Source organism: Variovorax paradoxus, assembly GCF_009498455.1.
In the GTDB taxonomy this organism is placed as follows: Bacteria; Pseudomonadota; Gammaproteobacteria; order Burkholderiales; family Burkholderiaceae_C; genus Variovorax; species Variovorax paradoxus_H.
Map to the genome: position 1 here is coordinate 2,743,812 of NZ_CP045644.1, position 228,315 is coordinate 2,972,126.

Annotated in this window: 206 protein-coding genes, 4 tRNA genes and 1 pseudogene (2 of these 211 running past the window's edge); 122 read left to right on the top strand and 89 right to left on the bottom strand. The window is 67.6% G+C overall.

Annotated features, from left to right (window positions below; translation table 11 throughout):
• From GFK26_RS12565 to GFK26_RS12625, 12 genes are all read right to left on the bottom strand, one after another.
• Positions 1–43, bottom strand: the start of a protein-coding gene (locus tag GFK26_RS12565; RefSeq protein WP_228121989.1) for a site-specific integrase. The gene continues 983 nt to the left of window position 1, outside the view; the window shows 43 of its 1,026 coding nt (coding positions 1–43); it begins with the start codon at positions 41–43; its stop codon lies off the left edge, out of view.
• 397 nt (positions 44–440) lie between these two features.
• Entirely contained in the window at positions 441–1,583 is a 1,143-nt protein-coding gene (locus GFK26_RS12570) for a helix-turn-helix domain-containing protein (RefSeq protein WP_153282253.1), read from the bottom strand.
• Positions 1,584–1,706: 123 nt separating this feature from the next.
• Positions 1,707–5,498, bottom strand: a complete 3,792-nt coding sequence (gene dsr1, locus GFK26_RS12575; protein WP_153282254.1) for an anti-phage defense-associated sirtuin Dsr1 — start codon at positions 5,496–5,498, stop codon at positions 1,707–1,709.
• Between the two features lie 66 nt (positions 5,499–5,564).
• Positions 5,565–6,518 carry a hypothetical protein gene (locus GFK26_RS12580; protein ID WP_153282255.1) on the bottom strand — a complete coding sequence of 318 codons (954 nt, stop codon included), beginning with the start codon at positions 6,516–6,518 and terminating at the stop codon, positions 5,565–5,567.
• Between the two features lie 459 nt (positions 6,519–6,977).
• Positions 6,978–9,083: an ATP-dependent helicase gene (locus GFK26_RS12585; RefSeq protein ID WP_153282256.1), complete on the bottom strand. Its 2,106-nt coding sequence runs from the start codon at positions 9,081–9,083 to the stop codon at positions 6,978–6,980.
• A 161-nt stretch (positions 9,084–9,244) separates the two neighbouring features.
• On the bottom strand, positions 9,245–10,132 hold the full coding sequence (locus GFK26_RS12590) for a hypothetical protein (RefSeq protein WP_153282257.1): 888 nt from the start codon (positions 10,130–10,132) through the stop codon (positions 9,245–9,247).
• A 176-nt stretch (positions 10,133–10,308) separates the two neighbouring features.
• Positions 10,309–11,325: a hypothetical protein gene (locus GFK26_RS12595; RefSeq protein ID WP_153282258.1), complete on the bottom strand. Its 1,017-nt coding sequence runs from the start codon at positions 11,323–11,325 to the stop codon at positions 10,309–10,311.
• Positions 11,322–11,531 (bottom strand): helix-turn-helix transcriptional regulator, encoded by a 210-nt coding sequence (locus GFK26_RS12600; RefSeq protein WP_228121990.1) that lies wholly within the window; start codon positions 11,529–11,531, stop codon positions 11,322–11,324. Before GFK26_RS12600 ends, GFK26_RS12595 begins: the two co-directional genes overlap by 4 nt.
• A 158-nt stretch (positions 11,532–11,689) precedes the next feature.
• Positions 11,690–12,421 carry a hypothetical protein gene (locus tag GFK26_RS12605; protein ID WP_153282259.1) on the bottom strand — a complete coding sequence of 244 codons (732 nt, stop codon included), beginning with the start codon at positions 12,419–12,421 and terminating at the stop codon, positions 11,690–11,692.
• A 102-nt stretch (positions 12,422–12,523) separates the two neighbouring features.
• Positions 12,524–13,918 (bottom strand): integrase, encoded by a 1,395-nt coding sequence (locus GFK26_RS12610; protein WP_228121991.1) that lies wholly within the window; start codon positions 13,916–13,918, stop codon positions 12,524–12,526.
• Between the two features lie 331 nt (positions 13,919–14,249).
• Positions 14,250–15,071, bottom strand: coding sequence for a hypothetical protein (locus GFK26_RS12620; protein WP_153282261.1), 822 nt, complete (start codon positions 15,069–15,071; stop codon positions 14,250–14,252).
• Positions 15,068–15,472, bottom strand: a complete 405-nt coding sequence (locus tag GFK26_RS12625; protein ID WP_228121992.1) for a carboxymuconolactone decarboxylase family protein — start codon at positions 15,470–15,472, stop codon at positions 15,068–15,070. Before GFK26_RS12625 ends, GFK26_RS12620 begins: the two co-directional genes overlap by 4 nt.
• 62 nt (positions 15,473–15,534) lie before the next feature.
• Between GFK26_RS12625 and GFK26_RS34670 the strand changes: the two are divergent.
• The 6 genes and pseudogenes from GFK26_RS34670 to GFK26_RS12650 all read left to right on the top strand — a co-directional run.
• A pseudogene (locus tag GFK26_RS34670) lies at positions 15,535–15,669 on the top strand (LysR family transcriptional regulator); the annotation flags it as partial.
• A 9-nt stretch (positions 15,670–15,678) separates the two neighbouring features.
• Complete coding sequence (locus GFK26_RS12630) at positions 15,679–16,461, top strand: LysR family substrate-binding domain-containing protein (protein WP_416222567.1); 783 nt, start codon at positions 15,679–15,681, stop codon at positions 16,459–16,461.
• A 67-nt stretch (positions 16,462–16,528) separates the two neighbouring features.
• The gene (locus tag GFK26_RS12635) at positions 16,529–17,401 is read left to right on the top strand and encodes a hypothetical protein (protein ID WP_153282263.1); all 873 of its coding nucleotides are present in this window, start codon (positions 16,529–16,531) and stop codon (positions 17,399–17,401) included.
• A gap of 195 nt (positions 17,402–17,596) precedes the next feature.
• Positions 17,597–18,706 (top strand): efflux RND transporter periplasmic adaptor subunit, encoded by a 1,110-nt coding sequence (locus GFK26_RS12640; RefSeq protein ID WP_228121993.1) that lies wholly within the window; start codon positions 17,597–17,599, stop codon positions 18,704–18,706.
• A 19-nt stretch (positions 18,707–18,725) separates the two neighbouring features.
• The gene (locus GFK26_RS12645; protein WP_153282265.1) at positions 18,726–21,854 is read left to right on the top strand and encodes an efflux RND transporter permease subunit; all 3,129 of its coding nucleotides are present in this window, start codon (positions 18,726–18,728) and stop codon (positions 21,852–21,854) included.
• Between the two features lie 82 nt (positions 21,855–21,936).
• Positions 21,937–22,013: transfer RNA gene (locus GFK26_RS12650), tRNA-Arg, on the top strand.
• Between the two features lie 189 nt (positions 22,014–22,202).
• Here the strand turns inward: GFK26_RS12650 and GFK26_RS12655 are convergent.
• Positions 22,203–22,628, bottom strand: coding sequence for an HU family DNA-binding protein (locus tag GFK26_RS12655; RefSeq protein ID WP_062476298.1), 426 nt, complete (start codon positions 22,626–22,628; stop codon positions 22,203–22,205).
• A 215-nt stretch (positions 22,629–22,843) separates the two neighbouring features.
• Between GFK26_RS12655 and GFK26_RS12660 the strand changes: the two genes are divergently transcribed.
• A tRNA-Arg gene (locus GFK26_RS12660) sits at positions 22,844–22,920 on the top strand.
• A gap of 69 nt (positions 22,921–22,989) precedes the next feature.
• Here GFK26_RS12660 and GFK26_RS12665 read toward each other — a convergent pair.
• Positions 22,990–23,550, bottom strand: coding sequence for a thermonuclease family protein (locus tag GFK26_RS12665; protein WP_228121994.1), 561 nt, complete (start codon positions 23,548–23,550; stop codon positions 22,990–22,992).
• 98 nt (positions 23,551–23,648) lie between these two features.
• Here GFK26_RS12665 and greB point away from each other — a divergent pair, with 98 nt between their 5' ends.
• A complete protein-coding gene (gene greB / locus GFK26_RS12670) occupies positions 23,649–24,230 on the top strand; it encodes a transcription elongation factor GreB (RefSeq protein ID WP_153282266.1) in 582 nt (193 codons plus the stop codon).
• Positions 24,231–24,239: 9 nt separating this feature from the next.
• Here greB and GFK26_RS12675 read toward each other — a convergent pair whose 3' ends face one another.
• From GFK26_RS12675 to GFK26_RS12690, 4 genes are all read right to left on the bottom strand, one after another.
• Positions 24,240–26,483 carry a RelA/SpoT family protein gene (locus GFK26_RS12675; protein ID WP_153282267.1) on the bottom strand — a complete coding sequence of 748 codons (2,244 nt, stop codon included), beginning with the start codon at positions 26,481–26,483 and terminating at the stop codon, positions 24,240–24,242.
• A gap of 93 nt (positions 26,484–26,576) precedes the next feature.
• Positions 26,577–26,780, bottom strand: a complete 204-nt coding sequence (gene rpoZ / locus GFK26_RS12680; protein ID WP_013543330.1) for a DNA-directed RNA polymerase subunit omega — start codon at positions 26,778–26,780, stop codon at positions 26,577–26,579.
• A gap of 31 nt (positions 26,781–26,811) precedes the next feature.
• Positions 26,812–27,432 carry a guanylate kinase gene (gmk, locus tag GFK26_RS12685; RefSeq protein WP_056573336.1) on the bottom strand — a complete coding sequence of 207 codons (621 nt, stop codon included), beginning with the start codon at positions 27,430–27,432 and terminating at the stop codon, positions 26,812–26,814.
• A gap of 17 nt (positions 27,433–27,449) precedes the next feature.
• Positions 27,450–28,373 carry a YicC/YloC family endoribonuclease gene (locus GFK26_RS12690; RefSeq protein WP_153282268.1) on the bottom strand — a complete coding sequence of 308 codons (924 nt, stop codon included), beginning with the start codon at positions 28,371–28,373 and terminating at the stop codon, positions 27,450–27,452.
• 91 nt (positions 28,374–28,464) lie between these two features.
• Here GFK26_RS12690 and GFK26_RS12695 point away from each other — a divergent pair, with 91 nt between their 5' ends.
• The 16 genes from GFK26_RS12695 (at position 28,465) to GFK26_RS12770 (ending at position 45,767) form a co-directional block, all read left to right on the top strand.
• Positions 28,465–29,472: a serine/threonine protein kinase gene (locus GFK26_RS12695; RefSeq protein WP_101488825.1), complete on the top strand. Its 1,008-nt coding sequence runs from the start codon at positions 28,465–28,467 to the stop codon at positions 29,470–29,472.
• A gap of 5 nt (positions 29,473–29,477) precedes the next feature.
• On the top strand, positions 29,478–30,386 hold the full coding sequence (locus GFK26_RS12700; RefSeq protein ID WP_153282269.1) for a PP2C family protein-serine/threonine phosphatase: 909 nt from the start codon (positions 29,478–29,480) through the stop codon (positions 30,384–30,386).
• Between the two features lie 44 nt (positions 30,387–30,430).
• Positions 30,431–31,162, top strand: a complete 732-nt coding sequence (gene rph, locus GFK26_RS12705) for a ribonuclease PH (protein ID WP_153282270.1) — start codon at positions 30,431–30,433, stop codon at positions 31,160–31,162.
• A 57-nt stretch (positions 31,163–31,219) separates the two neighbouring features.
• Entirely contained in the window at positions 31,220–31,819 is a 600-nt protein-coding gene (locus GFK26_RS12710) for a non-canonical purine NTP pyrophosphatase (RefSeq protein ID WP_153282271.1), read from the top strand.
• 3 nt (positions 31,820–31,822) lie between these two features.
• Complete coding sequence (hemW, locus tag GFK26_RS12715; protein WP_153282272.1) at positions 31,823–33,085, top strand: radical SAM family heme chaperone HemW; 1,263 nt, start codon at positions 31,823–31,825, stop codon at positions 33,083–33,085.
• Between the two features lie 32 nt (positions 33,086–33,117).
• Positions 33,118–33,205, top strand: a tRNA-Ser gene (locus GFK26_RS12720).
• A 615-nt stretch (positions 33,206–33,820) separates the two neighbouring features.
• Complete coding sequence (locus GFK26_RS12725) at positions 33,821–34,786, top strand: sugar-binding transcriptional regulator (protein WP_153282273.1); 966 nt, start codon at positions 33,821–33,823, stop codon at positions 34,784–34,786.
• A 99-nt stretch (positions 34,787–34,885) separates the two neighbouring features.
• Entirely contained in the window at positions 34,886–35,542 is a 657-nt protein-coding gene (locus GFK26_RS12730) for a DUF2291 family protein (protein ID WP_153282274.1), read from the top strand.
• Entirely contained in the window at positions 35,539–37,074 is a 1,536-nt protein-coding gene (locus GFK26_RS12735; RefSeq protein ID WP_153282275.1) for a sugar ABC transporter ATP-binding protein, read from the top strand. Before GFK26_RS12730 ends, GFK26_RS12735 begins: the two co-directional genes overlap by 4 nt.
• A gap of 22 nt (positions 37,075–37,096) precedes the next feature.
• Positions 37,097–38,218 carry an ABC transporter permease gene (locus tag GFK26_RS12740; protein WP_153282276.1) on the top strand — a complete coding sequence of 374 codons (1,122 nt, stop codon included), beginning with the start codon at positions 37,097–37,099 and terminating at the stop codon, positions 38,216–38,218.
• A gap of 62 nt (positions 38,219–38,280) precedes the next feature.
• Entirely contained in the window at positions 38,281–39,240 is a 960-nt protein-coding gene (locus GFK26_RS12745) for a D-ribose ABC transporter substrate-binding protein (RefSeq protein WP_153282277.1), read from the top strand.
• Positions 39,241–39,341: 101 nt separating this feature from the next.
• Positions 39,342–39,809 (top strand): RpiB/LacA/LacB family sugar-phosphate isomerase, encoded by a 468-nt coding sequence (locus GFK26_RS12750; protein WP_153282278.1) that lies wholly within the window; start codon positions 39,342–39,344, stop codon positions 39,807–39,809.
• 37 nt (positions 39,810–39,846) lie between these two features.
• Entirely contained in the window at positions 39,847–41,451 is a 1,605-nt protein-coding gene (locus GFK26_RS12755; protein ID WP_153282279.1) for an FGGY-family carbohydrate kinase, read from the top strand.
• Entirely contained in the window at positions 41,448–43,190 is a 1,743-nt protein-coding gene (locus tag GFK26_RS12760) for a glycerol-3-phosphate dehydrogenase/oxidase (protein ID WP_228121995.1), read from the top strand. Before GFK26_RS12755 ends, GFK26_RS12760 begins: the two co-directional genes overlap by 4 nt.
• A 66-nt stretch (positions 43,191–43,256) precedes the next feature.
• Entirely contained in the window at positions 43,257–45,035 is a 1,779-nt protein-coding gene (gene dhaL / locus GFK26_RS12765; RefSeq protein ID WP_153282280.1) for a dihydroxyacetone kinase subunit DhaL, read from the top strand.
• Positions 45,036–45,068: 33 nt separating this feature from the next.
• A complete protein-coding gene (locus tag GFK26_RS12770) occupies positions 45,069–45,767 on the top strand; it encodes an HAD family hydrolase (protein WP_153282281.1) in 699 nt (232 codons plus the stop codon).
• A gap of 11 nt (positions 45,768–45,778) precedes the next feature.
• Here GFK26_RS12770 and GFK26_RS12775 read toward each other — a convergent pair whose 3' ends face one another.
• Complete coding sequence (locus GFK26_RS12775; RefSeq protein WP_153282282.1) at positions 45,779–46,693, bottom strand: alpha/beta fold hydrolase; 915 nt, start codon at positions 46,691–46,693, stop codon at positions 45,779–45,781.
• A gap of 299 nt (positions 46,694–46,992) precedes the next feature.
• On the opposite strand from GFK26_RS12775, the gene GFK26_RS12780 reads away from it, so the two are divergent.
• The 7 genes from GFK26_RS12780 (at position 46,993) to GFK26_RS12810 (ending at position 55,534) form a co-directional block, all read left to right on the top strand.
• The gene (locus GFK26_RS12780; RefSeq protein WP_153282283.1) at positions 46,993–48,033 is read left to right on the top strand and encodes an AraC family transcriptional regulator; all 1,041 of its coding nucleotides are present in this window, start codon (positions 46,993–46,995) and stop codon (positions 48,031–48,033) included.
• Positions 48,034–48,576: 543 nt separating this feature from the next.
• The gene (locus GFK26_RS12785) at positions 48,577–49,356 is read left to right on the top strand and encodes an esterase/lipase family protein (protein ID WP_153282284.1); all 780 of its coding nucleotides are present in this window, start codon (positions 48,577–48,579) and stop codon (positions 49,354–49,356) included.
• A 52-nt stretch (positions 49,357–49,408) separates the two neighbouring features.
• Positions 49,409–51,121: a long-chain-fatty-acid--CoA ligase gene (locus GFK26_RS12790; protein WP_153282285.1), complete on the top strand. Its 1,713-nt coding sequence runs from the start codon at positions 49,409–49,411 to the stop codon at positions 51,119–51,121.
• Between the two features lie 43 nt (positions 51,122–51,164).
• A complete protein-coding gene (locus GFK26_RS12795; protein ID WP_153282286.1) occupies positions 51,165–52,784 on the top strand; it encodes a wax ester/triacylglycerol synthase family O-acyltransferase in 1,620 nt (539 codons plus the stop codon).
• A 51-nt stretch (positions 52,785–52,835) separates the two neighbouring features.
• Positions 52,836–54,176 (top strand): MFS transporter, encoded by a 1,341-nt coding sequence (locus GFK26_RS12800; RefSeq protein ID WP_153282287.1) that lies wholly within the window; start codon positions 52,836–52,838, stop codon positions 54,174–54,176.
• Positions 54,177–54,219: 43 nt separating this feature from the next.
• On the top strand, positions 54,220–54,669 hold the full coding sequence (gene phaP, locus GFK26_RS12805) for a TIGR01841 family phasin (RefSeq protein ID WP_153282288.1): 450 nt from the start codon (positions 54,220–54,222) through the stop codon (positions 54,667–54,669).
• 169 nt (positions 54,670–54,838) lie between these two features.
• Entirely contained in the window at positions 54,839–55,534 is a 696-nt protein-coding gene (locus GFK26_RS12810) for a peptidoglycan DD-metalloendopeptidase family protein (RefSeq protein ID WP_228121996.1), read from the top strand.
• A gap of 17 nt (positions 55,535–55,551) precedes the next feature.
• Here the strand turns inward: GFK26_RS12810 and GFK26_RS12815 are convergent, their stop codons facing one another.
• The 3 genes from GFK26_RS12815 to GFK26_RS12825 all read right to left on the bottom strand — a co-directional run bounded on the left by GFK26_RS12815 (position 55,552) and on the right by GFK26_RS12825 (position 57,465).
• Positions 55,552–56,394: a winged helix-turn-helix transcriptional regulator gene (locus GFK26_RS12815; RefSeq protein WP_153282290.1), complete on the bottom strand. Its 843-nt coding sequence runs from the start codon at positions 56,392–56,394 to the stop codon at positions 55,552–55,554.
• An 84-nt stretch (positions 56,395–56,478) separates the two neighbouring features.
• Positions 56,479–56,736 (bottom strand): hypothetical protein, encoded by a 258-nt coding sequence (locus tag GFK26_RS12820; protein WP_153282291.1) that lies wholly within the window; start codon positions 56,734–56,736, stop codon positions 56,479–56,481.
• Positions 56,737–57,135: 399 nt separating this feature from the next.
• Positions 57,136–57,465: a hypothetical protein gene (locus GFK26_RS12825; RefSeq protein WP_194274076.1), complete on the bottom strand. Its 330-nt coding sequence runs from the start codon at positions 57,463–57,465 to the stop codon at positions 57,136–57,138.
• 352 nt (positions 57,466–57,817) lie between these two features.
• Here GFK26_RS12825 and GFK26_RS12830 point away from each other — a divergent pair, with 352 nt between their 5' ends.
• The 5 genes from GFK26_RS12830 to GFK26_RS12850 all read left to right on the top strand — a co-directional run bounded on the left by GFK26_RS12830 (position 57,818) and on the right by GFK26_RS12850 (position 73,682).
• A complete protein-coding gene (locus GFK26_RS12830) occupies positions 57,818–58,453 on the top strand; it encodes a DUF11 domain-containing protein (protein ID WP_153282293.1) in 636 nt (211 codons plus the stop codon).
• 172 nt (positions 58,454–58,625) lie between these two features.
• Positions 58,626–61,580 (top strand): beta strand repeat-containing protein, encoded by a 2,955-nt coding sequence (locus tag GFK26_RS12835; RefSeq protein ID WP_153282294.1) that lies wholly within the window; start codon positions 58,626–58,628, stop codon positions 61,578–61,580.
• A 200-nt stretch (positions 61,581–61,780) separates the two neighbouring features.
• Positions 61,781–69,400, top strand: coding sequence for an OmpA family protein (locus GFK26_RS12840; RefSeq protein WP_228121997.1), 7,620 nt, complete (start codon positions 61,781–61,783; stop codon positions 69,398–69,400).
• A gap of 50 nt (positions 69,401–69,450) precedes the next feature.
• Positions 69,451–70,488 (top strand): glycine-rich protein, encoded by a 1,038-nt coding sequence (locus GFK26_RS12845; protein WP_153282295.1) that lies wholly within the window; start codon positions 69,451–69,453, stop codon positions 70,486–70,488.
• Positions 70,374–73,682 (top strand): DUF11 domain-containing protein, encoded by a 3,309-nt coding sequence (locus GFK26_RS12850; protein WP_153282296.1) that lies wholly within the window; start codon positions 70,374–70,376, stop codon positions 73,680–73,682. Before GFK26_RS12845 ends, GFK26_RS12850 begins: the two co-directional genes overlap by 115 nt.
• Before the next feature lie 45 nt (positions 73,683–73,727).
• Here the strand turns inward: GFK26_RS12850 and GFK26_RS12855 are convergent, their stop codons facing one another.
• Both GFK26_RS12855 and GFK26_RS12860 read right to left on the bottom strand, forming a co-directional pair.
• Positions 73,728–74,369 carry an NrsF family protein gene (locus GFK26_RS12855; protein ID WP_153282297.1) on the bottom strand — a complete coding sequence of 214 codons (642 nt, stop codon included), beginning with the start codon at positions 74,367–74,369 and terminating at the stop codon, positions 73,728–73,730.
• Complete coding sequence (locus GFK26_RS12860; protein WP_228121998.1) at positions 74,366–74,914, bottom strand: sigma-70 family RNA polymerase sigma factor; 549 nt, start codon at positions 74,912–74,914, stop codon at positions 74,366–74,368. The genes GFK26_RS12855 and GFK26_RS12860 overlap by 4 nt, the downstream gene beginning before the upstream one ends.
• A 356-nt stretch (positions 74,915–75,270) precedes the next feature.
• Between GFK26_RS12860 and GFK26_RS12865 the strand changes: the two genes are divergently transcribed.
• Positions 75,271–75,711 (top strand): hypothetical protein, encoded by a 441-nt coding sequence (locus GFK26_RS12865; RefSeq protein WP_153282298.1) that lies wholly within the window; start codon positions 75,271–75,273, stop codon positions 75,709–75,711.
• Positions 75,712–75,731: 20 nt separating this feature from the next.
• Here the strand turns inward: GFK26_RS12865 and GFK26_RS12870 are convergent, their stop codons facing one another.
• From GFK26_RS12870 to GFK26_RS12880, 3 genes are all read right to left on the bottom strand, one after another.
• Complete coding sequence (locus GFK26_RS12870) at positions 75,732–76,373, bottom strand: NrsF family protein (protein WP_153282299.1); 642 nt, start codon at positions 76,371–76,373, stop codon at positions 75,732–75,734.
• A gap of 113 nt (positions 76,374–76,486) precedes the next feature.
• Positions 76,487–77,707 carry a PrsW family intramembrane metalloprotease gene (locus GFK26_RS12875; RefSeq protein WP_228121999.1) on the bottom strand — a complete coding sequence of 407 codons (1,221 nt, stop codon included), beginning with the start codon at positions 77,705–77,707 and terminating at the stop codon, positions 76,487–76,489.
• Complete coding sequence (locus tag GFK26_RS12880) at positions 77,704–78,264, bottom strand: hypothetical protein (protein WP_153282300.1); 561 nt, start codon at positions 78,262–78,264, stop codon at positions 77,704–77,706. The genes GFK26_RS12875 and GFK26_RS12880 overlap by 4 nt, the downstream gene beginning before the upstream one ends.
• 131 nt (positions 78,265–78,395) lie before the next feature.
• On the opposite strand from GFK26_RS12880, the gene GFK26_RS12885 reads away from it, so the two are divergent.
• The 3 genes from GFK26_RS12885 (at position 78,396) to GFK26_RS12895 (ending at position 81,310) form a co-directional block, all read left to right on the top strand.
• Entirely contained in the window at positions 78,396–79,550 is a 1,155-nt protein-coding gene (locus GFK26_RS12885; protein ID WP_153282301.1) for an aromatic ring-hydroxylating oxygenase subunit alpha, read from the top strand.
• Positions 79,551–79,680: 130 nt separating this feature from the next.
• Complete coding sequence (locus GFK26_RS12890) at positions 79,681–80,286, top strand: TetR/AcrR family transcriptional regulator (protein ID WP_192193417.1); 606 nt, start codon at positions 79,681–79,683, stop codon at positions 80,284–80,286.
• Between the two features lie 46 nt (positions 80,287–80,332).
• A complete protein-coding gene (locus tag GFK26_RS12895; protein WP_153282303.1) occupies positions 80,333–81,310 on the top strand; it encodes an NAD(P)H-dependent flavin oxidoreductase in 978 nt (325 codons plus the stop codon).
• Between the two features lie 4 nt (positions 81,311–81,314).
• On the opposite strand, the gene GFK26_RS12900 is transcribed toward GFK26_RS12895, so the two are convergent.
• The 4 genes from GFK26_RS12900 to GFK26_RS12915 are packed head-to-tail and all read right to left on the bottom strand — an operon-like array spanning position 81,315 to position 85,429.
• Positions 81,315–81,836 (bottom strand): spore coat U domain-containing protein, encoded by a 522-nt coding sequence (locus tag GFK26_RS12900; RefSeq protein ID WP_153282304.1) that lies wholly within the window; start codon positions 81,834–81,836, stop codon positions 81,315–81,317.
• Positions 81,806–84,151: a fimbria/pilus outer membrane usher protein gene (locus tag GFK26_RS12905; protein ID WP_194274077.1), complete on the bottom strand. Its 2,346-nt coding sequence runs from the start codon at positions 84,149–84,151 to the stop codon at positions 81,806–81,808. The genes GFK26_RS12900 and GFK26_RS12905 overlap by 31 nt, the downstream gene beginning before the upstream one ends.
• The gene (locus tag GFK26_RS12910) at positions 84,129–84,902 is read right to left on the bottom strand and encodes a molecular chaperone (RefSeq protein WP_153282306.1); all 774 of its coding nucleotides are present in this window, start codon (positions 84,900–84,902) and stop codon (positions 84,129–84,131) included. The genes GFK26_RS12905 and GFK26_RS12910 overlap by 23 nt, the downstream gene beginning before the upstream one ends.
• A 5-nt stretch (positions 84,903–84,907) precedes the next feature.
• Complete coding sequence (locus GFK26_RS12915; protein WP_153282307.1) at positions 84,908–85,429, bottom strand: spore coat U domain-containing protein; 522 nt, start codon at positions 85,427–85,429, stop codon at positions 84,908–84,910.
• A 338-nt stretch (positions 85,430–85,767) separates the two neighbouring features.
• Here GFK26_RS12915 and GFK26_RS12920 point away from each other — a divergent pair, with 338 nt between their 5' ends.
• Positions 85,768–86,514 (top strand): EAL domain-containing protein, encoded by a 747-nt coding sequence (locus tag GFK26_RS12920; protein WP_228122000.1) that lies wholly within the window; start codon positions 85,768–85,770, stop codon positions 86,512–86,514.
• A 19-nt stretch (positions 86,515–86,533) separates the two neighbouring features.
• On the opposite strand, the gene GFK26_RS12925 is transcribed toward GFK26_RS12920, so the two are convergent.
• From GFK26_RS12925 to GFK26_RS12935, 3 genes are all read right to left on the bottom strand, one after another.
• Positions 86,534–88,432, bottom strand: a complete 1,899-nt coding sequence (locus GFK26_RS12925; protein WP_153282308.1) for a GspE/PulE family protein — start codon at positions 88,430–88,432, stop codon at positions 86,534–86,536.
• A 43-nt stretch (positions 88,433–88,475) separates the two neighbouring features.
• A complete protein-coding gene (locus GFK26_RS12930; protein ID WP_153282309.1) occupies positions 88,476–91,199 on the bottom strand; it encodes a diguanylate cyclase domain-containing protein in 2,724 nt (907 codons plus the stop codon).
• Positions 91,200–91,387: 188 nt separating this feature from the next.
• On the bottom strand, positions 91,388–91,777 hold the full coding sequence (locus tag GFK26_RS12935) for an STN domain-containing protein (protein WP_153282310.1): 390 nt from the start codon (positions 91,775–91,777) through the stop codon (positions 91,388–91,390).
• A 271-nt stretch (positions 91,778–92,048) separates the two neighbouring features.
• Here GFK26_RS12935 and GFK26_RS12940 point away from each other — a divergent pair, with 271 nt between their 5' ends.
• From GFK26_RS12940 to GFK26_RS34235, 12 genes are all read left to right on the top strand, one after another.
• A complete protein-coding gene (locus tag GFK26_RS12940) occupies positions 92,049–92,621 on the top strand; it encodes an RNA polymerase sigma factor (RefSeq protein WP_228122001.1) in 573 nt (190 codons plus the stop codon).
• On the top strand, positions 92,618–93,616 hold the full coding sequence (locus GFK26_RS12945) for a FecR family protein (RefSeq protein WP_153282311.1): 999 nt from the start codon (positions 92,618–92,620) through the stop codon (positions 93,614–93,616). The genes GFK26_RS12940 and GFK26_RS12945 overlap by 4 nt, the downstream gene beginning before the upstream one ends.
• 72 nt (positions 93,617–93,688) lie before the next feature.
• Positions 93,689–96,184: a TonB-dependent receptor domain-containing protein gene (locus tag GFK26_RS12950; protein WP_153282312.1), complete on the top strand. Its 2,496-nt coding sequence runs from the start codon at positions 93,689–93,691 to the stop codon at positions 96,182–96,184.
• Between the two features lies 1 nt (position 96,185).
• On the top strand, positions 96,186–97,571 hold the full coding sequence (locus GFK26_RS12955; RefSeq protein ID WP_153282313.1) for an MFS transporter: 1,386 nt from the start codon (positions 96,186–96,188) through the stop codon (positions 97,569–97,571).
• A gap of 52 nt (positions 97,572–97,623) precedes the next feature.
• A complete protein-coding gene (locus tag GFK26_RS12960) occupies positions 97,624–99,297 on the top strand; it encodes a serine hydrolase domain-containing protein (RefSeq protein ID WP_153282314.1) in 1,674 nt (557 codons plus the stop codon).
• Positions 99,294–101,660, top strand: coding sequence for an alpha/beta fold hydrolase (locus GFK26_RS12965; RefSeq protein WP_153282315.1), 2,367 nt, complete (start codon positions 99,294–99,296; stop codon positions 101,658–101,660). Before GFK26_RS12960 ends, GFK26_RS12965 begins: the two co-directional genes overlap by 4 nt.
• Entirely contained in the window at positions 101,657–102,820 is a 1,164-nt protein-coding gene (locus tag GFK26_RS12970) for an alanine racemase (protein WP_153282316.1), read from the top strand. Before GFK26_RS12965 ends, GFK26_RS12970 begins: the two co-directional genes overlap by 4 nt.
• Positions 102,821–102,851: 31 nt before the next feature.
• Complete coding sequence (locus tag GFK26_RS12975) at positions 102,852–103,715, top strand: MotA/TolQ/ExbB proton channel family protein (RefSeq protein WP_101488901.1); 864 nt, start codon at positions 102,852–102,854, stop codon at positions 103,713–103,715.
• A 31-nt stretch (positions 103,716–103,746) separates the two neighbouring features.
• Positions 103,747–104,175, top strand: coding sequence for an ExbD/TolR family protein (locus GFK26_RS12980; protein ID WP_101488902.1), 429 nt, complete (start codon positions 103,747–103,749; stop codon positions 104,173–104,175).
• Between the two features lie 24 nt (positions 104,176–104,199).
• Entirely contained in the window at positions 104,200–104,637 is a 438-nt protein-coding gene (locus GFK26_RS12985) for an ExbD/TolR family protein (RefSeq protein ID WP_153282317.1), read from the top strand.
• Positions 104,634–104,921 carry a hypothetical protein gene (locus GFK26_RS34230; RefSeq protein WP_228122002.1) on the top strand — a complete coding sequence of 96 codons (288 nt, stop codon included), beginning with the start codon at positions 104,634–104,636 and terminating at the stop codon, positions 104,919–104,921. The genes GFK26_RS12985 and GFK26_RS34230 overlap by 4 nt, the downstream gene beginning before the upstream one ends.
• A 129-nt stretch (positions 104,922–105,050) precedes the next feature.
• The gene (locus GFK26_RS34235; protein WP_101488903.1) at positions 105,051–105,290 is read left to right on the top strand and encodes a hypothetical protein; all 240 of its coding nucleotides are present in this window, start codon (positions 105,051–105,053) and stop codon (positions 105,288–105,290) included.
• A 28-nt stretch (positions 105,291–105,318) separates the two neighbouring features.
• Here GFK26_RS34235 and GFK26_RS34565 read toward each other — a convergent pair whose 3' ends face one another.
• The gene (locus GFK26_RS34565) at positions 105,319–105,804 is read right to left on the bottom strand and encodes a helix-turn-helix transcriptional regulator (protein WP_153282318.1); all 486 of its coding nucleotides are present in this window, start codon (positions 105,802–105,804) and stop codon (positions 105,319–105,321) included.
• Positions 105,805–105,947: 143 nt separating this feature from the next.
• On the opposite strand from GFK26_RS34565, the gene GFK26_RS13000 reads away from it, so the two are divergent.
• From GFK26_RS13000 to GFK26_RS13065, 14 genes are all read left to right on the top strand, one after another.
• Positions 105,948–107,009 (top strand): class I SAM-dependent methyltransferase, encoded by a 1,062-nt coding sequence (locus GFK26_RS13000; RefSeq protein WP_153282319.1) that lies wholly within the window; start codon positions 105,948–105,950, stop codon positions 107,007–107,009.
• A gap of 20 nt (positions 107,010–107,029) precedes the next feature.
• Positions 107,030–107,245, top strand: a complete 216-nt coding sequence (locus GFK26_RS13005; RefSeq protein ID WP_153282320.1) for a DUF1059 domain-containing protein — start codon at positions 107,030–107,032, stop codon at positions 107,243–107,245.
• 94 nt (positions 107,246–107,339) lie between these two features.
• The gene (locus GFK26_RS13010) at positions 107,340–109,670 is read left to right on the top strand and encodes a heavy metal translocating P-type ATPase (protein WP_153282321.1); all 2,331 of its coding nucleotides are present in this window, start codon (positions 107,340–107,342) and stop codon (positions 109,668–109,670) included.
• A 1-nt stretch (position 109,671) separates the two neighbouring features.
• A complete protein-coding gene (gene ccoS / locus GFK26_RS13015) occupies positions 109,672–109,809 on the top strand; it encodes a cbb3-type cytochrome oxidase assembly protein CcoS (protein ID WP_062481719.1) in 138 nt (45 codons plus the stop codon).
• A gap of 75 nt (positions 109,810–109,884) precedes the next feature.
• A complete protein-coding gene (gene ccoN / locus GFK26_RS13020) occupies positions 109,885–111,327 on the top strand; it encodes a cytochrome-c oxidase, cbb3-type subunit I (protein WP_153282322.1) in 1,443 nt (480 codons plus the stop codon).
• 26 nt (positions 111,328–111,353) lie between these two features.
• Complete coding sequence (gene ccoO / locus GFK26_RS13025) at positions 111,354–111,998, top strand: cytochrome-c oxidase, cbb3-type subunit II (protein ID WP_153282323.1); 645 nt, start codon at positions 111,354–111,356, stop codon at positions 111,996–111,998.
• Between the two features lie 23 nt (positions 111,999–112,021).
• Positions 112,022–112,162 (top strand): cbb3-type cytochrome oxidase subunit 3, encoded by a 141-nt coding sequence (locus GFK26_RS13030; RefSeq protein ID WP_153282324.1) that lies wholly within the window; start codon positions 112,022–112,024, stop codon positions 112,160–112,162.
• A gap of 13 nt (positions 112,163–112,175) precedes the next feature.
• Positions 112,176–113,090 carry a cytochrome-c oxidase, cbb3-type subunit III gene (gene ccoP / locus GFK26_RS13035; RefSeq protein WP_153282325.1) on the top strand — a complete coding sequence of 305 codons (915 nt, stop codon included), beginning with the start codon at positions 112,176–112,178 and terminating at the stop codon, positions 113,088–113,090.
• Positions 113,087–114,511 carry a cytochrome c oxidase accessory protein CcoG gene (gene ccoG / locus GFK26_RS13040; protein ID WP_153282326.1) on the top strand — a complete coding sequence of 475 codons (1,425 nt, stop codon included), beginning with the start codon at positions 113,087–113,089 and terminating at the stop codon, positions 114,509–114,511. The genes ccoP and ccoG overlap by 4 nt, the downstream gene beginning before the upstream one ends.
• An 11-nt stretch (positions 114,512–114,522) precedes the next feature.
• Positions 114,523–114,813, top strand: a complete 291-nt coding sequence (locus GFK26_RS13045) for a FixH family protein (RefSeq protein WP_153282327.1) — start codon at positions 114,523–114,525, stop codon at positions 114,811–114,813.
• A 5-nt stretch (positions 114,814–114,818) separates the two neighbouring features.
• Entirely contained in the window at positions 114,819–115,052 is a 234-nt protein-coding gene (locus GFK26_RS13050; RefSeq protein ID WP_228122063.1) for a hypothetical protein, read from the top strand.
• The gene (hemN, locus tag GFK26_RS13055; protein ID WP_153282329.1) at positions 115,049–116,452 is read left to right on the top strand and encodes an oxygen-independent coproporphyrinogen III oxidase; all 1,404 of its coding nucleotides are present in this window, start codon (positions 115,049–115,051) and stop codon (positions 116,450–116,452) included. Before GFK26_RS13050 ends, hemN begins: the two co-directional genes overlap by 4 nt.
• A gap of 6 nt (positions 116,453–116,458) precedes the next feature.
• Complete coding sequence (locus tag GFK26_RS13060) at positions 116,459–117,160, top strand: sulfite exporter TauE/SafE family protein (protein WP_153282330.1); 702 nt, start codon at positions 116,459–116,461, stop codon at positions 117,158–117,160.
• Positions 117,161–117,245: 85 nt separating this feature from the next.
• The gene (locus tag GFK26_RS13065) at positions 117,246–117,662 is read left to right on the top strand and encodes a hypothetical protein (RefSeq protein ID WP_153282331.1); all 417 of its coding nucleotides are present in this window, start codon (positions 117,246–117,248) and stop codon (positions 117,660–117,662) included.
• A gap of 56 nt (positions 117,663–117,718) precedes the next feature.
• Here the strand turns inward: GFK26_RS13065 and GFK26_RS13070 are convergent, their stop codons facing one another.
• Positions 117,719–118,201, bottom strand: a complete 483-nt coding sequence (locus GFK26_RS13070; RefSeq protein WP_228122003.1) for an ornithine carbamoyltransferase — start codon at positions 118,199–118,201, stop codon at positions 117,719–117,721.
• 223 nt (positions 118,202–118,424) lie between these two features.
• On the opposite strand from GFK26_RS13070, the gene GFK26_RS13075 reads away from it, so the two are divergent.
• A complete protein-coding gene (locus GFK26_RS13075) occupies positions 118,425–119,183 on the top strand; it encodes a Crp/Fnr family transcriptional regulator (RefSeq protein ID WP_153282333.1) in 759 nt (252 codons plus the stop codon).
• 13 nt (positions 119,184–119,196) lie between these two features.
• Here the strand turns inward: GFK26_RS13075 and GFK26_RS13080 are convergent, their stop codons facing one another.
• Complete coding sequence (locus GFK26_RS13080; RefSeq protein ID WP_153282334.1) at positions 119,197–121,317, bottom strand: PAS domain S-box protein; 2,121 nt, start codon at positions 121,315–121,317, stop codon at positions 119,197–119,199.
• Entirely contained in the window at positions 121,310–122,038 is a 729-nt protein-coding gene (locus tag GFK26_RS13085; protein ID WP_153282335.1) for a winged helix-turn-helix domain-containing protein, read from the bottom strand. Before GFK26_RS13085 ends, GFK26_RS13080 begins: the two co-directional genes overlap by 8 nt.
• Before the next feature lie 181 nt (positions 122,039–122,219).
• On the opposite strand from GFK26_RS13085, the gene GFK26_RS13090 reads away from it, so the two are divergent.
• Positions 122,220–123,404 (top strand): fatty acid desaturase, encoded by a 1,185-nt coding sequence (locus GFK26_RS13090; protein WP_153282336.1) that lies wholly within the window; start codon positions 122,220–122,222, stop codon positions 123,402–123,404.
• 82 nt (positions 123,405–123,486) lie between these two features.
• Here GFK26_RS13090 and GFK26_RS13095 read toward each other — a convergent pair whose 3' ends face one another.
• Positions 123,487–123,999, bottom strand: coding sequence for a universal stress protein (locus GFK26_RS13095; protein WP_153282337.1), 513 nt, complete (start codon positions 123,997–123,999; stop codon positions 123,487–123,489).
• Between the two features lie 153 nt (positions 124,000–124,152).
• On the opposite strand from GFK26_RS13095, the gene GFK26_RS13100 reads away from it, so the two are divergent.
• Complete coding sequence (locus tag GFK26_RS13100; protein WP_153282338.1) at positions 124,153–124,740, top strand: hemerythrin domain-containing protein; 588 nt, start codon at positions 124,153–124,155, stop codon at positions 124,738–124,740.
• 66 nt (positions 124,741–124,806) lie between these two features.
• Entirely contained in the window at positions 124,807–125,238 is a 432-nt protein-coding gene (locus GFK26_RS13105) for a hypothetical protein (RefSeq protein ID WP_153282339.1), read from the top strand.
• 36 nt (positions 125,239–125,274) lie between these two features.
• Here the strand turns inward: GFK26_RS13105 and GFK26_RS13110 are convergent, their stop codons facing one another.
• The 4 genes from GFK26_RS13110 to GFK26_RS13125 form a co-directional block, all read right to left on the bottom strand.
• Complete coding sequence (locus GFK26_RS13110) at positions 125,275–125,721, bottom strand: universal stress protein (RefSeq protein ID WP_153282340.1); 447 nt, start codon at positions 125,719–125,721, stop codon at positions 125,275–125,277.
• A gap of 100 nt (positions 125,722–125,821) precedes the next feature.
• Positions 125,822–126,367 carry an Rrf2 family transcriptional regulator gene (locus GFK26_RS13115; protein WP_153282341.1) on the bottom strand — a complete coding sequence of 182 codons (546 nt, stop codon included), beginning with the start codon at positions 126,365–126,367 and terminating at the stop codon, positions 125,822–125,824.
• 38 nt (positions 126,368–126,405) lie between these two features.
• A complete protein-coding gene (locus tag GFK26_RS13120; protein ID WP_153282342.1) occupies positions 126,406–127,104 on the bottom strand; it encodes a Bax inhibitor-1/YccA family protein in 699 nt (232 codons plus the stop codon).
• 178 nt (positions 127,105–127,282) lie between these two features.
• Complete coding sequence (locus GFK26_RS13125; RefSeq protein WP_228122004.1) at positions 127,283–127,738, bottom strand: hypothetical protein; 456 nt, start codon at positions 127,736–127,738, stop codon at positions 127,283–127,285.
• A gap of 121 nt (positions 127,739–127,859) precedes the next feature.
• Here GFK26_RS13125 and ycaC point away from each other — a divergent pair, with 121 nt between their 5' ends.
• The 4 genes from ycaC (at position 127,860) to GFK26_RS13145 (ending at position 131,197) form a co-directional block, all read left to right on the top strand.
• On the top strand, positions 127,860–128,486 hold the full coding sequence (gene ycaC, locus GFK26_RS13130; RefSeq protein WP_153282343.1) for an isochorismate family cysteine hydrolase YcaC: 627 nt from the start codon (positions 127,860–127,862) through the stop codon (positions 128,484–128,486).
• A 76-nt stretch (positions 128,487–128,562) separates the two neighbouring features.
• Positions 128,563–129,183, top strand: a complete 621-nt coding sequence (locus GFK26_RS13135) for an isochorismatase family protein (RefSeq protein ID WP_153285958.1) — start codon at positions 128,563–128,565, stop codon at positions 129,181–129,183.
• Between the two features lie 102 nt (positions 129,184–129,285).
• The gene (locus tag GFK26_RS13140) at positions 129,286–129,882 is read left to right on the top strand and encodes an NADPH-dependent FMN reductase (protein WP_153282344.1); all 597 of its coding nucleotides are present in this window, start codon (positions 129,286–129,288) and stop codon (positions 129,880–129,882) included.
• Positions 129,883–129,979: 97 nt separating this feature from the next.
• Complete coding sequence (locus GFK26_RS13145; protein WP_153282345.1) at positions 129,980–131,197, top strand: acyl-CoA dehydrogenase family protein; 1,218 nt, start codon at positions 129,980–129,982, stop codon at positions 131,195–131,197.
• A gap of 293 nt (positions 131,198–131,490) precedes the next feature.
• Here the strand turns inward: GFK26_RS13145 and GFK26_RS13150 are convergent, their stop codons facing one another.
• From GFK26_RS13150 to GFK26_RS13195, 10 genes are all read right to left on the bottom strand, one after another.
• Positions 131,491–133,152 carry a Na/Pi cotransporter family protein gene (locus GFK26_RS13150; RefSeq protein WP_101493154.1) on the bottom strand — a complete coding sequence of 554 codons (1,662 nt, stop codon included), beginning with the start codon at positions 133,150–133,152 and terminating at the stop codon, positions 131,491–131,493.
• Positions 133,153–133,226: 74 nt separating this feature from the next.
• Positions 133,227–134,087, bottom strand: coding sequence for a phosphodiesterase (locus GFK26_RS13155; protein ID WP_153282346.1), 861 nt, complete (start codon positions 134,085–134,087; stop codon positions 133,227–133,229).
• Positions 134,084–135,157, bottom strand: coding sequence for an ABC transporter ATP-binding protein (locus GFK26_RS13160; RefSeq protein ID WP_153282347.1), 1,074 nt, complete (start codon positions 135,155–135,157; stop codon positions 134,084–134,086). Before GFK26_RS13160 ends, GFK26_RS13155 begins: the two co-directional genes overlap by 4 nt.
• Positions 135,147–135,947, bottom strand: a complete 801-nt coding sequence (locus tag GFK26_RS13165) for an ABC transporter permease (RefSeq protein WP_153285959.1) — start codon at positions 135,945–135,947, stop codon at positions 135,147–135,149. The genes GFK26_RS13160 and GFK26_RS13165 overlap by 11 nt, the downstream gene beginning before the upstream one ends.
• Positions 135,948–135,949: 2 nt before the next feature.
• Positions 135,950–136,783, bottom strand: a complete 834-nt coding sequence (locus GFK26_RS13170; RefSeq protein ID WP_101493157.1) for an ABC transporter permease — start codon at positions 136,781–136,783, stop codon at positions 135,950–135,952.
• 16 nt (positions 136,784–136,799) lie between these two features.
• Positions 136,800–137,813 carry an ABC transporter substrate-binding protein gene (locus GFK26_RS13175; RefSeq protein WP_153282348.1) on the bottom strand — a complete coding sequence of 338 codons (1,014 nt, stop codon included), beginning with the start codon at positions 137,811–137,813 and terminating at the stop codon, positions 136,800–136,802.
• Between the two features lie 28 nt (positions 137,814–137,841).
• On the bottom strand, positions 137,842–138,861 hold the full coding sequence (locus GFK26_RS13180) for a LacI family DNA-binding transcriptional regulator (RefSeq protein WP_153282349.1): 1,020 nt from the start codon (positions 138,859–138,861) through the stop codon (positions 137,842–137,844).
• Between the two features lie 159 nt (positions 138,862–139,020).
• A complete protein-coding gene (gene lspA / locus GFK26_RS13185) occupies positions 139,021–139,536 on the bottom strand; it encodes a signal peptidase II (RefSeq protein ID WP_153282350.1) in 516 nt (171 codons plus the stop codon).
• The gene (gene ileS, locus GFK26_RS13190; protein ID WP_153282351.1) at positions 139,536–142,385 is read right to left on the bottom strand and encodes an isoleucine--tRNA ligase; all 2,850 of its coding nucleotides are present in this window, start codon (positions 142,383–142,385) and stop codon (positions 139,536–139,538) included. Before ileS ends, lspA begins: the two co-directional genes overlap by 1 nt.
• A gap of 125 nt (positions 142,386–142,510) precedes the next feature.
• Positions 142,511–143,548, bottom strand: a complete 1,038-nt coding sequence (locus tag GFK26_RS13195; protein WP_153282352.1) for a bifunctional riboflavin kinase/FAD synthetase — start codon at positions 143,546–143,548, stop codon at positions 142,511–142,513.
• 165 nt (positions 143,549–143,713) lie between these two features.
• On the opposite strand from GFK26_RS13195, the gene GFK26_RS13200 reads away from it, so the two are divergent.
• A complete protein-coding gene (locus GFK26_RS13200) occupies positions 143,714–144,274 on the top strand; it encodes an HNH endonuclease (RefSeq protein ID WP_062480919.1) in 561 nt (186 codons plus the stop codon).
• 34 nt (positions 144,275–144,308) lie between these two features.
• On the opposite strand, the gene GFK26_RS13205 is transcribed toward GFK26_RS13200, so the two are convergent.
• The 4 genes from GFK26_RS13205 to GFK26_RS13220 all read right to left on the bottom strand — a co-directional run bounded on the left by GFK26_RS13205 (position 144,309) and on the right by GFK26_RS13220 (position 148,953).
• A complete protein-coding gene (locus GFK26_RS13205; protein WP_153282353.1) occupies positions 144,309–145,094 on the bottom strand; it encodes an enoyl-CoA hydratase in 786 nt (261 codons plus the stop codon).
• 6 nt (positions 145,095–145,100) lie between these two features.
• Positions 145,101–146,459, bottom strand: a complete 1,359-nt coding sequence (locus GFK26_RS13210) for an alpha/beta fold hydrolase (RefSeq protein ID WP_153282354.1) — start codon at positions 146,457–146,459, stop codon at positions 145,101–145,103.
• 184 nt (positions 146,460–146,643) lie between these two features.
• Positions 146,644–147,759 (bottom strand): acyl-CoA dehydrogenase family protein, encoded by a 1,116-nt coding sequence (locus GFK26_RS13215; protein ID WP_153282355.1) that lies wholly within the window; start codon positions 147,757–147,759, stop codon positions 146,644–146,646.
• Positions 147,760–147,771: 12 nt separating this feature from the next.
• Positions 147,772–148,953 carry an acyl-CoA dehydrogenase family protein gene (locus GFK26_RS13220; RefSeq protein WP_062482930.1) on the bottom strand — a complete coding sequence of 394 codons (1,182 nt, stop codon included), beginning with the start codon at positions 148,951–148,953 and terminating at the stop codon, positions 147,772–147,774.
• Positions 148,954–149,126: 173 nt separating this feature from the next.
• Here GFK26_RS13220 and purN point away from each other — a divergent pair, with 173 nt between their 5' ends.
• Together purN and GFK26_RS13230 are read left to right on the top strand one after the other, a co-directional pair.
• Positions 149,127–149,723 carry a phosphoribosylglycinamide formyltransferase gene (gene purN / locus GFK26_RS13225; RefSeq protein WP_153282356.1) on the top strand — a complete coding sequence of 199 codons (597 nt, stop codon included), beginning with the start codon at positions 149,127–149,129 and terminating at the stop codon, positions 149,721–149,723.
• A 59-nt stretch (positions 149,724–149,782) separates the two neighbouring features.
• Positions 149,783–150,094 carry an I78 family peptidase inhibitor gene (locus GFK26_RS13230; protein WP_416222553.1) on the top strand — a complete coding sequence of 104 codons (312 nt, stop codon included), beginning with the start codon at positions 149,783–149,785 and terminating at the stop codon, positions 150,092–150,094.
• On the opposite strand, the gene GFK26_RS13235 is transcribed toward GFK26_RS13230, so the two are convergent.
• A complete protein-coding gene (locus GFK26_RS13235) occupies positions 150,082–150,330 on the bottom strand; it encodes a DUF1653 domain-containing protein (protein WP_101493167.1) in 249 nt (82 codons plus the stop codon). The two genes, GFK26_RS13230 and GFK26_RS13235, sit on opposite strands and share 13 nt — an antisense overlap.
• 56 nt (positions 150,331–150,386) lie before the next feature.
• Here GFK26_RS13235 and GFK26_RS13240 point away from each other — a divergent pair, with 56 nt between their 5' ends.
• From GFK26_RS13240 to GFK26_RS13250, 3 genes are all read left to right on the top strand, one after another.
• Positions 150,387–152,240, top strand: coding sequence for a M48 family metalloprotease (locus GFK26_RS13240; protein WP_153282358.1), 1,854 nt, complete (start codon positions 150,387–150,389; stop codon positions 152,238–152,240).
• Positions 152,241–152,283: 43 nt separating this feature from the next.
• A complete protein-coding gene (locus GFK26_RS13245) occupies positions 152,284–153,555 on the top strand; it encodes an RsmB/NOP family class I SAM-dependent RNA methyltransferase (protein WP_153282359.1) in 1,272 nt (423 codons plus the stop codon).
• Positions 153,556–153,691: 136 nt separating this feature from the next.
• A complete protein-coding gene (locus GFK26_RS13250) occupies positions 153,692–154,906 on the top strand; it encodes a fatty acid desaturase (protein ID WP_153282360.1) in 1,215 nt (404 codons plus the stop codon).
• Positions 154,907–154,981: 75 nt separating this feature from the next.
• Here GFK26_RS13250 and GFK26_RS13255 read toward each other — a convergent pair.
• The 4 genes from GFK26_RS13255 to trxB form a co-directional block, all read right to left on the bottom strand.
• Positions 154,982–156,252, bottom strand: a protein-coding gene (locus GFK26_RS13255; protein WP_416222554.1) for an IS3 family transposase whose coding sequence is annotated in 2 segments (ribosomal slippage) — positions 154,982–155,892 and positions 155,892–156,252 — 1,272 coding nt in all. Because the reading frame shifts where the segments join, the coding sequence is not laid out codon by codon here.
• A gap of 177 nt (positions 156,253–156,429) precedes the next feature.
• The gene (rpmG, locus tag GFK26_RS13260) at positions 156,430–156,603 is read right to left on the bottom strand and encodes a 50S ribosomal protein L33 (RefSeq protein WP_007830291.1); all 174 of its coding nucleotides are present in this window, start codon (positions 156,601–156,603) and stop codon (positions 156,430–156,432) included.
• Between the two features lie 11 nt (positions 156,604–156,614).
• Positions 156,615–156,848: a 50S ribosomal protein L28 gene (gene rpmB, locus GFK26_RS13265; RefSeq protein WP_007830293.1), complete on the bottom strand. Its 234-nt coding sequence runs from the start codon at positions 156,846–156,848 to the stop codon at positions 156,615–156,617.
• Positions 156,849–157,096: 248 nt separating this feature from the next.
• Positions 157,097–158,047: a thioredoxin-disulfide reductase gene (gene trxB / locus GFK26_RS13270; protein WP_153282361.1), complete on the bottom strand. Its 951-nt coding sequence runs from the start codon at positions 158,045–158,047 to the stop codon at positions 157,097–157,099.
• Between the two features lie 183 nt (positions 158,048–158,230).
• On the opposite strand from trxB, the gene GFK26_RS13275 reads away from it, so the two are divergent.
• The 8 genes from GFK26_RS13275 (at position 158,231) to GFK26_RS13310 (ending at position 167,554) form a co-directional block, all read left to right on the top strand.
• Entirely contained in the window at positions 158,231–158,905 is a 675-nt protein-coding gene (locus tag GFK26_RS13275) for a Crp/Fnr family transcriptional regulator (RefSeq protein ID WP_153282362.1), read from the top strand.
• A 94-nt stretch (positions 158,906–158,999) separates the two neighbouring features.
• Positions 159,000–161,450: a DNA translocase FtsK gene (locus GFK26_RS13280; RefSeq protein ID WP_153282363.1), complete on the top strand. Its 2,451-nt coding sequence runs from the start codon at positions 159,000–159,002 to the stop codon at positions 161,448–161,450.
• A 181-nt stretch (positions 161,451–161,631) separates the two neighbouring features.
• Positions 161,632–162,273, top strand: coding sequence for an outer membrane lipoprotein chaperone LolA (gene lolA, locus GFK26_RS13285; RefSeq protein WP_099795444.1), 642 nt, complete (start codon positions 161,632–161,634; stop codon positions 162,271–162,273).
• 27 nt (positions 162,274–162,300) lie between these two features.
• The gene (locus GFK26_RS13290) at positions 162,301–163,593 is read left to right on the top strand and encodes a replication-associated recombination protein A (RefSeq protein WP_153282364.1); all 1,293 of its coding nucleotides are present in this window, start codon (positions 162,301–162,303) and stop codon (positions 163,591–163,593) included.
• A 240-nt stretch (positions 163,594–163,833) separates the two neighbouring features.
• Positions 163,834–164,763 (top strand): branched-chain amino acid ABC transporter permease, encoded by a 930-nt coding sequence (locus tag GFK26_RS13295; protein WP_056572297.1) that lies wholly within the window; start codon positions 163,834–163,836, stop codon positions 164,761–164,763.
• 13 nt (positions 164,764–164,776) lie between these two features.
• Positions 164,777–165,985 (top strand): branched-chain amino acid ABC transporter permease, encoded by a 1,209-nt coding sequence (locus GFK26_RS13300; protein ID WP_153282365.1) that lies wholly within the window; start codon positions 164,777–164,779, stop codon positions 165,983–165,985.
• A gap of 17 nt (positions 165,986–166,002) precedes the next feature.
• The gene (locus GFK26_RS13305; protein ID WP_101493176.1) at positions 166,003–166,776 is read left to right on the top strand and encodes an ABC transporter ATP-binding protein; all 774 of its coding nucleotides are present in this window, start codon (positions 166,003–166,005) and stop codon (positions 166,774–166,776) included.
• A gap of 1 nt (position 166,777) precedes the next feature.
• Positions 166,778–167,554: an ABC transporter ATP-binding protein gene (locus GFK26_RS13310; RefSeq protein ID WP_194274078.1), complete on the top strand. Its 777-nt coding sequence runs from the start codon at positions 166,778–166,780 to the stop codon at positions 167,552–167,554.
• A 59-nt stretch (positions 167,555–167,613) separates the two neighbouring features.
• On the opposite strand, the gene GFK26_RS13315 is transcribed toward GFK26_RS13310, so the two are convergent.
• The gene (locus tag GFK26_RS13315) at positions 167,614–168,072 is read right to left on the bottom strand and encodes a (2Fe-2S)-binding protein (RefSeq protein ID WP_056572291.1); all 459 of its coding nucleotides are present in this window, start codon (positions 168,070–168,072) and stop codon (positions 167,614–167,616) included.
• Positions 168,073–168,083: 11 nt separating this feature from the next.
• Entirely contained in the window at positions 168,084–170,279 is a 2,196-nt protein-coding gene (locus tag GFK26_RS13320; protein ID WP_153282366.1) for a xanthine dehydrogenase family protein molybdopterin-binding subunit, read from the bottom strand.
• A gap of 156 nt (positions 170,280–170,435) precedes the next feature.
• Here GFK26_RS13320 and GFK26_RS13325 point away from each other — a divergent pair, with 156 nt between their 5' ends.
• Positions 170,436–171,218, top strand: a complete 783-nt coding sequence (locus GFK26_RS13325; protein ID WP_153282367.1) for a Crp/Fnr family transcriptional regulator — start codon at positions 170,436–170,438, stop codon at positions 171,216–171,218.
• On the opposite strand, the gene GFK26_RS13330 is transcribed toward GFK26_RS13325, so the two are convergent.
• Both GFK26_RS13330 and GFK26_RS13335 read right to left on the bottom strand, forming a co-directional pair.
• The gene (locus GFK26_RS13330) at positions 171,190–172,167 is read right to left on the bottom strand and encodes a Bug family tripartite tricarboxylate transporter substrate binding protein (RefSeq protein WP_153282368.1); all 978 of its coding nucleotides are present in this window, start codon (positions 172,165–172,167) and stop codon (positions 171,190–171,192) included. The genes GFK26_RS13325 and GFK26_RS13330 overlap by 29 nt on opposite strands.
• Before the next feature lie 37 nt (positions 172,168–172,204).
• Complete coding sequence (locus GFK26_RS13335) at positions 172,205–173,269, bottom strand: CDP-6-deoxy-delta-3,4-glucoseen reductase (protein ID WP_153282369.1); 1,065 nt, start codon at positions 173,267–173,269, stop codon at positions 172,205–172,207.
• Positions 173,270–173,342: 73 nt separating this feature from the next.
• On the opposite strand from GFK26_RS13335, the gene GFK26_RS13340 reads away from it, so the two are divergent.
• The 3 genes from GFK26_RS13340 to GFK26_RS13350 all read left to right on the top strand — a co-directional run bounded on the left by GFK26_RS13340 (position 173,343) and on the right by GFK26_RS13350 (position 175,266).
• The gene (locus GFK26_RS13340) at positions 173,343–174,278 is read left to right on the top strand and encodes an NAD-dependent epimerase/dehydratase family protein (protein WP_153282370.1); all 936 of its coding nucleotides are present in this window, start codon (positions 173,343–173,345) and stop codon (positions 174,276–174,278) included.
• Between the two features lie 13 nt (positions 174,279–174,291).
• On the top strand, positions 174,292–174,714 hold the full coding sequence (locus GFK26_RS13345; protein ID WP_153282371.1) for a RidA family protein: 423 nt from the start codon (positions 174,292–174,294) through the stop codon (positions 174,712–174,714).
• Positions 174,715–174,816: 102 nt separating this feature from the next.
• Positions 174,817–175,266 carry a GAF domain-containing protein gene (locus GFK26_RS13350; RefSeq protein ID WP_153282372.1) on the top strand — a complete coding sequence of 150 codons (450 nt, stop codon included), beginning with the start codon at positions 174,817–174,819 and terminating at the stop codon, positions 175,264–175,266.
• Positions 175,267–175,369: 103 nt separating this feature from the next.
• On the opposite strand, the gene GFK26_RS13355 is transcribed toward GFK26_RS13350, so the two are convergent.
• Positions 175,370–175,454 (bottom strand) — tRNA-Leu (locus GFK26_RS13355).
• A gap of 41 nt (positions 175,455–175,495) precedes the next feature.
• Here GFK26_RS13355 and cysM point away from each other — a divergent pair.
• The 3 genes from cysM (at position 175,496) to GFK26_RS13370 (ending at position 177,261) form a co-directional block, all read left to right on the top strand.
• Positions 175,496–176,398 carry a cysteine synthase CysM gene (gene cysM / locus GFK26_RS13360; protein ID WP_099795456.1) on the top strand — a complete coding sequence of 301 codons (903 nt, stop codon included), beginning with the start codon at positions 175,496–175,498 and terminating at the stop codon, positions 176,396–176,398.
• Between the two features lie 70 nt (positions 176,399–176,468).
• Entirely contained in the window at positions 176,469–177,044 is a 576-nt protein-coding gene (locus GFK26_RS13365) for an NUDIX domain-containing protein (protein ID WP_099795457.1), read from the top strand.
• Complete coding sequence (locus tag GFK26_RS13370; protein WP_099795458.1) at positions 177,034–177,261, top strand: sulfurtransferase TusA family protein; 228 nt, start codon at positions 177,034–177,036, stop codon at positions 177,259–177,261. The genes GFK26_RS13365 and GFK26_RS13370 overlap by 11 nt, the downstream gene beginning before the upstream one ends.
• Before the next feature lie 75 nt (positions 177,262–177,336).
• Here the strand turns inward: GFK26_RS13370 and galU are convergent, their stop codons facing one another.
• Entirely contained in the window at positions 177,337–178,230 is an 894-nt protein-coding gene (gene galU / locus GFK26_RS13375; RefSeq protein WP_153282373.1) for a UTP--glucose-1-phosphate uridylyltransferase GalU, read from the bottom strand.
• Positions 178,231–178,331: 101 nt separating this feature from the next.
• A complete protein-coding gene (locus tag GFK26_RS13380) occupies positions 178,332–181,202 on the bottom strand; it encodes a valine--tRNA ligase (protein WP_153282374.1) in 2,871 nt (956 codons plus the stop codon).
• Positions 181,203–181,461: 259 nt separating this feature from the next.
• On the opposite strand from GFK26_RS13380, the gene yaaA reads away from it, so the two are divergent.
• From yaaA to GFK26_RS13430, 10 genes are all read left to right on the top strand, one after another.
• Positions 181,462–182,088 carry a peroxide stress protein YaaA gene (gene yaaA / locus GFK26_RS13385; RefSeq protein ID WP_265590140.1) on the top strand — a complete coding sequence of 209 codons (627 nt, stop codon included), beginning with the start codon at positions 181,462–181,464 and terminating at the stop codon, positions 182,086–182,088.
• Positions 182,088–182,936, top strand: coding sequence for a 2OG-Fe(II) oxygenase (locus GFK26_RS13390; RefSeq protein ID WP_153282375.1), 849 nt, complete (start codon positions 182,088–182,090; stop codon positions 182,934–182,936). Before yaaA ends, GFK26_RS13390 begins: the two co-directional genes overlap by 1 nt.
• Positions 182,937–182,961: 25 nt before the next feature.
• Entirely contained in the window at positions 182,962–183,861 is a 900-nt protein-coding gene (locus tag GFK26_RS13395) for an alpha/beta fold hydrolase (RefSeq protein ID WP_153282376.1), read from the top strand.
• Positions 183,858–184,739, top strand: a complete 882-nt coding sequence (gene queF, locus GFK26_RS13400; protein ID WP_153282377.1) for an NADPH-dependent 7-cyano-7-deazaguanine reductase QueF — start codon at positions 183,858–183,860, stop codon at positions 184,737–184,739. The genes GFK26_RS13395 and queF overlap by 4 nt, the downstream gene beginning before the upstream one ends.
• A gap of 135 nt (positions 184,740–184,874) precedes the next feature.
• Positions 184,875–185,780: an SDR family NAD(P)-dependent oxidoreductase gene (locus GFK26_RS13405; protein WP_153282378.1), complete on the top strand. Its 906-nt coding sequence runs from the start codon at positions 184,875–184,877 to the stop codon at positions 185,778–185,780.
• Between the two features lie 95 nt (positions 185,781–185,875).
• Complete coding sequence (locus tag GFK26_RS13410) at positions 185,876–186,766, top strand: LysR substrate-binding domain-containing protein (protein WP_153282379.1); 891 nt, start codon at positions 185,876–185,878, stop codon at positions 186,764–186,766.
• A gap of 13 nt (positions 186,767–186,779) precedes the next feature.
• On the top strand, positions 186,780–187,667 hold the full coding sequence (locus GFK26_RS13415; RefSeq protein ID WP_153282380.1) for a LysR family transcriptional regulator: 888 nt from the start codon (positions 186,780–186,782) through the stop codon (positions 187,665–187,667).
• Between the two features lie 123 nt (positions 187,668–187,790).
• Positions 187,791–188,945, top strand: coding sequence for a mandelate racemase/muconate lactonizing enzyme family protein (locus tag GFK26_RS13420; protein WP_153282381.1), 1,155 nt, complete (start codon positions 187,791–187,793; stop codon positions 188,943–188,945).
• Between the two features lie 123 nt (positions 188,946–189,068).
• Entirely contained in the window at positions 189,069–190,028 is a 960-nt protein-coding gene (locus GFK26_RS13425) for a Bug family tripartite tricarboxylate transporter substrate binding protein (protein ID WP_228122007.1), read from the top strand.
• 315 nt (positions 190,029–190,343) lie between these two features.
• The gene (locus tag GFK26_RS13430; RefSeq protein ID WP_153282383.1) at positions 190,344–191,054 is read left to right on the top strand and encodes an aspartate/glutamate racemase family protein; all 711 of its coding nucleotides are present in this window, start codon (positions 190,344–190,346) and stop codon (positions 191,052–191,054) included.
• 6 nt (positions 191,055–191,060) lie between these two features.
• Here GFK26_RS13430 and GFK26_RS13435 read toward each other — a convergent pair whose 3' ends face one another.
• From GFK26_RS13435 to GFK26_RS13445, 3 genes are read right to left on the bottom strand one after another with little or no spacing between them, the layout of a single operon-like run.
• Entirely contained in the window at positions 191,061–192,422 is a 1,362-nt protein-coding gene (locus GFK26_RS13435) for an MmgE/PrpD family protein (protein ID WP_153282384.1), read from the bottom strand.
• A 10-nt stretch (positions 192,423–192,432) separates the two neighbouring features.
• Positions 192,433–193,596 carry an acyl-CoA dehydrogenase family protein gene (locus tag GFK26_RS13440; RefSeq protein WP_180839065.1) on the bottom strand — a complete coding sequence of 388 codons (1,164 nt, stop codon included), beginning with the start codon at positions 193,594–193,596 and terminating at the stop codon, positions 192,433–192,435.
• Positions 193,597–193,601: 5 nt separating this feature from the next.
• On the bottom strand, positions 193,602–194,384 hold the full coding sequence (locus tag GFK26_RS13445) for a citryl-CoA lyase (RefSeq protein ID WP_095949640.1): 783 nt from the start codon (positions 194,382–194,384) through the stop codon (positions 193,602–193,604).
• Between the two features lie 144 nt (positions 194,385–194,528).
• On the opposite strand from GFK26_RS13445, the gene GFK26_RS13450 reads away from it, so the two are divergent.
• From GFK26_RS13450 to GFK26_RS13470, 5 genes are all read left to right on the top strand, one after another.
• Positions 194,529–196,865, top strand: a complete 2,337-nt coding sequence (locus tag GFK26_RS13450) for an acyl-CoA dehydrogenase (RefSeq protein WP_153282385.1) — start codon at positions 194,529–194,531, stop codon at positions 196,863–196,865.
• A 44-nt stretch (positions 196,866–196,909) separates the two neighbouring features.
• Entirely contained in the window at positions 196,910–197,905 is a 996-nt protein-coding gene (locus GFK26_RS13455; protein ID WP_153282386.1) for a Bug family tripartite tricarboxylate transporter substrate binding protein, read from the top strand.
• A gap of 3 nt (positions 197,906–197,908) precedes the next feature.
• Entirely contained in the window at positions 197,909–199,417 is a 1,509-nt protein-coding gene (locus GFK26_RS13460; RefSeq protein ID WP_153282387.1) for a class I adenylate-forming enzyme family protein, read from the top strand.
• 111 nt (positions 199,418–199,528) lie between these two features.
• A complete protein-coding gene (locus GFK26_RS13465) occupies positions 199,529–199,708 on the top strand; it encodes a DUF3606 domain-containing protein (RefSeq protein WP_056572234.1) in 180 nt (59 codons plus the stop codon).
• 173 nt (positions 199,709–199,881) lie between these two features.
• Positions 199,882–200,562 (top strand): hypothetical protein, encoded by a 681-nt coding sequence (locus tag GFK26_RS13470; protein ID WP_153282388.1) that lies wholly within the window; start codon positions 199,882–199,884, stop codon positions 200,560–200,562.
• Here GFK26_RS13470 and GFK26_RS13475 read toward each other — a convergent pair.
• Positions 200,508–201,674 (bottom strand): DNA topoisomerase IB, encoded by a 1,167-nt coding sequence (locus GFK26_RS13475; protein WP_153282389.1) that lies wholly within the window; start codon positions 201,672–201,674, stop codon positions 200,508–200,510. The genes GFK26_RS13470 and GFK26_RS13475 overlap by 55 nt on opposite strands.
• Before the next feature lie 111 nt (positions 201,675–201,785).
• On the opposite strand from GFK26_RS13475, the gene GFK26_RS13480 reads away from it, so the two are divergent.
• Positions 201,786–202,847 (top strand): purine-nucleoside phosphorylase, encoded by a 1,062-nt coding sequence (locus tag GFK26_RS13480; RefSeq protein WP_153282390.1) that lies wholly within the window; start codon positions 201,786–201,788, stop codon positions 202,845–202,847.
• 6 nt (positions 202,848–202,853) lie between these two features.
• Here the strand turns inward: GFK26_RS13480 and GFK26_RS13485 are convergent, their stop codons facing one another.
• A complete protein-coding gene (locus tag GFK26_RS13485; RefSeq protein ID WP_153282391.1) occupies positions 202,854–203,537 on the bottom strand; it encodes a TIGR02117 family protein in 684 nt (227 codons plus the stop codon).
• An 11-nt stretch (positions 203,538–203,548) separates the two neighbouring features.
• Positions 203,549–204,733 carry a DNA polymerase IV gene (dinB, locus tag GFK26_RS13490; protein WP_228122008.1) on the bottom strand — a complete coding sequence of 395 codons (1,185 nt, stop codon included), beginning with the start codon at positions 204,731–204,733 and terminating at the stop codon, positions 203,549–203,551.
• 210 nt (positions 204,734–204,943) lie between these two features.
• Between dinB and GFK26_RS13495 the strand changes: the two genes are divergently transcribed.
• Positions 204,944–205,222, top strand: a complete 279-nt coding sequence (locus GFK26_RS13495; protein WP_153282393.1) for a contact-dependent growth inhibition system immunity protein — start codon at positions 204,944–204,946, stop codon at positions 205,220–205,222.
• Positions 205,223–205,225: 3 nt separating this feature from the next.
• Here the strand turns inward: GFK26_RS13495 and GFK26_RS13500 are convergent, their stop codons facing one another.
• Complete coding sequence (locus tag GFK26_RS13500) at positions 205,226–205,765, bottom strand: YiiX family permuted papain-like enzyme (RefSeq protein WP_416222555.1); 540 nt, start codon at positions 205,763–205,765, stop codon at positions 205,226–205,228.
• Between the two features lie 141 nt (positions 205,766–205,906).
• On the opposite strand from GFK26_RS13500, the gene GFK26_RS13505 reads away from it, so the two are divergent.
• Both GFK26_RS13505 and GFK26_RS13510 read left to right on the top strand, forming a co-directional pair.
• Positions 205,907–206,467, top strand: coding sequence for a putative glycolipid-binding domain-containing protein (locus tag GFK26_RS13505; RefSeq protein WP_153282395.1), 561 nt, complete (start codon positions 205,907–205,909; stop codon positions 206,465–206,467).
• 44 nt (positions 206,468–206,511) lie between these two features.
• Positions 206,512–207,630, top strand: coding sequence for a hypothetical protein (locus tag GFK26_RS13510; protein WP_153282396.1), 1,119 nt, complete (start codon positions 206,512–206,514; stop codon positions 207,628–207,630).
• Here the strand turns inward: GFK26_RS13510 and GFK26_RS13515 are convergent.
• Together GFK26_RS13515 and GFK26_RS13520 are read right to left on the bottom strand one after the other, a co-directional pair.
• Complete coding sequence (locus GFK26_RS13515; protein WP_153282397.1) at positions 207,627–208,619, bottom strand: Bug family tripartite tricarboxylate transporter substrate binding protein; 993 nt, start codon at positions 208,617–208,619, stop codon at positions 207,627–207,629. The genes GFK26_RS13510 and GFK26_RS13515 overlap by 4 nt on opposite strands.
• Complete coding sequence (locus GFK26_RS13520; RefSeq protein WP_153282398.1) at positions 208,616–209,542, bottom strand: LysR family transcriptional regulator; 927 nt, start codon at positions 209,540–209,542, stop codon at positions 208,616–208,618. The genes GFK26_RS13515 and GFK26_RS13520 overlap by 4 nt, the downstream gene beginning before the upstream one ends.
• 119 nt (positions 209,543–209,661) lie before the next feature.
• Between GFK26_RS13520 and GFK26_RS13525 the strand changes: the two genes are divergently transcribed.
• From GFK26_RS13525 to GFK26_RS13540, 4 genes are all read left to right on the top strand, one after another.
• The gene (locus GFK26_RS13525) at positions 209,662–212,439 is read left to right on the top strand and encodes a tannase/feruloyl esterase family alpha/beta hydrolase (RefSeq protein WP_153282399.1); all 2,778 of its coding nucleotides are present in this window, start codon (positions 209,662–209,664) and stop codon (positions 212,437–212,439) included.
• Positions 212,436–213,788 (top strand): alpha/beta hydrolase family protein, encoded by a 1,353-nt coding sequence (locus GFK26_RS13530; protein WP_153282400.1) that lies wholly within the window; start codon positions 212,436–212,438, stop codon positions 213,786–213,788. Before GFK26_RS13525 ends, GFK26_RS13530 begins: the two co-directional genes overlap by 4 nt.
• Before the next feature lie 29 nt (positions 213,789–213,817).
• Entirely contained in the window at positions 213,818–214,792 is a 975-nt protein-coding gene (locus tag GFK26_RS13535) for a tripartite tricarboxylate transporter substrate-binding protein (RefSeq protein WP_153282401.1), read from the top strand.
• A 72-nt stretch (positions 214,793–214,864) separates the two neighbouring features.
• Positions 214,865–215,305 carry a hypothetical protein gene (locus tag GFK26_RS13540; RefSeq protein WP_153282402.1) on the top strand — a complete coding sequence of 147 codons (441 nt, stop codon included), beginning with the start codon at positions 214,865–214,867 and terminating at the stop codon, positions 215,303–215,305.
• A 122-nt stretch (positions 215,306–215,427) separates the two neighbouring features.
• On the opposite strand, the gene GFK26_RS13545 is transcribed toward GFK26_RS13540, so the two are convergent.
• The 6 genes from GFK26_RS13545 to GFK26_RS13570 all read right to left on the bottom strand — a co-directional run bounded on the left by GFK26_RS13545 (position 215,428) and on the right by GFK26_RS13570 (position 220,090).
• Positions 215,428–215,844: a type II toxin-antitoxin system HicB family antitoxin gene (locus GFK26_RS13545; RefSeq protein WP_101493227.1), complete on the bottom strand. Its 417-nt coding sequence runs from the start codon at positions 215,842–215,844 to the stop codon at positions 215,428–215,430.
• Entirely contained in the window at positions 215,845–216,033 is a 189-nt protein-coding gene (locus tag GFK26_RS13550; protein WP_153282403.1) for a type II toxin-antitoxin system HicA family toxin, read from the bottom strand.
• A gap of 153 nt (positions 216,034–216,186) precedes the next feature.
• Complete coding sequence (locus tag GFK26_RS13555; protein WP_153282404.1) at positions 216,187–217,065, bottom strand: hypothetical protein; 879 nt, start codon at positions 217,063–217,065, stop codon at positions 216,187–216,189.
• A gap of 222 nt (positions 217,066–217,287) precedes the next feature.
• Positions 217,288–218,445 (bottom strand): alpha-hydroxy acid oxidase, encoded by a 1,158-nt coding sequence (locus GFK26_RS13560; protein WP_153282405.1) that lies wholly within the window; start codon positions 218,443–218,445, stop codon positions 217,288–217,290.
• 136 nt (positions 218,446–218,581) lie between these two features.
• Positions 218,582–219,475, bottom strand: a complete 894-nt coding sequence (locus tag GFK26_RS13565; protein WP_153282406.1) for a LysR substrate-binding domain-containing protein — start codon at positions 219,473–219,475, stop codon at positions 218,582–218,584.
• 33 nt (positions 219,476–219,508) lie between these two features.
• Positions 219,509–220,090 carry a TetR/AcrR family transcriptional regulator gene (locus tag GFK26_RS13570; RefSeq protein WP_153282407.1) on the bottom strand — a complete coding sequence of 194 codons (582 nt, stop codon included), beginning with the start codon at positions 220,088–220,090 and terminating at the stop codon, positions 219,509–219,511.
• Positions 220,091–220,177: 87 nt separating this feature from the next.
• On the opposite strand from GFK26_RS13570, the gene GFK26_RS13575 reads away from it, so the two are divergent.
• Positions 220,178–220,600 (top strand): DUF1348 family protein, encoded by a 423-nt coding sequence (locus GFK26_RS13575; protein ID WP_153282408.1) that lies wholly within the window; start codon positions 220,178–220,180, stop codon positions 220,598–220,600.
• 189 nt (positions 220,601–220,789) lie between these two features.
• Entirely contained in the window at positions 220,790–221,233 is a 444-nt protein-coding gene (cynS, locus tag GFK26_RS13580; RefSeq protein WP_153282409.1) for a cyanase, read from the top strand.
• 10 nt (positions 221,234–221,243) lie between these two features.
• Here cynS and GFK26_RS13585 read toward each other — a convergent pair whose 3' ends face one another.
• Positions 221,244–222,008, bottom strand: a complete 765-nt coding sequence (locus GFK26_RS13585; protein ID WP_153282410.1) for an SDR family oxidoreductase — start codon at positions 222,006–222,008, stop codon at positions 221,244–221,246.
• 180 nt (positions 222,009–222,188) lie between these two features.
• Here GFK26_RS13585 and GFK26_RS13590 point away from each other — a divergent pair, with 180 nt between their 5' ends.
• A complete protein-coding gene (locus GFK26_RS13590) occupies positions 222,189–223,385 on the top strand; it encodes a hypothetical protein (protein WP_153282411.1) in 1,197 nt (398 codons plus the stop codon).
• Between the two features lie 97 nt (positions 223,386–223,482).
• Here GFK26_RS13590 and GFK26_RS13595 read toward each other — a convergent pair whose 3' ends face one another.
• The 4 genes from GFK26_RS13595 to GFK26_RS13610 all read right to left on the bottom strand — a co-directional run.
• Positions 223,483–224,094, bottom strand: coding sequence for a Pr6Pr family membrane protein (locus GFK26_RS13595; RefSeq protein ID WP_153282412.1), 612 nt, complete (start codon positions 224,092–224,094; stop codon positions 223,483–223,485).
• A 17-nt stretch (positions 224,095–224,111) separates the two neighbouring features.
• Positions 224,112–224,462 (bottom strand): DUF1161 domain-containing protein, encoded by a 351-nt coding sequence (locus tag GFK26_RS13600; RefSeq protein ID WP_153282413.1) that lies wholly within the window; start codon positions 224,460–224,462, stop codon positions 224,112–224,114.
• Between the two features lie 185 nt (positions 224,463–224,647).
• Entirely contained in the window at positions 224,648–226,882 is a 2,235-nt protein-coding gene (locus GFK26_RS13605) for an NADP-dependent isocitrate dehydrogenase (RefSeq protein ID WP_153282414.1), read from the bottom strand.
• A gap of 200 nt (positions 226,883–227,082) precedes the next feature.
• Positions 227,083–228,315, bottom strand: the 3' portion of a protein-coding gene (locus GFK26_RS13610; RefSeq protein ID WP_153285961.1) for a CynX/NimT family MFS transporter. Its footprint extends 81 nt past the window's final position; 1,233 of the gene's 1,314 nt are visible here — the last part of the coding sequence; its start codon lies beyond the right edge, outside the window — the gene reads right to left on this strand; its stop codon occupies positions 227,083–227,085.

The following is a 228,315-nucleotide window of genomic DNA, read 5'->3' on the forward strand; positions in this document are numbered from 1 at the left end:
CGCTCTCCAAGGCGGACGCGGGCGAACCTTGTGGTTTTTCCATAAAAGCTCTCAAGGAAAGAAGCGCACGCGGCCGGGTATCGAGAATGTCAGCTTCTCGATACCCAGCGGCAGACGCAAAAAAGCCGGCAGCGGACCCGCAATGGCTGCGGAGCGCGTACCGGCGACGGAACGTCAGAGACGAGGGGGATTTGGAGAGAAAAAGCCCGGGAGAGTGGGCTCGACTTGGACTGGTAGGTGCACCAAGATGAAAAATCTCGGCGGCAGTCCTGCTAACACCTGCTGGCGTCAGCTAAATTTTGCCAGGTATTTTCGCGCTGTGCCAAGGCGCGGCTTCAACGGCTATTGGCTCTCAGGCGACGGGTCGGGCCAAGCCTTGCACGCTCAGCCTCTACGGCTGAGAAGACTACGTTCGCTTCGTTTTGCGCGCCAGGTAGCAGCTACTTCTTGGCTGGCGCTGCAGCGTAGCCAAAGGCTTGGTAGAGAACGTCACGCGTGTCAGAGAGGAGGCCTGAGACGTCGATGGCACCCGATACATCCTCAATGTAAATCTCAGGGAACACCATAAAAGGTCGATCGGCCTCCTTCTGGTGAAAAACGGAGTATCCATCGAGGGCAAGAACGCAGCCCCCCACGTGCATGAGGGCGCAGGTCACGAGTGCGGGCCCAGAGATTTCGTACTTCTTCGCGGCCTTCAGCGAGACATTGAGGCAACGTTCGAAGAAGTCCAGGGTGTGCGTGGCATACACGCTCATCTTCCCGTTCTGTCCGCCACCGCCAGCAATCGTCATGTATTCCATCGAGCCGTTCCTGAAGAGCTGGCTCTGCGAGAACGCTTCTCCGTTGGCACCGAGGTAGGCGCCGGTTCCGTCGAGGTTCATGCGCGGGTTTGCGCCACCGTCCCAAACAATGAAGTCGACGAACTGCACCTTTTTTACATCGACAGATGAACGGCTTGATAACCCGGAAAGCGAGACGAGCTCAAGCACCGCCAAGGGGGACACTCCCATCGGCATCTGCATCTTCCTGTCTTCCACTAGCCTCAGCCTTGACTTCACAAATTCGCGAGCCTGCGTGGCGAGCGAAGCGGACGAACTGAATGCTGATCGGAGCTGGTCGTAGGTCATGTCGCTGGTGATTGTTCCGTTGCGGAGGACAAAGCGGCGTTGGCTGTTGTTGTTTCGAATGCAGTGAGGGCCATCGAACGACGCGGGCACTCGAATCACGAGGCCGAATCCGTGCTCGAGTGGAACGTGTTTGAGCTGGATTCCCCGGATGCGAGGCTCGATCCAAGACTCGAGCGTCTGAAGTAGGCGACGAGATGCATCGTCGTAAGACTCGCCTACAAGGGGAATCACGCTCTCGGCGCTTCCACCTGCGGAGTCCTCCTTGATCCCGTAAACCAGATCGCCGCCGTCTGCATTGGCCAGAGCGCAAACGTCCTTGGCGAGCTCGTTTTTGCCTTTGTCGTCGTTGCGTGTGAGTTCTTGCTTGAAATCCACAGTTCCGCTCTCGCTGAACCGTTGATTGCAGATGGCTTGAAAGGTGGCGGCGTCGATAAGACCGAGCGCGTACGGAAGCATCGTGATTTCCCCGCTACATGTTGACGAGATGAAATCCAGACCTGCGAGGGGCAGCAGAAGACTTTGGGGACAGACATGCTACGCACAATAGAGGCCATAGATCTCTCATGCCGCCACTTGTCGTCATGCCCCAAATTTCCTCGCGAGTTCGTCCAGTCTCATGAATCTGCGATCCCGAAGTAGGTCCGGCGCTGCTTGACCGACGGCAGTAAGGCACTGCCGCAATTTCGGTGATAGCCAGGATGGCTGATCGCCCATGATGGTGAATAGAAACCGCAGCGCGTCTTCTGGAAAACGGGTAGATAGGCTGGATTCCTGCAACCGATCAATCACATAGTCGGGGTGTTGAACCACGCGCAGCCAGTTTCCAACCGTCGCCATCGCTGATGGGAATTCGCCGCCTGTCGCGACGCACAGGCGGGCCAGTGATTCAGCGCTGGCGTTCGATACCTGATCATTGGACTTCGGCCAGATTTTTTCCCAAAACGGCAAGACCCGATTTCTCCAGTAGTCTTCGCGTTGATCGCCCGCGCCTTCCAGTGCGCGCACTAAAGCTCGGGCCGACTCGCGCAGGCCACCAGCAGGAAGTGAGCGGATGGCTGTGGCCAGTTGCGCTATGGTGAAAGTGTCGCCAGGGTCGAGCGCCACAAACGTCAGGAACGCCGCAAACTGCTCCTTGTGCTTGCCCAACTGCGCATAGTGATTCACCGTGTCGAGAAAGGCGGGCTTGATCGCTTCCATCAACGGGCGATAAAGCCGTGGCGACCAAAGAAAACCTTCCCATGCAGCTTGCGCTTCGGTGTCGGAGCGACTCCAGTCGAGTAGTGGTAGAAGGTGCTTCTCCGACCAAGCTCTATCCACCCGGAACAACGAGAGGGCGTGGGCTGACAGCAATACCCGACCGTGTCTGAACTTGGCGACCTTGGTATCGCAAAGCTCCGTGAAGATGGGCCTGATGAATTCCGGCAGCCCTTGCCCGTCGTTTGGCTTCTTTCGATACCACCAATCCAGCAATGCCTGCGTCACATGGCCGACAGGATGATTGATAGCGCGAAAGATCGGATCCTCAGTGTCGCCGTCGTCCTCGAAGTCCAAACGCAAAATGCGTTGAGCAAGCATCAGGAAGTGATCTTCATGACTCTCGAAGGTTTTCGCCACAGCTTGTAGCCACCAACTGACGCCATGGGACAAGGCTTGCACGAAGTCATCAGAGGCGCTGACGACTACCGGAGCCATGAAGTGCCACGAACGGTCGCGCAATTTCTCTTCCGACCAGGCTTGTAGCGCATCGCGCCAGCGCTCGACGGGCCAATTGCTCTGCTGCGCGGACTTACACAAAGCATAGGCCGTTGCCTGAAACATCTCCGAGCACAGCTTACGCCAGTCGTCCTGCTGTGTATTTTCCAGTACAGGCTGCACCAACAGATAGTTCAGTACACCGCGACGCGTGCGTGGAATAGGGGTGAATGGCTTCCACGGGTCACGATCACCAACCCAGCCGCCTCCCGTCCAGATGGGAAACTCGTCGCTCTCATCCGTTGCAAGCTGCCACGGGTACTGCGCCGAGAGGGCATTGAGCCGCGATTGCCCGGCCTCGCTGAGGGTCGTCCCTGCTTGGACAATTTTTGCAAGCCGCAGCCATACGCCGTGATCAACGATATTGATCCAAGCATCGGGCTCGATATCGGTACGGTACAGACCGCGGGGCGGCCCGGAAAGAATGGCATGCTCCAATTCAGCCCGCATCGCTGCATCCAATTGCGGTGCCAAAGAAACCAACAGACGCATGGTTTCGCGTCTGGTTTCCTCCGACCAGAGCCATCGTCGCTCATCCCCCAAAATCCAGTCGAGAGCCTGCCGGAGCGAAATAACACGGCCCTGTGCGGCGGCAAACAGGGCGAGGCGACGAAACACCGGGTACACCCCGTGCGCCCATATTTCGGCCACGATTCGCGCCCGTTCCGGTGACTTCGAGGCGGTGGCCAACCACGCATCGCGGGTCAGTTCGATCAGCGCCGTCCAGTCGTGGAAGTCATTGTTCTGCGAGTGATCTGAAATCGAAGGTTGATGGACATATGAATGATCGTTCTCGCTGTCCACCCCACCAAGCTCACGCATTAAGTCGAGTGCGTCGCGCAGCAAGGCGCTGAAGTCGTCCAGCAGTTCTGGCAATGCCGTCGCCCACTGTTCATTCTTGGGCATGTCGCGCAGGCCGGAATGAACGTGATCCGATGCCAGCACGACTTCCCATTCCACGATCTGCTTGATGCGATCATGCGCCCCGTCGTCTTCGTCCGTCCCAGGCCAGCGGAACGGTTCACGCAATGACAAGCAAGGTGCCAATGTTTGCCGAAGAGCCAAGCGCACACTTGCGGTCAACCCATCGTATTTGAATCGATCGCGCCAAGCGTAGAGGCTTAGGTCAAGTAGTCCGGATTTAACATGCCCGTTGAGCAGCATGCGCCAGAGCGTTCGCATCGCGGGACGGGGAATGGCGTTGGGTGCATTCGCTCGAATGCGGTCTAACTCGGGAGATTTGCCACCGTTTGCGAGTTCGTCCAGTTCGTCGAGACGACGTTCGATCAACCAGATCAATCGGTCGTGCAGTCGGCCACCGCGCTTAATCAGCCACAGAAGAAGTTTTGGGTCGTTGAGGTGACGGACCAGCCAGCGGGCTAGTTGGAACATCACAGCATCCCAGTCGCTGTTGCGACGCCCGACGTCGGCAATCCTCATCCAAGGCGCGAGCGGGTATGGGGTTGGCCTGCTGATCAAGCTGTAGGAAAGCTTTTCGTCCACAGCGGGCTGGGGGTGGACGCTGAACCGTCCGAGATCGACATGGCGATAGAGTTCCTCACTCAGCGACTCCAGCCAGTCCAGTGACGGTACCGGGTCGAGTTCCGCGAACCGCTTTGCGGGCAGGCCGCCCGGATCGCTCAACGCCCACAACATCCGACCGACGAAGTCATCCTCCTTCGTGCTCGCCAACGGGCGGGCAATGGCGCATTCGACGACGATACGTTCCTTGCCCCGCACGCCGTCGCGGTAAGTGCTGGCCCAAGCGCGCAGGGTCCTGTGCAAATAGGCGTGACGCTGGTGCTCGCGATAGAGAATGGGCGTGACGTTCTTTGCTTTCCATTCGCTCTCACGATCTACCTCCTTGCCTTTGGAATAACTTCCGAAGGCGAACATCTCAGGCGGAAATTCTCCAAGCAGGCGGTCAGCGGCCAACGCATCCATCATGTAACGCAACACCGGATCGTTGATGCTGTATCCCACAAAGCAAACGGTGAAGTTGCGGAACAGTTCACTCACGAAGCGTGCGGCCCAGCGTTCCGTCAGGTAGGCCAACCCGAAGTCACCGCTGGAAACCACCAGCCTATCCAGCTCGCCTGGCGTGGTCGTAGCGGGCAACAGGCCGTGTAGATACACCAATCCGTCCCATCGGGTCTTGGGCACGGGAAGTAGAGGAGCCTTGAAGTCTGGAAACGATAGCGATTTCGCTGCTCTGACTTCCTCGAACAATCGGTCGAAGTTAGTGGTGATAAGTCGTGTGCGGCCCTCGCGGTTCTGCGCCAGCGTCAGCAGAGCTTCGTGTGTAGCCGTCGCGTTCGGGGCCGTGAGATTAGGCCTTAGGATCGTTGCCAGTTCGCTGCGCACCTTTTCTCGGCCACCGACGACATCCGCTTCCAGCAAGCCAATGGCCGTGTCGAACTGCTTGGCCTTGATCGCGGACTGCTGTACCAGATTGGGCGTGACCGAAAGAGCTTGATAGAGCCTGTCAACCAGACCGGAAAAGCCGGGCAACCGCGCGGGGTAGGAAATGCCCGCGCCGCAAAAGAACACTACGCGCCCGTCTTCGTGAGCCTGCAAGAGCCGTTCGGGGATATCGGGGCCGTGATGAACAAATTGCATCTCAGATGACGTCTGCTAACAAGTTGGCGAATCATGCCATCAAGCTCAACTGACCACGGCGGCCGATCATCGCCAACGGCTCCTCCCGATCGCTGAATGTTGCTTCGGCCTTCGCATCTCACCGACGCGGCAACTGATCAGAGGGTACCGGTCGACGACAAAAAGACCAGGATCGTCCCGATCTTGGCGGCCAACGAAGAACAGCCAAGCCTTCTCGCGGATACCTTTCTTTCCAACGACCTCCTTGCGTGCACGTTGAAGCTCGTGTCGCAGCGTCGCGCGTTGCAAGTCGGTCCAACCCGACCAGTTGATGCGCACGCGGTACAGCGCGGTCGGCCGCTTGGCTCCCATCGGCCACGCGCCAGCATTGAGCGTCCATTCCTCGTTGCCAGCGCCTTTGGTCGCGAAGTCCCAGCTCAAAGCAGCATAGAACAAGCCAGTTGGCACAGGTTGAGCACGAATACCAGTGAAGCCAAGTTGTCTGAATGCCGTGCCATACGTACGACCCGCCACTCCGGGGATTCTGATCGCCAACTGCTTTCGATCATTCGGGAACTCCATGAAGATGCGGCAGATCGGTCTCAGGGTCGAGACCGTGTGGCCGTGATAGGTGGGGTCGCCGGTCGGAAGGGCAGGCTGCGGAGGTCTGAGCTTTGCAGCCATCGACTGCTTGGCAAGGCACGGCGCGGCCAGAGTAACCGTCTCGAGCATGGGGTCCATGACCAGTCGCGAGGGGAAGGGAATCGGCAGCTCGCCGGAAGCACGCGCTATGCCGCGCCTGCGAACTGCTGACGCTCTCGCGCTCAAGAAGCCTGCGATGCCGCAGCCAGGAGCATGAGCACCGCCCTTTCCGATCTTGAAATACGGCCGCCGCTTGTTGATGTCCTTGAGGTAAGAAGCCGGGAACACATCGACCGCACAGCCGGGACACACGAAGCCATCTTTCTCGATGACCTCCATGTCCCACAACTGCTCGGCATCGATGATGTGGCTGGTCCGGCGGTCACGGGCGCTATCCATGACCGGCCCCTCCAGTTGCGGTTGTAGGCAGGAGATGTCGAGCGCTGCGGCGCATCGAAAGACGTGCATGTGCTCTAGTCACCGTCGATCCTTCCGTAGGCTCGAGACATTGCCCATGAGCTTGCGCTTTGGCTTCAGCTTCGGCTTGACTTTGGTTGCGCCGTTGACATGTCGCGCTGTCTGATCTCGGCGCCGGCTCAGCATCTTGCGAACTTGAGGAAGCATTGATTCGGGCACACGTACGGCCACCGTCTTCTCGCGATACGGGCTACGGTTGTATGGGCTGCGAGGCTTGGTGGCGGTGGCGGTGGCGACGGGTGACTTCTTCGACGAGGTTGGGATTTGAGGCATGGTCTGAACTTGAGAGTACCGGTAACTCATTCAAATTAGCCAGCACAGCCGACCATGCCGCCGCTCTCAGTGGCGCGGTATCGCGATGCCGCAACCTCGTCTACGGCGTCAGAGTCGATCCTCAACATCGAAGTGTCGGAGCACGTCGCGGCGATCGAGGAATCGGCTGAGCTTTTCGAACAGGCGACGGCTTCGCGCATGCGCGACGGGCGCGTAGTACAGCCTCAAGGTCTCACGGGAACGGGTCATCGCCACGTACATGAGATTCCGCTCCTCGATCAATCCGTCACCATCTTGAGCCAGGTAGTTCGGCATCTGACCATCGGCTACGCCGATGACCAACACGTGCTCCCACTCGCTGCCCTTTGCTTGGTGGATCGTTGATGTGGTGACGGCGCCGCGCTCGGTCATGGCTTGGACCGAATCGCGCATCGCCAGCGCGCTCGCGTAGAGCGCGCACAGTGGTATCCAGCGCCTTACCTCGTCACGTCGCGCCAGATCGGACTTGATGCCGCCGCACAGAGCTAGATAGATGTCGGCACATCGCTTGTAGCGCCCCTCAAGCGAGGGATTGATGACCTTGCGCAGCGCCGAGGCGGCGGCGGTCCATCGTTTGGGCTCGATACCCGTGCTGACTTCTGACGGTAGTCGAAGCATGGCTTGCAGCTGGGTGGCCGACAAGGCATGGCCAGATGCTTGGACCCGGCCGCGCTCAACGTGCCGAACGAGCTTCAACACGTTCATCATCTCGTCGGTGTTCCTCCCCGTGACGCCGCGCCTCTGCGAGAAAATGCCCCGAGCCAGCAGCTCGGATTCAGCTTCACGTAGTGCCGCAGACGTTCGGGCCAACACTGCGATGCTGCTGACCGGCTCTCCACGCTCCAGCAAGGCTTGAACATCCTGAGCAACGGCGCGGAGTTCCTCTGACAGCGAAGCAGCACGAACCAAAACAGGCCGCCCGAAAGTCACTCGCCGGCCCTTGATCGGTTCGACATCCGCACCGTCTGCCGCCAGCACCGCCGTGGATGCATCTGCCAGGGCTTGCGGCAGCCGGTACGACCGAGTGAGGGGAAGGGCCAAAACATCGGGCAGCAATTGGCACAGCGGCGTGTGAAACGCACCGGCAAACCGATACACCGATTGGTGCTCGTCGCCGAAGACCATGATGTTTAGAGCGGGCTGACCGCGGGCGAGTGCAGCAATGAAATGCACCTGGCTGGCGCTGCTGTCCTGGTACTCGTCGACCAAGATGTGCTGGTACTGAAGTTCGTCCGGAACTCTGATCTCGGTCCGCCCCCCGGTCTCGTGGCCGGACAACGCCAACACCGTGGAAGTGGCGCGCGTCACCATGTCGCTGAAGTCCAAGCGATTGCTCTCGAGCTTGAGCGCCTGATAGCTGGAATGCAAAGCTCGCAGCGCCGAGGCCACGGCATGAGGGCCAACGGACGCGAGAGAGCGGAAGATACCGAACCGCTGGCTTTGCTTCACCAGCACTTGCTCCAAAGACAAGCCGGATGCTGCTGAGTAATCGAAGAGCGTGGCCACGAGCTTGAGCAAGGGCTTGGATGCGCTGGCGCCGAGTTCCTTCAGCCATCGGCGTTGGTCCTCGCGATCAGTCTTGTTGATCGACCGGTCTTGCAGGAGCTGGCGACTTGCGTGCTTAACAGCTTGGCCGAGGACGTCCGTTACACCGGTTGGACTGAGCAGCGCGGGCTGCTGCTTCTGCCTCTTGTTCTTTCCGGTCTTGGAGGTCTTGCTACTGCTTGTGCTGGTCACCCGAATCAACCGGTTGGCGAACGCATGACAGGTGCTCACGCGTACTGCGGACAAGTGACCAAGGCCAGCTGCCGGGCCAGGCTCGCCGAACTGGACGAGGCGCTTTCGGACTTCAGATGCCGCGGTCTTGGAGAAGCTCAGAACCAGAATGCGAGAGGGATCAACGCCACAAGCAAGAAGATGCAATACGCGATGACACAGCACGGTCGTCTTGCCGCTGCCAGCACAAGCCATGACTTCGGCGTGCCGATGCTCGGTGTTCACGATTGCCTGAGCTTGCAGGGACAGCTTGAAGACGGCTTTGCTGTTGGCAACGCGTTGTGAAGCCGAGAGCTTGGGTCGAAAGGTCGGGGCTTCGAAGATGGCGGAAGAGTGGGCTGGTTTGCTGGTCTGGGAGCGGGATGAAAAGTCGCGTGATTCTTGGTCGTTTTGGGGCATACGCGGACCGTGTTGAACGTGTTGAACGTGTAAAACACGCTGGAAACACGGCGTTCTTGGTGTCTTTTTGGTTTTGGTGGTACGGAGATGTAGGGGAGAACATCGTCCGACGGAGAATTAATTGATAGCTATATCAGTGCAGCTACCCTGTGTGGCACTGATCAATCCGGCATCGAATTCGAGCCCTTTTCGATTGCATTGCTCAGCCACTCTTCGAGGGTCATGGATTCCAGTCGCGACGCGAACTTCGAGGGCGCGGCGCGCACTGCGTTGTGCAGCACGAAATGGCCGTCATCTCGCGTGGCATTGGCGACAAATGCGCGAGCGCGCTTGCGGCACGTATCGGGATTGACTTCGCGCTTGCCAGGCAGCATTTGGCCGAGCGCGGTGCGTGAAGCCGGCAGCTTGCGAAAGGGCATGTGGCGCGCGAAGAATGCGACGAAGTCGAATCCAAGCAAGTCGGCGATGGATGCAATGCCGAGCACGCCGATAGCTGCCGAGCCGCTGCAACGCCATTCGTTGTGCAAGCAGCGAGGCGCCGTATCAGGGATGTTTCGGCGCACTGGCACACCTTTGCGCGCGAGCTTGGACGGCATATCGGCGTAGACCAGTGGCACATGCGTGCGACGCTTTCCATGCTCGTCGCTGCGATAGTTGTAGTAATAGATATCGTGACTTCGCTGGACCGAGGGCAGGTGCAGACGGGGCACTGTGGCCGCAGCTAGGAACTCCGCTAGCAGCAGCGGGATGTCAGATTGGTTGCGCGCCAAGATGTCGCGTGTGATCTCGACGTAAGTGACGAGCACGCGCACTGATGCGCCGAGGGCTTGCTGCAAGACCCGAAAGAACTCTTGGCTTGGCTGGAAAACGCGCATTTTCAGTTTCCACAACGGGTTTTTGAGCATCTGGCGGACCTTCAGCTTTAGGACCCGGCAGTGAGGCCGAAGCAGCTTGCGCACGATGGGAATATCAGCGCGATCGAACCAGAGCGTGATCCGGTCGAAGCCATAGACGATGCGGAATGCGCGGGCGCCGATGATGAAAGGCATGGGGGATCCTTCGAAGGGCTCGCCGACCACCGGCGAGCTTCGAATTAAAAATAGTCAGCGGTTACAGCTGGCCGGTCGGTTGATTGGCGTTGCGCACGTTGCGCTGGTTGCGCACGTTTCGGAAAACAGCGCAACGCCTGCTCGTGGGGCTGCGCAGCGCGACGAGCGATTCCGGCCTATTCGTCGTCGTCGTCTCGGGCACCCTCTTCGCTATCGTCGTCCTCTTCGTCGATTCCATCAAGCGCGTCTTGAGCGCGTTGATGGTCGGTTTTTGTGCCCGAAACACCGTTCTTGGCGCTTTCGCCGCTTGCACCGGAACCGGCTGCGAAGTGCTCCTTAACCCGAGCGAGCCACTCGTCCGACACGGCAATGCGCTGCGGCTGCCATCCGCGTAAGCGCCTGGACACGTTGGACTTGTCGCGATCGACGATGGCTCCGATATCGGCGAGCGTGTAGTCGTTGCCGCCGAGTATGCGGATCACGCGGTCGCGCAGCGTGTCGGCGATGAACGGCTCGAAGGTCCGCATATAGCGACCGTCTTGTCCGAACCTCACGCTGCACATCACCTTGCCGAGCCCGAAATCTTCGAGCCCTTCCAGACTCTTGCAGTCGATCGAGAAGGCGAGACCACCGCCGACATTCGGCTCACATCGCCGAAATTCGATGAATTCGTCCGACAGATCGACCAGATGCTGCACTTCGACGGGTTGTTCGCACACGAGGATGGCGACTATCCACGAGTTGGCGAGCTTGGCCATCACGCGCAAGCGGCCCAGCGCATCGACAAACAAAGGGTCTTCTGGATTCGCGATGCTCGTCGTGAAGACCCAGAACGCTGGTGTGGGGTGATTGCGCAGCCTCAACTGCATCAGGAAGATGCCTTCCTGCGAGACGAAGTCGAAATTCGGACGCAAACCGATCGGCATGAAGCTGACCGAAGCTGCGAGTTCATGAAGATCGTTGCCGGCGTGCAGCGCCTGCTGCTGTTGGACCTGGCGTTCAGTTCCGGATACGAAGACGTTGACCTTCTGCGCGGTCGGGAGCTTGAGACCGAAGTTCTGGCCACCCGTCGCGGCCTCTTTGACAAGCAGCGTTGTGGTTGCCACTTTCAGTGCCGGCGTAGTGAGCGCGAGGACGAGCCCCGAGGGCACGGAAGTGTACTGATCCAATGCATTGATGGGGTCGGTCGTCACTTCGCACCACCCATATCACGTGCGGCGATGCAGCTGTCGATGAACGCCTGGATTTCTTCGGCCGGCCACGCCTTGATGCGAGGGCCTATTGGAACTCCAGGCTTGATCTCGCCGTTGCGGATGAGTGCGTAGAACGTGCTGTTGGAAATCCCTGTGACGTGAAGAACTTCTTTTTTGCGCAGCAATGCGCGGATATCGACGGCCATCTATGGCTCCTCTGAATGGGTTGGAAAGCGTTCGGTGAATCCCGTCGGATGCACCTGCATGTCATGACCCATTCAGATTAAGGACAGCCCCTCTGCTGCGAAAACGAAATCGCCGCGACTTCACTACCAAGTCGCTGGCCTGCTCAAGTTACTCGGAGCTATTGCTTAGCGGCCAGCTGACCTGCGCCGTGCTTGAGTGCGGCTTTCAGCGTCGCGGCGCTGATGCCATCTCGATCTGCGATGTTGAGGGCCTCGAAGTAGCCTTCGATTTCCTTGATGATTCCCGCCGCCCCAACCGTTTGCTCGGGGTCGTAGCTCCAGTTGCCCTTAACCACGGCATACAGCATCAGAGACAGTTTGTTGATTTGCCTGTTGGAACTCGACTTCAAGGCGGTCAGTTCCTTCTCAAGCTCTTTGATTCGCTTTTCTTGCTCAACGATGGGCTTGGCCGTAGTGGCTTGGTCGGTGACCGGAAAGTGCGGTGACTGATGGCTGTTTCGCGCGGACTGGAAGTGATCGTGCAAGCGCCGAAATCCCTCGGGCATACCTTGGAAGCCAAACGTCCTGGCAATGAAGGCCGTCGCGTCGCCGACATCGGCGTGTACAAATCTTAGTTTTTTTCGATCGTTAAGGCGTATGGCGTTGGCGGGCTTTCCCTTGTCAAAAAAGATTCCAGCGCCGCGTTCATCGCGCAGCGCGTCCTTCAATTTCGACAGCACCGAGAAATACGCAGTTGACCACGCAGGATCAATCTTCCTGCGAGCATTCACGATTTCAAGGGTCGGCTGAAGATCGCCAGCCATCGCTGCGATGTGCCATATTGGACGTTCGGTCTCGCGCATCTCGGCTTCCCAAATTGGGGGCTGCATCGCAAAGACAGGGGTTTGCATCCGGCGCCTGGGCTTGGTAGATTTACTTGTTGCCATAGGTCTCCTTGGTTATTGGCGACCTGATTCTGGCAAAACTTTTTCTCAGCGACGCCGCAACCGCTCCTATGTGCTCTTGCTCGCCACCGTCGAAGAGCGAGTCACTAAGGCATACAACGTCTCGAGAGCGGCCCGCTGCTCTTCCATATAGTCGTGACCGTCGTAGTGCCGAGCCTGCACGCCAGAAATGCCATGAGACTGCAGCCGGCCGCGTATCTCCACGCTGACACCGGCCTTGGCCAACAGCGTCTCGACACCTGAGCGAATGCGTTTGGCCTGGAAGTCTTTGAGGCCGGCCGCTGCGGCCGCAGCCTTCGCCCATTGACTGAGCGTAGTGGCTGCCAGATGTGTTTCTCCGCCGTCTGTCGAGATCGCATAGACGCCGCTTGGCTCACATGCTGCAAGCGCTTCGGCAGCGGCAGGTATGAGTGGGACTGGGTTGTCGCGTACACCCTTGCCAGGGCGGCCTTTGCCGTCGAATAGCAAAATTTCGTCAGTCCCCGCATGCTCCGTATGCAAGTTCACCAACTGCTCAATGCGCTGTCCACCGGTCAATACGTGCAGCCTGAGCACAGCCCCTTTGAAGTTGTGCATGGAGTCGATCTGCCGCCAGTACCTGCGCATATCGTTTTCGAGCAGAGGTTGCTTTCTTGCGCGGTTGTGGCTTTCGTCCGGCTCCGTATCCATCGCTGGGTTGTGGGTGATCTCGTAGTCCTTGAAGTGGACGGGAACCGAAGCCTTGGATCGTGACGCTCGCGCGGTCTGATACGCCGCACGAACATAGCTGCGTAGCTTGTTGGCCGTGCGGCCCTTGCCCGCATTGGCTACGCGCCGCATCATGTCTCCGATCTGCTCGCCTGTGACTTCTCTGGCCGGCTGCCTTGCCATATCGGGCCATGGACCTTTGACGTGGAGTTGAAAGATCGAGCGCACATCGCTGTGCGAGCGCCGCCCCAGGCGCTCCAGGTGGTCGGCGTAGTGATCAAGTAGGTTTTCCAGCGTGTGTTTGCCGACCTTGGCGGCGCGCTTGGCTGCTGCCTCGTCGGCGTTGCGCTTGGCTTCGAGCAGGGCAGGGCGGCCACCATCCAGTCTGTGGTCATGATGTTCGAGCGCCAGCACTTCGGCGGCGCGGATCGCCGCGGCCACCGAGAACCCTTTGGTTGTTCCCGTCAGGCTTTTCGGCGGTGCCGAAGGATCGTAGAGCCCGATTGAGACGCGCTCGCTCTTGGTTCCGATGCTGTAACGCCAGAAGAATGAGATGGCGCTGCTGCTGTTCTTGCGTACCTGGAGCGCGCCGCTCGGCTGAACTTTCTGAAGCGTCTTGAAGGTGCCGGGAGCCAGCGCATTGAGAAGGCGGCCCACGCTGGGGGCGAGCGCGGGTGTCGCGACCAAGGGCTCCTCGCCCTTATTTTTCGTTGCCAGAATATTGCCAGAATATTGATTTATGGTGGTGGATGACATTGCACTCTCTCGCACGAAGAATTCATATAAATCAATGACTTACGTTGATTCTATCGTGCGGAGACATGCAGCGGAATACCTTGGTTTCGGACTCATAATCCGTTGGTCGAGTGTTCAAGCCACTCACGGCCTACCACCAGAAAAATGCCGTCACGGTGAAAGAGCTTGCTATCTATTGGATAGCAAGCTCTTTTTGCTTCTGGTGGCGCTCGACCCGGTCGGCCGGGTCGCCCTGCACGTCGATGCCGATGCCACGGCCCATCCCGTGCTGTCCTGGCGAGACCGGTGGTTTGCCCTGGCATCAAGGCTCTCACTGCGTTGAAGTGCTGGGTCATGGCCGACGAATCCGGAAGGTGGCGTTGGCCCCCCAGGTTGCCACCGTCAGGCTGCCATCCGGTGCGCGTGCCAGACCCACGGGGCTGCTCAGGCCGTCGGCGATGACCTCGCGCACGCCGTTGCGGTCGATGCGGCTGACCGTGGTGCCGCCGTAGTCGACCACATAGGCGGCGTCCGCGCCTGCTGCAACGATGCCGGGGCCGGGGCTGCGCAGGTCGGTGTTGATCGCCTTGGCCTTCGTTCCGCCCGACACCAGGGAAATTCCGCCGGCGATGTTGCTGACCAGCAGATCGCCATTGGGAAGTTCGACGGCGCCGACCGGCGTCTGCAAACCTTCCGCCGCGACTTCGACCGCTCCGTCCGGCTTCGCGGCAAGGATCTGGTGGGTCCTGCGATTCGCGATCAGCAAGCGGCCGCGTCCATCGAAGGACAACCCCGCAGGGGTCGCCAGCCCGCGCACGAAGACGGCCTTGTCGCCGCGCGGTGTGAAGCGCCACACCAGGTCTTCGTTGTAGGAGGCGACATAGACGTCGCCCTTGGACGAGATGGCCAGCCCCGAGGGGCCGCTGAGCCCGCTGGCGAAGACCGTCCGCTCGCCGGAAGGGGAGAACCGCACCACGTTGCCGGCAGACCAGTTCGCGACGTAGAGGTTGCCGCTCGCGTCGTAGGCCATGCCCACCGGCGAGCCGAGGCCTTCGTGGGTGGCCGTGCGGTCCAGCGTCCAGGTGCCGGCCGGTCGGGGTTGGGCCAGGGCGGACTGGCCCGGCAGCGTCGCCATGAGAAGAACCAGCCATGCAGCGCGGAGAAACGGCTTCATGCCGGCACCTCCTGGGAGAAGAGGTCCTTGGCCGCAAACAGGCCGTTGAGCGCCGCAGGAAAACCGGCATAGACGGCCATCTGCATGATGACTTCGACGATCTCTTGCTGCGTGCAACCCACGTTGCGGGCGCCGTAGATGTGCACCTTGAGTTGCGGCATGGCGTTGCCCATGGCGGTGAGCGCCGCCACCACGGACAGCTCGCGCACCTTGAGGTCGAGCCCCGGCCTCGAATAGATGTCGCCGAACGGAAACTCGATGAGCAGGCGGGCGAAGTCGGGGGCGATGTCCTTGAGGCTGTCGATGACGTTCTCGCCCGCCTGGCCATCGACTTCCTTGAGCTTGGCCCAACCGCGCGCATACCGTTCATCGGCCATCGGATTGCTTTCGTGTGTGTTCATGGATGCAATTTACGAAGGCGGCGCACCTGCATCCAATACCTTTTGTGTGATACCTTTTTGGTATGAATGGAGCGATCGACCTGCGGCAGTTCCGGTACTTCCTCGCGGTCAGCGAGGCGCTGCACGTTGGGCGCGCGGCTGCCCGCCTGCACATCTCCCAGCCCCCGCTGAGCCGGCAGATTCGTCAGCTGGAAGAACAGCTCGGCGTGGCGCTGTTCGTGCGCACCAAGGTCGGCATGACGCTGACGCGGGCAGGGGCGGCCCTGGTGCCGGAAGCCCGATTGACGCTGGCGCAGGCGGACAAGGCGGTGGCGGCCGCGAGGGCCGCCAGCGGTGCCAAGGGTGGCCAGTTCGTCGTGGGCTACACCACAGTTTTCGACCGCAGCGCCATTCCCGATGTGTTCGAGCCCTTGCAGAAGCGCTTTCCGGACTGGCGCATCGTCAGCAAGGGCAAGCATTCCATCCACCTCGTGCGCGACATCAAGAGCGGGGCCATGGACGTGGCCTTCATCGGCTTGCACACGGAGGCACGCGGGCTCGAGGTGCGAACACTGCGCGAGGAGCCCGTCATCGCGGCGCTGCCGGCAAGCCATCCGCTGGCGCGCAAACGCCGGCTCGGCTTCGACGACCTGCGCGGCGAATCGATCTTCCGGTTCGAGCGCCGGCTGAATCCCGGCTTCTACGACCATTGCCAGGCCTTCTTCGAGCGGATCGGTTTCCAGCCGCGCACGGTGGCCGAGCCCGACGACCACCACATCCTGCTGGGGCTCATCGCGGAGGGACGGGGCATCGCGTTCATCTCCGCGTCGCTGCAGAACGTCAAGCGCAAAGGCGTGGTCTTCCGGCCGCTCAAGGAAGAAGCACGCGGCCTGACCAGCGGCATCGCGGTCGCTTATGCCAAAGACAATCCGTCGCCGCTGCTGGCGCGGTTTCTCGAATTTGTCGGCGTCGAGGCGCAACGCAAGGTGAAGCCCAGGTCCGCGCGGTGAAGCCAGGGCGCCGGCAAGTGCCCGACTAAGATGCCCCGGCCGCAACATCCCACATCGAAGGGGGCGCATGTCACATCCCGTTTACCTGTCCAGTTCTTCCTTGCCCAGGATGCCGGAAGGCAGCCGCGACGAATGGCGCGGCTTCTTCGGCGATGGCGCCGAGCTGGAAGCCAACGCGTTCTTTCCGCTGTTCTGGCGGGCGCTCTTCAGCGCAGGCGACATCCGGCATGCACGCTTCATCGACGCGTACGACATCAGCGACGAAGCCTCGGCGGTCGACCGCGAGGAATGCCTGGCGGACTTCGGCGCCGAGGCGACGTTTCCCTACCTTGTCGTCGACAAGGCCACGGCGGTAGCGCGGCTGACGCAGCGGCGCGAAGCCGTCATCGGTGCCGTCGGCGAACGCCACCGTCCGATCTACGAATCCTTTGAAGCGCTGATTGCGCAGCACTTCGCAGACCACATCCTGCTGCGCACCGACGGCCTGCCGGACGCCGCCGATGCCGAGCCATGGCTGCGCGCCGACCTCGACGGCGTCGACCACCTGCACGACAGCCAGGCGCTCGCAAGCCTCATGGCGGATCTGGCGAGGTACGACACCGATCCGATCTGGACCTTGGCCGGCCTTTCCTCATCGAGCGACGGCGCCTGGCCCCCGGCCCAATTGCGAGAGCGCTTCCCTGACCCGCGGCAGAGGAAGACCCGCAAACCATTGCCCACGCAGCAGGCCGAAACATCCGATCGCGTGTTCGCCAACCCCAAGCCGCAGGTGGCGAGGAACTGGCTCGACCCCGCCCTGGAATGGCTGGGCGCCTTCGTGGCCGCGGGCGCGGCGTTGGGCGCTTATTACTTCACCAGCTCTGCCTGGCTGGCCGTGCTGGCGTTCTTGTGCGTGGCCGTGGCATTGGGTTTCGGCATCGCGAAGTTGCGCGGTCGTTGACCCTCGCGCGGGGCTCGCCTCCGGAGCCGCTTTCACCTACAGCGAACACAGGATTCCTTCAGGTTGCACCGCAGCATCGAAGGCAGAATGCATCATTTTGGTGCAGATGTAACCAGCCGGGCGATCTCCCGTGCGCGTCGTACCGCACCGTGATTGCCGATGGCCATGACCCCGCTATTCAAGCTTCTGCTTCCGATGTCCCTGCTCGCGCTCGCTGCATGCGGCGCCAGGCAGGCCTCCACCACCGATGACCCGCCGCCCGAAGTCGGCGTGGTCGCGCTGCATGCCGGCGACGTGGCCGTGCACACCGAACTGTCCGGCCGCACGGCCGCCTACCGCGTCTCCGAGGTGCGGCCGCAGGTCAACGGCATCGTGCGCAAGCGGCTGTTCGAAGAAGGCGGCATGGTTCGCGCCGGCCAGGTGCTGTACGAGATCGAGCCCGGTCCGTTCGAGGCCGCGCACGAGCAGGCGCAGGCTGCGCTGGCCACCTCGCAAGCCACCATCGCGAGCCTGCGTGGCAAGGCCGAGCGCTTCGGTGAACTGGTCAAGGCCAACGCCGTGAGCAGGCAGGAACACGAAGAGGCGCAGGCCGCGCTGGTGCAGGCACAGGCCGGCGTGAAGGCCGCGCAGGCGGCTGTGAAGGCGGCGCGCATCAACCTCGAATTCACGCGCATCACCGCGCCCATCGCGGGACGCATCGGCCGCTCGGGCGTGACCGAAGGCGCGCTCGTGGCGCCCGGCCAGGCGATGGCGCTGGCCACGATCCAGCGGCTCGACCCGATCTACGTCGACGTCGTGCAGTCGAGCCTGGAGTTGACGAAGCTCAAGCGGCGCTTCATCTCGGGCGACATGGCGCCGGCCAGCACCAAGGTCGGCCTGCGCATGGAAGACGGCCTGCCCTATCCGCATGCCGGCACGCTGAAGTTCTCCGAAGTGGGCGTCGATGCAGCCACCGGCTCGGTCACGCTGCGCGCGGAATTCCCGAACCCGCACGGGCTGCTGCTGCCCGGCATGTACGTGCGTGCGCAGGTCGAGTCCGGCGTGGAGCGCCAGGCCATCCTGGCGCCGCAGCGCGGCGTGGCGCGCAACGAAAAGGGTGAACCCACCGCGCTGGTGGTGGGCGCCGACAACAAGGTCGAACTGCGCGCGCTCGAAGTGCGCAGCGCCGAGGGCGAGCACTGGGTCGTGACCCAGGGCTTGCGCGACGGCGACCGCCTCGTGGTCGACGGCCTGCAGCGCGCGCGCCCCGGCGAAAAAGTGAAGCCGGTGCCGGTGTCCACGGCGGGCGCATCGCCCGCCGACTAAGAAACGACAAGAACCTCCCGTGATCGCCAATTTCTTCATCCAGCGGCCCGTCTTCGCCTGGGTCATTGCCATCCTCATCATGCTGGCCGGCGGCGTGGCCATTCGCACGCTGCCGGTGTCGCAGTACCCGGACATCGCGCCGCCCACCGTGGTCGTGTCCGCCAACTACCCCGGCGCCTCGGCGCAGGCGGTGGAAAACAGCGTGACCCAGGTCCTCGAGCAGCAGCTCAAGGGCATCGACGGCCTGATGTACTTCAAGTCGACGAGCAGCTCGGCCGGCTGGGCCGAGATCAGCGTCACCTTCCGCCAGGGCATCGATCCCGACACCGCGCAGGTGCAGGTGCAGAACAAGGTCAGCCAGGCCACCAGCCGGCTGCCGCAGGCGGTGCAGCAGCAGGGCGTGACGGTTGCCAAGTCGCAGAACAACTTCCTGCTGATCGTGGCGCTCTACGACGAGACCGGCCAGCGCACCGACACCGACATCGCCGACTGGATGGCCAGCAACCTGCGCGACCCCATCAGCCGCGTCGATGGCGTGGGTTCGGTGCAGGCCTTCGGCGCGGCGTACGCGATGCGCATCTGGCTCGACCCGCACCGGCTGGCCAGCTACCAGCTGATGCCGTCCGACGTCACGGCCGCGATTGCCGCGCAGAACACGCAGGTGTCGGTGGGCGAGATCGGTGCACGGCCGTCGGCGCCGACGCAGCACCTGAACGCCACCGTCACCGCGCTCTCACGGCTGCAGACGCCCGACCAGTTCAAGGGCATCGTGCTCAAGACCCAGGCCGATGGCGCGGTGGTGCGGCTGGGCGACGTGGCGCGGGTGGAAATCGGCAGCGAGTCGTATGCCGAGACCACGCGCCTGAACGGCCACCCGGCCGCGGGCTCGGCCGTGATGCTGGCGCCCGGCGCCAACGCGTTGACCACTGCCAGCGCGGTGAAGGCGCGCATCGCCGAGCTGGAGCGCTCGCTGCCCGCCGGCCTGCGCGTGGCCTACGCGGAAGACACGACGCGCTTCGTCAGGATCTCGATCCAGTCGGTCATCCGGACGCTGCTGGAGGCCATCGCGCTGGTGGTGGTCGTGATGTTCCTCTTCTTACAGAACTGGCGCGCCACGGTGATTCCTGCGATCACCGTGCCGGTGGTGCTGCTGGGCACCTTCGGCGTGCTCGCGGCCTTCGGCTATTCGATCAACGTGCTCACGCTGTTCGGCATGGTGCTGGCCATCGGCCTGCTGGTGGACGACGCCATCGTGGTGGTGGAGAACGTCGAGCGCGTCATGCATGAAGAGGGGCTCGATGCGAAGGCGGCCACGATCCAGTCGATGAAGGAAATCACCGGCGCGCTGGTCGGCATCGCGGTGGTGGTGTCGGCGGTGTTCCTCCCCATGGCCTTCTTCGGCGGTTCGGTGGGCGTGATCTACCGACAGTTCTCGGTGACCATCATCGCGTCGATGGTGCTGTCGGTGGTGGTGGCCATCGTGCTCATTCCGGCGCTGTGCGCGCGCCTCCTGAAGCCCGGCGTGCCGCCGCGCACGCGTGGCTTCCTGGGCGCGTTCAATCGCCGCTTCGATGCTGCGCAAGGCGGCTACGTCAGCGTGCTGGGCCGCATCCTGCGCAAGCCGCTGCGCTTCACCGCCGTGTACGTCGCCATCGTGGCCGGCATGGGCCTGCTGTACCTGAGCCTGCCCGGCGGCTTCCTGCCCGAAGAGGACCAGGGCAGCGTGATGGTGATCGCGACGCTGCCCGCTGGCGCGACGTCGGGCCGCACCGATGAAGTGAACCGCGCCATCGAAAAGCACTTTCTCGAAACCGAGAAAGACACGACCGACACCATCTTCACGCTTACCGGCTGGAGCTACAGCGGCTCGGGGCAGAACATGGGCATGGCGTTTGTCTCGCTGAAGGACTGGTCCGAGCGCGCCAGTGCGGACAAGCGCGCGCACGCCATCGTCGAGCGTGCGGGCAAGGCGCTGGCCAGGCAGCAGCGCGACGCCGAAGTCTTCGGCATGGTGCCGCCGCCGATCGAAGGGCTGGGGGAATCGAACGGCTTCGAGTTCTGGCTGCAGGACATCTCGGGCATGGGTGCCGAGCGGCTCTTGCAGGCGCGCGAGACGCTGGTGCGCGAGGCCAACAAGGACAAGCGCCTGCAGTCGGTGCGCGCGAACAGCGTGGCCGGCACGCCGCAGCTGCAGGTCGACATCGACCAGCTGAAGGCCTCGGCCCTGCGGCTGTCGCTGGACGACGTGAACACCACGCTGGGCATCGCCTGGGGCGGCAGCTACGTCAACGACTTCATCGACCGCGGCCGCGTGAAGCGCGTGTACGTGCAGGCCGATGCGCCGTACCGTTCGGCGCCGGACGACATCAGCCAGTGGTTCGTGCGCGGCAGCACGGGTGCGATGACGCCGTTCTCGGCGTTTGCGACCACGCGCTGGGCGCAGGGCGCGTCGCAACTGGAGCGCTACAACGGCGTGCCCGCGGTGCAGATCCAGGGCGCGGCCGCGCAGGGCATCAGCTCGGGCACGGCCATGGCGGCCATCGAGAGCCTCGCGAAGCAGCAGAGCGGCACGGGACAGGCCTGGAGCGGCCTCTCGTATCAGGAGCGGCTGTCGGGCGGGCAGGCGCCGCTGCTGTTCGCGCTGTCGATCCTCGTGGTGTTCCTGTGTCTGGCGGCGCTGTACGAGAGCTGGTCGGTGCCGGTCTCGGTGATGCTGGTGATTCCGCTGGGCGTGCTCGGCGCGGTGATCGCGGCGGCGCTGCGCGGGTTGTCGAACGACATCTACTTCCAGGTCGGCCTGCTCGCGACGATCGGCCTGTCGGCCAAGAACGCGATCCTGATCATCGAGTTCGCGGAGGCTGCGCTGCGGCGTGGCGTGCCGCTGCTCGAAGCGGTGGCCGAAGGCGCGCGCCTGCGGTTGCGGCCGATCCTGATGACATCGCTGGCGTTCCTGGCCGGCGTGATCCCGCTGGCGCTTGCCACCGGCGCGGGCTCGGGCAGCCAGACCGCGATCGGCACCGGTGTGTTCGGTGGCGTGCTTGCAGCGACGGCGCTGGGCATCTTCTTCGTGCCGCTGTTCTACCTGCTGGTGAAGCGCTTGGCCGCAAGGCTGATGGGGCGCAAGGCGGGCGCTGAGCAAGTGGCCTGAGGCCATCGCTGCGAAAGGCCGTGAAGCTTTTTTGACGGCCTCGCCGGAACAGCGCTTTCGGCAGGGTAGAATTCAAGGCTGCGCGGCTGTAGCTCAGTTGGATAGAGTACTTGGCTACGAACCAAGGGGTCGTGGGTTCAATTCCTGCCAGCCGCACCATCTCTCGAATAGCCTGGAAGGGTTTCTCTTCCAGGCTATTTTCGTTTGGGGCCCTCGCAGAGAGGGTTTCGCTGCCCGCATTCGCTGCGCGGCACGCGCCCACAAAAAAACCGCCCGAAGGCGGCTTCTTGACGTCGATACAGACACCTGCCAGGCCAAGCCTGCGCAGCCGTCGTCGCACCGCAAGTCTTACTTCTTCTTGGCGACAGCCTTCTTGGCGGGAGCCTTGGCGACGACTGCCTTGGTGACAGCTGCCTTCGTAACAGCAGCCTTCTTGGGAGCGGCGGCCTTCTTGGCAGCGGGTGCAGCAGCGGCCTTTTCAGCCTTGCGCTTGGCAGCCTTGGGATCGATGGCGGCCTTGAAGGCAGCGCCGGCGACGAACTTCGGCACCTTGGTGGCGGCGATCTTGATCTTGGTGCCGGCTTGGGGGTTGAAGCCCGAGCGTGCAGCGCGTGCGACTTGCTTGAAAGTACCGAAGCCGACCAGCTGGACCGAGTCGCCCTTCTTCACGGCAGCGACGACGCTGCTGGTGATCGTTTCGAGCACGCGTGCGGCCTCGGCCTTGCTCAGGTTGTGGGTGGTGGCGATCTTCTCGACCAGTTCGATGCGGTTCATTCAGTATTCCTTGGATGGTATGGCGCCGTGTTGCCTACGGCGGCCCAGGCTGTTCGGGGCGGGGCGGAGTGTACCGGGTCGGATGGGCCTCTTTGGCGCAGCGTGGGCGAGATGCGTCACAACAGGCCTCATTGCGGGCTGCTTTCGTTGGCATTTTCAGCTTTCGATCACAAAGGTTTGGAGGCGAGAAAAAACACGCTATAATCGAAAGCTGTGCGGCTGTAGCTCAGTTGGATAGAGTACTTGGCTACGAACCAAGGGGTCGTGGGTTCAATTCCTGCCAGCCGCACCACTCTTCAAGGGTTAGCTCGTTTTTCGAGCTAACCCTTTTTCTTTGGCCGGTCATTGCGCCGGGCTCGCATCAAGGACGCGCCGGCCGCGCGTCCTTCCAGAGGCCGGCCCGCTTGGCCTTCGCTTCTTCCTCCGCGAATTCGTACTGCCCGCGCTCCTGGGGCGACAGGCGCTGCGCCTGCGCGGGCTGCCAGCGCGCCAATCCGACAGTCAGCAATGCCAGGCCTGCGTCGAGCGTCCTCGGGCCGCTGGGCGCCGAGTCCGGCGTCACCATCACGCGGCAGATGCGTTCGCGGGTGTGCGATGTGGGATCGTCGCAGTCGACGTCCGCCGGCTTCAGGCGGACCATGTCGTGCATCTTCTGTCGGGCCTGGTCTGCGAAGGGCTGCCCGGGCTTCGGTGCCTCGATGCCCTGCAGGCGCACGAGACGCCACGCGTCGGCACTGGCCGCGTCGCCGCAACGGGCGGTCACGGTGTCGCCGCCGTGGATGCTGACGACGAAGCAGGTCTGCGTTCTGGCGCGAGCGCTGAAGGGAAGAAAGACCAGCATGCTGGCAAGGGCCGCGAGCGCGCACAAATGAAGCCTCGCCGAGGCATGGCGACGGTGTGGGAAATGTCCGATGGCGATCACGGGGGCTCCTGTCTCCTGGACATTGCGGTTGCGGCAAACTCACCGGCTTGTAGGGCGCGGCAAGGGCGCCCAGTATTTCCGATTTGAAGGGCTCTGCATTGAACAAGGCATTCACCAAGGAGTCGGACGCCGATGCGGACGACGACGATGACGGCGCAGGTGGCGCGATGCCCCCGCTGCCGGCCGGCAGCAAGAACTACATCACGCCCGAAGGCTACGCGCGCCTGCGAGACGAACTGCTGCAACTGATGGACGAGGAGCGCCCCAAGGTCGTCGAGGCCGTGCACTGGGCCGCGAAGAACGGCGACCGCTCCGAGAACGGCGACTACCTCTACGGCAAGAAGCGCCTGCGCGAGATCGACCGGCGCATCCGCTTCCTCGGCAAGCGGCTCGAGATCGCGGAGATCACCGACCCGTCGGTGCACCACGGGCGCGACCAGGTCTTCTTCGGTGCCACGGTCCGCTATGCCGACGAGACCGGCGAGGAGCGCAGCGTCACGATCCTCGGCATCGACGAGGCCGAGAGCGCCAAGTCGGAGGTCAGCTGGATTTCCCCGATCGCACGTGCGCTGCTCAAGGCGCGCGAAGGCGACGTGGTGAAGCTCATCACGCCCGGCGGGGCGCACGAGGTGGAGATCCTGTCGGTGAGCTACCCGGCGCCGCGCACGTCGGCGAGCTGACGAAGAAGGTCAGGGCGCCGGAATCGTCCGCGCCGCGGTCAGCACCGACGCGGTCCGCCGCGCAGCGCGCAGCACGGCGTCGAGGTGCGAACGGTCGCGCACCGCGATCACGAAGCGAAGGTCGGTCGAGTCCTGCGGGGTCTCGTCGGCCATTTCCACGTGGGTGATGTCGGCTTCGGCGTCGGCCAGGGTGGCCGCCACGCGGGCCAGCACGCCCTTGTCGTTGCGGACGGTGATGACCACGCCGGTCTCGAAGGCACGCGTGGGCTCGTCGGCCCATTCGACCGCGAAGAAGCGTTCGCTGTCCTTGTTGCGCAGGCGCTGGCCGACGCCGCAGTCGTCGGTGTGCACCACCAGCCCCTCGCCGTGTCCGAGGTAGCCGACGATCTGGTCGCCGGGAATGGGGCGGCAGCACTGTGCAAAGCGCACCGAAGAGTTCTCGCTGCCATCGAGCGTCACCGCGCCCTGTGACACGGCCTCGTGCGAGGTGAAGCGCTCGCGGCTCAGGAGGAGGGCGTCGGGCCGCTCGCCGATCTCGGCCATCAGCGCCATGAGCCGCTTGGCGACGATGCTCGCGATGCGCTTGCCCAGACCGATGTCGGTCAGCAGCTCGGCGCGGGTGCGGTTGCCGGTGAAGCGCAGCAGCTTCTCCCACAGCGCCTGGTGTTGTTCGTCTTCCTCGGGCAGCTTGCCGAGGCCTTCGGCACGCAGCGCCTGGGCCAGCAGCTTCTCGCCGAGGCCCTCGGACTCGGCATGCGCCAGGGTCTTCAGGTAGTGGCGGATCTTGGAGCGTGCCCGGCCGGTGCGCACGAAGCCCAGCCACGCGGGGTTGGGCGTCGACACGGGGGCGGTGATCACTTCGACCACGTCGCCGTTCTTCAGCTCGGTGCGCAGCGGGACCTGGTCGCCGTTGATGCGCGCGGCCGAGGTGTGGTCGCCGATGTTGCTGTGGATGGCGTACGCGAAGTCGACCACCGTGGCGCCGCGCGGCAGCGCCATGATCTGGCTCTTGGGCGTGAAGACGTAGACGGCGTCGGGGAACAGGTCGACCTTGACGTGGTCCCAGAACTCTGCGGCGTCGCGCGTCTCGTCCTGGATGTCGAGCAGCGACTGCAGCCACTTGGTGCCCAGCCGGTCGTTGCTCGCGGCATTGGGCTCGGCGGCCTTGTAGAGCCAGTGCGCGGCCACGCCCGATTCGGCCACGACGTGCATGGCCTCGGTGCGCAGCTGGAACTCCACGCTCACGCCGGCTGGCCCCACCAGCGTGGTGTGCAACGACTGGTAGCCGTTGAGCTTGGCGATCGCGATGTGGTCCTTGAACTTGCCGGGCAGCGGCTTGTACATCTGGTGCAGGATGCCCAGGCCCGTGTAGCAGGCGATCACGTTCGGCACGATGAGCCGGAAGCCGTAGATGTCGGTGACCTGCGCGAAGCTCAGGTGCTTTTCTTCCATCTTGCGGTAGATGGAGTAGAGCGTTTTCTCGCGACCCGCGATGCGCAGCGTCATGCTGGCGGCGGAGAAGGCCGTCTCGACCTCTTTCTGCACCTTCTGGATCAGGTCGCGTCGTCGTCCGCGGGCCTTGGCGACGGCCTTGGCCAGCGTGGCGTAGCGCCAGGGCTTGAGGTGCCGGAACGACAGGTCCTGCAGCTCGCGGTAGGTCTGGTTCAGGCCCAGCCGGTGCGCGATGGGGGCGTAGATCTCGAGCGTTTCGCGCGAAATGCGGGCCCACTTTTCGCGCGGCGCATCGGCCAGCGTGCGCATGTTGTGCGTGCGATCGGCCAGCTTGACCAGGATGACGCGCACATCGCGCGCCATGGCCAGCAGCATCTTGCGGAAGGACTCGGCCTGGTTTTCTTCGCGCGTGTTGAACTGCAGCTTGTCGAGCTTGGTGAGCCCGTCGACCAGTTCGGCAACCGGCGCGCCGAAGCGCTCGATGAGTTCCGGCTTGGTGACCCCGCAATCCTCGATGGCGTCGTGCAGCAGCGCGGCCATGAGCGCCTGCGCGTCGAGCTTCCACTCGGCGCACTGCGCCGCCACGGCGATGGGGTGGGTGATGTACGGCTCGCCGCTGTTGCGCAACTGCCCGAGGTGGGCTTCGTCCGCGAAGCGGTAGGCCCGGCGAACCAGCTCCGTGTCTTCGGGGCTCAGGTAGTCGAGGCGGGCCGTCAGCGCGGCAAAACTCGCGGCGGCCGCGTTCAGCGCCGCCGGACTCGGTTTCGGCGTGGGGGACGGGGGTTTGGCGACCGCGCTCATGGCTATCACTTTAGCGTGACCGCTCTATGGACGCGTCCAGACGTAAAAAAAGCACCGCAATGCGGTGCCTTTTCGTTGCAGGGCTGCGTCAGATCAGCCCGGCACTTTCTTGAGCATTTCGATGCCGATCTTGCCTTCGGCGATTTCGCGCAGGGCCGTGACGGCGGGCTTGTTCTTGCTCTCGATCTTGGGCGCGTGGCCTTGGCTCAGCATGCGCGCGCGGTAGGTCGCGGCGAGAACGAGCTGGAAGCGGTTCGGAATCTGAACGAGACAATCTTCGACGGTGATGCGGGCCATGATGAATTCTTTCGGTCGGTGAGCGGGGATTTCAAGGGATGTTCAGTGCGGCGAACGTATCGGCACGTGCTCTGCGCTGTGCGGAATACCGGAGCCGCTGCGCGTGGACGATCGCCTTGAGATCGAAAAGTGCGCGCTCAAATAACTCGTTGATTATAACGAAATCGAATTTTCCGGCCTGGGCCATCTCTTCGGCCGCGTTCTTCAGGCGCAGTTCGATGACCGCCGCGCTGTCTTCGCCGCGCCGCTCAAGGCGGGAGCGCAGCTCTTCCCAGCTGGGCGGGAGGATGAAGATCATGACCGCGTTGGCAAAGGTCTTGCGGATCTGCAGCGCGCCCTGGAAGTCGATTTCGAGGATCACGTCGGTGCCCAGGGCCACCCGCTCCTCGACCGCCTTCTTCGACGTGCCGTAGCGGTGGCCGTGCACGTGGGCCCATTCCACGAAGCCGTCGGCCGCAATCAGGGCGTCGAACTCGGTCGGGGAGGCGAAAAAGTACTCCCGGCCGTGCTTTTCCTGCCCGCGCGGCGGGCGCGTGGTGTGGGAGACCGAGGGCTGAACGGCCGAGTCGAGCTCCATGAGCGCCTTGACCAGGCTCGATTTGCCGGCGCCGCTGGGCGCGGCGACCACGAAGATATTGCCGGGGTAGTCCATGGGGGGGCTCGTCGTCGTCATTCGATGTTCTGCACCTGCTCGCGCATCTGTTCGATGAGGACCTTCATGTCCACGCCGATGCGCGTGAGTTCCAGGGCGGCCGACTTGGAGCCCAGGGTGTTGGCTTCGCGGTGCAGTTCCTGGATTAGGAAATCCAGCCGCTTGCCGATGTCGCCGCCCTTCTTGAGCAGCCGCTCGATCTCGTCGAGGTGTGAATTCAGCCGCGTGAGCTCTTCCGCCACGTCGATGCGGATCGCGAAGGCGGTCGCTTCGGTCAGCGCGCGGTCCTGGGCGGCTTCGGGCAGCGTGCCGCCCGTGCCGGCGGTCAGGCCCATGGCCTCCTGCCAGCGCTCCAGGAAGCGGTTGCGCTGCTGTTCGACCAGCTGCGGCACCAGCGGACCGGCCTGCTGCACCAGGGTGCGCAGCTGGGCCAGGTGGTCTTCGAGCATCTTGGCCAGCCGGGCGCCTTCGCGCTGGCGGGCCGACATCAGCGCCTCGAGCGCCTTGCCTGCCACGTCGAGCAGGTCGGGGCCCCAGTCGCCGCGCGTGGCGCCGTCGCCGCCGGCCAGCCGCAGCACGTCGGCCACGCTGAGCTCGCGGGCGCCGGGCAGCCAGGCACGGATGCCGTCCTGCACGCCGTTCAGCCGCTGAAGCAGCTTGACGGAGGGCTCGACCACGCCCGCCTGGGACGTGTTCTCGATGGCCGCGCGCACTTCGACCTTGCCGCGCTTGAGCTTGGCCGTGAGCAGCTCGCGCAGCGCGGTCTCATGCTGGCGCAGCTCCTCGGGGAGCTTGAAGGTGAGGTCGAGAAAGCGGCTGTTGACCGAGCGGATTTCGACCCCGAGTCGGCCCGCGGCGGAGGGCCGTGCATCGGCTTCGGAGTGGCTGCCTGCGGGGCCGTTCTGGCCGCTGGCATAGCCGGTCATGCTGTAAACTGGCATTGCGCCTCACTGTGGTTTTGCTTGCAAGCACCGAGGCGTCGGTACAGCGTTCGCTTGCCGCACCATCGCCTTCGGGCGAAACTCCCGGATTATGTCAAAGGTCAAGCCTACGCCCCTGTTGCCCGATACGGTCATTGGCGGATATCGCGTCGTTCGCCGGCTTTCCGCGGGTGGTTTCGGCGTGGTCTACCTCGCGATCGACCCGAACGGCCAGCAGGTGGCCGTCAAGGAATACCTGCCTTCGTCGCTCGCCACGCGGGGGCCCGGCGAGCTCGCGCCGCAGGTGCCGCCCGAGAAGCTGTCGCTGTATCGCCTGGGGCTCAAGAGCTTCTTCGAAGAAGGCCGCTCGCTCGCGCAAATCTCGCATGCGTCGGTGGTCAGCGTGCTCAATTTCTTTCGCGAGAACGAAACCGTCTACATGGTCATGAACTACCTGGAGGGCGCGACCCTGCAGGATTTCGTGGTCACGGCGCGCGACCTGAAACGGCAGAAGGTGTTCCGCGAGTCGACCATCCGTTCGCTGTTCGACGAAATCCTGCGCGGCCTGCGCATCGTCCACCAGTACAAGATGCTGCACCTGGACATCAAGCCCGCCAACATCTTCGTCACCGACGACGACCGCGCCGTGCTGATCGATTTCGGCGCCGCGCGCGAAGTGCTCAGCAAAGAGGGCATCTTCATCCGCCCCATGTATACGCCGGGCTTCGCCGCCCCCGAGATGTACCGGCGCGATTCGTCGATGGGCCCCTGGACCGACATCTACGCCATCGGCGCCTGCATCTACGCCTGCATGCAGGGCTATCCGCCCAACGACGCACCCCGTCGCATCGAGAAAGACCGCCTGAGCCTGTCGCTCTCGCGCCTGCGCGGCGTGTACTCCGACAACCTCATCGAGGTGGTCGAGTGGTGCATGTCGCTCGACCCGCTCTCGCGCCCGCAGTCGGTGTTCGCGCTGCAGAAAGAACTCAGCCGCGAAGGCGAGCGCCGCTACACCAAGCTCACGGTCGGCGAAAAGGTGCGCCTGTCGCTCGACAACATCCGCTCCTTCGACAAGAAGAGCCTGCCGCGCGCCGCCGCGCCCACCACCCGTCCGGCCTGATCGACATGAAGTTCTCCGTGTTCCAGGTCAGCCGCAAGGGCGGCCGCGTCAAGAACGAAGACCGCATGGGCTACTGCTACACGCGGGAGTCGGGCCTGTTCGTGCTCGCCGACGGCATGGGCGGCCACCCTGAAGGCGAAGTGGCGGCCCAGCTGGCGCTGCAGACCATCGCCGCGCTGTACCAGCGCGAGGCCCGCCCCACCGTGAAGGACGTGAAGGCCTTCCTGGCCGAATCGGCCATGTCGGCGCACCAGCAGATCATGCGGTATGCGAGCCACAAGGCGATGCTCGACACGCCGCGCACCACCGTCGTCGCGGCCGTGCTGCAGAACGCCACCGCCACCTGGCTGCACTGCGGCGATTCGCGCCTGTACGTCGTGCGCGACGGCCGCCTGCTGACCCGCACGCGGGACCACTCGCACGCCGAGCGCCCCAAGCCCCACGGCGCCACCGACGCGCCGGTCAACCGCAACCTGCTGCTGACCTGCCTCGGCTCGCCCACCACGCCGCTGTTCGACGTGTCGGCGCCGCTGCCGCTGCAGCGCGGCGACCGCATCATGCTGTGCTCCGACGGTGTCTGGGGCGTGCTCGACGACGCCGTCATCGTGCACACCCTGTCGTCCGGCAAGCCCGTGTCCGACGCCGCGCCCGACCTCGCCGAAATGGCGCTGCGCAAGGGCGGCGCCCACAGCGACAACGTCACGCTCATTGCGCTCGAGTGGGAAATGCCCGAGACGTCCGGCGACGACCGCGGCGTGTCCACCGAAACCATCGACGACGGCGTGTTCGCCTCGACCATCCAGGCCGGCATGCCGTCCGACAGCGAGATCGACGACCTCGACGAAGACGCCATCGAGCGCTCCATCGCCGAGATCAACGAAGCCATCCGCCGCTCCGCTGCGCGCAAAACCTGAGCGCGCAGTTTTCCCTTTTCTTCTTTCGGTCTCTCTTTCAAAAAATGACTGCTTTCACACGAAGCGGCGGCCGTGCCGCCGACCAGCTGCGCCCCGTGCGCATCACCCGCGGCTTCACCATCCATGCCGAAGGCTCCGTGCTCATCGAGTTCGGCCAGACCCGCGTGCTGTGCACCGCCTCGGTCGAAGAAAAGGTGCCGCCGCACAAGAAGGGCAGCGGCGAAGGCTGGGTGACGGCTGAATACGGCATGCTGCCGCGCGCCACCCACACCCGCAGCAGCCGCGAAGCCGCCAAGGGCAAGCAGACCGGCCGCACGCAGGAAATCCAGCGTCTCATCGGCCGTTCGATGCGCGCCGTGTTCGACCTCGCCGTGCTCGGCGAACGCACCATCCACCTCGACTGCGACGTGCTGCAGGCCGACGGCGGCACGCGCACCGCGGCCATCACCGGCGCCTTCGTGGCCGCACAGGACGCCGTCGACAAGCTGCTGGCCTCCGGCGCGATCAAGACCTCGCCCATCAAGGGCCACGTGGCCGCCATCTCGGTGGGCATCGTCGGCGGCACGCCGCTGCTCGACCTCGAATACACCGAAGACTCGGCCTGCGACACCGACATGAACGTCGTCATGACCGGCGCCGGCCACTTCGTCGAAGTGCAGGGCACGGCCGAAGGCGTGGCCTTCACGCGCGACGAAATGAACCTGCTGCTCGGTCTGGCCGAAAAGGGCATCGGCGAACTCGTGACGCTGCAACAGCAAGCCCTGCTTTCCAACTGAAATCCTCCCAGCTACTGACGCCTGCCAGCCGGGCATCACAGCCACTTTGATCGATTCATGAAACTGGTTCTGGCTTCCAACAACGCGGGCAAGCTCGCCGAACTCCAGCAGCTGTTTGCCGAGCTGTCCGTCACCCTGGTGCCGCAGTCGGCGTTGGGCGTGGGCGAGGCTGAAGAACCCTTCCGCACCTTCGTCGAAAACGCACTCACCAAGGCGCGCCACGCCAGCGCCGCCACCGGCCTGCCGGCCATTGCCGACGACGCCGGCCTGTGCGTTGACGCGTTCGGCGGCCTGCCGGGTGTCGACACCGCCTACTACGCCACGCAGTTCGGCTACGCCAAGGGCGATGCCAACAACGTGAAGGCGCTGCTCGAACAGCTCGACGGCGTGGTCAACCGTCGCGCCGCGCTTGTCAGCACGTTGGTCGCACTGCGCCGCCACGACGACCCCGAGCCGCTCATTGCCGTCGGCCGCGTGGTCGGCGAGATCGCGCCCGCGCCCATCGGTGACAACGGCTTCGGCTTCGACCCCGTCATGTACCTGCCGACCTTCGGCAAGACCTTCGCCCAGCTGCCGCCCGACGTGAAGAACGCCCACAGCCACCGCGGCCGCGCCGCGCAGGCCATGCTCGCCCTGATGCGCGAGCGCTGGTTCTGACCGATGGCCACCGTCTTCCCGATCCAGCCCGCCCAACCCGGCGGCGCTCCCCAGGCCAATGACGTGCTGCACTGGATGCGCCCCGGCCCGCTGCAACTCGCCGCGCTGCCGCCGCTGTCGCTGTACATCCACCTGCCGTGGTGCCTGCGCAAGTGCCCGTATTGCGACTTCAACTCGCACGAGTGGCGTGCCACGAGCGAGGCCGACATCGACGGCCTCCCCGAAGCCGCCTACATCGACGCGCTGATCGCCGACCTCGACGCCGCGCTGCCGCTGATCTGGGGCCGCACCGTCCACACCATCTTCATCGGCGGCGGGACGCCCAGCCTGTTCTCGCCGCAAGCCATCGACCGGTTGCTCGGCGACGTGCGCGCGCGCCTCAAGCTCGCGCCCGAGTGCGAGATCACGCTCGAAGCCAACCCCGGCACCTTCGAGCGCAACCGCTTCCGCGCTTATCGCTCGGCCGGCGTCACGCGCCTGTCGGTGGGCGTGCAAAGCTTCAACGACGAGCACCTGACGGCGTTGGGCCGCGTGCACGACCGCGCCCAGGCCATCGCTGCGGTCGAAGAAGCCGCGAGCGCCTTCGACACCTTCAACCTCGACCTGATGTACGCCCTGCCGGGCCAGACCATGGAAGGCCTCGACGCCGACCTGACCCAGGCTTTGGCCCTTGCGCCGCCGCACATCTCGATCTACCACCTCACCATCGAGCCCAACACCTGGTTCGCGAAGTTCCCGCCCACGCTGCCCGAGGACGACATCGCCTACGCCATGCTCGACCGCATCACCGAGCGCACGGGCGCGAGCGGCATGTCGCGCTACGAAGTCTCGGCCTATGCCCGCGACGGGCACCAGTGCGCGCACAACCTCAACTACTGGCAGTTCGGCGACTACCTCGGCATTGGCGCCGGCGCGCACAGCAAGCTGAGCTTCGCGCACCGCATCGTGCGGCAGGTGCGCTATCGCGAACCGCGCCTGTACATGGAGAACGCGCGCGCCGGTGCCGCCGTGTCGCAGAGCGACGAAGTGGCGCTGGCCGACCTGCCGTTCGAGTTCATGCTCAACGCGCTGCGGCTGAAGCAGGGCTTCACGCTGCCCCAGTTCAGCGAGCGCACCGGCCTGGCGATGACGTCGATCCAGCGCGGCATGGAAGAGGCCGAACGCAAGGGGCTCGTCGCCCGCGACCTGTTCCGCGTGTGGCCCACCGAGCGCGGACTCGACTTCCTGAGCGACCTGCAGACGCTGTTCCTGCCCGATGACGAGTAAGGCCGCGCCGTCAGCTTAAAATCGACGGTTCCGGAGAGTTGGGTGAGTGGTTTAAACCAGCAGTCTTGAAAACTGCCGACGTGAAAGCGTCCGTGAGTTCGAATCTCACACTCTCCGCCAGTCGTCGATGCCCTGCATTGAGACTCGGCCAGTTCGACATCCTTACCCATCCGTTCGCCTATCCGTCGGCAATGCGACTGCGTGCGTCCCGGATGCCGCGGCACGACCGGTAATCGAGGCATTTGACCCGGCTAGGGTCAGAGATCGGCGGAATCCAACAACGCGACGTTGGCGTTCGGCCAGAGCATCGATCAGGGCTCGTGCGAGGGGACTGGGCGGCGCTGTGCATCCGCCTCGTCGCCACGCCTCTTCGTCGCCAGCCCTCCGTTCATGCGGGCTCGCGATCGGCGCAAACCATTTGCGCTCACGCATCCGACTTTCCGACCTGCAACGAGTCGCGCGCTCGATGTGCACACGCGGATTCCTGCCGCGCTGACCAAGCGAGGACCTGCGGGCGGACTTGCGTCTCGAACGTGAAGCTGAAAACCCCGGGCGCGATTCACTTCGCGCCAAGGCGCGCCCCCGCAGAGGCCTCGCCTGAACAAGGTCCCGCGCTTGCGATGGCACGGGAAAACACCGAGAGCGCGTTCATTGACTGCGCACGTGGCAATCCATAAAGTTCGATCAACTGTTCAATTGAACTACAGAAGATCAAATGTTCACAAAATACACGACATGGACCCCGAACTGAGCCTTTCCATCCGCGCCGCATGGCTGGCCTATGTGGGCGGCCACACGCAGGAGCAGATCGCCGAGCGCCTGGGTGTGTCCCGCGTCAAGGTGCAGCGGTTGATCGCCTCGGCCATGCAAAGCGGATTGATCAAGTTCTTCGTCGAGGGGGTGCCGGCCGAGTGCATGGCGCTCGAAGACCAGCTGACGGAAGCCTTTGGCCTCAAGCGCTGCGTGGTGGTTCCGACCACACAGGTCGACCCGGACGATTCGGCCGACGCGATCCCGGCACTGGCAGTGGCCGCTGCCCGGCAATTGACCCGCGTGCTCGATGCCGGCGAGGTGCGCACCATCGGTGTCGGCCATGGCCGCACGCTGGCGGCCATGGTGGAGCGGATGCCCGCAGCGATTCGCCGTGACACCCGTTTTGTCTCGCTGCTCGGCAGCCTCACGCGTCGCTCGGCAGCCAACCCGTTCGACCTGATCGCCAAGCTGGCCGAACGTACCGGCGGCGAGTGCTATTTCATGCCGGTGCCGTTCCTGGCCGACTGCCGCGCAGACGCCCAGGTGCTGCGCGCCCAGCGCGGCGTGCAGCACGTGCTTGAACTCGTCCGCGAGTGCGAACTTTGCGTCGTCGGTGTCGGTGACCTGGGGCCGGACACCCATCTGCTGCGCACCCAGTCCGTCACGGCCGACGAGTTGGCGGCCTTGCGCGATGCGGGAGCGGTCGGCGAACTTGCCGGCTGTTTCGTGGCATCGAACGGCAAACCGGTGAAGTGCGAGATGAACGAGCGTGCGGTCGGCGCCTCGCTGGACGACCTGCGCGGGCGCGACGTGCTCGCGGTGGCCGGCGGAGCGTACAAGGCCGAGGCGATCTGCGCGGTGCTTCACACCGGCCTGATCACCGAACTGATCATCGATGAGGCGGCCGCGCAACTGTGCCTGCGGCATCAGGCGGGGCCGGCCATGTGACCGCGCCAGCAGCTTCCGGTCGTCGGAGTCGGTGCCTGTAGAGCGCCAACGTCGACCGGAATACAGACCAGTCCAAAGATCAACAGGGAGGAGGTTCGCATGGGTGCTCAACTCGATATTGCCGCGCGCAAACCGTTCCGTTTGCGCACGTCGGCCTGTGTGTGGACGGCGGTGCTCCTGCTGCTGCTCGTGGCGATGACGCTGGACACCAGGGCGGTCCGCATCGGCTCCAAGGAGGACGCACGGGCCGAAGCGTTTTCGGCCGAGGCCTACGGCAAGAAGGCGTTTGCGCCCATCCAGTCCCTCATCGAGAAGGCGGCTGTCGACGCCCGGGTGCTGGCGCAGGCTCTCGCGTCGGACAAGGCCGCCGCGGGCGAAACGTACGGCAAGCCGGGGAGCGTCGGACCGATCTTTCCGGTCCGTTTCGTCGGGACGGTGGGCGAGGGGCGTGCCGGCATCTTCAACGTGGCGGTCGACGGCCTGCCCGAAGGCTTGCAGCTGCGTGTGCAAACCGGGCCGGCCATCAACGGCACCGAAGTGCGGGACGCGACAGGCACCGTCGCCTTCGGTGACTTCACCAACCAGATCGACTACCAGGACGCGGGCTCGGCGCTGAATAACGAGCTCAAGGCGCAGGTGCTCGACAAGCTCGACCGCGACGCCCTCGCTGGCAAGAAGATCGAGGTGGTCGGCGTGTTCCAACTCATCAATCCGTCGGGCTGGCTCGTCACGCCCGTGCGGCTGAGCGTGCAATGAGCGCCGCAGTCGTCGCCCGCCATCCGGACAGCGGCATCGTGTTGTCGGCGCGAAACGTCGCCAAGTCGTACGGCAGCGTGCAGGCGCTCAAGGGCGTGAACTTCGACATCCATCGTGGACAGGTCACCACGCTGTTCGGCGAAAACGGTGCCGGCAAGTCCACGCTGATGAAAATTCTGTCGGGCGTGGTCACGCCCACGTCGGGTGAAATCGTGCTCGACGGCGCACCCGTCGTCCTGGCCTCGGCCGCCGACGCTCGCGCGCGTGGCATCTCGATCATCCACCAGGAACTGAGCCTGGCGCCGAACCTCTCGGTGCGCGACAACGTGTTCATGGGTCGCGAACTGCGCACCCTCACCGGCGTCGACTTTGCCGAAGAGGCGCGGCGCACGCAGGCGCTGATGGCCGAACTCGAGGAGGTGATCGACCCGCTGACGCTCGTCGAAGACCTGCGCCTGGGACAGCAGCAGATCGTCGAGATCGCGCGCGCACTCTCGGTCAACAGCCGCATCCTGATCATGGACGAGCCCACGTCCGCGCTCTCGGCGGTGGAGGTCGAGGTGCTGTTCAAGGTGATCCGCGACCTCACCGCGCGGGGCGTGTCCATCGTCTACATCTCGCACCACCTGGAGGAGGCGCTGCAGATCACCGACCACGCGGTGGTGCTGCGCGACGGCGCCATGACGGCGAAAGCGCCGCGCGCCGACATCGATCTCGAATGGATCGTGCGTCACATGGTCGGCGAGAACTTCGACCTCGGCCGTCCGCCGACAGGCTATGCCTTCGGCCAGGTTGCGCTGGCGATCGAGAACGCCGTCCTCACCGAAAGCGCCGGGGTCGACGTGGTCGACCACGTCTCGCTCGATGTGCGCGCGGGCGAAATCGTCTGCATCTACGGCTTGATGGGCGCGGGCCGCACTGAACTTCTGGAGGCTGCGGCCGGCCGGTCCGCGCTCGACGGCGGGCGCGTGCTGCTCGAAGGACACGACGTGTCGCACCTGAGCATTGCGCAGCGCATCGCCAAAGGCCTTGCCCTGGTGCCGGAAGACCGCCAGCGCGACGGCCTCGTGCAGACGATGAGCGTCGGGCAGAACCTGTCGCTCGCCAGCATCGGCGCGTTCGTGCGCGGGCTGTTCACGTCGCAGGCCCGCGAACGCGCATTGGTCGACGCGTCGATCCGTCGTGTCACGGTCAAGACCAGCGGCGGCCAGGCGGACATCGGGTCGCTGTCCGGCGGCAACCAGCAGAAGGTGGTCATCGGAAAGATGCTCGCCACGCACCCGAAGGTCCTTCTTCTCGACGAGCCCAGCCGTGGCATCGACATCGGCGCCAAGGCCGAGGTGTTCCGCCTGCTCGCCGAGCGTGCGCGGCAAGGCCTGGCCGTCGTTTTCTCGACCTCGGAGGTGAGCGAATGCCTGAGCGTCGCGCACCGGATCATCGTCATGCGGCGGGGCCGGATTGCGGCCCAGTTCGATGCCGACGCCACCAAAGAAATGATCATGGCCGCCTCGGGCGAAGCCATGGTTGCCTGAAGCCCCTCGAGCGGACATCCCCATGAGCGAAGCCCCATCCACAGCCCTGCTTTCCCGTCCTGCCAACGCAGGAGGCGGCATCGACGTCGTCCGCCTGCTGCTCGAGGGGCGCGCCTTCTTCGCGCTGATCGCGATCGTGGCCGTGTTCTCGTTGCTGTCGCCCGTGTACTTCTCGACCGGCAACTTCCTGATCATGTCGTCGCACGTCGCCATCTTCGGGCTGCTGGCGGTCGGCATGCTGATCGTGATCCTCACCGGCGGCATCGATCTGTCGGTCGGGTCGACCCTCGGCCTGTGCGGGGTCGTCGCCGGCTACCTGATGCAGGGCGTGACGATCGACGCGCTCGGCTTGGTGCTCTACCTGCCGGTCTGGGCCGTGGTGGTGCTGACCTGCGCGCTGGGTGCTTTCGTCGGGGCCGTCAACGGCGTGCTGATCGCCTTCTTCAAGGTGCCGGCTTTCGTTGCCACGCTGGGCGTGCTCTACGTGGCACGCGGCGTGGCGCTGCTGATCACCAACGGCCTGACCTTCAACGACCTGGGCGGTCGCCCCGAGCTTGGCAACACGGGCTTCAACTGGCTCGGCTTCGATCAGGTCTTCGGCATGCCGATGGGCGTTCTGATTTTCGCCATCGTCGCCCTGGTGGCCGCCGTGCTGCTGACCCGCACGGCCTTCGGGCGCTGGGTGTATGCGACCGGCGGCAACGCGCGCGCCGCCGAACTGTCGGGCGTGCCGGTGCGATTCACGACCGTCACTGTCTATGTGCTGTCGGGCGTGTGTGCCGCCATTGCGGGACTGGTCTTGTCGTCGCAATTGACCTCGGCCGGCCCGACGGCGGGCACCACCTATGAACTCACGGCCATTGCCGCGGTCGTGGTCGGTGGCGCGGCGCTGACTGGCGGACGCGGCACTGTGCGGGGCACGCTGCTCGGCGCCTTCGTCATCGGCTTCCTGTCGGACGGGCTCGTGATCATCGGCGTCTCTTCCTACTGGCAGACCGTCTTCACGGGCGCCGTGATCGTGCTCGCGGTGCTGCTGAACTCCATCCGGTACGGCCGTCGGCCTGCGCGTGTCGCGACCCCGACCCCGACCCCGACCTCCTCCGGCGCACCCGGCGCACCCGGCCAGCCGCGATCGACGGCCTGAAAGATTCCCGTCCGCCGCAGCCGCGGCATCTGTCCAGAAGAAGCAATCAAGGAGATGAAGTCATGTTGAAAACCACCCGCCGCAAGCTGCTTGCCGCAGTCTCGCTCACGCCCCTGCTGGCTGCCCCCGCGTGGGCCCAAAGCAAGAGCAAGGGGCTGATCACGATCATCGTGAACGACCCCGCCAATCCCTACTGGTTCACCGAAGGCGAAGTGGCGAAAGCCGCTGCGCAGAAGCTGGGCTATACCGCGGTCGTCGCGGCGCACACCGGCGACACCAACACCGAGAGCCGGCTGATCGACACAGCCATCACCAACAAGTCGGTTGCCATCATCCTCGACCCGGCGAACGCGAGCGGCTCGGTGGGGGCCGTGCAGAAGGCGGTGGCCGCCAAGATCCCCGTGATCCTCGTCAACGCCGAGATCAACAAGGAAGGCCTGGCACAGGCGCAGCTGGTGTCGAACAACGCCCAGGGTGCCGCGCTCGGCGCCCAGCATTGGGCCGAGCTGATGGGCAACAAGGGCAAGTACGTCGAGCTCGTCGGGGCACCGTCGGACAACAACGCCGCCACCCGCTCCAACGGCTTCAAGACGGTGCTGAGCCAGTACCCCGACCTGGCCAAGGCGGGTTCGGAGGTCGCCAACTGGAACCGGACGCAAGGCCACAACAAGATGCAGTCGCTGATGCAGGCGAACGCCGACATCAAGGGTGTCATCAGCGGCAACGACGAAATGGCCCTCGGCGCAATCGCAGCGCTCAAGAAGGCGGGCACGTTCAACGGGATCGTCGTGGGCGGGTTCGATGGATCGCCGGATTCGGTGGCCTCGGTCAAGGCCGGCGAGTTGGCCTACACGGTGCTCCAGCCCGTCGCGGTGTTCGCCGCCGCTGCCGTGCAGCAAGCCGACACGTTCATCCGGACCGGCAAGACCGGTGCGAAGACCGAGAAGCAGCTGTTCGACTGCATGCTGATCACCAAGGCCAACGCCGCCAAGTACTCGGCGCCGTTCGTCCTGGACAAGTAAGCCCACGCAACATCACGCCACGCTGGCGTTGCGAGGTTCCGGCAGCGCTCGCCACGAGACGCCGCCGGTTTGCGCAGCCGGTTCGAAGAAATGGAATGCACATGAAGATCGCCATTGCCGCGGACACCGCGGGCGCGCCCCTTGCCGAGGTTCTCGCCAAGCACTTTGCAGGCCGGGAGGGCCTCGAAGTGACCCACATCGGGCTGCCCGAGGAGAACTCCGATTTTTTCTACGCCGACCTCTCGGACCGGGTCTGCCAGGGAATTCTCACGGGCCTCTACGAGCGGGCGATCCTCGTGTGCGGGACCGGCATCGGCGTGTGCCTCTCGGCCAACAAGGTGCCCGGCATCCGCGCGGCGCAGACGCACGACACCTACTCGGCCGAGCGTGCCGCGCTCTCCAACAACGCGCAGGTCATCACCATGGGGGCGCGAGTCATCGGCCCCGAACTGGCCAAGGCGGTGGCGGAGGCCTACCTGGCGGCCCACTTCGACCCCCAAGGCACGTCGGCGCGCAACGTCCGGGCCATCGATGCGCTGGACGAAAAATACCACGTGAAAAGCCGATGACTACGGCCCACTCGTTCGACGCCCGGTACTGACGCGCATGGCAGGTGATCTCATCATCGGCGTGGACGCTGGCACGTCGGTCATCAAGGCGGTGGCCTTCGACCTGCAGGGGCGGCAGGTGGCGGTAGCCAGCACGCCGAATCGCGTGCTCGTCGGCCCGGAAGGCGCGGCCGAACAGGATCTCGACGGTACCTGGGCCGACACGGCCGCCACCCTGCGCGTGCTGGGCGAGCGCGTCCCCGACCTGGCGGCACGCACGGTGGCCCTGGCGGCCACCGGCCAGGGCGACGGTACCTGGCTCGTCGATGCCGAGGGCCGTCCGGTCGGGCCCGCGATGCTGTGGCTCGACGCACGCGCCAGCCGGCACGTGCAGGCGCTGCGCGAGACGCCGGCCTCGCGGCTCATCGCCGCGCGCACCGGCAATGCACTCAACCCGTCGATGCAAAGCGGCCAGCTGCTGTGGCTGCAGGCGCATCAACCCGAGCGCCTGGCGCGGGCCGCATCGGCGATGCACTGCAAGGATTGGTTGTTCTTCAAGGCCACCGGCGTCCGCGCGACCAGCCCTTGCGAAGGCGTCTACACCTTCGGCAACTTCAAGAGCCTGGCCTACGACGACGAGACCTTGGCGCTGCTCGGCCTGACGGCGATGAAGCACCTCTTGCCGTCGATCGTCGACGGCACCCAAAGCCATGCACTCCTGACCCGCAGCGCCGCCGCCGAGACCGGACTGCGCGAAGGCCTGCCCGTCGTGCTGCCGCTGATGGACGTGCCGCTGTGCGTGCTCGGCGCCGGCGGTGTGGCGTTCGATGCGCAGGGCGCGCTCAGGCATGTCGGTTGCTCGGTGCTGGGCAGCACCGGCATGCACGGCTGGGTGACCGACAACGTGGCGGCCATCGAGCCGAGTGCCGAGGCCGGCTACACCATCGCGATGCCTTCGCCGGGCCTGCGCGTGCGCCTGGTCTCGCACATGGCGGCGACGCTGAACATCGACTGGCTGGTCCGGCTGCTCGGCAGCGCTGCCGAACTTGCTGGCGGCACGGCGCTGCCGCGTGCGCAGATGCTGGAGCGGCTCGACGCGCTGGTGCTGTCCACCGCGCCGGCACAGGCCGTCTACCACCCCTACATTGCCGAGAGCGGCGAGCGCGGGCCTTTCGTCGACGCGAATGCGCGTGCGCAACTCAGCGGCTTCAGCGCCACGCTCGGCGTGGCCGGCCTCGCACGGTCGGTCTTCGAAGGCATTGCACTGGCCACCCGCGACTGCTACGCCGCACTCGGCCCACTGCCGGAAGAGATCCGGCTGTCCGGCGGCGCCGCGCGCAGCGTGGCGTTGCGGCAGATGGTCGCGTCGGTCACCGGGCGCCCGGTGCGCGTGTCGCACCGCGAGGAGTGCGGTGCCGCGGGCGCGGCCATCATGGCGGCCCTCTCGATCGACAGCCACGCCAGCATCCACCAGATGCTGCCGCAATGGGTCGATGCCTACCTCGACGAGGGCGTCGCCGTGCCCGACCCGCAGGAGACCACGCTCTACGACCAGATCTACCAGCAGTACCACGAGACTGCGCAACGGACGCGGGCCTCATGGGGTGCACTGGCCGACAGCCGGCGCGCCCACCTCGACGCCACGGCCCAGGAGATGCGATGAGCAGCGACTTCACCGCGTCCGCTGCGTCGGCGCGGGCCCTCATGCAGGCCGACGCCACTTGGCTGAACCCCGCGCAGCGACAGCGCGACCTGGCCGAGGCCTCGCGCAGCGTGGCCGACGTGCTCGTGATCGGTGCAGGCGTGACCGGCGCGGGCGCTGCGCTCGATGCCGCCGCGCGCGGACTCTCGGTGGTGTTGGTCGATGCGGGCGACATCGCCGTCGGCACTTCGTCGCGCTCGGGCAAGACCTTTCACGGGGGATTGCGTTACCTCGAGCAGCTCAACTTCAAGCTCGTCGCCCACGCCATCGAGGAGCGCGACCTGATGGTCAAGATCCTGTGCCCGCACATCGCCCGTCCGGAGTCCTTCCTCTACCCGCTCACCCGCGCCTGGTGGGAACGTCCCTATGTCGGCGCCGGCGTTCTGCTCTACGACCTCTTCGGCATGAAGGGCGGTGCGGTCCCGCGCCAGCGCCACTTCGGCCGGGCCGCGCTCAAGCGGCACATTCCGTCGATCGACGAACAGCGCGTGGTCGGTGGCGTCCAGTTCCACGACGCGCTGATGGACGACGCGCGCCACACGCTCGCCGTCGTGCGCACGGCGGCCGGCCGTGGTGCCAAGGTCATCACCCGGGCGCCCGTGGCCGAATTCATCAAGGACGGCGAACGTGTCGCAGGCGTTGTCGTGCAAGACCGGTTGACCGGCGAACGGCATCGCCTGGCTGCGCGCGCGGTGGTCAGCGCCACCGGAATTTGGGCCGACGAGATCCAGCAGCGGGCAGGTGCCAACACCTTCAAGGTGCAGCCCGCCAAGGGCGTGCACATCCTGTTGCGACCGGAAGCGCTGCAGTCCGACACCGGCATCCTCGCCCGCGCCACCGACTCCGTCATCATCGCCCGCCGCTGGTACGGCTACTGGCTGGTCGGCACCACCGACACCCCGTGGAACGGCGACAAGTCGCAGCCGGTCGCCGAAGCGGCCGATGTCGACTATCTGCTCGACAACCTCAACGCCTACCTCGAACGCAAGGTGAGCCGTGCCGATGTGCTCGGCACCTTCGCGGGCCTGCGTCCGCTGCTGAAGTCGGTCGGCGCCACCGACTCGACGTCGGCGCTGCTGCGCGACCACGCGGTGATCGACGGGCCGCCCGGCCTGACCACCGTCGTCGGCGGCAAGTACACGACGTACCGCCGCATGGCGGCCGATGCGGTCGATGCCGCCGTGAAACCGCTGGGCGTGAGCACCCCGTCGTCGACAGCCGCACTGCCGCTGGTGGGGGCCACGAACTGGTCGGCCGTGCGCGACAGTGCGGGCGACCTGGCGCGGCACTTCGACATGCGCGCTGCCGATGCGGGCCGTCTGCTGCAACGTCATGGCGACCGGGTGCGTGACCTCATGGCGTTGGCCGAATCCGCTCCCGCGCTGCGCGCGACCTTGCCCGGTGCGCCGCAGTACCTGGTGGCCGAACTCGTGCATGCGGTCGTTGCCGAGGGCGCGCTGTCGCTGACCGATGTGATGACGCGGCGCACGCATTTGTCGATCGAACTCGCCGATGGCGGGCTGGCCCTGGCCCCCTTCGTCGCCGAGTGCATCGCGCCGTACCTCGGCTGGTCGACCGACGAAACCCGCCGACAGATCGCCGCCTACGGTGAACTCATCGTGGCGGAACGTGAGGCACTGAACCGCAGCGGCGCCGCACCACAGGCCGTGGCGCCTGTCCCCGTCGCCGAGCCCTTGTAGCGCCATCCATTCGCGCGAATCCCACGGGTCGCTTGCGGCCCCGACCTTACCCAGGAGACCTGTCCCATGCCCATGAACCGTGTCATCAACAACCCCGACCTCGTCGTCGAGGACATGCTCGGGGGCTGGTTGCTGGCCCACACCGACAGCGTCGCCGTGCTGCCCGGCAACCCGCGCGTCGTCAAGCGCGCCCGGGCGCCCGAGCGCGGCAAGGTCGGCGTCGTCACCGGCGGCGGCTCGGGGCATGAGCCGGCCTTCCTCGGCTATGTGGGCGATGGCATGGTCGATGCCGTGGCGGTCGGAGAAATCTTCTCCTCGCCCACGGCCAAGAGCTTTCTCGATGCGATCCGCACCGCGGACGGCGGCGCGGGCGTGGCCTGCCTCTACGGCAATTACGCCGGCGACAACATGAACGTCGGCATGGCCCGCCAGATGGCCGAGCGTGAGGGCATCGTGGTCAAGACCGTGGTCGCCAACGACGACGTGCCGTCGGCCGCCAAGGGCGACGAGGCGCGGCGCCGCGGTGTCGCGGGCGAAATCTTCATGTGGAAGGTCGGCGCCGCCAAGGCCGCGCTCGGCGGCTCGCTCGACGAAGTGATCGCCGCGGCGCAGAAGGCCATCGGCAACACGCGCAGCATCGGTGTGGGTTTGTCCGCCTGCGTGATCCCGGCCGTCGGCAAGGCCAACTTCCACATCGAGCCGGGCACGATGGAAGTCGGCATCGGCCACCACGGCGAACCGGGCATCGACGTGCGCGCCACGGCAACCGCGGCCGAGATGGCGCAGCTCATGCTCGACGTCGTGCTGCCCGACCTGCCATTCGGCGCGGGCGACCGGGTGGCGGTGCTGATCTCGGGGCTCGGCGCGACGCCGGTGATGGAGCTGTACATCCTCTACGGAGAGATTGCGCAGCGTCTTGGGGCCAAGGGCATCACGGTGGCGTTCAACCAGGTCGGCAACCTTTTCACCTCGCTCGAGATGATGGGCGTGACGCTCACCGTCATGAAGCTCGACGACGAGCTCGAAACCTGCCTGAAGCACCCGTGCCGCAGCGTGGGCTTGAGCGTCCCCGGCGACGCGGCGAACGCGCGCACCTACAGCGGGAGCGTTCACGCGGCCACGCCCGCCGCCGCAGCGGCGGCGGCAGCAGCAGCCCCCGAAGGTGCCGGCGCGGCTCCGCGGACCGTCCATGGCCCGACGGTGGTCCTCGCGGACGCAGGCGGCGTGGTGCGCGACCTGATCGACGTCATCGTCGCCAACCGGCAGTACCTGAGCGAGATCGACGGCCTGATCGGCGACGGCGACCACGGCATCAACATGGCCAAGGGCTTCACAGGCTGCGGCACACGGCTCGACGGGCTGGGACCGATGGCAGACTCGCTGCCGCTCGCGTTCGAGCAGCTCTCGCAGGCGCTGATGGACGACATCGGCGGATCGATGGGGCCGCTGTATGGCAATTTCTTCCTCGGCTTTTTCGACACGTTGGCACCGCACGCCCGCCTCGATGCGGCGCTGTTCGGCGATGCGCTGGCGGTGGCCGTCGCCAACGTGCAGGCCATGGGCAGCGCGCAGGTCGGCGACAAGACCCTGATCGACACGCTGGTGCCGGCGCGCGATGCCTACCGCGCCGTGCTCGCCGGGGGCGGTGGCTTTGCGGCCTGCCTGTCGGTGATGAGCGCTGCGGCCCAGCAGGGACGCGACGCCACCAAGGACCTGCAGGCCCGCATCGGCCGTTCGGCGCGGCTGGGCGCACGTTCGATCGGCGTGCTCGACGCGGGCGCCACCTCGTGCTGCCTGATCCTGCAGACGCTGGCGGCGTCGCTGCAGCGCCAACTGGCCCGCTGAACCCCGATCACTTTCAACGAGGAAACCCTTCTCATGACTTCCATCCAGGCCGTCGTCTTCGACATGGACGGCATCCTCATCGACTCCGAAGTGCTCTGGCGCCAAGCGCGCGAGGAGTTCGCCGCCGACCACGGCATGACCTGGAGCGCCGAGGACCAGGAATCGACCATGGGCTGCAACACCCGCATGTGGTCGCGCCTCATGGTCGAGCGGCTCGACCTGCGCGCCAGGCTCGGCATGGACGAGGCCGCGATCGCCCGCGAAATCAAAGGCCGGTTGCTGGCGAAGTACGAGACGCACCTGCCCGAGCGTGAAGGTGCGATCGCTGCGGTGCGGCTGGCGGCGACCCGGTACAAGGTCGCGCTGGCCTCCGGCTCGCCGAACGAGTTGGCCGCACATGTGATGAAGGTGACGGGCCTGGACAAGGTGTTTCTTGCCGCGACCTATGGCGACGATGTGGCGCACGGCAAGCCCGCCCCCGACATCTACCTCGATGTTCTGAAGAAGATCGGCGTGAAACCCGAGCACGCTGTCGGCGTTGAAGACTCCGGCAACGGCATCCGTTCGCTGCGCGCGGCCGGCATGGGCATCATCGCGGCGCCGGGACCTGAGTTTCCGCTCACCGATGAGGTGCTCGGCCTGGCCGACGTGCGCATCGTGGAGATGACGGCGTTCGATCTCGACCTGGTGGAGCGCGCCAGCGCAGCCCACATGGTCAGACAGCAGCGCTGAGCCTGCTGCAATCAGCGGCCCGCGACCGCGTGCCCCGCAATCGCATCGATCACCGGCCCCCACGTCACCTTCGGCAGCGCGTGCCCCATGCCCTCGATGGTCACCATCTTTGCACCGGGCACGTGCCGCGCCACGTCCTTCCCGCACTCGATCGGCACCAGCGGATCGGCATCGCCATGGATCACCAGCGTCGGCACCTTCAGCGACGCGAGCCGCTCCCGGCGGCTGCCTGACGCGATGATCGCCGCGAGCTGGCGCGCGTAGCCGGCCGGGTGCAGGCCGCGCTCGAACGTGCGTTCCGCGCGTGCGGCGTCGAGTGCTTCTTCGTCCGGATGCGAGCCGGCGCGCAGCACCTTCATCACTTGCTGCTGGCGCGCGATGTAGCCGGCGCGGTCCAGCGGCGTGGGTGTGAGCAGCACCTGCAGCGCCTGGGGCTGCGGCGGTGGCAGGTCGGGTGCGCCGCTCGTTGCCATGATCGACACCAGCGTGCGCACGCGCGCCGGATGGCGCAGCGCGATCTCCTGGCCGATGGCGCCGCCCATCGAGGCGCCGACGATGTGGGCACTTTCCATGTCGAGCGCATCGAGCAGGCCGACGGCATCGTCGGCCATGTCGGCCAGCGTGTACGGCACCTGCGACGCACTCACGGGCACGCCGGCCAGCGCCTGCCCCAGCAGCTTCGCCACGTCGGGAATACCCGCAAAGCTCAGGCGCGTGGACAGCCCGATGTCGCGGTTGTCAAAACGGATGACGCGGTAGCCGCGCGCGGCCAGGCGTTCGCAAAAGGCTTCGTCCCACGCAATCATCTGCGTGCCCAGGCCCATGATCAACAGCAGCGGCGGCGCGGCCGGATCGCCGAAGCAGTCATACGCCAGCTCGATGCCGTTGGACGAAGCGAACAGGGTGGAGGCGAGGTCGCGGTGCATGGTGCGTGGAGATGAAAAGGAAGGGGAGAGAAAGGAAGAGAAGCGAAAGGCAACCGTCGCGCGTTGCGCTTTGCGCCCTGTGGCCGGGCCGGTGGTTCGCCGACGATCTTTCCGTGGCGTGCCGCAGCGAGAAAGGTTCGTTCAGACCATCCGCGAGTGACTTCGGGACAATTTCGCACCATCGGGAAACTCCGAGTCTGCACGCGCAGAACGCTTCGATATCCTGCGACGACCTTGGAGTGCGAAGCCAGTGGCGGCCTCGCAATCGAAGGCACGTGTTCTGAAGGGATTGAATCGCCGTGCATCGTTCGCCACCCGACTTCGCGTCACGCGTCTACGGACCCCAGCGCGTCGCAGCCATCGTCGCCACCCTGGTCGAAGAAGGCATCACACCGGGACACACCCTGAGCGGAAGCGGCCTGACGGAAGAACAACTGCGCGCACCCGCGACGCGGATTTCCTACGAGCAAGCGGCCATCGTCTTCCGCAACGCGGTGCGTCTTGCGCCCGGCCCGACCATCGCCTTCCGCGCGGGCATCCGCATGCACCTCACGGCCTACGGCATGTACGGCTACGGGTTGCTGAGCAGTCCCACGCACGCCGACCTGATGGACTTCAGCATCAAGTACAACCGTGTCATGGGCCCCGTGGCCGGGCCGGTGTCGTACGCGTGCAGCGGTGGCACCGCGGTGCTGCCCTACGAGGTGCTGCTGTCGTCCGATCCGCAAGACCCGCTGTACCGCTTCGCGCTCGAGTTCGCCTTTGCGGTGCACCTGCGGCTGGGCCGCGATCTCTTCGGTCCTTCGTTCGGGCTCTGTGCATTGCACGTGCGCTTTGCCGAGCCCGAAGACCTGAGCGCCTACCGCACGCTGTTCGGCTGCCCCGTGGCCTTCGGCCAGCCGCGCGACGAGCTGCGCATCGGCTCGCCGTGGGTCGACCATCCGCCGCGGCTGCCCGACTCGGTCACGCATGCGATGGTGAGCGAGATGTGCCAGCAGGTGCTGGCCGACCTGCCGCGCTCGGGCGGTGTTTCGTCGGTGGTGCGGCGCACGCTGATCGACCACATGCCGTGGCGCTTTCCGACCATCGAGCCGATGGCCTCGGAGCTGTCGATCCATCCGCGCACCTTGCGCCGCCGGCTCGAAACCGAAGGCACGACCTACCGAGGCATCCTGGCCGATGTGCGTCGCGTGCTGGCCATCGAGTACCTGCGCACCACGCGCATGACCACCGAGGAAATCGCCGAGCGACTGGGCTACAGCGACGCCTCGAACTTCCGCCACGCATTCGTGCGATGGACCGGCCGCAGCCCGCAGGACTACCGCGCGGCGAAGGCCTGAGCTTCTTCGAGCGATGCCGCATAGGGCATCGCGAACTTCACTGCTGATCCACACGCGAGCGCGTTCGCATGTCTCGCATGTGGCTGTCGATCCACACCTCTGTGCGCAGGTGTGAGCCGTGCCTGCGCGTCGTTTCCACACGCGTCCCGAAATCACCGCGAAGTGGTCGCATCGCACCTTTTCTTGTCGACGTCGCCGCGAAAAGATGGCGCCCGGAGCAACCAGAACAAAGTGCCCGATCCGAGCCTCGCTGAAGGCGCGGACGAGGCCGACAGGAGACAGACCACACATGGATGCACCTCGCGCGTGCCGGCATGCCCGGCACGGACTGGACGTACGCGGCGGGTTCACCCCATGCATGCGAGCCGACTCACAGGCAGGGCGCCGCCGTTGCGCGTCGCCTGTTCCTCTTTTTTCCCCGACCTCGATCCTCTCTCGAACGACCGCCCGACCGGGTAGCCGTGTGCATCGCGACTGCACGTCGGGCTTTTTCTTCCTCTGTCTTTTTCTCCTTTTCCCTTTTCCTCCACTCCCGAGATGACCATGACCGAATCTTCTTCGATGGCCCCACCGTCCCGTCGCCTGCTGATGCTCGAGTGGCGCGCCGTGGCGGAGCTGTCCGCGTTCTTCACCATGGCCCCGATGCTGCGCATGGCGCCTTCAGGCGACGGACATCCCGTGCTCGTGCTGCCCGGCCTCTCGGCGAGCGATGCATCGACACAACCGCTGCGCGCCTTCCTGCGCGACCGCGGCTACCGCGCGCACGGATGGAAGCTCGGCCCCAACCTCGGCCCGCGCCCCGGCGTGGAAGACCGGATGCAGGCGCGCCTGGCCGAGCTGAACGAGCGCTACCAGCGCAAGGTGAGCATCGTCGGCTGGAGCCTGGGCGGCGTGTTCGCACGCGAGCTGGCACGGCGTGCGCCCTCGCAGGTGCGCAGCGTCATCACGCTGGGCAGTCCGTTCGCGGGCGAGCCGCGCGCGAGCAACGCGTGGCGGCTGTACGAAAGGGTGAGCGAGCGCAAGGTCGAGGACTGGCCCGAGCGCGAACGCATGCGCACGCCGCCGCCCGTGCCGGCCAGCGCCATCTACAGCCGCAGCGACGGCATCGTGGCCTGGCAGGGCTGCCGCGAACGCGAGACCGCGACCTCGGAAAACATCGAGGTCGAAGGCAGCCACTGCGGCCTCGGCCACAACCCCGTGGTGCTCTACGCCATTGCCGACCGGCTCGCACAGCCCGAAGGCGAATGGAAGCCCTTCCGCCGCGAAGGCCTGCGCCGCCTGCTGTACCTCGACCCGCACCGCGACGTGCGCAAGGCCGCCTGACGCGCCGCATCACCAATTGACTCAGTCACTCACTCACTTCCTGGAGACGCACATGAACAGCAAGCCCTGGCTGGCTTCCTACCCCGAAGGCGTGGCGTGGGACCACGAGATCACGCCCACCTCGGTCCAGCAGATATTGACCGACGCCGTGGCCGGCTTCCCCGACCGGCCGGCCATCGACTTCATGGGCAAGCGCCTGAACTACCGCGAGCTCGGCGCGCTGGTCGATCGCGCCGCCAAGGGGCTGCAGGCGCTTGGCGTGCGCCCCGGCGTGCACGTCGGCCTCTTCTTGCCGAACACGCCGCACTACCTGGTCGCGCTGTTCGGCGTGCTGCAGGCGGGCGGCACGGTGGTCAACTACTCGCCGCTCGATGCGGCCAAAGTGCTCGAGCACAAGATCGAGGACAGCCAGACCGATTTCCTCATCACGCTCGACCTGGCGTCGCTGTACCCGCAGATGGCCGCCATGCTCGGCACCACGCGGCTGAAGAAGCTCATCGTCGGCAACCTCGCCGAGATGACGGGTGCACCCGAGCAGGTGGCCGCGCAGATGAAGGCGAAGAACGAAACGGTCGAGATCTCCGGCGACGAGCACCACCTGCGTTTTTCCGAGCTGCTCGACAACGACGGCCGCTACACGCCGCACCCGCTCGGCGATCCGCGCGAGGCGCTGGCCATCCTGCAGTACACGGGCGGCACCACCGGCCTGCCCAAGGGCGCGATGCTCACGCATGCCAACCTGTCGTCGGCCTGCGAGCAGGTGGTGATCACGCAGTCGGGCACGCCGCCCGTGCTGCAGAGGGGCACCGAGCGGCTGCTCGCGGTGCTGCCGCCGTTTCACATCTACGCGCTCACGGTCAACCTGCTGCTCGGTGTGCGCCTGGCCGCCGAGATCGTGCAGCACCTGCGCTTCGATCCCAAGGCCGCGCTGCGCGACATCGCCGAGAAACAACTCACCACCTTCTGCGGCGTGCCCACCATGTTCACCGCGGTGATCGGCGACCCCGACACGCCGCAGTACGACCTGCACTCGCTCAAGCTGTGCAACTCGGGCGGCGCGCCGCTGCCGATGGAAGTCGGCGAGCGTTTCCGCGCCATCACCGGCACCTGGCTGGCCGAAGGCTGGGGCATGACCGAAACCTCGCCCACCGGCACCTTCTCGCCCGCGCACGGCCAGCGCAAGGCGGGCTCGTGCGGCATTCCACATCCGGGCGTCGTCATCAAGATGCTCGACCTCGAAGACCCATCGCGCTACGTGCCGCTGGGCGAGAAGGGCGAGCTGTGCATCCAGGGCCCCAACGTGATGAAGGGCTACTGGAACAAGCCCGAAGCCACGGCCGACAGCACCACCTTCGACGGCTTCTTTCGCACCGGCGACGTGGGCTACATGGACGACGACGGCTTCGTCTTCATCGTCGACCGCTGCAAGGACATGCTGCTGTGCAGCGGCTACAACGTCTATCCGCGCGTGCTCGAAGAAGCCATCTACCAGCACCCGGCGGTGAACGAGGTGGCGGTGATCGGCGTGCCCGACGAGTACCGCGGCCAGTCGCCCAAGGCCTTCGTGATGCTCAAGGCCGGCGCCGAGCCCTTCACGCTGGCGCAGCTGCAGGCCTTTCTGAAGGAGCGCGTGGGCAAGCACGAGATGGTGCAGGCCCTGGAGATCCGCACCGCGCTGCCGAAGACGGCGGTCGGCAAGCTCTCGAAGAAGGACCTCGTGGACGAAGAGCTGCGCCGGCAAGCCGTCGCCGCAGCCACGGCCTGAGCACGTCAATCCCCACATTCCAACCGACGAAAGAGGCCACGCCATGGACCACCTGAGCAGCATGGACGCGTCGTTCCTGCACCTTGAAACCCCCGAGACGCCGATGCACGTCGGCAGCCTCATGCTCCTGGACCTGCCCGAGGGCTACCGGGGCGACTACTACGAAGACGTGAAAGGCATGCTGGGCAAGCGGCTGCACCTGGCGTCGGTGCTCACGCGCAAGCTCGCGCAGATGCCTTTCGAGCTGGCCGAGCCGGTGTGGATCGACGACGACGACATCGACCTCGACTACCACGTGCGCAGCCTCACGCTGCGCCGTCCCGGCACCATGGAGCAGCTGCACCACCTCGTCGCGCGGCTGCATTCGAGCCTGCTCGACCGCAGCCGCCCGCTGTGGGAGATGTACGTCATCGAAGGCCTGGAGAACGGCCAGGTGGCCTTCTACACCAAGGCCCACCACAGCGGCGTCGACGGCAAGGCCGGCACCGAGCTGGCCAAGGTGCTCTACGACACCACGGCGCAGATGCGCGAGGTGCGGCCCGCGCGCCGCAAGCGCGGCGGCGGAAGCCACTACCAGCTCGGCGTGGCCGAACTGCTGCAGGCGGCGGTGTCCAACTCGGCGCGCCAGTACCGCAAGCTCGCCGAGCTGCTTCCGGCCGCCGCGCGCGCGCTCACGGCGGCCGGCAGCGTGCTCGCGAGCCAGCAGACCGGCAAGGGCCAGCGCCGCCTCAGCCTGGGCATGGCGCCCAAGAGCATGTTCAACGACGCCATCACCAACCAGCGCTCGTACAGCACGATGTCGCTGCCCTTCGACGAACTGAAGGCGCTGGGCAAGCGCGTGGGCGGCACCGTCAACACCATCGTGATGGCGATGTGCAGCGAGGCGCTGGCCCGCTTCCTGAAAGAGCGCAACCTGCTGCCGAAAGAAGCGCTGATCGCCGGCGTGCCCGTGAGCCTGCGCGCGGAGGGCGACGACTCGATGAACAACCAGGTGTCGATGGTGCGCGTCGACCTCGCGACCGACATCGGCGACGTGGCCGAGCGCTTCAAGGCGATCCATGCGTCGTCCGAAGCGGCCAAGGCCGTGGTGCGCGAGCTCAAGCCGGTGCTTGGCGTGGACATGCCGATCACCGGTTCGCCCTGGCTCATGACCAGCCTGGCCTCGCTGTACGGCCGTTCCAACCTCGCGCGCCGCGTGCCGCCCGCGGCCAACGTGCTGATCTCGAACGTGCCGGGCCCGGGCGCCACGCTCTACGTGGCGGGCGCGCGGATGATGCACTTCTACCCGGTCTCCATTCCGTACCACGGCAGTGCGCTGAACATCACCGTGCAGAGCTACGCGGGCTCGCTCGACTTCGGTCTCACGGCCTGTCGCCGCATCCTGTCGCAGGAAGAGTCGTACGAGCTGATCGGCCACCTGCGCGCGGCGCTGCGGCAGATCGAGCGGCTGCCGAGCATCGAGGCCGCGGCCCAGCCGGGGGTCGCGAAAGAGGTGCAGGCCGAGGTCGTGCCCGCCAAGGCCCCGCGCCGCGCGAAGGCGCCTGCGGCGGCCAAGCGACGTGCCGCCGCTGCGGCTGTCGCGCCCGCCAGCAAGAAGCCCCGCGCGCCACGCAAGCCGGCCGCCGCTGCCAAGGGAAAGCGCGCCGCCGCTGCTGCTGCCTAGCCTTCCCGACGATCCTTCATCGACCGACCGACCCCCAAAGGAAGCGAGACCATGACCCCCACTTCTGCGCAGGCCCCCGCCCGCGCGCCGTACAACGCGGCGGACGAGGCTTTGTTTTCGAAGGTCAGCTGGCACCTGCTGCCGCTGTTGATCCTCTGCTACATCGTCGCCTTCATCGACCGCATCAACATCGGCTTCGCGCAGCTGCAGATGAAGCAGACGCTGGCCTTCAGCAACGAGGCCTACGCGCTGGGCGCGGGCATCTTCTTCATTGGCTACTTTCTGTTCGAGGTGCCGAGCAACCTCATGCTCGAGAAGATCGGCGCGCGCAAGACGCTGCTGCGCATCATGTTCTGCTGGGGGCTCGTGGCCTCGGCCATGATGTTCGTGGAGACGACCACGCAGTTCTACGTGCTGCGCTTCCTGCTCGGTGCGTTCGAGGCGGGCTTCTTCCCGGGGATCATCCTGTACCTCACCTACTGGTACCCCTCGGCGCGGCGCTGCAAGGTGATCTCGATCTTCATGACGGCCACCGCCATCGGCTACCTGCTGGCCGGCCCGCTGTCGGGCTGGATCATGAAGTACATGAACGGCCTGGGCGGCCACCATGGCTGGCAATGGCTGTTCGTGGTGCAGGGCCTGCCGGCCTCGGTGCTGGGCATCGTCGCGTTCTTCTACCTGAAGGACAAGCCCGAGCAGGCCCACTGGCTCTCGCCTTCCGAGAAGCTCGCGCTGCGCCACCACCTGGACAACGAGCCGCATGCGGTGGAGACCGCGTCGCACGGCTCGTTCTGGGCGCTGCTGCGCGACCCCAAGGTGTTCACGATGGCCTTCGTGTACTTCCTGTTCCTGGGCGCCAACTACACGCTGGTGTTCCTGGTGCCGACGCTCATCAAGAACTGGGGCGTGGGCGACGTGTTCATGGTCGGCCTGTTGTCGGCCATTCCGGCGGTCTTCGGCGCCGTCGGCATGGTGTTCGTCGGGCGCAGCTCCGACAAGCACCTGGAGCGGCGCAAGCACTTCTTCTTCTGCGTGGCGCTGGCTTCGGCGGGCCTGCTGGTGGCCGTCTTCAGCGGCGGCAACCTGGTGCTGGCGCTGGCAGGGCTTGCGGTCATGAGCATCGGCCAGTCGGCCAACACGCCCATCTTCTTCGCGGCCATCAGCGAGTACCTGCCGCGCAAGTCGGCGGCCGGCGGCATTGCGCTGATCAGCAGTCTGGGCAACCTCGGGCCCGCCGTGATGCCGGTGATCACCGCGTGGATCACTACTGCCAGTGGCAGCTCGGACAACAGCATGTTCCTGGCGATCGGGCTGTGGCTGTCGTCCGGCGTGGTCCTGCTGCTCGTCATGCGGCCCGCCGCCGCGCGCCGCTCGCAGCTCGCGACGGCCTGATTTTTCTTTCCCGCTCTTTCATTCACCCAAGGAGATTCGATTCATGGCAACCCGCAAGACCGCAACCGACACCGCCTCTGTCTTCCCCACGGCGCTGCCGTCGATGGGAGATTTCAGCAAGCTGATCGAGCAGCTCAAGCTGCCCGGCGTGGACGTCGGCGCACTCGTGGAGTGGCAGCGCAAGGACATGGAAGCGCTGGCCGAGGCCAACCGGCAGGCCTACGAAGGCATCCAGTCGCTCGCACAGCGGCGCGGCGAAATCCTGCGCGACACGCTGGCCCAGTGGCAGGACGCACTGAAGGACGCCACCGGCACCGACGCCCTCTCCAGGCAGACCGAGGCCGCGCAGCGCGGCGTGCAGCAGGCCGTCGACAACTTCCGCGAACTGGCGCAGCTCGAAGCGCAGGCGCGCAACAACAGCTGGAAGGTGGTGCAGGATCGGTTGAACGAGAACATGGCGAACCTGCAGCAGCTGCTGCAGCCGAAAAAATAGGAACGAGGGGCCTGCGCCCGCGGACGCAATGTCCGCGCAACGACTGCTGGTAGCCTTGCCGCATTGTCCAGGCGCGCCTCGACCTGCGAGGTCGCGCGATCCGGACGATTCAGAAAGGACTCAGCGCGTGGTTGTGACAGGGAGAAGATGGGGCGCATGCGCCGCGTTGATGGCGGCATTGCTGGTGGGCGCATGCTCCACCACGCCGGGCACGCCGGTGGCGGGCCCCGGCGAATACGTCGTGCAGACGGGCGACACGCTCTACCGCATCGCGCAGCGGCACGGCCGCACGACGGCCGAGATCGCCCGCTGGAACCAGATCAAGGACCCCGACCAGCTCGAAGCCGGCCAGGTGCTGCGCGTGGTGCCGCCGGGCGGCGCCACATCGGCGGGTGCCACGCCCCCGCCGCGCAGCAGCAGCAGTGGCGGCGGCAATGCAGAAAAGGCCAAGCCCGCCCCCGCACCTCGCGAGCGCGACCCCGTGGTGCCGCCCGCGTCGCGGCGCAGCGACTGGGGCTGGCCGTCGCAGGGCGCGGTCATCGCCGGCTTCAACGGCAACAGCAACAAGGGCCTCGACATCGCCGGCAGCAGCGGCGAACCCGTGCATTCGATCGGCGCCGGCTCGGTGGCCGCGACCGAAACCATGCGCGGCTACGGCAGCGTGATCATGGTCGACCACGGCGGCTCCTACATGTCGATCTACACCAACGTGGGCAGCGTGGGCGTGAAGCAGGGCCAGCGCGTGCAGCGCGGCCAGAAGCTCGCCGAGATCGGCCCGGCAGAGGGCGGCCGCGCCAGGCTGCACTTCGAGATCCGCTACCGCGGCAAGGCGGTCGATCCGCGGCTGTACCTGCCGGCGAAGTAGGCCGGGGCCGCCGCAGGTCATCCGTCCGGGTACCTGTTCACGAAGAGCCGATAGCCGAAACCGCGGATGGACACCAGCGACACATCCTTGTTGCCCGTCATCTGCAGCAGCTTGCGCAGCCGGGTCATGTGGACATCGATCGTGCGGGTCTGGCCCAGGGGCCCCGGGTCGCCCCAGACCGCGCGCAGGAGCTCCTCGCGCGAGAACGCGCGGTTCGCGTGCCGGAACAGGAACAGCGCCAGCTCGAACTGTCGCGGCTGAAGGCGCGTGCCTTGTCCGTCGATGCTGACCATGCAGCCGACCGGATCGAACTCGAAGCGGCCAAAGCAGAAGACCTCCTTCGCCGCCTCGGCCCGGATTGCGAGCACGCGGAAGACGCGCACGACCAGCTCGCAGTCTTCGCACGGCATCAGCACGAAGTCGTCGGCGACCGCCGAGGTGACGACCTTGTCGCCGAGCAGCTGCTCCGGCCGCATCAACAGCAGCAGCGGCGTGGACTCGCCGGCCAGGCGCCGCAGGAACTTGGCTGCCGACCAGACCACATCGGGGCTGCCGTCGAGCGCAAGCAGCAGCAGGTCGAACTTCTCTCCGGCCGACAGCGCCTGCGCAAACTTCCTCAGGAACGAAAACTCCACGACCTCGTGGCCGGCTGCGCGCACGGCGCTGGCCACGAAGTGCCGGTCGGGGTCGGAGTGCTCCAGCACCGCGATGCGCTGCACGGCGGCGCCCGGCTTGCCGCTGCCATGGGCCGGGACTTCGAGGCTGCCGCTCGAGGGGCTCTCGCTGGCCCGGCCGCGCGCGGAAGGCGGGAGGGCACGGGGCTGGATCGGCCCGCGGCCTGCGCGCCGATGCCGCGGCATCGGCGTCGTCCTCGTGCACCCAGGCCCCGCGCAATGCGAGCGAAAACGCCGGGTGGCCCATGGGAAGGGGGATCACGGTGCGCATCAGCGGGCGGCGACGCGTGCGCCGGCAGGTTGCACGAACACGTTCGCCATCACGGTGGCGGTGCGGCCGGCTGCGTTGGTCGCCAGCACCTGGACCGTCTGCACGCCCGTCGACACCGTCGGCGGCGCGTCGTCGGCGCCACCGAGCGCGCGGTCGATGGTGAAGTGCGCGCGGCCCTGCACCGCCTGCTGTTCGATGGCGCCCGACAAAGCTGCGCCCAGCCGGCGCGCCAGCGCCGGTAGATGAAGGGTGGACATGACGGGGGCCTGGCCTCAGCGCGGACGCCGCATCCGGGCGGCGTGTCGGTCGCGCGGCGTGGCCCACGGGAGGCAAGGGAAAGATGCCGCGCTTGCCGGGTCGGACCGGGGCGGCCTTTCCTCAAGCGCCGCGGCGGCGCCCGGGAAAGCTCTGCGACTTTCGAACGTGGACAACTTGCTTCTCCCTGGACAGACATGTCGCGTGACGAATGCCGCGCTTCATTGATGGGTCTCGTGTTTTCTATTCGATCAAAAGTTGTGAATGGTTACGAGCGAGATTTCCAGGAGTGTGATTTTTTTCACATCCAAAGATGCAAAGAAGGATGGCGGCTGGAAATAACAAATCCAGCCACGCGAACGACCCATTTTTTGGTTTTTTTTTGGGCTGAATGCACCAGTTCAAAGAGTCCGCAGGTCGCGTTCGGTCTTGGATTTAATTGTTAATAAATCTATTTTAATTTGCGTGAAAAAGTTCCTGCCTGTCGCCTGAACTTCGCTTTCTCTCTTGGGGTGCGCTTTGCACAGGCTTTGGGAGTGCGCATCGGTTAGCACCATTTCTCCCTCTGACGGCATTGATTTCTTCATCGAACAATCTTTTTTAAGAGCTGGATTTAATTGGAAATAAATCGTTTTCAATTTCATTGATGCAACGGTGCAACGACCAGAAAGTCGTGGGTACGAAGGTTCTTTGTTTTTGTGAACTAGATCATCAATTGCGACGTATTGCATTTCCACAGCACCCCGGGAATTGCCGATTGCCCTAGAGTCCGCTCGCATCAAATGTGAACAACAGTCATCTCCGGAAGGGGCGGCCTGCCGGACCCAGACCGGTGGCACAACGCCGAAGTGGCGCTTCGGTCGGGCGTGTGGCCGCGAAGCCCGTCGGCCGGCCGCTGGACCGTAAAGCTGCGTGTTGATCACATTTCAGCCGCTTGGGCGCGACAAAAATCACGAAAGAAGGTGTGTGCTTCGTAACCAATCGCGAACGTGTTTCGAAATCGAAAGGCGAGCCGATCAGACCGCGCAAAGGTCGGCAGATCCGGTCCCCGATGCGTCTCTTGCCCACAATTTGGAGTCATTCATGTCCCGTCTGAAATCATCCCCGTCGACCTTCTTTGCGATACCCATCTTCCAGGTGGCCTTCCGTCTCGGCGGCGGCGCTGCCGTGCTGGCGGTGCTCGGCATCGCCGGTGCCGCCGTGGCCCAGCCGGCCGCCACTGCGGCGCCCACCGAGGCTGCACAGAAGAAGACCGTGGCGGTCGTGCTGACGCAGGCCAAGGTGGTCAAGGATGCACAGGGCAAGGAACAGCTGGTGGCGGCCGATTCGGTCAAGCCGGGCGACGTGCTCGAGTACACGGCCACGTACACCAACCACACGGGCAAGGCCGTCACCGGCTTGGTGGCCAACCTGCCGATTCCCGAAGGCCTGGAGTACCTGCCCAAGACCGCCAAGCCGGGCGCGACGCTGGTCAAGGCCGCGACCAAGGACGGCGCGTTTGCGGCCGAGCCGCTGGCGCGTGTCGTCAACGGCAAGTCGGAGCCGGTTCCCTACAGCGAATACCGCTCGCTGCGCTGGACGCTGGGCCAGCTGCCCGCCAACGGCGTGACCGCGGTGACCGCGCGCGCCAAGGTCGAGACGGTGGTGCCGCCCGCACCTGCTGCCGCCACAGCGACCCCCGCACCCGCCGCCGACAAGGTGGCGCGCAAGACGCCCTGAGTTCGCGGCGTTGACGAGCACCGTCGGCGGCCTCCCGCGCTGACGGCGAGTTCTCTTTCTTAAACCCCGTTGGTTTTTCCATTGCCGGTTTCCGTTCGCGGAAATCCCCGGCCGGGGTGAGTTCGTCCTTCTTTTTTTGACCTTTCTTGACCCACCCCTGAGGAGAAACCACGTGACCCCCACCTTGTCAGCCCGTCGCACCGGCCCCGTGCCGCGCGCGCTCTGGGCGGGCGCAGCAGCCTTGACGCTGAGCTTCCTGTTCGGAAGCTCCGGTGCCTTCGCTGCGGCTCCACCCGCCAACACCGTCATCGGCAACCAGGCTTCGGCCACCTACCTGGACCCGAACGGCGCCAGCCAGCTCGCCACCTCCAACCTCGTGCAGACGACGGTGCAGCAGGTCGGCTCGTTCAACCTGGACACCTTCACCACCGAAACCACCACGGTGGTCAACACCAAGACCGGCGCGGCCGGCACGACCGTGTACGCGCCGCACGTGCTGACCAACACCGGCAACGGCACCGACACCTTCACGTTCACCGTGACCGCGCCGGCCAGCCCGAACGGCTTCACCAAGGTCGAAGTGTTCGCCGACGCGAACGCCGACGGCGTGCCCGACAGCACGACCGCGCTGTGCTCGGTGGTTCCGGGTGCCGTGTGTAACGTTCCGGCCCAGACGGTCGCGGGCAACAACGGCACCTTCCCGTTCGTCGTCGCGTACGCGATCCCGAGCACGGCCACGGCCGCCACGTTCACTTCGCCGGTCGCCGCGACCATCAAGGCCACGGCAGGCACGCCGGCGCTGTACGCCGCCGGCAACCTCACGGCTGCCGACGTCGACAACGTGAACCTCACGGACCAGGCCGCCTTCAACGCCACCAAGAGCCTGGCCGTTCCGGCCGTCGCCTGGTCCGCCAACGGCGGCACCTGGCCTGCGGCGTCGGTGAGCGGTCCGCGCTCGGCGACCGGTTGCGCGGCCACCGTGGCAGGCGCGACCACGCCGGCTGCTGGCTGCGTGTACACCACCTACACGTTGAAGTTCAACAACACGGGCGGTGCAGCCGGTCGGTTCGTCCTGACCGACACGGTGCCCGCCGGCTTCACGTACGTGCCGGGTTCGGCCGTCTGGAGCAACGCACCGGGCACGGCACTCACGGACGCACCGCAGGGTGACGCAGCCGGCATCGACTTCACCGCGACCGGCAACTCGCTGGCCTTCGTGGTGGCATCACTGCCGCAGAACGTCACGCAGACGGTGAGCTTCGTCGTGATGGTCAACGACACGGCGGCCATCGGCACGTCGACCACGACCAACACGGCCAGGTACAACCCCGTGACCGTGCCCCCGACGACGACCTCGGACAACCCGGGCACGCCGGGCTCGCCGACCAACCCGTCGAGCTACAACGTCATCGGCACCTTCGGCATCATCCTCGGCTCGGCCGACGCCAGCGCCAGCCCGACGGCCTCGAAGGACACGGCAGTGGGCAACCCCAACACCACCGCGGCCGACACCACGACCGTCGCCAGTGCAGGGGCCGGTACCACGGTGAAGTTCACGCAGACGGTGTTCAACACGGGCAATGCCACGGACGTCGTGAACCTCACGGCCGCCCTGGGCACCTTCCCGGCCGGAACGACCTTCAAGTTCTTCGCCGCCGACGGGCTCACGCCGTTGATCGACAACAACGGCGACGGCGTTCCCGACACCGGTCCGGTCGCGGCCAACGGCAGCGTGCAGTTCGTGCTGGCGGCCACGCTGCCGGCCGCGGCAACGCCGGGCGCGGGCGGCAGTGCGATCGTCACCGGTACCTCGACGGGCGACAGCACCAAGACGGAAACCACGCGCGACACGCTGACGAACGTGGTGGGCGTGCTGGTCGACCTGACCAACACCGCCTCGGGCAACGGCATTGCAGGCAACACCGGCACCGGCGACGTGGGCACGGGCCCGAGCCCGCAGCCGACGACCACCCACACGACCGCTGCCGGCACCGGCACGATCTTCACGCTGTTCGTCAAGAACAACGACTCGGTGGCCAACACCTACAACCTCGCAGCGAGCCAGACCAACAGCTTCCCGGGCAGCCTGCCCGCGGGCTGGACCGTCAAGTTCGTGGCGGCGGGTGCGACCTGCGCGGGTTCCGCGCTCACCACGCTGAACGTGGCAGCCAACACCCAGACGCCGGTCGATGCCTGCGTGACGCCGCCTGCTTCGCAGACGCCCGTCACCGGCCAACTGGTGTACTTCCAGCTGCGCTCCACCCTCACGACTTCCACCGGCGTTGTGGCGATGGACACCAAGACCGACGCCGTGACCGTGACCACGGCCAACACCTTCGGCGCGACCCTCACGCCGAACAACAACGGCCAGGTCGCTCCCGGCGGTTCGGTGGTGTATGCCCACACGGTGACCATCACCGGCGCGCAAAGCTGCGGCACCAAGTACAACGTGACGGCCACGCTGCCCGCAGCCGACGTGACGGCGGGCTGGACCACCGCGCTGTATGTCGACGTGAACGGCGACGGCCAGATCGACGGCGGCGACACGCTGGTGACGAACGGCACGGTCACGCCGCCGGCGCCAACCGCGCCGGCCACGGCCCTTGACAGCGGCAGGACGCACAAGCTGCTCGTCAAGGTGTTCGCACCGGGCGGCGCCACGGCAGGCGCCACCGACACCGCCACGGTGACGGTGACCTTCCCTGACGTCGCAGCCTGCGGTTCGCCCTCGGCCACCGACATCACCACCGTCATCACCGGCCAGATGCGCCTCGTGAAGACGCAGGCACTGGACGTGAACTGCGATGGCACCGAGGTCCCGACCGCGTCGGCCCCGCTGGTCGCCAAGCCCGGTGAGTGCCTCGTGTACCGCGTCGTTGCCACCAACGAAGGCGTGGCACCGGTCACCAACATGTCGATCAACGACGCGGTGCCGGCCTACACCACCTTCACGGGTGCGACGCAGCCGCCGGTGGCAACGCGTTGCACGTCGACGGGCGTGACGCCTGCCTTCGTGGCGGCGAACTACACCTCGACCCCGACGACGGTGGCCTGCGGCAGCACGACCAACACGGTCGCGCCCGGCGGCACCGCCACGCTGCTGTTCACCGTGAAGGTGAACAACTGACGGCCTGAGTGAAGGCGAAGCGCCGGCGGTCCTCGTGTCCGCCGGTGGCTTCCTTCCGCAGCCGTTCCCCCAGGGGGCTCGCCCCCTTTTTCCTCTGCGTCTTCGTCCCTCTTCGCCTGTAGGGCGGGCGAGGGCGCACAGGAAAAAGTTCTTTCGTTTCTTCTGATCTCCCCAGCGGTGATCGACCAAGGGTTCGCTACATGCAGTTCACGTCCAAGCTCAGAGGCACCGGCCTGCGACCGCCGCGCGGGTTCGCTGTCGTGCTGTGCGCATGCATGGCGTTCGTGCTGCTTCTCGGCGTCATGGTGTCGGCGAACGCCGCACCCGCCCCGGCCGGCATCGTGATCCGCAGCATCGCCACGGGCACGTACGTACCCAACGGCCTGGCGCAGACCGAGACCATCTCGTCCAACGAAGTGATCGCCACGGTGCTGCCCGTGGAAGCGCTGGTGCTCACGCAGGACCAGTCGCTGTCGCGCCCGCCGGCCAGCATCGTCACGCTGAGCCATCTGCTCACCAACACCGGCAACGTGGCATCCACCTACACGCTGGCACTGGCCAACAATGCTGCGGGTTGCGCGGCCGACACGCTCGATCTGTCTGCACTGCGCGTGGTGCGCGACACCAACAACAACGGCGTGGTCGATCCGGCCGATCCGGTGGTGCAACTGAACGCGGCAGGTGCGATCTCTCTGAAGCCCGGCGAGACCGCGGCACTGCTGGTGCAGGGAACGATCCCCACCGCCGCGACCGGCGTGGCCTGCGTGGGCCTGACCGCCACCACCGCACTGCAAGGTCTGGTGGCGACGAACCGCGACACCGTCACCGTCGGCAACGCCGCCGCGCTGCAGCTCGTCAAGTCCGCCAGCTATCCCGGCAACGTCATCCCCGGCCAGACGCGCATCGACTTCTCTGTCTCGGGCACCAACATCGGCGCACAGGACGCACAGCCGTCGAACGTCGTTGCCCCCACCAACACGCCGTTGCTCGTGAACGGCGCACCTTCCGCACTGGTCCTCGTGCGCGACCCCGTGCCCACCGGCACCCAGTACGTGCCCGGCACCTTGCGCACCACCGCCGCCAACGCCGTCAAGCTGTACCGCCTGGCCGCAGACCCGGCCTTCAGCTACCGCACCGCAGAAGACGCCTCGGCCGTCGAAGTGGCGATTGGCATCTCCACGCCCGTGGCACGCAACGTGTCAGTGGCAATGCAGTTCGCCGTCAAGGTCAACGCCGACCAGGTCGGCGAGATCCGCAACACCGCCCACAGTGCTTACAACGACGGCACCGGCCCGGCCACCGTGCCGTCGAACACCATCGTCATCAGCTCCAGCCAGGCACGCATCGGCGTGGCCAAGTCGGCGTCGACCCCGCGCATCAACAAGAGCGCCGACGGCAAGACCGACGGCACGGCCACCGTGCGCTTCAGCGTCAACGTGCGCAACTACGGCACGTCGTGGCTGTACGGCGTGCAGGCCGCCGACGTGATGGAAGGTGCAGGCGCCACGCAGTTCGGCGCCTACAGCGCGGGCGATGCACGCAGCGCCAACCAGTACACCATCGTGCCCGGCTCGATCGTGATTGCGCCCGCACCCAGCGGCGGTACGGTTGCTGCGGCCAACCCCGCCTTCAAGGGCACCGCCGCTGCCTCGAACCTGCTGGCCGACGGCGCCGTGCTGCCCGCGGGCGCACAACTGACCGTGCAGTTCGATGCCCGCATCAACTTCACCGGCCGCGCGGGCACCTTGTTCAACACCGTCAAGGCCTCGGGCGCATTGAATGCCGGCGGCCCAGCGGTGGCCCTGGACGACTCCGTCAACGGCGACAACCCCGACGCAGACGGCGACGGCAACCCCACCAACGACACCTCGCCCACGCCCGTCTCCACGCAGCTGCCCACGCTCACCCTGACCAAGCAGGCCTCCATCGCGCGTCGTATATCGCCCGGCGTCTACGAGCTGGACTACACCTTCAAGGTCACCAACACCGGCGCCGTTGCCGCACCCAACGTGCGCGTGATCGACAACCTGAACTGCACCTTCGACATGGACAAGGCCAGCGGTCAGATTGCTTCGTGGGAACTGCTGGGACCGCCCAAGAGCGCCAACGGCAACCTCAATGCCGCCACCGGCTTCACCGGCCGGGCCACCTGCAACAGAAGTACCCAAGACAGCGCCGACCCCTTCCAGCTGCCCACCGAAGTGGCACTGAGCCTGACGGATGGCAGTCGTGCATTGGCCCCCGGCCAGAGCGAGCAGATCCTCCTGAGCGTGCGCATCACCGAGAAGGCAGCCGCCATCGGCGGGCGCGTCTCACTCACCAACAAGGCCTGGGCCGCTGCCTTCGAGCAGAACACTGTCAACGTCACGCCCACCATGCTGCTGGCCGCCACGGCCACCTCGGTGCAGTCGCTGCTGGTCGATCCGCAAGGCACGGTCTACAACGCATTGACCCGCCAACCCGTGGCCGGCGCACTGGTCACCTACACCCGCCAGTCCTGCAGCAGCGGCACGGCCGGCCCCATCACCGCCGCAGAGATCTACGGTGCCGATTCGAGCACCTACACGCTGAACCCCAACGGCAGCATCTCGATGACCACGGGCGCCGACGGCGCCTACCAGTTCTACCTGCAGACGCCGCCGGTGACGGGGCTGTGCACGTACGACATCTCGGTCACGCCCCCCGCAGGCAGCGGCTACGTCTACCCCTCGCAGCTGATCCCCGTCACCGGTGGTTCCTTCACCAGCTGCGGCGCCGTCGTGCCCAGCGCCGTGCCCCCGAAGGACGCCGACCCAACCAGCTATTACTTCCAGGTTCAGGCAGGCGTGAAGCCCGACGGCACGCCGTGCGACGCCGTGCACAACCACATCCCTCTGGACCCCGGCAACATCCTAGGCCTGGTGCTGCGCAAGGACGGCAGCAAGCGGCAAGTCGAATTCGGCGACTTCATGGACTACGCCCTGACGGTCACCAACAAGACCGGCTTCCCCGTGACCGGCGTGACCTTCAACGACACGCTGCCCCCGGGCTTCGCGTACGTGGCCAACAGCGTGCGCCTCAATGGGCAAGCGGTGCCCAACCCCGCGGGCGGCGCCGGCCCGGGATTGATCTTCAACTACCCCGCGCTGGTCGTTGCGCCGGACCAGTCGGCGATGGTGCGCTACCGCGTGCGCATCGGCGTGGGCGCGCCCACCAACGGCGACGCCATCAACCGCGCACGCGCCACCTCGGGCCCCATCCAGTCGAACCTGGCGAACTGGACCGTGCGTGTGACGGGCGGCGTGTTTTCCGACGATGCCTTCGCCTTCGGCAAGGTGTACCTCGATTGCAAGCGCGACGGGAAGCAAGAAAGCGCCGACGAGATCGGCGTGCCCGGCGTGCGCCTGTACATGGAAGACGGCACCCACGTCGTCACCGACATCGAAGGCAAGTGGAGTCTGTACGGCTTGAAGCCCGTCACGCACGTGCTGCGCCTGGACCAGACCACGCTGCCGCTCGGAGCCAAGCTCGAAGTGCTCGACAACCGCAACGCAGGCACCCCCGAGAGCCGCTTCGTCGACCTCAAGAAGGGCGAGTTCCACAAGGCCAACTTCGTCATCACCAACTGCGACGACAAGGCCGTGATCGCCGAAGTGGCCGCGCGCCGCGCCGCCATCGCCGCACGCCCCGACACCGAGGCCGAAGCGCAGGTTCGCCTGCGCCTGGACCCTGAAGGCAAGGTGATTCCCGTGGGCGACGTGCGTGGCCTGCCGGCCACGGGCCAAGCGCTGGCCAGCGGCAGCACGGGCGCCGTGCAGACGACCTCTGCACCGCTGATCGCACTGCCCGTGGCGCCGGCCAACGCCAGCAGCTTCGTGAGCGGTGGTGGCGGCAGCATGGGTGGCACGCTGGGCTTGCAACCTGCGGCGCCGCTGGATGGGACCGTGCCTGCGATCCCGACCGGCAGCCTGTTCTCGCCGTTGAGCGGCCTGCCCACGTCGGGCTTGGCATCCTCGCCCACAGGCAGTTCGGCCACCGGTGTCGGCTCGCAAGCCATGCGCCCCATCGGCATGGGCGGTGCCATGTTGGAACCGCGCACCAACCCGCTGCTCCCTCAAGCAGCTCCCAGCCCGATCGAACTCGAGACCCTGCTGCCCCAACTCGAGAACAACACCCTGGCCTTCATCGGCCTGAAGGACCGCGACACCGTCGCCGGCCAGTCGATCAACGTGCGCGTCAAGGGCACGGCCGGCACCTCCCTGCGCCTGAGCGTGAACGGTACTTCCCTGGAAGAACGCCGCGTCGGCAAGAAGACCCAGCTGGCCTCCAAGAACATCGCCGCCTGGGAATACATCGGCGTGGCCCTGCGCCCCGGCCCCAACACCCTCAAGCTCGAAGCCGTGGACGGCTTCGGCAACGTGCGCGGCAGCGCCGACGAGATCACCGTCATCGCCCCCGACAAGCTCGGCGCCATCGAGGTCGACCTGCCCGAGGTGGCCCGCGCCGACCTGCGCACGCCCGTCGTCGTCAAGGTGCGCCTGATCGACGCGGCCGGCGTGCCCGTGACCGCCCGCACCCAGCTCACGCTGGAGAGCGATCGCGGCCGCTGGATGGCCGAAGACCTGAACCCCACCGAACCGGGCACGCAGGTCTTCATGGACGGTGGCGCCGCAGAGTTCCAGCTGATGCCCCCCGGCGAACCCGGCGATGCACGCCTGCGCGTGAGCGCGGCCACCTTCGTCAAGGAAGTGCGCCTGGCGCTGCTGCCCGAGATGCGCCCCATGATCGGCGTGGGCATCGTCGAAGGCGTGCTGGACTTCACCAAGCGCGGCAAGCTGCCCATCGGCGCCATGCCCGCCGGTGCGGCCTTCGAAGCAGAACTCACGGGGCTGAAGGACGAGGGCACCAACAGCCGCGCCGCCGGCCGCGCTGCCTTCTTCTTCAAGGGCACCGTCAAGGGCGAGTACCTGCTCACGGCCGCCTTCGACTCCGACAAGACGCGCAAGGACCGCCTGTTCCGCGACATCCGTCCCGACGAGTTCTATCCCATCTACGGCGACTCGGCGGTCAAGGGCTTCGACGCCCAGAGCACGCAAAAGCTCTACGTGCGCATCGACAAGAACCGCTCCTACCTGCTGTACGGCGACTTCACCACCGCCAGCAGCACCGAGGTGCGCAACCTGAGCCAGAGCAACCGTTCGCTCACGGGCCTGAAGCACGTGTACGAAGACGAGAACGTGCGCGCCACCAGCTATGTCTCGCGCACCGCGCAGACCCAGCAGGTCGAAGAGTTCCGCGCGCTGGGCACCTCGGGCCCGTACTACCTGAGCGCCAGCAACGGCGAGTTCGTGGACAACAGCGAACAGATCGAGATCGTGGTGCGCGACCGCAACCAGCCCAACATCGTGCTGCAGCGCACGGCCGTGGCGCGCTTCGTGGACTACACGGTGGAGCCGCTGACGCGCCGGATTCTCTTCACCCACGCCATCGCGTCCATCGATGCGAACCTGAACCCGCAGTCGATTCGCGTCACGTACGAAGTGGACTCGGGCGGCCCCAAGTTCACCGTGGCCGGCACCGATGTGCAGGTCAAGGTCAGCGAGAACCTCCAGCTGGGCGTGGTGGCCAGCACCGACGAGAACCCACAGAACAAGCGCAAGCTGCAGGCGCTCACGGGCGTGGCGCGCATCGGCGAGAACACCAGCGTGGCGGCCGAGCTGGTCAAGACCGACTCCGACGACAAGGGCACCGGCCATGGCGCCCGCGTGGAAGCGCGCTACCAGGACGATAAGCTCGCCGTGGTGGCCCTGGCGGCCAAGACCAGCACCGGCTTCGACAACCCTGGCGCGAGCTTCTCGGCCGGCCACACCGAAGCCTCGGCACGCGCCGAGTACCGCATCGACCCGACCCTGGCCGTGCGCGGCGAGGTGCTCTACAGCAAGGATGCGCTGCAGGCCCAAGCGGGGCAGGGGGACGAGCGCAAGGGCGCCACCGTGAGCGTGCAGAAGAAGCTCAGCGACAAGACCGTCGCCGAAGTGGGCCTTCGCCATGGCCAGAGCAACAACGCGCTGGGCTCGAGCTCGGGCTTCGACTACGGCCAGATCTCCACCTACAACGGCCAGATGGGCAGCAGCATCGGCGCCAACAGCGTGACCACGCTGGGCGCAGCGGCTGCGGCAGGAAGCATCGACACCCAGAGCCAGACGACCGTGCGTGCGCGCCTGTCGACCGAGGTGCCCGGCGTGGCCGGTGCGCAGGTCTTCGTCGAAGGCGAGCAGGACATCCAGGACGGCAAGCGCCACGTGCTGGCCATCGGCGGCAACTACGCCGTCACCGACAAGACGCGTGTCTACGGCCGCTACGAGCTGATCTCGACCTTGAACGGCCCCTACGAGCTGGACAGCACGCAGCGCAACAACACGGGCATCGTCGGCATCGAGAGCAACTACATGGAAGGCGGGCGGGTCTACAACGAGTACCGCATTGCCGACGGCGCCGAGGGGCGCGGGGTGCAGGCGGCCATCGGGGTGCGCAACACCGTCAAGATCAACGAGCAGATCCGCGTGACCGGGGGCATCGAGCACACGCGTGACATGAGCGGCTACAGCAACAGCGTGAACAGCGGCACGGGCTACGCGGGTGGCCTGGGCGAATCGACCGCGATCACCAGCGGCATCGAATACATCACCGACCGGATCAAGGCCAGTGGCGTGTACGAGGCTCGCCGCGGCGACGACGCGAACACGCGCCTGTTCAGTGCCGGCTTCGGCTTCAAGCTCGATGCCTCCTGGAGCCTGCTGGCACGCAGCATCGTGAGCGACAGCGAGGGCCAAGGCGCCAACGCGGGCAACGAGCGTCATCTGCAGCGCCACCAGATCGGCATCGCCTACCGGCCGGTGGACAACGACACCTGGAACGCGCTGGCGCGCTACGAGCGTCGTTCGGAGAACGTGGTGGGTGCAGGCAATGCGGCCGGCTCCCTGCAGGGCAGCAGCGTCTTCGGGGCCGACAACGGTGCGAGCCTGCCGGGGAAGACCAGTGCCGACATCGTCTCGGCGCACCTGAACTACAACCCCGAGCCGGGCAAGGCGGTGATGGCGCGCTACGCCTTCAAGCTCAGCCGCGCCGATGACGGGATGCTGGCCAGCAAGTACTGGGCGCACCTGGTGCAGGCGCGCTATACGCAGGACATCAACCAGGACTGGGACTTCGGCGTGCAGGCCGGGGTTCTGTACGGCAAGGGCGGCGGGCTGCAGAAGACGCTGGGCGTGGAGCTGGGCTACCAGGTGCAGAAGAACATGTGGGTGTCGGCGGGCTACAACTTCGTGGGGTTGAACGACCGCGATCTCACCGCCAACGAGTACACGAGCAAGGGTGCGTATGTGCGCCTGCGCTTCAAGTTCGATGAGACGCACTTGGGGTTCGCTTCGACGGGCGCGGATGTGAAAGCGGCCAAGGCGGAGAAGGCCGAGAAGGTGGCAGCGATCGAAGTCGCACCGCTGCCGGCACGCACGGTGCTGCAGGCCGAGGCGCTCTTCGAGCCCACGAAGTCCTTCATCAAGCCGCAGTCGCATGACGCGCTGAACACGCTGGCTGCGCAGATCAAGGCGACCGACGCTGAAGTGGTGATCCATATCAGCCATGCCGATGCGCAAGGCAATGCCGACGACCGCCTGCAGCTGATCGCGCAGCGGACCAACGCGGTGCGCAGCTATCTGATCGGGCACGGTGTGGATGTGCTGCGGCTGCGCACTGACACCCCTGAAGCCACACCGCCCGTCGCAGGCAACGCCGGCAACCGCTGGGTCGTGATCGCCTCGGCCGCGCAAGAAACCCGCTGAACGAGGCCATGATGCAAAGCAGAACGAGAAACGACGCGGGTGGGATGCGCATGCGTGCAACAGTGCGCCGCATCGCTGCAGGGTGCATCGGCCTGGCCGGTGTGATGGTGGCGCTGGCTGCATCCGCCGCAGTGCAAGACTGCACGCCGGACGCGGGGTTCAGCTTCTGCAAGCGATTCACCTTCAGTGGCAGCGACCAGTCGTTCAGCGTGCCGGCAGGCGTCAGCTCGCTCAACGTGAGGGCGTGGGCCGGGGGCGGTGGCGGTTTCAACTCCACCTACTCGCCGAGCGCGGGCGGTGGCAGCGGCGGCTTCACGACGGGCACCATCGCGGTCACCCCGGGCACGCAACTGGGCGTGGTGGTGGGTGAAGGCGGCAAGGTCAACAGCCCCGCGGCGACCTATGGCGGCGGCGGTGCCGGCGGTGCGACCCATCTTCCCGTCAACCTGAACGGCGGCTCCAGCGGTGGCGGCTTGTCCGGGGTGTTCAACAGCACCACCATCTCGCAGGGCGCGGCTTTGCTGATCGCCGGCGGCGCGGCCGGCAGCTCCAATGGCATGAGCTCGGGCCTGTTCGGCCCTGGCGGCGGCGGCACCACGGGTCGGCAGAACACCGTCACCATCGCCTACCGGGGTTTGCCGGGCGGCCCGCTCCAACTGGGTGGCGCGGCGGGCACGCAGACCTCGGGCGGCGCGGCGGCCACCTACACCGGCGACGGTTGTGCCACCGCCACCACCGGCACTGCGACCGCCGCCACGGCCGGCAGCGCATTGAAGGGCGGCAAGGGCGCCGACAACGGCGAAGGTGGCGGTGGCGGTGGGGGCGGCTACTACGGCGGCGGAGGCGGTCGCTGCCAGGCCGGCGGCCCGACCGGCCAGAACGGCCCGGGCGGGGCGGCTCCGGCTACATCGGGGGCGCGGGCGTCAGCGGCGCCACCACCACGCAGGGCGGCGACAACAGCACGGCCAGCACGGTGCAGCCGCCGCAGAGCACCAATTCGCAGTACGTCGCGGGCGTCGGCACCGGCGGCGGCGGCGCGGCCACCCTCAACCTGGCGACGGCCAATGGGGGCAACGGGCTGGTGGTGATCCAGTACAACCTGTCGTCCCGCCTGCGGCTGAGCAAGAGCCTGCCGGGCGGGCGTGTCGCCGCCGGTGACCAGTTCACGCTGGCGCTGAACAATGGCGCCACCACGCTGTCGAGCGTCACCACCACGGGCAGCAGCACCGCACCGGCGGAGATCGCCGACGTCACCGCGAGCGGGGGCACCACCTACACGCTGTCCGAGACCGCCGCCGGGACGGCGAGCCTGGCGAACTACGAGTCCAGCTTCGCCTGTACCAACGCCACCGCCGGCAGCGCGACGACGCTGCCTTCGGGCAGCGGCACGAGTTTCACGGTCACACCGGCAGCGGGCGACGACATCAGCTGCACGTTCACGAACATGCCGGAGCCGACGACCGGGCCGCCCGGCGGAGGCACCGGCAGCGCGATCTGCAACGGCGACCCGGTCATCGCGGGCGGCAATTTCACCGACAGCGCCTGGGCCAAGACGGGCGCGTGGTTTTCGACCGCCGCCGGGGCCATGACCTTCTTCTCGGACACGGGCAGTGCGTCGCTGAGCCAGTCGCTGGCCGGTGTGTCGCCGGGCGCGAAGCTCACGTTCAGCTGGCGCTACGGCAACGGAGTTGCTGCAGGAGGACACACCGGAAATGCCGCCCGCGTGGGTGTTCGCTACAACGGGATCGAGTACTGGTCGAACACGACGTCGGCGAACGGGAGCGCCAACAGCCCCGCGTCCACTGTGTCGAACGGTGCGGCATGCGTCAGCGGTTGCGCCGGTCTGCCTGTCAACACCACCCGCCAGGTGGAGCTGAGGCTGCCGACGAACATTCCGATCAACGGAACGCTCGAATTCCTGGTGAGTGTCCCTGCGGGCACGGCAGCACCCGTGGACGATCCGATCATCCTGACACCGATCTCGGTGGTGAACACCGGCATCTGCCTGGTGAAGAACAGCATCGGCGGCACAGGCACCTTCAACTTCACCACCACCGGCGTGGACACCACGATGGGCGGTGGTGGCACTGTGGCCGGCATCACCACGTCGGCCGTGAACACGCCCCTCTACTACGACGCCAGTGCCACGCGCATCGAAAACCAGCCGCTGCTCATCAAGAGCCCGGGCGCGACGGCCAATGTGACGATCACCGAGACGCCGGTGCCGGGCTTCGTGCTGAGCAACGTGAGCTGCACGGGCGTGACGCCGGTGCTCGATGCGGCCACGAACAAGATCACCATCGCCAGCGTGCCGCTGGACACGGTGGCGACCTGCACGGTCACCAACAGCACGTCGATCATCAACCTCACCAAGGCGCTGGGCGGCAACCGCCTGGTCGCCGCGGACCAGTTCACGGTGGCCATCCGCACCGGCGGTGTGGGCGGCACGGTCGTGAGTTCGAACGCCGCATCGACCACCACGGGCAGCGGCGCGACAGTGACCGCCGGCACCGGCACCACGGGCGATTTCCGGGCGACGCCGGGCCAGGTCTTCACGCTCACCGAAGCGGGCACCGCAGGCACCAACCTCGCGAACTACACCGGCCGGCTGACCTGCACCGACGCCGCGGGCGTGATGCCGGCCGCGAGCCTGCCGACCAACGAAGCCTTCAACCCGGCCACGGGGCGCGCGATCACGCCGCTGGCCGGTGCCAACCTGCGGTGCGTGATCACCAACACGGCGGGCGCCGGCCTCTCCCTGCAGAAGGCACTCGGCGGCTCAGGCCGCGTGGCCGCGAGCGACCAGTTCGCGCTGTCGGCCACCGGCACCGGCGCGCCTGCGGCCGTCAACACCACCGGTGCAGGCACGGCCGTGACCTCGCCGGCCTACACCTTCCAGGCCACGCCGGGCAGCGCTTATGTGCTGAACGAGGCAATGGCCGCCGGCAGTGCCTCGGCGCTCGCGAACTACACGCAGAGCGTGACCTGCACCAATGCAGGCGGCCCCACCGACGTGAGCGCGCTGACCACGCTGCCGATCAACATCACGCCGGCCGTGGGCGACGTGATCAGCTGCGTCATCACCAACACGCCGGCCACGCCGGCCGTGACGGGGCGCGTGTTCCTGGACAACGGCATCGGCAGCGGCACGGCCAACGACGGCATCCTCAACGGCGGTGAAGGGCCGCTCGCGGGCGTGAGCGTGCGCCTGACCAACTGCGCGGCCACCGTGTTCTCGACCGCGCTCACGGATGCCTCGGGCAGCTACAGCCTGAGCGTGCCCACCGGCACGGCCACGGGCGTTGCGATGTGCGTGGAAGAGACCAACCCCGGCACGCGCATCTCCACAGGCGCGTCGGTCGGCAACGTCGCATTGCCGTCAGGCGCGGCGGTGCCCGCGGCCGGCGGCACCTACACGTACACCCGCACCGGCACACCCGACCGCATCGCCTTCAGCTGGAACGGCACGGGCCATGCCAACCTGAACTTCGGCGACGTCGACAACAGCAGCTTCGCGGCCGATGGCGCGAAGACCGGCCTGCCCGGCAGCACCGTGACCTACCCGCACACCTTCACGGCGGGCACGGCGGGGCAGGTGCGCTTCAGCATCGCGAGCGAGGTGCCGACCCCCGTCATCACCGGCTGGACGACGAAGATCTTTGCGGACACGGGCTGCACAGGTGCCTTGCAACCCGGCGCGGCGCAGCTGTTCCCGCCGAGCGCACCGGCCACGCCCGTGGTGTTCGCCGGCAAGGTGTGCGTGATCGTGCAGGCGTTCATTCCCGCCAACGCACCGCAGGGCGCGAGCCACAAGGTGAAGGTGCAGGCCGACTTCACGTACACCAACGCGGGCCCGGCGCTCAGCGGCAGCTTCACGCTCGACGACACCACCACCGTGTCGAACGTCGCGCTCGAGCTGAAAAAGGAAGTGCGCAACGTCACGCAAAGCGGCAGCTTCGGCATCAACAACCAGGCCAAGTCGGGCGAGACGCTGGAGTACCGCATCACCTACACGAACAACGGCGATGCGCCGATCCGCAGCCTCACGGTGAACGACCTGACGCCGGGCTACACGAGCTTCGTGAGCGCGACCGCGGGCACCACGCCCGCCACGCTGACGGCCTGCACCAAGCGCACGCCCGCGAACGCGGCGCCGGCCGCCGTGGTGCCCTGCGCCGACGTGCAGGCCGTGGGCGGCACGGGCGCGATCGAGTGGAAGTTCAACGGCACCATCGCGCCGGGCGGCACCGGCGCGGTGCTGTTCCAGGTGAAGGTGGACTGACGACGGCGCGCGCGGTAGTGCGCCGGGCCCGCGATGCGCAGCCGGCTACCAGCGCAACAGCCGCCGTCCGAGCAGCGCGCCCGCCAGGGTCGGCAGCAGCATGCTGGCCACCTGCCAGAGGGCCAGGGAGGCCGGGGTGAGGTCCTTGCAATGCAGTGCGAAGACGGCCGTTGCAACGCCGCCTGCCAGCGCGCCCGCGCCGGCGCCGGACCACGCCGGGCGGGTGGGGGCGAGGTCGCGCAGCGCCAGCAGCGTCGCCGCGAGGACCGGCAACGAGATCAGGCCGACGCTCAGCATGCACCGGACCCACGACACGCCCGGCACGGGCTCGGCGTGTGCCAGCGGGAGCATGTCGAGCTTGTGGGCGAGGGCCAGCGCCCACACCGCCAGGACCGGCAGGACCAGCCCCATCCATGTGCGTCCTGTGCCGATGCCGGGCCGCCCCAGGCGATGGATCGCCACGAGCGCCGCGGCGGCGATGCTCAGCGGAAACAGCAGCTTGGCCCAGAACATGGGCAGGAAGATTGCCGAAAGCAGGTCGTCGCGCACGCCGTCGCGGACGAGCATGATCACCAGGGACACCGGCAGGCTCATCAGCAGGGCCTGTGCGATGCGTCGGCGCGCGGTGTGGCGCGGCACGGGCGCGATGCCGGTGGCGAGCATGGCCACGAGGTCGTCGGTCTTCATGGGGTGTCTTTCAGCCGTGCGGACAGCGCCTTCAGGCCGCGGTGGATGCCGACCTTCACGGCCGACTCCGACATGCCCGTGAGGCGCGCCGTCTCGGCCACCGAAAGGCCGTCGATCTTCACGTGCACGATCGGCCGGCGTTGGTTGTCGGGCAGGCTCTGCAGCAGCTCGGCCAGGTCGCGGCGCGCATCGCTGGCGTCGATGGCCGAGGCGGCAAACACCGCGAGGTCGTCGTTCAGCGGGTCATGCAGGTCTTCGCGGACCGACTTGGCGCGCAGCAGGTCGGTCATCTTGTAGCGCGCAATCGCATGCACCCAGGCCGTCAACGGCTGGTCGATCTGGTAGGTGTGGCGCTGGTTGTGCATCGCGAGCAGGCATTCCTGAACAAGGTCTTCCACTTCATCGGGCCAGCCGAAGAGGCGCTTGCCCAGAAAGGCGCGCAGGTGCGCGCTCAGCTTCTGCAGGAAGGCGCGATACGCCACGGCATCTCCGGCGAGACCCCGCGTGAACAGATCGTGCAGTGCGATCTCCGCATCGCTCTTCACAGATTTCCCTCTCGTATTCGTTCTGGGGGGCCGCCGGGTTACAGGCGGTAGGAATTTTGAACAACTGTGAACCAATGTACCTTTGACGTTCACAAGTACGAAGTAGGACTGCAGCCCCCATGCGTGTGCGCCCGCCATTTGCGCCGTGTGGGTGCCTGTGTTGTCAACAAAATCACGGTGCCCCGGCCTCGAAAGCCCGGATGTAACCCGAAGCGCGTACGGATCGAATCCATGAGGGAGGCGCTTCTGCCTCGCTCCCGACAGGAGAACGCAAACGGCAGCGACCTCTGCAGGGCAGAGGGGCGCAGCCTGTCGCGGCGCCGTTCCCTGTCCAACATTCACAAGGCGGTCACCGCATGAAAATCCCACGGGTCGTGATCCTGGTGTCCAGTGCGCGGCACATCCCTTTCTTTCTGCGGATCCACGACGAGTTCCTGGCCCGGCACATCAGCTGCCAGTTCGCGGCCCACCTCCAGGAGCTGAAGCCAGCCGGTTCGGCGGACGATGTCGTCTACCTCGTCGATTCGACCGATGCCGACGACGGCCGGCTGCTCGATCTGGCGGCGGCCATGCGCGACCTGCAGGCGCGGGCCGCGCTGCTGTTCATCGAGGCGCGACGCGTGCAGACGCCGATTGCGCACTATTCCCGGAAGGTCTTCATGCTGTCGTCCGATGCATCGCCCGAGACGGTGGTCGATTTCGTCTTCAACCACCGCGCGCTGCGGGTGGTGCCACCCGCGCGTGCCGAGGCCGGGCCCGTCGCGACGGGCCGCGGCGCGTCTTTCGTCAGCGCCTGAACGGCGCCGCGTTCACGCGCTCACCAGCGCAGCAGCCGGGCCCCGAGCCACGCGCTCGCGGCGATGGTCGCGCCCACGCCGGCCACGTACCAGACGGCAAGAAAAGGCAGCGCCAGTTCCGGGCAGTGCAGGGCATACACCGCCGCGCCCGCGCCGCCGGCCATCGCGCCGACCGCGGCCCCGGCCAGCGCCGGACGCGTGGGCGCCAAGGTGCGCAGCGCCATCAGGCCCGCGGCCACCAGCGGCGCCGACACCAGCAGGATGTTGAAGACGCAGCTTTTCCACGTCTCGCCCAGCAGCAGCGGCATGCGCTCTTGCGGCGCGGCCTGAAGCCAGACGGCGATCGCCGCCAGCCAGAGCGCGGCCAGCGGCAGCGCGAGGCCCAGCGTCGGGGCGCCGGCACGCACGCCCGGGCGGGCCAGCCTGTGGGTGATGAAGAAGCCGGACCCGCCCAGCGCGACGAGGAAGACGAGCTTGATCCAGAACGCAGGCCGGAACACGGCCAGCGCCAGGTCGGTTCGCAGGCCGTAGCCGAAGACGACGATCGCCAGCGACACCAGCAGCCCCGCGCCCAGGGCCAGGCCCAGGTGGCGCGTGGCGGCGCGCGGTCGCACCGGCGCGACGTTCGCGGCCAGCAGCGCAACGAGTTCATCGGTCTTCACGTGCGGTTCCGTTGATTCTTCTTGGGGGGCGTTTCGGGGCGGTGTGCCGTGGCAGGCGCGCCCCGTCTGCGGATTGTCTTATGTCTGGCGACGGGCCGCAGGAGGCCGCTGCGTCAACCCTGCGGCCGCGCCAGCAGGTCGAGCTCGGCCCGCAGGCGGCGCACCGCCACCTCATGGCGCCGCGTCTGCGGCCCGCGCCCATGCGTGCCGGCCTTCAGGATGAGCCGCAGCTGCTCGCGCTGCAGCTGCGCCTTCAGGCGGCGGGCGCGCGGGCCGAATTCCTTGCCCATGTCGCGGCGCACGCGGTAGCGCAGCAGCGGCGCGCCCAGGCGCACCCATTCGTCGTCGCGGATCAGCTCGCGCTCCGGCACGAAGTACGCGGCCAGCGCGTGCAGGTAGGTGCCGTTCTCGCGCGCGGCGGCGCGCCACACGAAGGCGGCGGCGATCACCACCGGAATGCCCTTGACGATGAGCAGCAGCGCGATGCCGACAAAGCCATCGTCGAAGCGGTCTTCGAGCAGCGGCGAGTTCCAGATGAAGTGCATGGCCCACGCCAGCACGAAGTAGAAGAGCGCGCAGCCGATGCGCGCGGCCATCGAACGCAGCGGGTTCAGCAGGAACCACGCGACGCCGAACGAGGCGATCGTCGTGTAGGCCGCATGGCTCCACAGCCCGCTCAGGAGCCCGCGCATGAGCAGGTGGTAGAGCACCGGGTACACCTGGTTCTCGAGCGGGAAGTTCACGGCGCTGTTGACCGTGTAGCTCAGGTTCTCGATCACCTGGAAACCCAGCCCGGCCATCGCGCCGACGATCAGCACCGACAGGTAGGTTTCGAACTGGTTGCGCGCAATCAGCACCAGCAGGATCACACCGGCGAGCTTCAGGAACTCTTCGGTGATCGGCCCCGCGATGGCCGGCCCCCAGACCGCCACGAACTCCGGCGACACCAGCTTGGCGCACAGGCTCTGGATGGCGATGTTGGCCGGCGCCGCGAAGTACACCGCGCCCAGCCCGCCCCATGCAAAGGCCAGCACGTAGGCCTCGGGCGGGTGCTGCTCCAGCAGATCGAGCGTGCGAAAAAACAGCACGAACGCTGCCGTGTAGCCGCCCCACACCAGGAGCCCGAGCAGCGCGGTGACGGGCACCACGCGAAAGCCCAGCGAGAACATCGAGACCGTGTAGAACAGGCCATTGAGGATCAGCGCCGCGAGCAGCCAGAACGCGGCGCGCTGCGGCTGGAAGAACGAGTCGGTGCCGATGGGCCAGTCGGCGTCTTCCTGCGTGGCGATGGTGTCGGTGGTGTCGGTGGTGGCTTCGGTGGTGGTGGTGCTCACAGCGGTGCCTCCAGGTCCATCGAGTCGAGCATCCTGCGGGCGTCGGCGAGCGCTTCGTTGAAGCCGTCGGCGGGGCCGTACACGTCGATCTGCACCAGCGAGCGGCGCTGCGTGTCGACCACCTGCCAGAAGCGGCCGGCGAGCTTGGCGCCGTAGTAGGCGAAGGTCTTGCCCTGCAGGCCCCAGCCGGTGACGAAGTCGGACACGTCGCCTTCGACCGTCAGGCCCTGGCCGCGCTCCATGAGCCGCTGCTGCCGCACCATCGGGCCGTCGGGCCCGCCCATCCACAGGCGCGTGGTCACGAGGAACTTGTGGCCGCCCTTGAAGAGCATGAGCGACTGGCCCGCCTTCGAGCGCGACACGTCCATCTGCCAGCCCGGTGCGGGCTCGAAGCGCGCGTGGCCGACCGACACGGTCTCGCCCGCGGGCAGCGGCCGGCTGCCGGGCGTGTGGTTGTTCCAGAAGGTGAGGCCGCCGACATACGCGGCAATGGCCAGGAGGATCGCGAGCGCGCCCGGCCAGGTGCGGTACGGGATGCGGCGGGACGGTTGAAGCATCCGTGGATCGTGCCATACGGTGGTGGCACGGCCGGCTTCGGCGGCGATTGACGTACCGACTGGTCAGTCGGTAGACTGGTTCGATCGCGCGGCTCACCGGGCCGCATCGCATCGCACAGAAAGCCCTCCCGATGAGCGAGAACTTCGCAGCCGAACTCCATCGCCGCGCCACCACGGCCCTGCAGGCCGGGCGCGCCGACGCGCAAGGGGAGGGCGAGCGCGTGCCGGTCGGCCAGTACACCGACGAGGCCATTGCGCGCGACGAGCGGCGATTGATGCAGCGGCATCCGCAGCCGGTGGCTTCCAGCGCATCGCTCGCGTCGCCGGGCGCGTGGCTGTCGCTCACGCACACCGGCGTGCCGCTGCTGCTGGTGCGCCAGGAGGGCGGGCAGGTGCAGGCCTTCCTGAACGTGTGCCGCCACCGCGGCGCGCGCGTGGTGCCCGAGGGCAGCGGCAGCGAGGCGCGTGCCTTTGTCTGCCCGTACCACGCATGGACCTACAAGCCCGACGGCACCTTGCGCGGCGTGCCCGAATCGTTCGGCTTTCCGTGCCTGAAGCAGGAGGCGTCGGGCCTGCGCCGGCTCGCCACAGTCGAGCGCGCGGGCGTGGTCTGGGTCGTGTGCGATCCATCACTGGCGGACAGCGACGCCGGCGCGCACCTGGGTGCGCTCATGGACAACCTCGAATCGCTGGCCGGGCTGCGCACGCCCGTGGCCTACGCGCCGCGCACTTACGAGGTCGAGGCCAACTGGAAGCTGCTGGTCGACGGTTCCTTCGAGGCGTACCACTTCAAGGTAGCGCACCGCGAGACCATCGCCCACATGTTCATGCACAACCTCCAGGTGATCGATGAGTTCGACCTCAACCGGCGCCTGTACCTGCTCAAGGCGAAGTTCCAGGAACACCGCCCCGATGCCGCCGGTTTCGATCCGCGCCGCTATGGCAACCTGACCTACTTCTTCTTTCCCAACACGACCATCCTCGTGCAGCCCGACCACGCGCAGCTCAGCATGCTGGAGCCGCTGGGCGCCACGCGCACGCGGGTGCACGAGCTCACGTTGATTCCTGAAACGCCGGCGTCGGAGAAGGCGACGGCGCACTGGGACGCCAACGTCGCGCTGTACCGGCGCACGCTCGCCGAAGACTACGCGCTGGCCGAATCGATCCAGGCCGGGCTCGCATCGGGCGCGAACGACGCGCTGAGCTTCGGCACCTTCGAGTACGCCGCGCCACGCTTCCATGCGCAACTGGCGCAGCAGGTGGCGGCCATGCCCGCCGCACGCTGACGCGGGGCGGTGTCGCGCGTGCAACAACCAGACCACAAGACACAAGAAAGAATGGCGCGCATCGCGTCTGATCGCCGGTCGCGTTGTCGCGGCATGCGCTCTTCAGCGTGACGCTCTCCAGCACCGACCGATGGCCACCCTTGCCCTTTCCCGCAAAGAAATAATCCTCGCGCGCGCGGAGCAGCACTTTGCCGACCACGGCTTCCAGGGCGCGTCGCTGTCGGCCATCGCGCGCGACTGCGAGGTCGGCAACCCGGGGCTGCTGCATCACTTTCCGAGCAAGGAAGTGCTGTACCGCGCCGTGCTCGAGAAGCAGGCCGAGGACCTGACGGCGCGCATCTGCAAGCGCGTCGAAGCGGCCCCCGACCTGCCCGCGCGGCTGCAGGCGTTTGTCGCGCTGCAGGTCGAATGGATGCACGCGCGGCCCACGGGCTTCAAGCTCGTCACGCGCGAACTGCTCGACAACGCCGAGCGCATCCAGCATGCGCAGACGCGTCCGCTCGAAGGCTTCCTGCAGGCCAGCCTGGCGCTGGTGGCCGCGGCGCAGAAGGCCGGCCTCGTGCGCGACGATCTGTCGGCCGTGGTGGTGCTCACGCTCATCTTCGGCACGCTGAACTACGCAAAGATGGCGCGGCCCACGTTCGCGAAGACCTTCGCCGAGCCCGCGCTGAAGAGCGACGCGGCCTGGATGAAGGCGATGGCGCGCGATGTGTTGCGCGTCATCTCGCCGCCCTGATTTTTCTTTCCCTGTTTCCCAGCAACCCCGACCAAAGGACGTTCCCTTGAAAACCCGCATCACCGAACTCTTCGGCATCCGCCACCCGATCATCCAGGGCGGCATGCACTACGTCGGCTTTGCCGAGCTGGCAGCGGCCGTCTCCAACGCCGGTGGCCTGGGCATCATCACGGGCCTCACGCAGAAGACGCCCGAGTTGCTGGCCCGCGAGATCGCGCGTTGCCACGAGATGACCGACAAGCCCTTCGGCGTGAACCTCACCTTCCTGCCGACCTTCGCCTCGCCGCCGTACCCCGAGTACATCGCGGCCATCGTCGAAGGCGGCATCAAGGCCGTGGAAACCGCGGGCCGCAGCCCCGAGGCCTACATGCCTGCGCTGAAGGCCGCGGGCATCAAGGTGATCCACAAGTGCACGTCGGTGCGCCACGCGCTCAAGGCCGAGCGCATCGGTTGCGACGCGGTGAGCGTCGACGGCTTCGAGTGCGGCGGCCACCCCGGCGAAGACGACGTGCCCAACATGATCCTGCTGCCGCGCGCGGCCGAAGAACTGAAGATCCCGTTCGTCGCCTCGGGCGGCATGGCCGACGGCCGCAGCCTCGTGGCCGCGCTCGCGCTGGGCGCCGAAGGCATGAACATGGGCACGCGCTTCATCGCAACCAAGGAAGCGCCGGTGCACGCCAACGTGAAGCAGGCCATCGTCAACGCCTCGGAGCTCGACACGCGCCTGATCATGCGGTCGCTGCGCAACACCGAGCGCGTGATCAACAACGCGGGCGTGGAGCGCCTCATCGAAATCGAACGCATCAAGGGCGACGCGCTGAAGATCGAAGACATCATGGACCAGGTCGCCGGCATCTACCCGAAGGTGATGACCGAGGGCCACATGGACGCCGGCGCCTGGAGCTGCGGCATGGTGGCCGGCCTGATCCACGACGTGCCCAGCTGCGCCGAGCTCATCGACCGCATCATGGCGCAGGCGGATGAACTCATCGCCAAGCGCCTGGCGGGCATGCTGCGCGGTTGAGCTTTCAGTAGGTCACTGTCACGGTGATCGTGCTGTTGTAGGCGCCCGGCGCCACGTACTGAGCGGCCGGAATGCGGCCGTAGACGGTGTGGGGGCGCAGCGTGGTGACGCCACCGAGGGTCGCCAGCGCGCTGTAGCTGTCGCTGATGCTGTTGAGGCCCCAGACGGTGCTGCGCGCGTTGGTGGTGTAGAGGTTGTAGCCCAGCGGTGTGGCACCGACCGGGCCCACCATCTGCCGGCTGGTGATGTTGCCGGCCGAGCCCGCGTCCAGGCTGATCGTGAACGACAGCGTCACCAGGATGCCCAGGCCCGTGACCGTGCCGGCGACGGTCACGGTCGAGGTGTTGTCCTTGGGCGTCGCGACGGCCGGGTCGTAGTTGCCGAAGGCCAGCGCTGTCGCACTGACGGTGGCGCTGCAGCTGAACACGCCCACGCCCGAGCACGCGGCCAGCGACGCGCCCGGGGCCAGCAGGCCCGCCAGCGCCAGTGCAACGGTCAGCGCGGGGACGACGACACGGGTTCGCATCGGTAAGGTCCCATTGAAGGCAGGGCGCCGGCAGCGCGGTCGGGCGCACCGAGCGTGAAGCGGCAATGCCCGCTCTTCCACCGCGCCTCGAAGCGCTCGTGCGGTTGCGGATCGTCCACCGACACCAGCCCGTTGAAGCCCGACAGCAACGACGTGCCGCGCGCCGGCCGCATCACATCGATGCCCGGCGGCAGCGGGTTGCCGTCGGGCAGCAGCACCGTCACGTTCGCCACCACGTCGCGTGCGATGTCGAAGCTCGCCTGCGCCACGCCCTTGTGGCGCGGCACCACGCGCAGTGCGTCGCTGCGCACCTGTGCCTGGATCGGCAGGTCGGCGTTGTCGATGCTGATGTGGTTGGGCTCGTAGGCGCGCAGGCCCGAGACGACGGCGCGGCCTTCGCTGTCGGTGGTGGTCCAGGGCTGGTTCTCGCGGTAGACCTGCACGTTCGCGGCGCCGGGCACGGTCACGAGCGCAAAAGCGTCGTCCGATTGGCGCGTGGCAAAGGCCAACCCGCCCGCGAAGCCGACGGCACCGCTGGCGCGCACGCGTGCCGCGGTCTGGCCCTGGGCGCGCGCGGCCTCGGCCGTCAGCATGCCGTAGCGACCGCGCCAATCGACACTGGCTTCGCTGCGCGCGTTCTCGCCGTCGGCCGCGCGCAGCCGGTAGCCCCAGCCCGTGTCCCCGGGCGGCTGCTGCACCCACTCGGCCACGGACGAATGGCCGCCCGGCTTCTGCTGCTGGACCGAGAGCGTGGCGTGCTGGCGCTCGCCGGGCGTGAAGGTGAGGCTCACGCTCACCGAGGTGACGGAAGGCTTGCCGTCCTGGCGCGTGTGGGCCACCGAGGTGCCGAGCCATGCATTGCCGCCGATGCCGATCGACCAGCTGGCCGTGGTCACGCCGATGTGCTCGCCGGTGTTGTAGCGCAGCCGCGTGTGGCTCGCGCCCAGCGTGCCGTAGCGGCCCAGCGAGCGGCCCGCGAACAGCTGGGTCTGTGCGTTGGTGTGCACCGGGCTGTTCTGCCAGGCGATCTGCGTGAAGCCGCGGCTCGCCACCTGCCGGCTGGCCGAGAAATTCCACTCGTCGCTGGTGCGCGCGTAGGCGGCGCGCCAGAGGCTGCCGCTGCCGCCGTCGCGGTTGCGGCTCGCGGCGCCGTGCATGGACAACTCGCCCAGCGTGCCCCAGACCCAGGTCACGCCGCCGCCCGCGGTCTGGCTGCGCGCGCTGGCTTCGCCGCGCGCCTCGACGGTCACGCTGTCGTTCACACCATGGCGCCATGTACCGGCGACGAACGGCGGGCCGTAGTCGAAGCTGCGCTCGCCGTAGCGCAGGCGCGTCCAGCCGGCTTCGAGCGAGTAGTCGGAGAGCCCCGCGCGCAGCAGGTTCGAACTCACGTAATAGGGCGTGGTCACCATGCGCTGCACGCCGAGCGCGTCGGTGACGGCGAAGCGCATCTCGCCCGCGCCTGTGAGCACGGGCACGTCGCTGATCGCGAACGGGCCGGCGTCGACGCGGCGCTGGTAGCGCAGCGTGTCGTTCACGTACACCTCCACCGCCGACGGCACGGCCGCGCCGCCGCGCAGGGTCGGCATCGGGTAGCTGATGTAGCCGGGCTGCAAGCCGAAGCGGGTGCCGAACTGCACGCCGCCGAAGCGAAAGGGCGTGGACCACGCAGCCGCCTGGGTGACCGCGTCGCCCACGGTGAGGCGCGTGAGCCGGGCCGGGTCGTCGCGGCGGAAGTAGCTGTCCAGCCGCTTGGTGCCGCGCCCGCCGAACGCCGACTGCCCTGCGACGAAGCTCGTGCCCGCCAGCCCCCATTCGCCCGAGGCCGCCGCATCGAAGTAACCCGAGGCACGCGTGCCTTCGCGGTCGTGCTGCAAGGCCAGGTCGTAGTTGAGGAAGGCGCCGAAGGCCGAGGGCGACAGCGGCGGGCGGTCGCCCGCATGCGCGTGCACCGTGCCCAGCGTGAACGCCTCGGCGGGCACGCTCAGGTCCACGCTTTGCGCGCCTTCGTCGAGCTGCAGCTGCGCGCCCGGCAGCGTGCGCAGGTCGTAGTAGTCGGTGCCCTCGCGGCGCAGCGCCGCGGTGGGAGGCCGCACCAGGCGCCAGGCTGCGAAGTCGGCCTCGGCCGCCAGCAGCTGGGTGCCGCGCCGCAGCAGCGGGCGCGGCGCCGGCTGGCTCAGTCCGTTGATGCGCACGTCGAGGATCGCCGGCTGCACCTCGCCCGCCGCGTCGATGGAGGCGGTCTGCGCGCAGGCCACGCGCAGGCCCAGCCAGCCGCAACAGGCCCACAGGTTAGCGTGGCGTGGCAGGCGCACGGGGCACGCGCACGGTAGCGCCGGACGAGGCCTCGGGTGCATCGGTGGCGGCCTCGATCTGCAGGCGGGTGTCGGGCGGCAGGGCGGGCAACTCGATGTCGATGCCGGCCGACTGCCCGGCCAGCGCGTACTGCGACAGGCTCTTGCGCAGCAGCTCGGTGCCGTCCTCGCGGCGCACCACGAGCTGCGTGACCTGGATGTGCTCGCTGCCCTGGTTGTCGAACATCAGCTTGTAGCGTCCGCCGCGGTCGGCCTGCAGCGACCATTGCAGTGCGCGGCGCGGCTGCAGCGGCGGCACGAACACGGGCACGCCGATGCGCACCAGCGTCTGCACCTTCGCGCCCTCGCCGTCCGCCGGCAAGGCCTGGTCGCGCGGCAGCTGGCGCAGGAAGATGCGGTAGCTGCGCTCTGCGGCCTCGGCCGGCACCTGCAATCCGAGGCGCACGATCTGCCGCCCGCCCGGCGGCAGCCGGAAGATGCTCGGGTTGACCAGCACGTCGCGCGTGGGTTCATAGACATCGCGCCCGTCCTGCTGCGACCACGCCACCACCTCGGCCTGCACCGCGACTTCGGTGTCTTCGGCGTTGCCCATCGTGAGCGAGGCGACCGGGCGCTGCGGTGTGAGCACGATGCGCAGCGGCGCCACGCTGAGGCTGGTGGCGGCAGCGGGAAGGGGCGCCATCAGCAGGCCGGCCCACAGGGCGAGCCCCAGCAGGAATGCGCGGCGCATGCCGGTCAGGCGTGCAGTCAATCCGGTCAGTAGGTCAGCGAGACCGTGATCGTGTCCGTGTAGTCGGTGGCCGGCGCCGCGGCGTACTGCCCTGTGGGAATCTGGCCGTAGATCGTCTGCGTCTGGGGCAATCCGCTGCCGGTGTAGCCGGTGCCGGCGATGCTGTCGTCCCAGTTGGTCAGGTGGCCGCTGTCCTTGAACAGGCCATAGCCCAGCGTGTTGTTGCCGGCGGCCGACGAGCCGCTGGTCATCAGGCGGTTCGCCACCGTCCCGCCGCCCGCGCTCAGGCCGATCGAGTAGGGCGTGCCGAAGGTGCAGGTGACGTTGAGGCTGGTGGTGCCGTTCAGCGAGGCGGCCGACGGGTCGTAGCTGCCGAACGCCAGCGTGGCCGGCGTCGTCATGAGGCAGGCCTTGAGCACGGTGGCCGTGACCTGGAAGGTCGTGGTCGTGGTGACCGCCAGCGCGGACGGTGCCAGTGTCAGCAAGGCGCCGACGGGCAGCACGGTACGGGCCAGGGTGCGAAGGAGGGAGCGAGGCAGGTGGCGCATCGGACGGGACCTTTCATCGGTGGACTGGAAACCCAGGAACGACAACGAAAATCCACCCACCGGTTTCGGTAGCGGGCGGTACCTTTCTACCCAATCTCTCCCCGGCGGGACAGGGGACATGCACCACCGTCCCAAGGCGGCTACAGATTTTTCTGATACCGGGAAAACCCATGAGTCATTTCGGTCTACAACCCGCTCGGGGTGCAGGCGCATGCCGGCATGCGACGCGTCTGTTGTCTGCCGATGGTTGCACCTGCTGTGTATAGAACCGTTTACATTTACGCCCTGGGCGGCGCCACCCGACGCCATTGCAATCTTGCCTGCGAGGTCCACCAACCGTGATCACCGAAATTCATGCGGATGCCGCGCCTGCGGGCCTCGCCTCGGGGTTCACCATGGCGTTCCAGCCCATCGTCGACCTGGGCCGGCACGAGATCTATGCCCATGAGGCGCTGGTGCGCGGCCTGTCGGGCGAAGGCGCCGCCGAGGTGCTGGGGCGCGTCGATCCGGTCGACCGCTTCGCCTTCCACGAAGCCTGCCGCGTCAAGGCCATCGAGATCGCCTCGGGCCTGGGCATGAAATCCCGCCTCAGCCTCAACGTCATGCCCAACGACGTCGCGGGACAGGCCGAGTGCTTCCGCACCGCCATGGCCGCGGCCAGGCGCTGCAGGTTTCCGGTGCGCCAGCTGATGTTCGAGGTCACCGAAGGCGAGCGCGTGCGCGACCTGCACGGCCTGGCCGACACCTTCCGGGTCTTCAAGCGCCACGGATTCACCTCGGCCATCGACGACTTCGGCGCGGCCTACGCAGGCTTCGAACTGCTGGCCGCGTTCCAGCCCGACGTGGTGAAGCTCGACATGAGCCTGATCCGCGGCATCCATGCGGACCCGGTGCGGCTGACCATCGTGCGGGGCTTTGTCGCCACCTGCGACGAGCTGCAGATCCGCGTGATCGCCGAAGGCGTGGAGGCGGCCGAAGAGGTGCGCGCGCTGCGCGAGCTCGGCGTGGAGCTGTTCCAGGGCTACCTGTTCGCGCGGCCGGCCATCGCCACGCTGCCGGCGGTGGCGTGGGACGCCGCCGCCTGAGCTGAGCCTGCTCCCCGCGTCAGACATTGCTGGTCGCGCGCACTTCCTCGAGCGTGGTCCGGCCCGCCAGCACTTTCTCGATGCCGTCCTGACGCAGCGTGCGCATGCCTTCGCGCATGGCGGCGTCCTGCAGTTCCTCGGCGCGCGCGCCGCCCTGCACCAACCGGCGCAGCCCCTTCGACATCACCATGAGTTCGTGGATGCCCACGCGGCCCTTGAAGCCGGTGTCGTTGCAGTGCTTGCAGCCGGTGCTGCTGTAGGTCTGCAACTGGCCGTCGCGCCCGTGGCGCTGCAGCCACTCGGCGCGCACCGCGTCGCGCGCGGCCGGCGTGTCCTGCGCGCCGAAGGCATGCATGTAGTCGGCCAGCAGTTCTTCGACGGCCTCGGGGCTCGCGGGGCGGCTTTGCACGCACTGCGGGCACAGGCAACGCACCAGCCGCTGTGCCAGCACGGCCAGCAGCGAGTCGGCGAAGTTGAACGGGTCCATGCCCATGTCGAGCAGGCGCGTCACGGTTTCGGGGGCGCTGTTGGTGTGCAGCGTCGACAGCACGAGGTGGCCGGTGAGCGAGGCCTCGATGGCGGTCTTGGCGGTTTCGGCGTCGCGGATCTCGCCGACCATGATCACGTCGGGGTCGGCGCGCACGAAGGCGCGCAACGCCTTGGCAAAGGTCCAGTCGATGCGCGGGTTGACCTGCACCTGGCGCAGGCCCGGCTGCGTGATCTCGATGGGGTCTTCGGCCGTCCAGATCTTGCGCTCTGGCGTGTTGATGCGCATGAGCGCCGAGTGCAAGGTGGTGGTCTTGCCCGAGCCGGTGGGGCCCACGCACAGCACCATGCCGTAGGGCCGGTCGACCGCCTGCGACAGCTGCGCCAGGTTGCGCTCCGACAAGCCCAGCGCATCGAGCGCGATGGGCTTGGCCGAGGCCAGGATGCGCATCACCACGTCTTCCAGGCCGTTGTTCGTGGGAATGGTGGCCACGCGCAGCTCGATGCGGTGCTGCGGCGAGTACTTCGAGAAGTTGATCTTGCCGTCCTGCGGCTTGCGCTTTTCGCTGATGTCCAGGTCGCACATGATCTTCACGCGCGCGACCACGGCGTTGCGGTAGCTGGGCGGCAGCTCCAGGTAGGTGTAGAGCCGGCCGTCGCGGCGAAAGCGGATGCGCGTTTTTTCCTGGCCCGGGTCGCTCTCGATGTGGATGTCGGAGGCGCCCTCGCGGTGCGCTTCGAGGATCATGCTGTTGATCATGCGCACCAGCGAGTTGTCCGACTGCTCCACGGGCGGCTCGCCGGCGGCGGGCGCGGCGGCCGATTCTTCCTTCTCGAGCGTCTTCAGCAGCGTGCTGGTGCCCGTCATGTCGAACTCGAGCGGTCGCATCGGGTCGTTCATGTCGATCACCGGGCGGTCGGCCGCCACCTGGCCGACCTTCTCGTAGGCCTTGTGCAGCACGCCGTCCAGGTCCAGGCACTGGCCCAGCACGGGGATCACCTTCATCTGCGCGATGAACTCCACCTCGTCGATCACCGCGTGCCGGTTGGTCGGATCGTCGAGCGCCAGCACCAGGCGCCCGCCGTGCAGCATGAGCGGCATGACCTGCAGGCGCCGCGCGGCTTCGTGGCTCACCTTGCGCAGCGCATCGGTCGCGGCCGGAAACACATGCAGGTTCACGAGCGGGTAGCCCATCTTGCGCACCAGCGCGGTCTGCAGCTGGCCGCGGCTCACGACGCCCATGCGCACCAGCGTCTCGCCCAGCGGCACGGTGGGCTCGCGCTGCTGCTGCTTGAGCGCGGCGTCCAGCTGCGTCTGCGTGACCATGCCCAGCGACATCAGCGCCTGGCCGATGCGCGCGATCGGCATGCGGCTTTGCAGTTCGAGCTCCTGCACGAGCTGTTCGGGCATGACGACTTCGGTGGCGGCCATGGATGGATCTCCTGGTGGGTGTGGGGGCGGCGAGGTCTCGACGCTAACGGAAAAACGCGAACCGGTTGCGGCCCTGCGACTTCGCATCGTAGAGCGCCGTGTCCGCGCGCGCGAGCAATTCGCCGGCGCCGACGGTGGCATCGACCGTCTCGAGGAACACGACGCCGATGCTGGTCGTGACGTCCAGCCGCCGGCCGTCCACATGGAACACCGGCGCCTCGATGTGCGCGACGATCTTCTGCGCCACGCCCGCCACCGCGTCCTTCGAGCGCACGTTCTCGAGCACGATCACGAACTCGTCGCCCGCCAGGCGCACCACGGTGTCGGTCTCGCGCACGCTGCAGCGCAGGCGCCGGGCGTATTCGGCCAGCACGCCGTCGCCGATGGCGTGGCCGAGCGTGTCGTTGATCGATTTGAAATGGTCGATGTCCAGGAACATCAGCGCCATGCCGCCGTCGGCGCGGCGTGCGCGCGACATCGCCGCGGGCAACTGCTCGTTGAAGGCCAGCCGGTTCGGCAGGCCGGTCAGCACGTCCATGCGCGCCAGCTCGATGAGCTTGCGCTCGGCCTCCTTCAGCGCCGTGACGTTGAAGGCCATGAGATAGAAACCCACCACCTGGCCGTTCAGGTCCTTGTCGGGAATCAGGTTGGCCTGGAAGTGCCCCTCGCGGTCGTGCAGCGGCGCCTGCACCGGATAGTGCGTCGGCTTGCCGGCGAACACCGTCGGCAGGTGGGGCAGGTGTTGCACATACATGGCCTCGCCCAGGGCCGAGCGCATCGTCACGCCGTCCAGGGGCTGGCGTTCGCCCAGGCCGGCCATCTGCCGCGCGCGGCTGTTGCCGTACAGGCAGTTCTCGTCGCGGTCGAAGTAGCCCACCAGCGCCGGGATGTTGTCGGTCACGTCGCGCAGGCGCTTTTCCTGCTGCGTGAGGGCGCGGCGGATGTTCACTTCGTCGGTGATGTCGAAGGTCATCGCGAACACGCCGTGCACCATGCCCTCGGCGTCCTGGTCGGGGATGTAGTGGGCCTTGAAGGTGCGCTCGCCGATGCCCAGCGCCGGGTCGCCGACCTTCTCGATGATCACCGTCTCGCCCGCCAGGGCGCGCTCGATGTGCGGGCGGACCACCGCGAAATCGGCCTCGCCCCGGATGCCCGGCATCCACCGGCCGACCAGCGGATTGCCGTTGTGCAGCGCCCGCACCTTGGCATTGACGAAGGTGTAGTACAGCCCGGAATCGACGTGCGAGACCAGCGCGGGAATGTTGTCGGTAATGGTGCGGATCTGCGCCTCGCTGTGCGCCAGCTCGAGCTCGATGCGCTTGCGCTGGGTGATGTCGAAGGTCATCGCGTAGTAGCCGCGCACCTGCCCCTGCGGGGCGACATCGGGAATGAAGTCGGTCTGGAAGAAGTGCTCTTCCTCGTCGCGGTGCGCGGCGCCGCGCCGCTCGAACGACACGGCTTCGCCCGCCAGCACCCGCTGCAGGTTGCTCTCCAGCGTCGGGTCGTCGTGCAGGCCGCTCATGCTCTGCACGGGCTGGCCCACGAGTTCCTCGACGGTGTAGCCCAGTTCCTCGCACAGCCGCGCGTTCACGAAGGTGTAGCGGCCCTGCGCGTCGGCGTGCGAGATCATGGCCGGCAGGTTGTCGGTGATGTCGCGCAGGAATTTCTCGCTCGTCTGGCGCTGCTGCATGAGCCGGTCGAAGGTGCGCGACAGGTCGCCGATCTCGTCGTCCGGGTAGGTGCGCGCCACGGCCGCGCGGTCGGGGGCCGCGTGGGCGTCGAGCATGTGGCGGTGCAGTTCGGTGACCGGGCGCAGCAGCCGCCGCGCCACGGCCAGCGCCAGCGCACCGGCCAGCAGCGCCAGCACGATGGCGCCGATCCACGCGGTGCGCTCGATGGCGTCGATGCGCGCGAAGGCCTCGTGGCGCGGGTACATCGAGCCGATGATCCAGTCGGCCTGGCGGATGCGCTTGAAGGCGTACAGGCCGGGCACGCCCGCGTGGTTGATGCCTTCGAAGGTGCCTTCGAAGCCCGCCAGCGCACGGCCGAGATCGGGGGCGTCGTCGGCCATCGCCGCGTTGGCCTGCTTGAGCACGCGGTCGGCCAGCGGGTGGTCGATCACGATGCCGTCGGCGGTGGTGATGAACACGTAGCCGGTCTGGCCGAAGCGCACGTCGGCCAGGTCGCCCAGGATGTTGCGGTCCTTCAGGTTGATGGAGCCCGAGATCACGAAGCGCACCCGGCCGTCGCGGTCGCGCACGGGCTCGGTGATGGCCACCTGCGCCAGGCCGCTGAGCCGGTTGCGGTAGGGCTCGGAGATCAGGCCGGTGCCGGTGGACACCGTGTCCTTGAAGTACGTGCGGTCCTTGATGTTCAGCTTGTGCAGCTGGTCGGGGCCGTTCATGTTGGCGACCAGGTCGCCGTCGGTGTCGAGCATGGCGACGTTGTCGAAGGCCGCGCGCAGCGAGGGGTGCTGCGTCAGAAAAGCCTGCAGCGGCGCGTCGCTGGTGAAGCCGTGGGTGGCCACGCTCTCCGCCAGTGTCTTCAGCAGCACGCGCCGGCTGGCGAACTTCTGGTCGACCGCGCTCGCGATGGCCGACAGGCGCGCGAACTCCTCGTTGGCGATCGAGGCCTGCATGCGGTCCTTGACCAGGTGCAGCGCCACCGTGGCGATGAGGAAGGTGGTGGCCAGCACGATGGCCGCGACGCCTGCGCCCAGGCGTGTGTTCAGGCTGATGCGGGATTTCCCGTTCGCGAAAATTTTCATGGGCGTCGTGCAGGCAGCGCAGCGAAGTGGCGGGACCACCGGCCGGCCGTGGGGACACGGCTCACACCATTCGCGAGTTGCGCCTGTAGTGTGTCAGAAAGTGCGCGAAATGCGCGCCAATTCGGTGCACCTCGCAGGGCTGTACAGCGCCGGACTGTCGCGCAGGCGCACGACAGAAGCCAATCGTATTACTCGACGCGCGGCGGCGGCTCCGATCGGGCGGCAGCCGGTGACCGGGCCGGCGCAATGAGCACCATCGCGCCGTCCTGCCCGCGCCGCACGCGCAGGCGCGTGCCGTCGAGCAGGCGGTCCAGCGCCGCGTCGGCGGCGACCTTTCCCTTGATGCCCCGGGTGGAAAGGTCCTTGACGTCTTCCATCTTGTAGATGAGCTGCACGCCCGATTGCGCGATGTAGGCGTCGAGCGCGGGCCGCAGCTCGCCGCTCTTCACGTCGAACTCGCGCGCGTGGGCGAAGGCCAGCCCCGTCGCCAGCAGGCCGGCGGCTGCAGCGGCGAGGGCCAGGCGGGGCGGGTGATGAAGAGGGCAAGGAGGGTGGGGGCTGCCTCGGATTCGAATCATGTCGGTCTGTGTTTCCGCGAATTGGTTTTTCTTCTGCCCCCGGTGAGACGAGTTCGCGGCCACTTTCCGGTAACGGGGCAAGGGGGAAAAGCCCTTGGACCCGGCCTTCTAGAATTTCGGGAGCTGCCCCCGGGCACGGAAATCGGAAGAAATTTCGCCGCCGGACCCCCGCGCGTTACCGGAAATCTTCGGGCCGTTCGTCTCACTGTCTGTCGCCAATCCCGGCGGCCTGCCGTTCTCCTTTCGGCCCTTCAATTTCCAGGAGCGCTTCGTGGTTCTCAGTGACTTGGATGCCTGGTTCGTCAGCGAGGTGCTGCCGATGGAAGCCGCGCTCACGCGTTTCCTTCGCCGCAACTGGCGCGACGACGCCGAAGTGCCCGACCTGCGGCAGGACGTCTACGTGCGCATTTATGAGTCCGCCTCCAGATCCATGCCCGACCAGGTCAAGCCCTTTGTTTTTGCCACCGCGCGCAACCTGCTGATCGACCGCGCCCGGCGCGCGCAGATCGTTTCCATCGAGATCATTGCCGACCTCGACGCGCTCGACTTTTCCGCCGACGAGCTCACGCCCGAACGCCACGCCGCCGGCCGCGGCGAGCTGCGGCTGCTGCAGACCGCGCTCGACGCGCTGCCCTCCAAGTGCCGCCGCGTGATCGAGATGCGCAAGATCGACGGCCTCTCGCAGCGCGAGGTCGCCACGCAGCTGGGCATCACCGAGGACACGGTCGAGCGGCAGGTGTCGCGCGGCGTGCGCGCCCTGGCCGACGCCCTGCTGTCGGGCGGCGTGCAGCTGGACACCAAGGCCTTCGGGCGAGCGCAGAACGAGCGGAGGCTTTCCACATGAGCGACGCCCAGCGCATTGAATCCGTGGCCGCCGACTGGCTGGCCCGCCGCGACAGCGGCGCCTGGACCGACACCGACCAGCAGCAGCTGGACGCCTGGATCGCCGCGTCGATCGCCCACCGCGTGGCCTGGCTTCGGCTGTCCAGCGCGTGGGAGCGCGGCGACCGGCTGGGCGCACTGCGCACACCGGAGATCCCGATCCCCGCGCCGGCGCCTGCGCAACAGCCGCAGGCGTCACATCCGCCCCAGCGCCTGTCGCGCTTCTCGCTGCAACGCATCGCCGCCGGCGTGCTCGTGGCCGCCGCCGGCACCGCCTGGCTCGGCTGGCAGTACACGCAGGAAGAACGCGGCCAGCACTACGCCACGGCCGTGGGCGCGCGCCAGTCGGTCGCGCTGTCCGACGGATCGAAGCTCACGCTGAACACCGCCACGCAGTTGCGCACGGTGGTGAACGACAGCGGGCGCAAGGTGTGGCTCGACGCGGGCGAGGCCTACTTCGACATCGCGCACGACAAGTCACACCCCTTCGTCGTCGTCGCCGGCGACCGCCTCATCACCGTGCTGGGCACGCGCTTTCTCGTGCGGCGCCAGGGCGATCAGGTGAACGTGACGGTGGAAGAGGGGCGCGTGCAGATCGCCGCGGCCCGGCCCGATGCAAAAAGCGCCGAGCCCACCGTGCTCACGCGCAACCAGGCAGCGGTCACGCATGCCGACAACGTGCTCGTGATGTCGAAGGCGCCCAAGCAGGTCGACGACGAGCTGCGCTGGCGCGAAGGCAAGCTCGTGTTCGACCAGACCACGCTGGGCGATGCGGCCGCCCAGTTCAACCGCTACAACCTGCGCAAGCTCGTGATCGCCGACCCGGTCGTCGCGCAGGTGCGCATCGGCGGCAGCTTCGATGCGAACAACATGAGCGGCTTCGTGGTGCTTCTGAAGCAGGGCTTCGGCCTTGCAGCACACGAGGCAGGCAATGAAATAAGAATTTCGAGTCAGTAAATTACCGGAATGTGACGGGGCATTCGTCTCAGTGGGTACCCAAACAAATAACCACGCTGGAGAAGACACCCCATGAATCGCATTGCGCCTCGCACCGGTCTGCCATCCAAGAAGAAGCGAACGTACGGGGCCTTGCGCCCATGGGTCATCGGCGGCGCATGGGCGCTGTCGGGCGCATTGGCCGCGCACGCGCAGACGCAGGCCCCGCCACAAGGTTTCGATGTGAGCGGCGGCGATCTCAAGACCGCACTCGACGCCTACATCGCGCAAGGCGGCGTGCAGCTGCTCTACAAGGTCGACGACGTGAAGGGCGTGGCCACGCGCGGCGTGAAGGGTGCGCTCTCGCCGCAGGACGCGCTGGCGCAGCTGCTCGAAGGCACGCCGCTGCGCACGCGCCGCGGTGACGACGGCGCCATCGTGATCTACACGGCCGCTGCGGCAGCGAAGCCGGTGGCCGACGAAGCACCGCAGTCGCTCGACAGCGTCACCATCACCGCCACGCGCCGCCGCGAGCCGGTGCGCGAGATCCCGATGCAGGTCAACGTGATGAAGGCAGAGGCGCTGCAACGCGCCGGCGCGAAAAACCTGGCCGACTACGTGGCCGAGCAACCGGGCGTGAACCTCACCAGCAGCGGCACCGTGGGCGGCACGCTCACCATGCGCGGGCTGACCATGGGCCCGGTGCAGGGCATCGCGACCGTGGGCGTGTACGTGGACGACGTGGCCACCGGCCTGAGCTCGGCCGGTGCCAACGGCGGCAACACGCCGCTGGACATGGGCATGCTCGACCTGAGCCACATCGAAGTGCTGCGCGGCCCGCAGGGCACGCTGTACGGCGCCGGCGCCATGAGCGGCGTGCTCAAGTACGTGACCAACCAGCCCGACACCATGGAGTTCGCGGGCTCGGTGCGGCTGGGCACCTCGTGGACGCAGGGCGGCGGCCCGGGCTTCACGACCGGCGCCGTGCTCAACGTGCCGCTCAAGGAAGACGTGGCGGCCATCCGCTTCGCCGCCTTCACCGACCAGGTCGGCGGCAGCTACGACGCCACAGGCCTGGCGCGCGGCCGCAACTACGACCGCGGCCACACCGACGGCGGCCGCGTCTCGCTGCTGCTCACGCCCACGCGCGAACTCACGGTGCGCCTCACGGGCACCGTGCAGGACGTGCATCGCAAGGGCCTGGGCTTCGAAGAGATGGACAAGCGCACGCTGCGCCCCTGGAGCCGGGAGCGCACGCGCCAGATGTCGGCCAATGAGTCGTACAGCAACCTCACGCAGCTGTTCGGCCTGGACGTGGAGTACGACTTCGGCTGGGCCCGCCTGAACTCGATCACCTCCGCGCAGGACGTGAAGATCAACACCACCGTCGACGTCACCGGCCTGTATGGGCCGATGCTGAGCGCGCTGCGCTTGCCGGTGGCCTCGGTGCCGCTCAACAGTGCCGTGGAGCAGCACCGCGTCAGCCAGGAGTTCCGCCTGACCTCGCGCTCGGGCACCACCATCGAGTGGCTGGCGGGCCTGTACCTGAACCGCGAGCGCGGCAGCAACAACGGCGGCATAGACGCCAACCTGATCGGGGGGCGCAGCCTCGGCCTGTTGACGTCGACGCAGTCCTCGCGCTACCGCGAAGAGGCGCTCTACGGCGACGTCACATGGAACGTGACGCCCAGGTTCTCGCTCACCGGCGGCCTGCGCCTGGCGCGCAACAACCAGGCGTACACCAGCCGCCAGACCGGCCAGCTGGTCGGTGCGGCCGGCGCCAGTGCCGCCGGCACTTCGTCGGAAAGCCCGACCACCTACCTGGCCGCCGCCAAGTACACGCTGTCGGACACGAGCACCATGTATTTCCGCGCGGCCAGCGGTTATCGCCCCGGCGGTCCCAACGTGCTGAAGCCCGACACCGACCGCCGCGTCGTGCAGCCGTCGTACAACTCCGACTCGCTGTGGAGCTACGAGCTGGGCTACAAGGCCGACCTGCTCGACCGCACGCTGTCGCTGGAAGCGGCGCTGTACGACATCGAATGGAGCGGCGTTCAGCAGCCCACGCGCAACGGTGCCTTCACTTTCATCACCAACGCGGGTGCGGCCCGTATCAAGGGCAGCGAGCTCACGCTCAACTGGAAGCCCAGCAAGGAATGGCGTTTCACCGCCAACGCCGCCGCCATCGATGCGCGCCTGACCGAGGACGCCAAGGGCATCGGCGCCAAGGCCGGCACGCGCCTGCCGCACACGCCGCGCTTTGCCACCACGCTGGGCGTGACGCGCAACTTCAGCCTGGCCGACCACCCGGCCTATGTCGGCATCAGCGCGCGCTACACAGGCAAGCGTGACGCGGGCTACCGCGGCAGCGCGGCCCTGCCGAGCATCACCATGCCGGCCTACACGCTGGTCGACCTGCAGGCGGGCATCGACTTCAAGACCTTCAGCGTCTCGGCCTACGTGCGCAACCTGACGAACAAGCGCGGCATCGTGTCGATCGAAACCGGACTCAACGCGAACCCGAACCTGGTGACTGCGGCGCTCGTGCCGGCGCGCACCATCGGCGTGAACGTCAACGTTCCGTTCTGACATGTCGGGCCTCCCACCGTTCGCGGCACCGATGCCGCTGGATGCGGCCGCCCCTGCGGCCCTGGAAACGACCCGCAAGGCGCCCACCAGCGCCTGGTATGCGCTGGTGGTGCTCATCATCGCGACGGTGCTGGGCTCGATCGACAAGGTCATCCTCACGCTGCTGACGGAGCCGATCCGCCAGACGCTGTCGCTGTCCGACACGCAGCTCGGGCTGCTGCAGGGCGCGGGCATCGTGCTGTTCACCGGCATCGCCACCTTGCCGCTGGGCTGGCTCAGCGACCGCTACGACCGGCGCGTGGTGCTCGCGGCCTGCGTGGTGCTGTGGAGCGCGGCCACCGCCATGCGCGGCACGGCCATGGACTACGGCGTGCTGTTCGTCGCCTCCGTCGGCCTGGGCGTGGGCGAGGCGGGCCTCACGCCCATCACCAACAGCATGATCCCCGACCTGTTCCCGCGCGCGCAGCGGGTGCTGGCGAATGCGGTGTTCGCGCTGTCGGCCATCTTCGGCAGTGCGCTCGGCGCGCTGCTGGGCGGCACCATCGTGCACCTCACCGACGACCTGCGGCCCTGGCTGCCCGTCGCGATGCAGCAGCTCGAAGCCTGGCGCCTGACCTTTTTCGTGCTGGCCTCCGCCGGCATTCCGGTGACGTTGCTCGTGCTGTCGATCCGGCGCACGCCGCGCGAAGGCTCGCAGGCCGCGAAGCCCGGGGCACCGGCCGCCGAAACCTCGGGCGCCACGACGCTGCGCGAGCACCTGCGCTTGCACTGGCGCACCTTCGCGGGCCTGGTGGTCGGTGTGGGCCTCACCAGCGTCGGCCTGAGCTCGCTGGGCACCTGGCTGCCGATCGTCACGGCGCGCACCTACGGCGTCACGCCGGTGCAGATGGGGCAGGGCATGGGCCTCGCATTCCTCTGCGGCACGGTGGCCGGCGGCCTGCTGGGCGTGGGCGCCATGCGCTACGCGCAGCCGCGCATGGGACCGGCCGCGGCGCTGCGCCTGATCATGCTGGGCAACCTCACGGCCGCGCTGCTGTCGACGCTGCTGCTGTTCACGAGCTCGGCCAACCACAACTTCGCGCTGCTGGGACTCCTGGTGGTGCCGCTCATCGGCAGCGCGGTGCTGCTGCCCAACGTGCTGCAGGACGCAGCGCCGCCGCACCTGCGCGCCCGCACCATCGCGATGCTCACGCTGGCCAGCCTGCCCTTCGGCGTGGTGGGGCCGCTGATGGTCGGCATGTTGTCGGACGCCCTCAAGTCCATGCCCAACGGGTTGGCGGTGTCCATCGTCGCGACCACGCTGGTCGGCGGCTGCCTGGGCGCCATGGTGCTGCGCGCCACCGAAGGCCCGTTCGTGCGCCTGATGCGCGAGGCGAAGCCGAACTGAGCCTTCTGCGCCGACATCCGCTCCCCCCAAATTCATCGTTCGTTGTTCCCCCATGTCACAACCCCAAGCTTTAGCCTCTCTTCCTGACACCGCGTCCGCACTGGCCGCCATCGATGCGCTGGTGGCGCCCCTGAACCGCAGCGACGCGCCCGGCCTGGTGCTGGGCATCGCACAGCATGGCCGCCTGCTGTACCGCCGCGCCGTCGGCATGGCCAGCCTGGAGATGGGCGTCGCGCTCACGCCGACCACGCGCATGCGCATCGCCTCCACCAGCAAGCATTTCACGGCCATGGCCGTGCTGCTGCTGGCCGAAGACGGCCTGCTGAGCGTGGAAGACCCGGTGCAGAAATACCTGCCCGAGCTGCCGCAACTGAGCGCCAACGGCCCCACGCTGCGCCACCTGCTCACGCACACCAGCGGCTGGCGCGGCCACGACGAGCTGTGGGCCATTGCGCACGGCCTCACGTTCACCTTGCCCGGCCCGGGCCTGCCGGCCATGGCGCGCCAGAGCGAGCTCAACTTCGAGCCCGGCACGCACATGGTCTACAGCAACGGCGGCTACTTCCTGCTGGCGAAGATCGTCGAGCGCGTGAGCGGCCAGAGCTTCAACGACTTTCTCAAGGCGCGCATCTTCGGCCCGCTGGGCATGGCCGACACCTCGTCGGTGCAGACCGACCTCGACGTGGTACCGCACATGGCCGGCCTGTACATGCCTGCGCCCGGAGGCGGCTGGCGCCGCGGCATGTACCCGTGCGAACTCGACGGCGGCGGCTCGCTGGTGTCGACGGCGGACGACATGCTGCGCTGGCTTGAACACATGCACGGCAGCGAAAAGATCGTGGGCAGCGCGAAGAGCTGGGCCCTGCTGTCGGAGCCCACCACGCTGTCGTCGGGCTCGAAGGTGACCTACGGCTTCGGCCTGGCGCGCCACCCGTACCGCGGCGTCGAGATCGTCCACCACGCGGGCGCCGTGCTCGGTGCGCAGTCGCAGATGATCAGCGTGCCCAGCCACGGGCTGCACATCATCGCCATGGTGAACGGCGCGCCCGTGTCGCCGGCGTCGCTGGCGCTCCGGGTGATCGAGCTGCTGCTGGGCGACGCGCTCGCGCCGCCCGAAGTGCGGCCCCTGGCCAGCGACTTCCCCGCGCTCGTTGGCCAGCGCTACCACGCACCGTCCACGGGCAGCCTGGTGGGCTTCGCGGAGGTCGGCGGCAAGCTGGGCATGTCGTGGCAGGCCAGCGGCGCGCAGCCGCTGCACCAGGGCGAGGGCAAGTTCTGGCTGGGCCTGCAGGACATTCCGGTGAACGACCTCGTGATCGACGCGGGCGACATCGACCCGCAACGCGCACCCGATGCGCTGGTGCTGCACGAAGGCGGCCAGCCGCGCCGCTTCGAGCGCCTGCCCGAGACCGCACCCGATGCCGCGTCGCTGGCCGACCAACTGTGCGGCGACTACACCAGCCCCGACCTCGACGCCACCGCGCAGATGGCGCTGGTCGACGGCAAGTTGCTGCTCACGGTGCAGGGCCGCCACGGCCAGCACGTGTGCGCACTGACGCCGTTGTCGGCCGACGTGATGGTGCTGGCCTCGGCCGATCCGGTGCTGGCGCAGCTGGGCAAATCGATCCTCAACGTGGAGCGCAAGGCCGGCCGTGTCGTGGGACTGCGGCTGGACACCATGCGCACCCGCAACATCCATCTCGCCCGCCAGGAGCCCCGCGCATGAAGTTCTTCACCACCCTGTTCGCCACCGAGACCAACACCTTTGTCTCGGCCCCCACCGGCCTGGGCAGCTACGAGGAATACGGCATCTTCCGCGGCGACGCCAGCACGCGCGATGCGGCCGGCTACGGCATGTACGCGGTCGAGGTGCGCAAGCAACTGGCTGCCGAGGGCCATGAAACGGTCGAGAGCCTGCTGGCCTTTGCGCAGCCGCTCGGTCGCACCGTGCGCAGCGTGTACGAGCGCCTGCGCGACGAAATTCTGGACGACCTGCGCAAGGCCGGCCCGGTCGACGGCGTGATCCTCGTGCTGCACGGCGCGATGGTGGCCGACGGCTATGACGACTGCGAAGGCGACGTGATCTCGCGCGTGCGCGACATCGTCGGCCCCAACGTGCCCATCGGCGTCTCGCTCGACCTGCACTGCCACCTCACGCAGAAGATGCTGGACGCGGCCGACACGATCATTTGCTACAAGGAATATCCGCACACCGACGCGTTCGATCGCCTGCGCGAGCTGATCCGCATCGTGGTCGACACCGCGCAGGGCCGCGTGCGGCCCGTGACGGCCGTGCACGACTGCCGCATGGTCGGCAAGTGGCACACCACGCGCGAACCGATGGCCGGCTTCGTGCGCCGCATGCAGGCCGCCGAACAACTGCCGGGCGTGCTCTCGGTGTCGCTGGGCCATGGCTTCCCGTGGGCCGACGTGCCCGAGTCGGGCGCCAAGATGTGGGTCGTGACCGACAACGACCCGGCGCTGGCCGCCAGGCTCGCCGAAGAACTGGGCCGCGCCTTCTGGGACCTGCGCCACGAAACCGGCGTGCCCTCGCTCTCGATCGAGGAGACGCTCGCCCGCGCCATGGCCGTGCCCGACGGCCCCGTGGTCATTGCCGACACCGCCGACAACGCCGGCGGCGGTGCCACCAGCGACAGCACCTTCATGCTGCGCGCCGTGCTCGATCGCGGCATCGGCGACGTCGCCTTCGGCGGCGTGTGGGACCTGGGCGCGGTGCAGCTGTGCCGCGACGCCGGCGAGGGCGCGAGCTTCGAGCTGCGCCTGGGCGGCAAGTGCGGACCGGCCTCGGGCGACCCGATCGACCTGCACGTGACCGTCAAGCGCGTGGTGGAAGCGCACTCGCAGGGCGGCCTCTCGGGCGTGCGAACGCCCATGGGCCCATGCGTGTGGGTGCAGGCAGCCGACGGCGTGGACATCGTGCTCATCAGCAAGCGCAACCAGGTCATCGGCGCCGACCTGTTCACGGGCCTGGGCATCGACCTGACCGCCAAGAAGCTGGTCATCGTGAAGTCGGCGCAGCACTTCCATGCGGAGTTCGGCCCGCTCGCCAAGTCGGTGCTGTATGTGTCGACGCCGGCCTCGTTGAGCACCGACTTCGCCAACCTGCCGTACCGCGTGCGCGACCTCGACTACTGGCCGCGCGTGGAACAGCCCGGCCGCCCGTACCACATGGCCGCGCCCGGCGAGCTCTACACCATCGACGGCCTGCGCATGCATCTGCAGCGCAGCGGGCCCGTGCCGGCCAGCGTCGCGCAGCCCACGCTCGTGATCGAAGCCGGCGGCGGCTGCGCCTCGCCGACCTACGCGCGGCTGCAGCAGGCGCTCGCGGCGAAGCACCCGGTCGTCAGCTACGACCGCGCCGGCATGGGCTGGAGCGAGGCCGACGACGCGCCCTTCGACGGCGAGCGCAACGCGCACCGCCTGCATGCGCTGCTCGAAGCCGCCGGCGTGACGGGCCCGATCGTGCTCGTCGGCCATTCGCTCGGCGGCCTGCTGAACCGGGTCTACGCGGGCCTGTATCCGCAGCAGGTGGCCGGTGTGGTGATGCTTGACGCCAGCCATCCCAACCAGTTCACGATGTACGACGCGCCGCCCGAAGCGCAGTTCGCCGCCGAGCGCGAGAAGCGCGCGAACTTCCAGGCCGGCGGCCCGCCGCCGCCGGAGCAGGCGCCCATTGAGGCCCTGTTCGCCGACATGCCGCAGGTGCTGCGCCAGATGAAGGCGACCTACACGCCCGAAGCGCTCGACGCCATGCTGGCCGAAGTGCGCGGCCTGCCGCACGTCGCGCGTCAGGCCGCTGCCTCGCCCGACTTCGGTGCGCGTCCGCTCGCCGTGCTGTGGGCGAAGCAGCAGCCGCTGCCGGCCGACGCCGACCCGGCGATCGCCGCGGTGCAGGCGCGCTGGCCCGCGTTCCAGGAGGCGCATGCGGCGCTGTCGACGCAACGTCGGCTGGCCTGCATCGAAGGCGCCGCGCACATGACGCTGGTGCTGCTGCCGCCGCTGGTGCAGCGCGTGGCCGAGGAAATCGACGGCGTGATGGCGCAGGTCGCATCCGGAACCGGCCGATGACGCCGCTGGCCGAACTCACCACGCCCGCGCTGCTGCTCGACGTCGGGGTGCTCGAACGCAACTGCGAGGCGATGGCGCAGCGCGCGGCGCGCCACGGCGTGGCGCTGCGCCCGCACCTGAAGACCGCCAAGTCGGTGGAAGTGGCGCGCCGCGCCACACGCGGGCAGGCCGGCGGCCTCACGGTGTCGACCGTGGCCGAGGTCGCTTACTTCGCGCGCCAGGGCTTCACCGACCTGACCTACGCCGTCGGCATCGACGCGAACAAGATCGAGGCGCTGCACGACATCCAGCGCGCGCACGGTGCGCGCGTGACGCTGCTGGCCGATTCCATCGAGGCCGTGCAGGCCGCCGGTGCGCGCGCGCGAACGCTGGGCGCGAGCTTCCGCGTGCTGCTCGAGATCGACACGGGTGGCGGTCGCGGCGGCGTCGGCCCGCACGACGACGAGCTGCTCTCGCTGGCGCGCGAAGTGCAGCGCAGCGAATCGCTGCTGCTCGCCGGCGTGCTCACGCATGCGGGCCACAGCTACCACGTGCAGGGCGGCACGGCGATCCGCGCCATCGCCGAAGCCGAGCGCGCCGGCGCCGTGCATGCGGCCGAGCGGCTGCGCGCGGCCGGCATGCCGGTCGAGGTGGTGAGCGTGGGCTCCACGCCCACGGCCGTGTGCGCGCAGACGCTCGAAGGCGTCACCGAGATGCGCCCCGGTGTCTACACCTTCTGCGACCTCGACCAGGTGGCGCGCGGCATCTGCGGCGTGGAAGACATCGCGCTGTCGGTGCTGGCCACCGTGATCGGCCACAACCCGCGCTCGCGCCGCGTGCTCATCGACGCGGGCGCGCTCGCGCTGTCGAAAGACCAGTCGGCGGCCGAGTTCCGCAGCGGCCTGGGCTTCGGGCTGGTGTGCCAGGTCGACGGCACCGTGCCGCTGCCCGGCCTGTGCGTGGCCGAGCTGCACCAGGAGCACGGCCTCATCGCCTGCGCGGGTGATGAAGAAGCAGAAGCCATGTTCCGCGCGCTGCCCGTCGGTGCCCGCGTGCGCGTGCTGCCGCACCACGCCTGCATGACGGCCGCGCCCTACGACCGCTACCACGTGGTCGAAGGCACGGGCAGCGGCGTGCAGGCGGTCTGGGACAAGGCGCGCGGCTGGTACGCCGGCGCCTGAAGCGAATCCATTTTTTTCGGAGAAGACAACGATGACGAAGACATTCCTTGCACGGCTCGCAGCCGTCGCCGCGCCTTTCGTTCTGGCCTTCGGCCTGGGCAGCGCGCCGCAACTGGCGGGCGCCCAGACGCCGGCCGCACCGCAGGCCGCAGCGAGTGCTGCCGCCGCGCCGGCGCCCGTGGCGGTGCCCGAGAAGCCCGCCGCACCCGCTGCCGCACATGCCGCCACGGCCAAGGTCGACAACCCCTACGGCGTCGGCGCACTCTGGTCGCAGAGCGATGCCGTCGCCAAGGCCGTGCTCGCCATCCTGGCGATCATGTCGATGGGCAGCTGGTACGTGATCGTCACCAAGCTGCTCGAGCAGATGCGCATGGGCCGCCAGGCGCGCGCGGTCGACAACGAGTTCTGGAACGCGGGCACCGTGCAGGCCGGCACCTCGCGGCTGGCCGAGGGCAGCCCGTTCCGCTTCATTGCCGACGCCGGCATGCAGGCCACGCAGAAGCACGACGGCCTGCGCGGCAAGGTCGACTTTGCCGACTTCGTCGATCTGTGCATCCACCGCGCCACCGAGCGCGTGCAGCGACGCCTGAGCAACGGCATGTCGCTGCTGGCCACCGTGGGTTCGACGGCGCCGTTCGTCGGCCTGTTCGGCACGGTCTGGGGCATCTACCACGCGCTCACCGCCATCGGCGTGGCGGGGCAGGCATCGATCGACAAGGTGGCGGGCCCGGTGGGCGAGGCGCTCATCATGACCGCCATCGGCCTGGCCGTGGCCGTGCCTGCGGTGCTGGGTTACAACTGGCTCCTGCGCCGCAACATCACCGTGATGGACGACGTGCGCGAGTTCAGCGGCGAGCTGCACTCCGTGATCCTGGCCGGCAGCGCCGCGGCCTGACGCCCGCGCGCACACGCAAGCGGACGGCGCCATGGCGATGAACATCCCGGCTTCCGGGGGAGACGAGGAACAGGCCATTGCGGCCATCAACACCACGCCGCTGGTCGACGTGATGCTGGTGCTGCTGATCATCTTCCTCATCACCATTCCGGTGGTCAATTACTCGGTGCCCGTCGCGGTGCCGAAAGAGCGCAACGAGGTGCGCGAGAGCAAGCCCGAGACCGTCGTGATCTCGGTGGACGCCAGCGGCCGCACCTACTGGTACGACACGCCGGTGCAGGGCACGCCCGCGCTGGTCGCGCGGCTCACCAAGGTGGCGGCCCTGAACCCGCAGCCCGAGGTGCACATCCGCGGCGACTGGCATTCCGACTACGAGCCGGTGGGCCGGATCATCTACGCCTGCCAGGCGGCCGGGATCGCCAAGGTGGGCTTCATCACCGAGCCGCCCGCGCGCAACTGAGACGAGCAGACAGCGAGACACGCCATGCCAAGAAAAGAAAAGCAGGGGCGGCGCAGCAGCGCGCCCTCCGATGAGCCCTTGATGGACATCAACACCACGCCGCTCATCGACGTGATGCTGGTGCTGCTGATCATGCTGATCATCACCATCCCGATCCAGCTGCATTCGGTGAACCTGAACATGCCCACGGGCAACCCGCCGCCCAGCGACCTCAAGCCCGAGGTGCTGCGCATCGACATCGATGCGCTCAGCGTCGTGCAATGGAACGGCGAGCCGCTGACCGACCGCAGTGAGATGGAACGGCGCTTCGAGCAGGTCGCCGCGCAGGCCGTGCAGCCCGAGGTGCACCTGCGACCCGACCGCCGCGCCAAGTACGAAGTGGTGGCGGGCGTGATGGCCTCGGCGCAGCGCACGGGCGTGAGCAAGCTGGGCATCGTCGGCGCGGAGCAGTTCGTCCCATGAAGCGCTCTCGCAAGGATTTCAATCCCAAGTCCCGCTTCGGGCCCGTGGGCATCGCCGTGATGGTGCTGTTCCACGTCGGCGTGGGCTATGCGCTCGTGTCGGGGCTCGCGCGACAGACGGTCGAGCTGATCAAGAAGCCGATGGAGGCAACCATCATCAGCGAGATCAAGCCGCCACCGCCGCCCCTCCACCGCCGCCTCCGCCGCCGAAGAAGATCGTGCGGCAGGAAACGCCCAAGCCGCCGCCACCGCCGCGCCCGGCCTACGTGCCGCCACCGGCCGTGACGCCGCCCGTCACCTCGGCGCCCGCGATCACCGCCGTACAGAACACCGAGCCCGTGCCACCGCCCCGGCCGCACCACCGGCGCCCCCGCGCCGCCGGCCCCGCCGAAGGCGACCACCACCGACATCGCGGTGGCCTGCCCGCGGCAGGTCAAGCCCGAGATGCCGCGCAAGGCGATGGACGAAGGCATTGGCGGCGTGGTCAAGGCCGAGGTGCGCATCAAGGGCGGCCACGTGCAGGAGGTGCGCTTCCTGTCGGGGCCGCGCGTGTACCACTCGGCCGTGCGCGCCGCGGTGATGCGCTACGAGTGCCAGACCACGGGCGATGCCGAGGTGCTGGCGACGCAGGAGTTCGTCTTCCGCATCGAATAGCGCGCAGGAGCCGGCCTTGCTTGCCTCTTCATGAAGGTGAAGGCCGGCCCCTGCCGAGCGCGCGCATCACGGCGGCCGTGCGCGTCTCCACGCCCAGCTTCACGTAGACGTGCTCCAGGTGCTTGTGCACGGTGCGCGGGCTGATGGTGAGCAGGGCGGCGATTTCGGCGTCGGTCTTGCCTTGCGAGAGCCAGTGCATCACATCGCCCTCGCGCGGCGTGAGGCCGGCGGGCAGGGCATCGGGCAACGTGTCGAGCAATGGCGCCTGGGCGCGGCAGGCCAGCCGGTACAGGAAGGCCACCGCCATCGCATGCTCCAGCCCCACGCGCCGGCAGTAGTCGGCCTGCAGGGCGGCGCGGCGGAATTCGCGCCGGCCCGGCGCCTTGGCGACGCGGCGGGGGGTGCGCAATCGGTGCGCGTCGGTGCCGCGATGCCGCATGGGCGAATCCCCGGACTCCAGCTTGTCCAGCAGGCGAAGTGCGTTCGCCCAATCGTTGCGCGACAGGTGCGTCATGGCATGCCTTTCGCGGTGCATACGCATTGCTGCGTATGGCGCCCGCACGCATCGAGAGACAGGATGCGCGCAGGCCCTTTGCCGCGAATTCAGTATAGGCACGCAAGGGCCGCGCAAGTCGCCTGCCGACGAAGGGGATACACATGGCCATCGACGAAACACGGCTTAACGCCTTCATGGGTAACTTCGTCCATGACCTCGGGGCCGTGATGCACGCGGCCACCGTCGTCGTCGGCGACCAGCTGGGCCTGTACAAGGCGCTGGCCGAAGGGCCCTGTACCGTGGAGGCGCTGGCCCGCCGCACCGAGACCGACCCGCGCTACCTGCGCGAATGGCTCTCGGCCCAGGCCGCCAGCGGCTACGTCGAGTACGACCCCAAAGGCGAGCTGTTCTCGATGACCGAAGAACAGGCCTTTGCGCTGGCCGAGGAAGGCAGCCCGGCCTTCGTGCCCGGCGCCTTCCAGATCGCCGTGGCGCAGTTCAAGGTCATTCCCAAGATGGTCCAGGCCATGCGCACGGGCCTGGGCATCGGCTGGCACGAGCACGACGCGGCCCTGTTCCATGGCACCGAACGCTTCTTCCGGCCCGGCTACGCGGCCAACCTGGTGAGCCAGTGGATTCCGGCGCTCGAAGGCATCGATCCGCTGCTGAAAAGCGGCGCGCGCGTGGCCGACGTGGGCTGCGGGCACGGGGCCTCGACGCTGCTGATGGCGCAGGCCTACCCCGAGTCCAGCTTCGTGGGCTTCGACTACCACGCGCCGTCGATCGAACGCGCGCGCGAAACCGCACGCAAGGCCGGCGTCGACGATGAAAAGCGCCTGCGCTTCGAGGTCGCGAGCGCCAAGGATTTCCCCGGTGAAGGCTACGACCTGGTCGCGGTCTTCGACTGCCTGCACGACATGGGCGACCCCGTCGGTGCGGCGGCGCACGTGCGGCAAGCCCTCAAGCCGCAGGGCACGTGGATGATCGTCGAGCCCTTTGCCAACGACCGGCTGGAAGACAACATCAACCCGGTCGGGCGCGTGTTCTATTCGGCCTCGAGCTTCATCTGCACACCAGCCTCGCGCTCGCAGGAAGTGGGCCTGTGCCTGGGGGCGCAGGCCGGCGAAGCGCGGCTGCGCGACGTCGTCTCGCAGGGCGGCTTCTCGCACTTCCGCCGCGCCAGCGAAACGCCCTTCAACCTGATCTTCGAAGCACGTCCATAAGGACACATGAAGGAGCCGCCATGTCACGCCAATACATCGACTGCCGCGAGTATCCGAGCACGATGAACTGCAGTGTCTCGCTCTGCGCCGACTCCGAAGGCGAACTGCTCGATGCCGCCGTCCAGCATGCCGTGGCCGTGCACGGCCACACCGATTCGCCCGAACTGCGCCAGCAGCTGGCGAGCATGTTCAAGGCCGGCACGCCGCCGGTGGAGCTCGCGAAGACGCCAGCCTGACGGACTGACTGAAGGTCCTGCGCGGCCCCGGCCGCTGCAACGAACCTTGATGCAGATCAAAGGCTTGCATCGGCCGGGCCCTTAGCCTGCCCCGATGCAAGCTTCCGCCGCGCTCGCGCCGTTTCCGTCCCTGCCATCGTCCGCTGGCGGCGATGCCCGCGCGGACGCCTGGCAGTTGCTCGACGACCCCGCCGAGTGGGCCGCGTTCGGCCGCCAAGTGGATGCCGCCACGGGTCGCTGGGAATCGCATGTGGCGGTCGAGGGCATGCATTGCGCGGGCTGCGCTTTCACCGTCGAGGCCGCTCTGGCGCAGGTGCCCGGCGTGCTCGAGGTGCAGGTGAATGCCGCGAGCCGGCGCGCGCGCGTCGTGTGGTCGGCTGCGGCCACGCGGCCTTCGCGCTGGTTCGAGGCCAGCGCGCGCGTGGGCTACCCCTTGCTGCCGGCCGGCAGCCGCAGCGCGCGCGAAACGCGCACGCGCGAACTGCGCATGGCGCTGTGGCGCTGGCTGGTCGCGGGCTTCTGCATGATGCAGGTGATGATGTACGCCTACCCGGCCTACGTCGCGCGCCCCGGCGACATGACGGCCGATGCGGCGCAGCTGCTGCGCTGGGCCTCGTGGGTGCTCAGCCTGCCCGTGGTGCTGTTCTCGTGCGGGCCGTTCTTTCGCAGCGCCTGGCGCGACCTGCGCACCGGGCGCATCGGCATGGACCTTCCCGTGACCTTCGGCGTGGTCATCACCTTCGTGGTGAGCACCGCCGCCACCTTCGACCCCACGGGGCCGCTGGGGCACGAGGTCTACTTCGATTCGCTGACGATGTTCGTCTTCTTCCTGCTTACCGGTCGCTGGCTCGAGGCGCGGCTGCGCGACCGCACGGCCGGCGCGCTCGAGGCGCTGATGCACCGGCTGCCCGACGGCGTCGAACGGCTCGGGGCCGACGGCGGATGGACCCGCGTGGCGGTGCGCCGGCTCGCGGCGGGCGACGTGGTGCGCGTGCGCCCCGGCGAGGCCTTTCCGGCCGACGGCACGGTGATCGACGGCGACACCACCGCGGACGAGGCGCTGCTCACCGGCGAGTCGCGGCCCGTGCCGCGCCCCTGCGGCGACCGCGTGCTCGCGGGCAGCCACAACCTCTCGGCCGTGGTGCAGGTGCGCATCGCCTCGGTGGGCGAGGGCACGCGCTTCGCTCAGATCGTGCGGCTCATGGAAAACGCCGCGCTCGACAAGCCGCGCCTGGCCCGGCTGGCCGACCGCATCGCACGCCCCTTTCTCATCGCCGTGCTGGCCTGTGCCTTCGGCGCGGGCGCGCTGTGGTGGTCGGTCGATCCCGGCAAGGCGCTGATGGTCGCGGTGGCGGTGCTGATCGTCACCTGCCCCTGCGCGTTGTCGCTCGCCACGCCGGCCGCGATGCTCGCGAGCGCGGGCGCCCTGGCGCGCGGCGGCGTGCTCACGTCGAACCTGCAGGCGCTGGAAGCGCTGGCCGGCGTCGACACCGTGGTGTTCGACAAGACCGGCACGCTCACGGGCGACACGCCGCGCCTGGAACGCGTGTACTGCCGCCAGGGCCTGCGCCCCGGCGATGCGCTTGAGATCGGCGCGGCGCTCGCGGCGCTGTCGCTGCACCCGGCCGCGCGTGCGCTCGTGAACGCCTGGCAGGCGCAGTTCCGCGCGCCGCCGGCCTGGTCGGCGACGCAGCTGCGCGAGACGGTGGGGCAGGGCGTCGCCGCGTCGCTGCACCGGCGCGATGCTGTGGACGACCGCGACGCGCGCCCCGTGCGCCTGGGCTCGGCGTCGTTCTGCGAGGTGCAGCCGCTCGACGTGGATGCGGCGCAGATCCACCTGAGCGACAACGAAGGCTGGATCGCCAGCTTCGTGCTCGCAGAAGAGCTGCGTCCCGATGCGACGCAAGCCGTCGCGGCGCTGCAGGCGCAGGGCTTGTCGGTGCGCCTGCTGTCCGGCGACCGCGACAACGCGGCGCGCGCCATCGGCGCGCAGGCCGGCATCGCGGCGGTGCAGGGCGATTGCGCGCCCGAAGACAAGCTCGAGGTGCTCTGGCAGCTGCAGGCGGCCGGGCGCGAGGTGGCGATGGTCGGCGACGGTTTGAACGACGGCCCGAGCCTGGCGCGCGCCAATGCGTCGTTCGCCTTCGGCCACGCCGTGCCGCTGTCGCGCGCACGTTCGGACTTCGTGGTGCTCGGCGATGCGCTGCAGGCCATTCCCGCGGCCGTGGCGCAGGCGCGCCGCACGCTGCGCGTGGTGCGCCAGAACCTGTTCTGGGCCGCGGCCTACAACGCCGTGTGCGTGCCGCTGGCCGTGGTCGGCTGGCTGCCGCCGTGGCTCGCGGGGCTGGGCATGGCGGCGAGTTCGCTGCTCGTGGTGCTCAACGCGGCGCGGCTCGCAGCGCCCGGCAAGGCGGCGGGGGCCTGAGATGGACGTGCTGTTCCTCCTCGTGCCGCTGTCGGTGGTGCTCGTGCTCGCGATTCTGGGCGGGCTCTGGTGGGCCATCGAGCGTGGCCAGTTCGAGGACATCGAGGTCGAAGGCGACCGCATTTTGAACAACGACTGACACCTTGATCTGCATCAAGCCTGGGCAGCAATAGCCAAAGGACACTGCCCGCCAACCACATCAACGGGCACCACGATGCAGCAGACCACGCACCCTCCAGCGGCCATCTACGACGACACCGTCGTGCGGCAGTTCGCACTCATGTCGGTGGTCTGGGGGGTGGTCGGCATGCTGGTCGGCGTGATCATCGCCTCGCAGCTGACCTGGCCCGACCTCAACCTCGGCATTCCCTGGCTCAGCTACGGTCGCCTGCGTCCGCTGCACACCAACGCGGTGATCTTCGCGTTCGGCGGCTGCGCGCTCATGGCCACGAGCTTCCACGTGGTGCAGCGCACCTGCCAGGTCCGTTTGTTCGCACCGGCACTGGCCTCGTTTGTGTTCTGGGGCTGGCAGCTGGTGATCGTTGCCGCCGCCGTCAGCCTGCCGCTGGGCTACACCAGCGGCAAGGAATACGCCGAGCTCGAGTGGCCCATCGACATCCTGATCGCCGTGGTCTGGGTGGCCTACGCCATCGTGTTCTTCGGCACCATCGGCCTGCGCAAGGTGCGCCACATCTACGTGGCCAACTGGTTCTACGGCGCCTTCATCATCGCGGTGGCGCTGCTGCACATCGTCAACAGCGCGGCCATTCCGGCCGGCTGGATGAAGAGCTACTCGGCCTACGCCGGCGTGCAGGACGCGATGGTGCAGTGGTGGTACGGCCACAACGCCGTGGGCTTCTTCCTCACGGCCGGCTTCCTCGGAATGATGTACTACTACATCCCCAAGCAGGCGGGGCGCCCGGTGTACTCCTACCGGCTGTCGATCGTGCACTTCTGGGCGCTGATCTTCACCTACATGTGGGCCGGCCCGCACCACCTGCACTACACCGCGCTGCCCGACTGGACGCAGTCGCTGGGCATGGTGTTCTCGCTCATCCTGCTGGCGCCCAGCTGGGGCGGCATGATCAACGGCGTGATGACGCTGTCGGGCGCCTGGCACAAGCTGCGCACCGACCCGATCCTGCGCTTTTTGATCGTCGCGCTGTCGTTCTACGGCATGTCGACCTTCGAAGGCCCGCTGATGTCGATCAAGACCGTCAACGCGCTGAGCCACTACACCGACTGGACCGTGGGCCACGTGCATTCCGGCGCGCTGGGCTGGGTGGGCTTCATCACCATGGGCTCGCTGTACTACCTGATCCCGCGCATGTACGGCCGCGTGGCCATGTACAGCGTGAAGGCCATCGATGTGCACTTCTGGATGGCCACCATCGGCATCGTGCTGTACATCGCCGCGATGTGGATCGCCGGCGTGATGCAGGGCCTCATGTGGCGCGAGATCAACACCGACGGCACGCTGACCTACACCTTCGTCGAAAGCGTGAAGGCCACCTTCCCCTACTACCTGGTGCGCGTGATCGGCGGCGTGCTGTACCTGGGCGGCATGCTGGTCATGGCCTGGAACGTCTGGATGACCGTGATCAGCGGCCGCTCGGTGCGCGCCGAGATCCCGGCCGTTGCCGCCGCCCACGCCTGAAGCCCCGAAGCCTTTGAGGACGCACGATGAACGCACCTGACACCAAGACCCCCGCGCCCGCCGCCACCGGCTTCACGCACGAGAAGGTCGAGACCAACAACCTGCTGATGATCGTGCTGATCCTGCTGGTGGTGGCCATCGGCGGCCTCGTGGAGATCGTGCCGCTGTTCTTCCAGAAGTCGACCACCGAGGCGGTGCAGGGCGTGAAGCCGCTCACGCCGCTGCAGCTCGCGGGGCGCGACGTGTACCTGCGCGAGGGCTGCTACAACTGCCACTCGCAGATGATCCGTCCGTTCCGCTCGGAGACGCTGCGCTACGGCCACTACTCGGTGGCCGGCGAGTTCGTGTACGACCACCCCTTTCAGTGGGGCAGCAAGCGCACCGGCCCCGACCTGCACCGCGTGGGCGGGCGCTACAGCGACGAGTGGCACCGCATCCACCTGAACAACCCGCGCGACCTCGTGCCCGAGTCGAACATGCCGGCCTACCCGTGGCTGGAGAAGGGGCTGGTCGACGGCGGCAGCATCGCCACCCACATGCGCGCGCTGCGCAAGGTCGGCGTGCCCTACACCGACGAAGAGATCGCCAAGGCCGCCGACGAGGTGGCCGGCAAGACCGACATGGACGCCACCGTGGCCTACCTGCAATCGCTGGGCCTGGCGCTCAAGTAAGAAGAAAGAACAGGCAACGCCCCATGACCGACATCACCACCCTGCGCATCGCCGCGACCATCGCCTGCTTCGTTGTCTTCATCGGCATCGTGGCCTGGGCTTCTTCGCGCCGCAACACGGAGCGCTTCGCCGAAGCGGCACGCCTGCCCTTCGAGCAAGACTGACGGGGAGCCCACCATGAGCGATTTCATCAGTCACTTCTGGTCCAGCTACGTGGCCGTGGCCTCGCTGCTGAGCATCCTGGGCTGCGTGCTGCTGCTGTGGCTCACGGCGCGCAAGCGCGTGGCCTCGGACGCCGACAACACCACCGGCCATGTGTGGGACGAAGACCTGCGCGAATCCAACAACCCGCTGCCGATGTGGTGGGTGGGCCTGTTCGTGCTGACCATCGTCTTCGGCATCGGCTACCTGGCCGTGTTCCCCGGCCTGGGCAGCTTCCGCGGCACGCACGACTGGAGCTCGCGCGGCGAGTACCAGGAAGACATGGCCAAGGCCACGCAGGCGCTGGAGCCCGTGTATGCGCGCTACGCCCCCATGCCGATCGAAGAGGCCGCACGCGACCCGCAGGCCCACGCCATCGGCGAGCGCCTGTTCATGAACAACTGCGCGCAGTGCCACGGTTCCGACGCGCGCGGCAGCAAGGGCTTTCCGAACCTCACCGATGCCGACTGGCTGCACGGCGGCACGCCCGACAAGATCGTCGAATCGATCACCAAGGGCCGCACCGGCGTGATGCCGCCGGCCGCCGCCATGGTCGGCTCGCCCGACGACGTGAAGAACGTCGCCAACTACGTGCTGAGCCTGTCGGGCGAGCCGCACGACTCGCTGCGTGCGGGCCTGGGCAAGTCGAAGTTCGCGGCCTGCGCGGCCTGCCACGGCATCGGCGGCGTGGGCAACGCCGCGATGGGCGCCCCGCGCCTGAGCGATCGCATCTGGCTGCACGGCTACGGCGAGGCCGCCATCGTGCAGATCATCAACGAGGGCAAGCACAGCGCCATGCCCGCCCAGGAGGGCCGCCTGACCGAGGCGCAGATCAAGCTGCTGGCGTCGTACGTGTGGGGCATGTCCAACCCGCCTGCCGGGACGCCATGACGCGAAGGACCGTCATTCCCATCGCCAGCGCACCACCCGCCGCTGCGCCGGAGGTCGGTCTCTACGAGGCGACGAAAAAAATCTACCCGCGCAGCGTGCAGGGCCTGTTCGCGCGCTGGCGCTGGGCCATGGTCTTCCTCACCCAGCTGGTGTTCTACGGCATGCCCTGGGTGGAGTGGGGCGAGCGGCAGATGGTGCTGTTCGACCTGGCCGCGCGCCGCTTCTACATCTTCGGGCTGGTGCTGTACCCGCAAGACCTGATCTACCTGTCGGGCCTGCTGGTGATCAGCGCGCTCTCGCTCTTCCTGTTCACGGCCGTGGCCGGCCGCCTGTGGTGCGGCTATGCCTGCCCGCAGACCGTCTACACCGAGATGTTCCTGTGGGTCGAGCAGCGCATCGAAGGCAACCGCAGCGCGCGCATCCGCCTCGACGCCGGTGCGTTCTCGCTCGAGAAGCTGGTGAAGAAGGCCTTCAAGCACCTCGTATGGATCGGCATCGCGCTGTGGACCGGCTTCACCTTCGTGGGCTACTTCACGCCGATTCGCGAGCTGGGCATGGCCTTCCTGCAGACGCAGATGGGCTCGTGGGAAGTGTTCTGGGTGTTCTTCTACGGCTTTGCCACGTATGGCAACGCCGGCTTCATGCGCGAGCAGGTGTGCAAGTACATGTGCCCGTACGCGCGCTTCCAGAGCGCGATGTTCGATCGCGACACGCTCATCGTCAGCTACGACCCGCAGCGCGGCGAGCCGCGCGCACCGCGCCGCAAGGCCGTCGATCCGCGCAGCGCCGCCCTGGGCGACTGCATCGACTGCAGCCTGTGCGTGCAGGTGTGCCCCACGGGCATCGACATCCGCCAGGGCCTGCAGTACGAGTGCATCGGCTGCGGCCTGTGCGTGGACGCCTGCGACAGCGTGATGGACAAGATGGGCTACGCGCCGCGCCTCATCCGCTACGACACGCAGAACGGCATGGAGGCCGGCTGGTCGCGCCGGCAGCTCTGGCGCCGCGTGCTGCGACCGCGCGTACTGATCTACACCGCGCTGCTCGCGCTGTTGGTGGTGGGCCTGCTCGCCAGCCTGGTCGTGCGCACGCCGCTGAAGGTCGACGTGGTGCGCGACCGCGCCTCGCTGGCGCGCATCGTCGAGGGCGGGCGGCTGGAGAACGTCTACCGGCTGCAGATCATGAACGCGACCGAGCGCACGCAGCACTACCGCATCGCCGCGCGCGGCATCGACGGGATGAGCGTGTCGCCCGACGAGGCCGTCGAGGTCGAGCCCGCGCAGGCGCGCTGGGTCGCCGTGCGGCTGCAGGTGCCTTATGGCGCCGCGCCGGCCGGTTCGCACACGGTGCACTTCGACATCCGGCAGGTGGATGGCGCGGCGCAGGTTTCCGAAAAAGCGGTCTTCCTGGTGCCGCGCTGAAAGGTCTTCCCATGAACGACGCCCTGCCGATGAACGAGCCCGCAACCTCCGGCCCCTGGTGGCGCTATCCACTGGTCTGGCTGGTGATCGCAGGGCCCGCCGTCGTGGTGCTCGTGAGCATCGCGACCGTCTGGCTGGCGCTGCGCACGCCCGAGGTGCTGGTGTCGGAGGACTACTACCGCGAAGGCATCGAGATCAACCGCACGCTCGCCGACAAGAAACTGATGCCGGCGCAGGCCGGGCGCAACCATGCGGCCACGCCCGAGGGCGACGTGCCGGTGCCCAAGCGGGGCGCGCAGTGAGTGCCATGCGCCGCGTGGCCGGCATCCTCTGGCCGTCGTTCCTCGTCGCCTGCGGCATGGAGGTGCTGGTGTTCGCGCTGATCGACCCGGTCCACTCCTACTGCGGCGCGGACGCGCTGCACATGTCGCGCCAAGGCATCTACACCGTGTCCTTCTTCGTGTTCTGGCTGATGGCAGCGGCCTCGAGCGCGTGCACCACGTTGCTGGCTCTGCCGTCAGAGAAAGAGACCGCGCAATGACGCTCGCCCTTGCCATTCCCGACACGCCCTCCGTGCTGCCCGTCGAACTGCTGCGCCGCTTCGACGTGCCCGGCCCGCGCTACACCTCGTACCCCACGGCCGACCGCTTTGTCGACAGCTTCGGCGCCGGCGACTACGCCCAGGCGCTGCACCAACGGCGCGACGCGGACACGGCGGGCGAGCCGCTGTCGCTGTACGTGCACATCCCGTTCTGCGAATCGCTGTGCTACTACTGCGCCTGCAACAAGGTCGTCACCAAGCACCGCGAACGCGGACGCGCGTACCTCGACTACCTCGCGCGCGAAGTGGCGCTGCAGGTCGCGCAACTCGGGCCCGACGCGCCCGTCGGCCAGCTGCACCTGGGCGGCGGCACGCCGACCTTCCTCGACGACGAAGAACTGGGCGAGCTGGTCGCGATGCTGCGCCGTGCGTTCGCCTTCGTGCCGGGCGGCGAGCAGTCGATCGAGATCGATCCGCGCACCGTCGATGCACAGCGCTTGGCGGCGCTGGCCGCGCTCGGCTTCAACCGCCTGAGCTTCGGCGTGCAGGACTTCGACCCCGCCGTGCAGCAGGCCGTGCACCGCATCCAGCCGGCAGAACAGGTCTTCGCGCTGATGGACACGGCGCGCGCGCTGGGCTTTCGCTCGATCAATGTCGACCTGATCTACGGCCTGCCGCGCCAGAACGACGCCTCGTTCGAGCGCACGCTCGCGCAGATCCGCGACCTGCGGCCCGACCGCATCGCGCTGTATGCCTACGCCCACCTGCCGGAGCGCTTCAAGCCGCAGCGGCGCATCGCCGCCGACGAACTGCCCGATGCGCCCACGCGCGTGCGCATGCTCGGTCGCGCGATTGCCGCGCTCACCGAAGCCGGCTACGTCTACATCGGCATGGACCACTTCGCACTGCCGGACGATCCGCTCGCCGTGGCCAAGCGGGAGGGCCGGCTGCACCGCGACTTCCAGGGCTACAGCACGCAGCCCGACGGCGACCTCGTCGCGCTCGGCGTGTCGGCCATCGGCCGCGTGGGCGCGACCTACAGCCAGAACGCGAAGACGCTCGAAGACTATTACGCGCTGCTCGACCAGGGCCACCTGCCCGTGGTCAAGGGCCTCGCGCTGTCGGACGACGACGTGCTGCGCCGCGACGTCATCATGGCGCTGATGTGCCGCGGCCGCGTGGACTTCGACGCCGTCGAGGCCGCGCACGGCATCGCTTTTGCGGACTACTTCGCGCCCGAACGCGCCGCGCTGGCGCCCATGGCCGAACAGGGGCTGGTGTGCCTGTCGGCGCGCGCCATCGAGGTCACCGAGGCCGGCTGGTTCCTCGTGCGCGCGGTGGCGATGGTGTTCGACCGCTACTGCGCCGCGACGCGCACGCGCTTCTCGCGCGTGGTCTAGGACGGTATGGACTCACCCGCACTCGCCGGCGCCGCATTGCTGATGGGGCTCGCAGGCGGGCCGCATTGCGTGGCGATGTGCGGCGCGGTGTCGTCCGCGGTGATCCGCATCGTGCCGGCGGGTGGGCCCTCGCAGGCCACGCACGCCATCGCACCGGTCGCCTTCCACCTCGGCCGCATGGCGAGCTACGCAGCGGCCGGCGCCGTCGCCGCCGCGAGCCTGCACGGCCTGGGCGCAGCGAGCGCGCAGGTCGCGGCCTGGCGGCCGCTGTGGGTGATGCTGCATGTGTTCGTGCTCGCGTGGGGCGTGGTGCTCGCTGTCGCGGGTCGCCAGCCGCTGTGGGCGCAGCGCGCCGGGCGCGCGCTCGAAGCGCGTCTGCGCCCGAGGGCCGGCAGCTCGCTGCTGGGCGTGCTCGCCACGGGCACGCTGTGGGTCGCGATGCCTTGCGGCCTGCTTTACTCCGCGCTGATGCTGGCCGCGTTGGGCAACGGGCCGTGGCAGGGCGCCTCGACGATGGCACTGTTCGCGCTCGGCAGCAGCGTGTCGCTGCTCGCAGCGCCGTGGCTGTGGCAGCGGCTGCGCGGGTGGGGTGACAGCGGCACGCGCCAGGCCTGGGGGGCGCGGCTGGCGGGTGTGTTGCTGGCGGCGGTGGCGTTGCAGGCGTTGTGGATGGATTTGAGCCATCGCATTGCCGATTGGTGCGGCTGACGACCCGTTCATCCGTCGCCGATGTCGCCGAAGGATGGCGTCGGTCGGCATTTAAGCTCGCGGCTTTGATGTCCTCTGGAACCGCATGCTCTCTGCCGCCCGCCATCTCGCCTTTCACGGTTCCCTCGTCTTGTTGTTCGGATTGCTGCTGGGCGCGCCCTATGCGCGAGCGATCAAGCGCAATGCCGCGGCTCACGTCGTGAATTCCTGGCGCGTCGCGCACTTGAGCCTGCCGATCGGTGCAACCTTGATGTTCGCGGTTGCCGCATGGCTGCCATCGGTGTCTGCGCCGGCGCCTCTGGCGTGGACCATTGCCATCGCCCTGATCGTGTCGGCCTATGGATTCTGTGTCTCTACGCCGCTGGCCGCGTTGACCGGCCGTCGCGGGTTGTCGGCCGGCGAGGGATGCGAACGTGTGGTCTATCTCGGCAACATGATCGGCGCGATCGCCTCGATCGTTGGCGGTGCGGCGCTGGTGGGGGCGGCGTTCATCGCTCTGTAGGCGTGCCACGGCGCCGTCGCGCGCCCAGTCCTTTTTTCAGGGCGTCGGACAAGCCTTCAGCCGATGCTCTCGATCAGCAGCGCCTGCAGCACGAACCGCCGGTTGTCGGCCGGTGCGGTGCGCTCGCCGAGCAGCCCCGCGAGCGCGGCCGTGGGGTGGCTGTCGGCTGCCGCACCGTCGTGCACCGGAATGCCCGCGTGCTGGCCGATCTGCCGCACCAGCGCCGCATCGATGCCCTCGCAGGCCACGGCGTCGTAAAGCCGGCCGAGCATGCGCGCCGTGTGCTGCAGCTCCTGCACCGGCGTGGCGGGTGACAGGCTGGAGCGCATGGTCGCGACCTGCGCGCCCAGCTCTTCGGCGGCCTGGCGCAGCAGGGCGAGCGCGTCGCTGTCGCCGGTCTCGCTGAGCAGGCCGAGGTTCTTGCCGCGCAGCAGCCGCGGCGGCGCGGCGCCGTCGAGCGCGGCGCGCTGGAGCAGCCGGGCGCGGCCGAGCAGGCTGGCTTCTTTCTGGGGCGACAGCGCAGCGGCGAAGGAGTGCATGGCAAGGTTCGACATGTGTCTCGCGGAGGCTAGCCAGCCTTGTGTTTCCCGCCTTGACGCACATCAAGGCCGGGGCCGCTGTTACACGCCGGACACAGAGCGTTCACCCGACGTTACGCACCGATGCGGGCCGTTGTCACTGCGGGGCCTCGCGCTTCCTAGCATCGAGACATCGCCTGATCGCAGGCGAAAGCTACACAAGACAGAACGCCGAGGAATCCCCATGCTCACGAGTGCCCGCCCCCATCCCATCCTCCCGCTTCGGCCCCTTCCGACGGTGCAGAAGGAAGACGCGGGCCGGCGCACGGCCGAGCGCCTGCGCGTGCTGGCCGAGCAGCTGCAACCGCAGCGCCGCATGGTGCACACGGGCGATGTGATCTACCAGGCCGGCGAACGCTTCGGCAACCTCTACATCCTGAACTCGGGCTTCTTCAAGATCGTGAACCTCTCGGCCGATGGCCGCGAGCAGGTGGTGGGTCTCAAGTTCCGCGGCGACTGGCTGGGCTTCGACGGCATCGCGGGCCAGCGCTACGTGTGCGACGCCGTGGCGATGGACACGGGCGAGGTCTGGGTCGTGCCCTACGAATCGCTGCTGACGGCCTGCACCGCGCACCCCGCGCTGCTGCAGATGCTGCACGCCGCCATGAGCCGCGAGATCGCGCACGACCGCGATTCGCTGATGTCGGTGTGCACCTTGCCGGCCGACGCGCGCGTGGCCGACTTCCTGCGCTACTGGGCCGAGTCGCTGGCCGACCGCGGTATGCGCACCGACGAGATCACGCTGCGCATGACGCGCGCCGAAATCGGCAACTACCTGGGCATGACGCTCGAAAGCGTGAGCCGTGCGCTGTCGCGGCTGGCGCGCGACAAGGTCATCGGCTTTGCCACCAAGGGCCGGCGTGAGGTGCAGATTCCCGATGTGGGTGCGCTGTCGGCCTTCGTGCAGCGCTGCCTGGCGCCGGCGCCTGCCATGCTTCAGTAAGACGAGACGCCGCTCACTCGCGCGCAGCCAGCAGCGCCCGCGCCATCGCACGCGCCAGCTCGCTGCGCGAATAAGGCTTGCGCAGCAGCTCCCAGCCCGGGGGCGCTTCGCGGTCGGCGTCGAGCAGCTCCGCCGAGAACCCCGACATCAGCAGCACCGCGAGCCGCGGCTGGCGTTGCACCGCCTCGGCGGCCAGCCGCGTGCCGCGCATGCCGGGGCCGAGCGCGATGTCGCTCAGCAGCAGGTCGAAGGGCGTGGCCTCGGCGGCCATGGCGGGCAGGGCCTGTTCGGCGTTGGCAGCAGTCACCACCTCGCAGCCCAGCGTGGTGAGGAAGGTGTGGACGACCTGGCGCACTTCGGCGTCGTCTTCGACGAGCATCACGCGCAGGCCGGGTGCCAGCGTGGCCTCGGCTTCCACTTCGGTGAGGTCTTCGTCGGCGGGCGCCACTGTGTTCGCCGCATCGGCCTCCACCTGCGGCAGGTAGAGCGTCACGGTGGTGCCGCCGTTGACCTTGCTGTCGATGGCGATGGCGCCACGCGATTGCTTCACGAAACCGTACACCGTGCTCAGGCCCAGGCCGGTGCCACGCCCCGCTTCCTTGGTGGTGAAGAAGGGCTCGAAGATGTGCTCCATCACCGCGTCGGTCATGCCGGTGCCGCTGTCGGCGATGGAGAGCGCGACGAAGCGGCGGCCGGCGTCGGCGTCGCTGAGTTCCTGGCGCACGGTGGCGGGCAGGGCGTCGCAGGCCTCGGCGCGGAAGTGCAGCCGCCCTCCCTCGGGCATGGCGTCGCGCGCGTTGATGGCGATGTTCAGCAGCGCCGATTCGAGCTGGCCCGGGTCGGCGCGCACGGCGGGGCAGGCGTCGGCCGTGTCGATCTCGATCTGGATGCGCTGGTCGAGCGTGCGGCGCAGCATGTCGGTGAGCGAGTGCAGCATCTGCCGCACGTCGACTGCGTCGGGCTGCAGCATCTGGCGCCGCGAGAAGGCCAGCAGCTTGCCCGTGAGTTCGGCGCCGCGCCGGCTGGCGCGCGCGGCGGCGGCCACGAGCTGCTGCGCGTAGCCGTCGGCCGCGAGCTGCGGCAGCTCCTCGAGCACCTGCAGGTTGCCCTGGATGATGGTGAGCAGGTTGTTGAAGTCGTGCGCGATGCCGCCGGTGAGCTGGCCCACGCTCTCCAGGCGCTGTGCGTGGTTCAGTGCCTCTTCGGTCTGCACGCGCTGCAGGCTGGTGGCCAGCAGGCTGGCCACCGATTCGAGAAAGCGGACCTCCTCGTCGCCGAAACGCCGCGCGGCCGTGGCGCGCACCGACAGCATGCCGGTCACGCGGCCCCGGTCGGACAGCGGCACGGCCAGCGCGCTCACCAGTCCGGCCTCGAGGTACGCGGGTGGCACGGCGAAGCGGCGCTCCTCGCGGTAGTCGGGCACGACGACCGGGCAGCCCTGCGAGAACACGTAGCCCGGTTGCGTGTCGGGCCGGTTGGCGATGCGCAGGCCGACGCTTTCGTCGGCGAGCAGCCCTACGCCGCTCGCGAGGCGGAACTCGCGCTGGGTGCCGTCGAGCAGCCACACCATCGCGACCTCGACCTGCAGCGCGGTCGCGACGATGTCGGGCACCTGCGCCAGCACCACCTGCAGGTCGCGCGTATCGACGGCCAGGCGGCCCAGTTGCGCGAGGTGTTCGCTGTAGCGCGCGCGCTGCAGCGCCTGCTTCACGCGCGGGTAGGCGCCGATGTCGCGGATCGCGGCCACCACGAACGGCAGGCCCTGGTTCTGCAGCGGGCTCAGCGCGATCTCGACCATGACCTCGCTGCCGTCCTTGCGCTTGGCGACGAGCTCCATGTCGGTGCCCATCGGGCGCGGACGCGGCGCACGGCCGTAGGCTTCGCGGAACGCGGCGTGGCGCGGACGGATGCTGTCGGGCACGAGCGCTTCGACGCTCAGGCCCACGAGCTCGTCGGCCGCGTAGCCGAGCATGGCGGCGGCCGAGGGGTTGGCCAGCACGATGCGGCCCGACTGGTCCACCACCAGCAGCGAATCGGGGTAGGCGGCGAACAGCGAGCGGAACACGCTGCCTTCCTCGACGCCCGAGGGCAGGCCCGCGATGGACGGTTGCTGCGGCGCTTGGTCGTCAGCCATGGGTGACCGGCGGCACGAGGATGTAGCCCGCGCCGCGCACCGACTTGATGAGCTGCGGATCGTCGGCGTTGGCCTCGATCTTCTTGCGCAGCCGGCCGACCTGCACGTCGATCGTGCGGTCGAAGGGCGCGGCCTCGCGACCGCGCGTCTGCTCGAGCAGGAAGTCGCGCGAGAGCACGCGGCCCGGGTGGCGGGCGAAGGCGCACAGCAGGTCGAACTCGCCGGTGGTCAGCGGCACGGCCTCGCCCTGCGCGTTGCTGAGGCTGCGCGCGGCGGTGTCCAGGCGCCAGCCGGCGAAGCGCAGGCGCTCGGGCGGCGTGGGCGCGGCGACAGCAGCAGCGGGTGCTTCGGGCGTCAGGCGCCGCAGCACGGCCTTGACGCGCGCGACCAGCTCGCGCAGGTCGAAGGGCTTGGTCACGTAGTCGTCGGCGCCCACTTCGAGGCCCACCACCTTGTCGACCGGGTCGCCGCGGCCGGTGACGATCACGAGGCCGCAGCGCCAGTTCTCGCGGATGTGGCGGGCAATGGAAAAACCGTCTTCGCCGGGCAGGCCGAGGTCGAGCAGCACGAGGTCGGCCGGGTCGGCGGCCATGAGCGCCCGCAGCGCCGCGCCGTCGTGGATCTGGGTGACGCGAAAGCCGTGGCCCTGGAGGTAGTTGGCCAGCAGCAGCGTGATGTCGACCTCGTCGTCGAGCACCGCGATGTGGGGGGCAGAAGTCATGCGGGGGCTGGGAGAAAAAACGCCGGCGCCACGGGGAGGGCGCAGGGAGCCCGGGAAGCGTAGCACGCAAGTTGCGGCTGTGGCAGCCGCAGCGCGCGCCGTTGATCTGGCGCAAGGCCTGCGGGCGGGGCGCTTCCGAGAATCGCGGCCACTGTCCACCGTGTCTGAAGGGTACGTACGCATGGCATCTTTTCTTTTCTCGGGCGCGCTCGACCTCCCGTGGTGGGGCGTGCTGCTGGCCGCACTGGCACTGACGCACGTCACCATCGCCTCGGTCACCATCTTCCTGCACCGCCACCAGGCGCACCGCGCGCTCGACCTGCACCCCATTGCCAGCCACTTCTTCCGCTTCTGGCTCTGGATGACGACGGGCATGGTCACCAAGCAATGGGCGGCCGTGCACCGCAAGCACCACGCCAAGTGCGACACGCCCGAGGACCCGCACAGCCCGCAGGTGGTGGGCCTGAAGCGCGTGCTCTGGGGCGGCGTGCTGCTGTACGTGGCCGAGGCGCGCAACCCCGAAACGCTGAGCCGCTACGGCCACGGCACGCCCGACGACTGGCTCGAGCGCCGGCTCTACACGCGCTACCAGACGCTGGGCATCACCTGCATGGGCCTGATCGACATGGCGCTCTTCGGCGTTTTGCCGGGCGCGCTGGTGCTGGTGGTGCAGATCGCGTGGATTCCGTTCTGGGCCGCCGGCGTGGTCAACGGCATCGGCCACTTCTGGGGCTACCGCAACTGGCCGGCGGCAGACGCGAGCACGAACATCTTTCCCATCGGCCTGCTGATCGGTGGTGAAGAGCTGCACAACAACCATCACGCGTTCCCGACCTCGGCCAAGCTGTCGAACAAGTGGTTCGAGTTCGACATCGGCTGGGTCTACATCCGCGCGCTGCAGGCGGTGGGGCTGGCGAAGGTGAAGCACCTGGCGCCGACGCCGCGCCTCACCGCGCCGCGCGCCACCGTCGATTTGCTCACGGTGCAGGCGGTGATCCGGCACCACTACGACGTGCTGTCGAACTACTCGCGCTCGCTGAAGCAGGCCTGCACCGAAGAGCTGGCCCGCATGCATGCGCTCGCACCCAGCCAGGCCCGCGCACTGCGCGCCGCGCGGCCCTGGCTCGGCAAGGAAGAAAAGGCGCTCGACGCCACGCGTCATGCGCAGCTCACGCAGGCGCTGGTGGCCTCGCAGGCCCTGGAGACCATGTACGCCATGCGGCGTGAACTGACGGCGCTGTGGAGCCGTTCGGGCGCCACCGGCGAACAGCTCGTGAAGCGGCTGCAGGACTGGTGCGAACGCGCCGAAGCCAGCGGCATCGCGCCGCTGGCGGCCTTTGCGGTGCGGTTGCGTTCCTACGCCTGAGAGGCTCCGGCAAAGAAAAAGCGCGGGCCGGTGTTGCACCGGCCCGCGCTTTTTGTCTTTGAGCGATCGCGCGTCGCAAGACTCACTGGCTCGCCACGCGTCCGTCCGGCAGGCTGAAGCGCTCGTGGTCTTCCTTGGCCGCGATTTCAGGCGCGCGGATCAGCAGCACCGGCACGGGCGCCATGCGCAGGATGTGCTCCGCGTTGCTGCCCATGGCCCAGCGGCTCAGGCCGCGCCGGCCGTGCGTGCCGAGCACGATGAGGTCGGCCTTCGAGGCGATGGCCTCGGTCACCACCTGGTCGTGGACCGCGCCGGCCTTGAAGCCGTCGCGCAGCACGACGTCGGCCTCGACGCCTTCGGCCTGCGCCTGGGCGCGCGCCTTCTCCAGCAGCGTCACGGCGTTGGTGCGCAGCACCTCGAGCCAGTCGCCCGAATGGCCCGCGTAGGCGTCCATGCCGAGCGCGAACGAGAGCTCGTCGAGGATGTGGACGAGCCGCAGGCGCCCACCGGTGAGCCTGGCCAGGCGGATGGCTTCGGCCAGGCCTTCGCCGGAGGTGGAGCTGCCGTCGACGGGAACCAGGATGTGTTGGTACATGGTGTGGAACCTCCAGGAGTGCGTTGAAGAAAGAAAAGAGGAGATGCCGTGCCAGTCTGTGCCTGGCCGCGTGCACGGGCCTTGATCTGGAGCAAGCCCGCACGGCCCCGGGCTTGCGACCCTTGGGCCTTCGAAGAAAGAAGGAGACCTCTCATGACCCATGTCGCGGTGAAGATCATTCGCCAGGAGCACGCCGCGCTGGCGGCCATGCTGCGTTCCATCGTGATGCTGCTCGACCAGCACCGCCGCAAGGGCACGATGCCCGACTTCGCGACGCTGCGCGCGATGCTGTTCTACGTGGACGAGTTTCCCGAGAAGCGCCACCACCCGAAGGAGACCGAGCTGCTCTTTCCCCGGCTGCGCGCCTGCACGCCGATCTCGCGCGACCTGATGGACAAGCTCGACAACGACCATGCCTGGGGCGAGCGAAAAATTCGCCACGTCGAGCACGCGCTGCTCGCGTTCGAGATGCTCGGCGAGCCGCGGCGCGCGGCCTTCGAATGGGCGATGAACGAGTACGTGAGCTTCTACCTCGAGCACATGGCGCAGGAGGAGCGCGAGATTCTTCCGCTGGCCGAGCGCGTGCTCAATGCGGACGACTGGCGCGAGCTCGACGCGGCCTTCGGCGAGAACCGCGATCTGTTCTCCGACCAGAACGCGCCCGACGAGGTCTACGCCGCACTGTTCACGCGCATCGTCAACGTGGTGCCCGCGCCGATCGGTCTGGGGCCGGCGTTGTAACGGTCGAGCGGGTGTGGCGCCAGAGGCACGGATCGAGGGCGCACGGCGTTCATAATCGCCCCCGTCATGCCTGCCCGCCACCTGCCTTCGGACACTGCCCATGCGCCGCGCGTGAAGCGCGCGCAGACTTCGGTGTCCGCGCGTTCCGCGACGCCCGAACCGCCCCGCCGCCGCATCCATGACGGCGGCGCGTCCCGCAGCCTTGCGGGCTTCACTGCGATGGAAAGCAGCGCAGCACCGGCCCGCGCGCCGTCCGCAGCGCGTCCGCGCAACTGGCGCACCACGCTGCTGGGTGTGGCGCTCGGGCTGGTGATCGCGATGTTGCTGCTCATGAAATGGCTGCTCGACTACCAGGTCGAGTCCGCCGAAGCGCGCCATGTGCAGGAGGCCCAGGCGCGCACGCAGGCCGCGCGCTGCTTCGGCCGCGATGCCGGGCCATCGTGCCCGCCGGCCGGTCGCACGGTCGTCGAGACCGTCGAATCCGCCGCGACCAGATAAGCGCGCACCGCGTGTGCGGTGCCACCGTCGTTCAGTTCAGCGCAGCACCAGCACCGGGACGTGCGAGTGCGTGAGCACGTGCAGCGTCTCGCTGCCCATCAGCAGCCGCGCGAGGCTGCGGCGCCCGTGCGAGGCCATCACGATGAGGTCGCAGTCCTGGTTCTTCGCGGTCTGGATGATGGCCTCGGCCACCTGGTTCGATTTCATGACCACCGCATCGGCGCGGCGCACGCCCCTGGCCAGCGCGGTGTCGCGCACCGCATCGGCCAGTCGCTGGGCCGCCTGTTCGACGTGTTTCTGGTTGGCTTCGAAATCCGTCTGGTTCAGCAGCATCGAGCCTTCGAAATAGCCGTACGGCTGGATGTGCGCGACGTTGACGCTGACCAGCTCGGCGCCGGTGAGCAGCGCGAGGTCGATGGCCGTGGCCACCGCCTTGTCCGACAGCGAAGAGCCGTCGGTTGCGACGAGAACACGCTTGTACATGGCAGGCTCCTTGGCCCCCGGCACCGCGGGTGCCTTGCCATTCCAGTCTAGGTCGCGCGGGCGGCACATTCAAGGCCGACCCGGCGCGTCCTTCCTGGCGTCAGCTGCTCGTGCTGTGGCGACGTCCCAGTGCGAACACCGAGTTCGGCGCGTCGACCACGAAGGGCTTGCGCACCGGCGTGCCGACGACGGCGGTCGTGCGGCGGGCGGCCGCGCTGGTGGCGGGCTGCACGCCCTTGGCCTTCTGTTCGTCGACCAGGCTCTGCAGCGAGATCGAGCGCAGGAACTCGACGGCGCGCAGGTTCACGGAGGCCCAGAGGTCGTCGATCTCGCAGCGGCCGGGTTCGTCGTCCGAGCCCGCCGCGCGCGGGCGCGCCTTGCTGGCGCCCAGGTCTTCGATGGTGAGCACGACGTCGGCCACCGTGATCTCCGCGGCCTTGCGGCTGAGCGAGTAGCCGCCGCCGGGGCCGCGGGTGGATTCGACCAGCCCGTTTCGGCGCAGCTTGGCGAACAGCAGTTCCAGGTACGAGAGCGAGACCTGCTGGCGCAGGCTGATCGAGGCCAGCGTGACGGGGCCCGAGCGGCCGTGCAGGGCGATGTCGATCATCGCGGTGACCGCGAAGCGGCCCTTGGTGGTGAGGCGCATGGTGTTTCCTTCCTTGCTTGCTTGTCGTTCCGGCGCGCTTACTCGTCGCGGCCGCCGGCGATGCCCAGCAGGGCCAGCAGCGACTGGAACACGTTGTACAGGCTCAGGTACACGCCCAGCGTGGCCGAGATGTAGTTGGTTTCGAGGCCGTCCTTCACGCGCTTCAGGTCGTGCAGGATGAAGGCCGAGAAGATGCCGATGGCGGCGACCGACAGCGTCATCATCAGCGCGCTCGACTGGATGAAGACATTGGCGATGCCCACCACCAGCAGGCCGATGGCGCCCACGAAGAGCCACTTGCCCATGGCCGAGATGTCGCGCTTGATGACCGTCGAGAGCATGGCCATGCCCAGGAAGATGCCGCCGGTGCCGGCGAAGGCGGTCATCACCAGGCTGGCGCCGTTGGCCAGGCCGAGCACGCTGCCGACCAGGCGCGACAGCATCAGGCCCATGAAGAAGGTGAAGGCCAGCAGCACGGGCACGCCGGCGGCGGAGTTCTTGGTCTTCTCGATGGCGTACATGAAGCCGAAGGCGCCGCCGAGAAACACCATGATGCCGATGCCCGGCGACATGGCGCGCGTGAGGCCGGTCGCCACGCCGAGCCAGGCGCCCAGCACGGTGGGCACCATCGACAGCGCGAGCAGCCAGTAGGTGTTGCGCAGAACGCGGTTGCGTTCCTGGACCGAGGCCAACGGTGCGCCGAAGCTGGAGGGGTAGGCCGATTGGCTGGAGTTCATCGAAAAATCCTGAAAAAGAGAGAGGGCCGGACGGGTCGCGTGACACGTGCGGCGGGGCCGTCGGACGGCTGAAAAAGAAGGGGCAGGGTCGTCGCGCAAGAACGGCGACGGGCCGGATGGGTGAGCGCAAACGCCCGGACTTTTCAGTCCTCAGGCGTTCGCTCGCCGCCGCGCGGCCTCAGGCGGCGAGGAGGGCGTGCGGCCGGGGTGGCCGCTTGGGCCGGTCGAGCAGCGGCGAGAGCACCGAGGTGGAGCCCAGTCGCGGCGGTTGCGCGGAGAGCACGAGCAGGTTGCGTGCGTGGGGTCGGGCGTCAAGCAGTTCGGCGTGCTCGGAGCCGGCTTCGTCCATGGCGGACGGGTCTTCCGACGACGTCTTGCCGACGTCCTTGTCGCCGCCATCGGCCAGTGCCATGGCGAGCGTTGCGACGGTCTGGCGTTCGCCCGACGACGTCACATGGTTGCCGCCGATCAGCCCATGCGCGAGCACGGCGAAGCCGTAGCAGGACAGCATGAAAGCGAGGACGGTAGCGGCAAACCAGCGGGACATGTAGGGGTATTTTACCCGGTGCGCCGGCATTGCTCCGGCGGCCGCGAATTCATCCGACCGCTGCGCACGGGTGTTGCCATCGTCCACAGGATGGAACGCTGCAGGCCACTTGCGCCGACTACCGGAATCTTGGGGGCGCTTTTACGCTGACGGACATGCATCGGGGGCCATTTTCCCCCGACATTCAACCTCCCAAAGGAAGCCTCCCATGTCCAAGCCTTACACCCGTCTCGACAAGAACGATGTCGCCGTGCTGCTGGTCGACCACCAGACCGGCCTGCTCTCGCTGGTGCGCGACATCGATCCCGACAAGTTCAAGAACAACGTGCTGGCCCTGGCCGACATCGCCAGCTACTTCAAGCTGCCGACGGTGCTGACCACCAGCTTCGAGAACGGCCCCAACGGCCCGCTCGTGCCCGAGCTGAAGGCGCAGTTCCCCGACGCGCCCTACATTCCGCGCCCGGGCCAGATCAATGCCTGGGACAACGAGGACTTCGTCAAGGCCGTGAAGGCCACGGGCAAGAAGCAACTGCTGATCGCCGGCGTGGTCACCGAGGTCTGCGTGGCCTTCCCGGCGCTGTCGGCGCTCGAAGAGGGCTTCGACGTGTTCGTCGTCACCGATGCATCGGGCACCTTCAACGACGTGACGCGCCAGGCCGCGTGGGACCGCATGTCGGCCGCCGGCGCGCAGCTGATGTCCTGGTTCGGCGTGGCCTGCGAGCTGCACCGCGACTGGCGCAACGACATCGAGGGGCTGGGCACGCTGTTCTCCAACCACATCCCCGACTACCGCAACCTCATCACCAGCTACACGCAGCTGACCCAGGGAAAGTGAGCACGCCGTGACCATCCCCAACAACGTCGCCAACTTCAACGGCGCCAAGCCCGTCATCGACGCGGGCGACGCCGTGATGCTGCTCATCGACCACCAGAGCGGCCTGTTCCAGACCGTGAAGGACATGCCGATGACCGAGCTGCGCGCCAACGTCACCACGCTGGCCAAGGTCGCGACGCTGGCGAAGATCCCGGTCATCACCACCGCCTCGGTGCCGCAAGGACCGAACGGGCCGCTGATTCCCGAAGTGCACAAGTACGCGCCGCATGCGCAGTACGTGGCGCGCAAGGGCGAGATCAACGCCTGGGACAACCCCGAGTTCGTGGCCGCCGTGAAGGCCACCGGGCGCGGCACGCTGATCATTGCCGGCACCATCACCAGCGTGTGCATGGCCTTCCCGAGCATCTCGGCGGTGTACGACGGCTACCGCGTGTTCGCGGTGGTCGACGCCTCGGGCACGTACTCGAAGATGGCGCAAGAGATCACCTTGGCGCGCGTGGTGCAGGCCGGCGTGGTGCCGATCGACACCGCGGGCGTGTGCTCCGAAGTGCAGAAGACCTGGCACCGCGACGATGCCGCGCAATGGGCCGAGGCCTACAGCGCCGTGTTCCCGCCGTATCAGCTGCTCATCGAGAGCTACATGAAGGCGCAGGAGGTTGTGACGAACAGCGAGCAGCTGGATTCGCAGCGCAGCTGACACACCGGATCGCATCCTCGATGCGACACTGACGAACGCCGCGCCGCACGCGAAACCTGCGGCGCGGCTTTCTTCATTTCAACGCACGGCAAGGAGCCTCGCATGGACAGTCCCCGCATCCTGATCATTCCCGGCAGCGCCCGCGACGGCTCGCTCAACCGCCAGCTGGCGGCCGTGGCCGCCGCCACCGCGCGCGCGGCCGGCCTGCAGGTGACGGAGATGGACCTGCGCGCGCTCGCGCTGCCCGTGTACGACGGCGACCTCGAGGCCGCCTCGGGCGTGCCGGCCGGGGCGCTCGAGCTGCGCAGCGCCATCGCGGCGAGCGACGGCGTGCTGCTCGTCACGCCCGAGTACAACGGCTTTCCGACGCCGCTGGTCATCAACGCCTTCAGTTGGCTCTCGCGCATTCCGCCGGGCGACGGCCACGCAGGCGGCCTGGCCGCTACGGCCAACAAGCCGGCCGCGCTGCTGTCGGCCTCGCCCGGGCCGCTGGGCGCGCTGCGCTCGATGAACTTCCTGCGCCAGTACCTGCAAATGGCCTTCGCGATGCTGGTGGCGCCGCAACAGTTCGCACTCGGGCGCGCGAACGAGGCCTTCGATGCCGGCGGCGCGCTGAAAGACGCGCGCGCCGCGCAGTCGGTGCAGAAGGTGGTGGCGGCGCTGGCCGCGCTGGCGACCGCACTGCCCACGCCACGCTGATCTGCGCAGGGCGGCGTTCGTGCTGTCGCGCGAACGACCGTCCCGATCCGCGTCGCGACGTATCTTCGACCGCACATTGGAAGAAGGACGAGACGACATGCAATTCGAATTCACGCCCCGGGTGCTCGCGCTGCGCGCCGAGCTGCTCAAGTTCATGGACGAACACGTCTACCCGAACGAGAAGCGCCGCGAGGAAGAGCTGGCCGCCAACGCCCGCGCCGGCCGGCCCTACGCCGAGCTGCCGATGATGGCTGGCCTGAAGGCCAAGGCGCGCGAGCGCGGCCTGTGGAACCTGTTCCTGCCCGAGTCGGAACACGGCCCGGGCCTCTCCAATGTCGAGTACGCGCCGCTGTGCGAGATCATGGGCCGGCGCTACTGGTGCGCGGAAATCTTCAACTGCTCCGCGCCCGACACCGGCAACATGGAAGTGCTCGCGCGCTACGGCACCAAGGCGCAGCAGGAGCGCTGGCTCACGCCGCTGCTGGCCGGCGAGATCCGCTCGTCGTTCGCCATGACCGAGCCCGAGGTGGCGTCGAGCGACGCCACCAACATCCGCTGCAGCATCCGCCGTGAAGGCGACGAGTACGTCATCAACGGGCGCAAGTGGTACATCACCGGCGCCATGAACGAGCGCTGCGAGATCTTCGTGCTGATGGGCAAGACCGACCCCGACAACGCCGACCGCCACAAGCAGCAGTCGATGGTGCTCGTGCCGAAGAACACGCCGGGCATCACCATCGTGCGCGACATGCAGCTGCTCGGCATGTACGACCCGCCCTTCGGCCACCCCGAGATCGTGTTCGACAACGTGCGCGTGCCCGTCGAGAACATCCTGCTCGGCGAGGGCCGCGGCTTCGAGATCGCGCAAGGCCGCCTCGGCCCCGGCCGCATTCACCACTGCATGCGCGCCATCGGCATGGCCGAAGCCGCGCTGGAGATGATGTGCCAGCGCCTCGTGTCACGCGTGGCCTTCCACAAGCCGCTGTCGGACCAGGGCGTGTGGCGCGAGCGCATTGCCGAGTCGCGCATGCTCATCGAGCAGTCGCGCTGGATGGTGCTCAACGCCGCCTACCGCATGGACACCGTGGGCAACAAGGTCGCCGCGAAAGAGATCGCGATGATCAAGGTGCTCACGCCTAACAACTGCGTGAAGGTGATCGACTGGGCCATGCAGGCCTTCGGCGCCATGGGCCTGAGCCAGGACACGCTGCTCACGCACTTCTACGCCTACGAACGCCACCTGCGCGTGGCCGACGGCCCCGATGAAGTGCACCGCAACGCGATCGCGAAGCAGGAACTCGCCGCATACCAGTAAGCAACGAGGGGCGGCGAAACTCTGCGGGCCGAGCGAAGCAAAGGCCCGTTCGGTATCCAACCCCTTCTGTATGCGCCGAGGAGCGCAGCGTTTCGCGGATCAGGGCTCGCAGCTGTTTGAGCCGCAGGCGAGTTCTGCGAGACCCCGCGAAACGCGAGCACCGCAGGTTGCCCGCAGCGAAGCGGAGGGACGCAGACAGCAGGGTCGCCTTTTCTTTGCTTACTTTCTTTTGGCGAAGCAAAAGAAAGTGAGTCGCCCGCCGGGGCGAGACCCGGCCTCAGGAAAACAAACGATCAGCCTTCGATTTTCCCGAGCCGAGATTCACGAAGCCGGCTCGGCGCCAAGGCCCCGGCAGATTCAAGAATCGGATAAGCAATCGAACAGATATGCGAATTGATCCGCTTCAAATCGCTGATCAAGTCGATGTGCAGCGAACTCGTCTCGATGCTGAGAGTCGTCCGATCCGACAACCGGTCCAGGTGAGTCGTTGCGTAGGCCCGCTCCAGATCACGAAACCGCGCCTTCTCTTCCAGAAGCTTCTGCGCATCCCGCACATTCCCATTCAAGAACACGCTCATGCTCAACCGCAGATTGGCAATGAGCCGCCCATGCAACTCCACAATCTCCGCCATCCCCGCGGCAGAAAAATTGCGCTGCGGCTTGATCTTCTTGTCCTCGATATCGATGATCACCCGCTCGATGATGTCCCCGATCTGCTCCATGTTGATCGTGAAGCTGATGATGTCCGTCCAGCGCCGGCTTTCCTCTTCGCCCAGCGCCTCGCGCGAGATGCGCGTCATGTAGTACTTGATCGCCGAGTACAACTCGTCCACCGTGTCGTCGAGCTGCCGCAGCTCCTGCGCCAGCCGCAGGTCGTTGTTGCGGATCACGTCGAGCGTGCCGATGAGCATGGTCTCCACGATGTCAGCCTGGTGCAGCGCCTCGCGCGCAGCATTCGAAATGGCGAGCGAGGGCGTCGACAGCGCCGAGGGGTCGAGGTGATGCGGCCGGCTGGTGCCCACGGGCTGCGGCGGCACGGGCAGCATGCGCGTCACGAGCTTGGCCACCCATTGCGTGAGGCCGATGAAGCCGATGCTGATCACGACGTTGAACGCCAGGTGGAACAGCACCACGCCGTGCGTCTGGTTGGGCAGCTGGGGCTGCACGTAGCGAATCCACAGGCCGACGAACGGCGTGACCAGCGCCACGCCCAGCGCCTTGAACAGCAGGTTGCCGACGGTTACCTGCCGCACCGACACTGCCGACTTGGCCGTGGTCAACACCGCGAGCAGGCCGCTGCCGAGGTTGGCGCCGAGCACGAGGCCGAGCGCGACGTCCAGCGGCACCACGTTCGACGTCGCCATGGCCGCCACCAGCAGCACCACTGCCAGGCTTGAATACGCCACGATGGCCAGCGCGGCGCCGAGGGTGATCTCCAGCAGCACGTCGCTGGTGATCGACGCGAGCAGCGCGCGAACGGCGGGTGACGAAAACAGCGGCTCGGTGGCCGCGACCACCAGCTGCAGCGCCAGCAGCATCAGCCCCAGCCCGATCAGCACCCGCCCGACGCGCCCCGCCACGGTGGCCGAGCGCGTGATGAACAGAACCACCCCCACGAAGATGAACATCGGCGAAAGCCACGAGAGGTCGGCCGAGAAGAGCACCGAGATCAGCGCCGTGCCCACGTCGGCGCCGCGCATCACCGCCAGCGCGGCCGGCAGCGTGACCAGGCCCTGCCCCACGAAGGAGGAGGTCATGAGCGACGTGGCCGTGCTCGACTGCACGAGCGCCGTGACGCCGATGCCCGAGAGCGCGGCCGTGAAGCGGTTGCGCATGCTCTGCACGAGGATCTTGCGCAGGTTCGCGCCGAAGACGCGCAGCACGCCGGTGCGCACGAGGTGCGTGCCCCACACCAGCAAGGCGACGGCCGCAAGCAGATTCAGAAGGTGCTTCATGGAGGGCGGGGTCTGACCTTTCTCTTGTTTTCGTTTTGGTTCGTTTCCAGCCCCATTTTCCACAAGTGGACGCTTCAGTCGATCAGGGCTCCGTTGTCGTGGAAAGGATAAGGGCCTTCGAAGCTGCCAGAGGCCGCCAGGTGGGTGACGAGCCGGCGCCCGGTCGGCGACCAGGCATGCACGCGGAAAGCGGGCGGCTCCAGCGTCCAGGCCGAGGCCGCGTCGGGCGCGAGGTCGAGGCAGACCTGGTGCGCCTGCGCCGGCGAGGTCGAGGCGATGGTGCCGCCGAAGCGCACGTCGATGGCACGGTGCAGGTGGCCGCAGATCACGCGCTCGACGTTGGTGTAGCGGCGCAGCAGGGCTTCGAGCGCGTCGGCGCCCTCGAGCAGTCCGATCTCGTCCATGTGGCCGATCAGCGTCTCGAAGGGTGGGTGGTGCATGGCGACCACCACGGGCTCGTGGCGGCAGGCGTCGAGCTGGGCTTCGAGCCAGGCCAGGCGCTTGTCGCACAGCGTGCCATGGCTGGCGCCGGGCACGCAGGTGTCGAGCGTGAGCAGCCGCAGGTCGCCGACGCGCACCGAATACTGGACGAAGCCGTGCGTGTCGTCGCCCGTGCCCAGGTAGGCGTGGCCGGGGAAGCTGCGGCGCAGCTGGTCGCGGTCGTCGTGGTTGCCGGGCAGCAGGTAGATGGGCATCGTGAGCGGCGCGAGCAGGGCGGCCAGGTGCTCGTACTCGGCGGCGCGGCCGAAATCGGTCAGGTCGCCGGTGATCACCACCGCGTCGGGCGGCTGGCGCAGCGCGAGCACCGACTGCACCGCACGCGCGAGGTAGGGCGCGGTGTCGATGCGGCCATAGGCCAGCCGGCCGGGCTCGCGGATGTGCAGGTCGGTCAGCTGGACCAGGAAGGTGTTGGGGTTCGCGGTTGTCGTGGTCATGCGCTGGTTTCCTGCGACGTCATCAGGCGCTCGGCGGGGATGCGCAGGCCCACCGCGTCGCCCGGCCCGAAGGGGTTGTCGCGCCCCACGTCGGCCACCAGCACGGGCTGGTCCTGCACGCGCAGGTGCAGCTGCACGCGGTCGCCGAGGAAGGTGCGGCGTTCAACGGTGGCGCGGCCCCAGCCGGGCGTGTCGTCGGGCGGGGGCGCGCCGATCTCGATGTCTTCGGGTCGCACCAGCAGCGTCGCATGCTGCTGCCACGGCGCGGGGCAGGGCAGGTACGAACCTCCGAGTCGGACAACGCCCTGCGCGATGGCGTCGGCGGTGCGTTCCAGCCGGTTGACCCGGCCCAGGAACTCGGCCACGAAGGGATGCGCGGGCGCGCGGTACAGGTCTTCGCCGCGGCCGACCTGCACGATGCGCCCGGCGCGCATCACGGCGAGGCGGTCGGCGATGGCCAGCGCTTCCTGCTGGTCGTGCGTGACGTGGATGGCCGTGATGTGCAGGCGGCGCAGCAGCTCGGCGAGCTCGTCGCGCAGCGATTCCTTGAGCTTGGCGTCGAGTGCAGCCAGCGGCTCGTCGAGCAGCAGCACGCGCGGGCGCACGGCCACGGCGCGCGCCAGGGCCACGCGCTGGCGCTGGCCGCCCGAGAGTTCGGCGGGGCGCTTGTTCTCCAGGCCGCCCAGGCGCACGAGGTCGACCAGTTCGCCCACGGCGCGTTTCTCTTCATCGGGCGACACGCCGCGGATGCGCAGGCCATAGCCGATGTTGGCCGCGACGGTCATCTGCGGAAAGAGCGCGTAGCTCTGGAACACCATGCCCACGCCGCGGTGCTCGACCGGGCGCTGCGTCACGTCCTGGTCGCCGAAGACGATGCGGCTGCCGTCGTCGGGCGCTTCGAGCCCGGCGATGAGGCGCAGCAGCGTGGTCTTGCCGCAGCCCGAGGGGCCGAGCAGCGCGAGCACCTCGCCGGCTTCCACCTTGAGGTTGGTGGGCTGCAGGCCGCGCGTGCCGTCGGCATACGTCTTCGCGCAGTTCGAAATGTCGACGGGGATGCGTTCAAGTTCCATGGCGTTTCTGCATCAGGTTGGCGAGATATTGAAGGCCCCACAGCACGGGAAGGATCACGGCGAAGAAGACCAGCGTGTAGGCCGATCCGATCTCGATGCGCATCGAGGCGTAGCTGTCGGCCAGGCCCACGGGCAGCGTGCGCGTGAGCGGCGTGTGCAGCATCCAGGTGAGGTTGAATTCGCCCACCGACAGCGTGAACACCATCAGGCTCCCGGCCACGATGGCGGGGAACACGGCAGGCACCAGGATGCCCATGAAGCGCTGGCGGAAGTTCGCTCCCAGCGAGCGCGCCGCTTCTTCGAGTGCGAGCAAATCGTCGCGCTGGAAGGCCGAACTCACGGTGCGCACCATGAAGGGCAGCGTGAAGACGATGTGGCCCACGAGGATGAAGGCGAAGCTGGTGCGAAAAGCCGTGAGCTGGCCGTAGGCGAGGATGAGCGCGAGCGCCGTCGCCAGGCCCGGCACCGCGACCGGAAGCGTCAGCAGCTCTTCGAAGATGCGCGCCGCGCGCGAGTGGCTGCGTGCCAGCGCGTAGGCGCAGGGCACGCCGAGCAGCACGGTGCAAACGACGCAGGCCACGGCCAGCGCGAGCGACCAGCCGACGGTGCCGCCGTAGTTCTCCCACACCTCGCCGAGCCAGCGCAGCGTGAGGCCGCTCTTGAGCCCCACGCTGTAGTTGTTGACGAGGCCAGCCATCACCGACAGCAGCATCGGCGCGATCATGAAGAGGCTCACGATCACCGTGACGGCGAGCAGGAAAGGCGCGCGGGGTTGTGAGGGTGTCTTCATCGTCATCGGGCGACCGGATTGGCGCCGAAGCGGCGCGCCACGAAGAGCACCAGCCAGGTCACGACGCCCAGCGAAATCGACAGCGACGCGGCGAGCGCGAAGTTGGCGTAGTTGGTGAACTCGTTGTAGATGGTGATCGGGATCACCTCGAACTTGCTGGCCAGCGTGAAGGCCGTGCCGAAGGCGCCCATCGAGGTGGCGAACAAAATGGCGCCGCAGGCCAGCGTGGTGGGCGCGAGCTCGGGCATCCACACGTCGCGCGCCACGCGCAGCTTCGAGGCGCCGAGCGAGCGTGCCGCTTCCTCGAGCTGCGTGTTCATCGACTCGGCCGCGGCGGCATAGGTGGCAATGGCGCGCGGCAGCGAGAAATACAGGTACGCCAGGAACAGCCCGAGCAGGCCGTAGGCGAAGGTGATGCGCTCGCCGATCAGCGTGTCGCTCAGGTCGGCCACCACGCCCTGGCGCCCGCCGAGCAGGATCACGAAGAAACCGATGATCACGCCCGGGAACGACAGCGGCAGCGTGAGCAGCGACAGCAGCATGCGCTTGCCGGGAAAGGCATGGCGCGCGAGGTAGATACCCACGGCCGCGCCCAGCACCAGCGTGGCCAGCGTCACCGCCACCGACAGCGCGACGGTGTTGGCCATGCTTTGCAGGTAGCGCGCATCGGTCAGCACCGCGAAGTAGGTGGCGGCGCCCTTGTCGGCCGGCAGCGCCAGCAGGCGCACCACCGGCAGCAGCCAGAAGGCCGCGAAGAAGACGGCCGCCGGCGCGACGCAGGCCAGCAATCGCCAGCGCGGGTTCCAGGCGTTGGAGGATGTGGAGCTGCGTGTCATCGCGCGCGGCGCCGGGTCAGCGCACTTCCTTCAGGTACTGGTCGGAGAAGGCGCGCTGCGCTTCGGCCATGCGGGCGTAGTCGACGGTTTTTGCACGCGCGTAGTCGCTCGCGGGCAGGAACTGCGCTTCGATCTCCTTGGGCATGGCGCTCGCGCGCACCGGGCGCAGGTAGGCCTTGGCCCAGATCGCCTGGCCTTCGTCGGACAGCGTGAAGTCGAGCACCTTCTTCGCGTCGGCTGCGTGCGGCGCCTTGGCGACCAAGCTCATCACGTAGGGCACGGCCAGCGTGCCTTCGCTGGGAATGACGAAGGCGACGTTGGCCTTGTCCTTGTACTTGGCGCGGTAGGCGTTGAAGTCGTAGTCGAGCAGGATCGCGATCTCGCCCGACAGCACGCGCGCATACGAGGTCTGCTTGGGCACGATGGGCTCGTTCTTCTGCAGCGCCTTGAAGTAGTCGATGCCCGGCTTGAAGTTGTCGAGCGTGCCGCCGCGCGCCTGGTTCACGGCCACGGCGCCCACGTAGCCCACGAAGGCCGAGGCGGGGTCGAGATAACCGATGAGGCCCTTGTATTCGGGCTTGAGCAGGTCGGCCCACGACTTGGGCACCGGCTTGCCCTTGAGCGCGTCGACGTTGACCATGAAGCCGAGCGTGCCCGAGTGGATGGTGAACCAGTGGCCGGCCGGGTCCTTCAGGCCGTCGGGGATGTCTTTCCACGCGGCCGGCTTGTAGGGCTCGATCACGCCGTCTTTCGCGGCCTGCACCGCGAAGGTCACGCCGAGGTAGGTCACGTCGGCCACGGGGCTGGCCTTTTCGGCGACCAGCTGCGCGAGCGACTGGCCCGAGTTCTTGTTGTCGGCCGGCACGGTGATGCCGGTCCTGGCCTTGATGGCCTTGAGCTGGGTGCCCCAGTCGGCCCATTCGGTCGGGCAGTTGTAGCAAATGGCGGTCTGGGCCATGGCGCCGCCGGCGGCGACGAGGGCGGCGGCCAGCACGCCGAGGCGGGCGAGTCGGTGAAAGCGTAGGGACATGGAAGAACTCCTGGGAGGGGTGGTGAGATCAGGACACTGCGGCGTCGTTGTCTTCGCGCGCACTTGCGCACGACTCGCCGTCTCGGAAGGCATGGGGGAGCAGCAGGCTCGCGTCGGCCTGCAGCGCGCGACCACCCGCGATCGCCTGCACCAGCAGTTCGACGCTGTGGCGGCCGATGTCGCTGTTGGGCTGCGCGATGGTGGTGAGCGCGGGTGTGAGGTCTTCGCCGAGCGCGATGCCGTCGAAGCCGACCACGCTGAGGTCGTCGGGCACCGCAAGGCTGCTCAGGTGCGCGGCGCGGATGCTGCGGATGGCGAGCAGGTCGTTCGAGCAGACCAGCGCGGTGGGGCGGCTGCCCGGGCGCAGCGCGGCGCACAGCGCATCGACGGCGGTCTCGACGAAGGGCACTTCGATGAGCGGCGGCGCTGTAAGGCCGGCCTCGGCCATGCCGCGCTGGTACCCGCGGTAGCGCTGCTGCGCACGGTCCGACGCGGCCAGCGTGCCGCTGACCATCGCGATGCGGCGGTGGCCCAGCAGCACGAGGCGCGTGACCGCATCGGCCACCGCGCCTTCGCTGTCGACCGACACACAGGGGTGGTCGGCGTGCCGGTTGTAGGCCAGCACGTAGGGCACGGCGGCGGCCTGCAGGCGCTGCAGCGCGGCCGACGTGGACGGGTTCGACACCACGAGGATCAGCCCGTCGACGTTGCCCGCCAGCAGCAACTGCACGGCGCGCTCTTCCTCGTCGAGCCGGTAGCCCGTGGTGACCGGCAGGATCGCGTAGCCGCCCGCGACGGCCGCGCGCGCAATGCCCTGCAGGCATTCGGCGAAGGTCGGGTTCAGCAGCGTGGGCAGCACCACGCCGAGCGTGCGGCTGCGCTGGGTGCGCAAGGTGCGGGCGCTGGCGTTGGGCAGGTAGTTGAGCTCGCGCGCCACGCGTTCCACCAGTTCGCGCGTGGCCGGCGTCACCTTGTCGGGGAAATTGAAGGCGCGCGAGACCGTGGCCACGGAGACCCCGGCTTGGGCGGCTACAGCTTGGATGCTCATCGTGCGGGGTCCGTGGCGTGGTTCATGTAATCGATTACATTGGACCGGCGCAGTATGACTTCGCGATGACAGGGTGGGGAAGTGGGGAGAACCCCGGGGCCGCTGGTGCAATGCGCGGCCCAAAGAGAAAGGGGCCCGAAGGCCCCTTGAGAAACTGACTTACTTGCCGCGTCGGACTCGCCGGATCTCGTCGACGATCAGGCAGATCGCCCCGAGCGTGATGGCGCTGTCCGCCGCGTTGAACGCAGGGAAGTACCAGTTGCCCCAGTGGAAGCTCAGGAAGTCGACGACGTAGCCGTGCATCATGCGGTCGACCACGTTGCCGATGGCGCCGCCCAGGATGCAGGCCATCGCGAACGAGAAGAGCTTCTGGCCTGCGTGCGACCTCAGCATCCAGACGATGAAGATCGCCGCCGCCACGCCGATGACCGTGAAGAACCAGCGCTGCCAGCCCGAGTGGTCGGCCAGGAACGAGAACGCGGCGCCCGTGTTGTGCGCGCGCACGACGTTGAAGAAGCTCGTCACGTAGGTCGCGTCGCCGAGCTTGTAATAGCCCAGGATCAGCGTCTTCGTGAACTGGTCGATGATCACGATGATCGTCGCCAGCCCGAGCCAGGGCCAGATGCTGGCGCCGCGCGAACGCGAGGCCGACGAGGCGGAGCGTGCGGTCGCCATCAGGCCACGCTGCGCGATTCGCCCGCGCCGAACAGGTTGCTCGTGCAGCGGCCGCAGATCGTCGGGTGCGCCGGGTCGTGGCCCACGTCCTCGCGGTAGTGCCAGCAGCGTTCGCACTTCTGCGCGGTGCTCGGCGTGACCACGGTCGACAGGCTGTCGCCCGCTGCCAGCGCCACGGCCGAGGCGATGAACACGAACTTCAGGTCGTCGCCCAGCGAGCCCAGCAGCGCGAGGTCGTCGGCCGGTGCGTTCAGCTGCAGGGTGGCCTGCAGCGACGAACCGACCTTGCCTTCGGCGCGCACCGCCTCGATGTCCTTGTTGACGCCGTCGCGGATCTCGCGGATGCGGCTCCACTTGGCGAGCAGCGCTTCGTCGGGTGCGGCGAACTGGCTGTAGGTCTGCGTGAAGATCGACTCGCCTGCCTTGCCGGTGCCCACGATCTTCCAGGCCTCTTCGGCCGTGAAGCTCAGGAACGGCGCCATCCAGCGCAGCATCGCCTGCGAGATGTGCCACAGGGCCGTTTGCGCACTGCGGCGCGCGAGCGAGCCCGGGGCCGTCGTGTAGAGGCGGTCTTTCAGGATGTCGAGGTAGAAGCCGCCCAGGTCTTCCGAGCAGTAGATCTGCAGCTTGGCCACCACCGGATGGAACTCGTACACCTGGTAGTGCGCAAGGATCTCGGCCTGGAACTGCGCCGCGCGCGACATGGCGTAGCGGTCGATCTCGAACAGCTGGTCGAGCGGCACCGCGTCTTTCGCGATGTCGAAGTCGCTGGTGTTAGCGAGCAGGAAGCGCAGCGTGTTGCGGATGCGGCGGTAGGCATCGACGACGCGCGCGAGGATCTTGTCGTCGCCCGCGATGTCGCCCGAGTAATCACTCGCAGCCACCCACAGGCGGATGATTTCCGAGCCCAGCTTGTTGCTGATTTCCTGCGGGTCGATGCCGTTCTTGAGCGACTTGCTCATCTTGATGCCCTTGGCATCCACCGTGAAGCCGTGCGTGAGCAGGCCCTTGTACGGTGCGCGGTCTTCCAGCATGCAGGCGATCAGCAGCGACGAGTGGAACCACCCGCGGTGCTGGTCATGGCCTTCGAGGTACAGGTCGGCTTCGGGGCCGGTCTCGTGGTGCACGTTGGGGTGGGTGCCGCGCAGCACGTGCGAGAAGGTCGAGCCCGAGTCGAACCACACCTCGAGGATGTCGGTGCTCTTGGTGTAGCTCGGTGCGTCTTCGGCGCCCAGGATGTCTTCGACGGTGACGCGGCTCCAGGCCTCGATGCCGCCCTTCTCGACGATGTCGGCGGCCTGGTCGAGGATTTCCATGGTGCGCGGGTGCAGCTCGCCTGAATCCTTGTGCAGGAAGAACGGGATCGGCACGCCCCAGCTGCGCTGGCGGCTGATGCACCAGTCGGGCCGGCCGGCGATCATGTCGTGCAGGCGCGCCTTGCCGTTCTCGGGGTAGAAGCTGGTCTGCTCGATGGCGTCGAGCGCGGTCTGGCGCAGCGTCTTGGGCGCCTTGTCCTTGGTGAACACGCCTTCGCCTTCGTCCATGCGCACGAACCACTGCGCGGCCGCGCGGTAGATCACCGGCGTCTTGTGGCGCCAGCAGTGCGGGTAGCTGTGGGTGATGGTCTCGGTGGTCAGCAGGCGGTTGGCATCGCGCAGCGCGGCGATGATCACCGGCACGGCCTTCCAGATGTTCTGGCCGCCGAACAGCGGGAAGTCGGGCGCGTAGCTGCCGTTGCCCTGCACCGGGTTCAGGATGTCGTCGTACGCCACGCCATGGGCGATGCAGGAGTTGAAGTCGTCCACGCCGTAGGCAGGCGACGAGTGCACGAGGCCGGTGCCGTCGGTGGCCGTGGCGTAGTCGGCCAGGTACACGGGCGACAGGCGCTGGTAGCCCGCATCCACGTCGTACAGCGGGTGCTCGAACTCCAGGCCGCCGAGCTTCTCGCCCTTGACCGTGGCCAGCACCTTGCCGTCGAGCGCGTAGCGCGTCATGCACATCTCGACCAGCGAGTTGGCCAGGATCAGCAGGCCGCGCTCGGTGTCGACCAGCGAGTACTCGAGCTCGGGGTTGAGGTTGATCGCCTGGTTGGCCGGGATGGTCCACGCGGTGGTGGTCCAGATCACGGCAAAGATGTCGCCGAGGATCGTGTGGTCGGTGCCGAAGGCCTTGAGCACCTTCTCGCGCTCGTGCGCCTTGAAGGCCACGTCGAGGGTCTGGCTCTTCTTGTCGGCGTATTCGATCTCGAACTCGGCCAGCGAGGAGCCGCAGTCGAAGCACCAGTACACGGGCTTGAGGCCCCGGTACACGAAGCCGCGCTCGATCACGCGCTTGAACGCGCGCAGTTCGCCGGCTTCATTGGCGAAGTCCATTGTCTTGTAGGGATGGTCCCATTCGCCCAGCACGCCCAGGCGCTGGAAGTCGACCATCTGCTGGGCGATCTGCTCGGTGGCGTAGGCGCGGCTCTTGGCCTGCATCTCGTCGCGGCTCAGGTTGCGGCCGAACTGCTTCTCGATGGCGTTCTCGATCGGCAGGCCGTGGCAGTCCCAGCCGGGCACGTACAGCGCATCGAAGCCTTCGAGCTGGCGCGCCTTGGTGATCATGTCCTTGAGGATCTTGTTCACCGCGTGACCCATGTGGATCTGGCCGTTGGCGTACGGCGGGCCGTCGTGCAGGATGAACTTCGGCGCGCCGTGGCGGGCGTCGCGCAGGCGGTGGTAGCGGCCTTCGTCGTTCCATTCTTTCACCCAGCCCGGTTCGCGCTTGGGCAGGTCGCCGCGCATCGGGAAGGGGGTGTCGGGCAGGTTCAGCGTGGAACGGTAATCTTTGGGGGAAGCAGCGTCAGACATGTTGGGTGCGGCGAAACAGAGGGGGCTTCGACAGGCTCAGCCCGAACTGCATTGAGCGGTCGGTGCGGAAGATATAGCCGTTCGCCCTGAGCTTGTCGAAGGGCGGCAGCACGGGGCGTGCAGGGCTAAATTCGGTCGCGCGTGGTCTGGCGGTGGGTCTCGGCGTGGGTCGATGCGAAGAACGCGCGTGCGTCGCGGCCATCCTTCGCGATGCCCGCAGTGAGGGCTTCGAGGCTGGTGTAGCGCAATTCGTCGTGCAGTTTGTGCAGGAGTTCCACGCGCACGATTTTACCGTAGGCCCCTTCGGCCCCGAGATGCGAGGGCCACTCCAGGCAATGCGTCTCGAGCAGCACGCGTCCCGCGTTGACGTCGTTGGCGTCCAGCGAGGGCCGCACGCCGAGGTTGGCCACGCCGGGCAGCGGCTGGTCGGCCAGGCCGTGCACCAGCACCGCGAAGATGCCGCTGGCGGCCGGTTTCCAGTGCTTGAAGCGCAGATTGAGGGTGCGAAAACCGTCGTCCTTGCCTGGCGACGAGGCGCCCAGCGCCCTGCCCAGCTTGCGGCCATGGACCACGTGGCCCGAGATCGTGTACGGGCGACCCAGCAGGGTGTGGGCGTCGGCCATGCGGCCTTCGGCCAGCGCCTCGCGCACGGCCGAACTGGACACCCGCAGGCCGTGCACCTCGTAGCTGTTCATGCGGGCGACGTCGAAACCATGGGTTTCACCGGCGGCATCGAGCATGGCGTAGTCGCCGGCGCGCTTCGCGCCGAAGCGGAAGTCGTCGCCCACCAGCACGTAGCGCGCGCCCAGGCCGTCGATCAGCACGTTCTGGATGAAGGCCTCGGGCGACTGGGACGCCAGCCGGCCGTCGAAGGGCAACACGATGGTCTGGTCGACGCCGCAGGACGCCAGCTCGGTCAGCTTGTCGCGCAGCGTGCCGATGCGGGCCGGGGCCAGGTCGGGTTTCTTGGTGACGGCGGCGAAATAGTCGCGCGGGTGCGGCTCGAAGGTCAGCACGCAACTGGGCAGCCCGCGATGGCGGGCCTCGGTCTGCAACAACGCCAGCATGGCCTGGTGGCCGCGGTGAACGCCGTCGAAATTGCCGATCGTGAGGGCGCAGGCCGGAGCCACGCCCGGGTGTCGGAAGCCGCGGAAAACCTGCATGGGAGAGTATCTTTTTGATAGCGCCTGACGCCCGTCGAATGGGCAAATCAGGCCGATTTGTCACAAAGCCGGTATATTGTGACGCAGTGCGTGGGTTGGCGTGAGTCACCGATGCACCCCGAGTCTCTGGTCTCTGCGTGGTTTTCTCGTTTCGAGGAGGCGTGTGTGAAGGTCTTGAAGCTGTCGGCCCAAGGGCTGCCCCAGTCATGGATATCGCTGGAACAGGCGGTGATCCACTACGCAGCGGACGAAGTCCGCTGGGAAGTGGGCGCGCAGGTGGCCGTGTTCCGTGGCGGCCACAACGCGATCACGGGCGAGCAGTCGCAGATTGCGATCAACAGCATCATCGGCACCAAGGGCGTGCCGCGCATCAACCCCTTCGCGCAGCGTCCGGGCCTCACCAACAGCAAGCTGTTCTCGCGCGACCGCAACATCTGCGCCTACTGCGGCGGCCACTTCCACGAAGACGAACTCACGCGCGAGCACATCATTCCGTTCGCGCAGCGCGGCATCGACACCTGGATGAACGTGGTCACGGCCTGCAAGCCCTGCAACCACCGCAAGAGCAGCCGCACGCCCGAGCAGGCGAACATGCCGCTGCTGTATGCGCCTTATGTGCCGAGCCTGTGGGAAGACTTCATCCTGCGCAACCGCCGCATCCTGGCGGACCAGATGGAATTCTTGATGGCGCACCTGCCGCAGTCGTCCCGGTTGCACGACATCTGAAAACGAAAAAGAGGCCCTCGGCCTCTTTTTCATTTCAGCCCTTCCAGGCCGGTGGCCGTTTCTCGATGAACGCCTGCACGCCTTCCAGCGCGCTCTCGTCCATCATGTTGCAGGCCATGGTCTGGCTGGCGTCGGCCAGCGCGGCTTCGATGCCGGTTTCGAGCTGGCGGTAGAACAGTGCCTTGCCCAGCGCGAGTGCCGTGCGGGGCTTGGCGACGATGCTGGCGACCAGCGCCTCGACCGCGGCGTCGAGCCCTTCGGGCGGCGCGACCCGGTTGACCAGGCCTTTCTCGCGCGCTTCCTCGGCGCCGATGAATTCGCCCGTCACCAGCATCTCGAAGGCTTCCTTGCGCCCGAGGTTGCGCGACAGTGTGACGCCGGGCGTGGCGCAGAACAGCCCCACGTTGACGCCGCTGACGGCAAAGCGGGCGTCGCTGGCGGCCACGGCCAGGTCGCACACTGCGACCAGCTGGCAGCCCGCCGCGGTCGCAATGCCGTGCACGCGCGCGATCACCGGCACGGGCAGCCGCTGGATCGACAGCATCATCGCGCCGCACCGGTCGAACAGCTGCTGGTAGTAGCCGAGCGACGGTTCGGCGCGCATTTCCTTCAGGTCGTGGCCCGCGCAGAAGGCCTTGCCTGCTGCAGCGATGACGACGGCGCGCACGGTCTCATCGGCGGCGATGGCGCCGAGCGCCTCTTCGAGCGCGCCCAGCATGCCTTCGGAAAGCGCGTTGAAGGCGGCGGGGCGGTTCAGCGTCAGCGTGACCACGCCGCGTGCGTCGCGCGCCGTCACAACAAAGGGGGACGTGTCGTTCATGGCCGTTCAGTACGTCAACTCGAGCACCGTCGTGTGCCCTTGCGCGGCGGGCCAGCTCTGGCCGGTGAGGCGCTCGCCGTTGAACTCGGCGCTGACCGTGCGCTGCGGGGCGCCGGCCGCGATGCGCAGCCGCGAGGTCGACTGTCCCGCGCCCTGGGCCGGCACGCCGGCGGGCGGGCTCTGGCCGTCGAATTGCATCGTGTCGCGCTGCGCATCGAAGTAGCCGCGCGGACGCGTGAAGACGACCACCGCACCGGCGCCGCTTTCGGCCGATGCCAGGCGCTCGGACCGCAGGTTGACGAAGCTGCTGCTGCGCACGAACGGGCTGCGGTAGATGTGTGTGGTGCCCTGGCCGGGCACGTCGAGCACGAACTCGTAGCGCGCTGCGGGCTGCGCGCTGAACGGGCCCCAGCGGCCGTCGGCGCCGACCGTCTGCTGGTGCGCCGCCTCGCCGCGCCGCGCGCCCGAGGCCGGATCGACCGCAAAGACCGTGACGCGTGCACCGGCCAGCGCGAGGTTGTCCGCGCCGATCGCGCGGCCGTTGAGCACGACCTTCGATTCCGGCGCCACCGCCGTGCTGGCCGGCGCCTGGCCGGTCAGGAAGCGCCAGGTCGCCGCGAAGGCAGCGGGCGAGAACGAGGTCTCGCGGTGGTCCACGCGCGGCAGCACGAGGTTGGTCGCGCCCTTGAGTGCCGGCCCGTCGAAGCCGATGTTCGTCGGCTGGCCCGGCGAACCGATCCACAGGCCGTCGGGCTGGGCGTACTTGTCGTTGGTGTCCGAGCGCAGCGTGAGCCACTGCACGCCGGGCGTGACCTCGTCGCCGTTTGGGCCCTTGGGCGCATTGAGCTGCTGCATGAAGGCCGAGAGCCCCGAGAACTCGTTGTTCTCGCGCAGGCCCTTCACCTTCCAGATGCCGTGCGCGGGGTTGCCGCCGAGCACCACGTGGCTCACCACGGCCGCGCCGCCGCCGTTCTGCACGTAGTTGCGGATGGTGTTGCCGCCGCGCGAATTGCCGATGAGCACGACCTTGGGCGCGCCCGTGGCCTTCAGCACCTTCTCGACCTCGGCGCGCAGGAACGCGGCCGACTCGGCGGTGGAACTGCGGCCCGGCTGCGCCACGGCATCGTCGTCGCGCGCCAATGGATTCGGCTGATCGACGGCGAAGAGCCGCTCGCGCGGCCACCCGTTCGACTCGAAGCGCCAGATCGTGGTCTGCCACAGCGCTGCCGAGTCGCCGTTGCCGTGCATGAAGACGATGGGCGGGCGCTCGGTGGAAGAGGGCGTGGAGGTCGCGCAGGCGGTCAGCAAGGTGACGGCGGCGGTTCCGGCAAGGGCCAAGGCCAGCAGGGTGCGGCGGGAAGGCATGTCTGTCTCTCTCCTGGCAAGGGGCTCGGGCCCCACAAGTAAAAACGCCCGCCGGCGCAAGGCGGGCGGGCGAATCCTAGCGGAACACCGCGGAACCGGCTTTGCCGGGCCGCAGGTGTTGCCCCCGGCGAGGGGGTTGGCGAAGCGACACGAAGTGCGCGCAGCCTGGGGGCGTGCCTAGGTTCTAGGCGAAGACGCCGGCGGTGTCCTGCATGCGTGCCGACACTTCACCCAGGTGGTGCAGCGTGTCGCCGAAAGTCAGCTCAAGCTGCGTGAGCTTGCGGAAGTAGTGGCTGCCGATGTACTCGTCGGTCACGCCGATGCCGCCGTGCAGCTGCACCGAGTTCGCGGCCACGTAGCGCATCGACGTGCCCAGCTGGTATTTGGCGCGGGCCAGCGCCTGGCGGCGTTCGTCCGCCGGGGCGTTGAGCTTGAGCGTGGCGTAGTAGCTCATCGAGCGTGCCAGTTCCAGCTGCATCTTCATGTCGGCGACGCGGTGGCGCAGCGCCTGGAAGCTGGCGATGACCACGCCGAACTGCTTGCGCTGGTTCATGTAGTCGATCGTGACGTCGAGCGTCTTGTCGAGCACGCCGACCGCTTCGGCGCAGGTGGCGGCAATGCCGACATCCACCGCGTATTCGAGCGCGGTCAGGCCGTCGGCCGTGACCAGCGTGGCGTCGGCCTTGTCGAACACGACCTCGGCCGCGCGGCCGCCGTCCTGCGTGCCGTAGCCGCGGGCTTCGACGCCGCTGGCGCTGCGCTCGACCAAGAAGAGGGCGATCTTGCCGTCGACCTTGGCGGGCACGAGGAAGGCGTCGGCTTCGTCGCCCACGGGCACGACGCTCTTGGCGCCGGTCAGCGAGTAGCCGTTGCCCGACTTGACGGCGGTGGCATCGCACACGTCGAGGCGGTAGCGCGCCTTGCGCTCCTGGTAGGCCAGCACCACGAGGGCCTGGCCGCCGGCGATGCGCGGCAGCCAGTTGTCCTTGGTGGCCGCGTCGGCGTAGCCGCTGAGCACGGCGCCGGCGATCAGCGTCTGCGCGAAGGGCTCCAGCACGATGCCGCGGCCCAGTTCTTCCATCACGACCATGCCGGCCACCGGGCCCATGCCCAGGCCGCCGTCGTCTTCGCTGATGTACAGGCCGCCCAGACCGAGCTCGGCCAGTTCGTCCCAGGCCTCGCGTGAGAAGCCGCCCTTGGCCTCGATGCCGCGGCGGCGCTCGAAGTCATAGCCCTTGTCGACCCACTTGCGAACGGCGTCGCGCAGCTGGTCCTGGTCTTCCGAAAAATTGAAATCCATGTTGGTGTCTCCTCAGCCCAGGACGGTTTGCGCCACGATGTTGCGCTGCACTTCGTTCGAGCCGCCGTAGATCGTGGTCTTGCGCATGTTGAAGAAGGTCGATGCCAGCGGTGCCAGCGCCGGGTTGCCGCCGGGGAAGTTGCCCTGCCAGCCGGCTTCCATGGCTTCGCGGATCAGCGGCAGCGAGTACGGGCCGCCGGCCAGCATCATCAGCTCGGCGTAGCGCTGCTGGATCTCGCTGCCGCGGATCTTGAGCAGGCCGGCCACGTCCAGCGAGTTCTTGCCCGAGGTGGCGGCCGAGAGCACGCGCAGCACCATCATCTCGAGGGCGACGATGTCGACTTCGAGCTTGGCGATCTCGTCGCGGAAGCGCAGGTCGTCGTACACGCCTTCGCTCTTGGCGATGCGCTTCAGGCGCTCGAGTTCGCGCTTGGCGCGGTTCACGTCGGCGATGTTGGTGCGCTCGTGCGAGAGCAGGTGCTTGGCGTAGGTCCAGCCCTTGTTCTCTTCGCCGATCAGGTTTTCGGCGGGCACTTCGACGTTGTCGAAGAACACCTCGTTCACCTCGACGCCGCCGTCGATCAGCTTGATCGGGCGCACGGTGACGCCGGGCGATTTCATGTCCAGCAGCAGGAAGCTGATGCCCGTTTGCGGCTTGCCTTCGTTGCTGGTGCGCACGAGGTTGAACATCCAGTCGCCGTGCTGGCCGAGCGTGGTCCAGGTCTTCTGGCCGTTGACGATGTACTTGTCACCCTTGCGCTCGGCCTTGGTCTTGACGGAGGCCAGGTCGGAACCCGAGCCGGGTTCGCTGTAGCCCTGGCTCCACCAGACTTCGCCGCTGGCGATGCCGGGCAGGAAGCGCTTTTGCTGCTCGGCGTTGCCGAAGGCCATGATCACCGGGGCCACCATGACAGGGCCGAACGGGATGATGCGCGGCGCGCCGGCCAGGGCGGTTTCTTCCTCGAACAGGTGGCGCTGCACGGCGGTCCAGCCGGGGCCGCCGAATTCCTTGGGCCAGCCGTAGCCCAGCCAGCCCTTCTTGCCAAGAATCTTGGCCCAGCCTTGCAGATCGTCGCGCGTCAGTTCGAGCGCGTTGTGCACCTTGTGCGAAATCTCCTGGGGGAGGTTGTCCTTGACCCATGCGCGAACTTCTTCGCGGAACTTCTGTTCTTCGGGTGTGAAGCTCAAATCCATGCGTGCCTCGCTGTGTTGATCGGTCCACCGCAGACGCGGGGTGTCTCCGGAATTGCGAGTTTTAGCACGGTCGTGCTGCGATCCGGTGTCCGCGTCGCGACAAGCATGCCGGTGCGTGGGGCGGCGGGAGGCTGATCGGGGTGTTGGCGGGGCACGGATAATCCCGGCCTCCCATGAAGAACATCGTGATCCTGATCTCCGGCGGCGGCTCGAACATGGCGGCCATCGTGCGCGCCGCCGAGCGCGACCGCTGGGCCGAGCGCTTCGGCGCACGCATTGCCGCCGTCATCAGCAACAAGCCGGAGGCCGGCGGGCTGGCGCTGGCCCGGTCGCACGGCATCGCGACCGCCGTGGTGCCGCATCAGGCCTTCGACAGCCGCGAGGCCTTCGACGCGGCGCTGGCCGAGGCGGTCGACGCCCACGCGCCGGCGCTGGTGGTGCTGGCGGGTTTCATGCGCATCCTGACGCCGGGCTTCGTGGCGCGCTACGCGGGGCGGCTGGTGAACATCCACCCGTCGCTGCTGCCGGCTTTTCCGGGGCTGCACACGCACCAGCGCGCCATCGACGCGGGTTGCAAGGTGGCCGGGGTGACGGTGCACCAGGTCACGGCCGAGCTCGACCATGGGCCGATCCTGGCGCAGGCCGTGGTGCCGGTGCTGCCCGACGACACGGCCGCCACGCTGGCCGGCCGGGTGCTGTCCCAGGAGCACCTGCTGTATCCGCGCGCCATCGCTGGATGGCTTTTGGATACATTGAGTCACAAACCTTAAAGTTGTTTATATTCGCGGGTTTTCGGGAGCACAGAACTTTGAAAACCCAATCGCTACTGTTGACGTTGGCCACCGCGGCCCTGCTGGCCGCTTGCGCCGCCCCGGCCCCCGCGCCGGCACCGGGCAGCGCTGCTGCCGCTGCACCTGCCGCGCCGGCCGAGCCTGTCTTCCAGTGCAACGCCGAGGGCGCCCGCTTTGCCGTGGGCCAGCAGGTGACGCCTCAGCTCGAAGCCGCCGCGCGCGCACGTGCCGGCGCCGGCACGGTGCGGGTGCTCAAGCCCAACCAGGCGGTGACGATGGAACTCAACGCCGGCCGGCTCAACCTCAGCGTGGACGCGCGCGGCCGCGTCAAGGACGTTCACTGCGGCTGAGCGTCGATCGGGGTGAATCGGCGTTGCGGCCGGCCCTCGATCTCGATGGTTTCTTCGAACATCGCGGCGGGCCGGACCCACAGGCCGCGGGCACCGTAGAGGGCGCGGTACAGCGTCATCGGCTCCAGCGTTTCGCTGTGGCGGACGGTGCCGATCACGTCGTACTCGCCGCCCTTGTAGTGGCGGTAGCGACCGGGGGGCGTTTCGATCAGGGGAGGGAGGTCTTCGTCGTTCAACGGGGCACTTCTTTCTTCGAATAACAACTGTCGGATACGTATTTGACGGGAGTCGGATGGACCGTGCGGATTTTGTTCACCTGGTTCGCCTGAGCGAGCACGCGAGTGCGGACGACAGTGCGCGCTACCGGCGTGGCGTCGCGGCGTTTGCCGCGCTCGGCTACCTCTGGGTGCTGGCCTGCCTCGGCCTGGCGGTGGGCATTGTGGCCTGGGTGGTCGTGTCGGTGGCCGGGGGGCACTTCAACTTCACCCGCGGCTGGCTGCTGCTGTTCGCGCTGGGCCTGTTCTGGGCGACCCTGCGCGCGCTCTGGGTGCATTTCGACGAGCCCGACGGCGAACCGCTCACACGCGCCGACGCGCCCGGGTTGTTCGAGGCGCTGGACCGCATCCGCGAGCGCATCAAAGGGCCGCCGGTGCACCGCGTCTACCTGGACGACAACTTCAACGCCAGCATCAGCCAGGTGCCGCGCTTCGGCCTGTTCGGCGGCGCGCTCAACTCGCTGAGCATCGGCCTGCCGTTGCTGATGATGCTGGACCGGCAGCGGCTGCTGTCGGTGCTGGCCCACGAATACGGGCACCTGCGTGGCAACCACGGCCGCCTGAGCGCCTGGATCTACCGCACGCGGCTGTCGTGGCTGCGCCTGGATGCCAGCCTGCAGCGCGACGAGGGCGTGATGGCGCTGGTGTCGCAGGCTTTCTTCCGCTGGTACTTTCCGCGCTTTGCCGCCAAGACCTTCGCGCTGGCCCGCCAGGACGAGTACGAGGCCGACCGCATCTCGGGCCGGCTGCTCGGCACCGCGGTGGCCGCGGCCGCGCTCACCGAAGTGGCCATCAAGGGCAACTGGTACGCCAGCGAGTTCTGGCCCTGGCACTGGGCGCGCGCCGAGCGCGAGCCGCTGCCGCCCGGCCCGTTCGCCGCTTTGCGGCAGCGTGCCCGCACGCCGCCGAGCGAGGAGTTCGCGCGCCAGGCGCTGCGCGAGGCGATGCGCCGCGTCAGCGATCTGGACGACACCCACCCGGTGCTGCGCGACCGGCTGGAAGCGCTGAATCAGAAGGCGGCGCTGCCGGCCTGGTCGCAACGCCCCGCGCTCGACATGCTGGCCGACAAACACAAGTGGATCTCCCATTTCGACAACGCCTGGCGCCGTGCCCACGCCGCCGACTGGAAGCAGCACCACGCGCACCGGTCGCGCATCCGCGAGCGCATCGCCGTGCTGGCGGGGCGCGGCGAGCGCAACACGCCCGACGAGATGGTCGAGTGGGCCGACGCCGAGCGCCGGCTCGACCCGGCGGCGACCGTGCGCGCGCGCTACGAAAGCGCACTGCGGATCGCGCCGGACCATCCGGGCGCCCTGCGCGGGCTGGCCCAGATGCTGCCCGTGCGCGAGCGCGCCGAGCGCCTGGCGGTGCTCGAGCGGCTGCACCAGTCGGGCGTGGCCAGCCGCTGGTGGGCGGCCAAGAACGCCGTCGCCTCGCTTGAAGATCCCGAGGCGGGGCCGCACGACGAGCAGGGACTCAAGCTGTGGCGCGCGCGGCTCAAGGAGGCGGAGGAGGCCGAGGCGCGCGCCTGGGAAGAGATCACCGACACGCCGTTTTTCAGCCAGATTTCGCGCCACGACCTGAACGACCATGAACTGGGTGAGTTGCGTGCCGACATCGTGCGCTGCCTGCCCGTGTCGCGGCTGTGGGTGGTGCGCAAGAACCTGCGCGAGTTCGCATGGCGGCGGGCGTACATCGTGTTCGTCGAGGTGCCGGGGCTCGGCGACGAGGACCGCTGGCACCTGTGCCGCGAACTCGAGCAGACGCTGACCCTGCCGGGGGCGGCACTGGTGCTCTGGGCGGGGCATTCGCCCACGCTGGAAGACATCGAGCGGCAGGCCTTCGGAACCGTCTGGGTGCGCGGCGCCTGAGGCGTTTCGGCCGCGAGGCCGGCCGGCTGAGACAATCGGGGCTATGCATCCCAAAGCCCTGTTGGAGGCCACCGCCGATCTGGTCGGCCTTGTCCTGAAATTCGATCACCCGGCCGACCAGGTCGTTTCGCGCTTTTTCCGCGACCACCGCGAGTTCGGCCCGCGCGAGCGCGCGACGCTCGCCGAGACCGTCTACACCGTGCTTCGCAAGAAGCTGCTGTTCGATCACCTGTCGCCCTCGGGCAGCGGTTCGAAGGAGCGCCGCATGGCGATCCTGGGCTTTCACGGCCCGCGCGACTTCCTGAAAAGCGCGCTCAACGACACCGAGAAGCGCTGGCTCGACAACTGCGACGCCGTCACACCCGACGACCTGCTCGAACGCCATCGCCACAACCTGCCTGAATGGCTGGTCGCGCCGCTCAAGGCGCAGCTGGGCGACGGCTTCTGGCCGATGGTCGAGAGCCTGCAGCAACCCGCACCGCTTGATCTGCGCGTCAATGCATTCACCGACAAGCGGGCCGAAGTGAAGGCGGAGCTTGCGAAGGCTGCTATCAAATCGGTAGTAACTCCGTTCTCGCCCTGGGGGCTGCGCATCGAGGGCAAGCCCGCGCTGACCAAGCTCGACGCGTTCGTCCGCGGCGCCATCGAGGTGCAGGACGAAGGCTCGCAGCTGCTGGCGCTGCTGCTGGACGCCAAGCGCGGCGAAATGGTGGTCGATTTCTGCGCCGGCGCCGGCGGCAAGACCCTGGCCATCGGCGCGACCATGCGCAACACCGGCCGGCTCTACGCCTTCGACACCTCGGCCCACCGCCTGGACGCGCTCAAGCCGCGGCTGGCGCGCAGCAAGTTGTCGAACGTGCACCCGGCCGCCATCGCCCACGAGCGCGACGACCGGGTCAAACGCCTGGCCGGCAAGATCGACCGTGTGCTGGTCGACGCGCCCTGTTCGGGGCTCGGCACGCTGCGCCGCAATCCCGACCTCAAATGGCGCCAGTCGGCCAAGTCGGTGGCCGAACTGACGGCCAAGCAGACCGCCATCCTGCAAAGCGCGGCCCGGCTGGTGAAGTCGGGCGGCCGGCTGGTGTACGCCACCTGCAGCGTGCTGCCGGAGGAAAACGAGGCCATCGCCGAGGCCTTCGCCGCCGCGAACCCCGATTTCGAGCCCATCGACGCGGCGGAATTGCTCCAGAGCCTCAAGGTGGAGGGCGCCGAGACCCTCTGCGCGGGTGGGGAAGACGGCCGCCGCTACCTGCGGCTGTGGCCTCATCGCCACGCCACCGACGGCTTTTTTGCCGCCGTGTGGAACCGGAAATAGGGACGGGGCTCCAAACTAGGGTAAATCTGCGGTGTGACAAAAGGACAAAAGGCCTCGTTTTGGTCCTGACATCCTAAAATCGCGGGTTACTTACCTGAAGGCTGCACCTTCGTGTGGCCATGGAGTACCTGACTCAATGATGCTTCCTGACTCCGCCGTTCTGAACGCGGTCATCCAATGGCTCGGACACGGCCTGTGGGACATTGCCTGGTGGCAAGTCGTGCTGTACACGCTCGTCACCACGCACATCACCATCGCGGCGGTGACGATCTTTCTGCACCGCACGCAGACGCACAAGGCGATGGACCTCGGTCCAATCCCCTCGCACTTCTTCCGTTTCTGGCTCTGGCTCGGCACCGGCATGGTGACGAAGGAATGGGTTGCCATTCACCGCAAGCACCACGCGAAGTGCGAAACCGCCGACGACCCGCACAGCCCGCAGGTCAAGGGCATCGACGAAGTCTTCTGGCGCGGCGCCGAGCTGTACCGCAAGGAATCGAAGAACAAGGAAACGATGGAGCGCTACGGTCACGGCACGCCCGATGACTGGATCGAGCGCAACCTGTACACGCGCTACAGCTGGCAAGGCGTGGGCCTGATGCTGGTGATCAACCTGGCGCTGTTCGGCGGGCTTGGCCTGACCGTGTGGGCGGTCCAGATGCTCTGGATCCCGATCACCGCCGCCGGCATCATCAACGGCATCGGCCACTACTGGGGCTACCGCAATTTCGAGGCGGCCGACGCCAGCCGCAACATCATGCCCTGGGGCCTGATCATCGGCGGCGAAGAGCTGCACAACAACCACCACACCTACCCGACTTCGGCCAAGTTCTCGGTCAAGAAGTACGAGTTCGACATCGGCTGGGTCTACATCCAGGTGTTCCAGAAGCTGGGCTGGGCCAAGGTCAAGAAGGTGCCGCCGAAGATGCTGATGGGCGACGTCCAGCCTGTGGCCAACGAGAAGACGCTCGAGGCCGTCATTGCCAACCGCTACGAAGTGATGGCCGGCTACGCCCGCGAAATGCGCCGTGCGACCAGCGAGGAAATCGAAGTGCTCAAGGCCAAGGGCGCCGACCTGTCGGTGCTCAAGGCGGCCAAGCGCTGGCTGCATCGCGACGACGACAAGGTGCCCGCCTCGGCCCGCACCCATCTGGTGCAGGCCCGTGCCGCGCACCCGGTGCTCGACAAGATGGTCACGATGCGCGAAGAGCTGCGTCAGCTCTGGCTGAACACCTCGCAATCGCGCGAGCAGCTGGCAGCCGATCTGGCGGCCTGGTGCCACCGTGCGGAAGCCAGCGGCATCGCCGGCTTGCGCGAGTTCTCGACCCGCCTGCGCGCTGCACGCGCCTGACCTAGAAAAGAGTGCCAGCGCCTCGCGCGCTGTTGCTCTTGCTCAATAGTGACCCGTCCTGCGATAGGTTGACACCTATAAGGAACACATAGCCGGGATGTTGAATCCGGCAATAGACGCCCGATGAACCTCATCGGGCGTTTTCAATTCTAGGGACAGGTGCGGTCTTTCCTGGTTGTAGATCTGCACGGCCTGACGGACCATCCGGGCGGCCTGCGCCAGATCTGCGGGCCGATGCAGCAGGAACTCCATCTTCAGGATTCCGTTGACGCGCTCGGCCAGCGCGTTCTGGTAGCAGTCGTAGCCGTCGGTCATCGAGCAGGTGATGCCATGGCGCCTGTGAATCTCCTGATAGTCGTTCGAGCAGTACTGGATGCCTCTGTCGGAGTGATGCACCAGCATCTGCCGCGTCTGCCGGCCCTTGAGCGCTTCCTTGAATGCTTGGCTGACCTGCTTGGTGTGCAGGCTGTCATGGACGTGATGGCCGACGATCTTGCGCGACCACGCGTCCGTCACCAGGCTGAGATAGACGAACCCCTTGTCAGTGGGCAGGTACGTGATGTCTGCCACCCACACCTGCTCGCTGGCAGTGGCTCGCACCTGATGCGGCCCTTCCTTGAGCAGGTTGGGATGGCGTCGGAAGCGATGATGGCTGTCGGTGGTCTTGTGATACGCCCGCCGGGGCGCCACCAGCATGCGGGCCTCGCGCAGCACGTCCAGCAGCGCATCGCGCCCCAGGCTCGCACCGGCCTGCTGCAACGGTTGCGCCAGCAGATGGTGCAACTTGCGTGCGCCCAACCGGGGCTGGCGCAGGCGCACCTCTTGAACGAGCTCGATCACGGTGTCGGCGCGCGCACAGCGCTGCTGCTGATGCTGCAACTGCTGGTAGTAGGCCTGGCGGCTGACGCCCCAATGGCGGCAAGCCCTCGTCACGCTCAGCCCCGGGAGGAGCTTTTGCGAGAGGACTTGCCCGAAGGCTTTTTTACGATGCGCACCCCGTAGTCCTTCTTCAGCACATCGATCACCGCCTCGAACAGTTGGGCCTTCTCGTTGGCTTCGCGAAGCTGGACTTCCAGGGCCTTGATCTTCTGTTCGGGAGTCAGTGGTGCCGTGGGGGCAGATGAGGGTTTCTTGATCGGTACTGGCATGGGCAGTCCCGATGATGCCCAACCCCAGTTCTGGCGACCATGCTTGCGCAGCCACACCAGCACCGTCGAGCGGCCCTGGATACCGTAGCGCGCCTGAGCCTGCTTGTACGTGAGCTCGCCTTTTTCTACCTGATCGACCACCGACAGCTTAAAAGCCAGCGTGTAGTCCCGCTGTGTGCGTTTGACGCCTGATTCCATTGACTTGCCTTTTCTTGACAGAAAAGGTGTCAACCCAGATCAGGACGGGTCATAGGGAACAAAGAAGCCGACCTGGGGTCGGCTTTTTTGCGCCCGCCTTTTCTGCTTTCGCAAAAAACGACGGGCAATAAAAAACCCGCTGGGTGAGCAGCGGGTTTTTTGGGAGAGCAGGCTGAATTACTTCAGTTTGATTTCCTTGTATTCGACGTGCTTGCGCGCCTTGGGGTCGAACTTCATGATCGACATCTTTTCAGGCATCGTCTTCTTGTTCTTGCTCGTCGTGTAGAAGTGGCCGGTACCCGCGGTGGATTCCAGCTTGATCTTTTCGCGTCCGCCTTTGCTCGTTGCCATGATTCAGCTCCTTAAGCTTGGCCGCGGGCACGCAGGTCTGCGAGCACGGCATCGATACCGTTCTTGTCGATCAGGCGCAGTGCAGCGCTCGAAACGCGCAGGCGAACCCAGCGGTTTTCGGTCTCGACCCAGAAACGGCGGTATTGCAGGTTCGGCAGGAACCGGCGCTTGGTTTTGTTGTTGGCGTGGGAAACGTTGTTTCCGACCATCGGGCCTTTGCCCGTTACGTCGCATACGCGTGCCATGTGGACACTCTTTCTTGAACAGCTGGCACCGGCGCAATCAGGGCGATTGCAGGGTGTTTTGCAGCTTGACCTCGCCAGAAACGGGTGGCGGTACCCCGGATTTGCCGCAACCAGACTCCCGGTGGGAGGTGGCCCTATTTCGGCAAAGCCTCGGATTATAGCCCCTTCAGGGCCCGCAGGGCTGGCCGCGCCGCAGAAGCGGGAAACCGGGCCCGGCAGGACGGTGACCCCTCCCCCGGGGAAGGGTCTCAGTGTTCCTCGAGGAAGCGCTGCGCGTCGAGGGCGGCCATGCAGCCCGTGCCGGCGCTCGTGATGGCCTGGCGGTAGATGTTGTCCTGCACGTCGCCGGCCGCGAACACGCCGGGCACGCTGGTCATCGTCGCGAAACCCTTCAGGCCCGAGCGGGTCACGATGTAGTTGTCCTTCATTTCCAGCTGGCCCTGGAAGATGTCGGTGTTCGGGTGGTGACCGATCGCGATGAAGCAGCCCTTGAGCGTGATGTCTTCGGTGGTCCCGGTCTGCGCGTTCTTGATGCGAACGCCCGTCACGCCCGTGTCGTCGCCGAGCACCTGGTCGAGCTCGCTGTGCAGCTTCAGTTCGATCTTGCCTTCGGCCACTTTTTCCATGACCTTGTCGATCAGGATGGGCTCGGCGCGGAACTTGTCGCGGCGATGCACGAGCGTCACCTTGTTCGCAATGTTGGAGAGGTACAGCGCTTCTTCGACGGCCGTGTTGCCGCCGCCGATCACGCAGACCTCTTGCTCACGGTAGAAGAAACCGTCGCAGGTTGCGCAGGCGGAGACGCCGCGGCCCATGAACTTTTCTTCGGAATCCAGGCCCAGGTACTTGGCCGATGCGCCCGTGGCAATGATCAGCGAATCGCACGTATAGGTGCCGCTGTCGCCCGTGAGCGTGAACGGGCGCTTGCTCAGGTCGACCTTGTTGATGTGGTCGAACACGATCTGCGTCTTGAAGCGTTCGGCGTGCTCGAGAAAGCGCTGCATCAGCTCCGGGCCTTGCACGCCATGCACGTCGGCCGGCCAGTTGTCGACCTCGGTGGTGGTCATGAGTTGACCGCCTTGCGCGATGCCCGTGATGAGCAAAGGCTGGAGGTTGGCGCGTGCGGCGTAGACGGCGGCGGTGTAGCCGGCCGGGCCGGAGCCCAGAATGAGAACCTTGGCGTGTTGGGGTGCGGACATGAGTAGAAAACCTAGGATAGACGCTGCGTCAGCGTGTACATTTTCAGGGTGGTAGCGATACGTGGGGAGTATCACCGCCCGGTTCAACACCGGGTGCACGGTGTTTTCAATGCGCGCGATTGTAGTAATCCATGGGCTCGGCATCAGGATCGCATCAGCGCGCTGTTTCAGGGATTGATACGAATGTCGATGCTGTCCAACCTTGAATTGCTTCGGCGCGTTCCATTGTTCGCGTCGTTGACGGCCTCGCAGTCCGCAAGCATTGCGGATGCGATCATCAAGAAGCGCTTCAAACGCGCCGAGGTCGTTGTAGAGCAGGGCAAGAAATCCGATGCGCTGTACATCATCCTGACCGGGCGGGCTCGCGTCACGAGCGCCGACAGCCGCGGCCGCGAAGTGATCCTGGCCACGCTGCATCCCGGCGACTATCTCGGCGAAATGAGCCTGATCGACGACGAGCCGCATTCGGCCACCGTGCGCACCGAAATCCAGTGCGACGTGCTCATGCTGGGCCGCGACGCTTTCGCGCGCTGCCTGCCCGAGAACTCCTCGATGGCCTACAACATCATGCGCGGCCTGGTGCAGCGCTTGCGCCACGCCGACCGCAAGATCGAGTCGCTGGCGCTGATGGACGTGTACGGCCGCGTGGCCCGCGCGCTGCTCGAGTTCGCCAGCCAGGACGGCCTGGGCAACCTCAAGGTCCGCGACAAGATCTCCCGTCAGGACCTGGCCAAGATGGTCGGCGCCTCGCGCGAAATGGTGAGCCGCGTGATGAAGGACCTGGAAGAGCGCGGTTTCGTGCAGTCCCAGGAAGACGGCTCGGTGATCATCAAGGACCGGCTTCTGTCGCTGACCTGAGCCCATAGGCCGGGCGCTTTCGGCGCCCACGGCCTTTTGTTGTAGTGTTCGGGCGGCCGGCCTCCGTTTTTTCGGGCCGGGCGCCGTGCTTTTCATGACCTATTCGCTTCATACGCTTCAATCGTCGTCCTCTTCTTCTTCCGCTGCCGAAGGGCAACCCGTGCGCCTGCGCGCCCTGCGCTTCGCCCACGAAATCACCTTGATCGCCGGGTTCGCAGCCCTCCTGTTCTGGCTGCTGGCGATGCTGAGCTTCACCCCCTCCGATGCCGCCTGGTCGACCTCGGGCACGGGCGGTGAAATCAAGAACTGGGGCGGCCGCATCGGCGCCTGGCTGGCCGACGGCAGCTATTTCCTTGCCGGCTATTCCGTCTGGTGGTGCCTCGCGGCGGGCCTGCGCGCATGGCTCTCGTCGCTGGCCGGCTGGCTGCGCGGCGGTGAACCGACGCCGGCGCTCGAGCAGCCCCCGCGCGGTCGCTTCAACCGAAGCCGGCTCGCTTTCTGGTTCGGCCTCGTCCTGCTGCTGTGCGCGAGCGCGGTGCTCGAATGGTCGCGCCTGTACCGGCTCGAATCCCACCTGCCGGGTTCGGGCGGCGGCGCCCTCGGCTACCTCGTGGGGCCGGCGAGCGTGCGCTGGCTGGGCTTCACGGGCTCGGCGCTGGTCGCCATTGCGGGCGGCGTGATCGGCTCGGCGCTGGTCTTCCGCTTTTCGTGGAGCCTGATTGCCGAGCGCATCGGTGCCCGTGCCTACTCGCTGTTCGAGTCGCGCCGTGAAAAGCGCGAAATGGCGGCCGACATCGCCATGGGCAAGCAGGCCGCACGCGAACGTGCCGGCGACGAGGAAGAGTTGGCGCCCGCGCCACGCGCCAAGAAAATGCGTCCCAGCAAGGAGACCGCGTTCGGCGAAGCGCTGGATCCGAGCTTCGACGACGAAGAGGAAGAAGTCGCGCCCAGGCGCCGCCCCGCATCGCCGCCCGTGCAGATCGAGCCTGCGATGACCGAGGTGCCCCGCAGCGACCGCGTCGTCAAGGAGCGCCAGAAGCCGCTCTTCAACGAACTGCCCGACAGCAAGCTGCCGCAGGTCGACCTGCTCGACCCCGCGCTGGTGCGCCAGGAAACGGTGTCCTCCGACACGCTCGAGATGACCTCGCGCATGATCGAGAAGAAACTGAAAGACTTCGGCGTCGAGGTGCGCGTGGTGCTCGCTTCGCCGGGCCCCGTCATCACGCGCTACGAAATCGAGCCCGCCACCGGCGTCAAGGGTTCGCAGATTCTCGGTTTGGCCAAAGACCTGGCGCGTTCGCTTTCGCTGGTGTCGATCCGCGTGGTCGAAACGATCCCGGGCAAGAACTACATGGCGCTCGAGTTGCCGAACGCCAAGCGACAGTCGATCAAGCTCAGCGAAATCCTGGGCTCGCAGGTCTACAACGAAGGCAAGTCGATGCTCACGATGGGCCTCGGCAAGGACATCATCGGCAACCCCGTGGTGGCCGACCTCGCGAAGATGCCGCACGTGCTGGTGGCCGGTACCACCGGTTCGGGCAAGTCGGTCGGTATCAACGCGATGATTCTGTCGCTGCTCTACAAGGCCGAGGCACGCGACGTTCGCCTGCTCATGATCGACCCGAAGATGCTCGAAATGTCGGTCTACGAAGGCATTCCGCATTTGCTGGCGCCCGTGGTCACCGACATGCGCCAGGCGGCGCACGGCCTGAACTGGTGCGTGGCCGAGATGGAACGCCGCTACAAGCTCATGAGCAAGCTCGGCGTGCGCAACCTGGCCGGCTACAACACCAAGATCGACGAAGCCAAGGCGCGCGAGGAGTTCATCTACAACCCCTTCAGCCTCACGCCCGACGATCCGGAACCGCTGCGCCGCGAGCCGCACATCGTCGTCATCATCGACGAGCTGGCCGACCTGATGATGGTGGTCGGCAAGAAGATCGAAGAGCTGATTGCTCGCCTCGCGCAGAAGGCGCGCGCCGCCGGCATCCACCTGATCCTGGCCACGCAGCGGCCCAGCGTCGACGTGATCACCGGCCTCATCAAGGCCAACATCCCCACGCGCATCGCGTTCTCGGTGGGCTCCAAGATCGACAGCCGAACCATCCTCGACCAGATGGGCGCCGAGGCGCTGCTGGGCATGGGCGACATGCTCTACATGGCCAGCGGCAGCGGCCTGCCGATCCGCGTGCATGGTGCCTTCGTGAGCGACGAGGAAGTCCACCGCGTGGTGGCCTACCTCAAGAGCCAGGGCGAGCCCGACTACATCGAAGGCGTGCTCGAAGGCGGCACGGTCGATGGCGACGGTGACGGCGACCTGCTCGGCGGCGGCGGCGATGCCGAAAAAGATCCGATGTACGACCAGGCGGTCGAGGTCGTGCTCAAGAACCGCAAGGCCAGCATCTCGCTGGTGCAGCGCCACCTGAAGATCGGCTACAACCGCGCCGCGCGCCTCGTCGAAGACATGGAAAAAGCCGGGCTCGTGAGCGCCATGAGCGGCAGCGGCCAGCGCGAAATCCTCGTGCCCGCGCGCCAGGCGGAGTGAGCCGCAAGCGCGCCACCGACGACCACCATCGCCACCGCTGCAGGGCCGGTTACGTGCTGAGAGGCAAGTTGCAAACGCGCACCGGTACCGCTGCAAATCTTCATCAAAGCCTACAGATGCCGGCATCTGCTGCGGGTAGTGTCGATGGACATCGCAGCAACGTTTTTCCGAGGAACCTCCCATGAAGAAAACCCGCCTCTGGCTGTTGGCCGGCCTGTTCTGTACGGTGGCCGGCAGTGCCTGGGCCGACGGGCTCGAAAGCCTCGAAGCCTTCGTGAAGACCGTCAAGTCTGGGCGCGCCGAGTTCACCCAGACCGTGACGGCCCCGCCGCGCGAGGGCCAGCCGGGCCGCGTGAAGACGTCGACCGGCACCTTCGAATTCCATCGCCCCGGCAAATTCAAGTTCGACTATCGCAAGCCCTTTGCGCAGAGCATCGTCGCCGACGGCAAGACGCTCTGGCTCTACGACGCCGACCTGAACCAGGTCACGCAGCGCACCCAGGCGCAGGCGCTGGGCTCGACGCCCGCGGCGCTGATTGCTTCCGCGGCCGACCTGCGCGCCCTGCAGGCCGATTTCGCGCTGGAAGCCGCACCGGAGCGTGATGGCCTGCAGTGGGTCAAGGCCACGCCGAAGAACAAGGACGGCCAGCTGCAGAACGTGATGGTCGGCTTCCAGGGCGACGCACTCGCGGCCCTCGAGATCCTGGACAGCTTCGGCCAGCGCTCGATGCTCAAGTTCAGCAAGGTCGAGGTGAACCCGGCGTTGCCCGCCAGCACCTTCGAGTTCAAGGCGCCTGCGGGTGCCGACGTGCTCAAGCAGTAATCCCCTCAGCAAGACGGCATCTCCGGTTTGGCCACGCGCTCCCACCAGCCCCTCGCCGAGCGCCTGCGTCCCAAGACGCTCGGCGAAGTGATCGGCCAGCAGCACCTGCTCGGTCCGGGCATGTCGCTGCGCATCGCCTTCGAGTCGGGCCAGCCGCACTCCTGCATCCTCTGGGGCCCGCCGGGCACCGGCAAGACCACCATCGCGCGGCTCATGGCCGACGCTTTCGATGCGCAGTTCCTGAGCATCAGCGCGGTGCTGGGCGGCGTGAAGGACATCCGCGAGGCGGTCGAGCAGGCCACGTTGGCACGCGACGGGCTCACGCAGCAGCGCACGATCGTCTTCGTGGACGAGGTGCACCGCTTCAACAAGAGCCAGCAGGACGCGTTTTTGCCGCACGTCGAGTCGGGCCTGTTCACCTTCATCGGCGCGACCACCGAGAACCCGTCGTTCGAAGTCAATTCGGCCTTGCTCTCGCGGGCGGCGGTGTATGTGCTGCAGTCGCTTAACGAAGGCGACCTGAAGCTGATCGTTGCCAAGGCGCAATCGATCCAGGCGGTTCCGGCCATCGACGAGGCGGCCATCGACCGCCTGGTGGCCTACGCGGACGGCGACGCGCGCCGCCTGCTCAACACGCTCGAGACGCTGGCCGTCGCGGCCGGCGCCGAAAAGCTCACGAACATCACCGACGAGTGGCTGCTGCGCGTGCTCGGCGAGCGCATGCGCCGCTACGACAAGGGCGGCGAGCAGTTCTACGACACCATCAGCGCGCTGCACAAATCGGTGCGAGGCAGCGACCCCGACGCTGCCCTGTATTGGTTCGTGCGCATGCTCGACGGCGGCGCCGATCCGCGCTACATGGCGCGCCGCCTCGTGCGCATGGCCAGCGAAGACATCGGCCTGGCCGACCCGCGCGCGCTGCGCCTGGCGCTTGACGCGGCCGAGGTCTACGAGCGGCTGGGCACGCCCGAAGGCGAGCTGGCACTGGCCGAATGCGTGGTCTACCTGGCCATCGCGCCCAAGTCGAACGCGGTCTACAAGGCCTACAACGCGGTGCGCGCGCTGGTGAAGAAAGACAGCACGCGCCCGGTACCGATGCATCTGCGCAATGCGCCCACCAAGCTCATGAAAGAGCTCGACTACGGCAAGGGCTACCGCTACGCGCACGACGAGGAGGGCGGTTTCGCCGCCGGCGAGCGCTACCTGCCCGAGGGCCTGGAAGGCCAGGTTTTCTACGAGCCGGTCGAACGTGGACTCGAAATCCGTATCGCAGAAAAGCTGCGCGAACTGCGCCGTCGCAACGCTGAACGAGACGATTGATACCGTCTTGCAACATGCGCTCACGCCGCGCATGACCTCTCCCACATACAGCATGAGGTGAGCGGGTAAACCCCGGTCATCCCGCCCCAAAACAGCGCCGGGGCATGTCTAAAATCCCGCCCACCAAACCTACCGACGGCACATGTTGGCTGGTTTTTTGCTTGTCAAGCCAGAGGCGCCAAACCGGTGCCTCGGTAGGTGAATGGCACCCGCAAGGTGCAACACATAGGGAATCGCGTTATGGAAATATTGCTGCAGCAGATCATCAACGGTCTGGTTCTCGGCAGCATGTATGCCTTGATAGCCTTGGGCTACACCATGGTGTACGGCATCATCAATCTGATCAATTTTGCGCACGGTGAAGTGCTGATGGTGGGGGCGCTCACAAGCTGGACCATCATCGGGCTCATGAAGGACGGCATGCCCAACACACCGGGCTGGCTGATTCTTCTCGTCGCGCTGATCATTGCCTGCGTCGTCGCGGCAAGCCTCAACTTCGTGATCGAAAAAGTGGCCTACCGGCCGCTGCGCAACAGCCCCAAGCTCGCACCGCTCATCACCGCCATTGGCGTGTCGATCCTGCTGCAGACGCTGGCCATGATCATCTGGAAGCCGACCAACAAGGCGTACCCCAACCTGCTGCCGACCGACCCCATCCACGTGGGCGGCGCAGTGATCTCGCCCACGCAGGTGATGATCCTCAGCGTCACGGCGTTCTCGCTCGTGGTGCTGATGTGGCTGGTCAATTACACCAAGCTCGGCCGCGCGATGCGCGCCACCGCCGAGAACCCGCGCGTCGCGGCGCTCATGGGCATCCGGCCCGACATGGTCATCTCGGCCACCTTCATCATCGGCGCCGTGCTCGCGGCCATCGCCGGCGTGATGTACGCCTCCAACTACGGCATCGCGCAACACGCGATGGGCTTCCTGCCCGGCCTGAAGGCCTTCACGGCGGCCGTGTTCGGCGGCATCGGCAACCTGGCCGGCGCAGTGGTCGGCGGCATTCTGCTGGGCCTCATCGAGGCCATCGGCTCCGGCTACATCGGCACCCTCACGGGGGGCGTGCTGGGCAGCAACTACAGCGACATCTTCGCTTTCATCGTGCTGATCGTGATGCTCACGCTGCGGCCTTCGGGTCTGCTCGGCGAGCGCGTGGCGGACCGGGCCTGAGGAGCAGCACACCATGAAAAACAGCAAGAACCTCGCGCTCTACATCCTCGGCGTGGTCGCCGTGCTGGCGCTGCCCATCCTGTTGCAGACCCAAGGCAATGCCTGGGTGCGCATCGCCGACATCGCATTGCTCTACGTGATGCTCGCGCTCGGCCTGAACATCGTGGTCGGCTACGCCGGCCTGCTCGACCTGGGCTACGTGGCCTTCTTTGCGGTCGGCGCGTACCTCTACGCGCTGATGGGTTCGTCGCACCTCTCGGACACCTTCCCGTGGTTCAAGGCGATGTTCCCGAACGGGCTGCACACCTCGCTCCTGATCGTGGTTCCGCTCGCCCTGGTGGTGGCCGGTGTGCTCGGCGCGATGCTCGGGGCGCCCACGCTGAAGCTGCGCGGCGACTACCTCGCCATCGTGACGCTCGGCTTCGGTGAAATCATCCGGGTGTTCCTGAACAACCTCGACCAGCCGATCAACATCACCAACGGACCGAAGGGCATCACGGCGATCGACTCCATCAAGTTCTGGGGTCTCGACCTCGGCAAGGCGTGGAAGTTCGACGGCTTCACGATCTCGTCGGTCACGCTGTATTACTACCTGTTCCTCGCGCTGGTGGTGGCCACCATCATCATTTCGCACCGGCTGCAGATCTCGCGCATCGGCCGCGCCTGGATGGCCATCCGCGAAGACGAAATCGCTGCCAAGGCGATGGGCATCAACACCCGCAACATGAAGCTGCTGGCCTTCGGTATGGGCGCCAGCTTCGGCGGCGTGTCGGGCGCGATGTTCGCGGCCTTCCAGGGCTTCGTGTCGCCCGAGTCCTTCAGCCTGATGGAGTCGGTGATGATCGTCGCCATGGTCGTGCTCGGCGGCCTTGGGCACCTGCCCGGCGTCATTCTGGGCGCCGTGCTGCTGGCCGCGCTGCCCGAAGTGCTGCGTTACGTGGCCGGCCCGCTGCAGGCGATGACCGACGGCCGCCTCGACGCGTCCATCCTGCGCCAGCTGTTCATTGCGCTGGCCATGATCATCATCATGCTGATGCGTCCGCGCGGCCTGTGGCCTTCGCCGGAGCACGGCAAGACGCTGACGAAGAAGAACGGCGTGCCCGTCGACCCGGCCCATGCGGCCGTGGCGCCCGGTTCGCTCCAGACCCACGCACCGGGCATCGACAGCCCCGCCGACGAAGTGCCGGGTGCGGCATCGCGTCCCATGTCCATCAATCCGTGAGCCCAGGAAACACAGACATGACGACAGACACCATCCTCGAAGTTCGCGGCATCTCCAAGCGTTTCGGCGGCCTGCAGGCCCTCTCCGACGTGGGCATCACCATCAAGCGCGGGCAGGTCTACGGCCTGATCGGGCCCAACGGCGCCGGCAAGACGACTTTCTTCAACGTGATCACCGGGCTGTACACGCCCGACAGCGGCACCTTCGAGCTGGCCGGCAAGCCCTACCAGCCGACGGCCGTGCACGAAGTGGCCAAGGCCGGCATTGCACGCACCTTCCAGAACATCCGCCTCTTCGCCGAAATGACGGCGCTCGAGAACGTGATGGTCGGGCGCCACATCCGCACGCACTCGGGCGTGTTCGGCGCGATGCTGCGCACCAAGGGTTTCAAGGCCGAAGAAGCGGCCATCGCCAAGCGCGCACAAGAGCTGCTCGACTACGTGGGCATCGGCAAGTTCGCCGACTACAAGGCGCGCACGCTGAGCTACGGCGACCAGCGCCGCCTCGAGATCGCCCGCGCACTGGCCACCGACCCCCAGCTCATCGCGCTGGACGAACCGGCCGCCGGCATGAACTCGACCGAGAAGGTCCTGTTGCGCGAGCTCATCGACCGCATCCGCAAGGACAACCGCACGATCCTGATCATCGAACACGACGTCAAGCTCATCATGGGCCTGTGCGACCGCGTCACCGTGCTCGACTACGGCAAGCAGATTGCCGAGGGCAACCCGGTCGAGGTACAGAAGAACGAAAAGGTGATCGAGGCCTACCTCGGCACCGGAGGACATTGAGATGAGCACCGCAGAAGCAACGATGGCAACCACGACGGCAGCGGCTGCAGCCGCCAAGGCCGCAGGCAAGAACCTGCTCAAGGTCCGCGGCCTGAAGGTCGGCTACGGCGGCATCCAGGCCGTGAAGGGCGTGGACTTCGACGTGTTCGAGGGCGAGCTGGTCTCGCTCATCGGCTCCAACGGCGCCGGCAAGACCACCACCATGAAGGCCATCACCGGCACGCTGCCGGCCGGCGCGGGCGAGATCGAATTCATGGGCCGCAGCATCAAGGGCCGCGGCGCCTGGGACCTGGTGGGCGAGGGCCTCGTGATGGTGCCCGAGGGCCGCGGCGTGTTCACGCGCATGACGATCACCGAGAACCTGCAGATCGGTGCCTACATCCGCAACGACAAGGCCGAGATCGCGAGCGACATGGAGCGCGTGTTCGTGACCTTCCCGCGCCTGCGCGAGCGCAAGGACCAGCTGGCCGGCACGATGTCGGGCGGCGAACAGCAGATGCTGGCCATGGGCCGCGCGCTCATGGCGCGCCCGAAGGTGCTGCTGCTCGACGAACCCACCATGGGCCTGTCGCCGATCATGTGCGACAAGATCTTCGAGGTGGTGCAGACCGTGGCCTCGCAAGGCGTCACGATCCTGCTGGTGGAACAGAACGCCAACCGCGCGCTGCAACTGGCCGACCGTGGCTACGTGATGGAGTCGGGCCTCATCACGATGAACGGCGACGCCAAGGAACTGCTGCGCGATCCGCGCGTGCGCGCCGCCTACCTCGGCGAGTAAGCACCAGCCAGTGCCAACCGGCCAGCACCGCCGAGCGCGGTGGCTGGCCGTTTTGACGTCTATCCCATCATCGCGGCGGCGGCCTTGATCGCCTCGCGGATGCGGCCGTAGGTGCCGCAGCGGCAGACGTTCTCGATGGCGTCGATGTCGGCGTCCGTCGGGGTGCGCGTGCGGCGCAGCAGGTCGACCGCGGCCATGATCTGGCCCGGCTGGCAGAAGCCGCACTGCGGCACGTCCAGGTTCATCCAGGCCTGCTGCACCGGGTGCAGCGTGTTGCCGTTGGCCAGGCCTTCGATGGTCGTCACCTGGCGGCCGCGCACGTCGGACACGCGCACCGAGCAGGTCGTCACGGCCTTGCCGTCGACGTGGCAGGTGCAGGCCTTGCACACGTTGATGCCGCAGCCGTACTTCGGGCCGGTGATGCCGAGCTTGTCACGCAGCACCCACAGCAGCGCCAGGTCGTCGGGCGCCTCGACGTCGACGTTCTGGCCGTTCACCTTGAAAGATTGCACAGGCATGGTGGGTCTCCTCAGGCGGGAATCGGAACGTTGACGGGCGTGGGCAGCTTGCCCGGCGGGATCGGCGTGAAGTCGACCGGAAAGTTCAGCGGGAAGCTGCGCGGCTTGATGCCGGTGGCGCGCCCGTAGGCGTTGGCAATGGCGCCCGAACTCGCCGACAGGCCGACCTCGCCCAGGCCGCCGATGGCCTCGCCGTTGGCCGGCATGATGATGATCTTCACGTCCTTCGGGTAGTGCTTCATGCGCGAGAAGTGGTACTGCGAGTAGCTGCCTTCCAGCGGCAGGCCGTTCTGGATGTGCAGGCCTGCGGTGAGCACCAGCGCGATCGATTCGCACAGGCCGCCCTGCAGCTGCGCCTCGATGCCCGAGGGGTTGATCGGCGTGCCGACATCGATGGCGATGGTCGCGCGCACCACGCGGGCCTGCGCCGGCACGCGCGCGTCGATCTCGACGATGCAGGCCGTGAACGACTTCGACTCCTGGTGCACCGCCACGCCCTGCGCAAAGCCCGCCGGCATCGCCTTGCCCCACTGCGCGGCCTCCGCCACCGCCTTCAGCACCGCGCGGGCGCGCGGCAGGCGCAGGTACTCGAGCCGGAACGCGATCGGGTCCTTGCGCGCGGCGCGGGCCATCTCGTCAACAAGGATCTCTTCCACCAGTCGCGCGGGCTGGATGTGCACCGAGCGGTAGGAGCAGGTGTTCATGTCCATCGCCACCGGCGTCAGCAGCTTGGTCGTGACGCCGAAGTTGTACGGCGAGGTCACCATGGTCTTGAACATCACCTGCTCGATCGCGAAGTTGCCCACCGTCTGCGGGAAGGCATTGGGCAGCGCGATGGCGGCGGCCTCGAGCATGTTGCCGAAGCCATGGCGCGTGTCCAGGCGCACGCTGGCGATGCGCTGCTCGAAGGCGATGACCTGGCCCAGCAGCATCGTGGCGCGCGCCTTCTGGTAGATCGGCGGGCGGATGCGCGTGTGGCGCATGTCGTCGGTGCGGTGGTACATCAGGCGGCAGGGGCGCCCGAGCGCCTTCGACACCTGGATCGCCTGCAGCACCGGGTCCCAGAACAGGCGCCGCCCGAAGGAGCCGCCCGAGGGCACCGCATGCACGACCACCTTGTTCAGCGGCAGGCCCAGTTCGGCGGCCACCGCCTGCTGGGTGACGATGGGGCTCTGCAGTCCGGCCCAGATTTCGGCGCGGTCCGCTCGCACGTCGGCAATCGCACATTCGACTTCCATCGGGCAGTGCGCGGCCGGCGCGAACTCGAACTCGGCCTCGACCGTCAGCGCGCCCAGCGGCGGCAGCGCAAAGGGCAGCAATGACGATTTCAGCTTGCGCATGATGGTCGCGTTCGATTCGCCGTCGAGCGGACCCGCGGCCCAAGTCACGTCGAGCGCGTTCACCGCCGCCCAGGCCTGCCCGAAGGTCTCGGCCATCACGGCCACGCCCGGCGGCGTCGGTGTGATGCCGTTGGTCGACGGAATCGGCACCACGCCGATCACGCCCGGCATCGCCATCACCGTGTTCATGTTGTTGATGCCGACGAACTTGCCGTTGATGGTCGGCGGGCGCCGCACCATCGTCGGCTTGGCATTGGGCACGGCCTGGTCGAGCGTGAACTTCTTGCGTCCGGTGACGATGTCGAGCGCATCGAGCCGCGTCACGCGCTGGCCGACCACCGAGGGCGTCGAGCCCGAGAGCAGGCCGCCGAGGCCGCCCAGCATCGGCATGCCCGCGTGCATCGAGCGCACGCTCGACGAGCCGCCCGTGAGCTGGTTCCAGATCAGCTCGGGGCTCGCGTCGGCCGACGTGACTTCGATCGCGCTCAGCGGCAGGCGCAGCTTGTCGGCCAGCATCATCGCGCTGGCCGTGGCGATGCCCTGGCCCACCTCGAGCCGCGGCAGCGCGAGCCGCACGCGGCCGTCGCCGGTGTTCGTCACCTTCACGAGCGGCATGGTCGGCAGCGACGTGAGCGTGACCGCATCGCCGATGTCGATCAGGTCGGTGGTGTCGGGCGGCGTCATCGGCAGCAGCGCGGCGACTGCGGCGGCGGGCGCCGTGAGGGCGCCGAGCCCCGCGATGCCCGCCGCCGCCGATGCCAGCGGCGCGGCCGTGGCGTAGCCGAGCACATCGCGCCGGCGCAGGCCGTGCCCATCCCCGTCGTCCGGTCCGCGCGCGGGGCGCGGGTCCTTGTTCGAACGCTTCATCGTTGTCTCCTTGTTGTTTGGCGAACGCGAATGACTGTGGCACCATCGCCGCGCCGAAGATGTCGTTGCAACGACATTTCTTACGGTACCCCGCCGACCGGCGCCTGCGACGGATCGGCCGATGCGATGTCACGAGGGAAGACAGCAGGAGGCGCGATGTCGGACGCGTTGGAGAACATGCTCCGCGAGAGCTTGTGGGCGCGCTCGCTCACGGACGACGAACTCGATCGCGTCGTGCAGGAGTCGCACGAGCGCGTGGTGCCGGCCGGAGGCTTCGTCGTGCGACGCGGCGAACCCGCGGATCACTGGATCGGCGTGATCGATGGCCTCATGAAGATGTCGGTGTCGCTGCCCGACGGGCGCGTGTCCACGTTCACCGGCGTGACCGCCGGCGGCTGGGGCGGCGAAGGCTCGCTGCTCACGCCCGGATGCTGGCGCTACGACGGCGTGGCGCTGCGGCCGACGCGCGTGGCCTGCGTGCCGCGACACAGCTTTGAGCGGCTGATGTCCACCAGCATCGACTTCAATCGGTTTCTGTTGTTACACATCAATGCGCGACTGAGCCTGTTCATCGGTCTCATGGAATTCGATCGGCTGCTCGGCCCCGACGCGCGCGTGGCGCGCTGCCTGGCGAGTCTGTTCGACCCCATCCTCTACCCGCGCGCAACGCGTTTCGTGCGGCTGAGCCAGGACGAGATCGGCCTCTTGTCGGCCGTGTCGCGCCAGCGTGCCAACCGTGCGCTGCACGCACTGCAGCGCGACGGCCTGTTGCGCATCGAACACGGCGGCGTGGAAGTGCTCGACCTCGCGGGCCTGCGCACGTACCAGGGCGGGGCGGCGGAAGCGGCGGCGGCCGTTGCTGCGGCCACCGACACGGAAGCGAGCGCGGAAGCGCCCTTGGACGACCTCGTCAGTCCACCTTCGCCCCGGTGGCCTTGACCACCTTCTCGTACTTGATCAGTTCGCTCTTCATGAAGCTGCCGAACTGCTCGGACGAATTGCCGACCGGCTCGGCCAGCATCGAGGCGAAACGGGTCTTCGTTTCCGGCGCGTTCAGCGCGGCGACGAAGGCCTGATTGAGCTTTGCCACCACGTCGGGCGGCGTGCCGGCCGGTGCGACCAGGCCCCACCACGTGTCGATCGAGAAGCCCTTGAGCGTGTCGGCCACGGGCGGCACGTCGGGCAGGGCGTTGCTGCGCTTGAGTGTCGTGACCGCGATCGCCTTCAGCTTGCCCGAGCGGATGTTCGGCGCGGCCGTGGCGAGGTTGTCGAAGTTGAAGTCGACCTGACCCGACAGCAGCGCCAGCTGCGCCGGGTTGCCGCCGTTGTACGGAATGTGCACCGCGAAGATGCCCGCTTCTTTCTTGAACAGCTCGCCCGCGAGGTGCCCGGCGCTGCCGTTGCCGCCGCTGCCGTAGTTGAGCTTGGCGGGGTTGGCCTTGGCGTAGCGGATCAGGTCGGCCAGCGTGCGGATGTTCAGGCGGTTGGCCGTCTCGGCGTTCATCACCAGCACGTTGGGCACGCGCACCATCTGCGTGATCGGCGCGAAGTCGGTCGCGGCGTTGAACGGCATCTTGCTGTACAGCCACGGGTTCACCGCGTTCGTGGCCGTGGCCGCGATGCCGATCGTGAGGCCGTCTGCCGGCGCCTTGGCGACGAAGTCGGCGCCGATGTTGCCGCCCGCGCCGGGCTTGTTGTCGATGATGACCGGTCCGCCCAGCGTGTCCTTCACCTGCTCGGCCAGGATGCGCGCCGTGTTGTCGATCGGGCCACCGGCCGCATAGGGCACCACGAGGCGGATCGGGCGATGTTGCTGGGCTGCGGCATGGCCGGTGCCGAGCACTGCGGCGCCGGCGATCAGGGTCAGGAGGAAGTGTCTCGTCTTCATGTTGTTCTGCTGGAAAGGAAAAGGGGAACGCGAAGGCTCAGGGCAGCGCCTTGTCGGCTTCGGTGGTGAACGCGTCGGCGAAGAATTCTTCTTCGGGCAGGCCGGCCAAGGCCACGTAGTCGCGCTTGGCCGAGTCGACCACGATCGGCGCGCCGCAGGCATACACCTGGTGGCCCGACAGGTCCGCGAAGTCTTCCAGCACGGCCTGGTGGACGAAGCCCGTGCGGCCGGTCCAGTTGTCTTCGGGCGTGGCGTTCGACACCACGGGCACGTAGCGCAGGTTCGGCATCTCGGCCAGCTGCGCGCGCAGCCAGCCGTCCATGTACAGGTCTTCGGGGCGGCGCCCGCCCCAGTACAGCGTGGCGGGCCGCTCGATGCCCTTGAACTTCATGTGCTCGAGCAGTGCCTTGATCGGCGCGAAGCCCGTGCCCGAGGCCAGCAGGATCAGCGGCTTGTCGGAGTCCTCGCGCAGGAAGAAGCTGCCGAACGGGCCTTCGATGCGCAGGATTTCCTTTTCCTTCATCGCGCCGAAGACGTGGTCGGTGAACTTGCCGCCCGGCAGGTGCCGCAGGTGCAGTTCGAGGCCCGTGCCCGGCACGGCCACCGTGTGCGGCGCATTGGCCATCGAGTAGCTGCGGCGCGCGCCGTCGCGCAATATGAATTCGACGTACTGGCCCGCGTAGAACTGCAGCGGCTCGCCGGCCGGCAGCTGCAGGCGCAGCAGGATCACGTCGTGCGACTGGCGCGTGAGCGCCATCACGCGCACCGGCATCTTGCGGATCGGCAGCGCGCCGGCCTCGGTGACCTGGCGCGACTCCAGCACCACGTCGCTCGTCGGGTGGGCGCAGCAGGTCAGCACGTAGCCGGCCAGTTGCTCCTCGGCGCTCAGCGCCTTGCTCTGGTGCGGGCCGAGCGTGACCTCGCCCGACAGCTTCTTGCACTTGCAGGAACCGCAGGCGCCGTCCTTGCAGCCGTAGGGGAGGCCGATGCCCTGGCGGATGCCTGCCGCGAGGATCGTCTCGTCGCCCTGGACCACGAAATGGCGCCCGCTGGGTTCGACGGTGATGGAAAAGCCCGCTTCGTGCGGCGCTGTAGCAGTCATCGGTATTCTTCGGGGGTGAACTTTCCCGGCTGCGTGCGGCCGGGACAACTGAAAAGAGACAGGAACCCGGATTTTGCCTTCAATCAATAGCCCCTCCGGCGCACTGCCGGCCCGGTTCCGGCGCGAGCGCCTGCTGATCGTCGGCTGCGGCGACATCGGCCAGCGCGTGGCGCGCGACCTGCGCGGGCGCATGCAGCTGGTCGCACTCACGTCCTCGGCCGACCGCGTCGCGGCGCTGCGCGCGGCCGGCATCCGGCCTCTGGTGGGCAACCTGGACGACAGCGCCACCCTGCGCCGGCTGGCAGGCATCGCGACCCGCGTGCTGCACCTGGCGCCGCCCGCGCGGGACGGCGGCGCGGCCTGGTGGCGCGACCAGCGCACCGTGTCGCTGATGCAGGCGCTGCGGCTGCGCTCGCTGCCTTCGGCGCTGGTCTACGGCTCGACCAGCGGCGTGTACGGCGACTGCGGCGGCGCGCGCGTGAGCGAAACGCGCGGCGTGCGCCCCGACACGCCGCGCTCCCACCGGCGCGTCGATGCCGAGCGCGCCGTGCGCTGGTTCGGCCGCAGCACCGGCGTGCGCACCAGCATCCTGCGCATTCCGGGCATCTACGCACCCGACCGCGAAAACGGCACCCCGCGCGGCCGCCTGGAGCGCGGCACGCCGGTGCTGCGCCGCGAGGACGACGTCTACACCAGCCACATCCACGCCGACGACCTCGCGCGCGCCTGCATGGCGGCCCTGTTCCGCGGCAAGCCCCAACGCGTGGTGCACGCGTCGGACGACACCGAACTGCGCATGGGCGACTACTTCGACCTGGCCGCCGATCTCTACGGTATGCCCCGCCCGCCGCGCGTGGCGCGCGACGAGGCGCAGCGGCAATTGCCGGTGCAACTGCTGAGCTTCATGGGCGAATCGCGCCGGCTCGACAACACGCGGCTCAAGCGTGAGCTGCGCGTGCGGCTGGCGCACCCGACGGTGCATACCGGGCTGCAGCCTGCGCAAGCCTGAAAGGACGCGACCCGTGAGCAAACAAAGTGTCCGCGTCCCCGACGGCCATCCGACCTTCGGCTCGACCGCCGTCTTCGACACCTTCAAGTACGCGCCCGGCGTCAAGGCCGGCGGCCTGCTGTTCGTGGCGGGGCAGGTCGGCCTGCGTGCGGACGGCAGCGTGCCCGAGAGCGCCGCGGAGCAGGCCGACTGGGCCTTCCGGCGGCTGGGCGTCGTGCTGGAAAGCGCGGGGCTCGGTTTTGCCGACCTGGTGGAGATCGTGAGCTACCACGTCGACGTCGGCAGCGAACTCGCGGGCTTTCGCGAAGTGAAGGACCGCTACATCACGGAGGATTTTCCGGCGTGGACGATCCTCGGCGTGGCGGCGCTGGCGCGGCCGGCGCTGCGGGTGGAGATTCGGGCGGTGGCGGCGTTGAGGGCCGCGCAGGCGGGCTGACCGAAGCGGGAGCCCCGGGGCCGGCATCGCAGACCGAGCCGGGCGTACCATGGCGCGACGAGTTCCAGATCGAAATCGATCGAAGCGAAGCGGACGAAACGTATGCCACAGATGATTGAAGCCTTGCTTGCCGATCAAGGCGTGCAGGCGGTCCTCGCCTACTTGAATGCGCGCGTGCCGCACCGGTACACCGGGATCTACAAGATTCGCTCCGACCTGGTCACAAGCCTTTATCTGCACGACAAGCAAGGCGAGTTGATCCCCGAAAACATTGCCATCGTTCCCTTCGAGGCGAGCATCTGCCCCTTTGTGTTGCGTGACGGCTGGTTCCGGACCGACGACTCGAGTGCGGACGAGCGCTTTGCAACGCATCCCGGGCGGGACTACACCATCAGCTACCACGGCGTTCCGTTGTTGAACCCCTCGGGCGCGGTCGCCGGGACCTTGTGCCACTTCAACTTCACGGCCGTTCCGCTGCCGGACGATGAGTTCGAGTTGCTGCACCGGGCCGCCTTGTCGCTCCAGGTGAAGCTCGCCGGCGTTCTTGGCTAGGAAGGGCGCTGTCCGGCCCGAGAGGGCTCGAAGCAAAGAAAAACCCGCTGCGCCGATGAAGCGAGCGGGTTTCTTGATGTGGGGGTGAGACGCTGTCGTCTCATGGTGCCCGGGGCCGGAATCGAACCGGCACACCTTTCGGTGGGGGATTTTGAGTCCCCTGCGTCTACCAATTTCACCACCCGGGCACATCCGGAAGGAAGCCCAAAATTATGGCACAGTGGCTGGCATGAATTATCCGACGATCGAAGACGCCATCGGCAAGACCCCCCTGGTTGCCCTGCAACGCATCCACGCGGCAGAAAACGCCAAGCGCGGCAACGTGATTCTCGGGAAGCTCGAAGGCAACAACCCGGCGGGTTCGGTCAAGGACCGGCCGGCGCTGTCGATGATCAAGCGGGCCGAGGAACGCGGGGAAATCAAGCCCGGCGACACGCTGATCGAAGCCACCTCGGGCAACACCGGCATCGCGCTGGCGATGGCCGCCGCCATCAAGGGCTACCGCATGGTGCTGATCATGCCGGAGGACCTCTCGGTGGAGCGCGCCCAGACCATGAAGGCCTTCGGCGCCGAACTCGTGCTCACGCCCAAGAGCGGCGGCATGGAATACGCGCGCGACCTCGCCGAGCAGATGGTCGGTCAAGGCAAGGGCCGCGTGCTCGACCAGTTCGCCAACCCCGACAACCCGCGCATCCACTACGAGACCACCGGCCCCGAGATCTGGACCGACACGCAGGGCAAGATCACCCACTTCGTGAGCGCCATGGGCACCACGGGCACCATCACCGGTGTCTCGCGCTACCTGAAGGAAAAGAACCCGGCGGTGCGCATCGTCGGCGCGCAGCCGGCCGAAGGCTCGCGCATTCCCGGCATCCGCAAATGGCCCACTGAATACCTGCCGAAGATCTACGACCCGAGCTGCGTCGACGAAGAAATCAGCGTGACCCAGGACGACGCCGAAGAAATGTGCCGGCGCCTCGCGCGCGAAGAGGGCATCTTCGGCGGCATCTCGGCAGCCGGCGCGCTGTGGGCGGCCATCGAAGTGTCGAAGAAGGTCGAGAACGCGACCATCGTCTTCGTCGTGTGCGACCGCGGCGACCGCTACCTGTCGACGGGCGTTTTCCCCGCCTGATTCCGTCATCCTGCTGCGGCGCCTTCACCGGGCGCCGCAAGCCCTGAGAAAAAGAACAGAGACTTTCCCCATGCCCCACCCCAAGTTTTGCCAGGCCTGCGCCACCCCGCTCGAATGGATCGCGTTGATGGAAGACGGCGGTCCCAAGGAGCGGCTGCGCTGCCCCAACTGCGGCCACACGCACTGGAACAACCCCACGCCCGTGCTCGCGGCCATCGTCGAGTACCGAGGCCAGGTGCTGCTGGCGCGCAATGCGGCCTGGCCGGGCAAGATGTTTGCGCTCATCACCGGCTTCATGGAAGCCGGCGAGACGCCCGAGGAGGGCATCGCGCGCGAGGTCAAGGAAGAAACCAACCTCGACGTGAGCGCGACGAAGCTCGTCGGGGCCTACGACTTCCAGCGCATGAACCAGATCATCATCGCGTACCACGTGGTGGCCGACGGCGAGGTGAAGCTCTCGCCCGAGCTGGTGGACTACCGCCTCTACGACCTGCCCGACCTGCGGTGCTGGCCCGCCGGCACCGGCTACGCGCTGGCCGACTGGCTGCGCACGCGCGGCCACGAGCCCGTGTTCTTCACCGCTGCGGAAAACGAAGAGCGTCGCCGCGGCCTGAACCTGCCGCCGGAGCCTGGCAATGCAAGTTGACCGCGAAATCGACACGCGCGGCCTCAACTGTCCGCTGCCGATCCTGAAGGCGAAAAAATCGCTCAACGACATGGCGAGCGGCCAGTTGCTGAAGGTGGTGTCGACCGACCCGGGCTCGGTGCGCGACTTTCAGGCCTTCGCGCGCCAGACCGGCAACGAGCTGATGGCGCAGGAGACCGTGGGCAGCGACTTCATCCATGTGTTGAAGCGACGCTAGCGCACTGCTGGCAAGCGTCAAAAAGAAAGGGGCCTCGCGGCCCCTTTGCTTTTTCTTCAGTGCTGCCCAGCGCCCTCAGAGCTTCAGGCTCTTGAGGTATTCGCGGAACTGCTCGCCCACCTCGGGGTGCGCCAGCGCCAGTTCCACCGAGGCCTGCAGGAAGCCTTCCTTGCTGCCGCAGTCGTAGCGGATGCCCTTGTACGAGTAAGCGTAGACCGATTCCTTCTTCATCAGCGCGGCGATGCCGTCGGTGAGCTGGATCTCGCCGCCCGCGCCCTTGGGCTGGTTGCGGATCTCGTCGAACACGCCGGGCGTGAGGATGTAGCGGCCGGCCACGCCCAGGCGCGAGGGCGCGTCTTCGGGCTTGGGCTTCTCGACCATGCGGTTGACCTTCACGAGGCCGTCTTCCACGGTCTCTCCGGCCACGATGCCGTAGCGCTTGACGTGCTCCAGCGGCACTTCCTGCACGGCCAGCACCGAGGCGCCCAGGCGCGCGAAGGCTTCGGTCATCTGCGCCAGCACCGGCAGGCCGCCGACAGGGCCGACCATCAGGTCGTCCGCCAGCAGCACGGCGAAGGGCTCGTTGCCGACCAGGTGCTCGGCGCAGAGCACGGCGTGGCCCAGGCCCAGCATGCGCGGCTGGCGCACGTACGAGCAGGTCATGTCGTCGGGCGACACCGAGCGGGCGATTTCGAGCAGCGCGTGCTTGCCGCTGGCTTCGAGCTGGCTTTCGAGCTCGTAGGCGGTGTCGTAGTGGTCTTCGATCGCACGCTTGTTGCGCCCGGTCACAAAAATCATGTCGCGGATGCCCGCGGCATAGGCTTCCTCGACGGCGTACTGGATCAGCGGCTTGTCGACAACCGGCAGCATTTCCTTCGGCTGTGCCTTGGTGGCAGGCAGAAAGCGGGTGCCGAAGCCTGCAACAGGGAATACGGCCTTGCGGATGCGTGTCGGGGAAGAAGTGGACATGGGCGGTTCAGTGTCGTTTCAAAGAGGAAAGAAGAGGGTTGGGAGAGGATGCGGCGCGAAGCCGGCCACCGCATCCTAAGCCCCCACTCCGGCCTCGTCTGTCAGCCGAGGCGTACAAGCTGGTCGCGCAGGCGCTCCAGCGTGGCGGTGAAATCGGCCAGGCGCGTGCGCTCCTGCTCGATCACGGCGGGCGGCGCCTTGGCCACGAAGGCCTCGTTGCCGAGCTTGCCGTGCACCTTGGCGATCTCGCCCTCGATGCGTGCAATTTCCTTGCCGATGCGCAGCTTCTCGGCCGCCTTGTCGATCTCCATGTGCAGGCACAGGCGCGTGGCGCCCACGACGGCCACGGGCGCGGCTTCGGCGGCGGCCTGCCACGAGGCCTCGTCGTCGAACACCTTCACTTCCTTGAGCTTGGCCAGCGCCTGCAGCACCGGCGCCGCGTCGCGCAGGAAGGCCGCGCCTTCGGCGTCGTCGGCCACCGCGTACAGCGGCAGGCGCGTCGCGGGCGACACGTTCATCTCGCCGCGCAGCGTGCGGCAGGCATCGACCAGCGCCTTCAGGCGCGCCACGTGCGCCTCGGCGGCCTCGTCGATCTTCTCGGGCTGGCTCTGCGGATAGGCCGCGATCATGATCGATGCGCCTTCACGGCCCGCGACCTTCGAGACCTTCTGCCACAGCTCTTCGGTGATGAACGGAATGATCGGGTGCGCCAGGCGCAGCAGCGCCTCGAGCACGCGGATCAGCGTGCGGCGCGTGGCGCGCTTTTGCGCGTCGTCGCCGGTCTGGATCTGCACCTTGGCAATCTCGAGGTACCAGTCGCAGAACTCGTCCCAGGCGAACTGATAGATCGCGTTGGCCACGTTGTCCAGGCGGTATTCCTCGAAGCCCTTGGCCACTTCGGCTTCGACGCGCTGCAGCTGCGAGACGATCCAGAAGTCGGCGCGGCTGAACTTCAGGTAGCCGTGCGCCTTGCCGCCGATCTGGCAGTCTTCCTTCGTGTGTTCGAGCAGGCCGCAGTCCTGGCCTTCGCAGTTCATCAGCACGAAGCGCGTGGCGTTCCACAGCTTGTTGCAGAAGTTGCGATAGCCCTCGCAGCGTTTCGAGTCGAAGTTGATGCTGCGGCCGAGCGAGGCCAGCGAGGCAAACGTGAAGCGCAGCGCATCGGCGCCGAAGGCCGGAATGCCGTCCGGGAATTCCTTCTGCGTGTTCTTGCGCACCGCCGGTGCGGTCTCGGGCTTGCGCAGGCCCTGCGTGCGCTTGTCGAGCAACTGGGGCAACTCGATGCCGTCGATCAGGTCGACCGGGTCGAGCACGTTGCCTTCCGACTTGCTCATCTTCTTGCCTTGGGCGTCGCGCACCAGGCCGTGGATGTACACGTCCTTGAACGGCACCGTGCCCATGAAGTGCTTGGTCATCATGATCATCCGGGCGACCCAGAAGAAGATGATGTCGTAGCCCGTCACGAGCACGGTCGAGGGCAGGTACAGCGCCAGGTCTTGCGTCTTCTCGGGCCAGCCCAGCGAAGAGAAGGGCACCAGCGCCGACGAGTACCAGGTGTCGAGCACGTCTTCGTCGCGCGTGAGCGTCTTGCCCGGCGCCTTGGCCTGCGCCTCGGCTTCGGTCTCGGCCACGTACACCGTGCCGTCTTCGTCGTACCAGGCCGGAATCTGATGGCCCCACCAGAGCTGGCGCGAAATGGTCCAGTCCTGGATGTTCTCCATCCAGTGGTTGTAGGTGTTGACCCAGTTCTCGGGCACGAAGCGCACTTCGCCCGACTTCACCACGTCGATCGCCTTCTGCGCGATCGACTGGCCGTCGGCGCCGGGGCGCGTCATGGCCACGTACCACTGGTCGGTGAGCATCGGCTCGACCACGGCGCCCGAGCGTGCGCAGCGCGGCACCATGAGGCGGTGCTTCTTCACCTCGACCAGCAGGCCCAGCGCCTCGAGGTCGGCCACGATGGCCTTGCGCGCCACGAAGCGGTCCAGGCCGCGGTACTTTTCGGGGGCGTTGTCGTTGATGGTCGCGTCGAGCGTCAGGATGCCGATCACCTCGAGCTTGTGGCGCTGGCCGACGGCATAGTCGTTGTAGTCGTGCGCGGGCGTCACCTTGACCACGCCGGTGCCGAATTCCTTGTCGACGTAGTCGTCGGCAATGATCGGAATCAGCTTGTCCACCAGCGGCAGCTTCACGTGCTTGCCGATCAGGTGCTTGTAGCGTTCGTCTTCGGGGTGGACCATCACGGCCGTGTCGCCGAGCATGGTTTCGGGGCGCGTGGTGGCCACCGTGAGCGTGCCGCTGCCGTCTTCGAGCGGGTAGGCGATGTGCCAGAGCGAGCCGTCTTCTTCTTCGCTCTCGACTTCGAGGTCGCTCACCGAGGTCTTGAGCACCGGGTCCCAGTTGCCCAGGCGCTTGCCGCGGTAGATCAGGCCTTCTTCATAGAGCTTCACGAAGGTGTGCGTGACCACCTTGGACAGGTCGTCGTCCATCGTGAAGTACTCGCGGCTCCAGTCGACCGTGTCGCCCATGCGGCGCATCTGCTCGGTGATGGTGCTGCCCGACTTTTCCTTCCACTCCCACACGCGCGCCACGAAGTTCTTGCGGCCCAGGTCGTGGCGGCTGACCTTCTGCTCCTGCAGCTGGCGCTCCACCACGATCTGGGTGGCGATGCCCGCGTGGTCGGTGCCCGGCACCCACAGCGTGTTGGCGCCCTTCATGCGGTGGTAGCGCGTGAGGCTGTCCATGATCGTCTGGTTGAACGCATGGCCCATGTGCAGCGTGCCCGTCACGTTGGGCGGCGGCAGCTGGATCGCGAACGACTCGGCGCCTTCCTTGGGCTGCTGCGTGCCGCGGAAACCCGCCTTGGCGTAGCCGCGCTGCTCCCATTCCGGGCCCCAGTGCGCCTCGATGGCGGCGGGTTCGAACGATTTGGAGAGGCTCTCGAGGCCGGGCTGGGAGGTAGGTTCGCTCATGGGGAATGCAAAACGGCACCCTCGGGTGCCGTTGGTGACAAGGTGGGATTGCCCGGGATTTTACCGGCGTGGCCCGGGGTAACCCCAGCCCCACATAATCGACCGATGCTGTTCCTGCTTTCCCCCGCGAAGTCGCTCGACTACGACACCCCGTCCCTTCCGAAACCCCCGCCACCCAGCCCCATTTCGAAGCCCCGCGCGGCCCTCGGCCGAACTCATCAAGCTGCTGCGCGAGAAGTCGCCCCAGGACATCGCCGAGCTGATGCACCTGTCCGACAAGCTCTCGGCCCTCAACGTGGCCCGCTACGCCGCCTGGTCGAGCAAAAGCACCGAGAAGAACGCCCGCCAGGCCGCCTTTGCCTTCGACGGCGACGTCTACGGCGGCTTCGATGCCCGCAGCCTCACGCCCGCCCAGCTCGCCTGGGCACAGGACCACGTCGGCATCCTCAGCGGCCTGTACGGCCTGCTGCGCCCGCTCGACCGCCTGCAGCCCTACCGGCTCGAAATGGGCACCGCGCTGGCCAACCGCCACGGCAAGGACCTGTACGCCTTCTGGGGCTCGCGCATCGCCGAGCACCTGAACGAGCGCCTCGCGGCCGACCGCACGCCGGTCGTCATCAACGTCGCCTCGCAGGAGTACTTCAAGTCGGTGGACCAGAAAGTGCTCAAGGCGCGCGTGGTCGAATGCGTGTTCCAGGAATGGAAGGGCGACAAGTACAAGATCGTGAGCTTCTTCGCCAAGCGCGCCCGCGGCCTGCTGGCGCGCTGGGCCGTGCTGCACCAGGCGGCCACGCCCAAGGCGCTGGAAAAATTCGATCTCGAGGGTTATGGTTTCGACGCTCAGGTATCGACAGCCGAAAGGCTGGTGTTCAGAAGGAAAGTCTGATGTCCCAAGCGATCAGTCCGGAATTGCGCGAATGGCTGGTGGCCCAGCTCGCGGCCGGCCATTCGGTGCCTGCACTGCGCATGTCGATGCGGGCGGCCGGCTGGCAGGATGCCGCCACCGACCTCGCGCTGGCCCAGCTCGAAGCCGGTTTTCCCGAGGCCGAGGCGGCCCTGGCCCTGGCGCCGGCCCGCACCGAGATGCCCGGCCCCGACCTGGACGGCGCGCCGCTGTACATCGAGGCCGGCGACCGCCGCGTGCAGGTGTTGCAGACCGTGCGGCATCCGCGCGTCGTGGTGTTCGGCAACCTGCTGTCGGCCGAGGAATGCGAAGGCCTGATCGCCGCCGCGCGCGTGCGGCTGGCCCGCTCGCTCACCGTCGAGACCCGCACCGGCGGCGAGGTGCTCAACGTCGACCGCACCAGCGACGGCATGTTCTTCGAGCGCGGCGAGAACGAGATCGTCGCGCGCCTCGAACAGCGCCTGGCCATGCTGCTGCGCTGGCCGCTTGAATACGGCGAGGGCCTGCAGATCCTGCGCTACGCGCCCGGCGCGCAGTACCGCCCGCACTACGACTACTTCGACCCGCACGAGCCCGGCACGCCCACCATCCTCAAGCGCGGCGGCCAGCGCGTGGCCACGCTCGTGATGTACCTGCAGGAGCCTGAGCAGGGCGGCGCCACCACCTTCCCCGACATCGGGCTCGAAGTGGCCCCGGTGCGCGGCACCGGCGTGTTCTTCAGCTACGACCGGCCCGACCCCGCCACCCGCACGCTGCACGGCGGCGCGCCGGTGCTCGCGGGCGAGAAATGGGTCGCCACCAAGTGGCTGCGCGAGCGCGAATTCAAGTAGCAGCAGAAGAAGCAACAAGGAACCGATGAAAGTCACCGCCAACGGCCTGCAGATCGAAGTCGACGACACCGGCGGCGAAGGGCGCCCCGTCATCCTGCTGATCATGGGGCTGGGCATGCAGCTGGTCGCTTGGCCCGACGCGTTCGTGCAGCAGCTGGTCGATGCGGGCTTTCGCGTGGTGCGCCACGACAACCGCGACATCGGCCTGAGCCAGGGCTTCGACCACCTCGGCACCGGCAACATCGTGTGGGAAACCATCCGCCACCGCATCGGCCTGAAGGTGCGCAGCGCCTACACGCTGCAGGACATGGCGCTCGATTCGCTCGGCGTGCTCGACGCGCTGGGCATTGCCCGCGCCCACATCGTCGGTGCCTCGATGGGCGGCATGATCGCGCAGCGCATCGCCGCCACCGCGCCCGAGCGCACCGCCAGCCTCGTGAGCATCATGAGCTCCAGCGGCGCGCGCGGCCTGCCGGGCCCGCGCCGCGAAGTCGGGGCCATGCTCATGCGGCGCCCGCGCAGCCACGACGAGGCCGCGCTGGTCGCGCACAGCATCAAGCTGCTGCGGCTCATCCAGAGCCCGGCCTATCCGCAGACCGACGAACAACTGGCCGCGCGCCTCACCTTCAGCATGCGCCGCGCCTACCACCCGGCCGGCCTGATGCGCCAGATGCTGGCCATCGGTGCCGACGACGACCGGCCCCAGGTGCTCGCGCGCATCGAGCGACCGACGCTCGTGCTGCACGGCGACGCCGACGCGCTCGTGCCCATCGCCTGCGGCCAGGACTCCGCCCGCCGCATCCCCGGCGCGACCTTCACCGCCATCCCCGGCATGGGCCACGACCTGCCGCCCGAGGTCTGCACCATCCTCGCCAACCACATCGCTCCGTTCGCACACGCGGCGGATGCCGGAACCGCCCCATGAGCCACGATCCCGCCAACCCGAACCCCAACCCCAACACCCCCGAGCAATCGCAGCTCGGCCGCGCCTCGGCCTACGCCGACAAGTACGACCCATCGCTTCTGTTCCCCATCGCACGCGCCACGCAACGCGAAGCCATGGGCATCCAGGCCGGCGCCTTGCCCTTCTTCGGCGCCGACCTCTGGACCGCCTTCGAGCTGAGCTGGCTGAACCCGCGCGGCAAGCCGCAGGTGGCCATCGCGCACTTCACCATTCCCTGCGAAACGCCGAACATCATCGAGAGCAAGTCGTTCAAGCTGTACCTCAACAGCTTCAACAACAGCACCTTCGCCAGCATCGATGCCGTGCGCGAGCACCTGCGCACCGACCTTGCCGAAGCCGCATGGCGCGGCAGCGACCAGTCGGCCGGCATCGGCGTGAAGCTGCTCACGCCCGACCTGTTCGACCGCGAGCCGGTGCACGAAATCGACGGCCTCGACCTCGACCGCCTCGACATCGAATGCACCCACTACCAACCCGCGCCCGAGCTGCTGAGCAGCGACACGACGCAGGTGCACGTGAACGAAACCCTCACCAGCCGCCTGCTCAAGAGCAACTGCCTCGTCACCGGCCAGCCCGACTGGGGCAGCGTGCAGATCCGCTACAGCGGCCCGCCCATCGACCAGGCCGGGCTGCTGGCGTACATCGTGAGCTTTCGCAACCACAACGAGTTCCACGAGCCCTGTGCCGAGCGCATGTTCACGGACATCTGGCGCCAATGCCAGCCGACCAAGCTCGCGGTGTATGCGCGCTACACGCGGCGCGGCGGACTGGACATCAACCCGTTCCGCACGAGCTGGCCGCAGGCGCTGCCGCCGAACATCCGCACGGCGCGGCAGTAGCCAGCCAGCCGGCCTTCGCGCCGCCGCTTAAGCCCCTCTTCGGAAACCCCAAACCCGCGCCTGCCTTGCCTGTGGCATTCTGAAATTCCCCCGCACCCCGCGGGCGAACGAACATCCGAAGCAGAGGCAAGACACATGGTTGAAGGAAAAGTGATCGTCGTCACCGGCGCGGGCGGCGGCATCGGGCGGGACATCGCGCTCGCGATGGCGCGGCATGGCGCGAAGGTGGTGGTCAACGACATCGGTGCGGGGCTCGACGGCGAGGGCGGCAGTGCCGGGCCGGCGCAGCAGGTGGTCGAAGAAATCCGTGCGGCGGGTGGCGAGGCGGTGCCCAACACCGACAGCGTGGCCGAGGCCGCGAGCGCGGGGCGCATCGTGGAATGCGCGGTCGACAGCTTCGGGCGCATCGATGCGGTGGTCAACAACGCGGGCATCCTGCGCGACCGGTTCTTCCACAAGATGTCGGTCGACGAGTGGGACGCCGTGATCAAGGTGCACCTGTACGGCGCCTACTTCGTGAGCCGCGCGGCTGCGACGCACTTCAAGGAGCAGAACGCGGGTGCGCTGGTGCACATGACCTCCACCTCGGGCCTCATCGGCAACTTCGGCCAGGCCAACTACGCGGCGGCCAAGCTCGGCATCGCGGCGCTGTCGAAGTCCATCGCGCTGGACATGCTCAAGTTCAACGTGCGCTCCAACTGCATCGCGCCCTTTGCCTGGAGCCGCATGATCGGCGCCATTCCCACCGACACCGACGAGCAGCGCGCGCGCGTCGACAAGATCAAGCAGATGACGCCCGCCAAGGTGGCGCCGCTCGCGGTGTACCTGGCGAGCGATGCAGCCGCCGCGGTCAACGGCCAGATCTTCTCGGTGCGCAACAACGAGATCTCGCTCATCAGCCAGCCGCGCCCGGTGCGCTCCGTGCACCGCTCGGAAGGGTGGACGCCCGAGAGCATTGCAGAGCACGCCATGCCCGCGATGCGCGCCAGTTTCTTCCCGCTGGATCGTTCGGCGGACGTGTTCAGCTGGGACCCGGTCTGAAGACATGAGGGCATGAGGACAAACCCGCAAGCGGCGGCAGGCGGCACCGTTCGCCGGACAATGCGCGTTCCTCCCGCTTCCTTCGTGCCCGCCCGGTGAATCTGCACTTCGACCTGTTCGACCTGAAACTGTTCGTCTACGTGGCGGACGCGCGCAGCCTCACGCGCGGCGCCGAGAAGGCCTGCATCTCGCTGGCCGCCGCCTCCACGCGCATCAAGCAGATGGAAGAAGCGGTGGGCGGCAAGCTGCTGCATCGCAGTGCCCAAGGCGTGACGCTCACGGCCGCGGGGCAGGCGGTGCTGTACCACGCCAAGCGCGTGATGCAGCAGATGGAGCACCTGCGCTGCGACATGCAGGACTTCGGCAAGGGCATCAAGGGCCATGTGCGCGTGTTCGCCAACACCACCTCGATCACCGAGTACCTGCCGCAGAAACTCGCGGGCTTTCTCACGCAGCATCCGGCCGTGCAGGTCGACCTGCGCGAATACCTGAGCGAAGAAATCGTGCGCGCCGTGGCCGACGGCGAGGCCGACATCGGCATCCTCGCGGGCGATGTGCACACCGGCGAGTTCGATGCGCGCCCCTTCGGCCGCAACCAGCTCGTGCTGGTGGTGCCGCCCTCGCACCCGCTGGCGGGCGCGTCGTCGGTGGCCTTTGCCGACACGCTCGACGAGCAGCACGTGGGCCTGCACCACGGCAGCGCGATCCACCGCTTTCTGCAGCGCCGCGCCGAACTCGCGGGGCGCGGCTTCAACCCGCGCATCCAGGTGAGCAGCTTCGAGGCCATCTGCCTGATGATCGAAGCGGGCGTGGGTGTCGGCGTGCTGCCGTCGTCGTCGGCGCACCGGTTGTCGATGGCGATGCGCATCTCGACCGTGGCACTCAGCGACGCCTGGGCCGAGCGCGAGCTCAAGCTCATCGCGCGCAACCGCGAGCAGTTGCCGGCCTCCGCGCGCGAGCTGTTCGATCACCTCGTTTTGACCTGAGGCGCGACGGGCCATGTCCGCCGACCTGAAGTCGCTGCGCCTGTTCGTGGCCGTGTCCGACCACGGCAGCATCAGTGAAGGCGCCAAGCGCTGCCACATCGCGCTGGCGGCTGCGAGCAAGCGCATCTCCGATCTCGAAGCCCGCGCGCGGTTGCCGCTCTTGGTGCGGCATGCGCGCGGCGTCACGCTCACCTCGGCCGGCCATGGGCTGCTGCTGCATGCGCGCGCCGTGCTCTCGGCCATGGACCGGCTCGGCGCCGAACTCGACGATTTCCAGAACGGCGTGGCAGGCGTGGTCAGCATCACGGCCAATGCCTCGACCATCGCGCAGTTTCTGCCGGCGCAGATCGGCTCGTTCCTGCGGCTGCACCCGGTGCTCAAGATCGACCTGCAGGAGCGCGCGAGCACCGAGGTGGTGAAGGCGGTGCAGGCCGGCCTGGCCGACATCGGCGTGATCGAGGGCCAGACGCCGGCCGACGGCCTCGAATGCCTGCCGTACCGCACCGACGAACTGGCCGTGGTCATCGCGCGCGACCACCCGCTGGCGCGCCGCAAGCGCATCGATGTGCAGGAGGTGTTGCGCCACGACCATATCGTGGTGCGCGAAGGCACGGCGCTGCACCGCGTGCTGCTCGCGGCCGCGCTCGAGGCCCAGGTGCCGCTCAAGGTGCGCATGCAGGTCGGCAGCTTCGACATGGTCTGCCGCATGGTGGAGCAGGGCGTGGGAATCGGCGTGCTGCCCTATGCGGCCATCCTGCCGCAATTGCAGATCCTCAAGCTGCGCTGCCTCAAGCTCGACGCGCCCTGGGCGCTGCGCCGCCACCTGCTGTGCGTGCGCCGCCAGCACGAGCTCACGGCCGCCGCGCGCTCGGTGCTCGAACACCTCGGCCGTCCCGACTGAGCTGAGGCGGGCGGTCCATCGGGCGACGAGCCTTCGCGCCGCGCGAAGGCTCGAACTCGCCAAAAACGAATTGTTCTCCTGCGGCCCTCGCGCAAAGATGCGTGCACACCAAAGGAGACAGCCTTGAAGATCATCCGCGTCAGCGCCACGCCGCTGAACATCCCCGTGACCATCGACGTGGTCGGCCTGAACAAGCAGACCTCGCTGTCGCTGTGCCTCACCGAGATCGAGACCGACACCGGCCTCGTCGGCCATGGCATGACGGCCATCACCGAAGAAGAAATCATCGCCGCCGCTGTGCGCGAAGTGGCCGGCCCCGCACTGATCGGCGAAGACCCGATGGCCACCGAACGCCTGTGGGAGAAGCTCTACTGGCTGCTCTCGCCGCGCGGCCAGACCGGCTACGCGAGCCACACCATCGCCGCGCTCGACATCGCCCTGTGGGACCTGAAGGGCAAGGCGCTCGGCCAGCCGCTGTGGCGCCTGTTCGGCGGCGCGCGTGCCAAGGTGCCGGTGTACGCCACCTTCGGCTTCGGCTTCTTCGAGCGCGACCAGCTCGCCGCCGCCGCCAAGCTGTGGGTGTCGCAGGGCTTCCAGCGCCTGAAGATGACCGTCGGCAACCACGCCCTCGCGCGCCGCGACGAGCCGCGCCCGCTCGACGAAGTCATCGCCGAAGACGTGCGCCGCGTGGCCGCCGTGCGCGAAGCCGTGGGCCCCGACGTCAAGCTGTACGTCGATGCCAATTGCGGCCTCGACCTGTTCCACGCGACCGAACTCGCGCAACGCATCGAGCCCTACGGCATCAGCTTCTTCGAAGAGCCACTCACGCAGAACGACGTGCGCCAGATGACCCAGCTGCGCGCACGCACGCGCATCCCGCTGGCCTGCGGGCAGAACGAAGGCCTGGCCTACCGTTTCCGCGACCTGCTCGTGAACCAGGCGGCCGACGTGCTGCAGCCCAACGTGACCATCTCGGGCGGCTACTCGCAGTGCCTGAAGATCGCGGGCATGGCCGCGGCCTTCAACGTGCCGATCGACAACGGCGGCGCCTGGCCTTTCCACAACATGCACCTGCACGCGGGCGTGTCGAACGGCGGGCTGGTCGAGTACCACTACGTCGCGGTGCAGATGCTCAAGCAGATCTTCGACGGCCTGCCCGTGCCCGACCAGGGCTGGCTCACGCTGCCCGAAGCGCCGGGCCTGGGCTTCATGCCCAATGCCGAGCGCGTGCGCGAGCTTGCGAAGCTGCCGACCTCGCACGGCAAGGGAAAGGCCTGACGCGCAACGACACTTCCGACCACGACCAGGCCGCGCAGACGGCCGGCGAATCCCGACCACCACGGAGACAAGATGAACGACAGAAGACGAGAAGAAGCGAGCCGGCCCTCGCGCCGACATGCAATGCGGGCCGCCCTGGCCCTGGCCGGCCTGCTGGCCACCGCACCCGCCGCGTGGGCGCAGAAGTTTCCCGACAAGCCCATCCGCATCGTCGTCGGCTACTCGGCCGGCGGCGGCGTCGATGCCGTCGCGCGCATGCTCAGCGCGCGCTTGCCCGCCGTGCTGGGCCAGCAGGTGCTGGTCGAAAACCGCACCGGCGCCACCGGTCTCATCGCGGCCGACCTCGTCGCCAAGGCGCCGCCCGACGGCTACACGCTGATGATGGGCGACAGTGCCTTGCTCATCGCCAAGCTGCTGCAGCCGAAGATTCCCATCGATCCGCTGACCAGTTTCAAGCCCGTGGCCGGTGCCTTCATGTCGCCGCTGATGATCGTCGCGGGCAATGACTTTCCCGCGAAGACGCCCGCCGAACTCGTCAAGGAACTCAAGGCGAACCCCGGCCGCTACTCCTACGCGTCGTCGGGTGTCGGCACCGTGCAGCACCTGGGCTTCGAGATGCTCAAGCAATCCACCGGCGCGTTCGTGGTGCATGTGCCGTATCGCGGCGCCGCGCAGATCGTGCCCGACGTGGTCGGCGGCCAGGTGCCGCTGGGCGTGGTGAGCGCCACCGCCGCCATGGCGCAGTCGAAGGCCGGCAAGCTGCGCGCGCTCGCGCTGCTGAACAACGCCAGGCTCGAAGGCGCTGAAAGCGTGGCACCGCTGGCCGATGCGTTGCCGGGCTTCGACGTGGCACCGCGCATCTTCCTGCTGGCACCGGCGGGCACGCCGAACGATGTCGTCGACAAGCTCTCGGCCGCCGTGAAGACCGTGCTCGACATGCCGGAGACGGGCGCAGCCGCTGCTGCACAAGGCACGCTGCGTGCCTATGCCACGCCGGCCCAGCTGGGCAAGGACATGGCGGAGGAAACCACGCGATGGAAACGCATCATCACGGACCAGCGCATCGTGGCGGAGGGGAACTGAGGTGGCGGTCTGTTCGAGTCGTTTTTCTGTGTGCTGCGGTTCTTCAGGGCGACGCTCCCGCCGACGGGGAGCCTTGCTCCGCGAATGTCCCCCGCTTCGCTCCTCCTTGATTTCGCTGCGCAAGGCACCCCATCGACGTGAGCGTGACTCAGTGCGGTTGTTGATCGAACGGCACAACGACAGCGCCCAGTGTGCACAGGACACTGGGTGCTTCCCGCAGCGAAATCAAGGAGGAGGGCGAAGCCCGGGGGACATTCGCGGAGGGAAGTACCCGGTGGCCTGTGCACACGCCCTGAACAAAAAGGAGCCACACCCATGACCCGTCCTCCTCATCTGGGCCTCATCGTCCCCCCAGCAGCCGGCGCAGTCCCGGTAGACGGCCCACTGCTCTACGGCGACTGCATCCGCTTCACGGCGAAAGGTTTGGGCCTCGGCGAAATCTCCACCCGCGGCTACACCGAAGTGATCGACTCGGTCATCGGCAAGGCGCTGGAATTGAAGGCAGAAGGCGCCAGCGCCGTCTCCCTCATGGGCACCTCGCTGAGCTTCTTCCGCGGCGTCGCCTTCACGCGTCAACTCCAGCGAGAGATGGAACAGGCCACGGACCTGCCCTGCACGACGATGAGCGACGCGATCATCGCGGGCCTGCGCCACCTCAAGGTGCGGCGCGTGGCCGTCGCCACGGCCTACATCGACGAGGTCAACATGCAGCTGCGCACCTACCTCGAACAGAGCGACTTCGAACCGCTCGCGCTCGAAGGCCTGGCCATCTCCGATGTGCAGGCCGTCGGCCAGGTGTCGACCGAGGTGCTGGTCGACCTGTGCCTCAAGGTGTTCGAAGAGCAGCCCGGCGCCGACGGCCTCCTCATCTCGTGCGGCGGCCTCGTCACGCTCGATGCCGTGCGCGAGGTCGAGGCGCGCCTGCAGGTGCCCGTGGTGTCCAGCTCGCCCGCGGGCTTCTGGGACCTCGTGCGCACTGCGGGGCTCGATGCGCGCTCGCCGGGGCAGGGCCGGCTGTTCGCCTGAGCGGCGTCAGCCGAGCCAGCGCCCCACGCGGGCCGTGTCGGCCAGCTGCCAGACGCGCTCGCACAGCGCCTTTGCTTCGTCGGCCGTCGCGCCTTCGCCGTAGTGCGCGAGGCGCTGCATCTTGTCCTCGATCTCGGCGCGGCTCAGGCTGTTGCCGGGGTCGCCCTTGGGCTCGTCGACGCGGCCAGTCAATGTGCGGCCGTCGGTGGTGTGCACGCTGACCTTGCCGATCCAGCGCGCGGGGTAGGCGGTGTCGACCTCGTCGTCGAGCGCCATCGTCACCTTCTCGCGGAAGGCCGAGACCTCGGGCGAGAGAAAGTCGCGGTCGAACTCGCCCAGGCCCGCGCGGCCGTGCACGGCGATGAGGCCCAGCACCGTGCCCATCGAGAACTTGCCCTGGTGCACCGTGGCTGGCACCGTCACGCGGCCCAGCACGTCGATGGCGCCTTGGTGCACATGGGTCGTGACCTGGGAAACATCCGCCGGCGTGAGCTGGTTCTGTTCCATCACCTGCAGCAGCGCGTCGGCGGCCGGGTGCGTGTGGCGACAAGAGGCGTGGTACTTGAACGAGGTTTCGGCCAGCGTCCAGCGCGTGCCCAGGCCGTCGGTGAGCTTCGCCGGATCGGCGTCGCTCGACATGCCCACGCCCAGCCCCTGCGCGCCTTCGAGGATTTTTGCCGCACCCGTGAATCCGTCCTGCGCGAGGTAGGCCGACATCAACCCGCTGGCCGCCGCGTGCGCGCAGTGCAGCTGTTTCGAATCGGCGGCGTCGCGCAAGAACTCCCACACACCGGCCGACTGCGTGCCGGCCGAGCCGAAGGCATGCAGCATCTGCTGCGACGACAGCTCGAGCAGCCGGCCCACCGCCGCGGCTGCTGCGAGCGTGCCCGCCGTCGCCGTGGTGTGGAAGGTGCGGTAGTGCGATCGGCCCAGGAACTCGCCGACGCGGATGCCGACCTCGTAGCCTGCGACCACGGCCGTCAGCAGCTGCGCGCCGCTGGCACCGATGCTCTGCGCCACGGCCAGTGCGGGTGCGATGACCACTGCGGCCGGGTGGAACACCGAGCCGTTGTGCACGTCGTCCTGCTCCACGTAGTGCGAGGCCGCCGCGTTGACCAGCGCTGCGAACAGCGGCGAGCTGGTGCGCCGCGAAGTGAGGATTTCGCTCGGCCCGTCAGCGGGGCCCATCATCTGCGCGAAGCGCTCGATGCTGCGTATCGGCCGCGCGGTGCGGGCCGCGAGCACCGAGCCGAGCCAGTCGAGCATCAGGTCCTCGGTGCGGCGCAGCACGGGCGCGGGAATGTCGGCGAACTTCAGCTCGGCGGCGAAGGTCGCGAGCACCTTGCTGGGGTGGTCGATGGCGTTCATGTGCAGTCCTTCAGAACGAGCGTGGCAAGCCGAGCATGTGTTCGGCGACATAGCTCAGGATCAGATTCGTCGAGATCGGCGCCACCTGGTACAGCCGCGTCTCGCGGAACTTGCGCTCGATGTCGTATTCGCACGCAAAGCCGAAGCCGCCGTGGAACTGCAGGCACGCATTGGCCGCCTCCCAGCTCGCCTTGGCCGCGAGGTACTTCGCCATGTTGGCCTGTGCGCCGCAGGGCTGGCGCGCGTCGAACAGGCGGCAGGCCTCGTAGCGCATCAGGTTGGCGGCCTCGGTCTCGATGAAGGCTTCGGCAATCGGAAACTGCACGCCCTGGTTCTGCCCGATGGGACGGCCGAACACCACGCGGTCCTTCGTGTAGGCCGTCACCTTGTCGATGAACCAGTAGCCGTCGCCGATGCACTCGGCGGCGATCAGCGTGCGCTCGGCATTGAGGCCATCGAGGATGTACTTGAAGCCCTGGCCTTCCTCGCCGATCAGGTTCTCGGCCGGGATCTCGAGGTTCTCGAAGAACAGCTCGTTGGTCTCGTGGTTCACCATGTTCAGGATGGGGCGCACGGTCATGCCCTTGCCGATGGCCTCGCGCAGGTCGACGATGAAGATCGACATGCCTTCCGATTTCTTCTTCACGTCCGCCAGCGGCGTGGTGCGCGCCAGCAAAATCATCAGGTCCGAATGCTGGATGCGCGAGATCCACACCTTCTGCCCGTTGATGACATAGCGGTCGCCCTTCTTCACGGCGGTGGTCTTGATCTTCGTGGTGTCGGTGCCGGTGGTCGGCTCGGTCACGCCCATCGACTGCAGGCGCAAGTCGCCGCTGGCGATCTTCGGCAGGTACTGGCGCTTCTGCGCCTCGCTGCCGTGGCGCAGCAGCGTGCCCATGTTGTACATCTGGCCGTGGCAGGCGCCCGAGTTGCCGCCGCAGCGGTTGATCTCTTCCATGATCACCGAGGCTTCGGTCAGGCCCAGCCCCGAGCCGCCGTATTCCTGCGGAATCAGTGCGGCCATCCAGCCGGCCTTGGTGAGTGCGTCGACGAACTCGGCGGGGTAGCCGCGCGCCTCGTCGACCTTGCGGAAGTACTCGTTGGGAAACTGCGCGCACAGGTCGCGCACGGCGTCGCGGATGTCGGGGAAACGGTTGTCGGTGGCGATCATCATGTGCTTCAGTCCTGGCGGGGGCCGCCTGCTTCTTTTTCGACGCGTTGCCAGATCTCGATGGCCATCGGGTCGTCGATCTCTTCGAGGATGTGGCCCACGAGGCCGATGGCGCGCGCCATCACGCCGAAGCCGCGAATGATCTTCCATGGAAAGCCGAACTCGGCGGCAATGGCGCCGATGGCACCGGTCGCGTTGATCGGCAGCGACTTGCCCGACACGCGCTCGGCCTCTTCCTGCACCGCCTGCATCAGCGCGACGTAGTGGCTGGAGAGGCCGTTCTCGGCCGCGATCTGGAACAGGCGCGGCGTGCGCGGGTCGATCGGCTTGTGCAGCGGATGGCCCAGCCCCGGCACGATGATCTTGCGCGCGCGGTGGTCGGCCACGATGTCCTTGGCCATGTCGGCCAGCGGACGACTCGGCTTCTCGCCGAAGGGAATGGCCTCGTAGAGCATCTTCGCGGCGCCTTCGGTGCTGCCCACGAACACGCTGCCCAGCCCGCACAGGCCGGCGGCCACGGCGGCCTGCAGGGCTTCGGGTGCGCCGGCGTAGGTGAGCCGAGCGGCCAGCGCGCTCGGCGTGACGCCGTGCTCCACCAGCGTGACGACGATGGCGTTGAAGGTCACGGATTCCTGCGGCGTCGGGATGCGGCCCGTCAGCTCCAGGAAGGCCATGTCGCCCAGGTTGAGGTGGCCGAGGATTTCCGAGGGCAGGTCGCGCCCGCGCACGGTGATCTTGTCGGGCGTGCTGTGGCCGAGGTCGGTGTGCAGGGATTTCTTGATCTTTGTCATGGCTGCAAATCTATCCCCGCGCGTGCGATCGGCCACTCAGTGATTGCCAAACCCTCCCTTCCGCAATTGCGAATGCCCTGCGGCGGGGTCTTCGGGCACGCTGCGACTCGTCATTGCAACGGAACAGAAAAGGCAGACAGCGCGATGGATTCCGACTCACTTTTGGCCGTGCGCGAAGCGGCGCTCGACTACTTCACCCGCAGCGGCGCCACCGCGCGGCGCCGTGCCCGCACCGAACGTCCGGAGGCCGACGAGGCGCAAGGTTGGGGCGAGATCGCGGCCCTCGGCTGGCCCGGCATGCTGGCGCCCGAAGCGGCCGGCGGCCTCGCGCTGGGGCTCGACGGCGCTGCAGAAATCCTGCGTGCGGCCGGCGAGCACGCAGCGCCCGAGCCGCTGTTGGCCGTCGCGGGCCTGAGCGCGCTGCTGCTGGCGCGGCTCGACTCGCCGGCGGCGCGTGCCTTGCTGGCCGAACTGGTCGCGGGCCGCAGCCTGCCCGCGCTGGCCTGGCAGGAAAGCGCCGGCGACCTCAGCGCCGTGCCGCTGGCCTGCGGCTGCGAAGCGCGCGCGGGTCATGTGGGCGGCGTTCTGTTGCAAGGCGACAAGCTCATGGTGCTGCCCGGCGCCGCCGCCAGCGGCTGGTTGGTGTCGGCGCGCGGCGAGGACGACGCCGTGCTGCTGTGGGTGCCGCGCGGCACAGAGGGCGTGAGCGAGACGCTCGTACCGCTGGTCGATGGCAGCCAGGCAGCGAACCTCCGCTTCGAAGAGGTCGTGCTGCCGGCCGACGCCGTGCTGGCCAGCGGGCCGGCCGCGCAGGAGGCCCTGCGCCAGGCGCTCGCCGCCGGACAAATCCTGCAGGCCGCCGAGCTGCTCGGCGCGGGGCAGGCGATGCTGGCGCAGACGCTGGCCTACCTTCGCACGCGCTCGCAGTTCGGCAAGCCCATCGGCAGCTTCCAGGCGCTGCAGCACCGCAGCGTCGACATGTTCATCCACCTCGAAGTGGCGCAGGCCACGCTCAACGAAGTGCTGGCGCTGGTGGGCGACGGCACGATGCCTTCTGACCGGCTCGAAGCCGAAGCCAGCCGCGTCAACGCGCGTTGCACGGCTGCTGCGTTGCAAGCGTCGCGCGCGGCGGTGCAGCTGCATGGGGCCATCGGCTACACGCAGGAGTGCGACCTGAGCCTGTTCTACAAGCGCGTGCTGTGCCTGTCGGCATGGCTGGGCAATGCCACGGCGCACCAGCGCCGCCATGCCGCGCTGACGGGCGAAGCCGAAGCTGCTGCGAGTGGTGCAGCGGCCTGGCATGGCGAGTTCCTGGCGCGCACCACCGACTGGTCCACGGTGCCCGAGGCCGAGTTCCGCCGCATGGTGCGTGGCTTCCTGCAGCAGCGGTATCCGGCGCAGTTGCGCTACCTCTCGCACCGCGCGCGCTGGAGCGAGATGCGCGACTGGTACCTCACGCTCTCGGCGCAGGGCTGGATCGCGCCGGCCTGGCCGCAGTCGCATGGCGGCATGGGTCTGCCGGCCGACAAGCTCATCGCCTGGATCGAAGAGCTGGAGCAGCACGGCGTGGCGCGCGCGCCCGACCAGGGCATCGTGATGATCGGGCCGCTGCTGATCCAGCACGGCACGCCCGAACAGCAGCAGCGCTTTCTGCCGCGGATCCTGAGCGGCGAGCACGTGTGGTGCCAGGGCTATTCGGAGCCCAATGCCGGCTCCGACCTGGCCGGCCTGCGCACCGAGGCGGTGGCGGGGCGCGATGCGCAGGGCGATCACTTCGTCGTCAACGGCCAGAAGATCTGGACCACGCTCGCACAAGATGCCAACCACATCTTCATGCTCGTGCGCACCGACAAGGGCGCGCGCAAGCAGGAAGGCATCAGCTTCCTGCTGTGCGACCTGCGCACGCCGGGCGTCACGGTGCGGCCCATTCACACGCTGGCGGGCGAGCCCGAGTTCTGCGAAGTGTTCTTCGACAACGTGCGCGTGCCGGCCGACCAGCTCGTGGGCCAGCTGCACGGCGGCTGGACGATCGCGAAGGCGCTGCTGGGCTTCGAGCGCATCTTCCTGGGCAGCCCCAAGCAGTCGCAGTACGCGCTGGGCCAGCTCGCGCGGCTCGGGCAGGCACGGCGGCTGTTTGCCGACCCGGTGTTTGCACAGCGCTTCGCGGCGCTGCGGCTCGACGTGCTCGACCTGTCGGCCGCGTACACGGACTTCGCCAACATCGTGCGCGCGGGCAAGCCGCTGCCCGCGTCGGTGTCACTGCTGAAGATCTGGGCCAGCGAGACGTACCACCGCATCGGCGCCTTGCTGGTCGAGGCCGGCGAAGAGCAGGGCGCGGTCGCAGGCGACCAGCTGCTCGACGGCCAGAGCTTCAACGTGCTCTCGCCGCTCATCGGCTCCACCGCCGCAATGATCTACGGCGGCACGAACGAGATCCAGCGCAACATCCTCGCGCGGCAAGTTTTGGACTTGCCGGCCTGAGCGATGTGAGCGACCGAAGACATACACAAAAGGAGACAACGCTCATGCAATCCCTCGACCTCTTTTCGCGCCGCCATCTCATGGCCGCGCTGGCGGGCAGCGCGGCGCTCGCTGCACTGCCGCACCGGGCCTTCGCGCAGCAGCAGCAGCCGCTGCCGCCGCTCATCAAGCTGGTGGTCGGCTATTCCGCCGGCGGGCCGGTGGACGGCGCCGCGCGCCTGCTTGCGCCCGCGCTGGGCCAGGAACTGGGCACGCAGGTGATCGTCGACAACCGGCCTGGCGCGGCCGGTTCGCTCGGCGGCAACGCCGTCGCCAAGGCGCCGCCCGATGGCGCGATGCTGTTCTTCGCCGCGAGCCCGACCATCACCATCAACCCGAACGTGCAGCGCAGCATGCCCTTCGATCCGATGAAGGACCTCACGCCCCTGGCGCCGCTGGTCGACTACACCAACGTGCTCGTGGTCAACAACGACCTGCCGGTGCGCAACGTGGGCGAGCTGCTGGCGTATGCGAAGGCCAAGCCCGGCAAGCTGTTCTACGGCTCGGCGGGCGTGGGCGCGTCCAACCACCTGTGCGGCGCACTGCTCGAGAAGATGAGCGGCCTGCAGCTCACGCACGTGCCGTACAAGGGCAGCGCGCCGGCGTTGGCCGACGTGATGGCCGGCACCGTGCCGATGATGTTCGACATCATCGCCACCTCGCGACCCTTCATCCAATCGGGCAAGCTGCGCGCGCTGGCCGTCACCTCGCGCCAGCGCAACCGCATGCTGCCCGACGTGCCGACCATGATCGAGTCGGGCGTGCCCGGCTACGACGTGGGCGGCTGGTTCGGCCTGTACGGCCCGGCGCGCATGGACCCGGCGCTGGTCGCGCGCGTGAATGCCGCGGCGCAGAAGATGCTGGCGCGCGAAGACATCGCGCACCGCCTGCGCGAGCAGGGCTACGACGTCTGGACGGGCGCACCGGAGGTGCTGGGCACCAAGGGCGTGTCGGACCGCAAGCTGTGGGCGAGCGCGTCCAAGGGCATCGAGGCGGAATAGCCGATGCAGCCCTCACGCATTCATCACCTGCTCGAAGACCGCGCCGCCCGCACGCCGGAGGCGGTGTTCCTGTACGAACTCGGCGGCACCACCACCTATGGCGCGCTGCAGGCCATGGTCGAGACCGCTGCGAACGACCTGCTCGCCGCCGGCGTGCGGCCCACCGACCGCGTGCTGCTGGTGGCCGAGAACTGCGCCGCCCACATCGCGCTGCTGCTGGCCTGCAGCCGTGTGGGCGCGTGGTCGTGCGGTGTCAACGCGCGCATGTCGCCGGGCGAGATCGCCGCCATTGCCGAGCGTGCCGACGCGCGGCTGTGCGCCTTCACCACCGATGCGTCCGATGCCGCGCGCACGCACGCGCAGCGCGCGTCGGCGGTACCGGCCACGCTGCCCGGCGTGATGTTCACCGCCGCGCGCGCCGACGCCCGCCCCGAGCCCGACGCGGCACTGGCCGATGCCGCCGCGATCATCTTCACGTCGGGCACCTCAGGCACGCCCAAGGGTGTGATGGTGTCGCACCGCGGGCTGCTGCACTTCGGCCGCGTGTCGGCGGCGGTGCGCGCGCTCGACACGCACGACCGCGTCTACGCCTTCCTGCCGATGACGCACATCTTCGGCATCGGCACCGTGTTGATGGCCGCGCTCACGGGCGGGGCCGCGCTGGTGCTGCGCGCCAGCTTCTCGCCGGCCGACATGCTCGAGGCGCTGGCGCACGGCCAGGTGTCGAACCTGCTCGGGCCGCCGACGATGTACGCGCGGCTGCTCGCGCACATCGAGGCGCAGCAACTGGCGCCGCGCTTTCCGAACCTGCGCTACGTGTACACGGGCTCCGCGCCGCTCGACCCGGCGCTCAAGCAGCGCGTGGAGCAGCGCTTCGGCCAGCCGCTGCACTACGGCTACGGGCTCTCGGAGTACGCGGGCTCGGTGTTCCTCACGCGCACCGAGGCGCCGCGCGCCGACACGTCGGCGGGCTACGTGGTCGAGGGCGGCGAGGGGCGCATCGTCACGGCCGAGGGCGCCGAAGCTGCACCAGGCGACACCGGCGAGATCTGGCTGCGCGGCCCGGGCCTGATGCTGGGCTACTTCCGCGACGCGGCCGCCACGGCGCAGGTGATGCGCCCGGGTGGCTGGTACGCCACCGGCGACCTCGGCCGGTTCGACGCCGACGGCGCGCTGTTCGTGGTCGGGCGGCTCAAGGAAATGATCATCCGCTCGGGCTTCAACGTGTACCCGGCCGAGGTCGAGGCGGTGATCGGCCGCTTTGCCGGCGTGCACCTGTGCGCCGTGGTCGGCGTGCCCGAGGCCGACGGCAACGAGCAGATCGTCGCGTTCGTCGAGCTGAACCCGGGCGCGTCGCTCGACGAGGCGGCCTTGCGCGCGCACCTGGCCGAGCACCTGTCGCCTTACAAGCGGCCGGCGCGCATCGAGGTGATCGACGCGATGCCGACCACGGCCAACGGCAAGCTGCTCAAGCGGGAGTTGCAGGCGCGGGCGCGCGCTGCCATGTCCTGAAGCGCATCGGCACGCGCTTCGGACTTTTCCTGCACGGGCGCGCGCCCGTGTCCTCTAACGGAGGGCGCGATCGGGTGCCATGGTGAAAGCATCTACCGAGGAGATCTTTCCATGGCCGATGACCTGAGCAAGCGCGGACCGCAGGATGCGAGCCGCATCAACGTCAATGAACTCCACGAGGTCCGCTACTGGACCCAGACGCTGGGCGTCACCGAGGCGCAGCTGCGCTCGGCCGTCGCGGCGGCGGGGGTCGAGGTGAAGGACGTGCGCGCGTACCTCGGCAAGCCCTGAGCGCATGGCGGCGCACATCGCAGGACGGGCGTAGGCAGGCTCCTACAGCCGCGGCGCGGAGCGGGCACGATACTCGTGGGCTTGTTTCCCGCCATCAGGAATCTTCCCTTGACCGTGTGTCCTGCCGCCTCCCGCCTTGCGGGCCGCGTGCCCTTGCGGGCCGCCGCACCGCAATGAAGTCCTCGCCCAGCGCCCGCAGCTGGATCGCCGCCGGCGTTCGCCACGAGCTGCTCACGCGCGCGCTGCCGGCGCTTCGCCACGACATGACCGCGCCCGTCTCGGTGATCCGCATGGCGGTGCTGATGCTCAAGCGCCAGGTGGCGGCCGATCCCGTCGATGGCGCCGCCTGCGAAGAGCGCGTGAACCTCATCGACAGCCAGGTGTCCGAACTGGTCGGCGCGATCCGCTCGCTGCGCGACTGGGAGCTGGCCACCACCGACGACGGCGTCACGCGCAGCGCGCTGGTCGCGCAATGCATGACGCTGATGCGCTCGGCCTTCGACCTGCACGGCGTGACGCTCGAAGTCGACGAAGCACTCGCTGCCCCGCAGGCCGACGAGCCCCGCTGGCCCAATGCCGCCGCGCTGCGCTACCTGTTTCTCGGCGCGCTGGGCTACCTGCACGACGGCGTGGACGAAGCCGGCACGATCCGCATCGAAGCCGACGGCACCGACGCGCTGCGCCTGCACGCGCAGCTGCGCGCGCCGGGTGGCGCCAGCGCGGTGCTCGATGCACACCGTGCACCGCGCGCCCTGGCCATCGATCCCGTGGCATTGCAGAACCTGGCCGAAGACCTCGGCTATGCCGTGGTGCTCGACGCCGACACCGTGCGCTTCGCCCTCGCGGCCGGCTGAGCCGGGCGGCGTTTCGCGCGCAGGAAGGCGAGCAATCGCCGCTCCGCCGCGATCAGTCCGCGCGCCGGACCAGTGGTCGCCGCGCGCGCCGCGATCTTCTCCAGCAGCGTGCCGGTGACCGCCGTGTCGTCCTCGCGTGCGAGTGTCTCGCCCAAGGCCAGCACGGCGGGATGCACGTACGCCTTCTTGCAGACCGCCGGCGTGTTGCCGAGCTGCCGCGCGACGGCCGCGAGGATGTCCCTTGCGCCGGGTCGGCGCTCTTCGCCTTCCCACGCGCAGGCCAGCCGCGTGAGTTCCAGCGCCTGCACCGTGCCGTGCCAGGTGCGGAAGTCCTTGGCGGTGAAGCGCTCGCCGTCGCCGCTGTCGGTGGCTTCGGCGATGTAGTCGTTCACGTCGTTGGACGACACGCCGCGCACCTCGCCCGCCTCGTCCGTGTACTGGAACAGCGCCTGCCCCGGCAGCTGCTGGCACTGGCGCACCACGTGGGCCACGCGCGGGTCGTCGATGCGCGCCTCGTGCGCCACGCCGCTCTTGCCGCGAAAGCGCAGCCGCAGCGCCGAGCCCTGCACCGCCGCGTGGCGATTGCGCAGCGTGGTGAGGCCGAACGATCCGTTGCTGCTCGCGTAGGCCTCGTTGCCCACCCGCAGCAAGGTGGTGTCGAGCAGCCGCACCAGCGTGGCGATGACCTGCGCACGCCCGGGGGTCTTCGTGCCGGCGCGCAGGTCGCGCGCCACGCGCGCACGCAAGCGGGGCAGGGCGCGCCCGAAGGCTTCGAGGCGCTCGAACTTGGTGCCGTCCTGCAGCGCGCGCCAGTCGGGGTGGTAGCGGTATTGCAGCCGGCCGCGCGCATCCAGGCCCGTGGCCTGCAGGTGGCCATGGGGCAGCGGGCAGATCCACACCTCGGTGTAGGCCGGCGGAATCGCCAGGCTGCGGATGCGCGCGAGCGTGTCGGCGTCGCGCACCCAGCGGCCTTGTGCGTCGCGGTAGCGAAAGCTGTCGCCCCACTTCAGGCGGCGGATGCCCGGCATGCCGGGGTTCACGTAGACCAGGCCACCGGCCAGGAGTTGGGCAGACGCCGGGGCGGGCCGGCATGGGGTTTGCATCGAAGGCATGACCAAGTGCTTGTGCCAGCATCGACAATCGCGCGGTGTAGGACGCCGCATGCTCACGCTGTTACCGGGGCGCGCTTTTCCTTCCTTCTTTCTTCTCTTCGGATTCCATCCATGTCCCTCCTGAACTCCCGCCGCATCACCCGGGGCTCCCGCGGTCTGGCGCTGTGCGGCGCCGTGTTGCTCGCCACCGCCTGCGCCTCCCATGCGCCCACCGCCGACACCCGCGCAGCCGCAGCCACCGGTGCGCCCGTCAAGGTGAAGGTGTTCGTCGCCGCCATGTTCGAGATCGGCCAGAACACCGGCGACCGCGCCGGCGAGTTCCAGCACTGGTACGAGCGCTACTGGAAGGGCGCCAAGCCCATGGCCGTGCCCGGCGCGCTGCAGCCCGTGTACTGCAACACCGACGGCGTGTGCGGCGCGGTGCTCGGCATGGGCAAGGTCAACTCGTCGTCGTCGATGCAGGCCATCCTGCTGAACCCGCAGTTCGACTTCTCGCAGGCCTACTACGTGATCTCCGGCGTGGCCGGCACGCCGCCCCAGCGCGGCACCATCGGCGAGGTGAGCTGGGCCACCTGGCTCGTCGACTACGACCTCGGCCACCGCTGGGCGCCCGAAGAGAACAAGCCCGGCGAACCCACCTTCATGCCGCGCAAGGGCTACGAGGAGTACCGCCGCTTCAAGCTCAACCCCGACCTCGTCGGCTGGGCCATGAAGCTGTCGGCCGACACGCCGCTGAAAGACTCGGAGTCGGCCCGCAAGTACCGACTGCGTTATTCCGACGCGGCCGCACGCCGCGCGCCCTTCGTAGGCACCGGCACGCACATGACGGGCGACACCTTCTTCCACGGCCCCGGCATGTCGAAGCAGGCGCAATACATCGCGAAGCTGTACGGCGCCGACGACTACGTGATCACCGAAATGGAAGCCGCCGCCATCACCCTCGTGATCAAGCGCACCCACGGCACCGACCGCGTGATGAGCCTGCGCGGCGCGGTCAACTTCGACCAGGGCAACCCGAAGGAAACCACGCTGCAGCACCTGGACCCGGCACCGGGCGAAACGGCGGGCGGCTTTGCCGAGACGGTGGAGAACATCGCGCTGGTGGGCACGCGCGTGGCCGATCACATCGTGAAGAACTGGCCCACGTGGTCGGCGGGCGTGCCCAAGCCCTGAAGACCGTCAGCGCTGCGGCACCGGCTGAAGGTGCCACGTCACGTTGAAGTCGAACGGCGTCCATCGGCTCACCGTGACGCCCGCCTGGCGCAGGCCGCGGCCGGTCCAGGTGTTGCAGGTCTCGAACAGGTGATAGCTGCCTTTTGCTTCGTAGAAGGCATCGTCGCTCGCGTAGTGCGCGCCCGCGATCGGCACCGCGCGGCCTGAGGGAAGCGTGGCGCGCACATGGGCCACGATCTGCGCGTACTGCGCCTGCGAGAGCGGCAGCTTGTAGGCCCCGCGCCGCAGCTGCGCGCGCTGCAGGTAGGTCACGTGCAGCAGCGAGCGGTTGCCGCCCGACAGCGCCCCGAAGGCGCGCGCCGCCGTGAGGTCGGCCCAGGTCGGCGTGTGCAGGTAGAACTCGCGGTCGCCCCAGCCGATGGCAACGAACTCGGCATCGGGCGGCGGCGCCTTGAAGTCGGACCGCGGAAAGAGCTGCTGCCAGTCGATAGTGGCCGAACGCACCGGAAACACCAGGTCGGTGTGCACGCCGTTGCTCAGCACCCAGGCCTCGACGGTCGCAGGCTCGGCCGGTGGTTTCGCGTTCGCCGGTAAGAAGACCAGCGCGCAAGCCACCGCCACGTACAGCGTGATCGCGAGCAGCAGCCCCAGCAGGGTGAATGCAATGCGCAGCAGCCAGCGTCGGATCATCGGGCGGTCGGTCAGAACAGCGACGCCGTGGTCGCCACCGGCTCCGTGCTGCGGGCGCTTCCTGCGGGCGCCAGCGCCTCGGGGCTGCCGGCCTTGGCCAGCGCGCCCACGCGCACGCCCAGCAGGCGCAGCGGCCGTTCCAGCGGCACGCGCTTGAGGCACTGGCCGCCGATCTGGCGGATGGTCTTGCCGTCGGCGGTGTAGCGCTCGATGGTCTGGTCGCGCGTGGCGATCTTGAAGTCGTCGTAGCGCAGCTTGATGCCGATGGTCTTGCCCACGTAGCCCTTGCGCTGCAGGTCTTCGGCCAGCTTCTCGCACAGGTGGGTGAAGATCGCGCCCAGCTCGGCGCGGTCGCGCACCGCATGCAGGTCGCGCTCGAAGGTGGTCTCGCGGCTCATCGACACGGGCTCGCTCTCGGTGACCACGGGCCGGTTGTCGCGGCCCCAGGCCACCTCGTGCATCCAGGCGCCCGTGGCCTTGCCGAAGGTGTCGATGAGCCAGCCGCGATCGCGCGCCGCGAGCTGGCCCACGGTCTCGATGCCGAAGCGCTTGAGTTTCTCGTCGGCCTTGGGCCCGATGCCGTTCACCTTGCGGCAGGGCAGGGGCCAGATGCGGGTTTCGAGGTCGTGTTCGTACACCACCGAGATGCCGTTGGGTTTCTCGAACTCGCTGGCCATCTTGGCGATGAGCTTGTTCGGTGCCACGCCGATCGAGCAGGTCAGGCCGGTGGCGTCGAAGATGGCTTTCTGGATCAGCCGCGCCAGCGAGCGTCCGCCGTCGCGCTGGCCGCCGGGCACGTCGGTGAAGTCGATGTACACCTCGTCCACGCCACGGTCTTCCATGAGCGGCGCGATCTCCAGGATGACCTGCTTGAAGGCGCGCGAGAAGCGCCGGTACTCGTCGAAATCGACCGGCAATATGAGCGCCTGCGGGCACAGCTTGGCGGCCTTCATGAGCCCCATGGCCGAGCCGATGCCGAACTGCCGCGCGGGGTAGGTGGCGGTGGTGATCACGCCGCGTCCCGTGTAGTCCTTCAGCCGCGGAAAGGCCTCGATGGGAATGTCGGCCAGCGTGGCGCCTTCGGGCAGGTCGCGGATCGCCTCGTCGACGCGCCGCCGGCCGCCGCCGATCACCACCGGCAGGCCTTTGAGCTGCGGATAGCGCAGCAGCTCGACCGACGCGTAGAACGCGTCCATGTCGAGGTGGGCGATGCGGCGGATCGGAGGGGCGGGGGCGCGGGCTGGGAACTCACGGTGACAATTGTCTCGCTCTCGGCGCATGTTCGCCCGCGCCCGTGTCGCGTGCAAGAATGCGGCGGAATTTCAATCCCCACCCGCGGGACGACGAGGGCGCACTGCAGACATACGACGGCCGGCCGTCCCGACATTTCTTCCTCACGACCCACGATGCGATTCGAACTGATCGACCACCTCACCAAGGTTTATTTCGGCCAGGACGCCGACATCCTCTTCGGCGAAACCGGCGCCGAGATCATGGCGTCCTACCGCGAGTCGAGCACCCCGGCCGAGCTGGCTGCGCTGCGTGCCGAGATTGCGGACTACATCGGGTCGCACGACGACGTCGAGGCGGCGTTTGCGCGCGACTTTTCGCGCGACTACGTCCCTGAGGATTTCGGCACGCCGGCGAAGCAGTTTCTTGACAGCGTGCTGGCGGCGGTGCAGTAGCCGTCAGCGCGATTCGACCGTCACCAGCAGCGGCGAGTCGAACATCGCCACCGGCGAGATCACCGGCTCGTCCATCGGCACGGCGTCGCCGTAGCGCTCGCGCATCTTCGCGCGCACGGCCGGGTCGGAGAGGTTGAAGCTGCGGATCTTCTGCAGCTCGCCGATGCGCACGCCCAGCGCGCGGTCGTAGAGCTTCCACACGAGTTCCGAGCAGTAGATGCGCGAATCCGACCATTCGAAGGTCAGGTCGTACGGGCGGCCCGCGAAGTCCGAGGTGCGTGCATGCAGGCGCGCCACCGCGCCGGGCGTGAGCCGTGTGCCGGCGTCGCGCAGCCGCTTCACGACGTAGCGCCCGCCGTTGCCGCGCGCGGTCCATTGCGCCAGCGGCGTGTAGCGCACCGTCGAGACGGCCTCGAACACGTAGGGTTTGCCCTCTCGCAGCAGCACGATGCCCATGTGGCTGTAGCGCGAGCCGGTGGCGCGCTGTACGGCGACGCTCTGGGCCGAGCGCGAGGTGTGGAAGATGATGTCGCCGTCTTTCAAGGCAGTGGCTGCGTGGCCGGCGCCCGCTGGCAGAAGGGCAAGAAGGGTAGACAGCAACGGATAAAGGGCTTTCGACATGCAGGGCATTTTGCGGGATGCCGCTTGCGCCCCGCGGCATGCCGGTGCCATGATCCGCGCCATATGCAAACCGTCGCCTCCATCCTCTGGCGCAGGCTCGATGCACCGGGCCACGATGCCTGTCGCCTCGAACGCAACGCCTCGGCCTGGCAGCTCGACGGCGCGGCGGTGTTCCGCACCGAAGGCGGGCGCATCGCGCAGCTGCACTACCGCGTGCGCTGCGACCTGCTCTGGCACACGCAATGGGGCACGGTGCGCGGCTGGCTCGGCGAGTCGGCCATCGACCTGTCGATCACGCGCGATGCGCGCGGCCACTGGAAGCTCAACGACGAAGCCGTGCCCGACATGTCGCACTGCGTCGATCTCGACCTGGGCTTCACGCCCGCCACCAACCTGCTGCAGCTGCGCCGCCTGAACCTTGCCACGGGCGAAAGCGCCGATGCGCCGGCGGCCTGGGTCGATATCGAAGACGGCGGGCTCAGCGAGCTGATGCAGCGCTACGAACGGCGCAGCGACAGCACGTACGCGTACGAAGCCAAGCGCTTCGATTACGCAGAGGTGCTGGTCGTCACGGCCGAAGGCTTCGTGCGCGACTATCCGCGGCTCTGGCGCGCGGAGGACTGACGCGTTGTCGGGAGTTGTCGGGCGCTGCGCCTGAACGCAGCGGCATGGGCTTTCTGAGTTTCGCCTTCAACGCAGCCACCGTGGTGCTGTTGATCGTCGGCGTCGTGATCGTCGGCGTCGTCCTGCTGCGGGTCTTCGGGGCACTGGAGCGGCGGATGAGCTCCCCGGCGGCCGGGCGTTTCTTCAAGTTCGCGGGCTACTTCACGCTGGCGACCTGCGTTGCCGCGCTCGTGGGCGGCTTCGTTCTCTATGTGACGCGCGCGCCGGACAAGGCGGAACTCGAGCGGGGCATGGCCAAGCTCTTCACCTACCCATCGAACCGCATCCGCATCGATCTGAACGCTGTCAGCGAAGCGCAGCGCCAGGAACTGGTGCGCGCCCTGCAGCCGCTGCTGACGAGCACATCGCGCGAGTTCTACCAACGCGTGACCACGCGCCGCGGCGGCTACGGCGTGGAGGCGACGCTGCCGAGCTACTACCGCCTGAGTCCGGATCGTCTGGAGATCGCCACGGGCGAGAGCTTCGGCAACGGCAGGACGCTACCCCCGCTGTTCCCGCAGGTGCTGGCGCACGCGGCCAACGCGGCCACCGTGCCGGCACTGCCTGCCGCGATCGACGCACGGATCGTGACGGGCGACCAGGCACCGGTCCCGCTGTCGCTGGTGTCGAAGACCGCCGAGCTGATGGTGCTCACGCGCCAGACGCTGCGGGGCACGCAACCCTTGCCCGCGCCCTGCCTGATGGCGATCCAGGCGCAGGTGCCCACCGATCACTTCGAATGGCTCTTCGACGCCGACCGGAACGGTTTGGGCAAGGACGTGCGCCTGCAGGTGAACGCCGTGCCCGGCGTGCTGCCGGCCGGCGAGTACGAACTGCGCCAGCTGACACTGCTGGGCTCCGAGCGCCGGCGCGTGCTCTGGGAACGCGCCGCCGCGCAGGGGCATGTCGCCGTGCAGCTGGGCCTGGCGCCCGTCGGCCTGCGCGAGAGCCCCGGCTGCGAGGCCCGCCTGCTCAAGCAGCTCGACCGCGCATGGACCGTGACGGCGTTGCGCAACGTGTCGCCGGCACTGGCCAGCGCGGTGAAGCAGGTCGACATCGAACAGCGCCCGTCGCGCTTCAGCCCCTGGTACGCGGGCTTTGGCTGGACGGCGGCACCGCCCTAATCGAACTGCGCCCGCGCGCCCGCCACCAGCGCGCGGTTGCGCCGCCGGTCGGCCGCAATCTCCTGCGCGAAGTCGTCGATGCTCCCTCGCGCCGGCAGGTTGTAGGCCTCGCGCAAGCGCGCGCGCAGCGTGTCGCCCTGCAGCAGCCGGTTGATCTCGGCGTTGAGGCGCTGCACCACTGCCGCGGGCGTGCGCGCCGGCGCGAAGATGCCGAACAGCGAATCGCGGTTCGCCTTCTCGTAGCCCAGCTCCGCGAGCGTGGGCACGGCAGGCAGCGCTTCGATGCGCGCGGGCGCGCCGACAGCCAGCGCCTGCAGGCGACCGCTCTCGATGTACTGCAGCTGCTGCGCCGCGACGTTGGTCGACAGCACTTCGAACTGCCCGCCGAGCGCGTCGTTGAGCTGCGGCCCGCCGCCCTGGTAGGGGATGTGCGTGATGTCGGTGCGGCTTTGCATGCGCACCTGTGCGAGCACCATGTGGCCGATGGTCGCGACGCCCGAGGTGGCCCAGCGCACCGCGCCGGGCTGGCGGCGCGCCAGCGCGATCAGCTCTGCAAAGCCGCGGCCTGCGAAGGCCGGCGTGCCGACGACGAGCACCGGTGTGCGCATCACGCTGGCCACGGGCGCGAAGGCGCGCAGCGGGTCGTAGGGCGCACGCGCGAGCAGCGGGTGCAGGGTCAGCGGGCTGATGGCGGAAAACGCGAGCGTGTGGCCGTCGGGCGTGGCGCGTGCGAGCGCGTCCATGCCCAGGCTGCCGCCCGCGCCGGCGCGGTGTTCGATGAGCACCGGCACGCCCAGCGACTGCGCCAGCGGCTCGGCCAGCGCGCGCGCCATGCCGTCGCTCACACCGCCCGGCGGGTAGACCACGATCAGGCGCACGGGGCGGCTCGGCCAGGGCGACGAGGCCGCGTGCGACAGATGCGGCAACGCGCACGCGGCTGCAAAGCCGATGCGTTGCAGGAAGTGGCGGCGCAACAGCGGCTGGGTCATGCGACGGGCTTCCCCTCAGCCAGCCCGCGCAGCAGCGCCGCGAAGTGCCGCGCCGGCAGGTTGTCTTCGTCGACACGCGACACCAGTGTGAGCGGCGCATCGAGCTGGCCGCCATCGGCCAGTCGCGTGTAGGCGATGGCGTGCGCGTGCACGCCGGTCATCGAAGTGGGCACCACCGACAGGCCGACGCCCGCGGCCACGAGGTTCAGGTTGGTCATCATGCGATCGACTTCGGCCACCACGCGCGGGCGCAGGCCCTGCGCGTGGCACAGCGCGAGCAGCTCGGCATAGAGCCCGGGCGCGCCCGGGCGGCGCACGAGGATGATGCCTTCTTCGCAGAGTTTCGACAGCGACAGTGGCTTCGCCGGCTTCTTGCCATTCGCAGCCGTTGCGAAGCGGTGGTCGCTCGGCATCGCGACCCACACGGGCTCGCGCAGCAGCGTCTCGAACACCAGCCCCTCGGGCCGCGCCACCGGCACGCGCAGCAGGCCGCAGTGCAGCCGGCCGGCCGCCAGCGCCTCGGTGAGTTCGGCGGCGTTGTCTTCGCGCAGCTGCAGCTCCACGCCGGGGTGCGCGCGGCGGAACGCGCGCAGCGCCTCTGGCATGAAGCGGTGCGCCGCGGCCGAGCTGGTGAAGCCGACCGCGAGCGTGCCGGTCTGGCCCTGAGCCACGCGCGCCATGCGCTGCTTCATGGCCTCCATGTCCTGCAGCATGCGCAGCGCCTCGGCCTGGAACAGCCGGCCGGCGTCGGTGAGCGCCACGCCGCGCGGGTGGCGCTTGAACAGCAGCACGCCCAGCTCGCGCTCCAGCGCCTTGATCTGCAGGCTCAGCGGCGGCTGCTGGATGCCCAGCTGCTCGGCGGCGCGCGTCATGTGGCCGGTGCCGGCCACGGCCACGAAGTACCTCAGGGCGCGTATGTCCATATGTTTTTTGTATCGAATAGGCCTTGTTATTTTATTTGACCATAGGTCACACGGAATCTATCGTCCGGCCGCCCCTTCAAACAAGCAGCCCGCCGAGGCTGCATGCCGGAGACAAATCCATGCGCACACCGCGCCCTGCCTCGAAGTTTCGTGTCGTCGTTGCGCTGATCGGCGCGTCATTGGTCCTGGCCGCCTGCGGTGGCGGCAGCGGGGGAGGAGGAAGCCCCGGCTTCTTCCTGCCGACCCCGCCGCCCGCCAGCGGCGACACCCCGCCCGCCGAGGACCCGCCCGGCAATCCTCCTCCTCCGGTGCTGCCCGTCGTGGCCTGCGCCGACCTCGCCGGCAAAAGCCTGCCCGCCGCGCTCATCAGCCTGCCCACGCAGGGCGCGACCGTCACCAGCGCCACGCCCGTGGCCGCCGGCGACGCGGGCAACACGCTGGGCGATTACTGCCGCGTGCGCGGCACCATCGCGCCGGTCGATCCGGCCTCGCAGCTCATCCACTTCGCGATCAACCTGCCCGAGCAGTGGAACCAGAAGACCATCCACTTCGGCGGCGGCGGCTTCGACGGCGTGCTCATCGTCGGCACCGAAGTCATCCGCTTCGGCCCCGCCGGCAAGCCCGCGCCGCTGGCGCTGGGCTACGCCACCTACGGCGACGACTCGGGCCACCAGTCGAGCAGCATCACCGACGGCAAGTTCGCGGCCAACGACGAGCAGCTGGCCAACTACGGCGGCCAGTCGCTCAAGAAGACGCGCGACGTGGCGCAGGCGCTGGTGTTCGCGCGCTACGCCATGAAGCCCAGGCACGCCTACTTTCTCGGCACCTCGACCGGTGGGCGCGACGCGCTCGGCTACATCCAGCGCTGGCCGCAGGACTACGACGGCGTGATCGCCAACGAGCCCGCGCTCAACTACACCGGCACGCGGCTGTCGAACGTGGCGGTGGGCCGCGCGCTGTACAACAACAGCGCCGCGGGCTGGCTCAACCTCACCGAGACGCTGCTGGTGCAGAAGGCCGCGATGCAGGCCTGCGACAAGCTCGACGGTGCGGCCGACAGCATCGTGAGCAACGTCGAAAGCTGCCGCCAGCTGAACACGCAGGTCCTCGCGTCGCTGCGCTGCCCCAACGGCGCCGACACGGCCGACACCTGCCTGTCGGACGCGCAGATCGCCACGGTGCGCGTCATCGAATCGCCGCTGGAGTTCACGAGTTACTCGCTCGCCAACGGCGTGAAACGTGCGGGCGGCTACAACCTGCTCGAAGGTGCTCTGGTGGCGGGCCCGTACACCACGCGCGACCTCGGCACGCGCAAGGTGCCGGGCAACCCCGCCACCTCGGCCGACGCCAACATGTACGTCACCGGCGACCAGTGGGTGAAGTTCTTCGTCACGCGCGATGCCGACTTCAACACGCTGACCTTCGATCCGCAGAACCCGGGCACGTACACGTCGCGCGTGACCGAGGTGTCGAAGCTCACCGATGCGACCGACCCGAACCTCGCACCCTTCTTCGCGCGCGGCGGCAAGCTGCTCATGCTGCACGGCCTGGCCGACGAAGTGATCAGCCCGAACTCGACCATCGACTACTACCAGCAGCTCATTGCCACGCTGGGCCAGGCCGCGGTCACGCAGAGCGTGCGCTTCTACACCGTGCCCGGCATGGGCCACGGCACCGGCAGCTTCATTCCCAACTGGGACTCGCTTGCCGCGCTCGAAGGCTGGGTCGAGGGCGGCCTCGCGCCCGCCACGCCCGTAGCGGTGGACGCCGTGGCCGGCAGCTATGGCCGCACGCGCCCGCTGTGCCAGTTTCCGTCGTGGCCCAAGTACCGCGGCAGCGGCAGCCTCGACGCGGCCGTCAACTTCAGCTGCGTGACCGAGGTCGGCGACCCGCTCGCTTGCCCGAACCTGCCGGCGAGCGCAACGCGCTACAAAGGCGGCAACAGCTTCGGCGAGGAACTGCAGGTGCAGATCGACCCGGCCACCATGGCCTACACCGTGACCATCGATGCGAGCCACGAACCCACGCGGGTCGGCACGCAGCGCACCGGTTCGCTCGTGTCGCAGGGCAGCTGCAGCTACACGAGCGGCGAGAGCGGTGCGGTGTTCAGCTTCGGCGCCGGCGGCGTGCTGCTGGGCGGCGTGAACCCGCCGAGCGGCACCGGCTTCTCGCCGCTGGTGGCGTTCCAGAACACCTTCCAGAACGTGTCGCCGTCGACCGATTTCCGCACCGTGTCGTTGATCTTCAATGCGGCCGGCGTGGAACAGCTCGGCGCGGGGACGACGGCGGCGTTCTCGTCGGCGGGGCGCCTGCGCAATGCGGGCACCTTCCAGTTCTGCCGCAGCCTGGCGTCGAACAGCTTCATGACCTACGACCAGACCTGCAAGAACACCGAGAAGGGCTACCTCAGCTACAGCACGGCGCGCGGCGCCTTCGACATGTACACGACCTCGACCTCGTCGAGCGGCACCGCCGAGACCACGGGCGGCACGCTCACCGGCTCGGTGGTGATCGGGCTGGTCAACGGCGTGTCCACGCCGCTGTACCTTCGCCGCGTGGCCACCGCCGTGCCGGCGGCCGACAGCAGCAGCGGCGTGGCCACCGTCATCCAGCCGGGCCTGCGCTTGCTGGCGGTGCAGCAGACGCTGATGTCCGGCGCGGCCGATGGCAGCTATGCCATGGCCAGCGTGAAGGGCGAGAGCCGGGAAGCCACCGTGGTCGCCACCGCCTTCAACCTCGGCGGCACCGTTGCCACGCTGGGCTACGACACGCCAGTGCTCGGCGTGGCGCAGGCCGGTGCCGGCCGACCGGGCCATTTCATCTTCAACAGCGGCGTGATGGCGTTCGTCACCACCGATGGAACGAACGCCGCGCTGGACCTCGGAGTACGCCATTGAAAAAACACCTCTCGCAACTCGCTGCATTCGCTCTGCTCGGCTCGGCGCCGCTGCTGTCCGCCCACGCGGCGCCCGCCACCGTACCGAAGCCCACGGCCTGCCCGTCGCCCGTGCCCGAGACCGCACGCTGCTACACCGGTGAAGACGGCGCGGGCGCCTTCTACTGGATCGCCATTCCCAAAGACTGGCAGCGCGGCGTGCTCGTGATGCACGCGCACGGCGGCCCCGAGACGGGCGCGCCCAAGCTTGCGCGCAGCGAAGAAGACCTCAAGCGCTGGGCCATCACCGTGAAGGCCGGCTATGCGTGGGCCGGCTCCACCTACCGGCGCGGCGGCTACGGCGTGACGATGGCGGCCGAAGACACCGAGCGCTTGCGGCAGATCGTCGTGCGCCACTTCGGCACGCCCAAGCGCACGCTGCTGCACGGGCAGAGCTACGGCGCGGGCGTGGCGGCGAAGGCGGCCGAACTCTATGCGCCCGTGGGCGATGCGAAGTCGCCTTATGACGGCCTGCTGCTCACCAGCGGCGTGCTCGGCGGCGGCAACAGCGCCTACGACTTCCGGCTCGACCTGCGCGTGGTCTACCAGTACGTCTGCCGCAACCATCCGAAGCCCGACGAGCCGCAGTACCCGCTGTGGATGGGCCTGCCGATGGACGCGAAGCTCACGCGCGCCGACCTCGCTGCGCGCGTCAAGGACTGCACCGGCGTCGGCACGCCCGCCGCGCAGCGCACGCCCGAACAGGCGGCGCGGCTGAAGACGATCCTGTCGGTCGTGAAGATTCCCGAGCGCTCGCTCGTCGGCCATCTCAACTGGGCGACGTGGCTGTTCCAGGACCTCGTGCAGCAACGCCTGAACGGCCGCAACCCCTTCGGCAACATCGGCGTCGTCTACAGCGGTTCGACCGACGATGCGGCGCTCAACGCCGGCGTGCTGCGCTACGCGGCCGACCCGCAGGCCAAGGGCGCGCTCGCAGCCGACAGCCAACCCACGGGCCGCACCTCGCTGCCCACCGTGGGCCTGCATGCCATCGACGACCCCACCGCCTTCGTCGAACTCGAGAACGCCTACCGCCGCATCCGCGACGCGGCCGGTACGGGCGGCAACCTGGTACAGAGCTTCAGCGCCGAGCGCGAACACAGCTACCTCAGCGATTCGGAGTACCCCGCGCTCTTCGGTGCATTGCTCGACTGGATCGACACCGGCGAGAAGCCCACGCCCCAGAGCCTCGCGCAGCGTTGCGCGTCGCTCATGCCGCGCTACGACACCAACGGCAAGAACGGCTGCCACATCCAGCCCCAGTGGCAACCCCCGACGCTCGAAAGCCGCGTGCCTTCGCGCGCGCCCTGATTTTCTTTTTGACCTTGACGGAGACTCTGATGAAAAAACTGTTCGCCCTCGCGGTGGTGGCCCTTGCCGTGTGCGCCCACGCGCAAGACTTCCCCGCGGGCAAGCCCGTGACCATCGTCGTGCCCTTCGCGGCCGGCGGCCCGACCGACCGTGTGGCGCGTGATCTGGCCGAGGCGCTGCGCAAGCCGCTGGGCGGCGCGAGCGTCATCATCGACAACGTGCCCGGCGCGGGCAGCTCCATCGGTGCGGCCAAGGTGGCGCGCGCCAACCCCGACGGCTACACGCTGCTGCTCAACCACATCGCGATGGCGACCGTGCCGACGCTGGTGCGCAACGTGCCGTTCAAGGTCGAGACCGACTTCGAGTACCTGGGCATCGTCAACGACGTGCCCATGACGCTCATCGCCAAGCCCAGCCTGCCGGCCACCAACTACAAGGAGCTGACGGCCTGGATCGCTGCCAACAAGGGCAAGATCAACCTGGGCAACGCGGGCATCGGCTCGGCCTCGCACCTGTGCGGCCTGCTCTACCAGAGCGCCATGAAGACCGAGATGACGCCCGTGCCCTACAAGGGCACGGCGCCCGCCATCACCGACCTCATCGGCGGCCAGATCGACCTGCTGTGCGACCAGAGCACCAACACCTCGCCGCAGATCGAATCCAAGAAGGTCAAGGCCTACGCCGTGACCACGCCCAAGCGCCTGACCACGCCGCTCTTGAAAGACCTGCCCACGCTCGACGAGGCCGGCCTGAAAAATTTCCAGGTGACGATCTGGCACGGCCTGTACGCGCCCAAGGGCACGCCCGCGCCGGTGCTCAAGAAGATCAGCGATGCACTGAAGCTGGCACTGAAAGACGCCGACTTCATCAAGCGCGAGGAAGCGCTGGGCGCCGTGGTCGCCACCGACGGCCGCGTCGAACCCGAGGGCCACAAGAAGTTCGTGGCGGCGGAGATCGCGAAGTGGAGCCCGATCATCAAGGCGGCGGGGGTGTACGCGGATTGAGCGGGGTGCGGCGTTGGTCGCCCGGCCCAGAGCCATTACCCTCACCGATCCTGTTCATCAGAAATCGGCGCCATGAGCTTCAGCATCTACTACGACGCAAGACGCGACAGTCCCCTGACCCTCGAGGAAGCGCAGCGCCTGGACGCGATCGTGGGGGCCTTCGACAAGATCGACGAAGCCGACCGCCACGCGCATTCAGGCAAGGGCCTCAACTGGGAGACTTTCACGCTCTACGAAGCGTCCAGACTCACCGGGGGCAAGGTGCTGGAAGGCGCCACGAAACTCCCCGACAACAAGGCGTTCGCCCTGCACAAGGGGGCCAGTCATTGGGTGGCTTGCCTCAACCGGATTCGCCGTGACGTGCTGCCGGATGCCAGGTGGAGCGTGAGCATCGATGACAGGACGCTGCTCTGGAGCGACAAGAGCGGCTGGCACGACGAGGCGTCGGACGGGTTGGCGACGCTCTGGCTGGGCTGCCTGTTGAGCGCACCATTCCGGCTGTTCACGAAGTGAGCGGCTGACCGCCGGGCATGGCGCTGCCAGCCGTGGTCGCCGCCGACGGCCGCATGGAGCCTGAAGGCCACAGGAAGTTCGTGGCGGGGGAGACTGCAATTCCGAAGATGCAGCTTGACGTTTCAGACGAGAGAAAATTCCAGGCGTTTACCCAAGGCCTGCAATGCAGCGGCAACCGTATCGATCTTCGTCGGGTGATGCAGATCGAGGAGGCGGGTGACTTCTTGAGGCCTCGCATCCATTCGGCGCGCCAACTCAGCGGGACGCGCACCTTGGGCAATCATCTCGTTCAGCAAAAGTACTTTGGCTGAAACGCTTGCGGGAAGGTCGATGGCAACCTGCCCTCGCTTCAACGAAGATGGCAAAGGCACCGGGCGTCGATCTTCAAAATAGAAGTCCATTGCAGTGGTGAGCGCGTCCAGTGCAAGCTCCAGCGCTTTCGTTCGACTCTTGGCGCCCGTCAATGCTTCCGGGATGTCTGGAAACGACACCACGAATCCATCACCATCCCGCGCAATTCTTGCAGGGTAACTAAACATTCATTTCCCCTTGGGGTTCACGCCTGACTGGCGAAGGATGAGCATGCGCAGTCCCAGACCCAGCTCTTCCGTCGCATGACGAGGCAGCGTTGTTTGTTTGCCGTTCAAATAGACCTTCGTGTGCTTTTTCCCCTCAAGGAAAGTGGCGCCCAATGAGGCGAGGTAGCGTTTGAACTCCGATGTCTTCATGAGCTGGGCACAGGCGGGGCGCCTATGTCCTCGGAAAAGTATAAACAAAAATGTTGATTGATGGGTGGATGCAGTGCTCGGCAAGAGGGCTCCGCGATCACCATCAACGAAAACGGACCCCGAAGGGTCCGTGGCCAGAGACTGAAACCCGCGTTACTTGGGCGAGTAGGTCATCTTCGTCACAACCATCGACGTCTTCGTATCGCCGCCCTTCAGCAGCTGGCCGCGATACGGGCCTTCGGCTGCGAGCCAGAACTCTCGCGTGATGTCCTTGCTGATCCCCGCCGCACCCACTGTGATCTTGAGCGAGAGCTTGCAGGTGTTGAACATGCCCAAGGGCGTTTCCAGCTGCTCGCGGCCGTGGTAGGTGAGTTCTCCACTTGCGGGCAGTGACACGGTCGTGCCGCTCTGGCCGTTGAGGACCGACGTCTTCGCCGCCGTGGATTGTTGGCTGACGACCTGCCCCGGTGCCATGTTGACCGGGAACGCGAACGGGGGCGTGAAGGTCTGGGACACCGTACTGATATTTTCCAGCGGAAAGCCGGGAGGCACCGAAGACGCCATCGACGGATCGATCGTGTTCTTGTACGTGGTCGATTTTCCGTAGAGCAGGAAGCTGCCGTTCACGAGGTCCTTGTATTCCTTCTTGACGGTGCTCTGTTGAAACTGCGGAGATTTGAAGGTTTCCGAGCCCACGTTCACCGCGATCGGATTCGCACCGCCAAACGCCTCGCGGGCTTCGATCACCGCTTTTCTGCGGAAGGAGGGCGTCGCCGGATCTGTTCCTGGCTTGGCTGCCTCGAATTCCACAACCGTGCCTTCGCGGAAGTCGGCCTCATTGAAGCAAGGCCCCGAGCTGTCCGACACGGGCGCCGGCGTCGGCGGCGGGGCGGGTTCAGCGATGGGCAAGATGGGAAAGGCGGGAGCGCCACCACCGTCTCCGCCACCGCCGCACGCGGAAATAGCTGCGACTGCGGCAACGATTGCGAGCAGACGTGCGCGTGAAATGTTGTTGGAACGTGCTTTTTTCAAGATTCCTCCCTGTTGTTGAGGGCGGAATATTGGAGGGCGATCTTGTGCGTTCGAACGAGGCGTGTATTTGGTTTGCAGTTGACCTTTCGCGGTTGGGGAATAAGTCACACAAGCGCGTGAAGGCCCTGTGGATGGCCCTCAGCGCCGGTGTCGATCGGCCCGCTCGCGAAAGAGCCATGCGCACACGCTCTTGATGCCCGGGAGCGAGTTTTCAACCGCCCCTCAGAACGTCCCCGGCAACAGGATGTCCGACTTCACATCATCGATCTGCGTGCGCCCGCAGAAGGCCATCGTGATGTCCAGTTCCTTGTGGATGATCTGCAGCGCGCGCGTCACGCCTTCCTGGCCGTAGGCGCCCAGGCCGTACAGGAAGCTGCGGCCGATGAGCGTGCCGCGTGCGCCGAGCGCGCGGGCCTTGAGCACGTCTTGCCCGCTGCGCACGCCGCCGTCCATCCACACCTCGATCCGGCTGCCCACGGCGTCGGCGATGGCCGGCAGCGCGGCGATGGACGAGGGCGCGCCGTCGAGCTGGCGACCGCCGTGGTTGGAGACGATGAGCGCGTCGGCGCCGCTGGCCACGGCCAGGCGCGCGTCTTCGGCGTCCATGATGCCCTTGAGGATCAGCTTGCCGCCCCAGCGCTTCTTGATCCATTCGACGTCCGCCCAGCTCAGGGCCGGGTCGAACTGCTCGGCGGTCCACGACGACAGTGACGACAGGTCTTTCACGCCCTTGGCGTGGCCGGCGATGTTGCCGAAGGTGCGGCGCTTGGTGCCCAGCATGCCCATGCACCAGCGCGGCTTGGTCGCCAGGTTGATGAGGTTCTTGATCGTGGGCTTGGGCGGCGTGGACAGGCCGTTCTTGATGTCCTTGTGGCGCTGGCCGAGGATCTGCAGGTCGAGCGTGAGCTGCAGCGCCGACACGTTGGCGGCCTTGGCGCGGTCGATGAGGCGCTCGATGAAGTCGCGGTCCTTCATCACGTAGAGCTGGAACCAGAAGGGGTGGCGGTCGGTGTTCTCGGCAATGTCTTCCAGCGAGCAGATGCTCATGGTCGAGAGCGTGAACGGGATGCCGAAGGCCTTGGCCGCGCGGGCCCCGAGGATTTCGCCGTCGGCGTGCTGCATGCCGGTCAGGCCCGTGGGCGCGATGGCCACGGGCATGGCGACCTCCTGGCCGATCATGGTGGTGCGGGTGGAGCGGCCTTCCATGTTCACGGCCACGCGCTGGCGCAGCTTGATCTTCTGAAAATCGCTCTCGTTGGCGCGGTAGGTGCCCTCGGTCCAGGCGCCGGAATCGGCGTAGTCGTAGAACATCTTCGGCACGCGCCGCTGGGCGATCGCCCGCAGGTCTTCGATGCAGGTGATCTTGGAAAGGTCGGGCAAGGGGAAGTCTCCAGGCTGGTGTTATGGGGTCAAGGCGGGCTGCAGCCTGTGCGGGCCACGGCAGCGCCGGGGGTCGAGTCTGCAGGGGAAACGCGCCGGCCACCTGAAAAAAGCCCGCACCCCGTCTGAAAATTATTCAGCCCGGTTCGCGCAGCGCCTGGCGCAGCCATTCGACGAAGGTGGCGCATTCCCAGCGCTCCATGGTGCCCGGGCGCCAGCACAGGAAGTAGGCGTTGGGCGAGGGCGCGCTGTGCGGCGACAGGCGCACCAGCCGACCGTTGTCGATCCAGGCGCGGCCCAGCCGCAGGTGCATGAGCACCACGCCGAAGTCTTCGGCGGCGGCGTCGAGCGCCAGGCCCAGGTCGTTGAACTGATGGCCCACGGCCGGCTCGGGCAGGCCGATGCCGCAGGCCTTGAACCAGATGCGCCACGACTCCAGCGGTGTGCGCAGCAGCTGCACGCGCGCCACCTCGGCATCGGTCGAGAAGTGGTCGTCGAAGGGCCCGTGGCGTTCCAGGTAGGCCGGGCTGCACACCGGCGAGACGTCGTCGGCCAGCAGCTGGCAGAACTCGCGGTCGTGGAACGGGCCGGTGCCGAAGCGCAGTTCGATGTCGGCGTCTTCGGCTGTGAAGTTGCGCACCGGCATGGTCACCTGCAGCATCAGCTCGATGGTCGGGTAGGCGTCGCGGAACTCGGCCAGCCGGGGCAGCAGCATCTGGCGCGAGAAGGTGGGCGTGACCGCCACGCGCAGCCGCCGCACCTGCGACGCGGGCTCGCGCCCCGGCACCTGCTGCAGCGCCGCAATGGCCTCGCGCACGCGCGCCAGGTAGGCCACGCCGTCGGCGCTCAGGCCGAAGTCGTTGCCCGTGAAGAGCTTGAGCTCGAGCTGAGTCTCGAGCTGCCGGATGCGGTGGCTGACCGCGCTGGGCGTGACGCTGAGCTCCTCGGCCGCGACGTTCACGCTGCGCAGCCGCGCGACGGCCTCGAAGGCCTGCAGGCCCTGGGTCGAGGGGAGTCGCGTCGATGCCATGTGTTTTTGGGGAAGGGAGTGAGCGATGCGATGTTATCGAAGCGCGACGAGCGCATCGAGCAGCCGCCGCAGGTCGTCGACCGCCTCGCGCGCCAGGGCTGCATCGCCCATCTGCGCCTTGACGATGGCGCCGTCGACGCCGAGCGCAGCCGCCTGCGCGATGGCCATGCGCTGCGGGCCGTCGGGCAGCAGGCCGGCGATCACCTCGACCATCTCGCGCTTGTGCTCGCGTGCGATGTCGGCGGCGCCGGCCACGCTGGCACCGACTTCCACCACCGAGTTGATGAAGGCACAGCCCCGAAAGAGCGGGTCGGCGAACCACTCGGCCATCACGTCGGCCAGCACCGGCAGCGCCTGCCCCTGCGCGATGCGCTGCTGCGCATCGCGCCGGCCCAGCGCATCGACGAACCAGGCCATCCACACGCCGTGCCGATGCGCGAGAAAGGCACGCACCAGGTCGTCCTTCGACGGGAAGTGCCGGTAGAAGGTGACCTTGGTGACGCCCGACGCGGCGATCACGCGGTCGATGCCGGTGGCGCGGATGCCGTCGGCATAGAAGAGCTCGTGCGCCGTGAGCAGGATGCGCTCGCGTGCGGGCAGTGCAGAGATGTCCATGCGGCGATTGTAGGCATGTAGACAGGTCTGTCTACTCGTGGCACATTGCGGGCCTTCATCACTTCATTTCCTGACTGAAAGATCGCCATGGAATCCCGCCCGCCGCTGCCGCCCTTCACCCTCGAATCTGCGACCCAGAAAGTCCAGGCCGCCGAAGACGCCTGGAACTCACGCGATCCCGCGCGCGTGAGCCTGGCCTACACGCCCGACACCGAATGGCGCAACCGCGCCGACTTCGTCAATGGCCGTGAGCAGGTGGTCGAGTTCCTGTCGCGCAAGTGGGAGCGCGAGCACGACTACCGGCTGAAGAAGACGCTCTGGGCCTTCATGGACAACCGCATCGCGGTGCGCTTCGAGTACGAATGGCATGACGCCGCGGGCCAGTGGTTCCGCAGCCATGGCAATGAGAACTGGGAGTTTGCGGAGAACGGGTTGATGCACAGGCGCTACGCGAGCATCAACGACCAGCCCATCGCGGAGTCGGAGCGCAAGTTCCGCTGGGAGCGCTGAGCCGGTTTTGCTCCTTCCCCCGCTGGGGGAAGGTTGGGATGGGGGCAGGCCTTCGAACAGGCGCCTTGCTTTCTCGGAGGCCGCGTGCCCCACCCCCGCCCTCCCCCAGCGGGGGAGGGAGAAAGACGGGGACGGGCATGTCTGTTGCTTGTCCTGTTGCATCCATTTCAACCCCAGGAGCCAAGCCCCATGAACCGCAACGACGTCACCGAGAAGATCATCACCGTGAAGGTGTCCAAAGGCATCCAGTGGTCCGACGTGGCCAGGAAGGTCGGCCTTTCGAAAGAGTGGACCACCGCCGCCTGCCTCGGCCAGATGACGCTCGACGACAAGCAGGCAAAGATCATCGGCAAGATCTTCGGCCTCACGCCCGAGGAACAGAAGTGGCTCCAGGTCGTGCCCTACAAGGGCTCGCTGCCCACCCCCGTGCCCACCGACCCGCTGATCTACCGCTGGTACGAGGTGGTGAGCGTGTACGGCACCACCATCAAGGAGCTGATCCACGAGGAGTTCGGCGACGGCATCATGAGCGCCATCGACTTCAGCATGGACATTCAGCGCCAGGCCGACCCGAAGGGCGACCGCGTCAACGTGGTGCTGTCGGGCAAGTTCCTGCCGTACAAGAGCTACTGACGTTCGGCTTTCAGCACACCGGCTCTGCCGGCTTCGGCCGTGGCGTCGGGGCCGAGCGCCAACCCGGGCCCGCCATGCCGTAGCTCGCCCCTTCGATCGCTCCGGCAATGGCACGCGCCACGCCCTCGACAGGCGTCGTCAGCCGCCGCCGCGTGCGCATGCGTTCGAACGTGTAGCTCGCGGCGATGCGCTCGGCCAGCGGGTCGGCAGCCTCGGCCACGTCGGGGCTCACCAGCGTGACGTGCAGGCGTCCCGCGTGTTCCCGCCGCAGCCCTTCGGAGATCGCCTGTACCGCGTACTGCGTGCCGTGGTACACGGCCGAGTCGGGCGTCGCGCCGCCCATGGCCAATGGCGCGACGTTGACGATGTGGCCCCAGCCCTGTTCCTGCATCGTCGGCAGCACGGCCGCCACGCCCAGCAGCATGCCGCGCAGGTTGACGTCGATCATCAGCTCCCACTCCTCGATCTTGCGCTGCCACAGCGGCGACAGCGGCATCACGCCGGCGGCGTTCACGAGCACGTCGATGCGGTCGTGCGTGTCGAGGGCGAACTCGGCAAAGGCCTCCATGTCGGGCCGGTGCGTCACGTCCAGCCGCCGGAAGCTCGCCGAGCCGCCGGTGGCGTTGATCTCGGCCGCGAGCGCGGCCAGCCGTTCGGTGCGGCGCGCGCCGAGCACCACATGGGCGCCGCGCCGCGCGAGCCGCCGCGCCGTCGCCTCGCCGATGCCGCTGCTGGCGCCGGTGACGAGAACCACTGTGTCCTGGATTGCACTCATACAAAACTCCTCATGCAGGTCGGTGCGCCATGGCGCGAAGGGTGCGCCGGGCATGGGGATGAGTCTCGGGGCGAAGGGGGCTGAGGCGGTATCCGGATCGAACGAGGTTTTTGCCTGATCCTGCGAAATGATGGCAGCGGGCCTGCAAACATTGGGCGGCGCAGACCGTAGGATCTCTTCATGCGAATCCCTCCGTTGCCGCTTGCAGTCCTTTTGTTTTCGATCTTCCTGCTGAACGCTTGCGGCAATCGCGAGTCCGAAGACAGCGTGTGGCGCTCCAGCAAGATGGAGGTGATCAGCACGCTGACCCGCTACGGCACCGAGAGCGGTCCGCAACACAGGCGACGGCTTTCGCTGAAGGTCAACGGGTGGGGTGTGGACGATGAGGAAATCAGCGAGAAGCTCTTTCAGAGAGGCCGTCGTTGCTTTTCGCCGTTCTATCGAATTTCGGACGTTCGCCCTCTCAAGGACGAGTCGGTGCTGGCATTGCTCGCGGTGAGCGAGTCTGCGTGCGGCGAGGCGCAACTGGTCCGGCTTTCTGTCGAGCGCGGCAAACTCCGCGTCCAGCACATCGATCTGTCTTCGTTCTCCAATGGGCGCTCGGGTGTCGAGGCGATCCATTTCGAAGATACGCACTCGCGCCCCAGCGTGCCCGACTTCACGTACTTGGACTATCAATTGGCCGCGCAGCGAGACACGCAGCTCGAATGGGTCGTCGTGCCCGTGCGCGACGAGGCTGCGGACAATCAATTCGTCCAGAAGCGAACGATCGCCATCCGCCTCGCCGACGTGAGTCTTCACGACCTGGGGCCGGGGGAGCTGATTCGCTTTCTTGACGACAACTCGGTCGCCTTGATGAGCCACGACGCCGAGCGAGGCACTGCGCAAGCGCATGTCCAGTTTCGCGCGATGCGCCCGATCGATGGCGTTCTGCTGGATCGCATCGATCTGCGCGTGGCTTGCTTCGCGCTCGTCGATTCGTCGATGCAAGACGAGGTCATGTCCAACCTTAAATTGATACGGGGCCAGACGACCGATCGCGTGGAAATGCTCGAGCGAACGATCAAGGATTCGGAGGCGATCACCACAACAGACCCGAGATTTCCAGGGGTGATCGATTCATTGAAGATGTCTGCGGCCGCTGCGACACGTGAATTGGCCGAAGTGAACGCGGTGTCGAAAGCGCAACTGATCAGCGGACAGGGCCTGGGCGACGGTACGCGCTGGATCCACGATTCGGTCGCATCGAGCGTGCTGCTCGATACCGAGAAGACCGCAGTTGAATGGAACGCCGAACGAAGGAAACTGGAACTTCGGATCAGCACCGGCATGACCCGGGATGCGCAATGCGAGGAGCAGGGCCCGAAGTTCGATTGACGCGAGCCCACCCGCCGTTACTCGCCGCACTCTGCCTGTTGCACGCGGACATCGAAGGCCTGTGCGAGGGCCTGGGCACAGCGCGCTGACCGAGTCGTCAGCCTTCCGCGCCGCGGCGCCCCAACCGGTTCCCCAACGCCAGCAACCCCCATCCCGCCATCCCGAAGGTCAGCGCGATGCCGGCCGCATAGACGGCCACGCCGCCGTAGCCGCCCACGTTGGCGGGGTTGAGGAAGGGGTAGGGATACCAGCCGGTGTGGCCACCGCGCACCAGTGTGTAGGCCAGGTAGACCACGGGGACGACGAGTATCCACAGCAGCTGCCGGCCGCCGAGTCGCGTGCGCGGCGGCTGCAGCAACCAGTCGAGCAGCACGACGCACGGCATCACGTAGTGCAGCAGCGTGTTGATCCACGGCCGCAGCGCGCCGAGGTCGACGTCGCGCAACAGCAGCGAGAAGACGATGCCGACCACCGCCATGTTCACGGCCGACATGGCGCGCAGCCCTTCGTCGGGCCCTGTAAACGCCGGCTGCCAGAGGCGGCGCGCGCCCAGCACCAGCACGATCGCCGCGAACAGGTTCGAGAGGTTGGTGAAGAAGCTGAAGAAGTTGACGACGTTGAAGCCCATGCGGACATGGATCGTCAGCTGCCAGCCGATCGCCACGAGGGTCAGCAGGCCGAAGAAGAGGCGCAGGGCGGGCCAGATCACGGGATGCTGCCCTGCGCTCAGGGCTTGCAGGTGCCGCCCATGGACACCGAGCCGTCCTTGCACTCGGTGAGCATGGGCGCGCCGCGCGGTGCGGGGGCCGACGTGGAGGCCGGGGGCGGCGAGGCCGCGCCGCCTTCGCGCTGGTAGACGATCTTCTTGGTACCCAGGTCGCAGCTGCCCACGATCTGGCCGCTCGCCGTGGCGGTGGCATCGACGGTGACGACGCTGAAATTGGTGACGCCCGACGCGGCGATCTTGGCCTCGATCTCGGCGCGCAGCGTGTCGCAGTTGCTCTGGGCGTGGGCGCTGCCAAAGGCCACGAACAGGGTCGAAGCGGCAGCAGCAACAGCAAGCAGACGGAGTCTCATGAGGGGCCTGCCTTTCTTTCTTTTGCAGTGGAATAGGGGGCGGGGAATCGACGTCTAGTTTCGCGCTGCACGGCGGCAGACGCAAAGACAAATGCAAAGACAAACGGCCTGCCGCGCGAGCAACAGGCCGTTGGTAGGAAGGCTTCCGGGTCAGCACAGACCCGGAAGACGCAGGCGCAGCGGGATCAGACCGCCGGGGCCAGCACCGCGTTCAGCGTGGGGCTGGGGCGCATCACGGCTTCGTACTTGGCCTTGTCGGCCAGGTAGTAGCCGCCGATGTCCACGGGCTTGCCCTGCACGGCCGCGAGTTCGTCGACGATCTTCTTTTCGTTGGCGGTGAGCGCCTCGGCGAGCTTCTTGAACTTGGCTTGCAGGTCCTTGTCCTCGGTCTGCGCGGCGAGTTCCTGGGCCCAGTACATGGCCAGGTAGAACTGGCTGCCGCGGTTGTCGAGCTGACCGGTCTTGGGCGACGGGTTCTTGTTGTTGTCGAGCAGCTGGCCCGTGGCCGCGTCGAGCGTCTTGGACAGGATCTTGGCTTGCGCGTTGCCGGTCTTCAGGCCCAGGTCTTCCAGGCTCACTGCCAGCGCGAGGAATTCGCCGAGCGAATCCCAGCGCAGGTGGTTTTCTTCCACCAGCTGCTGCACGTGCTTGGGGGCCGAGCCGCCCGCGCCGGTCTCGTACATGCCGCCGCCGGCCATCAGGGGCACGATCGACAGCATCTTGGCGGAGGTACCCAGTTCCATGATGGGGAACAGGTCGGTCAGGTAGTCGCGCAGGATGTTGCCGGTGGCGCTGATGGTGTCCAGGCCGCGCACGACGCGCTCCAGCGTGTAGCGCATGGCACGCACCTGGCTCATGATCTGGATGTCCAGGCCCGTGGTGTCGTGCTCGTGCAGGTACATCTTGACCTTGGTGATCAGCTGCGCCTCGTGCGGGCGGTAGGCGTCGAGCCAGAACACGACCGGCATGCCGGAGTTGCGTGCGCGGTTGACGGCCAGCTTCACCCAGTCGCGAATGGCGGCGTCCTTGACCTGGCACATGCGCCAGATGTCGCCCTTCTCCACGTCTTCGCTCATCAGCACTTCGCCGGTGTCCAGGTCGGTGATGTTGGCCACGCCGTCTTCGGCGATTTCGAAGGTCTTGTCGTGCGAGCCGTACTCTTCGGCCTTCTGGGCCATGAGGCCGACGTTGGGCACGGTGCCCATGGTCTTGGGGTCGAAGGCGCCGTGCCACTTGCAGAAGTTGATGATCTCCTGGTAGATGCGGGCGAAGGTCGATTCGGGCATCACGGCCTTGACGTCCTTCAGGCGGCCGTCGGCGCCCCACATCTTGCCGCCGTTGCGGATCATGGCGGGCATCGAGGCGTCCACGATCACGTCGTTGGGCGAGTGGAAGTTGGTGATGCCCTTGGCCGAGTCGACCATGGCCAGCTCGGGGCGGCCTTCGTGGCAGGCGTGCAGGTCGCGCTTGATCTCGTCCTGCGTGCTCTGGGGCAGCGTGGCGATCTTGTTGTACAGGTCGACCATGCCGTTGTTGACGTTGATGCCCAGCTCGTCGAACAGCTTGCCGTGTTTCTCGAAGGCTTCCTTGTAGAAGATCTTCACGCAGTGGCCGAACACGATGGGGTGCGAGACCTTCATCATGGTGGCCTTGACGTGCAGCGAGAACATGACGCCGGTCTTGTGCGCGTCTTCGATTTCCTTTTCATAGAAGGCCAGCAGGGCCTTCTTGCTCATGAACATGGAGTCGATGATCTCGCGGTCGAGCAGGGCCACCTTGGGCTTGAGCACGATGGTCTTGCCGCTCTTGGTGATCAGTTCCATCTTGACGTTGCGCGCGCGGTCCAGGGTCATGGACTTTTCGCCGTGATAGAAGTCGCCGCCGTGCATGTGCGAGACGTGCGAGCGCGAGGCCTGGCTCCACTCGGCCATGCTGTGCGGGTTCTTGCGGGCGTATTCCTTCACGGCGCGGGGCGCGCGGCGGTCGGAGTTGCCTTCGCGCAGCACGGGGTTCACGGCGCTGCCGGTGCACTTGTTGTAGCGCGTGCGGATGTCCTTGTCCTCGTCCGAGGTCGGGTTCTCCGGGTAGTCGGGAATCTTGTAGCCCTTGCCCTGCAGCTCCTTGATGGCCGACTTGAGCTGCGACACCGAGGCGCTGATGTTGGGCAGCTTGATGATGTTGGCGTCAGGCCGCAGCGTGAGCTTGCCCAGTTCGGCCAGGTTGTCGGGCACCTTTTGGTCGTCGCTCAGGAACTCGGGGAACTCGCCCAGGACGCGGGCGGCCACCGAGATGTCGCTCGTCGTCACGTTGATGCCGGCCGGCGCGGTGAAGGCGCGCACGATGGGCAGGAAGGCGTAGGTCGCCAGCAGCGGCGCCTCGTCGGTGAGGGTGTAGACGATGGTGGGTTGCTTCGTGCTCATGCGCTTGCTTCCGTAGGTTCTGGGTTGTCGAGAGGGCTGAAATTTCATTGGGCGAAATGGACTTTCGCCGGAGCCCCCCATTGTCGCCCGGTCGGGCCGGGGCGCGGTCGGAGAAACCCCGATGACCCCGCTGCCGGGGCTCGCGAAGACCGAGCGCGCGGCCTTCTGCGACGGGGCCCTGTACCGCTGACGACCGCCGTTCAGTGGCGCGGCACCGTCACCGCGCCCACATGCAGCGTGCGCCCGGCGCCCAGCCCCGCGATGACCAGCGCCACGCCCAGGCCGACGAACAGCCAGGCCGAGGCGTGGAAGCTGCCGGTCCAGCCGTGCAGCAGGCCGGCCAGCAGCGGGCCGAAGGCCGCCACCATGTAGCCCACGCCCTGGGCCATGCCCGACAGGTGCGCGGCGATGTGCGAATCGGGCGAGCGCAGCACGATCATGGTGAGCGCCAGCGCGAAGGTGCCGCCCTGCGAAATGCCGAGCACCACGGCCCAGGTCCACATGCCGCCGGGGGCGTCGAGCGGCGCGAACAGCATGGCCAGCATGGCCGCCACGGTCATCGCCGACAGCACCACCGCCAGCGCGCGCTGGTTGCGCAGCTTCACGGCCAGTGCGGGCACCACGAGGCAGGTCACGACCTGCGTCATGACCGACAGCGACACCACGTAGCCGGCCATTTCGCCGCTGAGCCCGCGCTCGCGCAGGATCGGCGCGAGCCAGCCCATCACGATGTACGCCAGAGCCGATTGCAGCCCCATGAAGAAGGTGACCTGCCAGGCCAGCCGGTCGCGCCACAGGCCGCGCACGGTGAAGCCTGATTCGCTCGCCACCGGCTTGAGCGGCAGCGCCTGCGGTGCCCAGATGAAGGTGACCAGCGCGGCCGGCACGGCCCACATGGCGAGCGCCAGCGTCCAGCCGCCGCCCAGCGCGTGCTCCAGCGGCACCGTGAGGCCCGCGGCGCTGGCGGCGCCGCCGCACACGGCCATGGTGTACAGGCCCATCATCAGCGCGGCCTGCTTGGCGAAGTCGCGCTTCACCAGGCCCGAGAGCAGCACGTTCGACACCGCGATGCCGCTGCCCGCGATGGCCGAGGCCAGGAACAGCAGCGGGATGTTGCCGGTGCCGCGCAGCAGCGTGCCCACGCCGATCAGCACCATGCAGCCCAGCAGCGTGCGCTCGGTGCCGAAGCGGCGGCCGAGCCAGGGCGCCATCGGCGCGAACACGCCCAGGCAGACGATCGGCAGCGTGGTCAGCAGGCTCGCGGCGGTGGCCGACAGGCCGGTGGCGCGGATGATCTCCGGCAGCACCACCGACAGGCTGGCGAACACCGGCCGCAGGTTGAAGGCGATGAGCACCACCGTGAGGCCAAGCAGCAGTTGGCGGCCCCGGCTGGGTGTCGGTGTGGGGCGCGGCGCGGGCAGGCTGTCGACCTC

Coding starts and splice junctions, on each gene's coding strand:
- GFK26_RS13210 (WP_153282354.1), bottom strand. CDS start 146,459: ATGCCTTCCCGCCGCACCCTGCTGGCCTTGGCCCTTGCCGGAACCGCC.
- GFK26_RS12695 (WP_101488825.1), top strand. CDS start 28,465: ATGTCAAAGGTCAAGCCTACGCCCCTGTTGCCCGATACGGTCATTGGC.
- GFK26_RS13250 (WP_153282360.1), top strand. CDS start 153,692: ATGATGCTTCCTGACTCCGCCGTTCTGAACGCGGTCATCCAATGGCTC.
- GFK26_RS13460 (WP_153282387.1), top strand. CDS start 197,909: ATGCAGCCCTCACGCATTCATCACCTGCTCGAAGACCGCGCCGCCCGC.
- GFK26_RS12740 (WP_153282276.1), top strand. CDS start 37,097: ATGAGCGAAGCCCCATCCACAGCCCTGCTTTCCCGTCCTGCCAACGCA.
- GFK26_RS13465 (WP_056572234.1), top strand. CDS start 199,529: ATGGCCGATGACCTGAGCAAGCGCGGACCGCAGGATGCGAGCCGCATC.
- GFK26_RS12825 (WP_194274076.1), bottom strand. CDS start 57,465: ATGCAATACGTCGCAATTGATGATCTAGTTCACAAAAACAAAGAACCT.
- GFK26_RS12900 (WP_153282304.1), bottom strand. CDS start 81,836: ATGCGAACCCGTGTCGTCGTCCCCGCGCTGACCGTTGCACTGGCGCTG.
- GFK26_RS13000 (WP_153282319.1), top strand. CDS start 105,948: ATGGCCATCGACGAAACACGGCTTAACGCCTTCATGGGTAACTTCGTC.
- GFK26_RS12655 (WP_062476298.1), bottom strand. CDS start 22,628: ATGAACCGCATCGAACTGGTCGAGAAGATCGCCACCACCCACAACCTG.
- GFK26_RS13510 (WP_153282396.1), top strand. CDS start 206,512: ATGGGCTTTCTGAGTTTCGCCTTCAACGCAGCCACCGTGGTGCTGTTG.
- GFK26_RS12925 (WP_153282308.1), bottom strand. CDS start 88,432: ATGGCCGCCACCGAAGTCGTCATGCCCGAACAGCTCGTGCAGGAGCTC.
- GFK26_RS13520 (WP_153282398.1), bottom strand. CDS start 209,542: ATGGACATACGCGCCCTGAGGTACTTCGTGGCCGTGGCCGGCACCGGC.
- GFK26_RS13010 (WP_153282321.1), top strand. CDS start 107,340: ATGCAAGCTTCCGCCGCGCTCGCGCCGTTTCCGTCCCTGCCATCGTCC.
- GFK26_RS12590 (WP_153282257.1), bottom strand. CDS start 10,132: ATGCCTTTCATCATCGGCGCCCGCGCATTCCGCATCGTCTATGGCTTC.
- GFK26_RS13425 (WP_228122007.1), top strand. CDS start 189,069: ATGCGGGCCGCCCTGGCCCTGGCCGGCCTGCTGGCCACCGCACCCGCC.
- GFK26_RS34230 (WP_228122002.1), top strand. CDS start 104,634: ATGAAGCGCTCTCGCAAGGATTTCAATCCCAAGTCCCGCTTCGGGCCC.
- GFK26_RS12635 (WP_153282263.1), top strand. CDS start 16,529: ATGTCACATCCCGTTTACCTGTCCAGTTCTTCCTTGCCCAGGATGCCG.
- GFK26_RS13160 (WP_153282347.1), bottom strand. CDS start 135,157: ATGGAACTTGAACGCATCCCCGTCGACATTTCGAACTGCGCGAAGACG.
- GFK26_RS12945 (WP_153282311.1), top strand. CDS start 92,618: ATGAGCGACGCCCAGCGCATTGAATCCGTGGCCGCCGACTGGCTGGCC.
- GFK26_RS13110 (WP_153282340.1), bottom strand. CDS start 125,721: ATGTACAAGCGTGTTCTCGTCGCAACCGACGGCTCTTCGCTGTCGGAC.
- GFK26_RS13045 (WP_153282327.1), top strand. CDS start 114,523: ATGAACGACGCCCTGCCGATGAACGAGCCCGCAACCTCCGGCCCCTGG.
- GFK26_RS12980 (WP_101488902.1), top strand. CDS start 103,747: ATGGCGATGAACATCCCGGCTTCCGGGGGAGACGAGGAACAGGCCATT.
- GFK26_RS12690 (WP_153282268.1), bottom strand. CDS start 28,373: ATGCCAGTTTACAGCATGACCGGCTATGCCAGCGGCCAGAACGGCCCC.
- GFK26_RS13080 (WP_153282334.1), bottom strand. CDS start 121,317: ATGGCTGACGACCAAGCGCCGCAGCAACCGTCCATCGCGGGCCTGCCC.
- GFK26_RS13590 (WP_153282411.1), top strand. CDS start 222,189: ATGCGAATCCCTCCGTTGCCGCTTGCAGTCCTTTTGTTTTCGATCTTC.
- GFK26_RS13570 (WP_153282407.1), bottom strand. CDS start 220,090: ATGGACATCTCTGCACTGCCCGCACGCGAGCGCATCCTGCTCACGGCG.
- GFK26_RS12605 (WP_153282259.1), bottom strand. CDS start 12,421: ATGCAAACCCCTGTCTTTGCGATGCAGCCCCCAATTTGGGAAGCCGAG.
- GFK26_RS13350 (WP_153282372.1), top strand. CDS start 174,817: ATGCCACAGATGATTGAAGCCTTGCTTGCCGATCAAGGCGTGCAGGCG.
- GFK26_RS13175 (WP_153282348.1), bottom strand. CDS start 137,813: ATGTCCCTACGCTTTCACCGACTCGCCCGCCTCGGCGTGCTGGCCGCC.
- GFK26_RS13545 (WP_101493227.1), bottom strand. CDS start 215,844: ATGTTTAGTTACCCTGCAAGAATTGCGCGGGATGGTGATGGATTCGTG.
- GFK26_RS13155 (WP_153282346.1), bottom strand. CDS start 134,087: ATGACCACGACAACCGCGAACCCCAACACCTTCCTGGTCCAGCTGACC.
- GFK26_RS13180 (WP_153282349.1), bottom strand. CDS start 138,861: ATGAGCATCCAAGCTGTAGCCGCCCAAGCCGGGGTCTCCGTGGCCACG.
- GFK26_RS13050 (WP_228122063.1), top strand. CDS start 114,819: ATGCGCCGCGTGGCCGGCATCCTCTGGCCGTCGTTCCTCGTCGCCTGC.
- GFK26_RS12735 (WP_153282275.1), top strand. CDS start 35,539: ATGAGCGCCGCAGTCGTCGCCCGCCATCCGGACAGCGGCATCGTGTTG.
- GFK26_RS12700 (WP_153282269.1), top strand. CDS start 29,478: ATGAAGTTCTCCGTGTTCCAGGTCAGCCGCAAGGGCGGCCGCGTCAAG.
- GFK26_RS12830 (WP_153282293.1), top strand. CDS start 57,818: ATGTCCCGTCTGAAATCATCCCCGTCGACCTTCTTTGCGATACCCATC.
- GFK26_RS13095 (WP_153282337.1), bottom strand. CDS start 123,999: ATGTACCAACACATCCTGGTTCCCGTCGACGGCAGCTCCACCTCCGGC.
- GFK26_RS13535 (WP_153282401.1), top strand. CDS start 213,818: ATGAAAAAACTGTTCGCCCTCGCGGTGGTGGCCCTTGCCGTGTGCGCC.
- GFK26_RS12880 (WP_153282300.1), bottom strand. CDS start 78,264: ATGCTTCAACCGTCCCGCCGCATCCCGTACCGCACCTGGCCGGGCGCG.
- GFK26_RS12580 (WP_153282255.1), bottom strand. CDS start 6,518: ATGGATAGCGCCCGTGACCGCCGGACCAGCCACATCATCGATGCCGAG.
- GFK26_RS12950 (WP_153282312.1), top strand. CDS start 93,689: ATGAATCGCATTGCGCCTCGCACCGGTCTGCCATCCAAGAAGAAGCGA.
- GFK26_RS12755 (WP_153282279.1), top strand. CDS start 39,847: ATGGCAGGTGATCTCATCATCGGCGTGGACGCTGGCACGTCGGTCATC.
- GFK26_RS13485 (WP_153282391.1), bottom strand. CDS start 203,537: ATGATCCGACGCTGGCTGCTGCGCATTGCATTCACCCTGCTGGGGCTG.
- GFK26_RS13395 (WP_153282376.1), top strand. CDS start 182,962: ATGAAAGTCACCGCCAACGGCCTGCAGATCGAAGTCGACGACACCGGC.
- GFK26_RS13320 (WP_153282366.1), bottom strand. CDS start 170,279: ATGAAGCGTTCGAACAAGGACCCGCGCCCCGCGCGCGGACCGGACGAC.
- gmk (WP_056573336.1), bottom strand. CDS start 27,432: ATGGACTACCCCGGCAATATCTTCGTGGTCGCCGCGCCCAGCGGCGCC.
- GFK26_RS12885 (WP_153282301.1), top strand. CDS start 78,396: ATGAGCGAGAACTTCGCAGCCGAACTCCATCGCCGCGCCACCACGGCC.
- GFK26_RS13415 (WP_153282380.1), top strand. CDS start 186,780: ATGTCCGCCGACCTGAAGTCGCTGCGCCTGTTCGTGGCCGTGTCCGAC.
- GFK26_RS12965 (WP_153282315.1), top strand. CDS start 99,294: ATGAAGTTCTTCACCACCCTGTTCGCCACCGAGACCAACACCTTTGTC.
- GFK26_RS13245 (WP_153282359.1), top strand. CDS start 152,284: ATGCATCCCAAAGCCCTGTTGGAGGCCACCGCCGATCTGGTCGGCCTT.
- GFK26_RS13060 (WP_153282330.1), top strand. CDS start 116,459: ATGGACTCACCCGCACTCGCCGGCGCCGCATTGCTGATGGGGCTCGCA.
- dsr1 (WP_153282254.1), bottom strand. CDS start 5,498: ATGCAATTTGTTCATCACGGCCCCGATATCCCCGAACGGCTCTTGCAG.
- GFK26_RS12800 (WP_153282287.1), top strand. CDS start 52,836: ATGACCCCCACTTCTGCGCAGGCCCCCGCCCGCGCGCCGTACAACGCG.
- GFK26_RS13435 (WP_153282384.1), bottom strand. CDS start 192,422: ATGAACGCCATCGACCACCCCAGCAAGGTGCTCGCGACCTTCGCCGCC.
- ccoS (WP_062481719.1), top strand. CDS start 109,672: ATGGACGTGCTGTTCCTCCTCGTGCCGCTGTCGGTGGTGCTCGTGCTC.
- GFK26_RS13120 (WP_153282342.1), bottom strand. CDS start 127,104: ATGAACTCCAGCCAATCGGCCTACCCCTCCAGCTTCGGCGCACCGTTG.
- lolA (WP_099795444.1), top strand. CDS start 161,632: ATGAAGAAAACCCGCCTCTGGCTGTTGGCCGGCCTGTTCTGTACGGTG.
- GFK26_RS13205 (WP_153282353.1), bottom strand. CDS start 145,094: ATGAACGACACGTCCCCCTTTGTTGTGACGGCGCGCGACGCACGCGGC.
- GFK26_RS13065 (WP_153282331.1), top strand. CDS start 117,246: ATGCTCTCTGCCGCCCGCCATCTCGCCTTTCACGGTTCCCTCGTCTTG.
- GFK26_RS13480 (WP_153282390.1), top strand. CDS start 201,786: ATGTCCCTCCTGAACTCCCGCCGCATCACCCGGGGCTCCCGCGGTCTG.
- GFK26_RS13335 (WP_153282369.1), bottom strand. CDS start 173,269: ATGACTGCTACAGCGCCGCACGAAGCGGGCTTTTCCATCACCGTCGAA.
- GFK26_RS12930 (WP_153282309.1), bottom strand. CDS start 91,199: ATGAAAATTTTCGCGAACGGGAAATCCCGCATCAGCCTGAACACACGC.
- GFK26_RS13495 (WP_153282393.1), top strand. CDS start 204,944: ATGCGATTCGAACTGATCGACCACCTCACCAAGGTTTATTTCGGCCAG.
- GFK26_RS13600 (WP_153282413.1), bottom strand. CDS start 224,462: ATGAGACTCCGTCTGCTTGCTGTTGCTGCTGCCGCTTCGACCCTGTTC.
- GFK26_RS13505 (WP_153282395.1), top strand. CDS start 205,907: ATGCAAACCGTCGCCTCCATCCTCTGGCGCAGGCTCGATGCACCGGGC.
- ycaC (WP_153282343.1), top strand. CDS start 127,860: ATGTCCAAGCCTTACACCCGTCTCGACAAGAACGATGTCGCCGTGCTG.
- GFK26_RS12770 (WP_153282281.1), top strand. CDS start 45,069: ATGACTTCCATCCAGGCCGTCGTCTTCGACATGGACGGCATCCTCATC.
- dhaL (WP_153282280.1), top strand. CDS start 43,257: ATGCCCATGAACCGTGTCATCAACAACCCCGACCTCGTCGTCGAGGAC.
- GFK26_RS13515 (WP_153282397.1), bottom strand. CDS start 208,619: ATGACCCAGCCGCTGTTGCGCCGCCACTTCCTGCAACGCATCGGCTTT.
- GFK26_RS13455 (WP_153282386.1), top strand. CDS start 196,910: ATGCAATCCCTCGACCTCTTTTCGCGCCGCCATCTCATGGCCGCGCTG.
- GFK26_RS13365 (WP_099795457.1), top strand. CDS start 176,469: ATGCCCCACCCCAAGTTTTGCCAGGCCTGCGCCACCCCGCTCGAATGG.
- GFK26_RS13525 (WP_153282399.1), top strand. CDS start 209,662: ATGCGCACACCGCGCCCTGCCTCGAAGTTTCGTGTCGTCGTTGCGCTG.
- GFK26_RS12840 (WP_228121997.1), top strand. CDS start 61,781: ATGCAGTTCACGTCCAAGCTCAGAGGCACCGGCCTGCGACCGCCGCGC.
- GFK26_RS12610 (WP_228121991.1), bottom strand. CDS start 13,918: ATGTCATCCACCACCATAAATCAATATTCTGGCAATATTCTGGCAACG.
- GFK26_RS13105 (WP_153282339.1), top strand. CDS start 124,807: ATGCCTGCCCGCCACCTGCCTTCGGACACTGCCCATGCGCCGCGCGTG.
- ccoO (WP_153282323.1), top strand. CDS start 111,354: ATGAACGCACCTGACACCAAGACCCCCGCGCCCGCCGCCACCGGCTTC.
- ccoN (WP_153282322.1), top strand. CDS start 109,885: ATGCAGCAGACCACGCACCCTCCAGCGGCCATCTACGACGACACCGTC.
- GFK26_RS12710 (WP_153282271.1), top strand. CDS start 31,220: ATGAAACTGGTTCTGGCTTCCAACAACGCGGGCAAGCTCGCCGAACTC.
- GFK26_RS13550 (WP_153282403.1), bottom strand. CDS start 216,033: ATGAAGACATCGGAGTTCAAACGCTACCTCGCCTCATTGGGCGCCACT.
- GFK26_RS13370 (WP_099795458.1), top strand. CDS start 177,034: ATGCAAGTTGACCGCGAAATCGACACGCGCGGCCTCAACTGTCCGCTG.
- GFK26_RS13220 (WP_062482930.1), bottom strand. CDS start 148,953: ATGGATTTGAGCTTCACACCCGAAGAACAGAAGTTCCGCGAAGAAGTT.
- dinB (WP_228122008.1), bottom strand. CDS start 204,733: ATGGACGCGTTCTACGCGTCGGTCGAGCTGCTGCGCTATCCGCAGCTC.
- GFK26_RS12750 (WP_153282278.1), top strand. CDS start 39,342: ATGAAGATCGCCATTGCCGCGGACACCGCGGGCGCGCCCCTTGCCGAG.
- GFK26_RS12745 (WP_153282277.1), top strand. CDS start 38,281: ATGTTGAAAACCACCCGCCGCAAGCTGCTTGCCGCAGTCTCGCTCACG.
- GFK26_RS13135 (WP_153285958.1), top strand. CDS start 128,563: ATGCTGCTCATCGACCACCAGAGCGGCCTGTTCCAGACCGTGAAGGAC.
- GFK26_RS13440 (WP_180839065.1), bottom strand. CDS start 193,596: ATGATGATCGCCACCGACAACCGTTTCCCCGACATCCGCGACGCCGTG.
- GFK26_RS12855 (WP_153282297.1), bottom strand. CDS start 74,369: ATGAAGACCGACGACCTCGTGGCCATGCTCGCCACCGGCATCGCGCCC.
- GFK26_RS13315 (WP_056572291.1), bottom strand. CDS start 168,072: ATGCCTGTGCAATCTTTCAAGGTGAACGGCCAGAACGTCGACGTCGAG.
- queF (WP_153282377.1), top strand. CDS start 183,858: ATGAGCCACGATCCCGCCAACCCGAACCCCAACCCCAACACCCCCGAG.
- GFK26_RS13475 (WP_153282389.1), bottom strand. CDS start 201,674: ATGCCTTCGATGCAAACCCCATGCCGGCCCGCCCCGGCGTCTGCCCAA.
- GFK26_RS13170 (WP_101493157.1), bottom strand. CDS start 136,783: ATGACACGCAGCTCCACATCCTCCAACGCCTGGAACCCGCGCTGGCGA.
- GFK26_RS13275 (WP_153282362.1), top strand. CDS start 158,231: ATGTCGATGCTGTCCAACCTTGAATTGCTTCGGCGCGTTCCATTGTTC.
- GFK26_RS13430 (WP_153282383.1), top strand. CDS start 190,344: ATGACCCGTCCTCCTCATCTGGGCCTCATCGTCCCCCCAGCAGCCGGC.
- GFK26_RS13115 (WP_153282341.1), bottom strand. CDS start 126,367: ATGCGCCTCACCACCAAGGGCCGCTTCGCGGTCACCGCGATGATCGAC.
- cynS (WP_153282409.1), top strand. CDS start 220,790: ATGAACCGCAACGACGTCACCGAGAAGATCATCACCGTGAAGGTGTCC.
- GFK26_RS13150 (WP_101493154.1), bottom strand. CDS start 133,152: ATGAAGCACCTTCTGAATCTGCTTGCGGCCGTCGCCTTGCTGGTGTGG.
- ccoP (WP_153282325.1), top strand. CDS start 112,176: ATGAGCGATTTCATCAGTCACTTCTGGTCCAGCTACGTGGCCGTGGCC.
- GFK26_RS13165 (WP_153285959.1), bottom strand. CDS start 135,947: ATGAAGACACCCTCACAACCCCGCGCGCCTTTCCTGCTCGCCGTCACG.
- rph (WP_153282270.1), top strand. CDS start 30,431: ATGACTGCTTTCACACGAAGCGGCGGCCGTGCCGCCGACCAGCTGCGC.
- GFK26_RS13215 (WP_153282355.1), bottom strand. CDS start 147,759: ATGGATTTCAATTTTTCGGAAGACCAGGACCAGCTGCGCGACGCCGTT.
- GFK26_RS13470 (WP_153282388.1), top strand. CDS start 199,882: ATGAAGTCCTCGCCCAGCGCCCGCAGCTGGATCGCCGCCGGCGTTCGC.
- GFK26_RS13330 (WP_153282368.1), bottom strand. CDS start 172,167: ATGAAGACGAGACACTTCCTCCTGACCCTGATCGCCGGCGCCGCAGTG.
- GFK26_RS13295 (WP_056572297.1), top strand. CDS start 163,834: ATGGAAATATTGCTGCAGCAGATCATCAACGGTCTGGTTCTCGGCAGC.
- GFK26_RS12570 (WP_153282253.1), bottom strand. CDS start 1,583: ATGCTTCCGTACGCGCTCGGTCTTATCGACGCCGCCACCTTTCAAGCC.
- GFK26_RS13540 (WP_153282402.1), top strand. CDS start 214,865: ATGAGCTTCAGCATCTACTACGACGCAAGACGCGACAGTCCCCTGACC.
- GFK26_RS13100 (WP_153282338.1), top strand. CDS start 124,153: ATGACCCATGTCGCGGTGAAGATCATTCGCCAGGAGCACGCCGCGCTG.
- GFK26_RS12620 (WP_153282261.1), bottom strand. CDS start 15,071: ATGAAGCCGTTTCTCCGCGCTGCATGGCTGGTTCTTCTCATGGCGACG.
- lspA (WP_153282350.1), bottom strand. CDS start 139,536: ATGGCGACCGCACGCTCCGCCTCGTCGGCCTCGCGTTCGCGCGGCGCC.
- GFK26_RS12915 (WP_153282307.1), bottom strand. CDS start 85,429: ATGCGCCACCTGCCTCGCTCCCTCCTTCGCACCCTGGCCCGTACCGTG.
- GFK26_RS12790 (WP_153282285.1), top strand. CDS start 49,409: ATGAACAGCAAGCCCTGGCTGGCTTCCTACCCCGAAGGCGTGGCGTGG.
- GFK26_RS13070 (WP_228122003.1), bottom strand. CDS start 118,201: ATGCACTCCTTCGCCGCTGCGCTGTCGCCCCAGAAAGAAGCCAGCCTG.
- rpmG (WP_007830291.1), bottom strand. CDS start 156,603: ATGGCAACGAGCAAAGGCGGACGCGAAAAGATCAAGCTGGAATCCACC.
- GFK26_RS12625 (WP_228121992.1), bottom strand. CDS start 15,472: ATGAACACACACGAAAGCAATCCGATGGCCGATGAACGGTATGCGCGC.
- GFK26_RS12725 (WP_153282273.1), top strand. CDS start 33,821: ATGGACCCCGAACTGAGCCTTTCCATCCGCGCCGCATGGCTGGCCTAT.
- GFK26_RS13005 (WP_153282320.1), top strand. CDS start 107,030: ATGTCACGCCAATACATCGACTGCCGCGAGTATCCGAGCACGATGAAC.
- GFK26_RS12760 (WP_228121995.1), top strand. CDS start 41,448: ATGAGCAGCGACTTCACCGCGTCCGCTGCGTCGGCGCGGGCCCTCATG.
- GFK26_RS13195 (WP_153282352.1), bottom strand. CDS start 143,548: ATGCAGGTTTTCCGCGGCTTCCGACACCCGGGCGTGGCTCCGGCCTGC.
- GFK26_RS13565 (WP_153282406.1), bottom strand. CDS start 219,475: ATGGCATCGACGCGACTCCCCTCGACCCAGGGCCTGCAGGCCTTCGAG.
- GFK26_RS13605 (WP_153282414.1), bottom strand. CDS start 226,882: ATGAGCACGAAGCAACCCACCATCGTCTACACCCTCACCGACGAGGCG.
- galU (WP_153282373.1), bottom strand. CDS start 178,230: ATGTCCACTTCTTCCCCGACACGCATCCGCAAGGCCGTATTCCCTGTT.
- rpoZ (WP_013543330.1), bottom strand. CDS start 26,780: ATGGCCCGCATCACCGTCGAAGATTGTCTCGTTCAGATTCCGAACCGC.
- GFK26_RS13310 (WP_194274078.1), top strand. CDS start 166,778: ATGAGCACCGCAGAAGCAACGATGGCAACCACGACGGCAGCGGCTGCA.
- GFK26_RS13140 (WP_153282344.1), top strand. CDS start 129,286: ATGGACAGTCCCCGCATCCTGATCATTCCCGGCAGCGCCCGCGACGGC.
- hemW (WP_153282272.1), top strand. CDS start 31,823: ATGGCCACCGTCTTCCCGATCCAGCCCGCCCAACCCGGCGGCGCTCCC.
- GFK26_RS12845 (WP_153282295.1), top strand. CDS start 69,451: ATGCGTGCAACAGTGCGCCGCATCGCTGCAGGGTGCATCGGCCTGGCC.
- ccoG (WP_153282326.1), top strand. CDS start 113,087: ATGACGCGAAGGACCGTCATTCCCATCGCCAGCGCACCACCCGCCGCT.
- GFK26_RS12585 (WP_153282256.1), bottom strand. CDS start 9,083: ATGCCCCAAAACGACCAAGAATCACGCGACTTTTCATCCCGCTCCCAG.
- hemN (WP_153282329.1), top strand. CDS start 115,049: ATGACGCTCGCCCTTGCCATTCCCGACACGCCCTCCGTGCTGCCCGTC.
- purN (WP_153282356.1), top strand. CDS start 149,127: ATGAAGAACATCGTGATCCTGATCTCCGGCGGCGGCTCGAACATGGCG.
- GFK26_RS12865 (WP_153282298.1), top strand. CDS start 75,271: ATGAAAATCCCACGGGTCGTGATCCTGGTGTCCAGTGCGCGGCACATC.
- GFK26_RS12935 (WP_153282310.1), bottom strand. CDS start 91,777: ATGATTCGAATCCGAGGCAGCCCCCACCCTCCTTGCCCTCTTCATCAC.
- GFK26_RS13585 (WP_153282410.1), bottom strand. CDS start 222,008: ATGAGTGCAATCCAGGACACAGTGGTTCTCGTCACCGGCGCCAGCAGC.
- GFK26_RS12815 (WP_153282290.1), bottom strand. CDS start 56,394: ATGCCGCGGCATCGGCGCGCAGGCCGCGGGCCGATCCAGCCCCGTGCC.
- phaP (WP_153282288.1), top strand. CDS start 54,220: ATGGCAACCCGCAAGACCGCAACCGACACCGCCTCTGTCTTCCCCACG.
- GFK26_RS13145 (WP_153282345.1), top strand. CDS start 129,980: ATGCAATTCGAATTCACGCCCCGGGTGCTCGCGCTGCGCGCCGAGCTG.
- GFK26_RS13405 (WP_153282378.1), top strand. CDS start 184,875: ATGGTTGAAGGAAAAGTGATCGTCGTCACCGGCGCGGGCGGCGGCATC.
- GFK26_RS12795 (WP_153282286.1), top strand. CDS start 51,165: ATGGACCACCTGAGCAGCATGGACGCGTCGTTCCTGCACCTTGAAACC.
- GFK26_RS13085 (WP_153282335.1), bottom strand. CDS start 122,038: ATGACTTCTGCCCCCCACATCGCGGTGCTCGACGACGAGGTCGACATC.
- ileS (WP_153282351.1), bottom strand. CDS start 142,385: ATGTCTGACGCTGCTTCCCCCAAAGATTACCGTTCCACGCTGAACCTG.
- GFK26_RS13300 (WP_153282365.1), top strand. CDS start 164,777: ATGAAAAACAGCAAGAACCTCGCGCTCTACATCCTCGGCGTGGTCGCC.
- cysM (WP_099795456.1), top strand. CDS start 175,496: ATGAATTATCCGACGATCGAAGACGCCATCGGCAAGACCCCCCTGGTT.
- GFK26_RS12600 (WP_228121990.1), bottom strand. CDS start 11,531: ATGGCCGTCGATATCCGCGCATTGCTGCGCAAAAAAGAAGTTCTTCAC.
- GFK26_RS12730 (WP_153282274.1), top strand. CDS start 34,886: ATGGGTGCTCAACTCGATATTGCCGCGCGCAAACCGTTCCGTTTGCGC.
- GFK26_RS13305 (WP_101493176.1), top strand. CDS start 166,003: ATGACGACAGACACCATCCTCGAAGTTCGCGGCATCTCCAAGCGTTTC.
- GFK26_RS12955 (WP_153282313.1), top strand. CDS start 96,186: ATGTCGGGCCTCCCACCGTTCGCGGCACCGATGCCGCTGGATGCGGCC.
- GFK26_RS12970 (WP_153282316.1), top strand. CDS start 101,657: ATGACGCCGCTGGCCGAACTCACCACGCCCGCGCTGCTGCTCGACGTC.
- GFK26_RS12960 (WP_153282314.1), top strand. CDS start 97,624: ATGTCACAACCCCAAGCTTTAGCCTCTCTTCCTGACACCGCGTCCGCA.
- GFK26_RS13380 (WP_153282374.1), bottom strand. CDS start 181,202: ATGAGCGAACCTACCTCCCAGCCCGGCCTCGAGAGCCTCTCCAAATCG.
- GFK26_RS12810 (WP_228121996.1), top strand. CDS start 54,839: ATGGCGGCATTGCTGGTGGGCGCATGCTCCACCACGCCGGGCACGCCG.
- GFK26_RS34565 (WP_153282318.1), bottom strand. CDS start 105,804: ATGACGCACCTGTCGCGCAACGATTGGGCGAACGCACTTCGCCTGCTG.
- GFK26_RS13445 (WP_095949640.1), bottom strand. CDS start 194,384: ATGACAAAGATCAAGAAATCCCTGCACACCGACCTCGGCCACAGCACG.
- GFK26_RS12985 (WP_153282317.1), top strand. CDS start 104,200: ATGCCAAGAAAAGAAAAGCAGGGGCGGCGCAGCAGCGCGCCCTCCGAT.
- GFK26_RS13280 (WP_153282363.1), top strand. CDS start 159,000: ATGACCTATTCGCTTCATACGCTTCAATCGTCGTCCTCTTCTTCTTCC.
- GFK26_RS12785 (WP_153282284.1), top strand. CDS start 48,577: ATGACCGAATCTTCTTCGATGGCCCCACCGTCCCGTCGCCTGCTGATG.
- GFK26_RS13575 (WP_153282408.1), top strand. CDS start 220,178: ATGGAATCCCGCCCGCCGCTGCCGCCCTTCACCCTCGAATCTGCGACC.
- GFK26_RS13030 (WP_153282324.1), top strand. CDS start 112,022: ATGACCGACATCACCACCCTGCGCATCGCCGCGACCATCGCCTGCTTC.
- trxB (WP_153282361.1), bottom strand. CDS start 158,047: ATGTCCGCACCCCAACACGCCAAGGTTCTCATTCTGGGCTCCGGCCCG.
- rpmB (WP_007830293.1), bottom strand. CDS start 156,848: ATGGCACGCGTATGCGACGTAACGGGCAAAGGCCCGATGGTCGGAAAC.
- GFK26_RS13325 (WP_153282367.1), top strand. CDS start 170,436: ATGTCGGACGCGTTGGAGAACATGCTCCGCGAGAGCTTGTGGGCGCGC.
- GFK26_RS12975 (WP_101488901.1), top strand. CDS start 102,852: ATGACGAAGACATTCCTTGCACGGCTCGCAGCCGTCGCCGCGCCTTTC.
- GFK26_RS12890 (WP_192193417.1), top strand. CDS start 79,681: ATGGCCACCCTTGCCCTTTCCCGCAAAGAAATAATCCTCGCGCGCGCG.
- GFK26_RS12775 (WP_153282282.1), bottom strand. CDS start 46,693: ATGCACCGCGACCTCGCCTCCACCCTGTTCGCTTCGTCCAACGGCATC.
- GFK26_RS13075 (WP_153282333.1), top strand. CDS start 118,425: ATGCTCACGAGTGCCCGCCCCCATCCCATCCTCCCGCTTCGGCCCCTT.
- GFK26_RS12675 (WP_153282267.1), bottom strand. CDS start 26,483: ATGAGCGCGGTCGCCAAACCCCCGTCCCCCACGCCGAAACCGAGTCCG.
- GFK26_RS12640 (WP_228121993.1), top strand. CDS start 17,597: ATGTCCCTGCTCGCGCTCGCTGCATGCGGCGCCAGGCAGGCCTCCACC.
- GFK26_RS13090 (WP_153282336.1), top strand. CDS start 122,220: ATGGCATCTTTTCTTTTCTCGGGCGCGCTCGACCTCCCGTGGTGGGGC.
- GFK26_RS13450 (WP_153282385.1), top strand. CDS start 194,529: ATGGATTCCGACTCACTTTTGGCCGTGCGCGAAGCGGCGCTCGACTAC.
- GFK26_RS12820 (WP_153282291.1), bottom strand. CDS start 56,736: ATGTCCACCCTTCATCTACCGGCGCTGGCGCGCCGGCTGGGCGCAGCT.
- GFK26_RS13390 (WP_153282375.1), top strand. CDS start 182,088: ATGTCCCAAGCGATCAGTCCGGAATTGCGCGAATGGCTGGTGGCCCAG.
- GFK26_RS13240 (WP_153282358.1), top strand. CDS start 150,387: ATGGACCGTGCGGATTTTGTTCACCTGGTTCGCCTGAGCGAGCACGCG.